Annotated in this window: 238 protein-coding genes, 4 tRNA genes, 5 pseudogenes and 2 riboswitches (2 of these 249 only partly in view); of the genes and pseudogenes, 125 read left to right on the plus strand and 122 right to left on the minus strand. The window is 64.4% G+C overall.

Annotation, left to right across the window (positions count from 1 at the left end):
• A protein-coding gene (locus tag N6H05_RS01135) for an aldo/keto reductase (RefSeq protein ID WP_284112367.1) crosses the window boundary here: on the minus strand, positions 1-236 show its 5' portion. It extends 778 nt beyond the left edge of the window; only the first 236 of its 1,014 coding nucleotides appear in the window; the start codon lies at positions 234-236; the stop codon falls past the left edge of the window.
• Between the two features lie 218 nt (positions 237-454).
• Between N6H05_RS01135 and cysD the strand changes: the two genes are divergently transcribed.
• The 3 genes from cysD to N6H05_RS01150 all read left to right on the plus strand — a co-directional run bounded on the left by cysD (position 455) and on the right by N6H05_RS01150 (position 4,162).
• On the plus strand, positions 455-1,360 hold the full coding sequence (cysD, locus tag N6H05_RS01140) for a sulfate adenylyltransferase subunit CysD (RefSeq protein ID WP_284112368.1): 906 nt from the start codon (positions 455-457) through the stop codon (positions 1,358-1,360).
• Positions 1,361-1,487: 127 nt separating this feature from the next.
• Positions 1,488-3,422: a sulfate adenylyltransferase subunit CysN gene (cysN, locus tag N6H05_RS01145; RefSeq protein ID WP_284112369.1), complete on the plus strand. Its 1,935-nt coding sequence runs from the start codon at positions 1,488-1,490 to the stop codon at positions 3,420-3,422.
• An 8-nt stretch (positions 3,423-3,430) separates the two neighbouring features.
• The gene (locus tag N6H05_RS01150; RefSeq protein ID WP_284114140.1) at positions 3,431-4,162 is read left to right on the plus strand and encodes a 3'(2'),5'-bisphosphate nucleotidase CysQ; all 732 of its coding nucleotides are present in this window, start codon (positions 3,431-3,433) and stop codon (positions 4,160-4,162) included.
• Between the two features lie 140 nt (positions 4,163-4,302).
• Here N6H05_RS01150 and N6H05_RS01155 read toward each other — a convergent pair whose 3' ends face one another.
• Both N6H05_RS01155 and N6H05_RS01160 read right to left on the minus strand, forming a co-directional pair.
• Positions 4,303-5,754: a carboxylesterase/lipase family protein gene (locus N6H05_RS01155; RefSeq protein WP_284112370.1), complete on the minus strand. Its 1,452-nt coding sequence runs from the start codon at positions 5,752-5,754 to the stop codon at positions 4,303-4,305.
• 97 nt (positions 5,755-5,851) lie between these two features.
• Positions 5,852-6,412, minus strand: coding sequence for a TetR/AcrR family transcriptional regulator (locus N6H05_RS01160; RefSeq protein ID WP_284112371.1), 561 nt, complete (start codon positions 6,410-6,412; stop codon positions 5,852-5,854).
• 124 nt (positions 6,413-6,536) lie between these two features.
• Between N6H05_RS01160 and N6H05_RS01165 the strand changes: the two genes are divergently transcribed.
• The 6 genes from N6H05_RS01165 to N6H05_RS01190 all read left to right on the plus strand — a co-directional run bounded on the left by N6H05_RS01165 (position 6,537) and on the right by N6H05_RS01190 (position 11,417).
• Positions 6,537-7,049: a nuclear transport factor 2 family protein gene (locus N6H05_RS01165; RefSeq protein ID WP_284112372.1), complete on the plus strand. Its 513-nt coding sequence runs from the start codon at positions 6,537-6,539 to the stop codon at positions 7,047-7,049.
• A gap of 104 nt (positions 7,050-7,153) precedes the next feature.
• Entirely contained in the window at positions 7,154-7,975 is an 822-nt protein-coding gene (locus tag N6H05_RS01170) for a TauD/TfdA dioxygenase family protein (protein ID WP_206434215.1), read from the plus strand.
• A 38-nt stretch (positions 7,976-8,013) separates the two neighbouring features.
• Positions 8,014-8,766, plus strand: a complete 753-nt coding sequence (locus N6H05_RS01175; RefSeq protein WP_026109319.1) for an SDR family NAD(P)-dependent oxidoreductase — start codon at positions 8,014-8,016, stop codon at positions 8,764-8,766.
• Between the two features lie 67 nt (positions 8,767-8,833).
• Positions 8,834-9,418, plus strand: coding sequence for a TetR/AcrR family transcriptional regulator (locus N6H05_RS01180; protein ID WP_284112373.1), 585 nt, complete (start codon positions 8,834-8,836; stop codon positions 9,416-9,418).
• A 73-nt stretch (positions 9,419-9,491) separates the two neighbouring features.
• Positions 9,492-10,331 (plus strand): TauD/TfdA dioxygenase family protein, encoded by an 840-nt coding sequence (locus N6H05_RS01185; RefSeq protein WP_004209027.1) that lies wholly within the window; start codon positions 9,492-9,494, stop codon positions 10,329-10,331.
• 78 nt (positions 10,332-10,409) lie between these two features.
• Positions 10,410-11,417 (plus strand): LLM class flavin-dependent oxidoreductase, encoded by a 1,008-nt coding sequence (locus N6H05_RS01190; protein WP_284112374.1) that lies wholly within the window; start codon positions 10,410-10,412, stop codon positions 11,415-11,417.
• 42 nt (positions 11,418-11,459) lie between these two features.
• On the opposite strand, the gene N6H05_RS01195 is transcribed toward N6H05_RS01190, so the two are convergent.
• Positions 11,460-12,500: a sensor domain-containing diguanylate cyclase gene (locus N6H05_RS01195; RefSeq protein WP_284112375.1), complete on the minus strand. Its 1,041-nt coding sequence runs from the start codon at positions 12,498-12,500 to the stop codon at positions 11,460-11,462.
• Positions 12,501-12,713: 213 nt separating this feature from the next.
• Positions 12,714-13,553, minus strand: a complete 840-nt coding sequence (locus N6H05_RS01200; RefSeq protein ID WP_284112376.1) for a LysR family transcriptional regulator — start codon at positions 13,551-13,553, stop codon at positions 12,714-12,716.
• 102 nt (positions 13,554-13,655) lie between these two features.
• Here N6H05_RS01200 and N6H05_RS01205 point away from each other — a divergent pair, with 102 nt between their 5' ends.
• Entirely contained in the window at positions 13,656-15,116 is a 1,461-nt protein-coding gene (locus N6H05_RS01205) for an amidohydrolase family protein (protein ID WP_284112377.1), read from the plus strand.
• Between the two features lie 65 nt (positions 15,117-15,181).
• Positions 15,182-16,366 carry an aminotransferase gene (locus tag N6H05_RS01210; protein WP_284112378.1) on the plus strand — a complete coding sequence of 395 codons (1,185 nt, stop codon included), beginning with the start codon at positions 15,182-15,184 and terminating at the stop codon, positions 16,364-16,366.
• On the opposite strand, the gene N6H05_RS01215 is transcribed toward N6H05_RS01210, so the two are convergent.
• The 3 genes from N6H05_RS01215 to N6H05_RS01225 form a co-directional block, all read right to left on the minus strand.
• Positions 16,321-16,833, minus strand: coding sequence for a hypothetical protein (locus N6H05_RS01215; RefSeq protein ID WP_284112379.1), 513 nt, complete (start codon positions 16,831-16,833; stop codon positions 16,321-16,323). The genes N6H05_RS01210 and N6H05_RS01215 overlap by 46 nt on opposite strands.
• A 120-nt stretch (positions 16,834-16,953) precedes the next feature.
• A complete protein-coding gene (locus tag N6H05_RS01220; protein WP_284112381.1) occupies positions 16,954-17,739 on the minus strand; it encodes an SDR family NAD(P)-dependent oxidoreductase in 786 nt (261 codons plus the stop codon).
• Between the two features lie 68 nt (positions 17,740-17,807).
• The gene (locus tag N6H05_RS01225; RefSeq protein ID WP_284112382.1) at positions 17,808-18,638 is read right to left on the minus strand and encodes an alpha/beta fold hydrolase; all 831 of its coding nucleotides are present in this window, start codon (positions 18,636-18,638) and stop codon (positions 17,808-17,810) included.
• Between the two features lie 131 nt (positions 18,639-18,769).
• Here N6H05_RS01225 and N6H05_RS01230 point away from each other — a divergent pair, with 131 nt between their 5' ends.
• A complete protein-coding gene (locus tag N6H05_RS01230) occupies positions 18,770-19,753 on the plus strand; it encodes a GlxA family transcriptional regulator (RefSeq protein ID WP_284112383.1) in 984 nt (327 codons plus the stop codon).
• Between the two features lie 77 nt (positions 19,754-19,830).
• Positions 19,831-21,312 carry a DNA recombination protein RmuC gene (locus N6H05_RS01235; RefSeq protein ID WP_284112384.1) on the plus strand — a complete coding sequence of 494 codons (1,482 nt, stop codon included), beginning with the start codon at positions 19,831-19,833 and terminating at the stop codon, positions 21,310-21,312.
• 11 nt (positions 21,313-21,323) lie between these two features.
• Here N6H05_RS01235 and N6H05_RS01240 read toward each other — a convergent pair whose 3' ends face one another.
• Positions 21,324-22,301 carry an acyltransferase family protein gene (locus N6H05_RS01240; RefSeq protein WP_284112385.1) on the minus strand — a complete coding sequence of 326 codons (978 nt, stop codon included), beginning with the start codon at positions 22,299-22,301 and terminating at the stop codon, positions 21,324-21,326.
• 74 nt (positions 22,302-22,375) lie between these two features.
• Here N6H05_RS01240 and N6H05_RS01245 point away from each other — a divergent pair, with 74 nt between their 5' ends.
• The 10 genes from N6H05_RS01245 (at position 22,376) to N6H05_RS01290 (ending at position 30,843) form a co-directional block, all read left to right on the plus strand.
• Positions 22,376-23,005, plus strand: a complete 630-nt coding sequence (locus tag N6H05_RS01245) for a nicotinate-nucleotide adenylyltransferase (protein WP_284112386.1) — start codon at positions 22,376-22,378, stop codon at positions 23,003-23,005.
• A 12-nt stretch (positions 23,006-23,017) separates the two neighbouring features.
• Positions 23,018-23,407, plus strand: a complete 390-nt coding sequence (gene rsfS / locus N6H05_RS01250) for a ribosome silencing factor (RefSeq protein WP_007708029.1) — start codon at positions 23,018-23,020, stop codon at positions 23,405-23,407.
• A 124-nt stretch (positions 23,408-23,531) separates the two neighbouring features.
• Positions 23,532-23,954, plus strand: a complete 423-nt coding sequence (locus N6H05_RS01255) for a 23S rRNA (pseudouridine(1915)-N(3))-methyltransferase RlmH (RefSeq protein ID WP_004209840.1) — start codon at positions 23,532-23,534, stop codon at positions 23,952-23,954.
• Positions 23,955-24,011: 57 nt separating this feature from the next.
• Positions 24,012-25,262, plus strand: coding sequence for a murein hydrolase activator EnvC family protein (locus tag N6H05_RS01260; RefSeq protein WP_284112388.1), 1,251 nt, complete (start codon positions 24,012-24,014; stop codon positions 25,260-25,262).
• Positions 25,263-25,277: 15 nt separating this feature from the next.
• A complete protein-coding gene (locus N6H05_RS01265) occupies positions 25,278-27,155 on the plus strand; it encodes a M48 family metallopeptidase (RefSeq protein WP_284112389.1) in 1,878 nt (625 codons plus the stop codon).
• A 111-nt stretch (positions 27,156-27,266) separates the two neighbouring features.
• Positions 27,267-28,622: a S41 family peptidase gene (locus N6H05_RS01270; RefSeq protein WP_004209836.1), complete on the plus strand. Its 1,356-nt coding sequence runs from the start codon at positions 27,267-27,269 to the stop codon at positions 28,620-28,622.
• A gap of 73 nt (positions 28,623-28,695) precedes the next feature.
• Entirely contained in the window at positions 28,696-29,190 is a 495-nt protein-coding gene (locus N6H05_RS01275; RefSeq protein ID WP_010336967.1) for a disulfide bond formation protein B, read from the plus strand.
• Positions 29,187-29,741, plus strand: coding sequence for a demethoxyubiquinone hydroxylase family protein (locus tag N6H05_RS01280; RefSeq protein WP_004209834.1), 555 nt, complete (start codon positions 29,187-29,189; stop codon positions 29,739-29,741). The genes N6H05_RS01275 and N6H05_RS01280 overlap by 4 nt, the downstream gene beginning before the upstream one ends.
• Before the next feature lie 15 nt (positions 29,742-29,756).
• Positions 29,757-30,317, plus strand: coding sequence for a hypothetical protein (locus tag N6H05_RS01285; RefSeq protein WP_010336965.1), 561 nt, complete (start codon positions 29,757-29,759; stop codon positions 30,315-30,317).
• Positions 30,318-30,414: 97 nt separating this feature from the next.
• Positions 30,415-30,843 carry a hypothetical protein gene (locus N6H05_RS01290; RefSeq protein WP_284114141.1) on the plus strand — a complete coding sequence of 143 codons (429 nt, stop codon included), beginning with the start codon at positions 30,415-30,417 and terminating at the stop codon, positions 30,841-30,843.
• 9 nt (positions 30,844-30,852) lie between these two features.
• Here N6H05_RS01290 and N6H05_RS01295 read toward each other — a convergent pair whose 3' ends face one another.
• Positions 30,853-31,269 (minus strand): DUF1801 domain-containing protein, encoded by a 417-nt coding sequence (locus tag N6H05_RS01295; protein ID WP_284112390.1) that lies wholly within the window; start codon positions 31,267-31,269, stop codon positions 30,853-30,855.
• Between the two features lie 34 nt (positions 31,270-31,303).
• Positions 31,304-31,413: riboswitch (yybP-ykoY riboswitch) on the plus strand.
• Positions 31,414-31,507: 94 nt separating this feature from the next.
• Between N6H05_RS01295 and N6H05_RS01300 the strand changes: the two genes are divergently transcribed.
• The 5 genes from N6H05_RS01300 to gltB all read left to right on the plus strand — a co-directional run bounded on the left by N6H05_RS01300 (position 31,508) and on the right by gltB (position 40,356).
• Positions 31,508-32,086, plus strand: coding sequence for a TMEM165/GDT1 family protein (locus tag N6H05_RS01300; protein WP_004209829.1), 579 nt, complete (start codon positions 31,508-31,510; stop codon positions 32,084-32,086).
• A 102-nt stretch (positions 32,087-32,188) separates the two neighbouring features.
• Positions 32,189-33,118 (plus strand): complex I NDUFA9 subunit family protein, encoded by a 930-nt coding sequence (locus N6H05_RS01305; protein ID WP_284112391.1) that lies wholly within the window; start codon positions 32,189-32,191, stop codon positions 33,116-33,118.
• 183 nt (positions 33,119-33,301) lie between these two features.
• Entirely contained in the window at positions 33,302-34,111 is an 810-nt protein-coding gene (locus N6H05_RS01310; protein WP_284112392.1) for an undecaprenyl-diphosphate phosphatase, read from the plus strand.
• Positions 34,112-34,276: 165 nt separating this feature from the next.
• A complete protein-coding gene (locus N6H05_RS01315; RefSeq protein ID WP_037507231.1) occupies positions 34,277-35,728 on the plus strand; it encodes an NAD(P)-dependent oxidoreductase in 1,452 nt (483 codons plus the stop codon).
• A gap of 92 nt (positions 35,729-35,820) precedes the next feature.
• Positions 35,821-40,356, plus strand: a complete 4,536-nt coding sequence (gltB, locus tag N6H05_RS01320) for a glutamate synthase large subunit (RefSeq protein WP_284112393.1) — start codon at positions 35,821-35,823, stop codon at positions 40,354-40,356.
• Here the strand turns inward: gltB and N6H05_RS01325 are convergent, their stop codons facing one another.
• Positions 40,357-40,872 carry a hypothetical protein gene (locus tag N6H05_RS01325; RefSeq protein WP_284112394.1) on the minus strand — a complete coding sequence of 172 codons (516 nt, stop codon included), beginning with the start codon at positions 40,870-40,872 and terminating at the stop codon, positions 40,357-40,359. It abuts the gene before it with no gap.
• A gap of 140 nt (positions 40,873-41,012) precedes the next feature.
• Between N6H05_RS01325 and N6H05_RS01330 the strand changes: the two genes are divergently transcribed.
• The 12 genes from N6H05_RS01330 to N6H05_RS01385 all read left to right on the plus strand — a co-directional run bounded on the left by N6H05_RS01330 (position 41,013) and on the right by N6H05_RS01385 (position 56,151).
• Positions 41,013-41,099: transfer RNA gene (locus N6H05_RS01330), tRNA-Leu, on the plus strand.
• Positions 41,100-41,235: 136 nt separating this feature from the next.
• Positions 41,236-43,503, plus strand: coding sequence for an FdhF/YdeP family oxidoreductase (locus N6H05_RS01335; RefSeq protein WP_284112395.1), 2,268 nt, complete (start codon positions 41,236-41,238; stop codon positions 43,501-43,503).
• Positions 43,500-44,351 carry a formate dehydrogenase accessory sulfurtransferase FdhD gene (gene fdhD, locus N6H05_RS01340; protein WP_284112396.1) on the plus strand — a complete coding sequence of 284 codons (852 nt, stop codon included), beginning with the start codon at positions 43,500-43,502 and terminating at the stop codon, positions 44,349-44,351. The genes N6H05_RS01335 and fdhD overlap by 4 nt, the downstream gene beginning before the upstream one ends.
• A gap of 287 nt (positions 44,352-44,638) precedes the next feature.
• A complete protein-coding gene (locus N6H05_RS01345) occupies positions 44,639-44,797 on the plus strand; it encodes a hypothetical protein (protein WP_004209804.1) in 159 nt (52 codons plus the stop codon).
• 8 nt (positions 44,798-44,805) lie between these two features.
• Complete coding sequence (locus N6H05_RS01350; RefSeq protein WP_284112397.1) at positions 44,806-47,241, plus strand: TonB-dependent receptor; 2,436 nt, start codon at positions 44,806-44,808, stop codon at positions 47,239-47,241.
• 22 nt (positions 47,242-47,263) lie between these two features.
• On the plus strand, positions 47,264-48,682 hold the full coding sequence (locus N6H05_RS01355; protein WP_284112398.1) for an MFS transporter: 1,419 nt from the start codon (positions 47,264-47,266) through the stop codon (positions 48,680-48,682).
• A 31-nt stretch (positions 48,683-48,713) separates the two neighbouring features.
• Entirely contained in the window at positions 48,714-49,652 is a 939-nt protein-coding gene (locus tag N6H05_RS01360; RefSeq protein ID WP_284112399.1) for a TauD/TfdA dioxygenase family protein, read from the plus strand.
• Positions 49,653-49,744: 92 nt separating this feature from the next.
• A complete protein-coding gene (locus N6H05_RS01365; protein ID WP_284112400.1) occupies positions 49,745-51,379 on the plus strand; it encodes an arylsulfatase in 1,635 nt (544 codons plus the stop codon).
• A 152-nt stretch (positions 51,380-51,531) separates the two neighbouring features.
• Positions 51,532-52,317, plus strand: coding sequence for an LPS export ABC transporter ATP-binding protein (gene lptB, locus N6H05_RS01370; RefSeq protein WP_284114142.1), 786 nt, complete (start codon positions 51,532-51,534; stop codon positions 52,315-52,317).
• Positions 52,318-52,362: 45 nt separating this feature from the next.
• Positions 52,363-53,880: an RNA polymerase factor sigma-54 gene (rpoN, locus tag N6H05_RS01375; protein ID WP_284112401.1), complete on the plus strand. Its 1,518-nt coding sequence runs from the start codon at positions 52,363-52,365 to the stop codon at positions 53,878-53,880.
• A gap of 207 nt (positions 53,881-54,087) precedes the next feature.
• A complete protein-coding gene (locus N6H05_RS01380) occupies positions 54,088-54,939 on the plus strand; it encodes a D-amino-acid transaminase (protein WP_284112403.1) in 852 nt (283 codons plus the stop codon).
• Between the two features lie 222 nt (positions 54,940-55,161).
• A complete protein-coding gene (locus tag N6H05_RS01385; RefSeq protein ID WP_284114144.1) occupies positions 55,162-56,151 on the plus strand; it encodes a helix-turn-helix domain-containing protein in 990 nt (329 codons plus the stop codon).
• Positions 56,152-56,165: 14 nt separating this feature from the next.
• Here N6H05_RS01385 and N6H05_RS01390 read toward each other — a convergent pair whose 3' ends face one another.
• The 17 genes from N6H05_RS01390 to N6H05_RS01470 all read right to left on the minus strand — a co-directional run bounded on the left by N6H05_RS01390 (position 56,166) and on the right by N6H05_RS01470 (position 66,417).
• Positions 56,166-56,366, minus strand: a complete 201-nt coding sequence (locus N6H05_RS01390; protein ID WP_284112404.1) for a hypothetical protein — start codon at positions 56,364-56,366, stop codon at positions 56,166-56,168.
• Positions 56,367-56,593: 227 nt separating this feature from the next.
• A complete protein-coding gene (locus N6H05_RS01395) occupies positions 56,594-57,664 on the minus strand; it encodes a tyrosine-type recombinase/integrase (RefSeq protein WP_284112405.1) in 1,071 nt (356 codons plus the stop codon).
• 4 nt (positions 57,665-57,668) lie between these two features.
• Entirely contained in the window at positions 57,669-57,950 is a 282-nt protein-coding gene (locus N6H05_RS01400; RefSeq protein WP_284112406.1) for a helix-turn-helix domain-containing protein, read from the minus strand.
• A complete protein-coding gene (locus tag N6H05_RS01405; RefSeq protein WP_284112408.1) occupies positions 57,947-58,483 on the minus strand; it encodes a hypothetical protein in 537 nt (178 codons plus the stop codon). The genes N6H05_RS01400 and N6H05_RS01405 overlap by 4 nt, the downstream gene beginning before the upstream one ends.
• Complete coding sequence (locus N6H05_RS01410) at positions 58,480-60,282, minus strand: DNA cytosine methyltransferase (RefSeq protein WP_284112409.1); 1,803 nt, start codon at positions 60,280-60,282, stop codon at positions 58,480-58,482. Before N6H05_RS01410 ends, N6H05_RS01405 begins: the two co-directional genes overlap by 4 nt.
• Positions 60,282-60,776 carry an ASCH domain-containing protein gene (locus N6H05_RS01415; RefSeq protein ID WP_284112411.1) on the minus strand — a complete coding sequence of 165 codons (495 nt, stop codon included), beginning with the start codon at positions 60,774-60,776 and terminating at the stop codon, positions 60,282-60,284. Before N6H05_RS01415 ends, N6H05_RS01410 begins: the two co-directional genes overlap by 1 nt.
• Positions 60,773-60,934, minus strand: a complete 162-nt coding sequence (locus tag N6H05_RS01420) for a hypothetical protein (protein ID WP_284112412.1) — start codon at positions 60,932-60,934, stop codon at positions 60,773-60,775. The genes N6H05_RS01415 and N6H05_RS01420 overlap by 4 nt, the downstream gene beginning before the upstream one ends.
• A gap of 109 nt (positions 60,935-61,043) precedes the next feature.
• A complete protein-coding gene (locus N6H05_RS01425; protein ID WP_284112413.1) occupies positions 61,044-61,247 on the minus strand; it encodes a hypothetical protein in 204 nt (67 codons plus the stop codon).
• Positions 61,244-61,534 carry a hypothetical protein gene (locus N6H05_RS01430; RefSeq protein WP_284112414.1) on the minus strand — a complete coding sequence of 97 codons (291 nt, stop codon included), beginning with the start codon at positions 61,532-61,534 and terminating at the stop codon, positions 61,244-61,246. Before N6H05_RS01430 ends, N6H05_RS01425 begins: the two co-directional genes overlap by 4 nt.
• Positions 61,535-61,550: 16 nt before the next feature.
• Positions 61,551-61,859: a hypothetical protein gene (locus tag N6H05_RS01435; RefSeq protein WP_284112415.1), complete on the minus strand. Its 309-nt coding sequence runs from the start codon at positions 61,857-61,859 to the stop codon at positions 61,551-61,553.
• A complete protein-coding gene (locus N6H05_RS01440) occupies positions 61,852-62,049 on the minus strand; it encodes a hypothetical protein (RefSeq protein WP_284112416.1) in 198 nt (65 codons plus the stop codon). The genes N6H05_RS01435 and N6H05_RS01440 overlap by 8 nt, the downstream gene beginning before the upstream one ends.
• Complete coding sequence (locus N6H05_RS01445) at positions 62,046-64,685, minus strand: toprim domain-containing protein (RefSeq protein ID WP_284112418.1); 2,640 nt, start codon at positions 64,683-64,685, stop codon at positions 62,046-62,048. Before N6H05_RS01445 ends, N6H05_RS01440 begins: the two co-directional genes overlap by 4 nt.
• The gene (locus N6H05_RS01450) at positions 64,682-64,909 is read right to left on the minus strand and encodes a hypothetical protein (RefSeq protein ID WP_284112419.1); all 228 of its coding nucleotides are present in this window, start codon (positions 64,907-64,909) and stop codon (positions 64,682-64,684) included. The genes N6H05_RS01445 and N6H05_RS01450 overlap by 4 nt, the downstream gene beginning before the upstream one ends.
• A gap of 68 nt (positions 64,910-64,977) precedes the next feature.
• Positions 64,978-65,346 (minus strand): ogr/Delta-like zinc finger family protein, encoded by a 369-nt coding sequence (locus N6H05_RS01455; protein WP_284112420.1) that lies wholly within the window; start codon positions 65,344-65,346, stop codon positions 64,978-64,980.
• The gene (locus tag N6H05_RS01460) at positions 65,343-65,801 is read right to left on the minus strand and encodes a hypothetical protein (RefSeq protein WP_284112421.1); all 459 of its coding nucleotides are present in this window, start codon (positions 65,799-65,801) and stop codon (positions 65,343-65,345) included. The genes N6H05_RS01455 and N6H05_RS01460 overlap by 4 nt, the downstream gene beginning before the upstream one ends.
• Positions 65,798-66,076 (minus strand): hypothetical protein, encoded by a 279-nt coding sequence (locus N6H05_RS01465; RefSeq protein WP_284112422.1) that lies wholly within the window; start codon positions 66,074-66,076, stop codon positions 65,798-65,800. The genes N6H05_RS01460 and N6H05_RS01465 overlap by 4 nt, the downstream gene beginning before the upstream one ends.
• Positions 66,073-66,417, minus strand: a complete 345-nt coding sequence (locus N6H05_RS01470; RefSeq protein ID WP_284112423.1) for a transcriptional regulator — start codon at positions 66,415-66,417, stop codon at positions 66,073-66,075. The genes N6H05_RS01465 and N6H05_RS01470 overlap by 4 nt, the downstream gene beginning before the upstream one ends.
• Between N6H05_RS01470 and N6H05_RS01475 the strand changes: the two genes are divergently transcribed.
• Genes N6H05_RS01475 through N6H05_RS01485 form a run of 3 tightly spaced genes read left to right on the plus strand, consistent with a single transcriptional unit; the run spans position 66,416 to position 68,335 of the window.
• Complete coding sequence (locus N6H05_RS01475; RefSeq protein WP_284112425.1) at positions 66,416-67,168, plus strand: XRE family transcriptional regulator; 753 nt, start codon at positions 66,416-66,418, stop codon at positions 67,166-67,168. The genes N6H05_RS01470 and N6H05_RS01475 overlap by 2 nt on opposite strands.
• 2 nt (positions 67,169-67,170) lie before the next feature.
• Positions 67,171-67,590: an HIRAN domain-containing protein gene (locus N6H05_RS01480; RefSeq protein WP_284112427.1), complete on the plus strand. Its 420-nt coding sequence runs from the start codon at positions 67,171-67,173 to the stop codon at positions 67,588-67,590.
• Positions 67,591-67,615: 25 nt separating this feature from the next.
• Entirely contained in the window at positions 67,616-68,335 is a 720-nt protein-coding gene (locus N6H05_RS01485) for a tellurite resistance TerB family protein (RefSeq protein ID WP_284112428.1), read from the plus strand.
• Here N6H05_RS01485 and N6H05_RS01490 read toward each other — a convergent pair.
• The 31 genes from N6H05_RS01490 to N6H05_RS01640 all read right to left on the minus strand — a co-directional run bounded on the left by N6H05_RS01490 (position 68,332) and on the right by N6H05_RS01640 (position 90,599).
• Positions 68,332-69,321: a contractile injection system protein, VgrG/Pvc8 family gene (locus N6H05_RS01490; protein ID WP_284112429.1), complete on the minus strand. Its 990-nt coding sequence runs from the start codon at positions 69,319-69,321 to the stop codon at positions 68,332-68,334. The genes N6H05_RS01485 and N6H05_RS01490 overlap by 4 nt on opposite strands.
• On the minus strand, positions 69,318-69,725 hold the full coding sequence (locus N6H05_RS01495) for a phage tail protein (protein ID WP_284112430.1): 408 nt from the start codon (positions 69,723-69,725) through the stop codon (positions 69,318-69,320). Before N6H05_RS01495 ends, N6H05_RS01490 begins: the two co-directional genes overlap by 4 nt.
• Before the next feature lie 130 nt (positions 69,726-69,855).
• Positions 69,856-70,248: a type II toxin-antitoxin system HicB family antitoxin gene (locus N6H05_RS01500; protein WP_284112431.1), complete on the minus strand. Its 393-nt coding sequence runs from the start codon at positions 70,246-70,248 to the stop codon at positions 69,856-69,858.
• A 40-nt stretch (positions 70,249-70,288) separates the two neighbouring features.
• Positions 70,289-70,471: a type II toxin-antitoxin system HicA family toxin gene (locus N6H05_RS01505; RefSeq protein ID WP_284112432.1), complete on the minus strand. Its 183-nt coding sequence runs from the start codon at positions 70,469-70,471 to the stop codon at positions 70,289-70,291.
• Positions 70,472-70,545: 74 nt separating this feature from the next.
• A complete protein-coding gene (locus N6H05_RS01510) occupies positions 70,546-72,786 on the minus strand; it encodes a phage tail tape measure protein (protein ID WP_284112433.1) in 2,241 nt (746 codons plus the stop codon).
• Positions 72,786-72,917: a GpE family phage tail protein gene (locus N6H05_RS01515; RefSeq protein WP_284112434.1), complete on the minus strand. Its 132-nt coding sequence runs from the start codon at positions 72,915-72,917 to the stop codon at positions 72,786-72,788. The genes N6H05_RS01510 and N6H05_RS01515 overlap by 1 nt, the downstream gene beginning before the upstream one ends.
• Positions 72,917-73,270 (minus strand): phage tail assembly protein, encoded by a 354-nt coding sequence (locus N6H05_RS01520; RefSeq protein WP_284112436.1) that lies wholly within the window; start codon positions 73,268-73,270, stop codon positions 72,917-72,919. The genes N6H05_RS01515 and N6H05_RS01520 overlap by 1 nt, the downstream gene beginning before the upstream one ends.
• Positions 73,271-73,392: 122 nt before the next feature.
• On the minus strand, positions 73,393-73,902 hold the full coding sequence (locus N6H05_RS01525; protein ID WP_284112437.1) for a phage major tail tube protein: 510 nt from the start codon (positions 73,900-73,902) through the stop codon (positions 73,393-73,395).
• A gap of 28 nt (positions 73,903-73,930) precedes the next feature.
• Positions 73,931-75,085 carry a phage tail sheath subtilisin-like domain-containing protein gene (locus N6H05_RS01530; RefSeq protein WP_284112438.1) on the minus strand — a complete coding sequence of 385 codons (1,155 nt, stop codon included), beginning with the start codon at positions 75,083-75,085 and terminating at the stop codon, positions 73,931-73,933.
• Positions 75,086-75,095: 10 nt separating this feature from the next.
• Positions 75,096-75,449 carry a GPW/gp25 family protein gene (locus N6H05_RS01535; protein ID WP_284112439.1) on the minus strand — a complete coding sequence of 118 codons (354 nt, stop codon included), beginning with the start codon at positions 75,447-75,449 and terminating at the stop codon, positions 75,096-75,098.
• Positions 75,450-75,520: 71 nt separating this feature from the next.
• Positions 75,521-76,099, minus strand: coding sequence for a phage baseplate assembly protein V (locus N6H05_RS01540; RefSeq protein ID WP_284112440.1), 579 nt, complete (start codon positions 76,097-76,099; stop codon positions 75,521-75,523).
• A complete protein-coding gene (locus tag N6H05_RS01545; protein ID WP_284112441.1) occupies positions 76,096-76,245 on the minus strand; it encodes a hypothetical protein in 150 nt (49 codons plus the stop codon). Before N6H05_RS01545 ends, N6H05_RS01540 begins: the two co-directional genes overlap by 4 nt.
• A complete protein-coding gene (locus tag N6H05_RS01550) occupies positions 76,242-76,463 on the minus strand; it encodes a hypothetical protein (protein WP_063140733.1) in 222 nt (73 codons plus the stop codon). The genes N6H05_RS01545 and N6H05_RS01550 overlap by 4 nt, the downstream gene beginning before the upstream one ends.
• On the minus strand, positions 76,460-77,182 hold the full coding sequence (locus tag N6H05_RS01555; protein ID WP_284112443.1) for a hypothetical protein: 723 nt from the start codon (positions 77,180-77,182) through the stop codon (positions 76,460-76,462). The genes N6H05_RS01550 and N6H05_RS01555 overlap by 4 nt, the downstream gene beginning before the upstream one ends.
• The gene (locus N6H05_RS01560; RefSeq protein WP_284112444.1) at positions 77,179-77,541 is read right to left on the minus strand and encodes a hypothetical protein; all 363 of its coding nucleotides are present in this window, start codon (positions 77,539-77,541) and stop codon (positions 77,179-77,181) included. Before N6H05_RS01560 ends, N6H05_RS01555 begins: the two co-directional genes overlap by 4 nt.
• A 203-nt stretch (positions 77,542-77,744) precedes the next feature.
• Positions 77,745-78,581, minus strand: coding sequence for a hypothetical protein (locus N6H05_RS01565; protein ID WP_284112445.1), 837 nt, complete (start codon positions 78,579-78,581; stop codon positions 77,745-77,747).
• A gap of 11 nt (positions 78,582-78,592) precedes the next feature.
• On the minus strand, positions 78,593-80,260 hold the full coding sequence (locus N6H05_RS01570) for a hypothetical protein (RefSeq protein ID WP_284112446.1): 1,668 nt from the start codon (positions 80,258-80,260) through the stop codon (positions 78,593-78,595).
• Between the two features lie 12 nt (positions 80,261-80,272).
• Positions 80,273-81,022 carry a hypothetical protein gene (locus N6H05_RS01575; protein WP_284112447.1) on the minus strand — a complete coding sequence of 250 codons (750 nt, stop codon included), beginning with the start codon at positions 81,020-81,022 and terminating at the stop codon, positions 80,273-80,275.
• Positions 81,023-81,032: 10 nt separating this feature from the next.
• Complete coding sequence (locus tag N6H05_RS01580) at positions 81,033-82,655, minus strand: hypothetical protein (protein WP_284112448.1); 1,623 nt, start codon at positions 82,653-82,655, stop codon at positions 81,033-81,035.
• A 3-nt stretch (positions 82,656-82,658) separates the two neighbouring features.
• Positions 82,659-83,096, minus strand: a complete 438-nt coding sequence (locus tag N6H05_RS01585; protein WP_284112449.1) for a hypothetical protein — start codon at positions 83,094-83,096, stop codon at positions 82,659-82,661.
• Positions 83,097-83,098: 2 nt separating this feature from the next.
• Entirely contained in the window at positions 83,099-84,133 is a 1,035-nt protein-coding gene (locus N6H05_RS01590) for a gp53-like domain-containing protein (RefSeq protein ID WP_284112450.1), read from the minus strand.
• 1 nt (position 84,134) lies between these two features.
• Entirely contained in the window at positions 84,135-84,782 is a 648-nt protein-coding gene (locus N6H05_RS01595) for a phage tail protein I (protein ID WP_284112451.1), read from the minus strand.
• A complete protein-coding gene (locus tag N6H05_RS01600; protein WP_284112452.1) occupies positions 84,782-85,633 on the minus strand; it encodes a baseplate assembly protein in 852 nt (283 codons plus the stop codon). Before N6H05_RS01600 ends, N6H05_RS01595 begins: the two co-directional genes overlap by 1 nt.
• 76 nt (positions 85,634-85,709) lie before the next feature.
• Complete coding sequence (locus N6H05_RS01605; RefSeq protein ID WP_284112453.1) at positions 85,710-86,192, minus strand: phage virion morphogenesis protein; 483 nt, start codon at positions 86,190-86,192, stop codon at positions 85,710-85,712.
• Complete coding sequence (locus N6H05_RS01610; protein ID WP_284112454.1) at positions 86,185-86,652, minus strand: phage tail protein; 468 nt, start codon at positions 86,650-86,652, stop codon at positions 86,185-86,187. Before N6H05_RS01610 ends, N6H05_RS01605 begins: the two co-directional genes overlap by 8 nt.
• Before the next feature lie 4 nt (positions 86,653-86,656).
• The gene (locus N6H05_RS01615; RefSeq protein WP_284112455.1) at positions 86,657-86,869 is read right to left on the minus strand and encodes a tail protein X; all 213 of its coding nucleotides are present in this window, start codon (positions 86,867-86,869) and stop codon (positions 86,657-86,659) included.
• A complete protein-coding gene (locus tag N6H05_RS01620; protein WP_284112456.1) occupies positions 86,866-87,072 on the minus strand; it encodes a hypothetical protein in 207 nt (68 codons plus the stop codon). The genes N6H05_RS01615 and N6H05_RS01620 overlap by 4 nt, the downstream gene beginning before the upstream one ends.
• Positions 87,072-87,566: a head completion/stabilization protein gene (locus N6H05_RS01625; RefSeq protein ID WP_284112457.1), complete on the minus strand. Its 495-nt coding sequence runs from the start codon at positions 87,564-87,566 to the stop codon at positions 87,072-87,074. Before N6H05_RS01625 ends, N6H05_RS01620 begins: the two co-directional genes overlap by 1 nt.
• A gap of 108 nt (positions 87,567-87,674) precedes the next feature.
• Positions 87,675-88,436 carry a phage terminase small subunit gene (gpM, locus tag N6H05_RS01630; protein WP_284112458.1) on the minus strand — a complete coding sequence of 254 codons (762 nt, stop codon included), beginning with the start codon at positions 88,434-88,436 and terminating at the stop codon, positions 87,675-87,677.
• A gap of 155 nt (positions 88,437-88,591) precedes the next feature.
• A complete protein-coding gene (locus tag N6H05_RS01635; RefSeq protein ID WP_284112459.1) occupies positions 88,592-89,719 on the minus strand; it encodes a phage major capsid protein, P2 family in 1,128 nt (375 codons plus the stop codon).
• 46 nt (positions 89,720-89,765) lie between these two features.
• Positions 89,766-90,599 carry a GPO family capsid scaffolding protein gene (locus N6H05_RS01640; RefSeq protein ID WP_284112460.1) on the minus strand — a complete coding sequence of 278 codons (834 nt, stop codon included), beginning with the start codon at positions 90,597-90,599 and terminating at the stop codon, positions 89,766-89,768.
• Between the two features lie 155 nt (positions 90,600-90,754).
• Between N6H05_RS01640 and N6H05_RS01645 the strand changes: the two genes are divergently transcribed.
• The 3 genes from N6H05_RS01645 to N6H05_RS01655 all read left to right on the plus strand — a co-directional run bounded on the left by N6H05_RS01645 (position 90,755) and on the right by N6H05_RS01655 (position 94,272).
• The gene (locus tag N6H05_RS01645; RefSeq protein WP_284112461.1) at positions 90,755-92,689 is read left to right on the plus strand and encodes a terminase large subunit domain-containing protein; all 1,935 of its coding nucleotides are present in this window, start codon (positions 90,755-90,757) and stop codon (positions 92,687-92,689) included.
• Between the two features lie 10 nt (positions 92,690-92,699).
• Positions 92,700-93,782, plus strand: a complete 1,083-nt coding sequence (locus tag N6H05_RS01650) for a phage portal protein (RefSeq protein WP_284112462.1) — start codon at positions 92,700-92,702, stop codon at positions 93,780-93,782.
• Between the two features lie 67 nt (positions 93,783-93,849).
• Positions 93,850-94,272: an arsenate reductase/protein-tyrosine-phosphatase family protein gene (locus N6H05_RS01655; RefSeq protein ID WP_284112463.1), complete on the plus strand. Its 423-nt coding sequence runs from the start codon at positions 93,850-93,852 to the stop codon at positions 94,270-94,272.
• A 43-nt stretch (positions 94,273-94,315) separates the two neighbouring features.
• On the opposite strand, the gene N6H05_RS01660 is transcribed toward N6H05_RS01655, so the two are convergent.
• Complete coding sequence (locus tag N6H05_RS01660; protein ID WP_284112464.1) at positions 94,316-94,507, minus strand: hypothetical protein; 192 nt, start codon at positions 94,505-94,507, stop codon at positions 94,316-94,318.
• The gene (locus tag N6H05_RS01665) at positions 94,507-94,680 is read right to left on the minus strand and encodes a hypothetical protein (RefSeq protein WP_284112466.1); all 174 of its coding nucleotides are present in this window, start codon (positions 94,678-94,680) and stop codon (positions 94,507-94,509) included. Before N6H05_RS01665 ends, N6H05_RS01660 begins: the two co-directional genes overlap by 1 nt.
• A 118-nt stretch (positions 94,681-94,798) precedes the next feature.
• Between N6H05_RS01665 and N6H05_RS01670 the strand changes: the two genes are divergently transcribed.
• The 14 genes and pseudogenes from N6H05_RS01670 to N6H05_RS01735 all read left to right on the plus strand — a co-directional run.
• The gene (locus tag N6H05_RS01670; RefSeq protein ID WP_284112467.1) at positions 94,799-95,089 is read left to right on the plus strand and encodes a hypothetical protein; all 291 of its coding nucleotides are present in this window, start codon (positions 94,799-94,801) and stop codon (positions 95,087-95,089) included.
• 92 nt (positions 95,090-95,181) lie between these two features.
• Positions 95,182-96,012 (plus strand): BRO-N domain-containing protein, encoded by an 831-nt coding sequence (locus tag N6H05_RS01675; RefSeq protein WP_284112468.1) that lies wholly within the window; start codon positions 95,182-95,184, stop codon positions 96,010-96,012.
• A 783-nt stretch (positions 96,013-96,795) separates the two neighbouring features.
• Positions 96,796-96,871 (plus strand) — tRNA-Val (locus N6H05_RS01680).
• Positions 96,872-97,024: 153 nt separating this feature from the next.
• On the plus strand, positions 97,025-97,204 hold the full coding sequence (locus N6H05_RS01685) for a hypothetical protein (protein WP_284112469.1): 180 nt from the start codon (positions 97,025-97,027) through the stop codon (positions 97,202-97,204).
• 53 nt (positions 97,205-97,257) lie between these two features.
• A complete protein-coding gene (locus N6H05_RS01690; protein ID WP_007709509.1) occupies positions 97,258-97,485 on the plus strand; it encodes a zinc-finger domain-containing protein in 228 nt (75 codons plus the stop codon).
• Positions 97,486-97,541: 56 nt separating this feature from the next.
• Positions 97,542-98,984 carry a metalloprotease TldD gene (gene tldD / locus N6H05_RS01695; RefSeq protein ID WP_284112470.1) on the plus strand — a complete coding sequence of 481 codons (1,443 nt, stop codon included), beginning with the start codon at positions 97,542-97,544 and terminating at the stop codon, positions 98,982-98,984.
• A gap of 87 nt (positions 98,985-99,071) precedes the next feature.
• Positions 99,072-99,647: a DUF924 family protein gene (locus N6H05_RS01700; protein WP_284112471.1), complete on the plus strand. Its 576-nt coding sequence runs from the start codon at positions 99,072-99,074 to the stop codon at positions 99,645-99,647.
• Positions 99,648-99,803: 156 nt separating this feature from the next.
• A complete protein-coding gene (locus N6H05_RS01705; RefSeq protein ID WP_004209785.1) occupies positions 99,804-100,142 on the plus strand; it encodes a P-II family nitrogen regulator in 339 nt (112 codons plus the stop codon).
• A 13-nt stretch (positions 100,143-100,155) separates the two neighbouring features.
• Positions 100,156-101,502 carry an ammonium transporter gene (locus N6H05_RS01710; RefSeq protein WP_284112474.1) on the plus strand — a complete coding sequence of 449 codons (1,347 nt, stop codon included), beginning with the start codon at positions 100,156-100,158 and terminating at the stop codon, positions 101,500-101,502.
• A 194-nt stretch (positions 101,503-101,696) separates the two neighbouring features.
• Positions 101,697-102,845 carry a lycopene beta-cyclase CrtY gene (gene crtY, locus N6H05_RS01715; protein ID WP_284112475.1) on the plus strand — a complete coding sequence of 383 codons (1,149 nt, stop codon included), beginning with the start codon at positions 101,697-101,699 and terminating at the stop codon, positions 102,843-102,845.
• Positions 102,845-104,326, plus strand: a complete 1,482-nt coding sequence (locus N6H05_RS01720) for a phytoene desaturase (protein WP_284112477.1) — start codon at positions 102,845-102,847, stop codon at positions 104,324-104,326. Before crtY ends, N6H05_RS01720 begins: the two co-directional genes overlap by 1 nt.
• A 31-nt stretch (positions 104,327-104,357) precedes the next feature.
• Positions 104,358-104,939, plus strand: a complete 582-nt coding sequence (locus N6H05_RS01725) for an LOG family protein (protein WP_037507379.1) — start codon at positions 104,358-104,360, stop codon at positions 104,937-104,939.
• A gap of 133 nt (positions 104,940-105,072) precedes the next feature.
• Positions 105,073-105,945 carry a phytoene/squalene synthase family protein gene (locus N6H05_RS01730; RefSeq protein WP_284114145.1) on the plus strand — a complete coding sequence of 291 codons (873 nt, stop codon included), beginning with the start codon at positions 105,073-105,075 and terminating at the stop codon, positions 105,943-105,945.
• Positions 105,946-106,094: 149 nt separating this feature from the next.
• Positions 106,095-106,433: pseudogene (locus N6H05_RS01735) on the plus strand (DUF3470 domain-containing protein); the annotation flags it as partial.
• 1,062 nt (positions 106,434-107,495) lie between these two features.
• Here the strand turns inward: N6H05_RS01735 and N6H05_RS01740 are convergent.
• The 5 genes from N6H05_RS01740 to N6H05_RS01760 form a co-directional block, all read right to left on the minus strand.
• Positions 107,496-107,810, minus strand: a complete 315-nt coding sequence (locus N6H05_RS01740) for a hypothetical protein (RefSeq protein WP_284112478.1) — start codon at positions 107,808-107,810, stop codon at positions 107,496-107,498.
• Positions 107,810-108,136 (minus strand): hypothetical protein, encoded by a 327-nt coding sequence (locus N6H05_RS01745; RefSeq protein ID WP_284112479.1) that lies wholly within the window; start codon positions 108,134-108,136, stop codon positions 107,810-107,812. The genes N6H05_RS01740 and N6H05_RS01745 overlap by 1 nt, the downstream gene beginning before the upstream one ends.
• A complete protein-coding gene (locus N6H05_RS01750) occupies positions 108,133-108,375 on the minus strand; it encodes a hypothetical protein (protein ID WP_284112480.1) in 243 nt (80 codons plus the stop codon). Before N6H05_RS01750 ends, N6H05_RS01745 begins: the two co-directional genes overlap by 4 nt.
• 67 nt (positions 108,376-108,442) lie before the next feature.
• Entirely contained in the window at positions 108,443-108,871 is a 429-nt protein-coding gene (locus N6H05_RS01755; RefSeq protein WP_284112481.1) for a hypothetical protein, read from the minus strand.
• A gap of 2 nt (positions 108,872-108,873) precedes the next feature.
• Entirely contained in the window at positions 108,874-109,581 is a 708-nt protein-coding gene (locus tag N6H05_RS01760; protein WP_284112482.1) for a helix-turn-helix domain-containing protein, read from the minus strand.
• A gap of 270 nt (positions 109,582-109,851) precedes the next feature.
• On the opposite strand from N6H05_RS01760, the gene N6H05_RS01765 reads away from it, so the two are divergent.
• From N6H05_RS01765 to dmeF, 29 genes are all read left to right on the plus strand, one after another.
• Entirely contained in the window at positions 109,852-110,853 is a 1,002-nt protein-coding gene (locus tag N6H05_RS01765) for a hypothetical protein (protein ID WP_284112483.1), read from the plus strand.
• Positions 110,850-111,056, plus strand: coding sequence for a hypothetical protein (locus tag N6H05_RS01770; protein WP_284112484.1), 207 nt, complete (start codon positions 110,850-110,852; stop codon positions 111,054-111,056). The genes N6H05_RS01765 and N6H05_RS01770 overlap by 4 nt, the downstream gene beginning before the upstream one ends.
• Positions 111,053-111,379: a hypothetical protein gene (locus N6H05_RS01775; RefSeq protein ID WP_284112485.1), complete on the plus strand. Its 327-nt coding sequence runs from the start codon at positions 111,053-111,055 to the stop codon at positions 111,377-111,379. The genes N6H05_RS01770 and N6H05_RS01775 overlap by 4 nt, the downstream gene beginning before the upstream one ends.
• Entirely contained in the window at positions 111,376-111,795 is a 420-nt protein-coding gene (locus N6H05_RS01780; protein ID WP_284112486.1) for a hypothetical protein, read from the plus strand. Before N6H05_RS01775 ends, N6H05_RS01780 begins: the two co-directional genes overlap by 4 nt.
• Positions 111,792-112,490, plus strand: coding sequence for a TRM11 family methyltransferase (locus N6H05_RS01785; protein WP_284112487.1), 699 nt, complete (start codon positions 111,792-111,794; stop codon positions 112,488-112,490). The genes N6H05_RS01780 and N6H05_RS01785 overlap by 4 nt, the downstream gene beginning before the upstream one ends.
• On the plus strand, positions 112,487-112,705 hold the full coding sequence (locus tag N6H05_RS01790; protein ID WP_284112488.1) for a hypothetical protein: 219 nt from the start codon (positions 112,487-112,489) through the stop codon (positions 112,703-112,705). The genes N6H05_RS01785 and N6H05_RS01790 overlap by 4 nt, the downstream gene beginning before the upstream one ends.
• Positions 112,690-112,959, plus strand: coding sequence for a hypothetical protein (locus N6H05_RS01795; protein WP_284112489.1), 270 nt, complete (start codon positions 112,690-112,692; stop codon positions 112,957-112,959). The genes N6H05_RS01790 and N6H05_RS01795 overlap by 16 nt, the downstream gene beginning before the upstream one ends.
• Entirely contained in the window at positions 112,928-113,326 is a 399-nt protein-coding gene (locus N6H05_RS01800) for a phage protein Gp36 family protein (RefSeq protein WP_284112490.1), read from the plus strand. Before N6H05_RS01795 ends, N6H05_RS01800 begins: the two co-directional genes overlap by 32 nt.
• Complete coding sequence (locus N6H05_RS01805; protein WP_284111523.1) at positions 113,326-113,853, plus strand: phage virion morphogenesis family protein; 528 nt, start codon at positions 113,326-113,328, stop codon at positions 113,851-113,853. Before N6H05_RS01800 ends, N6H05_RS01805 begins: the two co-directional genes overlap by 1 nt.
• Entirely contained in the window at positions 113,850-114,509 is a 660-nt protein-coding gene (locus tag N6H05_RS01810) for a phage protein Gp37 (protein ID WP_284111522.1), read from the plus strand. Before N6H05_RS01805 ends, N6H05_RS01810 begins: the two co-directional genes overlap by 4 nt.
• Positions 114,506-114,724: a DUF2635 domain-containing protein gene (locus N6H05_RS01815; protein WP_284111521.1), complete on the plus strand. Its 219-nt coding sequence runs from the start codon at positions 114,506-114,508 to the stop codon at positions 114,722-114,724. Before N6H05_RS01810 ends, N6H05_RS01815 begins: the two co-directional genes overlap by 4 nt.
• Complete coding sequence (locus N6H05_RS01820; protein WP_284111520.1) at positions 114,724-116,154, plus strand: phage tail sheath subtilisin-like domain-containing protein; 1,431 nt, start codon at positions 114,724-114,726, stop codon at positions 116,152-116,154. The genes N6H05_RS01815 and N6H05_RS01820 overlap by 1 nt, the downstream gene beginning before the upstream one ends.
• A gap of 36 nt (positions 116,155-116,190) precedes the next feature.
• Positions 116,191-116,559, plus strand: coding sequence for a phage tail tube protein (locus tag N6H05_RS01825; RefSeq protein ID WP_284111519.1), 369 nt, complete (start codon positions 116,191-116,193; stop codon positions 116,557-116,559).
• Positions 116,556-116,876, plus strand: a complete 321-nt coding sequence (locus N6H05_RS01830) for a phage tail assembly protein (RefSeq protein WP_284111518.1) — start codon at positions 116,556-116,558, stop codon at positions 116,874-116,876. Before N6H05_RS01825 ends, N6H05_RS01830 begins: the two co-directional genes overlap by 4 nt.
• A 115-nt stretch (positions 116,877-116,991) precedes the next feature.
• Positions 116,992-118,539 carry a tape measure protein gene (locus tag N6H05_RS01835; protein ID WP_284111517.1) on the plus strand — a complete coding sequence of 516 codons (1,548 nt, stop codon included), beginning with the start codon at positions 116,992-116,994 and terminating at the stop codon, positions 118,537-118,539.
• On the plus strand, positions 118,536-119,765 hold the full coding sequence (locus N6H05_RS01840) for a DNA circularization protein (protein WP_284111516.1): 1,230 nt from the start codon (positions 118,536-118,538) through the stop codon (positions 119,763-119,765). The genes N6H05_RS01835 and N6H05_RS01840 overlap by 4 nt, the downstream gene beginning before the upstream one ends.
• Positions 119,758-119,958, plus strand: a complete 201-nt coding sequence (locus N6H05_RS01845) for a hypothetical protein (RefSeq protein WP_284111515.1) — start codon at positions 119,758-119,760, stop codon at positions 119,956-119,958. Before N6H05_RS01840 ends, N6H05_RS01845 begins: the two co-directional genes overlap by 8 nt.
• Positions 119,951-121,006, plus strand: a complete 1,056-nt coding sequence (locus N6H05_RS01850; protein WP_284111513.1) for a phage baseplate assembly protein — start codon at positions 119,951-119,953, stop codon at positions 121,004-121,006. Before N6H05_RS01845 ends, N6H05_RS01850 begins: the two co-directional genes overlap by 8 nt.
• Positions 121,003-121,590: a phage baseplate assembly protein V gene (locus N6H05_RS01855; RefSeq protein WP_284111512.1), complete on the plus strand. Its 588-nt coding sequence runs from the start codon at positions 121,003-121,005 to the stop codon at positions 121,588-121,590. The genes N6H05_RS01850 and N6H05_RS01855 overlap by 4 nt, the downstream gene beginning before the upstream one ends.
• Positions 121,587-121,880 carry a hypothetical protein gene (locus N6H05_RS01860; RefSeq protein ID WP_284111511.1) on the plus strand — a complete coding sequence of 98 codons (294 nt, stop codon included), beginning with the start codon at positions 121,587-121,589 and terminating at the stop codon, positions 121,878-121,880. The genes N6H05_RS01855 and N6H05_RS01860 overlap by 4 nt, the downstream gene beginning before the upstream one ends.
• Positions 121,877-122,371, plus strand: coding sequence for a phage GP46 family protein (locus N6H05_RS01865; RefSeq protein WP_284111510.1), 495 nt, complete (start codon positions 121,877-121,879; stop codon positions 122,369-122,371). The genes N6H05_RS01860 and N6H05_RS01865 overlap by 4 nt, the downstream gene beginning before the upstream one ends.
• Positions 122,368-123,417, plus strand: a complete 1,050-nt coding sequence (locus tag N6H05_RS01870) for a baseplate J/gp47 family protein (protein WP_284111509.1) — start codon at positions 122,368-122,370, stop codon at positions 123,415-123,417. Before N6H05_RS01865 ends, N6H05_RS01870 begins: the two co-directional genes overlap by 4 nt.
• A complete protein-coding gene (locus N6H05_RS01875) occupies positions 123,408-124,079 on the plus strand; it encodes a YmfQ family protein (protein WP_284111507.1) in 672 nt (223 codons plus the stop codon). Before N6H05_RS01870 ends, N6H05_RS01875 begins: the two co-directional genes overlap by 10 nt.
• 1 nt (position 124,080) lies before the next feature.
• Positions 124,081-124,662 (plus strand): hypothetical protein, encoded by a 582-nt coding sequence (locus tag N6H05_RS01880; protein ID WP_284112491.1) that lies wholly within the window; start codon positions 124,081-124,083, stop codon positions 124,660-124,662.
• A 9-nt stretch (positions 124,663-124,671) separates the two neighbouring features.
• Positions 124,672-125,319 (plus strand): gp53-like domain-containing protein, encoded by a 648-nt coding sequence (locus tag N6H05_RS01885; RefSeq protein ID WP_284112492.1) that lies wholly within the window; start codon positions 124,672-124,674, stop codon positions 125,317-125,319.
• A gap of 144 nt (positions 125,320-125,463) precedes the next feature.
• Positions 125,464-126,282, plus strand: a complete 819-nt coding sequence (locus N6H05_RS01890; RefSeq protein ID WP_284112494.1) for a DNA adenine methylase — start codon at positions 125,464-125,466, stop codon at positions 126,280-126,282.
• A gap of 26 nt (positions 126,283-126,308) precedes the next feature.
• On the plus strand, positions 126,309-126,956 hold the full coding sequence (locus tag N6H05_RS01895; protein ID WP_284112495.1) for a hypothetical protein: 648 nt from the start codon (positions 126,309-126,311) through the stop codon (positions 126,954-126,956).
• A gap of 211 nt (positions 126,957-127,167) precedes the next feature.
• A complete protein-coding gene (locus N6H05_RS01900) occupies positions 127,168-127,440 on the plus strand; it encodes a metal/formaldehyde-sensitive transcriptional repressor (RefSeq protein ID WP_284112497.1) in 273 nt (90 codons plus the stop codon).
• Positions 127,437-128,465, plus strand: coding sequence for a CDF family Co(II)/Ni(II) efflux transporter DmeF (dmeF, locus tag N6H05_RS01905; protein WP_284112498.1), 1,029 nt, complete (start codon positions 127,437-127,439; stop codon positions 128,463-128,465). Before N6H05_RS01900 ends, dmeF begins: the two co-directional genes overlap by 4 nt.
• A 307-nt stretch (positions 128,466-128,772) precedes the next feature.
• Here dmeF and N6H05_RS01910 read toward each other — a convergent pair whose 3' ends face one another.
• From N6H05_RS01910 to N6H05_RS01920, 3 genes are all read right to left on the minus strand, one after another.
• Entirely contained in the window at positions 128,773-129,201 is a 429-nt protein-coding gene (locus N6H05_RS01910; RefSeq protein ID WP_284112499.1) for a protein tyrosine phosphatase family protein, read from the minus strand.
• Between the two features lie 133 nt (positions 129,202-129,334).
• Positions 129,335-131,107, minus strand: coding sequence for a DNA helicase RecQ (recQ, locus tag N6H05_RS01915; protein WP_284112500.1), 1,773 nt, complete (start codon positions 131,105-131,107; stop codon positions 129,335-129,337).
• A gap of 42 nt (positions 131,108-131,149) precedes the next feature.
• Positions 131,150-131,470, minus strand: a complete 321-nt coding sequence (locus N6H05_RS01920) for a hypothetical protein (protein ID WP_284112501.1) — start codon at positions 131,468-131,470, stop codon at positions 131,150-131,152.
• 38 nt (positions 131,471-131,508) lie between these two features.
• On the opposite strand from N6H05_RS01920, the gene N6H05_RS01925 reads away from it, so the two are divergent.
• Entirely contained in the window at positions 131,509-132,633 is a 1,125-nt protein-coding gene (locus N6H05_RS01925; protein ID WP_284112502.1) for a serine hydrolase domain-containing protein, read from the plus strand.
• Here N6H05_RS01925 and N6H05_RS01930 read toward each other — a convergent pair.
• The 7 genes from N6H05_RS01930 to N6H05_RS01960 form a co-directional block, all read right to left on the minus strand.
• Positions 132,630-133,415, minus strand: coding sequence for a PhzF family phenazine biosynthesis protein (locus tag N6H05_RS01930; protein ID WP_284112503.1), 786 nt, complete (start codon positions 133,413-133,415; stop codon positions 132,630-132,632). The genes N6H05_RS01925 and N6H05_RS01930 overlap by 4 nt on opposite strands.
• A 187-nt stretch (positions 133,416-133,602) precedes the next feature.
• Positions 133,603-135,384, minus strand: a complete 1,782-nt coding sequence (locus N6H05_RS01935) for an SLC13 family permease (protein ID WP_284112504.1) — start codon at positions 135,382-135,384, stop codon at positions 133,603-133,605.
• Between the two features lie 262 nt (positions 135,385-135,646).
• On the minus strand, positions 135,647-136,720 hold the full coding sequence (gene aroC, locus N6H05_RS01940; RefSeq protein ID WP_284112505.1) for a chorismate synthase: 1,074 nt from the start codon (positions 136,718-136,720) through the stop codon (positions 135,647-135,649).
• Positions 136,717-137,172, minus strand: coding sequence for a hypothetical protein (locus N6H05_RS01945; RefSeq protein ID WP_284112506.1), 456 nt, complete (start codon positions 137,170-137,172; stop codon positions 136,717-136,719). Before N6H05_RS01945 ends, aroC begins: the two co-directional genes overlap by 4 nt.
• A complete protein-coding gene (gene fabI, locus N6H05_RS01950) occupies positions 137,169-137,975 on the minus strand; it encodes an enoyl-ACP reductase FabI (RefSeq protein WP_284112507.1) in 807 nt (268 codons plus the stop codon). Before fabI ends, N6H05_RS01945 begins: the two co-directional genes overlap by 4 nt.
• Entirely contained in the window at positions 137,972-138,895 is a 924-nt protein-coding gene (locus N6H05_RS01955; protein ID WP_284114146.1) for a YihY/virulence factor BrkB family protein, read from the minus strand. Before N6H05_RS01955 ends, fabI begins: the two co-directional genes overlap by 4 nt.
• 56 nt (positions 138,896-138,951) lie before the next feature.
• Positions 138,952-139,878 carry a DnaJ C-terminal domain-containing protein gene (locus N6H05_RS01960; RefSeq protein WP_284112509.1) on the minus strand — a complete coding sequence of 309 codons (927 nt, stop codon included), beginning with the start codon at positions 139,876-139,878 and terminating at the stop codon, positions 138,952-138,954.
• Positions 139,879-140,014: 136 nt separating this feature from the next.
• On the opposite strand from N6H05_RS01960, the gene pdxH reads away from it, so the two are divergent.
• Positions 140,015-140,590: a pyridoxamine 5'-phosphate oxidase gene (pdxH, locus tag N6H05_RS01965; protein ID WP_284112510.1), complete on the plus strand. Its 576-nt coding sequence runs from the start codon at positions 140,015-140,017 to the stop codon at positions 140,588-140,590.
• A 179-nt stretch (positions 140,591-140,769) separates the two neighbouring features.
• Entirely contained in the window at positions 140,770-142,101 is a 1,332-nt protein-coding gene (locus tag N6H05_RS01970; RefSeq protein WP_284112511.1) for a dicarboxylate/amino acid:cation symporter, read from the plus strand.
• Positions 142,102-142,167: 66 nt separating this feature from the next.
• Here N6H05_RS01970 and N6H05_RS01975 read toward each other — a convergent pair whose 3' ends face one another.
• Together N6H05_RS01975 and N6H05_RS01980 are read right to left on the minus strand one after the other, a co-directional pair.
• Positions 142,168-143,052 (minus strand): bestrophin family protein, encoded by an 885-nt coding sequence (locus N6H05_RS01975; RefSeq protein WP_284112512.1) that lies wholly within the window; start codon positions 143,050-143,052, stop codon positions 142,168-142,170.
• A 105-nt stretch (positions 143,053-143,157) separates the two neighbouring features.
• Positions 143,158-143,727, minus strand: coding sequence for an NADPH-dependent FMN reductase (locus N6H05_RS01980; protein ID WP_284112513.1), 570 nt, complete (start codon positions 143,725-143,727; stop codon positions 143,158-143,160).
• Between the two features lie 155 nt (positions 143,728-143,882).
• Here N6H05_RS01980 and N6H05_RS01985 point away from each other — a divergent pair, with 155 nt between their 5' ends.
• A complete protein-coding gene (locus N6H05_RS01985) occupies positions 143,883-144,812 on the plus strand; it encodes a family 43 glycosylhydrolase (RefSeq protein ID WP_284112514.1) in 930 nt (309 codons plus the stop codon).
• 37 nt (positions 144,813-144,849) lie between these two features.
• Here the strand turns inward: N6H05_RS01985 and N6H05_RS01990 are convergent, their stop codons facing one another.
• Together N6H05_RS01990 and N6H05_RS01995 are read right to left on the minus strand one after the other, a co-directional pair.
• Positions 144,850-145,032: a hypothetical protein gene (locus N6H05_RS01990; RefSeq protein ID WP_004209747.1), complete on the minus strand. Its 183-nt coding sequence runs from the start codon at positions 145,030-145,032 to the stop codon at positions 144,850-144,852.
• A gap of 5 nt (positions 145,033-145,037) precedes the next feature.
• Entirely contained in the window at positions 145,038-146,327 is a 1,290-nt protein-coding gene (locus N6H05_RS01995; protein WP_284112516.1) for an adenylosuccinate synthase, read from the minus strand.
• 228 nt (positions 146,328-146,555) lie between these two features.
• On the opposite strand from N6H05_RS01995, the pseudogene N6H05_RS02000 reads away from it, so the two are divergent.
• Positions 146,556-147,412: pseudogene (locus N6H05_RS02000) on the plus strand (alpha/beta hydrolase fold domain-containing protein).
• Here N6H05_RS02000 and N6H05_RS02005 read toward each other — a convergent pair.
• The 4 genes from N6H05_RS02005 to N6H05_RS02020 all read right to left on the minus strand — a co-directional run bounded on the left by N6H05_RS02005 (position 147,406) and on the right by N6H05_RS02020 (position 151,803).
• Entirely contained in the window at positions 147,406-148,536 is a 1,131-nt protein-coding gene (locus tag N6H05_RS02005; RefSeq protein WP_284112518.1) for an ATP phosphoribosyltransferase regulatory subunit, read from the minus strand. The pseudogene N6H05_RS02000 and the gene N6H05_RS02005 sit on opposite strands and share 7 nt — an antisense overlap.
• A 177-nt stretch (positions 148,537-148,713) precedes the next feature.
• On the minus strand, positions 148,714-150,294 hold the full coding sequence (gene serA / locus N6H05_RS02010; RefSeq protein ID WP_284112519.1) for a phosphoglycerate dehydrogenase: 1,581 nt from the start codon (positions 150,292-150,294) through the stop codon (positions 148,714-148,716).
• A gap of 118 nt (positions 150,295-150,412) precedes the next feature.
• Positions 150,413-151,576, minus strand: coding sequence for a phosphoserine transaminase (locus tag N6H05_RS02015; RefSeq protein WP_284112520.1), 1,164 nt, complete (start codon positions 151,574-151,576; stop codon positions 150,413-150,415).
• Positions 151,573-151,803: a hypothetical protein gene (locus tag N6H05_RS02020; RefSeq protein WP_284114325.1), complete on the minus strand. Its 231-nt coding sequence runs from the start codon at positions 151,801-151,803 to the stop codon at positions 151,573-151,575. Before N6H05_RS02020 ends, N6H05_RS02015 begins: the two co-directional genes overlap by 4 nt.
• Between N6H05_RS02020 and N6H05_RS02025 the strand changes: the two genes are divergently transcribed.
• The 4 genes from N6H05_RS02025 (at position 151,736) to dapD (ending at position 154,996) form a co-directional block, all read left to right on the plus strand.
• Positions 151,736-152,434, plus strand: coding sequence for an extensin family protein (locus N6H05_RS02025; protein WP_048936180.1), 699 nt, complete (start codon positions 151,736-151,738; stop codon positions 152,432-152,434). The two genes, N6H05_RS02020 and N6H05_RS02025, sit on opposite strands and share 68 nt — an antisense overlap.
• A gap of 111 nt (positions 152,435-152,545) precedes the next feature.
• Entirely contained in the window at positions 152,546-153,424 is an 879-nt protein-coding gene (locus N6H05_RS02030; protein WP_284112521.1) for an LOG family protein, read from the plus strand.
• Positions 153,425-153,488: 64 nt separating this feature from the next.
• The gene (locus N6H05_RS02035) at positions 153,489-154,160 is read left to right on the plus strand and encodes a pyrimidine 5'-nucleotidase (protein ID WP_284112522.1); all 672 of its coding nucleotides are present in this window, start codon (positions 153,489-153,491) and stop codon (positions 154,158-154,160) included.
• Entirely contained in the window at positions 154,157-154,996 is an 840-nt protein-coding gene (gene dapD, locus N6H05_RS02040) for a 2,3,4,5-tetrahydropyridine-2,6-dicarboxylate N-succinyltransferase (RefSeq protein WP_284112523.1), read from the plus strand. The genes N6H05_RS02035 and dapD overlap by 4 nt, the downstream gene beginning before the upstream one ends.
• A 28-nt stretch (positions 154,997-155,024) precedes the next feature.
• On the opposite strand, the gene cobU is transcribed toward dapD, so the two are convergent.
• The 8 genes from cobU to N6H05_RS02080 are packed head-to-tail and all read right to left on the minus strand — an operon-like array spanning position 155,025 to position 162,108.
• Positions 155,025-155,531, minus strand: coding sequence for a bifunctional adenosylcobinamide kinase/adenosylcobinamide-phosphate guanylyltransferase (gene cobU / locus N6H05_RS02045; RefSeq protein ID WP_284112524.1), 507 nt, complete (start codon positions 155,529-155,531; stop codon positions 155,025-155,027).
• The gene (gene cbiB / locus N6H05_RS02050; protein ID WP_284112525.1) at positions 155,528-156,481 is read right to left on the minus strand and encodes an adenosylcobinamide-phosphate synthase CbiB; all 954 of its coding nucleotides are present in this window, start codon (positions 156,479-156,481) and stop codon (positions 155,528-155,530) included. The genes cobU and cbiB overlap by 4 nt, the downstream gene beginning before the upstream one ends.
• The gene (locus N6H05_RS02055; protein WP_284112526.1) at positions 156,474-157,457 is read right to left on the minus strand and encodes a threonine-phosphate decarboxylase; all 984 of its coding nucleotides are present in this window, start codon (positions 157,455-157,457) and stop codon (positions 156,474-156,476) included. The genes cbiB and N6H05_RS02055 overlap by 8 nt, the downstream gene beginning before the upstream one ends.
• Positions 157,454-158,173, minus strand: a complete 720-nt coding sequence (locus N6H05_RS02060; protein WP_284112527.1) for an adenosylcobinamide-GDP ribazoletransferase — start codon at positions 158,171-158,173, stop codon at positions 157,454-157,456. The genes N6H05_RS02055 and N6H05_RS02060 overlap by 4 nt, the downstream gene beginning before the upstream one ends.
• A complete protein-coding gene (locus N6H05_RS02065) occupies positions 158,170-158,739 on the minus strand; it encodes a histidine phosphatase family protein (RefSeq protein ID WP_004209730.1) in 570 nt (189 codons plus the stop codon). The genes N6H05_RS02060 and N6H05_RS02065 overlap by 4 nt, the downstream gene beginning before the upstream one ends.
• Complete coding sequence (cobT, locus tag N6H05_RS02070) at positions 158,736-159,749, minus strand: nicotinate-nucleotide--dimethylbenzimidazole phosphoribosyltransferase (protein WP_284112528.1); 1,014 nt, start codon at positions 159,747-159,749, stop codon at positions 158,736-158,738. The genes N6H05_RS02065 and cobT overlap by 4 nt, the downstream gene beginning before the upstream one ends.
• Positions 159,746-160,153 (minus strand): DUF1636 domain-containing protein, encoded by a 408-nt coding sequence (locus tag N6H05_RS02075; protein WP_284112530.1) that lies wholly within the window; start codon positions 160,151-160,153, stop codon positions 159,746-159,748. Before N6H05_RS02075 ends, cobT begins: the two co-directional genes overlap by 4 nt.
• A complete protein-coding gene (locus N6H05_RS02080) occupies positions 160,153-162,108 on the minus strand; it encodes a TonB-dependent receptor plug domain-containing protein (RefSeq protein ID WP_284112531.1) in 1,956 nt (651 codons plus the stop codon). The genes N6H05_RS02075 and N6H05_RS02080 overlap by 1 nt, the downstream gene beginning before the upstream one ends.
• Before the next feature lie 136 nt (positions 162,109-162,244).
• Positions 162,245-162,437: riboswitch (cobalamin riboswitch) on the minus strand.
• A gap of 66 nt (positions 162,438-162,503) precedes the next feature.
• Here N6H05_RS02080 and N6H05_RS02085 point away from each other — a divergent pair.
• Positions 162,504-163,364: an ABC transporter substrate-binding protein gene (locus N6H05_RS02085; RefSeq protein WP_284112532.1), complete on the plus strand. Its 861-nt coding sequence runs from the start codon at positions 162,504-162,506 to the stop codon at positions 163,362-163,364.
• A 12-nt stretch (positions 163,365-163,376) separates the two neighbouring features.
• Here N6H05_RS02085 and N6H05_RS02090 read toward each other — a convergent pair whose 3' ends face one another.
• Positions 163,377-163,775 carry an acyl-CoA thioesterase gene (locus tag N6H05_RS02090; RefSeq protein WP_004209723.1) on the minus strand — a complete coding sequence of 133 codons (399 nt, stop codon included), beginning with the start codon at positions 163,773-163,775 and terminating at the stop codon, positions 163,377-163,379.
• Positions 163,775-165,847: a S9 family peptidase gene (locus N6H05_RS02095; RefSeq protein ID WP_284112533.1), complete on the minus strand. Its 2,073-nt coding sequence runs from the start codon at positions 165,845-165,847 to the stop codon at positions 163,775-163,777. Before N6H05_RS02095 ends, N6H05_RS02090 begins: the two co-directional genes overlap by 1 nt.
• Positions 165,848-165,957: 110 nt before the next feature.
• On the opposite strand from N6H05_RS02095, the gene N6H05_RS02100 reads away from it, so the two are divergent.
• A complete protein-coding gene (locus tag N6H05_RS02100; protein WP_284112534.1) occupies positions 165,958-167,739 on the plus strand; it encodes an aminopeptidase P family protein in 1,782 nt (593 codons plus the stop codon).
• 6 nt (positions 167,740-167,745) lie between these two features.
• On the opposite strand, the gene N6H05_RS02105 is transcribed toward N6H05_RS02100, so the two are convergent.
• Positions 167,746-167,886: a hypothetical protein gene (locus tag N6H05_RS02105; RefSeq protein ID WP_164522487.1), complete on the minus strand. Its 141-nt coding sequence runs from the start codon at positions 167,884-167,886 to the stop codon at positions 167,746-167,748.
• A gap of 115 nt (positions 167,887-168,001) precedes the next feature.
• On the opposite strand from N6H05_RS02105, the gene N6H05_RS02110 reads away from it, so the two are divergent.
• Positions 168,002-168,076: transfer RNA gene (locus N6H05_RS02110), tRNA-Thr, on the plus strand.
• Positions 168,077-168,099: 23 nt separating this feature from the next.
• Here N6H05_RS02110 and N6H05_RS02115 read toward each other — a convergent pair.
• The 5 genes from N6H05_RS02115 to paoA are packed head-to-tail and all read right to left on the minus strand — an operon-like array spanning position 168,100 to position 174,259.
• A complete protein-coding gene (locus N6H05_RS02115; protein ID WP_284112535.1) occupies positions 168,100-168,324 on the minus strand; it encodes a DUF1294 domain-containing protein in 225 nt (74 codons plus the stop codon).
• A gap of 55 nt (positions 168,325-168,379) precedes the next feature.
• A complete protein-coding gene (locus tag N6H05_RS02120; protein WP_284112537.1) occupies positions 168,380-170,398 on the minus strand; it encodes a TonB-dependent receptor plug domain-containing protein in 2,019 nt (672 codons plus the stop codon).
• A 59-nt stretch (positions 170,399-170,457) separates the two neighbouring features.
• Positions 170,458-172,674: an aldehyde oxidoreductase molybdenum-binding subunit PaoC gene (paoC, locus tag N6H05_RS02125; protein ID WP_284112538.1), complete on the minus strand. Its 2,217-nt coding sequence runs from the start codon at positions 172,672-172,674 to the stop codon at positions 170,458-170,460.
• A complete protein-coding gene (locus N6H05_RS02130; protein WP_284112539.1) occupies positions 172,671-173,627 on the minus strand; it encodes an FAD binding domain-containing protein in 957 nt (318 codons plus the stop codon). Before N6H05_RS02130 ends, paoC begins: the two co-directional genes overlap by 4 nt.
• Positions 173,624-174,259 (minus strand): aldehyde dehydrogenase iron-sulfur subunit PaoA, encoded by a 636-nt coding sequence (paoA, locus tag N6H05_RS02135; protein ID WP_284112540.1) that lies wholly within the window; start codon positions 174,257-174,259, stop codon positions 173,624-173,626. The genes N6H05_RS02130 and paoA overlap by 4 nt, the downstream gene beginning before the upstream one ends.
• A 337-nt stretch (positions 174,260-174,596) precedes the next feature.
• Here paoA and N6H05_RS02140 point away from each other — a divergent pair.
• The 5 genes from N6H05_RS02140 to N6H05_RS02160 all read left to right on the plus strand — a co-directional run bounded on the left by N6H05_RS02140 (position 174,597) and on the right by N6H05_RS02160 (position 181,461).
• Positions 174,597-174,671, plus strand: a tRNA-Gly gene (locus N6H05_RS02140).
• A 379-nt stretch (positions 174,672-175,050) separates the two neighbouring features.
• Entirely contained in the window at positions 175,051-175,653 is a 603-nt protein-coding gene (locus tag N6H05_RS02145; protein WP_257010967.1) for an RNA polymerase sigma factor, read from the plus strand.
• Entirely contained in the window at positions 175,650-176,648 is a 999-nt protein-coding gene (locus tag N6H05_RS02150; protein WP_284112541.1) for a FecR family protein, read from the plus strand. The genes N6H05_RS02145 and N6H05_RS02150 overlap by 4 nt, the downstream gene beginning before the upstream one ends.
• Before the next feature lie 95 nt (positions 176,649-176,743).
• On the plus strand, positions 176,744-179,290 hold the full coding sequence (locus tag N6H05_RS02155) for a TonB-dependent receptor domain-containing protein (protein WP_284112542.1): 2,547 nt from the start codon (positions 176,744-176,746) through the stop codon (positions 179,288-179,290).
• Positions 179,290-181,461 carry a prolyl oligopeptidase family serine peptidase gene (locus tag N6H05_RS02160; RefSeq protein ID WP_284114147.1) on the plus strand — a complete coding sequence of 724 codons (2,172 nt, stop codon included), beginning with the start codon at positions 179,290-179,292 and terminating at the stop codon, positions 181,459-181,461. The genes N6H05_RS02155 and N6H05_RS02160 overlap by 1 nt, the downstream gene beginning before the upstream one ends.
• 8 nt (positions 181,462-181,469) lie before the next feature.
• Here the strand turns inward: N6H05_RS02160 and N6H05_RS02165 are convergent, their stop codons facing one another.
• Positions 181,470-183,122 carry an asparagine synthase-related protein gene (locus N6H05_RS02165; RefSeq protein WP_284112543.1) on the minus strand — a complete coding sequence of 551 codons (1,653 nt, stop codon included), beginning with the start codon at positions 183,120-183,122 and terminating at the stop codon, positions 181,470-181,472.
• Between the two features lie 68 nt (positions 183,123-183,190).
• A complete protein-coding gene (locus tag N6H05_RS02170) occupies positions 183,191-183,829 on the minus strand; it encodes a lasso peptide biosynthesis B2 protein (protein ID WP_136186197.1) in 639 nt (212 codons plus the stop codon).
• A gap of 153 nt (positions 183,830-183,982) precedes the next feature.
• Between N6H05_RS02170 and N6H05_RS02175 the strand changes: the two genes are divergently transcribed.
• Positions 183,983-185,206 carry an IS256-like element ISSpwi2 family transposase gene (locus tag N6H05_RS02175; protein ID WP_014082638.1) on the plus strand — a complete coding sequence of 408 codons (1,224 nt, stop codon included), beginning with the start codon at positions 183,983-183,985 and terminating at the stop codon, positions 185,204-185,206.
• Here the strand turns inward: N6H05_RS02175 and N6H05_RS02180 are convergent.
• The gene (locus N6H05_RS02180) at positions 185,187-185,363 is read right to left on the minus strand and encodes a benenodin family lasso peptide (protein ID WP_284112544.1); all 177 of its coding nucleotides are present in this window, start codon (positions 185,361-185,363) and stop codon (positions 185,187-185,189) included. The genes N6H05_RS02175 and N6H05_RS02180 overlap by 20 nt on opposite strands.
• A gap of 845 nt (positions 185,364-186,208) precedes the next feature.
• Here N6H05_RS02180 and N6H05_RS02185 point away from each other — a divergent pair.
• The 5 genes from N6H05_RS02185 to N6H05_RS02210 all read left to right on the plus strand — a co-directional run bounded on the left by N6H05_RS02185 (position 186,209) and on the right by N6H05_RS02210 (position 188,621).
• The gene (locus N6H05_RS02185; protein ID WP_004209708.1) at positions 186,209-186,415 is read left to right on the plus strand and encodes a cold-shock protein; all 207 of its coding nucleotides are present in this window, start codon (positions 186,209-186,211) and stop codon (positions 186,413-186,415) included.
• 442 nt (positions 186,416-186,857) lie between these two features.
• A complete protein-coding gene (locus N6H05_RS02190; RefSeq protein ID WP_004209707.1) occupies positions 186,858-187,064 on the plus strand; it encodes a hypothetical protein in 207 nt (68 codons plus the stop codon).
• Positions 187,048-187,281, plus strand: a complete 234-nt coding sequence (locus N6H05_RS02195; protein ID WP_072893435.1) for a hypothetical protein — start codon at positions 187,048-187,050, stop codon at positions 187,279-187,281. The genes N6H05_RS02190 and N6H05_RS02195 overlap by 17 nt, the downstream gene beginning before the upstream one ends.
• Positions 187,282-187,993: 712 nt before the next feature.
• On the plus strand, positions 187,994-188,203 hold the full coding sequence (locus N6H05_RS02200) for a hypothetical protein (protein ID WP_081215332.1): 210 nt from the start codon (positions 187,994-187,996) through the stop codon (positions 188,201-188,203).
• Between the two features lie 241 nt (positions 188,204-188,444).
• A complete protein-coding gene (locus N6H05_RS02210) occupies positions 188,445-188,621 on the plus strand; it encodes a hypothetical protein (protein ID WP_206364610.1) in 177 nt (58 codons plus the stop codon).
• 152 nt (positions 188,622-188,773) lie between these two features.
• On the opposite strand, the gene N6H05_RS02215 is transcribed toward N6H05_RS02210, so the two are convergent.
• Complete coding sequence (locus tag N6H05_RS02215) at positions 188,774-189,571, minus strand: spermine/spermidine synthase domain-containing protein (protein WP_004209706.1); 798 nt, start codon at positions 189,569-189,571, stop codon at positions 188,774-188,776.
• Between the two features lie 334 nt (positions 189,572-189,905).
• Between N6H05_RS02215 and N6H05_RS02220 the strand changes: the two genes are divergently transcribed.
• On the plus strand, positions 189,906-190,256 hold the full coding sequence (locus N6H05_RS02220; protein ID WP_080604549.1) for a response regulator: 351 nt from the start codon (positions 189,906-189,908) through the stop codon (positions 190,254-190,256).
• 133 nt (positions 190,257-190,389) lie between these two features.
• Here the strand turns inward: N6H05_RS02220 and N6H05_RS28175 are convergent, their stop codons facing one another.
• Positions 190,390-190,464: a DUF2274 domain-containing protein gene (locus tag N6H05_RS28175; RefSeq protein WP_349666222.1), complete on the minus strand. Its 75-nt coding sequence runs from the start codon at positions 190,462-190,464 to the stop codon at positions 190,390-190,392.
• Between the two features lie 154 nt (positions 190,465-190,618).
• On the opposite strand from N6H05_RS28175, the gene N6H05_RS02225 reads away from it, so the two are divergent.
• Positions 190,619-191,968 carry an IS1380 family transposase gene (locus N6H05_RS02225; RefSeq protein ID WP_502958942.1) on the plus strand — a complete coding sequence of 450 codons (1,350 nt, stop codon included), beginning with the start codon at positions 190,619-190,621 and terminating at the stop codon, positions 191,966-191,968.
• A gap of 183 nt (positions 191,969-192,151) precedes the next feature.
• Here N6H05_RS02225 and N6H05_RS02230 read toward each other — a convergent pair.
• The 14 genes and pseudogenes from N6H05_RS02230 to N6H05_RS02290 all read right to left on the minus strand — a co-directional run.
• Positions 192,152-192,250, minus strand: a pseudogene (locus N6H05_RS02230) (DUF2274 domain-containing protein); the annotation flags it as partial.
• Positions 192,250-193,521: a TraB/TrbI/VirB10 family type IV secretion system protein gene (locus tag N6H05_RS02235; protein WP_136186194.1), complete on the minus strand. Its 1,272-nt coding sequence runs from the start codon at positions 193,519-193,521 to the stop codon at positions 192,250-192,252. The pseudogene N6H05_RS02230 and the gene N6H05_RS02235, both read right to left, overlap by 1 nt.
• A complete protein-coding gene (gene trbG, locus N6H05_RS02240) occupies positions 193,521-194,528 on the minus strand; it encodes a P-type conjugative transfer protein TrbG (RefSeq protein WP_136186193.1) in 1,008 nt (335 codons plus the stop codon). The genes N6H05_RS02235 and trbG overlap by 1 nt, the downstream gene beginning before the upstream one ends.
• A complete protein-coding gene (trbF, locus tag N6H05_RS02245) occupies positions 194,525-195,208 on the minus strand; it encodes a conjugal transfer protein TrbF (RefSeq protein ID WP_007715083.1) in 684 nt (227 codons plus the stop codon). The genes trbG and trbF overlap by 4 nt, the downstream gene beginning before the upstream one ends.
• A 4-nt stretch (positions 195,209-195,212) precedes the next feature.
• Complete coding sequence (gene trbL / locus N6H05_RS02250) at positions 195,213-196,502, minus strand: P-type conjugative transfer protein TrbL (protein WP_072893425.1); 1,290 nt, start codon at positions 196,500-196,502, stop codon at positions 195,213-195,215.
• Positions 196,499-196,741 (minus strand): putative entry exclusion protein TrbK-alt, encoded by a 243-nt coding sequence (gene trbK-alt / locus N6H05_RS28225; protein WP_502958952.1) that lies wholly within the window; start codon positions 196,739-196,741, stop codon positions 196,499-196,501. Before trbK-alt ends, trbL begins: the two co-directional genes overlap by 4 nt.
• Position 196,742: 1 nt before the next feature.
• Positions 196,743-197,429 (minus strand): P-type conjugative transfer protein TrbJ, encoded by a 687-nt coding sequence (gene trbJ, locus N6H05_RS02255; protein WP_037512150.1) that lies wholly within the window; start codon positions 197,427-197,429, stop codon positions 196,743-196,745.
• The gene (gene trbE / locus N6H05_RS02260) at positions 197,426-199,912 is read right to left on the minus strand and encodes a conjugal transfer protein TrbE (protein ID WP_185706287.1); all 2,487 of its coding nucleotides are present in this window, start codon (positions 199,910-199,912) and stop codon (positions 197,426-197,428) included. Before trbE ends, trbJ begins: the two co-directional genes overlap by 4 nt.
• Positions 199,909-200,178, minus strand: coding sequence for a VirB3 family type IV secretion system protein (locus N6H05_RS02265; protein WP_037512153.1), 270 nt, complete (start codon positions 200,176-200,178; stop codon positions 199,909-199,911). Before N6H05_RS02265 ends, trbE begins: the two co-directional genes overlap by 4 nt.
• Positions 200,178-200,513, minus strand: a complete 336-nt coding sequence (locus tag N6H05_RS02270) for a TrbC/VirB2 family type IV secretion system protein (protein ID WP_502958953.1) — start codon at positions 200,511-200,513, stop codon at positions 200,178-200,180. Before N6H05_RS02270 ends, N6H05_RS02265 begins: the two co-directional genes overlap by 1 nt.
• Complete coding sequence (gene trbB, locus N6H05_RS02275) at positions 200,510-201,496, minus strand: P-type conjugative transfer ATPase TrbB (RefSeq protein WP_037512156.1); 987 nt, start codon at positions 201,494-201,496, stop codon at positions 200,510-200,512. The genes N6H05_RS02270 and trbB overlap by 4 nt, the downstream gene beginning before the upstream one ends.
• 231 nt (positions 201,497-201,727) lie before the next feature.
• A complete protein-coding gene (locus N6H05_RS02280; RefSeq protein ID WP_170978466.1) occupies positions 201,728-201,904 on the minus strand; it encodes a DUF6961 family protein in 177 nt (58 codons plus the stop codon).
• 8 nt (positions 201,905-201,912) lie between these two features.
• Complete coding sequence (locus N6H05_RS02285) at positions 201,913-202,518, minus strand: SOS response-associated peptidase (RefSeq protein ID WP_247594385.1); 606 nt, start codon at positions 202,516-202,518, stop codon at positions 201,913-201,915.
• Positions 202,519-202,680: 162 nt separating this feature from the next.
• Positions 202,681-203,340 carry an SOS response-associated peptidase family protein gene (locus N6H05_RS02290; protein ID WP_284112546.1) on the minus strand — a complete coding sequence of 220 codons (660 nt, stop codon included), beginning with the start codon at positions 203,338-203,340 and terminating at the stop codon, positions 202,681-202,683.
• A 129-nt stretch (positions 203,341-203,469) separates the two neighbouring features.
• Here N6H05_RS02290 and N6H05_RS02295 point away from each other — a divergent pair, with 129 nt between their 5' ends.
• The 3 genes and pseudogenes from N6H05_RS02295 (at position 203,470) to N6H05_RS02305 (ending at position 209,012) form a co-directional block, all read left to right on the plus strand.
• A complete protein-coding gene (locus N6H05_RS02295) occupies positions 203,470-204,198 on the plus strand; it encodes an ImuA family protein (protein ID WP_136186185.1) in 729 nt (242 codons plus the stop codon).
• Positions 204,122-205,663 carry a DUF6504 family protein gene (locus N6H05_RS02300; RefSeq protein WP_080727362.1) on the plus strand — a complete coding sequence of 514 codons (1,542 nt, stop codon included), beginning with the start codon at positions 204,122-204,124 and terminating at the stop codon, positions 205,661-205,663. Before N6H05_RS02295 ends, N6H05_RS02300 begins: the two co-directional genes overlap by 77 nt.
• Positions 205,663-209,012 (plus strand): annotated as a pseudogene (locus N6H05_RS02305) (error-prone DNA polymerase). The gene N6H05_RS02300 and the pseudogene N6H05_RS02305 overlap by 1 nt, the downstream one beginning before the upstream one ends.
• A 24-nt stretch (positions 209,013-209,036) precedes the next feature.
• Here N6H05_RS02305 and N6H05_RS02310 read toward each other — a convergent pair.
• Positions 209,037-209,237, minus strand: a complete 201-nt coding sequence (locus tag N6H05_RS02310; protein WP_037522664.1) for a DUF5818 domain-containing protein — start codon at positions 209,235-209,237, stop codon at positions 209,037-209,039.
• A 1-nt stretch (position 209,238) separates the two neighbouring features.
• Positions 209,239-210,069 carry a S1/P1 nuclease gene (locus tag N6H05_RS02315; RefSeq protein WP_284112548.1) on the minus strand — a complete coding sequence of 277 codons (831 nt, stop codon included), beginning with the start codon at positions 210,067-210,069 and terminating at the stop codon, positions 209,239-209,241.
• 345 nt (positions 210,070-210,414) lie between these two features.
• On the opposite strand from N6H05_RS02315, the gene N6H05_RS02320 reads away from it, so the two are divergent.
• From N6H05_RS02320 to N6H05_RS02355, 8 genes and pseudogenes are all read left to right on the plus strand, one after another.
• Positions 210,415-210,921 carry a 2Fe-2S iron-sulfur cluster-binding protein gene (locus N6H05_RS02320; RefSeq protein ID WP_063141946.1) on the plus strand — a complete coding sequence of 169 codons (507 nt, stop codon included), beginning with the start codon at positions 210,415-210,417 and terminating at the stop codon, positions 210,919-210,921.
• Complete coding sequence (locus N6H05_RS02325) at positions 210,918-211,901, plus strand: FAD binding domain-containing protein (protein ID WP_004209670.1); 984 nt, start codon at positions 210,918-210,920, stop codon at positions 211,899-211,901. The genes N6H05_RS02320 and N6H05_RS02325 overlap by 4 nt, the downstream gene beginning before the upstream one ends.
• A complete protein-coding gene (locus N6H05_RS02330; protein ID WP_284112550.1) occupies positions 211,898-214,231 on the plus strand; it encodes a xanthine dehydrogenase family protein molybdopterin-binding subunit in 2,334 nt (777 codons plus the stop codon). The genes N6H05_RS02325 and N6H05_RS02330 overlap by 4 nt, the downstream gene beginning before the upstream one ends.
• 471 nt (positions 214,232-214,702) lie before the next feature.
• The gene (locus N6H05_RS02335; RefSeq protein WP_284112551.1) at positions 214,703-215,395 is read left to right on the plus strand and encodes a hypothetical protein; all 693 of its coding nucleotides are present in this window, start codon (positions 214,703-214,705) and stop codon (positions 215,393-215,395) included.
• A complete protein-coding gene (locus N6H05_RS02340; RefSeq protein ID WP_284112552.1) occupies positions 215,388-215,780 on the plus strand; it encodes a hypothetical protein in 393 nt (130 codons plus the stop codon). The genes N6H05_RS02335 and N6H05_RS02340 overlap by 8 nt, the downstream gene beginning before the upstream one ends.
• A 4-nt stretch (positions 215,781-215,784) precedes the next feature.
• Positions 215,785-216,792 carry a restriction endonuclease gene (locus N6H05_RS02345; RefSeq protein WP_284112554.1) on the plus strand — a complete coding sequence of 336 codons (1,008 nt, stop codon included), beginning with the start codon at positions 215,785-215,787 and terminating at the stop codon, positions 216,790-216,792.
• A 97-nt stretch (positions 216,793-216,889) separates the two neighbouring features.
• Positions 216,890-217,671: pseudogene (locus tag N6H05_RS02350) on the plus strand (IS5 family transposase).
• A gap of 1 nt (position 217,672) precedes the next feature.
• Entirely contained in the window at positions 217,673-218,140 is a 468-nt protein-coding gene (locus tag N6H05_RS02355; protein ID WP_284112555.1) for a hypothetical protein, read from the plus strand.
• A gap of 61 nt (positions 218,141-218,201) precedes the next feature.
• On the opposite strand, the gene N6H05_RS02360 is transcribed toward N6H05_RS02355, so the two are convergent.
• Positions 218,202-219,187, minus strand: the 3' portion of a protein-coding gene (locus N6H05_RS02360; protein WP_284112556.1) for a VRR-NUC domain-containing protein. The gene runs 673 nt beyond the window's last position; the window shows 986 of its 1,659 coding nt (coding positions 674-1,659); its start codon lies beyond the right edge, outside the window; it ends in the stop codon at positions 218,202-218,204.

Here is a 219,187-nt window from a genome sequence, read left to right on the forward strand (position 1 = left end):
AAGTCGGCGCGCCGGTCCATGATGGTGCGGCCAAGCAATTCCTCATTGGCGCCGAAGCCATAGAGGGCGGCGGTGTCGAAGAAGGTGACGCCGACATCGAGCGCATGGCGCAGCAGCCGTTCGGCCTCATCCGCAGACGGGCGCGGCAGATAGGCATGGGAGAGGTTCATGCAGCCAAGGCCGATGGCGGAAACGGTGAGCGCGCCCAGGCGGCGGGTGGGAAGAGTGGTCGTCATGGGGTGGGAAGCATCCTGTCGGTTGGAGCCGTGCATGGCGCAAGAGATAGGTCCGCCTCTCCGCTCTGTCATGCCCTTGGTCATGCCCTCACCCGGCAGGACGAAAGAAGATGGGGTTTACCCGGCTTAATAAAGCCAATCTTGCCCGGCGGGCGCAGCAGGGTCATTTCGACGGCACATTATAGACCCTTATGCCGTCCAGCGGCGCGAGCGAGCCCATGACCCGGAACCTTACCCATTTGGAGCGCCTAGAGGCGGAGAGTATACATATATTGCGGGAGGTTGTGTCGGAGGCGGAACGGCCTGTGATGCTGTATTCGGTGGGCAAGGACAGCGCAGTGATGCTGCATCTGGCCAAGAAGGCCTTCTATCCCTCGCCGCCGCCCTTCCCCCTGCTCCATGTCGACACCACCTGGAAGTTCCGGGCGATGTACGATCTGCGCGACAAGGCCGCGCGCGACGCGGGGATGGAACTGCTGGTCCATCATAATCCCGAGGCGCAGGCGCGCGGCATCAACCCGTTCGACCATGGCGCGCTCCATACCGACATGTGGAAGACGGAAGGGTTGAAGCAGGCGCTCGACAAGTTCGGCTTCGACGCGGCCTTTGGCGGCGCGCGGCGCGACGAGGAGAAGAGCCGCGCCAAGGAGCGCATCTTCTCCTTCCGTACTGCCTCGCACGGCTGGGATCCCAAGAACCAGCGGCCCGAACTGTGGAACCTCTACAACGCGCGCAAGGCCAAGGGCGAGAGCATCCGCGTCTTTCCGATCAGCAACTGGACCGAGCTCGACATCTGGCAATATATCCAGCTCGAAGGCATCGAGATCGTGCCGCTCTATTTCGCTGCGCCGCGCCCCACCGTCGAGCGCGACGGCATGCTGCTGATGGTCGATGATGACCGCTTCCCGCTCGCGCCCGGCGAAGTGCCGGTCGAGCGCTCGATCCGCTTCCGCACTTTGGGCTGTTATCCCCTCACCGGCGCAGTCGAGAGCGAGGCCAGCACCCTGTCCGAGGTGATCCAGGAGATGCTGCTCACCACCACATCCGAGCGCCAGGGCCGTGCCATCGACAAGGATGCCGGCGGCGCCGGCATGGAGAAGAAGAAGCAGGAGGGTTACTTTTGACGCGCCACGGAATGCGTAGCGTTCCGAAGCGTCAACCCCGGCAAAGGCCGGGGCCTCAGGCCTCCGGGCTGACCCTCTCCAAGATCAACCAGATCCCAGCCTTCGCTGGGATGACGGGACAAAGCCAATGACCGATACGCTCACCCAGCCCGACAGCCAGGCCCCGATCTACCAGACCGATGCGCTGATCGCGCAGGACATCGACGCCTATCTCGACGTCCATCAGCACAAGACCATGCTGCGCTTCATCACCTGCGGCAGCGTCGATGACGGCAAGTCCACCCTGATCGGGCGGCTGCTCTATGATTCGAAGATGATCTTCGAGGATCAGCTCGAAGCGCTGCAGGCGGACAGCAAGCGCGTCGGCACGCAAGGCGGCGAGATCGACTTCGCCCTGCTGGTCGATGGCCTCGCCGCCGAGCGCGAACAGGGCATCACCATCGACGTCGCCTATCGCTTCTTCGCCACCGAGAAGCGCAAGTTCATCGTCGCCGATACGCCCGGCCATGAACAATATACCCGCAACATGGTCACCGGCGCGTCCACCGCCGACCTGGCCGTCATCCTGATCGACGCGCGCAAGGGCATCCTCACCCAGACGCGGCGCCATAGCTACCTCGCCCACCTGATCGGCATCCGCAACATCGTGCTCGCCGTCAACAAGATGGACCTGGTCGGCTATGATCAGGCCGTGTTCGACAGGATCGTCGCCGATTATGCCGCGTTCGCGCAGAGCATCGGCATCAGCGCCTTCACGCCCATCCCCATCTCCGGCTTCAAGGGCGACAATATCACCGCCCGGTCCGAGAATACGCCCTGGTATCAGGGGCCGACCCTGATGGCCCATCTCGAAAGCGTCGAGGTCGATGCCACCACTGCAGCGGCCAAGCCCTTCCGCATGCCGGTCCAGTGGGTCAATCGCCCCAACCTCGACTTTCGCGGCTTTGCCGGCCTGATCGCCAGCGGATCGGTCAAGCCGGGCGATGCCGTGCGGGGGCTGCCCTCGGGCAAGACCAGCACCATCAGTCGCATCGTTACGCTGGATGGTGACCTGGACGAGGCGATTGCCGGCCAGTCGGTCACGCTCTGCTTTGCCGACGAGATCGACTGTTCGCGCGGCGACGTGATCGCGGTCGCCGACAATCCTCCGCAAGTCTCCAGCCAGTTCGAGGCGACCATCGTGTGGATGGATGACGAGGCGATGCTGCCGGGCCGGCCCTATTGGCTCAAGATCGGCACGCAGAGCGTATCGGCCACCGTCCAGGCGCCCAAATATGTCGTCAACGTCAACACGATGGAGCATCTGGCCGCCAAGACGCTGGACTTGAATGCCATTGGCGTGGCTGAACTGGCGACCGACAAGCCGATCAGCTTCGAGCCCTATGCCGACAACCGCACGCTCGGCGGCTTCATTCTGATCGACAAGATCAGCAACCGCACCGTGGCGGCGGGCATGCTCCACTTCTCGCTGCGCCGCGCCCAGAATGTCCATTGGCAGGCGACCGATATCGGCCGGCAGGACCATGCCGCGCTCAAGAACCAGCTGCCCCGCATCCTCTGGTTCACCGGTCTCTCCGGCTCGGGCAAGTCGACCATCGCCAATGAGGTGGAAAAGCGGCTCGCGCTGATGAACCGCCACACCTTCCTCTTGGATGGCGACAATATCCGCCATGGCCTCAACAAGGATCTGGGCTTTACCGAGGCGGATCGGATCGAGAATATCCGCCGCGTCGGCGAGGTTGCCAAGCTGATGGCCGACGCGGGCCTGATCGTGCTGACCGCCTTCATCTCGCCCTTCCGCGCCGAGCGCGAGATGGTGCGCGAGATGCTGCCGCAAGGCGAGTTCATCGAGATCTTCGTCGATACGCCCCTCGAGGTTGCCGAGGCGCGCGACGTCAAGGGTCTCTACAAGAAGGCGCGATCGGGTGCCCTCAAGAACTTCACCGGCATCGACAGCCCCTATGAGGCGCCCACCAGCCCCGAAATCCGGGTCAACACCGTCGAGATGACCCCGGAGGAAGCCGCCGAGCATATCATCCGCAAGATCATGCCGCTCAAATGAGCAACATGATGACAGACGCGGACCTGGCCGCCCATCTCGCCGAAACCGCCGGCCGCCTGCTGCTGGAGGTCCGCGCCTCGGGCCTGTTCAGCGCCAGGGCGCTCGGCAAGGCCGGCGACCAGACCGCCAACCAGTTCCTCGTCCATGCGCTGCGGGAGCAGCGGGCACAGGATGGCCTGCTCTCCGAGGAGATGGCCTGTGACGGGGCGCGGCTCCAGCACAGCCGCGTGTGGATCGTCGATCCGGTCGACGGCACCCGCGAATATGGCGAGGAACGCGCCGACTGGGCCGTCCATGTCGGTCTTGCCATCGACGGCGTACCGACCATCGGTGCGGTTGCGCTGCCCGGCCATGACGACGGCATCGTCCTGCGCACCGACCAGCCGCGCGCAATCCCGCCCGCGCCCGAGAAGCTCCGCATGGTCGTATCCCGCACCCGCCCCGCACCCCAGGCGGTCGCGGTCGCCGAAGCGCTGGGCGCCGAACTGGTCCCCATGGGATCAGCCGGCGCCAAGGCCATGGCGGTGATCCTGGGACAGGCCGACATCTATCTCCACGCCGGCGGCCAATATGAATGGGACAGCTGCGCCCCCGCCGCCGTCGCACTCGCACACGGCCTCCACGCATCCCGCATCGATGGATCGCCGCTGACCTACAACCAAGAAGACACATACATGCCTGACCTTCTCATCTGCCGGCACGAACATGCCGACATGGTGCTGGGGGCACTGAAGGGCTAGGGGCGATCGACATTCAGATGATGACGTGACGAAAATGGTGGATTTCCGTGACCCGGAGCGCAGCGTACTTAAAGTACGTGAGCACCGGAAGCGCGGAAAACCGCCATTTGCAGGCCGTCAGGGCTGAATGTCGATTGCCCCTAGGCGCGGGTCGTCAGTCCGGCGCCGACATCGGCGCCCGCCCAGGCGCGCCAACGATCGCCGTCCGGATCGACCTCCACCCGATCCGTCAGGTCGAAAATCTTCACCGCCGGCCGGCCCGGCATATAGGCGGGCCAGTCCGGCTCGGGCGCGCCATGACGGACGAAATGGGCGATATGATCGGTCATCCGCCGGCCGAGCGCAGCCCGGCGCCCGCGCATCGGCCCGCCCCGCGCAAAGGCGGCGCGCAGGCCGCGCATCGGCCAGGTCAGGGTCAGGTCGAGGCCATGGGCGGCGCCGGCGATCGGATGGCGATAGTCGAAGCGATAGAACCAGGTCGGCGCCTGCCCCGACTGGCGATCGGCAAAATGGCGCGTCGGCATCAGGAAGGTGAGATCGGTGGCGAGCGCGCGGCGCCCCGCCTTGTCGCGCGGATAGGCGGCCAGGATGCGCGCGGCATGGTCGGCCGGCAATTGCGCATGGAGCAAGGCTTCGAGTGCCGGCCAGCCGGTCGGCAGGATATCGCCGGGCATCAGTTCGAACAGGCGGATTTCCTCACGCGTGGCACCGGCGAGCAACGGCACCGGCGCGGCCGGCTCGGCCACCGCCTCCGCCAGCGAGGCAGGCAGCAGGTCGCCGTCGAACCAGGGGGCGGAAGGAATGGTGCCGGGATTGGCGGCGCCAGCCGCGCCCTGCGCCTCGAACAGGCGGATGAGGTCCATGCTGCGCAGCGCAGCCAGATCGGGATCGCCGAGCGCCGCCATATAATCGCGCGCCACCTGTTCGCTGCGGGCGCGGCCATGGATCAGGCTGACGGCACCGCTCTGCATGATCGCCCCGGCAAAGAGACCGCGCGCGGCGCGCGCATGGAGCAGCAGCGAGACCGACATGGAGCCGGCCGACTGGCCGCCGACCGTCACCCGCGCCGGATCGCCGCCGAAGGCCGCGATATTGTCGCGCACCCAGCCAAGCGCCGCAATCTGGTCGCGCAGGCCGAGATTGGAGGGGATGCCCGGCACGACCGCGCCGAAATTGACGAAGCCGAGTACGCCCAGCCGATAGTTGATGGTGACGACGATGATGTCACCGTCGCGGGCAAGGTCGCTGCCGTCATAGCTATGGCCGCCGCCCGCAACGAAGGCGCCGCCATGGACCCAGACATAGACCGGCAGCGGGCCGGTCGCGCCATCGGGCACATGGATGTTGAGCGACAGGCAATCCTCGGCAAAGTCGGGCATCGACAGCCGCGCTCGCTTCGCCAGATTGCCATACATTTGCGGACATTGCGGACCGGGACGCGATGCGTCGCGCACATCATTCCAGGGCGTCGGCGCTTCCGGGGCGGCAAAGCGGTCGCCCCGCGCATAAGGGATGCCGCGCCAGCATCGCACGCCGTTCGCCAGGATGCCGCGCACCAGCCCAGCCGTCGTCGTCACCGTCAATCCGTCCATGCCGCCCCTTCCGTCTTGCGGCGAAGATGCTAGGCGGCGCTGGATGAGGCGCCAACGCGCGGGATTCAGATAGCGGCGGGGCGATGCCCCTGCCCGATCAGGGCTGCATCGATGGCGTGACGACCAGCCGGTCGAGAATTTCCGCCATGCGATCGAGCGGATAATCGGGTTCCTGCTGCAGCCACCAGGCGAGAATCTCGACCGTGGCGCTGACCGCGAAGACGATGCGCAGTTCGTCGGGCAGCCATCCGGCATCGTGCGGCGTCTGCTGCGCCAGCTGGCGTGCCTGGTCGGTAAATTCCTGCTTGAGCATGGTCGCCGCACCGCCGGTCAGAAAGGCCGACCAGAGCGCGCGCCGTTCGCTGACATAAGCGAACAGAGTCATGCAGGACTGGCGCGCATCATCGGCGAACAGGATCGGTAGCGCGCGCTGCAAAAGGTCGGCGATCTGCCCGGCGGCGAGATCGTGCAGCAGCGCATCCTTGGAAGGATAATGGCGGAAGAAGGTGGCGTAGCCGACCTCCGCCTCGCGCGCGACCTCGCGGATCGTCACCTGATCATAGGGGCGGGTTTCCAGCATGTGGAGCATCGCGTCGAGCAGCTGGCGGCGGGAGCGCAGCTGGCGCGCGTCGGTCGGCAGATTATCCATCGGGGCCATGGCTTAGGGCCTTCGCACCCGCCTGAACAGAGGGGAGGATCGCCCGGCCGATGATCCGCCCCCGCCCCATTGCCCGGCGCCCCTGCCCGATTAGGGTCCGGCCCGACAGGAGAGGAAGCACGCCATGGACAGCCGGATCGAAACGCTGATCGCCAAGGAAGAGATCAGGGAACTGGCCCAGCTCTATTCGCGCGGGGTCGACCGGCATGACTTCGCGCTGATCCGATCGCTCTATACTGACGACGCGACCGACAGCCATGGCACCTATTATGACGGACCGGTCGACGGCTATGTCGCCTTTCTCGAAGCGTCGCTGCCGCACATGCATATCGGCAATCATTTCGTCTGCAACCATCTGGTCAATGTCGACGGCGATACCGGCGAAGGCGAGGTCTATGCCATTGCCTGGCACCTGATCCCCGACGGCAAGGGCGGGCTGCTGCACGATATCCAGGGGGTGCGCTATATCGACAGCTATCGCCGCGTCGATGGCCAGTGGCGCTTCGCCAAGCGGGTGGTGAGCTTCGACATGAAGCTGTTGCAACCCGCCGCCGACCATGGCGACAAGCCGGTGCCGGTGCATGATCCCAGCTATGCGCTGCTGGCGCCGCTGTTCGCGCGCGGGGCCGGCCGCTAGCCGCTTCGCCGCAGCGATGTCACCGCCACTTCCTTGACAGTCAAATCAACAATCCTGTTGATGATGGCCAAGAAGAGGGGCGCGACAGGCGCCCGCTGGAGCGGATGATGGCCTTTTCGACGATCGACCTGACCGCGCGTATCGGCACCGAGATCCGGACCGACGCGGCAACCCTGGTGTCGGGCGCCCACGCCGACACGATCCTGGCGCTGTTGCAGCAGCGCGGCGTGCTGATCGTGCGCGGACTGCACATGAGTCGCGAAGATCAGCTGGCCTTTTCCCACACGCTGGGCCGGGTCCAGCCGCAGGGCGAAGGCGGCATCTTCAAGGTGACGATCGACCCCAAGGAAAATCCCGGCGCCGAATATATCAAGGGCGCCTTCTTCTGGCATATCGACGGGGCAAGCGACGATGTGCCCAATTTCGCCGCGACACTGAACGCCAAGTCGCTGTCCAGGACTGGCGGCAGCACCTATTTCGCCAACACCTATGCCGCCTGGGACGACCTGCCCGACGAAGAGAAGGCCGCCTATGACGGGCTGCGCGTGGTCCACAGCTTCGAGACGTCGCAGCGCTATGTGAACCCCGAACCCACCGTGGCGGAGCTGAATTTCTGGCAGATGCGCACGCCCAAGGTGCATCCCTTGGTCTGGACCCATGAGACCGGCCGCAAGTCGCTGGTGCTGGGATCTACCGCCGACCATGTCGAGGGGATGGACCCGGCGCAGGGTCGCGTGCTGCTGTCCAGGCTGCGCGAATGGGCGATCCAGCCGCAATTCGTCTATCGCCATGACTGGACCGAGGGCGACCTGCTGATCTGGGACAATAGCGGCACGATGCACCGGGTCGATCCCTATCCGCTGGAAGAAAATCGGATGATGCACCGCACGACGATCGAGGCGATCGAACAACTGGTCGGCGCCTGAAAAGCGACACCGAAATTGACATATAGGAAGGAATTGCGATGACGAGGTCTCTCAACGGCCGCACGGCCGTGGTCACGGGTGCGGGTTCGGGCATTGGCCGCGCGATCGCGCTGCGCCTGGCCGAAGATACGGCGAAGATCGCGGTGTGGGACATCAACGGCGACGGCGCGGCCGAGACAGTCAAACTGATCGAGGCGGCGGGCGGCACTGCCATCGCCATCACCGTCGACTGTTCGGACAAGGCGGCGATCCATGCGGCGGCAGAAGAGACGCGGGCGAAGCTGGGGCCGATTGCCATCCTGGTGAACAATGCCGGCATCGCCCCCTTCACCCCGTTCATGGACATCGATGACGACCTGTTCGACAAGGTCATCCACATCAACCTGCGCGGCCCCTATCTGCTGACCAAGGAAGTGCTGCCCGACATGCTCGCCGCCGGCTGGGGCCGGGTGATCAACATCACCTCCTCCTCGGTCCAGTCGGGTTCCTTCGCCCAGGGCCATTATGTCTCGTCCAAGGGCGGCCTGATGGGCATGACCAAGGCGCTGGCGCTGGAATTCGCGCCGAGCGGCGTGACCTTCAACATGGTGCCGCCCGGCTTCATCGACACGCCGATGTTGCGTGCCGCACCGATCGACGCCGACGCCTTTGCCCAGACGCTGCCGATGAAGCGGATCGGCAAGCCGGAAGATATCGCCGCCGCCTGCGCCTATCTGGCGTCGGAAGAAGCCAGCTACATCACCGGCCAGACGATCAGCACCAATGGCGGTCGCTATATGGGGTCGCATTAACAGGATCGCATCTGGCGATGAGAGCCGGGACGCTTGCATGGGCGGCCCGGCCATTTATGCTCCGGCCATGGTCCAGAAACGTCGCGTCGGCGCCGAAAGCTCCGAAACCCGCGCCCGGATCGTGGAGGCCACCGAACAGGTGATCCGCGACGAAGGCTATGCCGCCGCCAGTTCGCGCCGGGTGGCGCTGCGCGCCGAGTTGCCGCCTTCGCTGGTCCATTATTATTTCCCGACCACCGACGACCTGCTGCTGGCGGTGTTCCGCCGCGGCGCCGAACAGAGCGACGCGATGATCGAGGCGGCGCTGACCAGCGCCGATCCGGTGCGGGCGCTGTGGCGATTCTTCTCCGACCCCAGCCGCAACGCGCTGGCGATGGAATTCGTTGCCATGGCCAATCATCGCAAGGCGATCCGTGCCGAGATCGCCCGCCACAGCGAAGCGATGCGGGATCGCCAGGCGCAGTTGATGGAGCAATTGCTGGGCGATCGACTAGCCGGTCACAAGGTGACGGCGGCGGGCCTCAGCCTGTTGCTCGCGGCGGTCGGCCGCACCTTGGTGATGGAAGCCGACATGGGGGTTGCGAGCGGCCATGCCGACGCCCGCGCTTCGGTCGAGGCGCTATTGGACGAATTGCTGCCGCCCGAAAAATGAGAGGCATTGACTTTTCCATGCAGGCATGTTGAACATGTGTTCAAACGCGCAGGGATGCATAGGAGAGCAAGGCATGTCCGCCACCACCATTACCCGTTTCGTGCATGAAGATATCAAGCCGAGCATCGGCAGCCGCATCCTCAACAGCAAGGAGGAGCTGCTGGCCGGCGAACTGGCGCCGCAGATTCGCGAGCTGCTGGAACAGCGCGGCGTGCTGGTCTTCCCGAAGATCGACTTCACCGACGAGGAACAGATCGCCTTCACCAAGACGCTGGGCGCCTTTGCCCCCGAGCATCGCGGTGGCGAGGAAATCCACAAGATCACCCTCGACGTGAAGGAAAATCCGCAGAGCGCCGAATATCTCAAGGGCTCGCTCTACTGGCATATCGACGGCACGATGAACGACGTGCCGATCCTCGCCTCTTTGCTGTCGTGCAAGGTGCCCGCGACCTGGGGCGGCAATACCGGTTTCTGCAACACCTATGCCGCCTATGAGGCGCTAACCGACGAGCAGAAGGCCGAATATGAGACGCTGCGCGTGATCCACTCGGTCTGGGCGACGGTCTTCTATTATGAGCCCGAACCCAGCCTCGCCAAGCTGAAGGGCATGCGCCAGGTCGGCGAGAATGAGCTGCCCCTGGTGTGGAACCACAAGTCGGGCCGCAAGTCGCTGGTGCTGGGCTGCACCGCCCAGCGGGTCAAGGATCTCGATCCCTATGCCAGCGCCGAAATCCTGGTCGGGCTGCGCGAATGGGCGACCCGCGAGGAATTCAGCTACAGCCATGAATGGAGCGTCGGCGACCTGGTGATCTGGGACAATACCGGCACCATGCACCGGGCCGAGAAATATGATCCCGACTGCAACCGGATGATGCACCGCACCAAGCTGCAGGGCGAAGAACCCTTCGAATAAGGAGCGGCCCCACGGCCTTTCCGCGCCCGCCGCCCTACCGGGTTGGCGGGCGTTTTGCCCTGCCCTCGGAGCATCGTCATGAGCACCCCGCTGACCTTCGGCTATCTCTATGATTTCCGGAACCCGCCCCAATGGGAACGGCGGCCGGCCGATCTCTATGCCGAGATATTGGACTTCGTCGCCTGGAGCGAAACGGCGGGCTTTGCCGGTGCCTGGGTGCCCGAACATCATGGCGCACAGGATGGCTATATGCCCGCGCCCAATGTCGCACTGGCGGCAATCGCGGCGCGCACCAGCAAGATCAGGCTGGGATCAGCGATCGCGCTCGCCCCGCTCTATCATCCGGTCCGCTTTGCGGAGGAATGCGCGGTGCTGGATATCCTGTCCGACGGCCGGCTGGAGATGGCGCTGGCGATCGGCTATCGCCGCCGCGAGACCCAAGCCTATGGCGTCGATTTCGGCAAGCGCGGCGCGCGCTTCGACGAGTTTCTGGCAATCGTCCAGCGGCTATGGGCCGGCGAGACGGTCGATTTTGCCGGGCAGCATTACAATGTCGCCGGCGCGACCCTGCGCCCGGCCGCGCCGCGCGGGCGCATCCCCCTCTATATTGGCGGCTTTGCCGAAAAGGCGCTGGCACGGGTGGCCCGATATGCCGACGGCTATTTCGGCAATGAGGAAGTGTGCGGCCTCTATGCCGACAAGCTGCGCGCCGAGGGGAAAGACCCGGCCGCCGCGCGCATCCGCATCCAGAGCCTGTTCACCCTGGTCGCCGAAGACCCCGAGGCGGCAATGGCGGAGATTGCCCCCTATTTCCACCATGTGAACGAAACCTATGGCGCGTGGCTGGCCGAGGATCAGGCATCGGGCATCGACAAGGTGGCGCTCAAGCCCATGTCGCTCGATGCGTTCAAGCGCAGCGGCATCCTGCAGATCCTCACCCCCGACGCGGCGATCGACCATTTCCGCGCAATGCAGGAGCGCATCAATGTCGAGCATATCATGATGATGCTCCCGCCTGGCCTGCCCCCGGCAAAGTTCCAGCCCTATGCCCAGCTCTTCGCCGACAAGGTGATGCCCGCCTTCTGAAGGGCGGACGATCGCATCCATCTCGTCCCGCCTGCATCCCACCTATACCGGCATCAGCGCAAATTCGATCCGGTTGCGGCCCAGCTTCTTGGCCCGATACAGCGCCTGATCGGCGCAGCTATAGATGGCATCGAACGCCGGTTCGGGCGGGGCGACGCAGACCGCACCGATGCTGGCCGTGACGGGAATCATGCCCTGGTCGGTCTCGACCGGCATGGCCCGCATCCGTTGCAACAGACGTTCGAGCAGCGCATGGAAATCCAATGCGTCGATATCCTGCACCGCGATCAGGAACTCCTCGCCGCCGAAGCGCGCGATCAGGTCGCCCTTGCGGCACACGCCGTGCAGCAATTGCCCGACCTGCACCAACACCCGGTCGCCGACATCATGGCCGAACCGGTCATTGATCGCCTTGAAATGATCGAGGTCGATCAGCGCCACGCCATGGCCCGTCCCTGACGCACCGATCGCCTTGAAATGCTCGATGAAGGCCCGGCGATTGAGCGTATCGGTCAGCGGATCGCGATCGGCCAGTTGCTGCAGGCAGTCGGCCTGGCGATGGATATGCATCAGCGCCGCGATGAAATGCGCCATCGCCGACAAGCGCCGTTCGTCGCTGCGGTCAAAGGCGTCGCATATGGTCCGGCCGACATTGATCGTGCCGAAGCATTGGTTGCCGCTGAACAGCGGCACGTCGAGGCAGGAAAGGATGCCATGGCCGGCCAGCATTTGCGCATCCAGATCCGCCGATCGCGACAGGTCGTTGCACCATTCCGCCCGCGCCGTGGAAAAGACCCGGCCGACCATCGTGCCGGCAATCGGGATCGGCGTATCGCGGGGAATGGCGTCATTCCCCTCCAGCGCGATCAGCTTGAGATGGGTATCGCCGTCGACCAGCGTGATCGAGGCCCGGTCCGCCTCGAAGATCGAGCGGAACCAACGGGCGACGATGGCCGGTATGTCAGCCATGGATTGCGACGCGGCGAGATCATTGATGAACTGGAGCGGCAGCCGGATATCCTCCGCGGCCGATAGGGTTTCGCCGGATGCGGCGGCCGGCAAGGGCCTGGCTACGCTATCCATGTCCTCTCTTTCCCATGGCCTCGTCCGACAAGGAACCATCCAACGACAGAATGGCCAATGTTCGGGATTGCCATGCAATCAACAGGCCCGATATTTACAGCCATGCTTGGAAAGCTCAAGAAAAAGCGTATTTTACAGATAATATCTATTTGTATAACGCTACCAGAATAGCGCGTGATCAGGTCTGGATTGGCTAACCCACCGTAACGGAAACTACTGACGCGCCGCCAGAACCGCCGCCATCTGCGCGACCAGTTCGGCGGTCGGCCCGGCATCGTCCCAGGCATAGAGCGACACGCGCATGGAGGTCTCTATTCCGAACGAGGTATAGAGACGCACAGCCCGCCCAGCCGCCGCGCGAATCGGCACCAGCGACAGGCCCATACCCGCCTCCACCGCCGTCAGCACGCTGGTGAGGTCGCTGCCGGTGAAGGCGACATGGCAGCGCCGCCTCTCCCGCCCGATCCGGTCGAACATCGCGTCGCGATAGAGGCCGCCCGCCGGAAAGGCGACCAGCGGCAGTGGATCGGGCCAGTCGCCCTGCCGGTCCGCGCTTTCATGCCAGCCGATCGGTTCGGGGAAACTCGCGCGGCAATCGGCGCTCGGCGTCGGTTCCTTGACAGCGATGATGTCAAACTCGCCCGCGCGATAGCGACGGGTGAGATCACGGCTGAGCCCGGTGGTGACGTCCAGCCGTACCGCCCGATATTGGTCGGAAAAGCGGGCGAAGACCCGCATCATGTCGCGACTGGCAATGTCGTCGGGCAGGCCGATGCGGATCGACGCGCTGCCGGCCGGATCGGCAAGCAGGCTTTCCGCCTCCTGCTGCAGCGACAGGATGCGTCGGGCATGACCGAGCAGCCGTTCGCCCGCCGCCGTGGGACGCACCGGCCGCGCCGCTCGATCCACGAGCATGTGCCCCACCGCCTGCTCCAACCGCCCCAGCTGCTGGCTGATGGTCGACTGGGTCATGTGCAGCCGCTGCGCCGCGATGGTGAAGCTGCCGCTGTCGGCGATCGCAACAAAGGCACGGAGCAGGCGCGGATCGAGCATGGCATTCCATTTGGATTATGAATGATTGCCATTCATATATGTTGTTTGGCGATGATGCAGCCCCTGCCTATCCTGCGCGCCGCACAAGAACCGGGGATTTCCATGAAGACGCTTCTCGCCGCGCTGCTGGCCGCCACTGCCCTGTTGCCCTTGCCCGCTGCGGCAAAGACCGCGCCGGCCCGCGCCGACCTGCTGATCCGTCATGCGACGGTGGTTGATGTCGAGCATGGCCGTCTGGTCCCCGACCAGGCGGTCGCGACCAGGGGCGACCAGATCGTCGCGGTCGGCAACGACGCCACGATCGCCGCCGCCTGGCACGCGGGCAAGAATGTCGAGGCGAAGGGCCGCTACCTGATCCCCGGCCTGTGGGACATGCATGTCCATTTTGGCGGCGGGCCGGAGCTGATCGAAGAGAATAAGGCGCTGCTTCCGCTCTATATCGCCAATGGCATCACTACCGTGCGCGATGCGTCGGGCGACCTGCCCTATGATGTGCTGCGCTGGCGCGGCGAGATTGCCGACGGGCGGCTGTTCGGCCCGACCCTGCTGAGTTCCGGTCCCAAGATCGAGGGGATCAAGCCGGTGTGGAAGGGCACGCTGGAAACCGGGTCGCAGGCGGACGTCGACCAGGCGATCGCCAAGCTGAAAGAACTGAACGTCAATTTCGTCAAGATCACGGACAGTACCCTGAAACCCGAGCTGTTTCTCTATGCCGTGCGCCAGGCGCGCGGCGCCGGGCTGCGCGCGTCGGGCCATATCCCGATGGCCCTGACCGTGGGCCAGGCGATCGAGGCCGGGATCAGTTCGATCGAGCATATCGACTATGCGCATAAGGCGGGCGTGAAGGATGAGGCGCGGATCACCGCCGATTTCGCCGCCGGCAAGATCGACCGGGCACAGGCCAGCGCGCAACTGGATGCCGGCTTTGACGAAGCCACTGCCATGGCCGCCTATCGCGACATGGCTGCGCGTGGCGTGTTCGTGACGCCGACGCTCAGCATCTCGCGCACCGTCGCCTATCTCGACAAGGAAGATCACAGCGCCGATCCTGAACTGGCCTATATCGGGCCGCGCCTGCGCAAGACCTATGACTGGCGGATCGAGCGCGCGGCCAAGGCGACACCCGATCAGATCGCCCAGCGCCACGCCATCTACGAGCATAATGCCGCGATCCTGCCGCTGTTGCAGCAGGCCGGCGTCACCATCATGGCCGGCACCGACGCGGGCTTCCTCAACAGCTTCGACTATCCCGGCTTTGCCCTGCACCAGGAACTGGCGCTCTATGTCGATCGCGGCCTGACCCCGGCCCAGGCGCTGGCCAGCGCCACCCGCGCCGGCCCGGCCTGGTTCGGCCTGCTCGACCGCTATGGCGCGGTGGCGGAGGGCAAGCAGGCGGATATGGTCCTGCTGACCGCCAATCCGCTGGAGGATATCCACGCGACCAAGGCGATCGACGCGGTGATCCTGCGCGGCACGCTGCAGGATCGCGCCCGGCTCGACGCACTACTGGCAGAGACGAAGGCGAAGGTCGCCGCCTGGAATGCGGCCACCCCCAAGCCCTGACCGGCCGGTTTACAGCAAGCGGCCGCACGCATTAGACCATCGGGAGCGGCCACCCGCCGCGCCTGATGGAGCCCCGCTTGCCCGACACCCGACTTGGCCATCCCGTCTATCGCGACATGCCGACCACCATCTTCGAGCATATGTCGGCCCGCGCGCGGGAAACCGGCGCGATCAATCTGGGGCAAGGCTTTCCCGAGGGGGCGGGGCCGCAGGCGGTGTTGCAGGCGGCGGCTGACGCGCTGCTGACCCGGTCCAGCCAATATCCGCCGATGCCCGGCCTAATCGAACTGCGCACCGCGCTGGCCGATCATTATGCCCGGCGTCAGGGGCTGGACCTCAGCCCACAGGACATCATCGTCACATCGGGCGCGACCGAGGCGATCGCCGCCAGCCTGCTGGCGCTGGTGCGGCCGGGGGACGAGGTGCTGATGCTGGCGCCGCTCTACGACGCCTATCTGCCGCTGGTCGAGCGGGCTGGCGGCGTGGCCAGGGTGGTGAAACTGACGCCGCCAGACTGGCGTGTCACCCACGAGGCGCTGGAGGCGGCGATCACGCCCCGGACCCGCATCCTGCTGATGAACAATCCGGTAAACCCGACCGGCATCGTGCTGCGCGAGGCGGAACTGGCGCTGCTGGCCGACCTGTGCGTCGCCCATGACCTGATCGCGCTCTGCGACGAAGTATGGGAGGAGACCGTCTATGACGGGCTGCCTCATCGCCCGCTGATCGGCTTTCCCGGCATGCGCGAGCGCACGGTCAAGATCGGGTCGGCGGGCAAGATCTTCTCCGTCACCGGCTGGAAGGTCGGCTGGATGTGCGCCGCGCCGCCGATCGCTACCCTGCTCGCCCGCGCGCACCAGTTCCTGACCTTCACCACCCCGCCCAACCTGCAATGGGCGGTGGCGCAGGGGCTGGGCTGGCCCGATGATTGGCTGAACGACCAGCGCGCCGCCTATCAGGCGTCGCGTGATCGGCTGGCGGCGGGGCTTAGCCGGGCGGGCTATGTCGTGCAGCCAAGCGGCGCCACCTGGTTCCTGTCAATCGACCTGCCCGCGTCGGGCATCACGATGGATGACGTGACCTTCTGCAACCGGATCATCGACGAGGCGGGCGTGGCGGCGATCCCGATCTCCGCCTTCTACCCCGACGATCCGGTCACCCATCTGGTCCGCCTCTGCTTCGCCAAGTCAGACGCGACGCTGGATCAGGCGATCGAGCGGCTTGCCGCCTTTCGCGCGAGCCTTGACTGACGCAGGATCGCCGCGCCCAGGATCAGCATGAGGATCAACAGAAGGCCTTGCGCGGCGAGGAAGGGCGGCTCCGAGCCGGTCGGCGCCAGCCGATTGAGCGCCGGCACCTTGAGGAAGCCCTGCACCACCAGCACGAACAGGTTGAGCCACAGGGCGATGGTCGCGGTCACCGCATAGACGCTCCGCGCCCGGCCCCGCAGGCCAAGGCCGTAAAAGGCGGCGAAGGCGACAATCAGCACCAGCGTCGAAATGATGCCGACGCCGATCGCCGGGGTGAAGCCGCGAAAGGGAAAGAGGAAGCCGGTCAGGCTGGTGAGCAGGGTCGTCACCAGGAACAGGCCCTGCACTTTTGGCAGGACATGCCCCTTTGCCATGGCCGGCAGGGCGACAAGGCCACTGACGATGCCGATCAGGCTGATCGCGACATGCAGGGCGATGAAGGCGGGAATGGAAAGACCGAGGATCATGATGCTTCTCCCTGGAAAATTCCCGTCACCCCCGCGAAAGCGGGGGTCCATCTCCCAACGATGCATCCAGACGCAAGGTCAGGAGATGGATTTCCGCCTTCGCGGGAATGACGAAAGAGGTCAGGCGGTCACCCGATAACGGGGCGCCGCATCCTTGAGCGACAGGTTGGGCCGAAGCGCGGCCCGCGCGGCGAGATAGGCGTCGAGGTCGGCCCGGTCCGGCAGCGCCGGAATGGTGATCGCCTCGCCCATGTCGAGCCCGGCCAGCGCCGCGTCGACCATCACCTCGACATCCATCACCATGTGCGGCGGCAGGCCGGCAATCTGCTCCGCCGTCCAGATGGCGGTGCGGGTGATGCCGGGCAGCACCGCCTGCACCTTCACGCCCTTGCTGCCCAGTTCGACCTGCAGCGCCTCGGTAAAGGCCAGCACATAGGCCTTGGTCGCGGGATAGACGGCGGTGAAGCCATCCGGCATCAGCGCCGTGACCGATGTGATGTTGATCAGCGTGCCTGCGCCCTTCGCGGCCAGCCGCGGCGCAATGGCGCGAGACAGCCGCGTCACCGCCAGGATGTTGAGGTCGATCAGGCCAGTGAGATAAGTCGGGTCGGTCTCGACGAAGGCCTGCTCCCCGGCGATGCCGGCATTGTTGACGAGGCCGGTGATAGCGTCATCGTCGCGCAGCCGCGCCTCGACCCGCGCCAGATCGTCAGGCTTGGCGAGGTCGGCGGCGATCACTTCCACGCTGACGCCGCTGTCGGCGCGCAGGCGGGCGGCCAGCGCCTCCAGCTTCTCGGCGCGACGAGCGACCAGGATCAGATTGGCACCGCGCTGGGCAAAGCGATCGGCATAGACGGCGCCGATACCGTCCGACGCGCCGGTGATGAGGATGGTGTCTTTGGTCATGGGATGTCTCCTTGGAGCCACCCCCGTCCGCTTCAGCACCTGTCGAAAACGAACGGGGGGCGGAATTGTCAGCCGTTGATGAAATCGAGCAGGTCGGCGTTGAACCGGTCCTGGTGAGTCTGCGTCAGCCCATGGTCGGCGCCTTCATACACGATCAGCACCGCCTGTTGGACGATCTTCACCGTCGACAGGGCCGCCGCGCCGATCGGCACGATCTGGTCGTCATCGCCATGCAGCACCAGCGTCGGCACATCGACCTTCGTCAGGTCGGCATGGAAATCGCTTTCGGAAAAGGCGCGGATCGAGTCGAGCTGGCCCTTGAGGCCGCCCATCATCCCCTGCCGCCAGAACTCCTCGCGAATGCCCTCGGAGATGACCGCGCCGTCCCGGTTATAGCCGTAGAAGGGGATGGTCAGATCCTTGAAGAACTGGCTGCGATTGTCGAACGTGCCCTTGCGGATGCCGTCGAACACGTCGATCGGCAGGCCGCCGGGATTGGCCTCGGTCTTCAGCATCAGCGGCGGCACCGCGCCGATCAGCGCCAGCTTGGCGACCCGGCTGGTGCCATGGCGGCCAATATAGCGGGTGACTTCGCCGCCGCCGGTCGAATGGCCGACCAGGATGATGTCGGACAGGTCCAGCGCCGTGATCAGGTCGGCCAGATCGTCGGCATATTGGTCCATATTATTATTGTCCCACACCTGGTCCGACCGGCCATGGCTGCGGCGGTCATGGGCGATGGTGCGGAAGCCATGATTGGCGAAATAGACCATCTGCGCGTCCCAGGCGTCGGCGCTGAGCGGCCAGCCATGGGAGAAGATAATCGGCTGGCCGTCGCGCGGTCCCCAATCCTTGTAGAAGATGCGGGTGCCGTCCCTGGTGGTGACATAGTTGCTCATGTGAAATTCCCTTCTTCTGTTCCAGAAGGGCGTCCTTCACGCCCTGTGCTTGCAGAATTAGTGGCAATGGCGGAGGATCGGGATTGGCGGTTCCGACATTAAGCGGGCCGATTCCGACAAAGGATCTGGACATGGCCGACAGCAGCCTTCCGCGCGCCGAGGTGGGCATATTGCTCTACCGCAACTGTCAGCAGGCGATGGTCCATGGCATGACCGACCTGATCGACATTGCCGGGCAGTTCTCGGTCCAGCATGGCGGCCCGGTGGTGCGCGTCAGCCATTGGCAGATGGGCGATGACGGCTGCTTCGCCCGCAGCCATGACACGCATGAAGGATTGGGCGGCACGCCCGACATCTGGCTGGTCCCCGGCCGCCTGACCGGCGTGCCCGAGGCGGAGGAAGCCGCGCCCTATGCCGGCTGGCTGCTCGATCGCCATGCCGCCGGGGCGACGCTCGCCTCCAATTGCGGCGGCGCCTTCCTGCTGGCGGCGACCGGCCTGCTCGACGGCCGCCCGGCCACCACCCACTGGTGGTTCGCCGACGCCTTCCGCACCCGCTTCCCGGCCGTGAAGCTCGATTGCGACCGCATCGTCATCGATGATGGCGACATCATCACCGCCGGCGGGCTGATGGCCTGGACCGACCTTGGCATGCGGCTGGTCGACCGGCTGCTCGGCCCGACGGTGATGCTCGACACCGCCAAATTCCTGCTGATCGACACGGCCGGGCGCGAACAGAAGCATTTCGCCCGCTTCCTGCCGCGCCTGAGCCATGGCGACGAGCCGATCCTGAAGGTGCAGCACTGGCTCGCCGCGCGGGAGGCAAAGGCGGTCAGCGTCACGGAAATGGCGGCGCAGGCCGCGCTGGAGGAGCGCACCTTCCAGCGCCGCTTCAAGGCGGCGACCGCCATGACCCCGATCGAATATGTCCAGCATCTGCGCGTGGCAAAGGCGCGCGAGCATCTGGAATTTACCCGGCGCACGATCGACCAGATCGCCTGGAGCGTCGGCTATGAGGATGCCGCCGCCTTCCGCAAGCTGTTCCACCGCCTGGTCGGCCTGTCGCCCGGCGACTATCGCGCCCGCTTCGCCGCGCCCAGCGCACAGGCGGCATGACGGCACACACAAGGAAGGTTCTTGCGGCGGCTTCCTTCGCTCGCTAAGTTCCCGTTTCGTTCCCAAAAAGGATAGTTATGGACAGCCTCGCCGCCCTTCTCATTCCCGTCGCACTGCTGATCGGCCTTGCGGTCGGCTGGCTGCTCAAGGGCAAGGCGCTGGCGCCGCTGACCGCCGAAAAGGCCGATCTGGCCGGCAAGCTCGACATCGCCACCGCCCAGCGCAACGGCGCGATCGCCGAACTGGCGGTGGAGAAGGAACGGGTCGCGCAGGGCATGGCCCAGCTCGCCCGGCTCGAATCCGCGCAGGCCGCATCCGAACAGCGGATCGAGGCGCTGCAGGCCGCCGCCAGCCAGCGCATCGAGGCGATCCAGACCGAGCGCGAGGCCGCGCTGCGTGACCTCGCCGCGCTCCAGTCCGACATCCATGCCCGCACCCAGGCGTTCGAGCAGCAGATCGCCGCGCTCAAGGATGCAAAGGAACAGCTCTCCGCCCAGTTCAGCGAAATCGGCGGCAAGCTGCTCGAATCCGCCCAGACCCAGTTCCTGACCCGCGCCGACCAGCGCTTCGCCCAGGCGAGCGAGAAGAGCGAGGCGCAGTTGAAGACGCTGCTCAATCCGGTCGAAACCACGCTCAAGCGCTATGAGGAGGGCCTCGCCCGCGTCGAGAAGGACCGGGTCGGCAGCTATGCCGAACTGCGCGAAGCGGTGCAGCAGGTCCATCTCGGCCAGGGCCAGGTGCGCGAGGAAACCGCCAAGCTGGTCAACGCCCTGCGCGCCGCGCCCAAGACGCGCGGTCGCTGGGGCGAGCAACAGTTCAAGAATCTCATCGAAACCGCCGGCCTTTCCCCCTTCGTGGACTTCAAGGAGGAAGTGTCGGTCGCGGTCGAGGACGGCCGCCTGCGCCCGGACTTCGTCATCAACCTGCCCGGCGACCAGCAGATGGTGGTCGACGTCAAATGCTCGCTGGTCGCCTATCTGAACGCGGTCGATCAGGTCGATCCGGCGCTGCGCGACGCCCATATGCTCGACCATGCCCGCGCGATGCGCACCCATGCCGACGCGCTGGGGCGCAAGGCCTATTGGGAACAGTTCGACAAGGCCCCCGACTTCGTCATCATGTATGTGCCGGGCGACAATTTCGTCACCGCCGCGCTGGAGGCGGACATGGAGCTGTGGGAACGCGCCGCCAAGAATCGCGTCATCATCTGCGGCCCCGCCACCTTCCTGCCGCTCGCCCGCACGCTGGCGGGTCATTGGCGCCAGGCCAAGATGCAGGAGCAGGCACAGCAGGTGGGCCAGCTCGGCAAGGAACTCTATGAGCGGCTGGCCGTCGCCGCGACCCACCTCAAGCGCCTCGGTTCCGGCCTCAACAGCGCGGTCTCCAATTACAACAGCTTCATCGGCAGCTTCGAGACGCGCGTCCTGTCCACCGGGCGCAAGTTCCGCGATCTCGACATCGAGACCGGCGGCAAGGAGATCGAGGCGATGGAACCGCTCGACGTCCTCGCCCGCGACGCGCAGGCCGACGAGGCCCGCGCGCTGCCGGCGGCGGAATAGGACGCCCTTTCCTAGCGCGTGGACAGCACAGCAGGTTCGCGCGCCGTACAGGCCGGTCGACCTGGCCGCGCCTGCACCCAGGCGATCAGTCCGGCCGCCACCAGGCTGGCGGCAACCCCGCCGGCCACCGGCACGCCCAGCATCAGCCCCGTCATGCAGACCGGCGCATGCACCGCATAGAGCGGGAAGGAGAGCACACCGCCGCCGACCAGCAGCCGCGAATCGCCCCGCCAGCGCAAGGCGCCCGCCAGCATCAGCGGACAGATCAGCAGGATGAAGACCATCCCGTCTATCCAGCCATGCGCATCGACCATCGTGCCAATACCGAAATAGAGCGGCATCATAGCAAAGGCCGCCATCGGCGAAACCGTGATGGTCGGCCGGTCGCGCCACCAGCGCCACAGGATGATCCCCATGCCATAGGATAGCATGACCCGCGGCAGGCCAAAGAGGAAACTGGCGGGCTGGGCGCCGACATCCACCCCAACCCGGCTGGCGATGACGGCAAACAATACGGCGCTGAACAGCACGACATGGCCTAATGTCCTGGTCGATAAACGACGCAGGAGCAGGCCATGGGCGGTATTGGCGATCAGCTCCGCCAGGATCGACCAGGCCGGCCCGTTGAGCGGATAGAGACGCCAGGTGAAGAAACTGGGAACAAGCAGCAGACTGGCCAGCGCCGCCGGCCAGGCCGCCATGTCGCTGATGGCCAGAAACCCTGGCAGCGCGATCAGCCCTGCCGTAGCCATGACCGGCAGGAAACGCCGATATCGCGCCCGCACGAAGGCCATGGTCGGCAGCCCCTGCCCCAGCCGCGCCTCATAGGTGCGCGCCATCACATAGCCGCTCAGCATGAAGAAGAAATCGACCGCGAGATAGCCGTTGCCGCGCGCCTCCCCCGTGGCCCAGGTCAGCGCATGGAACAGCAGAACGCTGAGCGCGGCAATCCCGCGCAATCCGTCAAATCCGATCAGCCGCCCCTGCATTGCGCCCGTCTAGCGCACAAGCCTTAAGAATCTGCCCATTGCCGCCCTGCCCCGGCGCTGGCATGGCTTGCCCCATGAAAAAGATCGGCCTGCTCGGCGGCTCCTTCAATCCGGCGCATGGCGGGCATCGCGCCATTTCGCTGTTCGCCAGGGACGCCCTGGGCCTCGACGAAATCTGGTGGCTGGTGTCGCCCGGCAATCCGTTGAAGCCCGCCAAGGGCATGGCGCCGCTGCCCGTCCGCCTTGCCCATGCGCAGAAAATCGCCCGTCGCGCGCCGATTCGCGCCACCGCGATCGAGCGCCAATTGCGCACCCGCTACACCGTCGACACACTGCGCGCGCTCCGCCAGCGCTACCCCCGCAACCGCTTCATCTGGCTTATGGGCGCCGATAATCTGGCGCAATTCAGCCAATGGCGCGACTGGCGTGGCATAGCGCGTCAGATGCCCATTGCCGTAATCGCCCGTCCGGGCTATGATGACGCGGCCCGTGGCTCTACGGCCATGAGCTGGCTGCGGCGCTTCGTCCGGTCCGCGCGCCAGAGTGCAGACTGGACGAATTGGAGACCACCGGCGCTCGTGCTATTGCGCTTTCGCCCTGATCCAAGATCGGCAACCCTGCTACGGCAGGCGGACCCCCTCTGGCATCGCGAATATGAAGCAACGTGTGTGCGCGATCCGCTCACGCGCCGGTTGATCGTCTAGATTGGAGTTTAATTGACTAACCTCGCCCCTGCCAACGATACGGCGCCCGCCGCCGATAGCGTGGCCGCCCTGCACGCCCTTGTCATGCAGTCGCTCGACGACGACCAGGCGCAGGAAACCATCTCCATCCCCCTCGAAGGCAAGAGCAGCATCGCCGATCATATGGTGATCGCGAGCGGCCGTTCGTCGCGTCAGGTCGCGGCGATCGCCCAGCATCTGGCCGAACGGATCAAGAAGGAAACCGGCCGCTCCGCGCGGGTCGAAGGCCTGCCGGTCGCCGACTGGGTGCTGATCGATGCCGGCGACGTGATCGTCCATCTGTTCAAGCCGGAAGTGCGCAGCTTCTACAATCTGGAACGGATGTGGGGCTTCGTCGACGCACCGGTCGCGGGCAACGCCTGAGCATCTAGACAACAACCGTTCGCCCTGAGCTTGTCGAAGGGCTCGCCCGAGCGCAGCGAGGGCTTGCCTCCCTTCGGTCGGCATAAGGCTTCGACTTCGCTCAGCCCGAACGGATTGTTTGGCCATGCTCCTCCACATCATCGCGCGCGGCAAGATCGGGCGCTCGCCCGAAGCCGATCTGGTCGACCGCTATGTCAAGCGGCTGACCATGCCGCACAAGATCACCGAAATGCCCGATCGGGGCGGCAAGCTGCCGCCCGTCGGCCCCGGCACGGTGACGGTCATGCTCGATGAAAAGGGCAAGCAGCTCTCCTCGATGGACTTTGCCCGGCGGATTGAGGGCTGGCGTGACACCGGCACGCGCGAGATCCGCTTCCTGATCGGCGCCGCCGACGGCTTCGACGATGCCGAACGGACCAATGCCGACCTGCTGATCGCCTTCGGCGCCATGACCTGGCCGCACATGATCGCCCGCGCCATGCTGGCCGAACAGCTGTGGCGCGCCTGTTCGATCCTCGCCAACCACCCCTATCACCGCGAAGGCTGAGGCTCGACATGCCTGCCGCTTGCGCCTAGGCAAAGCCCTATCGGGCGGGACAAGCGGTTGAAGCGCAGCATCATCAGCAACAGCATCACGGGCATCGCACTGGCCGGCATCTTGGCCCTCGTCGCCACGCGCCTGCCCGCCGCGGACGATGCCGCGATCATCCTGCCCGGCACCGCCGGCACCACCCTGGCACAGGAACAGAAGGCGCTGCGCGACGCCCGCCGCCAGTCGGTAGAGGCCGCCGACCGATCGGTCCGGCTGGAGCGCCAGGCCGGCATGGCCCGTGACGAGGCCGAACAGGCCGGCCGCCGCGCCGCCGCCATGGCCGCCCGCATCCAGCAGGCCGAGGCCGATGTGCAGGCCGCCCAGGCCCGCATCGCCATCATCGCCCGGATGCAGCGCGCCCAGGCCGCGCGCCTCGCCGCCAGGCAGGAGCCGGTGGTGCGCCTTACCGCCGCGCTGCAGATGATGAGCCGCCGCCCGCTCGCCCTTGCCCTCGTCCAGCCCGGATCGATCAGCGACGCCGTCCATATGCGCGCGGTGCTGGGACAGGTGTTGCCGGTGATCGAGCAGCGCACCGCCGGTCTGCGCGCCGAACTGGACCGCAGCCGCGCGATCCGCGCCACCGCGCAGCAGGCGGCGGACGCCCTGACAAAAAGCCGCCGCGCCCTCACCGATCGCCAGGCCGCCCTGCGCCAGCTCGAAACGCAAAAGCGCGTCGCCGCCCGCGACTATCGCGCCAATGCAGGCCTCGAAAGCGAACGCGCACTGGCGCTGGGCGAGAAGGCGCGCGACATTGTCGACCTGATGGACCAGCTGGAGGTGGCGAGCGACCTGCGCGATCGCCTGGCGCAGCTGTCCGGCCCGGTCCTGCGCCCCGCCCGCCCCGACCGGGCCGGCGCTCCCGCCCCCGACCGCGAAGTGCTGGGCAGCGGCCCGCCACCCTATCGTCTGCCCGTCGTCGGCCAGCTCGTCACAGGCATGGGCGAGGTGAATGACGGCGGCGTACGCTCGCGCGGCCTGACCCTGGTGACCCAGGCCGGCGCCCAGGCGGTCGCGCCGACCGCCGGCCGCATCGCCTTTGCCGGCCCCTATCGCGGCTATGGCCAGATCCTGATCATCGACCATGGCCAGGGCTGGACCACGCTCATCACCGGCCTGCACCGCGTCACCGCCCAGGTCGGCGAGACCGTGCGCCAGGGCGACCCGGTCGGCCTCACCGCCGCGCAGGGCCGCCCCACCGTCACCATCGAACTGCGCCGCAACGGCCGCCCGGTGGACATCGTGCCGCTGGTGGGACTGGGCTAGATAGGGGGGAACCAGTTGAAGAGTATCCGAGTGGGAGAAGGCGCTTCAACGGGCTGGGGGCAGACCGTCGTGCCTGACGCCCGGTTCGACCAGATGATCGCAGCGCTGGAGCAATCGGCAGCGCACAATTCGTCTGCCTATCGGCGACGGGTCGTGCTGGCAGGCCTGCTCGGCTATGTCGTCATCCTCGGCTTGCTGGCACTGCTGACTGGACTGACCATCGCGATGATTGTCTTGATGGTCACTACCCGCACCGGAATTGCTGCCGAAGTAAAAATGGCCATAGTTTTTGGCCTGCTATCCTTCGCGTTGATAAAGGCGCTCTGGGTCACCGCACTGCCGCCCGAGGGGGTGAGGGTGGAACCGGACACAGCCCCTGCGCTCTTCGACATGATCGAACGGATACGCGCCGCGACCGGTGGCCCGGCCATCCATGATGTGCGCATCATCGATCAGATGAACGCTGCGATCGTACAGGACAGCGGGTCTCTTTTCCTTGGCGCCCGCAACCGCCTCTACCTTGGACTGCCATTATTGTCGGCCCTCAGCGCCGTCGAAGTGGAGGCTGTCATCGCGCATGAATTCGGCCATTTCGTGGGCGATCATGGTCATGCGAGCGGCTTTGTCTATCGTGTCCGCCAACGCTGGGCGCAGGTCGAGGAACGGCTGCCGGACGGGATCGTCGCGGGCCTGTTACGGCGCTTTTTCGGCTGGTATGGCCCCTGGTTTGCGGCCTACAGTTTCACCCTAGCACGGCGGCAAGAATATGAGGCCGACCATGTCGCCGCAACCGCTGTGGGACCGCGCATCATGGCTGACGCCTTGCTGCGTGTGGCAGCACAAGCCGGTCGCTTCGACACGGCATGGCGACTGGTCTGGGACCAGGCACCATTGCGTCCTGATCCACCTCGATCGCCACTCACCACCATCGCATCAGTGTTTACCGAAGACGATCCGGCCGACCAGACCATGATCGACCGGGAACTGAGCAGATCCGCCGATCGTCACGACACGCACCCGACCCTTGCCCAGAGGCTTGCCGCCCTGTCACAATCCGCCGACCTGCCAGCCCGACTGCAAAAAACGGCCGCGGAACCACTGCTAGGCGAAACGCTCGCCCCCATCATCGCCCATTTCGACGAGCAGTGGCACGACTGGGCGGATGCCTTATGGGCTGACGAACATGCACAGAGACAGGCGGACGAAGCGGAACGGCAGGCGATCGCCGATCAGATCGCTGGGGGCGCGACATCACGCGATCAACTCTATCGCTATGCCGCCCTGACCGAAGCCATCGATACGCCGCAATCGGCTGCGCAAGCCTATGCCGCTGTGCTCGCCCTGCATCCCAACGCAAACGACGCCCGTTTCCGGCAAGGCGACATGCTGCTCGCCACGGGAGACGATGCAGGGATCGACCTGCTGCTCGCTGCGGCAAATGGGGAACGTGCCCTCCTACCCCATGCCTATCGCCATATCGTCGACTATCTGCTGCGCTCTGGCAGACCTGAGGAGGCGGCTCCCTATTTCGCGCCACTGGAACAAGCGGAACGGATGGAAGAAGCCGCCCGTCATGAGGCGAACGGAATTGATGAAACCGCCCAACTTCGGCCACTTTCCCCGGATCTTCGCGAACGGCTCACTGCTCTCATTGACGGTGTGCCCGGTGTCGCGACACTCCATGCGGCACTGCGCGACATGGACCATGCCGACGCTCCCCAGATCGTCTTCGTCTTTTCCGCGCGCAAGGAGCATGTCGCCACTCAGGTGCTGGATGCGCTCATCGAAGCGATGCTGCCCGCCGGCGACCTCATCGGTCTGGAACGCAGTTTCAAGCGGCGCTGGCTGTTCAATCGCATCCGCCGCCTTCCCGACAGCAGCATCGTGAATTGAACCATTAACCCCACGCTCATCGACGCCAGGCAACATTGGTCGAAGCGCGCTTTTGCGTTGGATAGCGAATCGACGTATATCGATCCCTTGATGCGGACTCCAAGGACAGCCATGAAATCCACCTTCCTGCAGGGCGCGGTCGCGCTCGGCGCGCTTGCGCTCATCCCCGCCACTACCGCGGCGCTCGCCGATGGCGAGGCATCGAGCTACAAGGCGCTCGACGAATTCATGGACGTCTTCCAGAAGGTCCGCAGCGACTATGTCGAGAAGGTCGACGACGAGAAGCTGATCAAGGGCGCGATCGACGGCATGCTCGCCAGCCTCGATCCGCACAGCAGCTTCCTCGACGCGCGCGATTTCCAGAATCTGCGCACCCAGACCGAGGGCAGCTATGGCGGCCTTGGCCTGTCGGTCACGCAGGAGGATGGCGCGGTCAAGGTGATCGCCCCGACCCAGGACACGCCGGCCTGGCGCGCCGGGATCAAGGCGGGCGACTATATCACCCATATCGACGGCCAGCTCATCTATGGCGGCACGCTGGACGAGGCGGTGGACAAGATGCGCGGCGCACCGGGCACCAGCATCAAGCTTACCATCGTGCGCACCGGCCGCGACAAGCCGATTGACCTCACCCTCACCCGCGAGATCATCGAGATCAAGCCGGTGAAGTGGGAAGTGAAGAACAATATCGGCGTCATCAACATCGTCAGCTTCTCGGCCAATACCGGCGCCGATGTCCGCTCGGCGATCCGCAGCATCGATAAGAGCCTGGGCCACAAGCCGACCGGCTATATCCTCGACCTGCGCTCCAACCCCGGCGGCCTGCTGGATGAAGCGGTGTCGACCAGCGACGTCTTCCTGGAACGCGGCGAGATCGTGTCGCAGCGCGGCCGCAACAAGGGCGATGTCGAACGCTATTATGCCAAGCCCGGCGATGACGCGAAGGGCCTGCCGGTGATCGTGCTGGTCGATGCGGGTTCCGCCTCGGCTTCCGAAATCGTCGCCGGCGCGCTGCAGGACCAGCATCGCGCGCTGATCATGGGCGAACGCAGCTTCGGCAAGGGCTCGGTCCAGACCATGCTGCCGCTGTCGAACACCACCGCGCTCAAGCTTACCACCGCGCGCTACTTCACCCCGTCGGGCCGCAGCGTGCAGGAAGGCGGCATCCAGCCGGACATCAAGGTGCCGCAGCTCAGCGACCCGGATTACAAGGATCGCCCCAAGTTCCGCGAAAGCGACCTGCGCCGCCACCTGATCAACGAGATCAAGACCGACGACGCCGCGCTGGAAGAGGACAGCAAGGAAGATCCGCGCTTCGCCCAGACGGCCGAGGAGCTGAAGAAGAAGGGGATCGAGGACTTCCAGCTCGATTATGCGCTCAAGACCATTTCCCGCCTCGCCGGCACGCCGGGCGCCACCATCGCCCAGGCCCAGCAGGCCGCTGCGCGCAAGCCCGGCGCGAAATAAGTCGTGCCCGTTCGGATGACCGGACGGGCAAGTTCAGCATGACGAAAGGCGGACAAGGGTTTAAGCGGGCGATATGAACAGCTTGTCCCCCGCCCTGGGCCGCGCCCGCCTGCTTGCCCTGCTCGTGCCCGTGATCGCGCTGGGCACGGCCTATGCCTCCCAATATCTGGGCGGCCTGCATCCGTGCGAAATGTGCTGGTGGCAGCGTTATCCCCATATGGCGGCGATCCCGCTGGCGCTGGTCGCCTATGCCCTGCGCGGCCGCGCCTGCATGAGCGGGCTGTTCGCCGGTTTCGCCGGCATCGCCATCGGCATCAGCGGCGCCATCGGCCTGTTCCATGCCGGGGTCGAATATGGTTGGTGGGAAGGGCTGACCGCCTGCTCGACCACGCCGACCGGCGGCAGCAGCGCCGATATTTTGAGCCAGATCATGGCAACGCCGATCACCCGCTGCGATGTTGCGCCCTGGAGCCTCTTCGGCATTTCGCTGGCAGGCTATAACGGCCTCTTGTCGGGCGCGGCCGCGCTCGCCATCTTGGCCCTGCTGCTGAAAGCGAGGAAGGCATGAGCGCCACCAAGGATTTCCCCCGGCCTGGACGTCGCACCAATAGCGCCGATCGTGCCTCCATGGTGCGCGTCGACCAGGCGGGCGAATTCGGCGCGGTGCGCATCTATGCCGGGCAGCTTGCGGTGATGGGCGATCGCCATCCCTATGGCCGGCTGATCGCCGGCATGGCCGCGCAGGAGGAACGCCACCGCGCCGCCTTCGACGCGCTGATCGCCGAACGCGGCGTGCGCCCGACCGCGATCCACCCGATCTGGAATGTCGCCGGCTTTGCCCTGGGCGCCGTGACCGCCGCGATGGGGCCGAAGGCCGCCATGGCCTGCACCGCCGCGATCGAGACCGAGATCGACCTTCATTATGAGGAACAGTTGCAGCAACTGGGCGAGGACGACCCGGAACTCTCTGCCCTGATCAAGGATTTCCAGGCGGAGGAGGTCGAGCATCGCGACGCCGCCATCGCCCATGGCGCGGAACAGGCCCCCGCCTATCCGCTGCTGTCCGGCGCGATCCGCCTGGGTTGCCGCGCCGCCATCGCGCTCTCGAAGCGCATCTGAACAAGGGACGGACCGATGATGAAGACCCCGTTGATCGCTCTGGCCGCCGGCCTGATGCTGGGCACCGCCGCCCCCGCGCTCGCACAGCAGGACAGCGCCCCCACGGCCGCCACCAGCACCGGCTCCGAAAAGGTCAATCTGGTCATCGTCTATGGCGATGATGCCTGCCCCCAGAGCCAGGGCGACGGCATCGTCGTGTGCGCGCGCAAGGGCGAGGAGGAACGCTACCGCATTCCCGAGCCGCTGCGCGGCGACCCCAACAAGCCCAGCAACCAGGCCTGGGGCGAGCGGGTGAAGTCGATGGAATATGTCGGCCGCGACGGCACCGAAAGCTGCTCGCCGGTCGGCGGCGGCGGCGCCACCGGCTGCTTCGCCAAGCTGTCGCGCCTCGCCAAGGCGGAACGGCAGCAGGCCGACAATGCGAGCTGGAAGGATCTGGTCGAAGCCGAGCGCGCCAGGCGCCTGTCGACCATCGACGCCGACAGCGAAGCGATCGAAAAGCGCGTTCTGGCCGAAGAAAAGGCCGACGCCGATGCCAAGAAGGCGCAGGAACAGGAAGTCCCGCCCCGGCCGTGACGGCATGGGGCGTCCTGCGGCGTCTGTTCATATCGATCCCGCGCCAGTGCAGCGCGGGACGAACGGGGTGCAACCGGGGCGAATGAAGGAATTGATGATGCGTCTCCCCCGCCCCCTGCTGATCGCTGGCCTGGCCGCGCTGGCCCTGCCCGCCGCGCCGGCCGTCGCCCAGGATGATCCGCCGCAGAAGATCTTCAACCTCATCGTCTATGGCGATGATCCCTGCCCGACCGGTGAGGGCGAGGAAATCGTGGTCTGCGCCCGCAAGCCCGAATCCGAACGCTATCGCATCCCCAAGAAGCTGCGCGAAAAGCCCGAAGAAGTGGGTGGCCCCGGCTGGGGCAGCCAGGTCGCGACGATGGAACAGACCCAGCGCCAGATCCTGCCCAACAGCTGCTCGGCCATTGGCAGCAACGGCTTCACCGGCTGCACCGCCCAGATGCTGCAGCAATGGTTCGCCGAACGGCGGATGCAGCAATGGTTCGCCGAACGGCGGATGCAACAGAGCAGCAGCAGCACGCCCTGAACGCTTTTCCTAGCGCGGATATAGCCCGTCCATATGCGCCAGGCTCTGCACGATCAGCGCCTCCAGCGCGGCCATGTCGATATCGGCCAGCCGTTTGACATAGAGGCAGCCCTTGCCGCGCCGATGCTTGCCCAATGCCATGACATCGGCGTCGTCGAGACCGGCGAGATAGAAGACCAGCTCCGTCTTGCGCAGCGCAAAGCCGATCCGGCACATGTCGCCCTCGCGCCCGCTGTCATAGCGATAATGATAGCGACCAAAGCCGATGATGCTCGGCCCCCACAGCCGCGGCGGCTCACCCGACAGCCGCGCCATCAACGCCGCGACGATGCGTCCATCCGCCTGTCGCTCAGCCGGTTCGACCACGTCGAGATAGGCAGCAACGTCCGCCGCCGTCTCCATGGTCTTGTTCTCGCCCGTCGCCATCGGCTTGCCTTTCGCGGCCTGTCCGGCTACAGGCTAGCGCGTCATCTGGGGAGTAGCCAGCCGTTCCGCTGCAAGGGACGGGCCATATGTCAACATATTTGGCCGAGAGGCCATGGCATATGGGATGCAGCATCCAGCTGCATCGGGCGAGACCAATGGCATCGGCTTCCAAGTCCGGCCGGGCGGGGAAGACGGTGGCATTGTGTCTTTTTGTCAGAGCCCGGCCCGGACGATATTCATGGAAGCTTTTCTCACCTCCACCGCCCTCGTCGCGCTCGCCGAAATGGGCGACAAGACGCAGTTGCTGGCCATGCTGCTCGCCACCCGCTTCAGGAAGCCGGTGCCGATCATCCTGGGCATCTTCGTCGCGACCATCGCCAATCATTTCCTCGCCGCGCTGGTCGGCCATTCGATCGCCGGGGTGCTGACGCAACCCTGGTTCCGCTACGCCGTCGCCGCCAGCTTCATCGCCATGGCGCTCTGGACGCTGGTGCCCGACAAGATCGATGAGGATGCGCCACTCAAGGCCCCGTCGAAGGCCGGCGTGTTCGTGACCACCCTGGTCGCCTTCTTCCTGGTCGAGATGGGCGACAAGACCCAGGTGGCGACCGTGGCGCTGGGCGCCCAGTTCGACAATCTGCTCGCCGTCACCGCCGGCACCACCTGCGGCATGATGCTGGCCAATGTCCCCGCCGTGCTGTTCGGCGAGGCGTTGGCCAAGCGGGTGCCGATGCGCGCGCTGCAGGTCGGCGCCGCCCTGCTCTTCCTGCTGCTGGGCCTGTGGATGATCGCCGGACTGCAGGGCTGGATCGGGTAAAATCGGAACGCCGCCGCCGGCGGGCGGTTGTCAGCGGGCGGCAGAAGTTGCAAGGGAAAGGGCACGAACTTTCCCCTTTTCGAACAGCATGGGACGCGCGTGATGCAGGACAATCTGGTAACCATCTTCGGCGGCGGCGGCTTTCTCGGGCGCCAGGTCGCCCAGGCGCTGATGGCACGCGGCGCGCGCGTGCGCATCGCCCAGCGCGACCTCGCCAATTCGGTCAAGGTGAAGGCGCTCGGCAATCTGGGCCAGACCCAGTTCGTCGCGGCCAATATCCGCAAGCCCGACACCGTCGCCCGCGCCCTGCGCGGCAGCGACATCGTCATCAACCTGGTCGGCATATTGAGCGGCGATTTCGACGCCGTCCAGCATGAGGGCGCCGCCAATGTCGCCAAGGCGGCGGCCGCCGCCGGCGTCACCGCGCTGGTCCATGTCTCGGCGATCGGCGCCGACGCCAACAGCCCCTCGGCCTATGGCCGGTCCAAGGCCGCAGGCGAAGCCGCCGTGCTGGCCGCCTTCCCGACCGCGACCATTATGCGCCCGTCGATCATCTTCGGCCAGGAGGACCAGTTCCTCAACCGCTTCGCCGGCGTCGCCAGCAGCGGCCCGGTCGTGCCGGTGATCGGCGCCGCCACCAAATTCCAGCCCGTCTATGTCGGCGACGTCGCAGAGGCGATCGCCAACGCGGCGCAGCAGCCCGGTGTCTTTGGCGGCAAGACCTTCGAACTCGCCGGCCCGCAGGTCATGAGCATGAAGGAAATCAACGCCTGGGTCGCCAAGGCGATCGGCCGGGGCGACAAGCCGCTGGTCGAGGTGCCCGGCGCCTTCGCCTCGCTGCTGGCGATACTGCCCGGCGGCCCGATCACCCGCGACCAGCTCGCCATGCTGGGCCAGGACAATGTCGCCGCGCCCGGCGCGCCGGGCCTTGAGGCGCTCGGCGTTGCCCCCACGCCGATGGCCGCCGTCGCCGAACGCTGGATGGTCCCCTATCGCAAGCATGGCCGCTTCGCCGGCCGCGTGAAGGCCTGATCCATTCCCGCCATCGGCTCGACGGGCCGATGATCGGCCACGACCGGCCGTGGCCATGCCGCTTTGCCTTTTCGCTGCACTGCGGCATGGTGCATCCCTGACATATAGGCATTGCCCGGCCCTCTCCCTTCGCGGGGGGAGGGCTCGGCTTATGCGCCCCCTGCTTGAGGATCCGACATCCCCATGGACATGCATTATCTGACGGTCATCCTGCTCGGCATCGTGGAGGGATTGACCGAATTTCTCCCCGTGTCCTCGACCGGCCACCTCATCCTGGCGAGCGAGTTGCTCGGCTATGATGCGTCGGTCTGGGCGATGTTCAACGTCATGATCCAGCTCGGCGCGATCCTCGCCGTCGTCGTCCTCTACTGGCGCACCTTCTGGGCGGTGGCCATGGGCCTGCTCCGCCGCGATCCGGTCAGCATCCGCTTCGTGCGCAACCTGCTGGTCGCCTTCATCCCCGCCGTCGTCATTGGCCTTGCCCTGCACGATTATATCGACACGCTGCTGGGCTCGCCCCGCGTCGTCGCGTGCGCCCTGGTGGTCGGCGGCGTCGCCATCCTGGTGATCGAACGCCTGATCAAGGAACAGCGCTTCCACGGCATCGCCGACATTCCGCTGGTCCGCGTCATCGGCATCGGCTTCATCCAGTGCCTCGCCATGGTGCCGGGCGTCAGCCGCTCGGGCGCGACCATCATGGGCGCACTGACCCTGGGCGTCGAGCGCCGCACCGCCGCGGAGTTCAGCTTCTTCCTCGCCATCCCGACCATGCTCGGCGCCTCGACGCTGGAACTGCTCAAGAAGGGCGACCAGCTCACCAGCGCCCAGGTCGGCTGGGACAGCATCGCGCTCGGCTTCATCGTCTCCTTCATCGTCGCGCTGCTGGTGATAAAATGGTTCGTCGGCCTGGTGTCGCGCCACGGCTTTGCACCCTTTGCCTGGTATCGAATCATTGCCGGCATCGGCGCGCTGGTCTGGCTCAGCCTGAGATAAGGCCGATACGGACCTAATATTTGAAAGATAATTACAGCGCCGCGACAGTCTTTTCCCAAACTGCCAGATAATAGGTCAACCTAGCTGTCTTAAATGCCAGAATCCGCGTGACTCCGCGGGTTTTCCTGCTATGCGCACTGCAAACAATCGTTGCAGGGAAATGCCATGGCTGAAAATCCGATGCTGAAGTTCGTGGGCAAGGAACAGGCCTATCCGGAAAAGCGCGGCGCTGATGCACGCGCCGAGGACTTTCTGGAAATCAGCAAGTCCTTCATTCTGGACAAGGCCGAGGAACAGGCGTCGCGCTGCTCGCAATGCGGCGTGCCCTATTGCTCGACCCATTGCCCGCTGCACAATCATATCCCCGACTGGCTGCGCCTGACCGCCGAAGGCCGGTTGCGCGAAGCCTATGAGCTGTCGAATCTGACCAGCACCATGCCGGAGATTTGCGGCCGCATCTGCCCGCAGGACCGTCTGTGCGAGGGCAATTGCGTGATCGAATTTTCCGGCCACGGATCGGTCACCATCGGCTCGGTGGAAAAGTTCATCACCGACACCGCCTGGAAGGAAGGCTGGGTCGAACCGCTGGTCCCCGGCGCCGCGCGCGGCCAGTCGGTCGGCGTCATCGGCGCTGGCCCCGCTGGCCTCACCACCGCCGAATATCTGCGCGTCGCGGGCTATGAAGTGCATGTCTATGACCGGCACGACCGTGCCGGCGGCCTGCTGACCTATGGCATCCCCGGCTTCAAGCTGGAAAAGGACGTCGTCATGCGCCGCGTCCAGCGTCTCAAGGATGGCGGCATCATCTTCCACGAAGGGTTCGAGGTCGGCCGCGACGCCAGCATGGAACAGCTGCGCGCCAAGCATGACGCGATCCTGATCGCCACCGGCGTCTACAAGGCCCGCGACATCAAGGCGCCGGGCGTCGGTGCGCCGGGCGTGGTCAAGGCGCTCGACTATCTCACCGCCTCCAACAAGGCAGGCTTCGGCGATGCCGTGCCCGGCCATGAGGATGGCACCCTGCTCGCCACCGGCAAGAATGTCGTCGTGATCGGCGGCGGCGACACCGCGATGGACTGTGTCCGCACCGCCATCCGCCAGGGCGCCAAGTCGGTGAAGTGCCTCTATCGCCGCGACCGCGACAATATGCCCGGCTCGCAGCGCGAAGTCGCCAATGCCGAGGAGGAAGGCGTCGAGTTCGTCTGGCTGACCGCCCCGATCGCCTTCGAGGGCACGGAGCATGTCACCGGCGTCAAGGTGACGAAGATGCGCCTGGGTTCGCCCGACGCATCGGGCCGCCGCGCGCCAGAACCCGATCCGGGCAGCGAACATACGCTGGAAGCCGATCTGGTCATCAAGGCGCTGGGCTATGATCCCGAAGACCTGCCCCGCCTGTTCGGCGCCGACGATCTGTCGGTCACCCGCTGGGGCACGCTGCGCGTCGATCACAAGACGATGATGACCAGCATGGACGGCGTCTTCGCCGCCGGCGACATCGTGCGCGGCGCATCGCTGGTGGTCTGGGCCATCCGCGATGGCCGCGACGTGACCGACCATATGCACAAATATCTCAAGGCCAAGGCCGTCGCCGCCGCCAGCGAGCGCGTCGCCGCCTGAGATCCCCCTTCCGTCCGTTCGGTTCGAGCTTGTCCAGAACGCGGCGCCAGATTTCGACAGGCTCGAACCGAACGACAGGATTGGATAGCGACATGACCGACACCCCCTATATGGCGAGCCCCGAAGAGCGCGCACGCATCGCTGCCGAGGGCATGTATCATCCCGAGATGGAGGGCGATGCCTGCGGCGTCGGCCTGGTTGCCGCGACCGACGGCCGGCCCAGCCGCCGCGTCGTCTCCTCCGCGATCGATGCGCTCAAGGCCGTGTGGCACCGCGGCGCGGTCGACGCCGATGGCAAGACCGGCGATGGCGCCGGCATCCATGTCGACCTGCCGGTCCGCTTCTTCGACGATGCGATCGCCGATTCGGGCCACAAGCCGCTGCCCAACCGCCTCGCCGTCGGCATGATCTTCCTGCCGCGCACCGACCTCAGCGCGCAGGAAACCTGCCGCACCATCGTCGAGGCCGAGATCATCGACGCGGGCTACACCATCTATGGCTGGCGCCAGGTGCCGGTCGACGTCTCCGTCATCGGCGAGAAGGCGCAGCGCACCCGTCCCGAGATCGAGCAGATCATGATCGCCGGCCCGATGCCGGAGGAACGCGACGTCGGCGAGTTCGAAAAGGATCTCTACCTGATCCGCCGCCGCATCGAGAAGAAGGTGATCGAAGCGCAGATCAGCGACTTCTACGTCTGCTCGCTGTCGTGCCGCTCGATCATCTACAAGGGCCTGTTCCTCGCCGAATCGCTGTCGGTCTTCTATCCGGACCTGCAGGATGAGCGGTTCGAGAGCCGCGTCGCCATCTTCCACCAGCGCTATTCGACCAACACCTTCCCGCAATGGTGGCTAGCCCAGCCGTTCCGCACCCTCGCCCATAATGGCGAGATCAACACGATCCGCGGCAACAAGAACTGGATGAAGAGCCACGAGATCAAGATGGCGTCGCTGGCCTTCGGCGAGCAGTCGGAGGACATCAAGCCGGTGATCCCGGCCGGCGCGTCGGATACTGCCGCACTGGACGCCGTGTTCGAGGCGATCTGCCGTTCGGGCCGCGATGCGCCCACGGCCAAGCTGATGCTGGTGCCCGAGGCATGGCAGGCGGAAAGCGCCGAGCTGCCCAAGGCGCATGCCGACATGTATGAATATCTCGCCTCCGTGATGGAGCCGTGGGACGGCCCGGCCGCGCTCGCGATGACCGACGGCCGCTGGGTCGTGGCCGGCGTCGACCGCAACGCGCTGCGTCCGCTACGTTACACGCTGACCGGCGACAATCTGCTGATCGTGGGTTCGGAAACCGGCATGGTCGTCGTGCCCGAAACCACCATCGTCCAGAAGGGCCGCATGGGTCCGGGCCAGATGATCGCGATCGATCTGCAGGAAGGCGAGGTCTATGACGACCGCGCGATCAAGGATCGCATCGCGGGCGAGCGCCCCTATGGCGACCTGATCAAGGACTTCCTCGACATCACCGACCTGCCCGACGTCCCCAGCGCCCTGCCGGCATGGGACAAGGCGGAACTGACCCGGCGCCAGGTCGCGGCCAACATGACGCTGGAGGATATGGAGCTGATCCTCGCGCCGATGGTCGAGGATGCCAAGGAAGCGATCGGCTCAATGGGCGACGACACGCCGCTGGCGGTCATCTCCGACAAGCCGCGCACCATCAGCCATTTCTTCCGCCAGAATTTCAGCCAGGTCACCAACCCGCCGATCGACCCGTTGCGCGAACGGCATGTGATGAGCCTCAAGACGCGCTTCTCCAACCTCCACAACATCCTGGAGGAAGATGCGCAGAACAGCCATGTGCTGGTGCTGGAATCACCGGTGCTCAACAGCGCCGAATGGGCGCGGCTCAAGGCCTATTTCGGTCCGGCCGTGGCCGAAATCGACTGCACCTTCCCCTCGACCGGCGGCCAGGAACAGCTGCGCGCGGCGATCGCCCGCATCCGTGAGGAGGCCGAGCAGGCGGTGCGCGAAGGGCGCAGCGAACTGTTCCTGACCGACGAGCGCGCCGGGCAGGACCGGGTCGCGATCCAGGGCGTGCTGGCGGCCGCGGCCGTCCACACCCATCTCGTCCGCAAGGGCCTGCGCAGCTATGCGTCGATCAACGTGCGGTCGGCCGAAGCGCTCGACACCCATTATTTCGCGGTGCTGATCGGCGTCGGCGCGACCACGGTGAACGCCTATCTGGCCGAAGCCAGCATCGCCGATCGCCACGCCCGCGGCCTGTTCGGCGACCTGACCCTCGACCAGTGTTTCGAACGTCAGCGCACCGCGATCAACGAGGGTCTGCTCAAGATCATGTCCAAGATGGGCATCGCGGTCGTCAGCTCCTATCGTGGCGGCTATAATTTCGAAGCGGTCGGCCTGTCGCGCGCCCTGGTCAACGATCTCTTCCCCGGCATGCCGGCGAAGATTTCGGGCGAAGGCTATGCCTCGCTCCACTATTCGGCGATGCTGCGCCACGACAAGGCCTATGACAGCGCGGTCGTCCGCTTGCCGATCGGCGGCTTCTATCGTCAGCGCAACGGCGGCGAGGCCCATGCCTATTCCGCCCAGCTGATGCACCTGCTGCAGACCGCCGTCGGCACCGACAGCTATTCGACCTATCTGCAATTCTCGCGCGGCGTGCGCGACCTGCCGCCGGTCTATCTGCGTGACCTGATGGAGTTCAACTTCGCCCGCGAGGCGGTGCCGATCGACGAGGTGGAAGCCACCACCGAGATCCGCAAGCGCTTCGTGACGCCGGGCATGTCGCTGGGGGCGCTCAGCCCCGAAGCGCATGAAACGCTGGCGATCGCCATGAACCGCATCGGCGCCAAGGCGGTGTCGGGCGAGGGTGGCGAGGATGCCGCGCGCTTCAAGCCCTATGAAAATGGCGACAATGCCAATTCGGTGATCAAGCAGATCGCGTCGGGCCGCTTCGGCGTCCATGCCGAATATCTGGGATCGGCCGAGGAAATCGAGATCAAGGTCGCACAGGGCGCCAAGCCCGGCGAGGGCGGCCAGCTGCCCGGCTTCAAGGTGACCGAATTCATCGCCCGCCTGCGTCACTCGACGCCCGGCGTGACGCTGATCTCGCCGCCGCCGCACCATGACATCTACTCGATCGAGGATCTCGCGCAGCTCATCTATGACTGCAAGATGATCAACCCGCGCGCCCGCGTCTGCGTCAAGCTGGTCAGCCAGGCCGGCATCGGCACGGTCGCGGCCGGCGTGGCGAAAGCGCATGCCGACGTCATCCTGGTCGCCGGCCATGTCGGCGGCACCGGCGCCAGCCCCCAGACCTCGATCAAATATGCCGGCACCCCCTGGGAAATGGGCCTGTCGGAAGCCAATCAGGTGCTGACCCTCAACGGCCTGCGCCACCGCGTGAAGCTGCGCACCGATGGCGGCCTCAAGACCGGGCGCGACATCGTCATCGCCGCGATCCTGGGCGCCGAGGAATTCGGCATCGGCACGCTGTCGCTGGTCGCCATGGGCTGCATCATGGTGCGCCAGTGCCACAGCAACACCTGCCCTGTGGGCGTCTGCGTGCAGGATGAGAAGCTGCGCCAGAAGTTCACCGGCACCCCGGAAAAGGTCATCAACCTGATGACCTTCATCGCCGAGGAAGTGCGCGAGATCCTGGCGCGTCTGGGCTTCCGCAGCCTGGACGAAGTGATCGGTCGCACCGAATTGTTGAAGCAGGTCAATCGCGGCGCCGAGCATCTCGACGATCTCGACCTCAACCCGATCCTGGCCAAGGTCGACGCGCCCGACGAGCATCGTCGCTTCAGCCTGCCCCAGTGGCGCAATGAAGTGCCCGACAGCCTCGACGCGCAGATGATGAAGGATGCCCGCGCCGTGTTCGAGCGCGGCGAGAAGATGCAGCTGACCTACACGGTGCGCAACACGCACCGCGCCGTCGGCACCCGCCTCTCCTCCGCCGTGACCGAAAAGTTCGGCATGTCGACGCTGGCGGACGGCCATCTGACCGTGCGCCTGCGCGGTTCGGCCGGCCAGTCGCTCGGCGCCTTCCTCTGCAAGGGGATCACCCTGGAAGTGTTCGGCGACGCCAACGACTATGTCGGCAAGGGCCTGTCGGGCGGCATCATCAAGGTGCGCACCACCGTCTCCTCGCCGCTCTCGTCGAAGGACAACACCATCCTTGGCAACACCGTCCTCTACGGCGCGACCAGCGGCAAGCTGTTCGCGGCGGGTCAGGCCGGCGAGCGCTTTGCGGTCCGCAATTCGGGCGCGAAGGTGGTGGTCGAAGGCTGCGGCGCCAATGGCTGCGAATATATGACCGGCGGCACCGCCGTGATCCTGGGTAAGACTGGCGCCAATTTCGGCGCGGGCATGACCGGCGGCATGGCCTTCATCCTCGACGAGGATGGCAGCTTCCCGAGCCGCGCCAACCCGGAAAGCATCGTCTGGCAGCGTTTGGACAGTGCCCATTGGGAAGGCGAGCTGAAGGCGCTGATCGCCGAACATGCGGCCGCGACCGACAGCAAATGGTCGAACACCATCCTGGAGGACTGGGATCGCTGGCGCCGGTACATCTGGCAGGTCTGCCCGAAGGAAATGGTCAATCGCCTGGCCCACCCGCTGAGCGACGCATCGACCCCGGTCGCTGCCGAATAATTACTGCGGCAAGCCCGCCTCTGCCGGTTCTGCGGGGACCGACGGGGGCGGCGCCGTCGTCGCCGCGACCGGCATCCAGGCCGGTCTCGGTTCCGCCTCGCCCGCCGCGAATCGCTCGATGCGCGGCGGCAGGCGATCAACCTGCACCGTCGGCTGTGGCAGCGGCGGGTCACCCAGCGCCGCCGATTCGACCGGCTGGTCCTCTTCCGCCAGATAGTCGCGCACCGCCGGATCGTGCGATTCGCCAATCATTCCATCGGCATCCAGCCCGGCCATATCGGCCTGCATCCGCCGTTCTTCCAGCGTCGGCCCGCACCCGGTGCAGCTTATGAACGCAGGACCGCGATCGCCTTCCGACAGAGTCTGCGGAACCGCCATGTCCATGCTGTCCAATTCCGTGTCCACGGCAATCTGCACCGGCTTTTGCGGACTGATGACATAGGCGCCCAGGCCCAGCCCGGTCACTGCAGCGACCACCAGCACGCCGCCTGAACCCACCCAGAAATGCAACGACATGGGGCCAGACCCTCTCTGCAACCGACTTTCTGTCAAACAAAGATAACGTCGATGCCGATCACTGGTTGCATGACCCAAAAGCCTTTGCTAAGGGCCGCCTCCTACCAAGGCACCGGCCCCGCCGGTTTCCCTGTTGATGTGCGGTCGTGGCGGAATTGGTAGACGCGCAACGTTGAGGTCGTTGTGGCCGAAAGGCCGTGGAAGTTCGAGTCTTCTCGACCGCACCATCACTTTCCCAATAGCTGCAGATGATGATGACAGCCCCCTGCGGGCACCACCCATCCTGCCTGCCCGGCCTTGGTTCTCCAGCCGAATTTTCCTATATCCGACGCGGGGCACCGCGATGATGTGGGACAGACGACCATGGACAAATCCGCCGAAGACCTGATCCCCGACACGGTGGAAGGCGTATCCAGCTATGACGGCCCGGCCGGTGGCTGGGGCGCGTTGCGTGCAGTGGCCAAGACGGTCGCCGAACAGATGCGCGCCAGCCCCGACACCCGCGCCCTGCTCCAGATGAACCAGCCCGACGGCTTCGACTGTCCCGGCTGCGCCTGGCCCGATCCCAAGCACACCTCTTCGTTCGAGTTCTGCGAAAATGGCGCCAAGGCGGTCACCTGGGAAGCGACGGTCAAGCGCGTCGATCCCGATTTCTTCGCCCGCCACAGCGTCAGCGAATTGTGGACATGGACCGACCACAAGCTGGAGGACGCCGGCCGCCTGACCGAGCCGCTGCGCTATGATGCCGCGACCGATCATTTCGTGCCGATCAGCTGGGAAGAGGCCTTTGCCCGCGCCGGCGCCGCGCTCCAGGCGCTCCACCATGCCGACCAGGCGGAATTCTACTGCTCGGGCCGCGCCTCGAACGAATCCGCCTTCCTCTACCAGCTGTTCGCCCGCGAGTTCGGCACCAATAATTTCCCCGACTGCTCGAACATGTGTCATGAGGCGACCAGCACCGGCCTCCCCAAGTCGATCGGCATCGGCAAGGGCACGGTGACGCTGGAGGATTTCGACCATGCCGACGCGATCTTCTGCATCGGCCATAATCCGGGCACCAACCATCCTCGCATGCTGAGCACGCTCGCCGCCGCGTCCAAGCGTGGCGTGCCGATCATCGTCGCCAACCCGATGCGCGAACGCGGGCTGGAACGCTTCAAGTCGCCCCAGCATCCCACCGAAATGCTCTCGCCCGGCGCCACCCCGCTCGCGTCCGCCTATCATCAGGTGCGGATCGGCGGCGACATGGCGATGCTCAAGGGGATGATGAAGGCGCTGCTGGCGATCGAGGCACAGCAGCCCGGCACGCTCGATCACGCCTTCATCGCCCAGCATACAGAGGGCTTCGACGCCCTGCGCGCCGACATCGAAGCCACTCAATGGCCGTGGATCGAGCGCCTGTCCGGCCTCACCCGCGAAGCGATCGAAAGCATGACCCATGTCTATGCCAAGGCCGATCGGGTCATCATCTGCTATGGCATGGGCATCACCCAGCATCGCCACGGCACGCAGAATGTGCAGGCGCTGGCCAACCTGCTGCTGCTGCGCGGCAATTTCGGCAAGCCGGGCGCCGGCATCTGCCCGTTGCGCGGCCATAGCAATGTGCAGGGCGATCGCACCGTTGGCATCACCGAACTGCCGACCGAGGCGATGCTGCAACGGCTCGACACAGCCTTTTCCATCCAGTCGCCGCGCAAGCATGGCCATAATGCGGTTGAGGCACTGGCCGCCATGCACGCTGGCGAATCGAAAGCGCTGATTTCGCTCGGCGGCAATCTCGCCGTCGCCATGCCCGATCCCGACGCCTGCTTCGCCGCCGTGCGCCGACTCGACCTGTCGGTCAACATCCTCACCAAGTTCAACCGCACCTGCCTGCTGACCGCGCGCGAGACCCTGGTCCTGCCCTGCCTTGGCCGCACCGAACTGGATCTTCAGGCCGCCGGCCCGCAATGGGTGACGGTGGAGGACAGCATGTCGATGGTCCACGCCTCGCGCGGCAAATTGAAGCCCCCCTCGCCCCATGTCCGCTCCGAACCGGCGATCGTTGCGGGCTTGGCCAGGGCCGCCATGCCCGCCAGCCGCACCGACTGGGACGGCATGGTCGCCGATTATGACCGCATCCGCGACGGGATCGAGGCGGTCTATCCCGATTTCCGCGACTTCAACATCCGGGTGCGCGAACCGGGCGGTTTCCGCCTGACCATCGGCCCCAGCGACCGGACCTGGAACACGCCCAGCGGCAAGGCGCAGTTCATCACCCACCCGGCCGCGCCGGACGAGGGCGCGCTGCCGCTGCTGCTCACCACCATCCGCAGCCATGATCAGTATAATACGACCATCTACAGCTATGATGATCGCTATCGCGGCATCCATGGCCGGCGCGACATCATCTTCGCGAACGAGATCGATCTGGCGGAGATGGGCCTGGCCCATGGCGACAAGGTCGATGTGACGACGCCGGCCGGGCGCGAATTGCGCGGCTTCACCATCGTCATGCACGCCATCGCGCGCGGATCGCTCGCGGCTTATTATCCCGAGGCGAACAATCTCGTCCCGCTCGGCGATTATGATCCGGCCAGCGGCACCCCCGCCTACAAATCGATTCCCGTCACGGTGCGCGCCGCCCGATGAGCGACGCCGATCGGCCCGTCCGCTTCACCCGGATCACCCCGGATGGCGGCCGCGCGCCCGTCACCCGCGCGGTCGCGGTCGAATGCCCGGTCGCGCTCGAGTATAATGGCATCGGCTATGCCGTGCTGATGGCGACCCCGGCCGATCTCGACGATCTCGCCACCGGCTTCGCCTTGTCCGAACGGCTGATCGATAGTGCTGCCGACATCATCGACATCGACATTCACGAAGCGCCCCAGGGCCTGTTGCTGCGTATCCGCCTGATCGCCGACCGCCATGACCGCATCCTCGCCCGCGTCCGCCACCGCGTCGCCGAATCCGCCTGTGGCCTGTGCGGCATAGAGAATCTGGAACAGGCGCTGCGCCCGCTGCCGCGCGTCACCGCCGTTACCCAGGCCAGCGACGATGCCCTGTTCCGCGCCCTCGATGCGCTCGACGCCCGTCAGCCGGGCAATCAGCGCACCGGCGCCCTCCACGCCGCCGCCCTCGCCACGTCCGACGGCACGCTCCGCCTCGCGCGCGAGGATGTCGGCCGCCACAATGCCTTCGACAAGCTGATCGGCGCCATGGCCCGCGCTGGTCTTGGCTGGGATGGCGGCTTCGCCCTCCTCTCCTCGCGCTGCTCCTATGAACTGGTGGAAAAGGCCGCGCTCGCCGCCTGCCCGCTGCTTGTCACCCTCTCCGCCCCCACCAGCCTGGCGCTCGATCGCGCCGCCGAATCTGGCCTGCGCCTCATCACCCTCGCCCGGCGCGACGCCATGCTCGAACGGGCGGACGGACCGGCACAGCGCAATTTGGGCACGACCAAGCAAAACTTGGTTGAGTCAGACACTCTATCTTATAAGTAGAGATTGCCTGAAACGGAGCGGACTGGTCCCCGCCCGGATGACGACATCGGCATCGGACCCGCGGCTTTTGATCGGGATGCAGCTTGCTCCGCGTCACCAACAGCTAAAGCGCACGATGCTCGGGCGACGACGCCAGCTTCGTGTTCCCCCCAACAGAACGGGGAATGAAACGATGTGCCATCCATCTGAAATCTAGGGCCTGACGCCCGCCACGCAGCGCGTCGCCATGCGGCGCGCCTCCATCCGCCCGTCCTCCGCCGATGCGTCGTGCGGGAAAGGGGGATCACATGCCCGTGGAAGCTCGCGGCCGACGCGCGTCGCCGCACCCAGCCTATTCCGTGTCGCTGCTCCAGGCGGCCGCCGCGCTCTACGGCCTGAATGCCGTGCGCGACGATGCCCTGCGTCCGCAGCCCACAAGCAGAACAGACAAGAAATTCAGGGAGTAAGCCTCTTCATGTCCCAAGTCCTCGCGCCCAGCCGACCCCGGCACGGCCTGTCCCTCCGTCGCCTGCTGCTCGCCGGCGTCGCTATCGGCCTGCTGCCGAGCGCCGCTCATGCTGCCGACGAACCCGCCGCCGCGGCGCCTGCCCCGGCCCCCGAAGCCGCCGTCGATGAAGGCGATTATGGCGCGCCCATCCTGGTTACCGCCCGCCGCCGCGCCGAAAAGGCGCAGGACGTGCCGGTCGCGCTCAGCGTCGTCGGCGGCGACCTGTTCGAACAGCGCGGCGACTATACCCTCGCCGCCGTGCAGCAGGTCGCGCCCAGCCTCCAGCTGTTCAGCTTCAACCCCCGCAACACCAACATCAACATCCGCGGCCTCGGCTCCAACGTCGCGCTGACCAATGACGGCCTCGAAAATGGCGTCGGCGTCTATATCGACGATGTCTATTATGGCCGCGTCGGCGCCAGCCAGTTCGATCTGGTCGACCTCGAACGGATCGAGGTGCTGCGCGGGCCGCAGGGCACGCTGTTCGGCAAGAACACCACCGCCGGCGCGATCAACATCACCACCCGCCAGCCGAGCTTCGACTTCGGCGGTCAGGTGGAAGCGACGCTGGGCGATTATGGCTTCCGCCAGCTGCGCGGCACGGTCACCGGTGGCCTTACCGACTGGGCGGCGGTGCGCGTCAGCATCGCCGACACCCATCGCGACGGCTTCCTGACCAATGTCTATAACGGCAAGAAAGTCCATGATTACGACAATTTCACCGCGCGCGGCCAGCTGCTGCTGACCCAGGGTGAGGGCTTCAGCCTGCGCCTGATTGGCGACTATTCGAAACAGACGCTCAACTGCTGCGTCCGCCTGCCCAGCACCGTCTTCACCACCTATGATGACGGCAACACGATCGCGAACAATTTCAACATCCGCGCCGCCCGCGCCGGCTACACGCCGCTGCCGACCGATCCCTTCGCCCGCAAGGTCGATGTCGACGGCCAGTTCCAGGCGAACATGAATCAGTGGGGCATTTCGGGCAAGGCCGACTGGGATGTCGGCCCGGTCACGCTCAGTTCCATCACCGCCTATCGCGCCTGGAACTGGTATCCGCGCAACGACAGCGACGCCACCTCGCTCTCGGTCAACACGCTCAACCATCAGGAAAATAACCAGCGCCAGTTCAGCCAGGAATTTCGCATCGCCTCCAACGGCGATACCCGCCTCTCCTATGTGCTGGGCGCCTATTATTTCTGGCAGATCATCAACGGATCGGGCGCCGCCGGCTATGGCGTGGACGCGCCGCGCTGGCTCTTCCCCAATGCCGATCCGGTGGTCAGCAATGCGGCGGTCAACGGCTTCGTCGCCCGCTCCAGCTCCAACCCGGAGACGAAGAGCGCCGCGCTGTTCGGCCAGGCCAGCTACGCCATCATTCCCGACAGCCTCTCGCTGACGCTCGGCCTGCGCTACACGCATGAAAAGAAGCAGGGCAGCTACAGCCAGTGGTGGGCGGAGGGGAATGATTTCTCCGGCCTGACCGCGGCCCAGCGCACCGCCGCGATCGCGCTGCGCAACAGCCTCAACCCCGTCACCAGTTACTCGACCGGCTTCACCGACAACAGCCTCTCGGGCCTCGCCACCCTGTCCTACAAGGTGACGCCGGACGTGCTTGTCTATGCCACCTATTCGCGCGGCAACAAGTCGGGCGGCCTCAACCTCACCAACATCCCGGCCGGGGTCAGCCCCGATGTCGGCGGCGAGAAGGTCGACAATTACGAAGCCGGCGTGAAGAGCCAGTTCTGGGGCGGCAAGGCGACGCTCAACGCCGCCGCCTTCTGGACCAACATCTTCGACTATCAGACCGCGATCACCGAACAGATTGTCGGCACCAACAGCACCCGCAATTATATCACCAACATTCCCGAGGCGCGCGCCCGCGGCTTCGAGCTGGACGGTGCGCTGGCGCTCAGCCGCTATGTCAATCTCAACGCCTCGCTTGCCTATACCGACGCCTATTATGTCGACTTCAAGAACGGCCCGACCCCGGTCGAGGCACTGAATCCGACCACCGGCGGTTCCCCCGTTACCGACCTTAGCGGCAAGCCGCTGTCGGGCGTGCCCGAATGGTCGTGGAGCGCGGGCGGCGACTTCGCCATTCCGCTCGGCACCACCAAATGGGGCGACGCCCAATTTTACGGCCGCGCCGACTATAGTTGGCGTTCCTCCTACTACACCGCCGTGTCGGACAGCCGCTACTCGCTGGTGCCCAGCTACGGCGTCGCCAATGCGCGCATCGGCGTGCGGCTGGACGATGGCCTGATCGACCTGTCGCTCTGGGCCAAGAACCTGTTCGACAAGGATTATGTCGACACGCTCTCGGTCGCGAACACCGGCCTCGTCACCGCCACCGTCGGCGATCCCCGCACCATCGGCGTCACCCTGCGCAGCAAATTCTGACCCCCAATACGGAGGCAAGATCATGGCTACCCTTCCCTACGCAGACTATCTGGATGACCGGACCCGGCAACGGGCCCGGCCGGAAGAACCCGCCCGCGTCGGGGAGGGGGAACCCTCGCGCCTGCGCCTCACCGGCTTCGCCTCGATCGCGGTGCCAATCGCCGGCGCCGGCCTGCCGCTCGCCTTGTTCGTGCCCCAGCTTTACGCCACCCAGTTCGGCCTCTCGCTCGCCACCATCGGCTTCATCTTCCTGCTGGGCCGCATCTGGGATGTCAGCGCCGATCCGCTGGTCGGCGCGCTCAGCGACCGCACCCGCAGCCGCTTTGGCCGGCGCCGCCCGTGGATCGCGGCCGGCGGCCTGCTGTTCGGCCTGTCCTCGGCACTGCTTTTCTTCCCGCCCGCCGCGCTGGTGACGCCCGCCTATCTCGGCGCCGCCCTCTTCTTCTTCTATCTCGGCTGGTCGATGATCGAGATACCGGCCTCCGCCTGGGCCGGCGAGCTGTCGCGCCATTATCATGGCCGCACCCGCGTCGTCAGCTATCAGGCACTGCTGCGCGCCATCGGCCTGCTCGCCGTGCTGGTGCTGCCGACCATCCTCGACCAGGTCGAACCGGGCAATGGCACGCTGAAGCTCCAGCTGGTCGGCGGCTTCATCATCGCCACCCTCATCCCCAGCCTCGCCCTCACCCTCTTTTCCGTGCCCGAACCGCCGGTTCCCGCCACCCCGCCGGTCCGCCAGAGCTTCTGGCGCGCCACCAGCGTCATCTTCTCCGACCGGCTGCTGCTGCGTGTCCTCGCCTCCGACGCCGTCGTCACCGCCGGCCAGTCGATCCGCGCCAGCCTGATCGTCTTCTTCGCCGTCTGGTATATGGGCCTCCCCGCCTGGGCCAGCGGCCTCTATCTGCTCCAGTTCATCTTCGGCGTCGCCGCCGCGCCGATCTGGCTGCGCATCGGCACCCGCATCGGCAAGCGTCAGGCCGCGATCAGCGGCGAAATCGCCCAGGCGGCAATCAATATCGGCCTGCTCTTCGTCTTCCCCGGCGGCCTGCCGCTGCTCCTCGCCCTCACCATCGCCCAGGGGCTGACCCAGGGCTCCGGCAACCTCATGCTGCGCGCCATGGTCGCCGATGTGGCCGACGCCCACCGGCTGCGCACCGGCCATGACCGCACCGGCCTCTTCTTCTCGGTCTTCGCCCTCTCGGCCAAGCTCGGCCCGGCGATCGGCATCGGCATCGCCCTGCCGCTCATCGCCTGGCTCGGCTTTGCCGCCGGCCCGCACAACAGCCCGGCCGCGCTCGAAGGATTGAAGACCGTCTTCGCCCTCGGCCCGGCCCTGGCCCACATCATCGCCACCCTCATCATCTGGCGCTTCCCGCTCGACGAAGCCGCCCATGCCGAAATCCGCCGCGCCCTCGACCAGCGCGACGCGATCCCCGCCTGACCGTCCACGCATAAATTCAAGGAGACCTGCCATGACCATCCTGACCCAGAGCTTCCTCAACGCCGCCGATGCCGACGGTCCGCTCGATGTCGTTCCCGTCGCCGGCCGCATCGGCGCGGAGATTCGCGGCATCGCGCTGGGCGGCGACCTTGACGACGCCACCATCGCCGCGATCCGCGCCGCCCTCGTCCGCCACAAGGTGATCTTCTTCCGCGCCCAGCATCATCTCGACGATGCCGGCCAGGAAGCCTTTGCCGAGCGTTTCGGCAAGCCCGTCGCCCACCCGACCGTCCCGGTCGTGCCGGGCTCCAAATATCTGCTGGAACTGGATTCGAAAGAAGGCCGCGCCGCATCGAGCTGGCACACCGACGTCACCTTCGTCCCTGCCTATCCCGAATCCTCGATCCTGCGCGCCATCGTCATCCCGCAGGCCGGCGGCGACACGCTCTGGGCCAATACGGCGGCCGCCTATGAGGAACTGCCCGAACCGCTGCGCCAGCTCGCCAACAGCCTGTGGGCGGTCCATTCCAACCTTTATGACTATGCCTCGGTCGTCACCAACGCGAATGAGGAAGCGGTGAAGCGCTATCGCGAAGTCTTCGCCTCGACGGTTTATGAAACCGAACATCCGCTGGTTCATGTCCACCCCGAAAGCGGCGAACGCTCGCTGATCCTGGGCCATTTCTTCAAGCAGTTCGTCGGCCTCAGCCAGGCCGACAGCCAGCGCCTGTTCGCCACCTTCCAGGATGCCGTGACCCGGCCGGAAAACACCGTGCGCTGGCGCTGGCAGCCGGGCGACGTCGCCATCTGGGACAATCGCGCCACCCAGCATCGCGCCATTGCCGATTTCGGCACCCAGCATCGCCAGCTCCGCCGCGCCACCATCGCCGGCACCGTCCCCGTCTCGATCGACGGCCGCAACAGCCGCATCATCAAGAAGGAAGATGGCAAGATTGCCGAAGCCGCCTGAGCAGGGCTTGCCCACCCCCTTACCCTGACCCTGACCTTCGGCACACTGGGCCGCGTTCCATTCGGACGCGGCCCCTTTTCACGGAAGACCCCATGAAGCTCCGCACTGTCCTTGCCAGCCTGGCGCTGGCCACCGCCCTCACCACGCCCGCGGCGGCGCAGGAAAAGCGTCCCAATTTCCTGGTGATCGTCGCCGACGACCTGGGCTATTCCGATATCGGTGTCTTTGGCAGCGAGATATCCACACCCAATCTCGACCGGCTCGCTCTGTCGGGCGTGCGCCTGACCGGCTTCCACACCGCGCCCACCTGCTCGCCGACCCGCTCGATGCTGCTGTCGGGCACCGACAATCATCGCGCCGGCCTTGGCACCATGGCGGAAATGCAGGCCCCCAATCAGATCGGCAAACCCGGCCATGAAGGCTATCTGCGCACCGACATCGCCGCCCTGCCCGAAGTCCTGACCGCCGGCGGCTATCGCACCCTCTTTTCGGGCAAATGGCATCTTGGCCTCACGCCCGAGCAGGATCCCCATGCCCGCGGTTTCCAGCACAGCTTCGCGCTGCTGCAGGGGGCAGGCAATCATTATGGCACCGACATTTCGGCCACGCCCAAGCCCGGCTTCACCACCTATCGCGAGGATGGCCGCACGCTCGACAGCCTGCCCAGCGACTATTATTCCTCCGACGCCTTCGCCACCAAGCTGATCGACCAGATCAAGACGACGAAGGACGACAAGCCCTTCTTCGCCTATCTCGCCTTCACCGCGCCGCACTGGCCGCTGCAGGCCCCGTCCGAAACCATTGCCAAATATAAGGGCCGCTATGAGGCGGGCTATGAAGCGCTGCGCGCCGAGCGGCTCAAGAAGCAGGTCGCCCTCGGCCTGGTCCCGGCCAGCGCCGCGCAGCACCCCCTAGAAAACAGCAAGCCCTGGGCAGAGCTGACCCCAGACGAGAAGAAGACCGCGTCGCGGACGATGGAAATCTATGCCGCGATGGTCGACCGGCTCGACCAGAATGTCGGCCGGGTGATCGATGCGCTCAAGGCCAGCGGCGAGTATGACAATACCGTCATCCTCTTCCTTGCCGACAATGGCGCCGAGGGGATGGACCTGGTCCATGCCCGCAATCCCCGCTTCCGCGCCCGCGCCGAAGCCGCCGACAACAGCTATGACAATCTGGGCAAGGACAGCAGCTATATCAGCTATGGCCCCGGCTGGGCGCAGGCGGCGACCACCCCCTCCTGGCTCTACAAGGCGTTCGCGACCGAGGGCGGCACCCGCACCACCGCCTTTCTCTCCGGACCAGCGGTGAAGAAGCCCGGCAGCATCGCCCATGACTATCTCAATGTCATGGACGTCGCCCCCACCCTGATCGACCTGGCCGGCATCGCCCCGCCCAAGGGGACATTCCAGGGCCGCACCGTCCAGCCGATCCGCGGCACCAGCTGGGCGCCCTGGCTCGCCGGCACGGCGCCGACCGTCCATCCCGCCAGCGAGGCGATCGGCACCGAATTGTTCGGCTCGCGCGCATTGCGCCAGGGCGACTGGAAGATCACCGATGCCGGCGATGGCCAATGGCATCTGTTCAACATCGCCGCCGATCCGGGCGAAACCACCGACCTGTCCGCCCGCGAACCGGCGCGCCGGGCGGCGCTGGAAAAGGCGTGGGACGCCTATGCCAGCGATGTCGGCGTCGTCCTGCCCAACCCGCGCATCATGGTGGAATAACCCGCGCATCAGGGGGATGGCACGCCCATCCCCCTCTTCTCCATCGCATTTTCCCCTTGCCCCGGCGGCGATCCCATGCACAAAGCTTGCCAATTGCCGCAGGCGGACCCATGTCCGCCGCACCCCGATTTGGCGGCGCAAGGATTGAAGTGATGGACGATGTGACGATCCAGGACAGGGCCGCTTCGGCGCGACCGCTCGCCCCGCAGGAAGTGGGCGAAGGACTGTCCGTCATCTCGATCGCGAAAAGCTATGACAAGCGCGTCGTCCTGTCCGACGTGTCGCTGACGGTGGGCAAGGGCGAGGTCGTCGGCCTGCTCGGCCCCAACGGCGCGGGCAAGACGACCTGCTTCTATTCGGTCATGGGCCTCGTCCGTCCCGATCAGGGCCGCATCATCCTCGACGGCCAGGATATTACCGGCCTGCCCATGTATCGCCGCGCGATCCTGGGCTTGGGCTATCTGCCGCAGGAAACCTCGATCTTCCGCGGCCTGACCGTCGCCCAGAATATCGGCGCCGTGCTGGAAATGGCGGAGCCGGACAAGGCCGCACGCGCCGCCAAGCTGGAACAGCTGCTCGACGAATTCGGCCTCACGCGCCTGCGCGATTCCGCCGCCATGGCGCTGTCGGGCGGTGAACGACGCCGCTGCGAAATCGCCCGCGCGCTCGCCGCCGATCCCTCGATCGTGCTGCTCGACGAGCCGTTCGCCGGCATCGATCCGCTGTCGATCGCGGACATTCGCGATCTGGTGAAGCAGCTCAAGACGCGCGGCATCGGTGTGCTCATCACCGACCATAATGTGCGCGAGACACTGGAAATCGTCGACCGCGCCTGCATCATCTACAGCGGTCAGGTGCTGTTCGCCGGCAGCCCCACCGAACTGGTCGCCCATCCCGATGTTCGCCGCCTCTATCTGGGCGAGAATTTCCAGCTCTGACATGATCGGCCGGCGCCCCCTCGCGGATGCAGGACGGCCCGGCTGATGGCGCTCGGGCCACGCCTCGACATCCGCCAGAGCCAGTCTCTGGTGATGACGCCGCAGCTTCAGCAGGCGATCAAGCTGCTGGCGCTGTCCAATCTGGAGATCGAGGCGTTCGTCGCCGGCGAACTGGAAAAGAACCCGCTGCTCGAACAGGGGACCGCCGATGACGGCGGCCGGGAAGGCAGCGGCATCGACCGCGAGGTGGAGGCGCCCACGCTGGCCGCCGAAACCGGCGCCAGCGACGATCTGATCGCCCAGGGGCTGGGCGGCGCCGACAGTCCACTCGACGTCGATCATGGCGTGGAAACCTTCATCGACGATGGCCCGGCCGACCGCATGGCCGCCGGCAGCGGCTCAGGCTCGCTCGACATGCTGGGCGGCGGCAGCGGTTCGGGCGAAGCGGTCGATTTCGACAGTTTCGCCAATGCCGCGCCCAGCCTGCAGGAACATCTGATGGACCAGGCCCGCAGCACGCTGTCGGGCATGGACCTGCTGATCGCCACCCAGTTGATCGGCCAGATCAGCGAAGCGGGCTATCTGGAGGCCAATCTGCTCCAGACCGCCCATGGCCTGGGCGTGCCGCTCTTCACGGTCGAGGCGGTGCTCGAAGTTATCCACAGCTTCGATCCCACCGGCGTGGGTGCCCGCTCGCTCGCCGAATGCCTCGCCCTTCAGGCGAAGGAGGCGAACCGCTACGATCCCTGCATCCAGCGGCTGCTCGCCAATCTCGACCTGCTGGCCAAGGGCGCCCTGCCCCAGCTGCGCCGCATTTGCGGCGTGGATGAGGAGGATCTGGCCGACATGATCCGCGAACTGCGCGGCTATGATCCCAAGCCCGGCCTGCGCTTCGCCAGCGACAGCGCGACGCCGGTCACGCCCGACCTGTTCGTCAGCCGCACCCGCGAGGGCTGGGGCATAGAGGTCAACAGCGCCACCCTTCCGCGCGTGCTGGTCAACCGCACCTATTATGTCGAACTGGCCGGCGGCCCGCAGGACAAGGTGAGCAAGGCCTGGCTGGCCGACTGCCTCGCCAGCGCCAACTGGCTGGTGAAGGCGCTCGACCAGCGGCAAAAGACGATCATCAAGGTAGCGAGCGAGATCGTCCGCCAGCAGGAGGATTTCTTCCGCAACGGCGTCGCCTATCTGAAACCCCTGACCCTGCGCGCGGTCGCCGACGCGATCGAGATGCATGAATCGACCGTCAGCCGCGTCACCTCGAACAAATATCTCTCCTGCCCGCGCGGCCTCTACGAACTCAAATATTTCTTCACCAGCGGCGTCGCGGCGGCGGATGGCGACGGCGCCGTCTCGGCCGAAGCGGTCAAGAGCCATATCAAGGCACTGATCGGCGCGGAGGAGGCCCATGCCATCCTCTCCGACGATACGCTGGTCGACCTGCTGCGCGCCAAGGGCATGGACATCGCCCGCCGCACCGTCGCCAAATATCGCGAGTCCATGGGCATCGGCTCCTCGGTCCAGCGCCGCCGGCAAAAGGCGCTCAAGGGCAAGGCAGCCTGAGCCTGTCCTACAGCGGCCCTTTCCCCTATCATCGGCGTCGGTGACGGCCCACTTTCCGATAGGATCAGGCCAGCGCAAGATAATGTCACAATGTGCGGGAAATATGCGAAGTTAAGCGGAGCAAATCCTATTTCGCCGCCTTGACCCCGGCCACCGCGGCGGCAAAAGCGGCGGCGCCAATCATCAGATCAAGGATCGCCCGCCGCCATGTCCGTCGCCTATCTCAACGGCCAGTTTCTGCCGCTCGAAGACGTCCGCATCTCCCCGCTCGATCGCGGCTTCCTGTTCGCCGACGGCATTTATGAAGTGGCGGCCGTGATCGATGGCCGGCTGGTCGACAGCGCCAGCCATCTCGCCCGGCTGGAACGTTCCTGCACCGAAATCGGCATCGCCCTGCCGCTGACCCTGGACGAGATCGAGGCGGCGCAGAAGGCTCTGGTCGCCCATAACGGCCTAAGCGAGGGCCTCGTCTATCTCCAGATCACCCGTGGCGCCGACGTCACCCGCGACTTCATCCCGCCGGCCGGTCTCCAGCCGACCCTGTTCATGTTCGTCCAGGACAAGACATTCCTCGACGTGCCCGCCGCCAGGACCGGCGTCGCGGTCGCCACCATGGCCGACCTGCGCTGGGCGCGGCGCGACATCAAGAGCGTCGGCCTGCTCGCCCAGGCGATGGCCAAGATGGCCGCCAAGGAAGTCGGCGCGCAGGAAGCCTGGATGATCGAGGACGGCTTCATCACCGAAGGCGCCTCCTCCACCGCCTTCATCGTCACCGACGAAGGCATCGTCACCCGCCCCTACAGCCAGTCGGTGCTGGCCGGCTGCACCGGCGCGGCGCTGACGGCCCTTGCCGAAGAAAGCGGCATCGCCGTCATCCGCCGCCCCTTCACCCTCGCCGAAGCGCTCGCCGCCAAGGAAGCCTTCATGACCAGCGCGTCCACCTTCTGCCTCTCGATCGTCAGGATCGACGGCCAGCCGGTCGGTGACGGCACCCCCGGCCCGGTCGCGACCCGGCTGCGCGAACTCTATATCGACTTCGCCCGCCGCACCGCGGTCTGACCTGCGACGAAATGAGTCCATTTCGGATCGAATAGGCAGAATAGGGCGCCGGCATCAGCCGGCGCCCTTTTGGTTTCCATGCTTCCACCGATATCTCGCGCGCGCGTGACGACCATCACGACAGCCCCGTGCATTTGCGCCATTATGGAGTCAGCGCCGGCTGCGCCCGGTGGGCAAGCGGCTAAGCTGCGGAACATAACAGGCACGGGAGATTGCGTGGTGATGGCCAATCCTTTCTCGACCGATCATGATCGTCCCTTCGCCGCGCCGGATGACCGGCGCGGGCTGCTGATCGTCGCCGACGGGGCATGGATCGACGATGCCGCCATGCTGGCCGATGCCGCCGGCCTGCGTCTGCTCGGCACCGTCCCGCTCGACCAGGCCGCCGCCCGGCTCGACATGCAGGTGGGCTGCGATGTCGTCCTGCTGCTCTGCCGCCAGCCTGATCCGCTGCTCGAACGGCTGATCGTCCAGGTCGAAACGATCGCGATCCAGAACCGCATGGCCGTCGTGCTTATGGCGGGTATCGAAACACTCGATATGGTCTTTGCCTGCATCCGCAGTCCGCAGACTCAGTTGCTGTGCAATCCCGACAATGGCGACATCGCCGCCGCCCTGCTCGCCGCCGCGCATAGCGATGCGCTGCCGCATGATCTTCACGACGCCACCCATGAAAGCGACGGCAACCGGTTGCAGCGGCTGAGCGAGGAAGTCAGCCGCCTCGCCCGCACGATCGAGGCCCTGACCGATCGGCCACGCCCGACGCTCCCCGCGTTCGACATGCCTGCGCGCATCGCCGATCGCCAGGGCGGCTATATTGCCATGCCGGCCATCGCCACGATCGGTGCGGCCACCATGGCGGAAACCGCCTCCGTCACCGCCGCACAGGTCCGCGACCTGCTGCGCGCGCGACGACTGCGCGCCGATTTCCTGCCCGGCGACCTGTTCGCCGATCCGGCCTGGGACATGATGCTGGACCTGCTCGCCGCCCGGCTGGAACAGGCCCATGTCTCGGTCTCCAGCCTGTGCATCGCCTCCGCCGTGCCGCCGACCACGGCGCTGCGCTGGATTCGGACGTTGACGGATAAGGCTTTGGTCGAACGTCGTGCCGATCCGCATGACGGCCGCCGCATCTTCATCGCGCTGGCCGACGATGCGGCCGAGCAACTGACCCGCTGGTTCGGCGCCAGCCGCCGCTATCTCAATGCCTGATTCTGCTGCCAGCCCTATTCGTTGATCAGGGTCAATGCGCTGAACGTCAGGAGCAGCCCCATGGCGTAGGCCAGATATTTGGTTTGCCGCCACCGATCACGGTCCGCCAACCAGCGCTCGTCGTCAATTGGTCCATCCCGCCGCTCGAACTCCGCATTCTGGGACGCGACATAGTTGACGATCCGGGTCAGGATATTCGGTTTCTGTTCCATCATTCCTGCTCCACCGGTCCGTCAGATAGGGCAAATATGGGCCACTGGGTCAAGCCGATGCCACCATAGGTCAGGCTTTTTCCCGAACCAGCGCATTGGTCCGCAAACCGACCTTGACCCGCGCGCCAAAATCCCTAGAAGCGCCCGCACCCCATGGGGGCGATTAGCTCAGTTGGTAGAGCGTCTCGTTTACACGGCGGGTGCCTATGAGGCTGAAACCCGCAGGAAAGCTAGGCTTTCCGCTTTCCCTTTTTCGATTGGTCGGGACTATGTCGGGACTCGCTTGCATCGAGCGCGTTCCGCACATCCTCGTCCAGCACATGTGCATAGCGCAGCGTCGTCTCGATCCGCTTGTGCTTTAGCGCTTCCTTCGCGGCGGCAAGCGATCCGGTCGCGCGGACGATGCGGGTGCCACGCGTGTGGCGCAGATCATGGATGCGGAAATTGTCGACGCCGGCGTCGGCCTTGGCCTGTTCAAAGGGCTTGCGAAGAGAGGTCGCGGTGAGCGGATAGCGCTTGCCGGCGCGACGATTGCCACGGCTCTTCTGGCAGACATAGGTGAAGACGAATGGCTTGCCCTCGTCATCGTCGGCCTGGGGCTGTCGAGCGATGATCTCGACCAGCGTCGAGGTGAGCGGCCGCACGACGAAATCGCCGCCCTTGATGCGCGTGATAGCCTGCTTGCGTTGCAGGTTCACATCGTCCCAGCGCAGGCCCAACACCTCGCCCCGGCGCCAGCCCGATTTGAGCAGGAAGTCGATCGCGTCCGCCACGTCGTTGCGGATCGCGAGGAAGAGTTTCTTTTCCTCCGTCAGGTCGAGTTCGCGCGGCGGCTTCTTCGCGACCTTGAGGAAGAGCTTGCCCCATTTGGGCATCTGGCCGACGTCATATTCGGTGTCGGCCGCGTGGCGCCAGATCGCGCGCGCGTTTTCGATGTCGCGATTGACCGATGCATTGGAGCGGCCATCCCGGCGCTTCGCAACGAAAATCTGGAAATCGCGCTGAGAGATCTCCGACAAAAGGCGCGTCGCGCCCAGCCCTTCGACCAGGGCGGCGGTCAGCCCCTTGATGGTGGGCCAGCTGGGCAGATGCTCCGCATGTTCCTGATAGAGGCCGCAGGCTTCATCGACGGTGATAGGCGGCCGCTGCTCTTCGGGCAGGGCCGCCTTATGGCGCTCGCGGCGCTCGAATGCTTCCGCCAATCGCTTGGACGTGCAGCCTGTCGACCCATGATAGCGCCGATGGTTGAACTGGAAATCATAGAGATAGTGGGGCCTGCCCTCAGGCTTGTAGACGGTCACCGGCTCAACGCTCTGTATGTCGCCTCGTGAAGGGCACGACGACGCCTCGATCGCGGCGCTTTGCCACTGACGTGCGGCGGGTGGGCGAAGCTGGCAGACATGCGGGCGGCACCTGGCGAAGTTGCTCGACGTATGATTCGAGATCCGCGACAGTGTAGCGAATGGCGCGCCCGATCAACACATAGCGGAGACGGCCCGCCTGGCGCTCCTTGCGCAGGGTGCGCGCGCAGAGGCTCAGGCGATCGGCCGCTTCCGTTTCGGTCAGAAGGATGGATTGGTCGGTCATGCGGCCTTTCGCTGCTGCCGATCGGCGCGGATCAGCTGGTGGAAGGACAGGTAATCGTCGATGCCGGCATAGAGGCCGGTATGGCCCGGCAGCTCCCACCGATAATGTTCGGCCAGATCCTCGATCCTCGCCCGGCGCTGATGGATGTCGGCGATGCCGTCGACCTTGGCGCCATGGAGAACCCGCAGCGCGTAGAGATCCGCGCCCATGGCGCAGTCGCGCTGGACGCGATCACCCGCGTTGCGGATCTCGCTGGCCATGGCCGTGTCATAGCGGCCGACGGCATCGGTCAGCACGGCGATCTTTTCACTAACTGTCGCGCCGACGCCCTTCTTGCCCAGCCCAGACACGACCCGCCGCCAGTCCGCGACGATCGCCGTCCAGATGCGGATTTCGTCGGCCGCGACCTTCTCCTGCATTCGCCCCTTTGCGACCAGGTCAGGATATTGGCGGGCGCGGCGTTCGAGCGCGCCTTCAGCCTCTTCCAGCAGCGGCGCGAGACGGGCGCGGATATTGGCTACCAGATCCGTCATGCCGCCATCCTCATTTCTGGCAGGCCAGGCTGGTTGGCGGCGACCAGGGCGCGGGCGACGGGCGGGCATACGCTGTTGCCGATCGCGCTGATCTGCATCGCCTTGGGCAGGCGGCCGAATTTCCGGTTGCCCTTTTCGGTCGTATACCAGCACTCGGGATCCAGCACGTAGCTGTCGGGAAAGCCCTGGGCGCGGGCCAGCTCGCGCGGGGTCAGCATCCGCAGGCCTATGTCGACGATGATGTAGGTGCGAGCATCGATCGTCACCGTCACCACGGCGAACCGGGCTTTCGTCGTGACTGTGTCCAGCGGCCGGTCCACTGGCTGGATCTGTGACGCCTCGCTTTCGCCATCGGTGCCGTAATATTTCACCAGGAAGGCGGCGACCTTGACCGCGCGCTCCATCAGTTCCGGCGGCAAGTCGCCATCCTCGACCAAGGTGGTTTCGACAATTCGCTGCTGCGATCCCGTGGTGGTCGCCGTCGACAAGGGGCGCCGGGCATCGCGGCCGGCAGAGTGCGTGTTACGCGGACCGCCATTGGCCTGCTCGATATGAGCGGTGACTATCGCGTGGTGCTGGCCGCCGGCGCGAATAGTCTTTTGGGGCTGTTCGGGGTCGCCACCGCCGCCCTTACTGTTGCTGCCATAGAAGCTGGACAGGAAGGCTGTGACGACGCCATTGGTGTCCTTCTTCGACGCGGTCACGGAATGGGCCGGCTTGTCGATCGGGCGATTGAGGCCGCCTTGCTGGCCGTAACTGATGAAAGGCACCATGACCGCTTCGGCCCGCCCCAAAGGCGTGGCGGCAGCCTGACGGGAGGCAGCGCCGTTCGCCGTGACCGTAGGCATTTCGCGGTTCATGGGCGATCCGACGCCGGTGCTGTAGAATTTCGTGACATGGGGGGCCAGCACGGCGTCGGCGAGAGCGAGTTCGCCGCGGTTGGCACCCGTCACCGTTCGCAGCGGCTCCTCGATGTCATGCAGTCTAATGCCGCCCTGATGAGTGACGGGCACGATGAAGGGTAGAGCTGCATTAACGACATAGCGCATCACCCCATGCGCGATACGGCGCAGGGTGCTTTCGGCCAGATCCTTCGGACGGCCGAAAATGGACTTGGTCGGAATCGACCAGTCGATGCATTCGGCGGCGGTCCGGTAGGGGAGCAGCTTACCAGCGATTACGCGCGGATCATTCGGCGCAGCATGTGTCTGCTTGGGCCAGACGATCTTGACCCGTGCGCCTGGGCGCTTCTTCTTGAACACCATGTAGAGCCGTAGGCGGGAAGTCGGGGTGCCATAGTCGCATGCCCGCAGCTTCTTCCAATCGACAACGCGGCCGGTGCGCCGGATCAGCCGGACGAACTTCTTGAAGTCCTTCCCGGCCAGCGCCGCAATGGGCACACCATTGGTGTCCAGCGGCGCGGCATATTCGAACTCCTCGACATTTTCGAGATAGCCAACTTCGGGGTCGGTTTCCTCGATCCAGTGAACCACCTCCCAGCACAGCGCACGGATCGACCGGTCCTTGACCGGGCCACCCTTCGCCTTGCTGAATTCCTTGCAATCAGGGGAGAACCATGCGCCGGCCACCGGCATGCCCTTGGTCACGGACCTGGGCAGCATGGGGATGCGGATGTCCGTGCAATGGTGGTCCGCACCGGGGTGGTTCGCCCGATGAATGGCAATGGCGGTTTCGCTATGGTTGATCGCGTGGTCGACGTCGCGACCGATCGCCCAGGCAATGCCTGTGGACGCACCGCCGCCGCCGGCGAAGCCATCGATGAAGAGACCCTGGAACATTAGATCATCTCCGCAAAGGTGGTTGCGTCGGGCCAGCGCCAGAGGCCTTGCATGCCTCGTGCAGGGACAGGATCAGGCCACGCCTCGATCTCTAGCATTGGCCAACCCCAGTTGGCGTGTTCGTCACGGTTGCTGTCGTTTGCGCGGGCGACGCCGAAATCGGCCGCGATGTCGAGGCCGGACCGTGGTTCTCCGACAACGGCGGTTCCTATTCCTGCGGCCACAGGAAGATTTCCGGCTAGAAAATCCTCCAGCACCGGCACCGCGAGATCGCGGTGGAGGCACATTTCCTTCGTCTCTTCGGCATCCGGGTAGAGATCGAAAAGGCCGATCATGTCGGAGACTTCATCGCGGGCGACGCTCATCTTGCCAGCATGGATCACAATGCGCTGGCCGATGATCGCGCGCGGCGCGCGATAGCCGCGAAATTCGAACGGCTTTGCGCCGGCAATGATGAGGGAAGCCCAAGGCTGCCAGATGGTGAGGGCCTTCATGCGCCCCTCCAATGATGCGCGACAGGACGCGTGGTCAGGGTTGCCGCGTGGTGGCGGGTGCAGTTGACGGTGGCGCAGCGCGGGCAGGCGATGCGATCAATGCGGGCGACAGCGGGGATCGGCTGTCGTTCGGAAGGCTTCCGGGTGAGGATGGTCATCAGGAGATCCTTTTCAGGAGCCAGGTCAGCGCCGGGCAGCTGGCAAGCCAGAGGGCGGCCAGGGCGACGCCGATGGCGAAGGGGACGACGGGGGAGAAGCGCGGCGGGTTCACTGCATCGCGTCCGGTCGATGGCCGAGGTCGATCAGCATTTCGGCGAAGGCGGCGATCGGCGTGTCGCCCTCGCCAACCGCGCGCTGGGCGCCAAGGTCCGGGCCGATGCAGGCGAACCATTTCTTTGCCGCTTTCGAGTAAGCGACCATCAGCATTTCGTTCTTGCGCAGGTCGAGCGCGTCGATTGACAGGCTGGTCATGACGCCTCCTGCAGGTTGGCAGTGGCGACGCGGACATAGAGGGGGCTTTTGCTGGCACCTTCGCCCGCATATCCGCGCTTCTGCCAGCCCAGGCGCTGCATGATGCGGACGAGCTGGCTGTTGTCGGTGAAGCGCGGGACGCGGCGGCGATCGGCGGCATCGCCGAGGATCTGGCCCAGATCGGCCAAGGCGATGCTGTCGACGCGGCGCAGCTGCGCGGCGGTGAAGAGCGCGAGGCGGCAGATATGGCGGTCTGCCGGTGCTCGAAGAATGGGCGCGGTGAGCATTGATCTCCCCTCTCTGTCAGTCCTGCTCACCGAGCAGGCGTTGGTGGTTGCGGAAGGCCTGCTGGGCGCTGACGTGCGGCATGGTCCGGTCGAGGCGACCGGCGCGCTGGCTGAGCAGCCGCGTCTTGCAGGCGAGGTGGTTTTCGAGCAGGCGCCCGGTCTTCTTCTGCAGGGCGCGCCAGGTGGGGCGGTCGCCCAAGCGATAGGCGGCGATCAGCGCCAGGACGGGCTGGCGCGGCAGGACGGTGAAACAGCGGGTGCAGACCCGCTGCCAGCGGGACCGGCTCTGGCTGCAGCCGGTGACATCGCAGCGGTGCTTAGCCATGGGGCACCGCCTTTTTCGCGGCGGGCTTGCAGTCCGGGCAGCGGACGCCAGCGACGATGATGGCCCAGCCTTCGGGCAGGTTCGGCTCGGTCGAATGATGTTCGACGCGGCACCGGGCGCAGATCATGATGAAGGGCGGCATGGGCGCGGGACGCGCGTTGACAGGGCGCAGAACAGGACGCTGGTTCACAGGACATTCTCCGGGCTTTGGGGGTTTTCGAAGATCCAGCAGCGGACGATCTGGCCCGCCGGGTTGTTGACATTGTCGGTGGCGAGCCATTTCCGGCTCTTGGATCCGCGCAGCACCTTCTTGAGCTTGTCGAGGTCGGGCGGGACGATGCCGGCGTTGCGGCAGCGCGCTTCGAATTCGACCAGGCGGATGGCGATCTTGCCGGCGTTGCGATGCTGGTTGATCGACTTGCCGATGGCGTGATCTTCCAGCTTTTCGCGATCGAGCAGATATTCGACCTGCTCCCAGAAGCGGGCGACCAGCGGATGATCGCCGCCGGCGGACTGCTGGCGATCGAGCGCCATGCTGTCGACCAGCGCCACCGTCTCCGCGATCCACGCAGGCTGGATCTTCTCGAACAGGAGGGGCAGCGCCTCGACGGCCGCCGCGAGCTGCGAGTGCGTTTTGATCGGGCGCGCATTCTCCAGCCCTGGGACGCGCCTTTTCATTTCGCGGCTGTGGTGTTCGTAACGGTCGAAAAAGAAGGGAAGGAATTTGGCCTCGTTCCTGACGACATGGATGATCGTTCCCGACACATCCTCCATCGGCCATGTTTCCAGGCGCACGGCCGATTCGCGCGTCGCTTCCGACCAGCGCGCCTTGTCGATCGGCATCGACATCAACCGCTCCAGCACCGCCGGATGCGCGTCGATCCGCTCATTCTGCATGAGGTAGATCGCGCCGTTGAAAGGCGGCTCGCTGGTTTCATAGCCGCCCGACTTCATGCCGAGGCCACGCGGCGATCGGCCGCCATAAAGGACCAACAATTCGTTGGGATCGAACTGGCGCGAACCACTGCGCTTTTCGTCGTCGCGGCCGCTTTCCATGAAACCCACCGGCAGGTTGCTGACCTTGAGCAAACTGCGCGCGATGAAGGCCGGGGTGCCCTTGTTCGGGTCGAAGCCTTCGTATCCGGCGCGACCTGCAAGCTTCCAGCAGAACTCGATGATGGTCGACTTGCCCGAACCCGGCGGCCCGGTCAGTTCCAGGAAGCCCAGCGTCTTGTGCCGGTCGCGGATCTGCACCGCGAAGAAGCTCATCACAAAGAAGGCGAGCGTCACCAGGCCCTTGGGGCCATAGGCGATCCAGAAATCTTCGAGCCAGGGAAAGGCGATCTTGTCCGCATCATATTGGATGTCGAGCAGCCGTTCCGGGCTGCGCAGTTTCACCGCCTGCTTGCCGAAATCGAAGTAATTCTCGCCATTGATCTGTTCGACGCGGCCGTCGCGCACGGCGACATCGCCGAACAGCCAGGCGCGATGCTGCGGAGAATATCCGGTGAAGGGGATGGGTTCGACGACCTTCAACCGCCTGGTCTGGTTACGCATCAGGCGGTCGAGCTGCTCGCCCGACCCGCTCCACATGCCGGCGAAGGCCATCAGCCGTTTCTTGAACTCTCCGGGGTTGGCGCAGGTCGCCGAGGTGAAACGGGCTTTCACCGTGGGCTGATCAGGGAAATCGACCTGCAGGAAATAGTTGGTTTCGTCGGCAACCTCGTCCCGCTCGCGATAGAGCATGCGGAAGGCGCAGTTGGCGATCTCCTCGACCTGCAGCTCATGCTCATCGTCCTTCCAGACGGAGCGGCACCACCACAGGCGGTTGTCGTGGCGGAAATCGAAACTGGCGAGGCTGGTGCGCTGGAAAATGAGGCGCGCCTTTTCGCGCTGCGTCTTGGCCAGCGTGACGGCACCATTCCAGAGATAGCCCTCGATCGCGTGTTCCGAGAGCGGCGCCTTTTCGGGATCTCCCTTCCACTGCTGGTGGCGCAGAAGCAGGTCGTTCCAATCGAGGGTCGTGCCTTCCCCATCGGGGCGCACCTGCGCGGCCGTGGCGGCCCAACCTTCGGCTGCGGCGCGATCGACGAACTTGCGCGCCCATTTGACGCCGGCGCCGCCGGGATCGAAGGCGAAGACCAGCTCCGGCCGGGTCGACCGCTTCAATGAGCGGATCTCTTCCTTGAGCTGGTCGAGGAAATGTTCGGGCCAATAGTTGCAGGACATGGCCGACACGGTCAGCAGGCCGGCGCCCTGATAGAGGGCCATGGCATTGAAGATGCCCTCGCAGATCCAGACCTGGTCCGCCTTGGCATAGTCCTCGAAAAACAGCTTGGGCGGGATCCAGCAGTGACCGCCGGGCTTGCTGCCCTTCTTGAAATGCGCCTTTTTCGCGAAGCGACCGGGGCGATCGATGATGCGTTCCCACCAGCTGTCACCGACCTGAAAGCGGATCGTAGCGCCGGAATGGCCGCTGTCGTGATCGCGATAGACTTCCTGGCTATAGCTGCCGCGCAGGTGCTGGAGATCCAGCCCGCGTTCGTGGAGCAGATAGGCGTCAGCGGCGGCGTTGGGATTGGTGTTGGTGGTGGGGAAGCGCTTCGACCAGTCCTCGAACAGATCGGGCAGCAGGCTGCGGACGCTCTCTTCCCATCCGCACTTTTCCTGTCGGCCGCAGCGGACGATCTTGGGATCCTTGGCAGCGCAGAAGGCTTCCCACTTGCCGCAATCGGGGCAGAGCCCTTCCTGCAGCCAGGTGCCACCCGTCTTCTTGAAACGGAACTTGTTGGTCAGGCCTTTGAGAATATCAGTTTCGAGGCTCACCGGGCGGCACCCCCGCGCAGCAGGTGCTTGGCCATGCCGCACAGTTCGGAGGCCTGTTCGCTGACGATGCGGGCCGTGCGCTTCTCGCCGCTATCCATCAGGTCCAGGCTGGCCAGGGTGAGCAGGCGGGCGCTGTGGTGCGTCACGACGGCCATGTGGCCCAGCACCGCTTCCAGATCATCGATCCGCACCTTGAGTGCGTCAGTCTCGTCTTTCGTAGACACAGTTTCCCCCTCGCCCGCAGCGCGGGCGTTGTTCAGATTTGGCAATGGATGGTGGGTGGGCCGGCGGATCAGCCGCCGGCGAACATGGTCAGCTGGTTGGGATCATCGCCGGCATCGCGGGCGGGTGGCAGGACATGGGGCACCTGGTCGCGCGGGCAGATCGGCAGATCCAGATCCGGGCGGTCGATGAGGCCGGGGCAATATGTGTGGCGGAACACCAGCTCCAGGCCGAAGGTGTGGCCGCAGCCGGTGTTGGTGCAGTGCGCATCGAGATGCTTGACCTTCTCCGTCACCCGTGTGCTGCGGCGGATGAAGGCCGGCGCGTCACATTTGGGGCAGATTGCTAGGCTGTTCTGCTTGGCCTTTTCACCGCCCGACGACATGCGGAACTGCAGGGGCGCCTCGACCAGCGGGCGCGGTGGTTGCTGATGGATCATTTGCCTTCCCCCGTTTCGCGGCGCTCGATGGCGGCGAGCGCGGTTTTCAGCGTGTCGAGCGCGTCCTGGATTTCCTTGCGGGCGCGGCGCGTGGTGCGGATATCGCTGCAGCTGGCGGCCGCGATGATGGCGGCAATGGCCTCGCCGGTTTCCTTGGCAGAAGAACCGGCGAGGCCGGCCAGGCAGAGGTCGGGGGCCTCCCTGCCGGCGAGATCGAGGCGCAGGCCATGGAGCCGATGGAAGGGCGCATGGTCGCCGCCATGATCGAGGAAGGCGCGATCGAGCCGTTCTGCATCGATCAGGCGGATTTCCGTCTCGCAATCGGGGTCCGACCAGCGACGGACGGCCTCGACCGACTTGACCCCGCAAATGGCGGCGCAGCGATCCCAGCCAATGACCTGGGCGATGGTGGTCAGGGTGCGCTCATAGGTGAGCGGTTCGCGGATCTTGGTCACGCCTTCCCCCCCGGACGGTAGTCAATGGACACGCCAAAATGCCGGGCGATAAGGCCGCCCATGCGCCACCGAGCTTGGGCGCCATCTCCGCTCTCCACGAACGCGCCGGACCAGCTGGAAAGAACCTCCAGCTCCGACAGAATGCGGGCGAATTCCTTCGCCGCCTCGAAGTCCAGCATCGTGGCAAAATGTTCACCGCGATATTCGACGTAGGCGTTACAAAGGCAGCGATGAGCGGTGAATGTCGGGCGAACCGAATTGGGCTTCTTGCTCATAGCGCCGCTCCCTTGGTTTCGGCACCGCGATCCAAGGCGACACGGCCCGAACGGCGATCTAGGCCGTAGATGCGGGCGCCGGTGTGGCGATCCGTGCCATACCAGCGCTTGGGCGCCTGCGGCAGATCGAGGGGATACAGGTCCGGGCGGAGCAGATGGCGAGGAACGCCGGTGGCCGCCTCAACCTGCAGCACATATTCGCCGGGCAGGCGTTTGGAGCTTTGCACCCATTTCCAGACAGCGGTGGGCGATACCCCGCAAATGCGGGCGAGTTCCGACTGTGAGCCAGCGACATCGATCGCCTGCGTCAGCGCTTCATAAGGGGTGAGCGTTTGAACCATGGTTGATGTTTTAACTAAGGTTGCAGGACGAAGCAATAAGAAAAGTTGCATCGCTGATTTTTACCAAGGTTGTAATGGTCAGCCGGTGTTTCGCAGTGATCGTCTAGCGGCCTTGATGGCTGATAAGAGCCTCTCTCAGAGCGAGCTGGCGCGCCGGGTCGGCATATCGTCGACCGCCATCTGGAAATTGATGAACGAGCCGGCGCAGGGTTCGAAGCACACCCACAAGATCGCGCGCGAGCTGGACACGACTGCCGAGTATCTGATGGGCGAGACGGATGATGCCGGCATGTCCAGACAGCTGGTTGCTGCGGTCCAGCCCACAGTCGAAATCGACCCAGATCTAGTGGAGATCGACAGCATCGATCTCAAATATGGCATGGGCGGCACCTTTCTCGACACCGATCATATCGAGGTTGAAAAGGTCAAATTCTCGCGCAGCTGGATCAGCCAGTTCACCAAATCGCCGCCGCACATGCTCTGCAGCACGAAGGGTGTGGGCGATTCGATGATGCCGACGATCCATGACCAGGATGTCGTGATCATCGATCGGTCACAGACGCGCCCGGAGATGGGCGACAAGATCTGGGCCATTGTCTATTCGGGCTGGGGCATGATCAAGCGGTTGCGGGCGCAGCCGGACGGCACGATCCGCATCAGTTCTGACAATCAGTTGATCCGTGACGACTTCGCCACCGACGGCGATCTGTTCATCGTTGGCCGCGTCGTCGCGGTGGTAAAGAGCGTCTGACCATGGCGGCCGCGCTACAGGCGATGTCCCTGGCCGTGGTCGGCGCGCAGTTTCCCAATACTGACGGCTCTGATAGGCGCTTCGAAACATTGCTCTGCCCGCCGGGCGAGGCGATCGAATTGCGCCCTGAACCGACCAACAAACATGATCCGCTGGCCATAGCCGTCTATTCGGCGCGAGGTGTCCAGATCGGATATCTGTCAGCCGAGCGCTGCGGCCGGATCGGCCAGCTGATGCGGTTAGGTCATGAGGTTCAAGCGATCTTCCAAGGGATGTCGCAGGACGGGACATGGGTTCGTGTCGCCTTTGATGGCGAGGCGCCAGAGCTACCTTCTTCATCGCCCGTGGCATCGCGTGATCCGGATCACGGCGAATTTGTCGAGGATCGCTTCTATCCGGACGAAGAGTGGCCTGACTTCTAATTTTCAGCATGATCGGGGGGAAACGATGTTTACGAGCGCCTTTCTGCGAATGAAGGTAACCCCGCCGGCGGTCACAATTCGCGCCGAGGTTCTTGGACCAGACGATGCGCCGGCGAGCCGCGTCCGCTCTCGCGATCACAGCTCCTCCTGGTCCTGCCGCATTCTTTACGTCGATTCGAAAGGTAAGGAAAAAGAGCGGGATATCACCTGCCGCCGCCTGGACGGATATGGCCATGCCACCCACATTCATGCCTATTGCCATGCCCGCGAGGCACCGCGGATGTTCAAGATTGAGAACATTCGGGAAGTGATGGACCTATCGACCGGGGAGATGGTCGAGGCAAAAAGGCACTTCGCAATGCTCGCAGCCACGGGCGCCCTCCCGTTTGAAGACAAGGGTTTTGCGGACTTCACGAAGATCACGCTCTTCATGGCAAAATGTGACGGCGATTATCATCCGCTCGAAGCCGATGCCCTAGAGGCTGCGATAACTGCCTACGTAATCCGCTTTGGTGGTAATGACGATCTGATCGAGGCAGCCATGCGGAGGACGCCGGCAATCGCACCTGACGGGCGGGATGTTGCTATCGGACTTAAGCGGCTGAAGTCTTCACCGATCGGCGCGCGCGTGTCGCGACTCATCCTAGATCATTGCGGTCTGATCATGGACGCCGATGGGCGGCACGATCAGCGAGAAACCGCCTGGGCATTGGAATTGCAGGAAGCGCTGAGGGCGCAGGTCTAAGCGCTCTCCAACGTGATCCTCTGCCGGATGCCGCTGGCGTTGGATGTCGTCTCAACCGTATCGACCAGCCATTTGACCGCATCGATCTTGCTGCCCCAACCCGACAGGCTGAGTTTGCGACCTGGCGTGATGCGGCAATCCGCAAGCGCCAGATCATATTCGAAGCGATAGCCGCCCCGCGCGCGCTTTTTGGCTTCGGCGTCGGCCGCCTGCCTGGCGTCGGCCTCGCTCGCATAGACGCGCTTCAGGCGTTTCGGGTTGTCGCCGCCGGTTGAGTGGGTCTTCTTCCGCCCTGAGGCCTGGTCATGCCATTGCGCCTGCACCCCGTCATTCTCGTCGCGTTCGGCGCGTGTGAAGCTCCAGGCCCAGCCATCGCGCCGGGTCAGGGTGAGGCCGGGAATGACCGTACCGCTGGGCGTGGTGTCGCTGCCCACCGGCATGAAGATCAGGCGCCGATCCTTCCAGGTGGCGACGGCGTCGAATCGGCTTCCGAGATCCCGGACGAAGGCCATGTCCGACTTGCCATTCTGATCGATGGTGATGGTCTTGCCCGACAGGTCTGGATGCACCTGCGCGGCGACGCCATGGCGGCCGGCAATGTCGGAGAGGATTGTGCCCAGGGTCACGTTCTTCCAGGCCTTGGTCCGGCGTCGGCGATAGCTGCCCGAGAGGTCCGCCGATCGCGCGCGGATCGTGATCCGGTCGGGCGGCCCCGAGGCCTGCACCTCATCCACGGTGAAGCGGCCCTTTTCGACCAGGCCGGGGGTGATGTCGTCGCCCGCTTCCCAGCCCAGCGCGAGCGCGATGATCTTGCCGGGATCCGGCAGCGCCAGACGGCCGTCGGCATTCTGCAGGGTGAGGCTCAGCTCGTCCGCCTCGCCGCCCCGCTTTTCCGTCAGGGTCAGCTCCATGTGGCGGGGATTGACCTTGTCGGCCAGATCCGCGCCGTCGAGCGTCAGGCGCATCGCCGCGCGATTGGCGGTCATCCGTCGACCCGCTTCAGATCCATGGTGAATTGCTGGCCGCGCGGCAGGCCGCCGGCCATGATGCCGACATGGCCAAGGTCCATCGCCTCGATCCGATAATGGCCCATGACATAGCCCAGCCCGTCGACCAGCGGCCAGTTGTCGCCGGTGTCGGCCATTTCGATCAGCCGATCTATCGACGCATAGCTGCAGGCGACTTCGGGAACGACCAGCCCGGCGATCGTCACCAGATCCTCACCGGGACCGGCGAACTGGCTGGCGGGGCGCGCGCCGAAGCGGTCCATTTCCTCATGGCGCCAGCTGATGCGGCGTTGCAGATCCTGATAGGGGATGGTGTCCATGCCGAAGATGAACATGCCCAGCGTCATCAGGTGCGCCGGGCTGACGATGGGGAGCGTGGCCATTGGCCCGGTCTGGCCCCCGCGCGCGCGCGAAGCGAGCGGGCGGCCGGGTAAATGGGGCTGTTACCAGCCCAGCAGATGCAGGATGCCCCGGACGAAGCACCATAGCCCCAGCCCGGTGATCAGCAGGATTTCAATGGCGTCCCTGAATCTCATTGCGCGCGGCTTCCGTCATGAAGGCACTGCGGGTCAATTTGCGCAGTGCGGCGGCCTGGTCGATGGCATCGAGCATGCCCCGGTCCAGCGACAGGTTGATGCGCATAAGCTTGTTCGCCGACACGATATGCGGGACGGCGAGCAGGAAGGCGCCGTCGGCCAGGTCATCCTTTGCCGCTTCGCGCACCTGGTCGACCGGTCTTGGATCGACGGCGTCGGCATCCTCGAACCAGAGTTCCAGCGCCTCGACCGCGTTGGCCAAAACATCCTCCTGCCGATCGGCGGCAGAAAAGCAGCCGGGCAGATCGGGGAAGCTGACACCGAAGGCGCTATCCGCATCCTTATGCACCAAGGCATAGAAATATTTCATGGTCTTATCCGTTTCCTTTCACAGCGGAGCATGGCTCCTTTCAGAGCCAGCCCGCCGCCTTCGCAATCGACCGGGCGGTGCCGATCGGAAGGTCCTTCTTCGGGTGCGGCACGATGATCGTCACGGCGCCCTTGCGGAACTTATGGTGAGAGCCCCTCACTGAAATCTGCTCGAAACCCTCTTCGAGCAACCGCTTGACGATCTTCTTGCTGTCCCGTTCCATGTGTAAATATATACACATGGCGCGCAGCCCATGCAAGGGGGTTTGTGTAAATAAATACACATCGGCGTAACTGACTATTCGTCGTCGAAACCGCGCCGGCGCTTCTGGTCCTCCGCCTTCCTGATCTTCTCCATCACCTTTTCCGCCAGCGCTTCGGCATCTTCGCCCGGCAGCTGCTTGATATGGAAATGATAGCTGTTGCCGGCGGGCGGCGGATCGGCGGGGCCGTTGCGCCCACGGGCACCGGCGGCGGCAGGCGATGCCATGGCGAGCGCACCGGAGGCCAGGACGCCGGCGGCCATGCGTCCGGCGGCCCGCGCAGGGCCGTGGCGGTTGCCGTCGATGCCGCGTTCCAGACCGCCGGCGACATGGCCGCCCAGCGCCATGAAGACGCGCGAGGGCGACTTGATGCCGAGATAGGCCTTGAACTGCTGGATGCCGTATTTCGCCATGTCGATCAGCTTCTTGCCGAGCGCCATGGGATTGATAGCGAGCAACAGGCCCTGCATCATCATCGACCCGATATTCTTCATCCAGTCAGGCAAGCCGCCGATCGCGCCCTTCACCCAGGCGACGCCCGCCTTGAACGCGCCGCTGATCTTGTCCCAATGGCTATAGACCAGGTAGGCGGCGACGCCGAGGGCTACGACGATGCCGGTGATGATCAGCACGATCGGGTTGGCGAGCATCATCGCGCCAGCGCGCAGGAAGCCCCGGCCCATGAAGAGCGCGGCGGTGCGTAGCAGCGAGAAGGCCGGCGCTGCCTTTTTCAGGATCCCGCCGGTCGTGGTGATGAGCGTTCCGAATTTGGATACACCCTCCACCTTACGGAAAAAGGCGATGGTCGATCCAAGCGGCCCCAGGATGCCGCCGAAAGCGAATTTCAGCACGCCCAGCCCCATCCGCAGGCCGATGAGCGCGGACAGCGTGGTCACTATGGTCGATGCCAGCTGCGGGTTGGCCTGCGCCCAATCGCGCATGGACAGCACCACACCACGCACCGATTGGGCGGCGCTGGTGATAGTCGGCAGCATCGTCGTGCCCAGCTCGATATTGAGCGCCTTGAGCGAGTTCATGGCAAGCCCGGTCGCGCCCTCCGTCGTGGCGATGGCGGCCAGATATTCCTTGTTCATCGACCCGGCATAGGCCGCCTTGTTGCCGACCAGCGCGAAGTTCGCCTGCAGCTTGTCGAGGTTTACCAGCATCGGGGAGATCGCGCCGACAGATTCGGATCCGAACAGGTCGGTAAGCATGCCGGCTTGTGCTGCCTTCGGCACCTTGCTCAGGCGCTGCAGCACATCCGTGATCGCGCGCCCGGCGTCCTTCTGCATCCGCCCTGCCAGATCCGTGGCCGTCAGGCCCAAAGTCTTGAGAACGGCTTCCTGGCTCTTGGTGGCGGATGTTCCCTTGGTCAGGGCGAGCATCATGTTCTTGATGCCGGTGGCTGCCACCTCCTCTTCGACGCCGACGCTGTTGAGCAGCTGGGCCATGGCGCCCACCTGAGACGCGGAAACGCCGGCCACACCGCCTAGCGCGCCGATCCGCGTGATGACGCCTGCCACCGCAGTGGCATTGCCGCCATAGGTATTGGTCAGCGCGTTGACCTGGTCGGATAGGCGAACGACATCGGCCTGCCCGAGCGAGAAGGCGGTGCGCCATTTGGCCATCATGCCGCCGGCCTCATCGCCGGTCATGTCGAAGGCGACGCCCATTTTGGCCGCGTCCTCCGCGAAACGCAGCAGCTCCTTGCGCGGAATGTTGGCCCGGCCTGCCGCCGCGACGATCGCGGCGATGCCTTCGGCCGCCATGGGGATGCGCGTGGACAGGGTCAGGATATCGCTGCCCATCTGGGCATAAGCCTTGGGCGTCGGGAAATCGACGACCTTGCGGACATCGGCCATGGCGGCTTCGAAGGTCATGGCCTGTTTCGCTGCGGCGATCAGGGGAATGGCGTTGACGGCGGCGCCGACGATGCTGTCGCGCCCGCTGTCCTTCAGTTCCCGGCCGCGCCGGTGCATCGCTGCTTTGTCGGCATTGATGGCCATCAGCCGTTGCTGTCGATTGATACGCTCCTGGACCTGTTCCAGTTCGATCATCTTCTGCTTTTGCTGATCCCAGAGCGCATTCGCCTTGCCACTAGTGCGCGAGATGCGCCGGTCATACTCAGCAATTTCCTGCTCCAGCTTTTTCGCTTCGCCCGTCAGTGCTCGGAGCGACTTGGAGCCGCTCTTGCCCAGGCCGACAATGTTCTTCAGCGCGCCCGACATCTTGTCGACGCCGATGAAGTTGACCAGCAGGGAGAGTTTATTGTTCATCAGCTTTCCTTGCCGCCCCACATGGTATTGAAGCGGGCCGTGGCCCGCCCGCTCCATTCGATCAGCTCAGGCAGGTCCAGTTCGCGCAGTTCCGACAGGGGCCAGTGGAAAACCGCCGCGATATTGGCCATCAGGTCGTAGGCATCAGTCCCGCGACGTAGCTTTCGATCGCCTTCTTCTCCGACGCCGTCATAAAAAAACCACGGATCGTGCCCCCGATTTCGGCCAGGTCATCGGCCTCCAGATTGTCCGCCTCATCCTTGATCAGGATCGGGTCGGAGATGCGCTGCACCAGGGTGATGATGGTGCCGATATCGGTCTGGAGAATGTCCTGCAGGGTCAGGCCGCGCAGTTCGCCGCCCTTGGGCTTGCGCAGGGTCAGCTTCTCGATCGTCGTTTCGCCGCGAATGATAGGCGTGTTGAGGGTGACAGTTTCGAAGCGGTTCTTGTTCTCGCTGGCGGCAGCGACTTGCGGGTCGGTCATGCGGGGATCCTTTGCGGCGGGGCGGAATGGGCCGATGGGGTTTCAAGGAGAGGAAGTCCCCACCGGCCCACCGCCGGACGGCAGCCCCGCATAAGGCCGCCCGGCGGATCGGTGCGCGGGCGTCAGCCCATCAGGATCGCCATGATCTCCGCATAGCGATCGATGCCGTTGACGATGAAGACGCCCTGGATGAAGTCGATCTCTACCTCCGTGCGACCGTCGACGACGCGGCGATAGTAAGAGAGCGCGGCGGTATATTTATGCTCGGTCTGGTCGCCGGGCTTGTCCTTGCCCAGGTCGATTTCGGTGAAGCGGCCGCCGGCGTAGATCTCGACCGCCTGGGCGGCGCTGCCGTCGTCGGCGCGATAGGCGCATACCAGGCGCAGGCGCGTGCCCTCAATGCTGGTTGTGCCGAATTCGCGGACCAGGCTGACTTCATGGCCGCCGAAGGTCAGGGTCGCTTCCATCGCGGCGACACCCTTGTCGAGCTTGACCGCGCCGACCATGCCGCCGCCGCGATAATCCTCCGTCTCGATCGCCAGCTTGGGCTGTTCGAATTCGGAGACGACGCCGAGATAGGAGACGCCATTCTTGAAGGCGTTGATGTTCACAAGGTTACGGGGCAGGCCCATGGCTCTAGTCCTTTAGCGATCGAGGAAATCAGGCGAGCTGCTCAGCAAAGCCGTCATAATATTCGGCCGTGTTGATCAGTTCGACGATCGGGTTTTCCAGCGGCGCGACCGCCGTATATTTGAGGCTGATGGTCGGGCGCCCCGATGCCAGCGCAGCCGAGCTGTTCTTCGACGGATCATAATAGGCCAGCGCGCCAATCAGTCGGCCATCCACCACCAGCTGGCGCAGCTGCGCGTTGATGGTTTCCAGCACATCCTTGATCAGGCCCACCGTCATCGGCTGATCGAGGAAGGGAGCGAGCGCCGACAGGATCATGTCCTGCAGGGCGAAGCTGGTCAGTACCGCGCTTTCGAAGCTGAATTCGGGCTGATCATCGCCGGCACAGGTGCGGTTGCCCCAGAAGCGGAAACCGTCATTCCGGATCAGGGTGACGATCTGGGCCGCGTTCAGCAGGCCGGCGTCGTTGCTTTCGTCCTGCAGGTCGAAATGGACATCGCGGGTCAGGCCGGTGACGCCGCCGATCGTGACGTTGCTGATCGTCTTGTGCCAGCCCTGTTCCTCCGTGATCTTCGCCCGCAGGCCCAGCGCGCGGGCGACCGCGTCGCCGGGCGTGACGTCGGAGGTGTCGGGCCAGATCAGGGTGAGTTCCCGGTCGCCGAAATTGTCGCGGTAGAGGATGGCGTCGGCGACATCGTCACCCTGCGCCTGGGCATAGACGCGGGCGCGCAGCTTCTTGGCCGCGACCACCAGCTCAGCGGTCACCGCCTGACTGTCCAGTCCCGGCGCGCCCAGGATGCGCGGGCGGATGCCGACCTTGCTTTCCGCCGCCAGCAGCGCCTGGATACCGGTGTAGAGATTGCCGTCCGTGCCGCCGATGACATTGGCATCGGTTTCGGCCTGGTCATCGCCTTCCGCGACCCGCACGACGATGACGATCGGGCTGGTCTGGTCGCCGATCGCCTCCAGCGCGGCCTTGAGCGTGCCGCCCGTGCCTGCATTGCCGGCGGCCGCGTCGACATCACTGATCAGCACCGGGATGTTGAGGGGAAAGGCTTCGTCGAGCGCGTCGGTGGGTGCGCCAGCGGCGGCCGTCGCGGTAGCGATCAGGCCGATATAGCCCAGGCTCGACGCCAGGATGGTGCGGGCGCCGGTGGTGGTTTCGCGGATGGTGATGCCGTGCATGGTTGGCCTTTCAGCTGGCAATGGTCGAGGGGAGCGGGATGGACAGGGTCGTGCGCGCCGTGGCCGCCGGGACGTCGGTTCGGGTGCCGGTGATGGTGATGGCGAGATTGCCCTGCGCCGGGGATCCGGAGAGGGTGACGCGGGTCACCTTGATGCGGGGTTCCCAGCGGCGCAGCGCAACGGCGGTGGCCGCGCGCAGCAGCATCGCCGTTGCCGCATTCAGGGGCTGGTCGATCAGGTCGAAGATGAACGAGCCATAGTCGCGCAGCATTACCCGCGATCCCAGCGGGGTGCTGAGGATATCCGCGATCGAGCCGGCGAGATGATCCGCGCCCTCGATCGCTTTCCCGGTGGTGGCGCTCATGCCCTTCATAGCCACGAACCATGGCCCGCAATGTCGCGCGCGCGAAGGGCGCGGCGGGGTAGGAGGCGGTGCTACCCCGCGACAGGCGGCCCGGACTGCGCGGCGCCGGCCTGGACGTTGCCATGCTTATGGTTTTTCAGGCTGATGCCGTCGGCGGTGACATCGTCGGTCGCGATCATGGCGCCCTGCAGATCGACATTGCCCTCGATCCGGACATCGCCGCGCAGGGTGATACCGCCGGGCGCTTCGACCAGCGCGGTGGCACCGGCGGGCAGGATGGCGGTGAGCGCATGCGCCTCCGGATCATAGCCGATGCGCGCGCCGTCTTCATACTCGACCAGTTCGGCCAGCGTGGATCCGGGCGGCGGGAAAGCGTCGCTCCAGATCCCGACCAGGGCGATGGCGGCGGCGATCTGGCCATCGGGGACCAGCAGCAGCGCCTGTTCGCCCTCGCTGGGCGGCGACCAGCTGCGGGTCTTTCCAGCGCGCGCGGCGAGCCAGCGGATCGGCGGGGTTTCCGCGCCGCCATCCTCATCATCCGGGTCGCCATAGCGCACGGTGCAGCGCGCGGCGTCCAGATCGACCGAGGCGATCGAGCCGAGGCGGATCAGTTCCGACAGGTCGGCGGGGATATCCTCCTGCTGCCTCACGGAATGTGACAGGCCCGGTCGATCGCGCGGATCGTCAGCTCCGCCGCCGTGCGCACGGTCGCCGCATTGTCGCAGGAGATGGCCGGCATCGTCTGACAGGCGCCAGTCAGCAGCAGGGCAGGCAGCAGGATCAGGCGACGGATCATTCGCCCTTGCCCCCATTTTGCGCGCCGGTGAACAGGAAGGCCATGACCAGGCCGATCAGGCCCTGGATCACGATCGCCTGCGCCAGGCTCTTGAACAGGTCGTTCTGCGCCAGCTCCGGGCGGATCAGGATCATCACCAGGACGAAGATGGTGAGCGCGAACGAGCCACCGCCGGCGATGATGCGGGCGGTGGCCATGGTGATGGGTGGCAGCTTCATCGTGCCCAGTCCCCGGTCTTCGCCTTGAGCCAGGTGATGAAGTCGCCGACCGTCTTGCCTTCAAGGATGGAGCGATTGGCCCTGGTCGCGGCCGGGCCGGCGATCAGGTCGGCGCGGGTGTTGATGTTGGCGCCGATCAGCGCGGCGGCGGTGAGCCGGCCAAGGAAGTGCGCCGCATAGAGGGTAGCCCGATTGATCGGGATCGACTTGACCTGCAGATAGACGGCGTTCTTGCGGGTGAAGCTCTTGGCCCGGTCGGTCTGCTCATCGGGCGTCGGCTTGAGGCCGCCGAAGGCCTGGGCCATGTCCGCGCCCCATTTGCCGCCTTCGGCCGCCCAAGTCGACTTGATGAACTGATAGAGGCCCGAGGCGCTGGAGGTGGCGGCCTTCACATAGGGGCGGTCCCCGCTTTCGATCTTCGAGAGCATTGGCCAGTAGCTGGCCGGGATGCCGACCGCCGGCAGATCCTGCGGCGGGGCGATGCGGTCGAGCTTCGCGATCGTGTCGTGCCCCGCCCAGCCATCGACCAGCAGGCCATGAACCCGCTGAAACAGGCGCACGAAGGCATCGTCATCGAGCGGCAGAGCGAGGTGGGGGAGTGCAACCGGGGCGGTGTCGCCCAGCTTGCCGATGGTGCGGGCGCCAGCGACGCCGTCGGGCGAGAGGCCGAAGCGCGTCTGGAACAGGCAGACGAAGGCGTTGTCGGCAAGAGGGGTCATCGGATCTTCTCCAGTCGGTCTTCCATGTCGGCGGGGACGTTCAGATGCAGGGGAAAGGCATCGCCCAGGATGGCGCGCACCTGCAGCAGTTCGGGGCTGTTGGGATCGGACCGATATTCCTTAGCCACCAGGATGTTCACCGCCACGGTCAGGCGGGTGATCCTCTCTTCAAGCTGGTCGACGCGGATGTTGAGCGATTGCACTTTCTGTGATTCTTCCCCCTGCAGCCTGGCCTCGCGCTCCTGCCGGCGCTCATCCCGCTTGCCCCACCATTCGAGCAGCCATTTGGCGCCGGCGCCGAGGCCGAACAGCCCACCGCCGCCCAGCAGCCATTGCGCCGTGGTCGGTTCATCAGCCATCGGGACGGGCAGGATCGGCGCCGCGATCGGGCGCGTGGTGGCAGATGATGCTGTCGATTGTCATGATACCCCTCGCGAAGGCCGATCCTGTGGACGGCATGGCGCGACGCATCGCGCGCGCGAAGGGGCTGGCAGGGTAAGGCGCGCTGTTACCGGGCGGGATGAGTAAAGGGCGGAATGCCAGGGCACCCCGCCCGATCGTGTCAGGCGGCCGGGACCGGGATGCTGTAGCGCGCCCGGATCACCCGTTCGGCCAGATCGCGCAGGGCCGTGTCGAAGTGCAGGGCGACATCGAACAACATGATCAGGCCGATGTCGCCGCCGACCAACTGGCCCTGTGCCGCGGACCCGTAAGGATTGACGCCGCTGACATGAAATTCACGATGCACGTTGGGCAGGGCGCCGGCGGCGGTGTCGCCCTGCGTCTCGCTGATGACGCCGGTGTCGACCCGCATCGTGCGGATGCACATGTTGTTGCCGAGCGCGCCCACCTCCTGCGGCTTGCCGGCCATCCACTGCATCGCCGGGCCGTCTGCATATTTGAGGTTGGCCAGATCGGTCAGCGTCCCGCCAAGCGCGCCACCACTATTAATGCGCAGGCCCTGGCTGCCGGCGCCGGCATCGGTGTCCGAATTCTGGAGATAGGTCATGTCGGTGCGACCGACCGTCGCAGCGCCGGCGATGAAGCTGTTCTGGTTGGGGCCGCTGCGGCCGACCACGAGCTGGGTGAATTCACCCGCCGGAAACAGATTCTGTCCCCCATCCCACAACTGGTTGATGCCGCTGGTGAAAAACAGCGACGGGACAGTGCGATAGGCGGCGATATTCTGGAGGGTCGGCAGCGCGGTGCGCTCCTTGACCAGCATCTTGCGGGTCTTTCGGCAGCGCCAGCCATCCTTGTCGAAGCCATGGCCTGCGTCCCACCAGTGCAGCAGGCGCGGATGACGAACCAGCAGACGTTCGTCGGCGGTGGGAGAAATGATCGGCGTGCCGGCGCTGGCCGGGTTTGCATAGGCGGTCTTGGTTTCGCGACTGGTCATGCGCTGATCCTTCAGGAAAGCACGGGAAGGGGGACGACCTGCTTGCAGGCCCAATGATAGAGGACAGCGCCATCCTGCGGATCGGTGCTGTATTCGGCGGCGGACCGGATGCCACTGCGCCCGCCAGCGAGGCGGCCGACACCCGCTTCCGTTCCGCGATTGGCGATGAAGAAGCGGGGGCGCAGTCCCGCAGGCGGCGCGGCCAGGGTGATTTCGATCGTGTCGGCCGCGTCGGCGACGACGGCAATGCCGGTGATTTCAGGCGGCGCACCGGAGCCATCGACGAAATTGATGCCCTTGCCAGCGCCCAGATTGCTGATCTTCACCTTCTCGTCGGTCGCTTCGATCGCGATGGGCATGGTGTAGCGGACCCGCGCCACGGTCGGGCTTTGCCACCAGGCGTCGATCACCTTCAGCGGGTCCAGCCCGCGACCGAACTGATCTTCGCAAATGACATGGCCGAACATCTGGCCGATGCGGCGATAGGCGCGGCAGGAGGGATGCACCTTGTCGCCGCTGTCGTCGGTCCAGTAGATCGGCCCGACCGTGCGGACATAGGGGCTGAGTTCGGGCGCTGTGAGCTGGCCCATGGCGACCGGGATATCGGTATCCTTGGCGCCGACATCCTTGGGCCGGTCGGTCTGGCTGACGAAGAAGAGCGGGGTTCGATCCTGTTCGGGATTGAGGCGGCGGATGATGTCCGCAAATGCGGTGTGCCATTGGACCATGTCACGACGATAGGTCGCCGCCGTCGTGCCATAGGTCGTGTCCTGTTCCCCCAGCAGGATGCAGGCGTTCAGCACCTCCAGGCGCTTGCCCTGCCCGGCGGCGACAGCGCGCGCATTGACGATGAGATTTTGGAGGAAGCGCCAGGGGATGCCGCCTTCCTTTAGGCCTGTCCCGCCCGGATTGCCGGCATAGGAGGTGCCGCCCCAGGCGCAGTTTGCGAAGATGATCTGTTGCTTGAAGCCAAGATCAGCCTGCATCCGGCGCATGATGGCGTCCGCCATGCCCGCGCAGATGCTTTCCTTGTTATGCGTGCTGTCCTTCTTCACCTCGATCAGGTCGGAGAAGCTATTGAAAACCGTGTCTTCCGGCCAAGGATTGGCGCCAGGCATAAGCGCATAGCCGGGATGCTCGGCAACCGTCGTGACGGGGTTGTCATCCGCGTTGGAATTATATCCGCCCGCCAGGCTCTGACCCATGACGATGATCAGATAGACCACCATCGCTTCGGTCGGGAAGCTAAGGCCGGTGGTGGCATTGTAGCCATAGGCGAGGGCGGGTTTGGCCGCGACCGTCGCCGCGCCACCGACTTCCAGAACCACGCCCCCTACGGCGGCCTTGGTCGGGCCGGTAATTTCCTTGCCCGAAATCAGGCGCCCGGTGCTGTCGCATTCATAATGATCGAACAGGCCGACCAGCGGCACGATGTCCGGCGCCGGCGCGCGCAGCTTTTCGACCAGAAAGCCGGCCTGATATTCAAATTCCCGGTTGCCGATCCATCCTGAAACCAGGCGGCCGTCGGGATCGGTGGTGAAATTGTCGAACATGCCGACCAGGGGGACGATATCTTCCACCACGACGGCGTCATCGGCCTGCGCGGCGAGGCGCGCCAGTTCTGCGTCAGCGGCGGCCATGGTGCGATCGGGCTGGAGGCCGGCCTTGAGATAGGTCATCGCGATCCCCCTTCAGATTGCCAGGTCGATGGTGGCGAAATGCGCCTTGAGGCGCGCGTAGAGCAGGTCGATCTGCGCATTGCCGAGGATGCCGACGATCAGGCCGGCGCCCGCGATGGCGAGATTGGCCGGCGTCACGACCGTGTGGTCATGGTTGTTGCCGATGGTCCATGGCACCGGGCCATAGACGCCGGTCGCGTCGATCGCGGCGGCGACATCGGCCGACGCGGTGATGCTGCGGCGGTGGAGCGAGCAGCCATTGGGCTGGACACAGCCGACCAGCAAATCCCAGCCCGCGCCGGTGCCGACGTTAAGCGGCAGGCTGGGCGAACCGATGAAGCCGACGCCTGACCCGGTGCTGATCAGCATCTTGTAGGCGCCGCCGGCCGACGGATCGATGACCAGATCGACGAAGCGCTGGTTGGCGCCGCCCGACGAACCGATGAATGTTTCGGCGACGGGTGCGGCGGCGGTGCTGTGCGTCCTGACCAAGGCCCAGGCGGTGAAGGCTTCGCCCAGGTCGCGCGGCGCGATCGGCGTGTCGGTCCACCCGCCAGCGCCCCAGCCCGCGCCGAAAGAGACGCCTTCGGGTGAAACGTCATTGCCGTTGAGGCTATAGTCCCAACCCTGGTGATTGGGATGGTCGAGACCCAGAAGCCAGGTCGCAACCTCGCCATCGAAATCGACCGGTCGCTGGGTCCAGCCAAGGCCGAGGCCAGAGGCGTCGGCACTGTCGGACATAAGGATTTGTGGGACGGTCATGTCTGGCCCTTCAAAGCATGATGGGGATGCGGAAATGGCGGCAGTAATTGCGCATGCGGTGGTTGATGCCGGCGGGGTCGAAGACATGGTCCTCGCTGTCGGCCAGGTTGCCGCGCGCGCCCTTGATCCGCCCGGTCTGCCAATTTTCGCCTTCGACCTGGCTGTCGCGCAGCGCGTAACAGAGCATGTCGCCATGCTTGAGATCGGCGGCGGCGGTCAGGCGGACGCGGTTGCGAGCATGGATGACCGGCGCGCTGGCGAGGGCGATATCGCCGACGCCCGGCCGCTCGATGTAGAAGCCATGGTTGGTCGCGGCGGCGACCTGGATGGTGTCCCAGACCAGTGGGGGCTTGGGCACATGGAAGAGAATATCCACCACGCGCGGCCCCTGGCGCTTGGCGCGGATCGGCTGCAATGGGCGGAACTTGCGCGCCGGATCATAGACCAGCGTCCCGTCCGCATCTTCGAACAGGGACTGGAGATAGGCCCGGCTCGCATAGGCGCCCAATATCTTGGACGATCGCGCCGTGAAGTGGACGCCCGACACCGCCGCGCCGTCGCCCGGCACATAGTCGAGCATATAGGTCGGCCCGGCCATGATGAACCATGGATTGGTGTCGCACAGGATCGCCTGCGCCAGGGTGATGCCGATCGGGTCGGCCTTGCCATAGCCCGCCAGATTGAAGCTGGAGGTCTGTGCGTGGACGCAGACGACGGGCCGATGTTCGCCAACCGCGCCGGCAACGTCGCGCTCGAAGTCGCGGCGTTCCTTTGCCACGATCTTGCGCCAGGCGGCGGGATCGGTCTGGAGCGAGATATCCGCCTCACCCTGGACCCGGATATAATAAGGGACGCTGACCGACTGACCCAGTGAACGGGCATATTGGACGCCGAACCGCATCTGGCTGGTGAGGCGGTTATAATAGCCGCTGCCGCGCGCCAGGCGCGCCGCTTCGGTGCCGGCCTCGCCCGCCGAGTGGAAGAGCATGGTCATGTTCATGTCGGCCAGGCTGAGGCCGAAGCGGCTGTCCATCGTCTCCAGCGAAGCAAGGCCGGCGCCCGACGCCGGCGTTTCGCCCCGGATGCCCGATGCCGTTTCATGCAGGGGGACGACGCTGGCATAGTCGGCACCGATGGTGCCATCGTCCTGGGGACGAACCCCGCCGACGAACATCAGCAGCCGATCGGAAAATGCGGTGGTCGTCAGGATCGGCAGGCTCTCATAGCCTTCGCTGGTGGACTGGCCGTAGAGCGCGACGTTGGCCGCTTCGGTGTTGAGCGCGTTGATCGGCGCCACGACATGTTCGACGCCATGGGCATCGGTGCGCCGGGGCGCGGCAAGCGCATAGCCGTTCCGGTCCACCTCGACCCGCGAATAGATGCCGCGGATATGCCGGGCCGGCTCGCGCCCCATGAAGCGCTTGAGATGGCCGTCATGCTCGAAAATGGCGACGGCATAGCCGCGCAGATCGGCAAGGATGGCGAGCGGCCTGATCGCCCGATTGCCGATGGGCAGGATCGAGCGGACATAGTCGCGCAGGCGCGCCCGGCCCGTCTGCTCGCTATTTTCCAGCACGACATGTTCGGTGCCGTCGAGGTCGAGGATTTCGGGGAGGTCGAGGATTTTCGGCATCGTCTACTCCGCCGGCCAGAGGGGATGGTCGGCGACGGCGAAGCCGGCCAGGGCATCGGTGCCCAGCTGGTCAATCTCTGCCTCGATCGCGTCGGAGCCGGCGCGGATCGCGTCGATCGCGGCGAAGCGGGCGGCGCCCGCCGGCGACGGCGCGCGCTGGTCGTTCAGCTGGCGCCAGATCGGCGCGACAGCCTCGATCCGGCGCGCGGCCTCGCGCTTCACCTGACGGGCCAGAGCGACGCGCCGCATGGCGGTGGTGATAACGGGCCGGCGGATACGCGGCTTGCCATTTTCGCCCGCCTCGATCGCCGCGCCGGTGGCTTGCGCGTCGAGCAGCTCGCGGTGACGGGCGGCGGTCACCGGCTGCGCATCGGCGGGGATGACGGCATGCAGCGCGTCGTCGAAGAAGCCATGCGCGCTGGCGGAGTAGTAGAGCGCCATGGTCAGACCCCCAATGCGAGATAGATGCGCGTCGCGCTGCTGTCGTCGGCGCTGAAGACGGAAAAGCCGGTCTGGCTGATCGAGGAGGCGACCAGCACCGGCGGGTTGTCCTGGCTGTCGGCGCCGCCGCTGACGCCGCCATCGGACACGACGGCAAAGCATTGCGCGGGAAAGGCGATCGGGAAGAGCGCGGCCGACGTCGCATTGGGCAGGGCCGAAAAGCGGCCCCATTGCAGGATCAGGCCGCCCAGCCCCGGCAGATGCGCATAGCCATTCTGCGCCAGCAGGCGGGGCAGGCCGGCCAGCGCGCCGGGCGTCACCGCCCGGTCGGTCGCGGCGCCAGCGGCGACATCGGCCGCCGTCGCCGCCAGGACGGTCAGGATGCGGCTGTCGCTGAGGTTGCCGCCGCCGGTGACCAGGCCGGCGCCGGTGATGGTGCGGGCGATCAGCGCGGCAAAGGCGGCGGCAAAGTCAGGCTCGCCAGGGGCTATCAGTTCGCCCAGGGCGTTCAGGACCAGGCGCAGCTTAAGCGGGGTGATGATGCGCTGATCGTCGATGCCGGCATGGGCCTCAGCGGCCGTGGCAATTTCAGCAACGCCCTTCACCGTCTCGCTGGCGGGGGGCATCAGGAAGGTGGTGTCGCCGAAGACGATGTCGCCGGCGACGCCATTGGAAAAGCCGATGTCCAGCGCCAGCAGGAAGAAGGAGATGGACACCTTGCGAAATATCGGCGTGGGCTGGCTGTAGATGGCGAACAGCGTGCCATCGTCCAGATAGAGGCCCAGGCCACGCAGCTCGTAAATATCCTCGCTGACGTCCTGGGCGGTCATGTGAATGACCGTTTCGCTGACGGCTTCGCCGGCAATGGCCTCGATCCGCTTCAGTTCGCCCGGCACAGCGCTGATGGTCGGCGCCATGGTGAAGGCATTCTCGCTAATGCCGAGCGAGGCGATCTGGATGGGATCGGTGCCGCCGCCCTGGGCATCGACCAGCGCGTCGAGGCCGGCGGCGGTGACCATGAAGAGAGCCGGGTCCATGTCAGACTTCCAGGAAGGTGGCGTCGGCGGCCAGGATCGGTTCGCCGTCGCGGGTTTGCAGATAGGTGGCCCAGACCGGATCAAGCGCGCTGTCCTGGTCCGCATGGGCGTCGAGGCGGGTCAGGCCGCCAATCTGGGCGGCGGACACCAGCCAGGCGCGTGCCTCCGCCCGCAGCTTGAACACGGCCAGCATGTTGGCCCGGACGGGCTTGACCTGGGCGATGTCGCGCAGGATCCGCGCGACCAGATTTTCGTCGTAGAAGACGTCGCTTTCCGCGAGCAGCGGCAGCTCAAGACGGAAATGATAGGGCGGCAGCGTGTCGCGATCCTTGAACCACTCGACGATCTCGATCAGCGGATCGAAGCGATCGAGGACGGTGCGGAGCGAAGCCGGTGTGCCCTTGCGGCGCTGGAACTGGATGGCGTCGGCGATGGCCGCGCGCTTTTCCGCTTCGGACCAGACCGAATCCCAAAGGTCGATGCTCAGCCCCCAGGCGAGCCAGGGCAGCAGCGCAACCGGACAGGTCGCTGGGTTCCAGATGGTGTCGATCGCGACCGGGACATCGGCCAGCGATGCCGCCGGGGCGAGCGACAGGGCGCGCTCCAGCGGGGAGGCGTTGGGCGGCAGGAGATGGGCGGGGCCGGCCATCAGGCAACCTCGACCAGGATCGATGTCGGGTGCGCGGCCTGGGTGCGGCTGATCGCGATATCGGCCGCCGGGCTGATCAGCTCCAGCGTTTCGACCCCGGCGACCTGCAGGGCGCCGGCGTGGCCGCTATAGCTGACCAGGCGCCCGAGGCGGCGGCGCTGCGCCAGATAGGTGTCGAGCGCGGCCTGCGCGGTCGAAAGGACCAGGGCGGTGTCGGGACCATAGGCGATATGCAGCCGGGCATGGATCGTATAGCCGACGATCTGCGCGCTCTGCACCGAAACGCTGTCGGTGAGCGGGCGCACCTCATCATGGGTGACGATCGCCTCTACCGCCGCGATCTGTTCCGGTGTGGCGGTGCCATCGCCCGCTTCATTGAGCAGGGTGACCAGCACTTCGCCCGGCGCGGCCATGATCGCGCTGGCGTCCGAGATGGTGACGTCGGCCGACAGGGCGTGGAAGACATAGGCGCTTTCCGGCCCGGCCACCGAATAGCTGTCGGGTGCGAGCTGGATGCGGCGCAACAGTGCGGTGTCGCTCTCGCCATCGAGCCGGCCGACGCCGAAATAGGCGCCCAAATTCTCCAGATCCGCGCCGGTGGCAAAGGGCAGCAGCATCGACACGGCGCGCTCGTTGAAATTCTGGCGCATCAGCAGTTCGCGATAGGCAAACACCTCGACCAGCTTCATCGCCGGGTCGCTTTCGACCAGGGCGTCGAAATCCGCATAGCGCGACTGGAATTCGGCGAGGATCCGCGCCTTGATCGTCTCGAAGTCGAGCGTCTCCACCACCTGCGGCGGCGGCAGGCGGGACAGGTCTACGGCGACGGAGGCGGGCGGAAGGGAAGCCATGTCCATCGCATGGCGGCAGGACGCGCGCGCGCGAAGCGGGTGGCCGGGTAGCACGGCCTGCTACCGATGGATGTTGTCAGCCGGCGTCCGGTTCGAGGAAGGACGCGGCGGTTTCCATCACGATCAGCCTGTCGCCATCGGCAAAGCCCAGCAGGCGGCGCTCGACATATTTGGCGCGAATCGTGCGCCCGTCGCGCAGGCGTCCGACGCGATCGGTCTCGCCATAATGGTGGACCGACGCGATGCGGTCGATCGCGGCGGATGCGGGCGTGATCTCCACCCCATCCGCGTCGGCCGAGACCTTCCACGACTTGGCGAGGCGCAAACGGCGAAACATGCGCGATCCGGCCTTGCGGCGGACGCGGCCGCGCTCATTGACCGATGCCTTGCGCTTTTCCATCGCGCCGCCGTCCGGCTCGACATTGGCGCCGATGCGCATCAGGTTGGCGCGGCGAAGTTCCTGCCCCAGCTTGATGGTCGCGCGGCGCCGGCGGCCCGGATCCATGCCGGCGAGGATGCGCCCCAGCCATTGCTCGAATTCGGCGAGATCCTCAGCCATCGATGTCGACGCCGGCGAACGGCGGGACCGGCATCACGCCGCCAAAGCCCAGATCCTCGCCGAACAGCGGGTCGGGTTCGGCGAGATAGGACATGTCATAGCCCCCGCCGGCCTTCGACGCGACGGTGACATTCTGGGTCAGTCGGATCTGCAACAGGACGTCGGCCATGCCATTGTCGAGCGGATCGACGTCGAAGGTGAAGCCCTCCTTGGGCGGCACCACCAGGTCGGGCTGGTTGACGCGCAGCCAGCGGAAGATCGCATGGGCCAGCACCGCGAAATCGCTGCCCATCTCCACTATCAGCACATTGGCCTCATATTCGAAGCCGAAGGCGTCAGTGGCGGTCGCCTGGCAACGGCCGGAGCCGCGCGCGATCCAGAGGCGCAAATTCTCCGGGCTTTTCTGTAGTTCGGGCAGCGCCTGGGTAATGGCCGCGCGCAGGCTGTCGAGCTTGTTCATCGCGTCAGTCCCACAGGTTCACGGTTTCCAGCACTGCCGGCGCCAGCTGCGCCTGGTCGGGCAGGATGACCGCGGTTCCGCCGGGCAACGCCGGGCCGAGCGCGGCCAGGCCGGGATTGAGGGCCAGCACCTGTTCCGTCACGCCCTTGGTGCGGCCCAGCTCGCGCCAGCAGATGGCGTCGACGGTGTCGCCGTTCAGGGCGGTGGCGATGGTCATGATAGCAGGTCATCCGCCACCGCCCGCAAGAGCGTCCGTTCCAGATCGTAGACGCCGATGTTGCCCTGCGGATCGGGTTCGACGGACACAATGACCCCAGAGGATAGGCCGATTTTAAGCTGCCGGCGATCGATGAAAAAATGGGTCACGGACGACACATCGATAGTGACGCTATTGTTCAACGTAAGAAAGCGTTGTGCCATCAGATCAGCTCCACCCGGTTGCGTTCGACCGGCTTTTCGGCGGCGATGCTGCGCAGATCGGCGACGGCGGCCAGTGCGCGGCGGCGCAGTTCGTCGCTGGTCAGATCCTTTTCCGCCGAGCGATCGAGGCCCTGATCGGTGGCGGTGACGTCGCGATAGTCGGCCGCCAGATCGGCGCCGGCGAAATAGCGGACGATCCGCTCCCACAGCAGCACCGCATAGTTGCGGCCATTGAGCATCTGATCGGTCACCTGGTCGAGGCTGGTGGCGCCGGCCAGCACGCGGGCGGTGCGCCAGTCCGCCAGCTCGCGAAACGCATGGACCATGGCGCCCTCCATTGCCTCGATCAGGCGCGCATTGGTCACCGCCCCTTCGCCCAGGCGCAGACGTTCGCGGACCTCGTCCAGCTTGACCGGGGGAAACCAGTCATCCGCCACCACTTGCGCGCCGGCGGGATCGGGCGCGGGAACGGGGGACGAGATAAGGCCGGTCATGGGTGGTTCCTGTATTTTGGGGGGTGGGGATGGCTGGGCCGTGCGGGCCGTGCAGGGCCGTCCGGACCGTCCATCCGCCCCCCAGCGCCGTGGGGCGGGCCGTTCTGGCTATTGGACGCCGGCGGCGGCGGCCTCTGCCAATTTCTTGAGCATCTGCGTCACGCGCTTGATGTCGGTCTTTACGCCGACATTGGCGTCGAGATGCAGCGCGCGTTTCAGATGGGTCAGCGCTTCCTCCGCATAGGCGGCCTTGCCACCCGCCGGCGCATTGTCGGCCGTGGGGTCGAAGGCGTCGGCGCGGCGCTCATAGGCGCGGCCGATGGCCTTGTGCAGTTTGGCACGGGCGGGGTCGGGCATGTCGGCGCCGACGGTCATGGCGTTGACCTGCACCAGCTGTTCCAGCGTCACCAGCTCATGCTGTTCCAGCGCGACGGTGGCGATGTCTTCGGCCAGGAAACAGGCGGCGGTGCGGTTGTAGCGTTCGGGCAGGGTCAGGTTGAATTTCAGGACATGGGCGCCCAGGCGCAGCGCATAGTCGACATCGCGATAGTCGATCGCCCAGATCATGTTGGTCACAAGGATTTCGTCCTGCGCCGCCAGGCCCTGTTCGCCGGCGGCGAGAGCACCCTCGATCCAGTCGGCATAGGCGGTGGCCATTTCGGCCTTCATCGGGTTGCGCGCCTCGATCGAGGCGACGTCGGCTAGCTTGCGCAGGTCATCATGGAGCAGGACGCGAATCATCGCATATTCGCGGCCCGCCTCCGTGTCGCCTTGGGGTTCGGGGGGTGCGGCGGTGCTGGCGTCCTTGATGGCCGCGCCGCTCATCTGCGCGCGGATCTTCTGCTGGTGGCGGCGGAAGGGGCTGACCATGATGTCTCCTGATGATTGGACCGCTCGATCCGGCGGCGGCCGACCGGGCGGTCTCGGAGCAGCGCTCCCCGCCACGGTCATCTGCAGGCTCTGGTGGGGCCGGCCCGGATGCCAGCCACCACCGTCAAAGCCCCTGCGTATTAGGGGCGCCGAAACTAGGGACGGGCACCGAAGGTGATGTTTTCGGCCATGACCATGAAATCGGTGTCCTCGATCACATAGCCCTCGTTGACGCTGTTATAGTCGACCAGGGACGCCTTGTTTTCCGGCTCATCCTTGATGTAGCGGCGGCGCGAACCTTCCTGATAATAGAGCGAGAGGTTCGATCCGTCGGTTGCGCCGGCGGGTGCCAGCGGGGTGACGACCATGGTGCCTTCGGGGAAGAAGGGCACGATCGCCGCCGGGCGACCGCCGATCTGCTTGGACGACATGACGATGTCGGACACGGTCTGATCGCTGGTCGATTTCCCGCCGTCGATCGTGTCCGCCAGCGGGCGGTTGACCATGGGGAAATATTTCTCGTCGATCATGTCCTGGCTGACCAGCACGACATGATCGGTCGAGCTGCGCGCCCAGGACGGCATGCCCGCGATCAGGTCATAGGCCAGCGCATCGATGTTCTTGTAATCGCCGGCGGCATGATCGGCGTCCGGGCCGATATAGATGGGCGCGGCGGCGCCGGTGGCGGTGGTGACGCCGCCCGTGGTGACCATGGCGCGGCCGAGGACATGATCCGGCTTTTCCAGGCGCAGCTTCTGCAGCCAACCGATATTGACGTCTTCGCCCAGCGGGTTGTCTTCCGGATCGGTGTCATCCGCCGCAGCGACGCCATTCCAGCCGACCATGATGCGGCTGAGCGCGACGGAAATCGCGACCTGACGGGCATAGCGCTGCGCGAAGTCAGGGAAACGCGACCAGGCGTCGATGATTTCCCAAGGCAGCCAGGTGTCGAATTCGGTGTCATGCAGCTGGAACTTGCGGTCCTGCAGGTTGCCGACATATTTCGGCTTGCGGGGCAGGTTGCTGCGCGAGGTGCGGCTAGCGATCAGGTTCTTGGCGTTCATGCCGATCACCTGGCCGATCATGTCGCGCACCGGCATGATGTTGACGCGCTGGAGGAAGCCGACATTTTCGCGCTGCAGATCCTCCAGGCGCTGTTCAGCGGTGGGATCGAGTGCGAACTGATGCTGGACGCCGCGCGATGCGCCATTCAGCTGCGCAATGGCCGTGAACATGCCATCGAGCGCCCGGCGGCCGCGATCCGAAAGAGTATATTTCGCCATGTAGAATTTCCTTGGCAGTTAGGCGGTTGTCGGGGGCTGGGCTGGGTTAGAAGATGTTGGAATAATCGCCGGCCTTGCCGTCCGATGCCGGGCGGCGGTGATAGCTGTGGGAAGGGGTGTCCTCCCTCTCATCCGACAGTTTCTTGAACTGCAGGGTCAGGCTGTCGATCTCGTCCCGGAACTCTTTGCGGGCCGCCCCGACTTCGCCGGTGATGGTCTTACCGAACTCCTCGAACATCGATTTCAGCACGGAGAAATCGAAGGGAGCAGCGGGCTTTTCCTCCGACGTCGCTGGCTTCTCCTCGACCTTGGGCGGGCCGAACTTGGTCGCGAAGCTGTCCAGCACGCCAGACAGCTTGGTGAAGAAGCCGGAACCGTCCGGATCGCCCTTGTCCTCCACAAATTCCAGCGCGGCGCTTTCGTCGCGCGAGAAGTTGAGGACGCCGGGGCGGGTGCGGTTGAACTGCAGCCGTTCGGTCGCGATCGAGGCCGGGCTGTCGGTGAGCGCGCAGCCCATCAGATAGGCGAAGCCCTTGCCCGCGAAATTGTCCTCGATCTCGATCGAGGGATAGACCTTCTGGCTTGCGTCATTCAGCGCCTTGGCATCGCCGGTGACGTCAAAGGTGCCATAGAGGCCCAGGCGCTTTTCGTCCTTGCCGTTGAAATTGACGGTCACTTCGGCGGTCGACAGCTCCAGCACATCGCCATAGGCCTTGAATGGCTTCTCGCCGGAAATGCCCCGGATATGCTCGATATTGAGGCGCGCGCCATAGGTCTTGGGATCGTAGCTGGAGGCCATTTCCTTCAGCATCTTCTCATCGATCGTGCGGCCGTCGACGGTCGAACCGGCGGTGGCGAGCAGGAAAGGCTTGGTCTTCATGTGTCGGCTCCGTGTCGGCGGGGGCATTTCCGCTTTCGTCAGATGGACGAAGAGCCGATTGGGAGGCTTCTAGGCAACGCGCGGGCGCGGTAGCATCGCCTGCTACCTGTGGACCCCTTCGACAGCGGAGCCGGAAGTGGGTGGATGGCAGGACGATGGCCTGCCCGACCACCATAGACCCTGACGACGATCGCGCCATCCGGCGACAGCTGGGCCGTGCCCAGCGCCGCGAGGCGCGCTCGCTCTACTGGCGGGGCTGGCCGATCAAGGACATCGCCGAGGAGCTGGCCCTGCCCACGGGCACCATTTCCAGCTGGAAGAACCGCGACCGGTGGGATGAGGATCCGCCGGTAGCTGTGATCAACGACCGCCTGGAAGCGAAGATCGCCGCCTATCTGGACAAGCCCGACCTGTCGGAAGGGGACATGAAGCGCATCGACTTCCTGATGCGGCAGATGGAGCGATCCGCCCGGATCCAGAAATATGCCGAGACGGGCAAGGAAGGCGACCTGAACGGCAAGATCGCGGCCCGCAACGACGACAAGGCGAAGGCCAAGCGCGAGGAGAAGCGGCGCAATTTCCTGACGCTGGAGCAGTGGCAGGCGCTGCTGGACGACTTTCACAAGCGCAATTTCGGCTATCAGGAATTGTGGTGGGAACAGCGCGACCAGCGCACCCGCAAAATCCGGAAAAGCCGGCAGGTCGGCGCGACCTGGTATTTCGCCCGCGAGGCGCTGGCCAAGGTTGCCGAAGCCGTGCTGGCCGGCGCCGGGCGCGACGAGCTGGCGCTCGACGAAGCGCCGCGCAACCAGATCTTCCTGTCGGCCTCCGAGCGCCAGGCGCTCAAATTCCGGCGCGAGATCGTCAGCTGGGTGCGGCGGGTCACCGGCGTCGAGCTGAAGGGCAAGATCCTGATGCTCGACTTCGCTGGGCAATATCCGGCGGACGAGGATGGCGACGCCACAGGCCCGGCGCTTGACCAGGTCGGTTTCTACTTCCTGTCGACCAACAGCGCGACTGCCCAGGGCGAGAGCGGCGACCTTTATTTCGACGAATATGCGTGGGTGCATGGCTTTGCGGAACTGAACCGCGTGGCCAGCGCCATGACGACGCACAAGATCTACAAGGAGACCTATTTCTCCACGCCGTCGACCAAGACGCACGAAAGCTATGCCTTCTGGTCGGGCGAGGAATGGAACAGCGGCAGGGCGAAGGGCGACCAGCGGCCGTTCGACATCAGCCTCAAGAACTTGCGCCATGGCGCGATCATGCCGGACGGCAGCTGGCAGCATTGCCTGACCATCCATGACGCCTGTGCCATGGGCCTCGACGCGCTGGTCGATATCGCCATGCAGCGCGCCAAATATTCGGAGGAGGCGTTCCGCAGCCTCTACGAATGCGAGGATATCGACGACAGCGAGAGCAGCTTCCCCTATGCGCGGGTGAACCCGGCGCGGGTCGACAGCTTCCTGAAATGGCGCGATTTCAAGCCGGCGCTGATCGACGTTCCCGGCATGCGGCCGTTCGGCGATCTTCCGGTGTGGCTGGGCTATGACCCCAACAAGCAGGGCCGCGATGATGCCGCGCTGGTGGTGGTGGCGCCGCCGACCGATCAGGGGCGGGGCAAGTTCCGCGTGCTGGAGAAGATCCGGCTCAACAATCTCGACTTTCAGGGGCAGGCCGACAAGATCCGCGAAGTGGCAGCGCGCTACAATGTCACCGACATCGCGATCGACACGACGGGCAGCGGCCAGGCCGTCTATGAGCTGGTCTGCAACTGGTTCCCGCTTGCGCGCCGGATCGAATATTCGGTGGCGAGCAAGACGGCCCTGGTCATCAAGGCCCAGAGCATCTTCCGCGCCCAGCGCATCGAATTCGACGCGGGCTGGACCGACCTGATGCAGGCGCTAATGGCGATCCGCCCGACCATGACCGCCAGCGGCAAGGGCGTCACCTATGTCGCAAAGCGCAACGGCCAGATCGGCCACGCGGATCTGGCCTGGGCGCTGTTGCACGCGCTTTCCAACGAACCCCTCGACGTCGGCAGCGCCAGCGAGGCGACCGGCGGCACCATCCGCTTTTCTGACTAGGAGCCATTGAATGACCGACATCGTCCAGACCGAAGCGGTCGAGCAGGTGGAGGCCGACGAGGTCCATCATCCCGCCCAGGTATTTTCCTTCGGCGACACGGAAAGCGTCCTCGATCGCCGCGAACTCGCCCAATATTTCGAGATCTGGCACAATGGCCGCTGGTATGAGCCGCCCTTGCCGATGGGCAAGCTGGCGCAGACCTTCAACATGGCGCCCTATCACCGCAGCGCGGTGGCGCTGAAGGTCAATCTGCTGGTGGCGCAGCAGATCCCGTCGCGGTGGCTGGACGCGAACAGCTTCGAACGGTTCGCGCTGGATTTCGTGCAGATGGGCAATGGCTATCTGGAATGGGTGCCCAACATGGCCGGGCGCCTGGCCAAGATCGACCATGCGCCGGCGATCCATACTCGCGCCGGGGTGGAGCCGGATGTCTATTGGTTCGTGAATGGGCCGACGGGCAACATCCATCAGTTCCAGCGCGGGCATATCTTCCACCTGCAGCAGCCCGACGTCGCCCAGGAGGTCTATGGCATGCCGGAATGGCTGTCCGCGCTGCAGGCCGGGCTACTGAGCGAGAATGCGACCCTGTTCCGCCGACGTTATTATCTCAATGGCGCGCATGCGGGCTTCGTCTTCTATGTCAGCGAGCCTCTGGCCGACCAGAAGACGGTCGATCAGCTGGAGGACAAGCTGCGTTCGGCCAAGGGCGTCGGCAACTTCAAGAATGTCCTGGTCTATATCCCCAAAGGCAAAAAGGACGGCATCCAGATCATGCCGATCGCCGATGTCACGGCGAAGGATGAATTTTCGAACGTGAAGAACATCAGCCGCGACGACATGCTGGCCGCGCACCGGACGCCGCCGCAGCTGATCGGCGTCATCCCGCAGAATAATGGCGGCCTGGGCAGTGTGAAGGACGCCCGCGACGCCTATTATGAGACGGAGATCGTGCCGATCGCCACGCGCATGCTGCGCGCCAATGCGTGGTTCGGCAGCCAGGTGCTGGCCTTCGCCGACTATGTGCTGACCGATGGGGCGATCATCCGGCAGCAGGGTGACCGGTTCGTGAAGCTGCCGAACGGCACGCGGTGATACGATGCTCCTATCATCCCGCGACCGGATATTATTCGTCTGCCGCGGCAATTTTTGCCGCAGCCCGATGGCGGAAGGCTCTTTCCGCAATGAAATGCGCAGGAAGGGTCTGGCGGCCAACTGTGATTCGGCCGGCACCGATACCCGCACATGGGGGAAAGAGCCGGATGCCCGTGCGCAATGGGTTGCCCAGCGCAATTTTGCTGACATTTCTGGTCAAAGAAGCCGCAGCGTGTGCCGGAGCGACTTTACCCGGTTCACGCTCATCCTTGCCATGGACAGATCCAACATCGCGGATCTGCAGGACATCGCGCCACGCGAAGCGACTGCCAGAATTTGCCTTCTTCTTGATGTGACCCCGCGCTTGAAGGGCGTGGAGATCCGCGACCCGTTCGGCGGCACGATAGACGATTTTTCGAAAGCGTGGCGCATGATCGAGGAGGGGACACAGCACCTCGCCCGTGAATTTGGGGCCGCAGCGGGTTTCTGATGAATAAAGGGTACCCGGATTGTGGGTACCCTTTGGCAGCACTCTATGGGTTCATCTGCTCTTGTATCTTCCAAAGATACTGTTGGCAGTAATCGAGCTGCTCACCGATCGATTCGAGGTAGGCAGCCTGTTCCAGTGCCGCCCAGGCTTTCACGACTTCGACGCTTAGATGCTCGCCGTCATCGGCTTCGAACAGGATTTTTTCAGCAGTCTTATCGTAGACGAAGTGCGCCATTAGCCTTCCTTCTCAGATTGATCATGTCCGAGGCCTTTATCGACAAGGCGCCGGATAGCTTCCGCGCGCGGTGGCAATTCTGGCTGCTGCCGGCGCCAGTCGTCTACGCGGGCCAGCCACGATTTAGGTGCACGCATTTCGAAACGCGCCGAACCAGATTCATCGTTTTCCATGCCATGTCCGTACATGCCATTGACAGTGGCGTCAACTGTACGTACATGACGGTCAACCGAGCAGGAGGATTAGGCCCCTCCCGCCCGGTCTAACCGAAACCGTCCGCAGGAGACGATCATGGCTGCGATGACACCTAGCACGGCGTTCCTGCCGCGCACCATCCATCTTGGGCTATCCTCAATCGATCGGAAGGCGATAGAGCAACAGATCGAGGCGCTAATTGATCTGCTGGACCAGATCGACGGAGACGCCGATCTTGAACCTGACCACGACGCCTATGATCCATGCGATCATGGCGAACCGGTCGAGCATATGGGCACCCTTCCCCAATATGGCGGCGATCAAAGCAAGGGGCCGTTGAATTTCCAGGCCGCCTATCGCGTGTATGCCGAGGGCGCGATCCGATAGGCTGTTTGTGCAAAGCGAATGCCTTTAGTTGGGACAATGATTCGAGAAGGTACCTCTATTTTACAGGTACCTTTGGAAATGGGGATCATAGAATGAGCATCTCGAACGCAGTCGTGCCCTTCGAGTTTGAGGGATTGCTGGTCAGGGTGGTCGAGGATCAAGGGCATGTGTGGTTCGTCGCCGTCGACGTGGCTAAAGTGCTTGGGTATCGAGACGCCAGCAATATGATCCGCATTTTAGATGATGATGAAAAGGGTACTCACAAAGTGAGTACCCTTGGCGGTGATCAGGATCTGGCTGTGATCTCGGAAAGCGGCATATTTCATGCTGCATTGAAAGCCCGCCGTCCCGAAGCTGTACGCTTGCGGCGGTGGGTGACCGGCGATCTGCTGCCGGCACTTCGCCGTGACGGCCATTATTCGATGGCCGGCACCACGTCTTCACGGCCGCAGGCCCTGCCGCCCGTCCGCGACATGATCAGCCTACTCGATGCCATCAAGAAGGAGCGCGCGCCGGCGGCGCGGTCGCTGCTCTATGGCCTTCTCGACCAGCGCTGCAAAGCCAGCAATGTCGACACGCCGCCGCTCGACGCCCTGGGCTCAGCCTCCCCAGAAAACGATATCGCCGACGCCTTCTTTGCCGCCCTGCTGGAGCTGCAGCATCGTGGCGGCGAATTCAGCCTGCACCGAAACCCCGCATTTCTGGGCGTTTCCCTCCCGTCCCTGCGCCCATTGATGAATGGCGCCGGCATAGACTGCCCGCCTGACAAGCTCTTGTGGAAGGCGCTGCGCCAGCACCCGGCCTACGAATACAGCGGCAACATCAACTGCAAGGACGGCAAGATCCGCCGGTGCTGGGTCTTCCGTCGCGCCGATCTATTTGGCTTCGAACCCTACGCAATGACGTCCAACCCAGGCGCGTAGGCCCCGCTTTCCAACGACGATGACCGCCTAAGCGGGCGCCTAAGCGCGTCCGCCTTTTTCATGTCGCCGGCCCCGCGCCAGTCCGTCTCCCCTCCCTGCAGCGCTCTCCAGGCTCCTCCCGGCCCATCTGCGGGCATGCCCGCCCGCACCTCACGGACAGCGCTCGCCCCCACACCTCGCTTTCGGCTTCTTCGTCGATTTCCTTGCATGATGGACGGACGCCTTGCGGCGGGGGAGAGGGGGCGGATGTCGCAAAGACGTTATATCCGTAACATGCCCTTCCCTGCAGCGCTCAAACCCGCAGAAAACTGCGATTTTCGATGTAGCACTCAGGACGTAATACCGGTGCTATCTCTAAAGCCACATTTTGTTATGTCATTGATTTAAGGCAATTTTATCAACAACAGATATTACAATAGTTTAGTGTAATCTGATAACATCTATATAGCATTTTTATAGCGCCTTAAGTCTCTGAAAATACAGGCATGTTACGTTTATAACGTCTTTGCGACGCATACCCTGCTCCACTGGAAAGCAGACGGAAGACCGCCAAAAATTCGGATCAGATGATTTGCGCTATCTCGCTCGCTTGTCGGTGGTGCTCCCTTGCAGTTCCTTGCAGCGGCGGACGCTAGGACAGTCCCGCTCGCATGGTCGGGATTTTGGTCGGGACTATGTCGGGACTCGTGGTTCCGATCTGTTCCGCTTGGTGCCGCTTTGTTCCGCGAACACGGCTGTTGACGGGCCAGAAAAAACGCCTAAAAGCGCCGAAATCCCGCGAGGGGGCGATTAGCTCAGTTGGTAGAGCGTCTCGTTTACACCGAGAATGTCGGCGGTTCGAGCCCGTCATCGCCCACCAGTTTTGCAGCCTTTAGAGCCCGTCCGGGGACGGGCGACCGCAAAACTCCGAGCAGCTAGGCTGCGAGGGCTTAGCCACCCCGTCAAAACCCGTCCCGATCCGCACCCGTAACATTCATCCTGCAGCAAGCATGGTTCCGGCATCTTGCCGTCCATGCCGATCAGCTTCTTCCTTGGCGGCTCTGTCGCGCCGATATTGCTGATGCTGTCGCCCTTCGCGGTGATGGCGGTCGGCAACTGCGCCGACTGGCGATCCTCGGCGCCAAGCGCAAGGATCGCACCACAACCCACCGCCGATACCGGCTGCACCCAGCCCCGCTACCCGCTGATGTAAAGCCGTGCGCGGCATATTGCGGCGCCGCGTCACCGCTGCTAATTCCGCCTCCCATGATCCAGCCGCCCGAAATCATCCGAGTCACCAAGTCCCGCGTCTCCTGCGACGGTTCGGGTGACATTCCCGCCGCCCTTGGCCATCCGCGCGTCTTCCTGGAAATCGACGAGCATGGCTATGTCGATTGCGGCTATTGCGATCGCCGCTTCGTGCTGGCCGGCGGCGTCGCCGACAATGGTGAAATCGGCAGCAAGCCGGACATCGCTTCGGGCGCCAGCCTCTAAAGCCACCACGCAAAATTTCATTGGGCATCCGTCATGCCGCGCCTATATCGGGCGGCATGACCGATCTCGCTTCGCAATTCACTGACGCCCGCGGCCTGCTCTATCGTCCGGGCCTGCTCGATCCTGATGGCGCGCGCCGCCTGACCGCCGATGCGCTCAAGGCCTGCGACGATGGCGAGCTTTACCTTCAGTATCGCGCCAGCGAGAGCTTCGGCTTCGATGACGGCCGACTCAAGACCGCGGACTATTCGACCGATGCCGGCTTCGGCCTGCGCGGCGTGTCGGGCGAGATGACCGGCTTTGCCCATGCCAATGACCTCAGCGAAGCGGCAATCCGCAAGGCAGCGCAGACGCTGACCCTGCTCGATCCGGCCAAGGGCCAGCCCGCCCCGCCGCCCCAGCGCACCAATCGCCACCTCTATACCGACGCCAATCCGCTGGAGTTGGTGCCCTTCGCCGAGAAGGTGACCCTGTGCGCCGCGATCGACGCCGCCGCCCGTGCCCGTGATCCGCGCGTCGCCCAGGTCTCGGTGAGCCTCGCCGGCAGCTGGTCGGTGATCGAGATCGTCCGCGCCGACGGCTTCACCGCCAGCGACATCCGCCCGCTCGTCCGCCTCAACGTCTCGGTCATCCTGGAGGAAAATGGCCGGCGCGAAACCGGCGTGTTCGGCATTGGCGGCCGCTATCTCTATGATCAGGTGATGGACCCCAAGATCTGGAACCGCGCCATCGATGAGGCGCTGGCCCAGGCCCAGGTCAATCTCCGCTCGGTTGCCGCGCCTGCGGGCGAAATGACCGTGCTGCTCGGCCCCGGCTGGCCGGGCGTGCTGGTCCATGAAGCGATCGGCCATGGCCTGGAAGGCGATTTCAACCGCAAGGGCACCAGCGCCTTTTCCGGCCGTATCGGCCAGCGCGTCGCTGCGCCGGGCGTCACCGTGGTCGACGATGGCAGCATCCTCGATCGTCGCGGCTCGCTGTCGATCGATGACGAAGGCACGCCGACCCAGGAAAATATCCTGATCGAGGACGGCATCCTCAAGGGCTATATGCAGGATCGCCTCAACGCCCGGCTGATGGGCGTCGCGCCGACTGGCAACGGCCGCCGCGAATCCTATGCCCATGCGCCAATGCCGCGCATGACCAACACCTTCATCAAGGGGGGGCAGGACAATCCCGAAGAGCTGCTGTCGCGCGTCAAGTCGGGCATCTTCGCCAAGAGCTTCGGCGGCGGCCAGGTCGACATCGTCTCGGGCAAGTTCGTCTTTTCCTGCACCGAGGCCTACAAGGTCGAAAATGGCAAGATCGGCGATCCGATCAAGGGCGCGACCCTGATCGGCGACGGCCCGACCGCGCTGACCAAGGTGATCGGCATCGGCAATGACTGGGCGCTCGACGAAGGCATCGGCATGTGCGGCAAGGGTGGGCAGAGCGTGCCCGCCGGTGTCGGCCAGCCGACCCTGCTGATGGACGGGCTGACCGTCGGCGGCACCGCCGCCTGACCCCATTCCTGCCATGGCGGCGCGGTCACCCGACCCGCCGCCGCCATGGGCCGAGGAACCGGGCGACGATCGATACGTATTTTGCGTATGAACATGCTGACCGACAGCCATGACGCCGTGACCGCCGACTGGGCGGCGGCCCTGCTCGACTTCTGGTTCAACCAGGTGGGCGAGGAAGGCTGGTACAGCCATGATCCGGCGCTCGACCAGCATTGCATCGACCGCTTCGCCGTGTTGTGGAGCGAGAAGCGGACGCTTCCGTCCGAAAGCTTCCTCGACCGCGCCGACGATGCGCTGGCCGCTGTGCTGCTGTTCGACCAGCTGCCGCGCAACATGTTCCGCGGCCAGGCCCAGGCCTTTGCCACCGACCCGATCGCCCGCGGGGTGGCGCGCGGCGCCATTGCGCTGGGCTATGACATCCAGATCGGCGGCGCCGGCCGGCTCTTCTTCTACATGCCCTTCCAGCATAGCGAGGATCTGACCGATCAGGAGCTGTCGCTCTCCCTGTTCGAAGGGACCGGCGACGCCCGGTCGCTCGATTTCGCCCGCCAGCATCATGCAACCATCGCGCGCTTTGGCCGTTTCCCTCATCGCAACGCCGCCCTTGGTCGCGCCACCCTGCCCGCCGAAGCGGCGGCGGTCGCCGAAGGATCGCAATGGTAGGCGGGAACATGCCTATTTTTTAGGCATGGCTGTGCATCTGCACATTTTTTCGGCGGCGCAACAATCTCCCCTAGTGGAAATCCCGCGTTAATGCGTCATTAGCAAATTGGCACGCCTCTTGCTGGTATGTCGCCGCACACCAAATAAGGGGGCGACATGAAACTTGTCATGGCTATCATCAAGCCGTTCAAGCTTGACGATGTCCGCGAGGCTCTTTCCTCGCTTGGCATCGCCGGTATGACGGTCAGCGAAGTGAAGGGCTTTGGTCGCCAGAAGGGCCAGACCGAAATCTATCGCGGCGCCGAATATTCCACCAACATGGTTCCCAAGATCAAGATCGAGGTGGTCTGCGACGACGACCTCGCGCCGCGCGTGGTGGAAGCGACGCAGGCCGCCGCCAATTCGGGCGCGATCGGCGATGGCAAGATCTTCGTCCTCGATGTCGGCCAGGCCGTGCGCATCCGCACCGGCGAGACCGGCGAAACCGCGCTGTAAGAAGGGGGGAATAATGACCTTTTCGAAGAAACTCTGCGGCGCGCTGGGGGCCACCGGCCTTTCGCTGTTCGCCGCACTGCCCGCCTGGGCACAGGACGCGGCCGCGCCGGCCGCGACCGTGGACAAGGGCGACGTCGCCTGGATGATGACCTCCACCATCCTGGTGCTGGCCATGATCCTGCCGGGCCTGGCCCTGTTCTACGGCGGTCTCGTTCGCAGCAAGAACATGCTGTCGGTGATGACGCAGATCGGCGCCGCCGCCTGCCTCGCTATGCTGATCTGGGTCATGTACGGCTATTCGATGGCCTTCGGCCCCGATTATACCAGCGGCCTCTCCAACTTCATCTCGACCTTCGACAAGGCCTTCCTGAAGGGCATCACGCCCGCTTCGCAGGCCGCGACCTTCACCGCCGGCGTCGAGATTCCGGAATATGTCTTCGTCTCCTTCCAGATGACCTTCGCAGCGATCACCGTCGCGCTGGTGCTGGGTTCGGTGGTCGAACGCATCAAATTCTCGGCCGTGATGGTGTTTGCCGCCATCTGGCTGACGATCGTCTATTTCCCGATCGCGCACATGGTCTGGGCCGCTTCGGGCTATTTCTTCAAGGCCGGCGCGCTCGATTTCGCGGGCGGCACCGTGGTCCACATCAACGCCGGCGTCTCGGCGCTGGTCGCCGCGATCATCCTGGGAAAGCGTATCGGCTATCCCAAGGAACCGATGGCCCCGCACAGCCTGACGCTGACCGCCGTCGGCACCGGCCTGCTGTGGGTCGGCTGGTTCGGCTTCAACGCCGGTTCGGCGCTCGAAGCCAATGGCTCGGCTGCCCTCGCGATGATCAACACCTTCGTCGCCACCGCATCGGCCGGTCTGTTCTGGATGCTGGCTGAGCGCGTCAACGGCCACAAGGCGTCGGCCCTGGGCTTCTGCTCGGGTATCATCGCCGGCCTCGTCGCGGTCACCCCGGCCGCCGGCAACTCGGGTCCGTTCGGTGCGATCGTCCTGGGCGCCGTTGCCTCGATCGTCTGCTTCTATGCCGTCACCGTGCTCAAGCCCAAGCTTGGCTATGACGACAGCCTGGACGCCTTCGGCATCCACGGCATCGGCGGCATGATCGGCGCCATCGGCACCGCGATCGTCTACTCGCCGGCCCTCGGCGGCCCCGGCGCGGCGGACTATGAAATCGGCGCCAAGCTGCTCGTCCAGATCGAAGCGGTCGTCGTGACCATCATCTGGGCTTCGATCGGCACTGCCATCGCCATCTTCATCGCCAAGGCCGTTACCGGCCTGCGGGTCAGCCAGGAGGTCGAATATGAAGGCCTCGACCTCGGCGAACATGGCGAGCGCGCCTACAATTACTGAGATTGGCAGGGCGGCCCATCCCACGGGCCAGGGCCGCCCGCTTCACCTTGTTCCTCCTGCGAACATGCCTTGGGGCCGGTGTGAAAACACCGGCCCTATTTTTATCCACAGGGCAGGCCATCGACCAACCGGATGCGCATCCCAGCCTGCCCGTCCCGCTTTGCCTTTGGCGCCGGCGTCGCTAACAGGAGTGGGTGGATGATCTGGAATGCGATCTTGCGATTATCGGGGGCGGCCTTGCCGGGGGGCTGATCGCGCTTGCCTTTGCCGAGCGGCGACCGGGCACGCGCCTGTTGTTGATCGAGCAGGCCGATCATGTCGGCGGCAATCATATCTGGTCCTTCTTCGACGGCGACGTCGATGTGCGCAACCGCTGGCTGGTCGATCCGCTGGTCAGCAGCCGCTGGTCGCAGGGGCATGAAGTGCGCTTTCCCGGCTATCGGCGGCAACTCGACACACCTTATAACAGCATCGCCTCCCCCCGTTTCGACGCGCATGTGCGGGCGGCGCTGGGCGATCACCTGCTGACCGGGGCGCGGGTGGCGACGATCGGCCGACAATTTCTGGTGCTGGAGGACGGGCGGCGGATCAGCGCGCCTGCGATGATCGATGCGCGGGGCGCGGGCGACCTGTCGGCGCTGCGCTGTGGCTGGCAGAAATTCGTCGGGCAGACGCTGCGGCTGGCACAGCCGCACGGGATCGCCCGGCCGGTGATCATGGACGCGACGGTGGCGCAGATCGACGGCTATCGCTTCGTCTATCTGCTGCCGCGCGACGCCTGGACGATCTTTGTCGAGGATACTTATTATAGCGACGGGCCGGCACTGGACGAGGCAGGGATCGCGGAGCGGATCGCCGCCTATGCGCAGGCGCAGGGCTGGCAGGTGGAGGAAGTTATCCACAGCGAGAGCGGGGTGCTGCCGGTGGTGCATGGCGGCGATTTCGACGGTTACTGGCCGGCCGATGACCCGGTCGCGCGGGCCGGGGTGAAGGCCGGGCTGTTCCAGCCGATGACCGGCTATTCGCTACCCGATGCGGTGCGATTCGCGACCTGGCTGGTGGAGCAGCCGCTGAAGGGCCTGCCGGCGGCGACGCGGACCTATGCTGCGGCGCACTGGAAGAAGGGACTTTATTATCGGCTGCTTGGCCAGATGCTCTTCGGCGCCGCGGCGCCGGACCAGCGCTGGCGCATCTTTGCCCGCTTCTATCGTTTGCGGCCGGGGCTGATCCAGCGCTTCTATGCCGGGCGGTCGACCATCGCCGATCGCATCCGCATCTTGTGCGGGCGTCCCCCGGTGCGCATAAGGGATGCCATGCACGCATTGCTGAACCCACCCGCCTGATGGAGCGGAAAGCGATTGTCATTGGCGCGGGCTTTGGCGGCCTGGCGCTGGCCATCCGTCTGCAGTCGGCCGGGGTGGCAACCACCCTGATCGAGGCGCGCGACCGCCCCGGTGGCCGCGCCTATATGTGGGAGAAGGACGGCTTCACCTTCGACGCGGGGCCGACGGTCATTACCGACCCCGCCTGCCTGGCCGAATTGTGGCGCCTGTCGGGGAACGACATGGCGCAGGATGTCAGCCTGGTGCCGGTGTCGCCCTTCTACCGGCTCAACTGGCGCGACGGCACCAATTTCGACTATTCCAACGACGAGGTGGCGCTGCGCGCACAGATCGCCAAGCTCAATCCGGAAGATGTCGCGGGCTATGAACGGTTCCTCGACTATGCCGACGGCGTTTATGAGGAGGGCTATCGCAAGCTCGGCTCGGTCGCCTTTCTCGACTTCGCGTCGATGGTGCGGGCGGGGCCGAGCCTTGCCAAATATCAGGCCTGGCGATCGGTCTATTCGATCGTGTCGAGCCATGTGAAGGACGAGAAGCTGCGCCAGGCCTTGTCCTTCCACAGCCTGCTGGTCGGCGGCAATCCGATGACCACCAGCGGCATCTATGCCCTGATCCACAAGCTGGAGAAGGATGGCGGGGTATGGTTCGCCAAGGGCGGGACCAACCGAGTGGTGCAGGGCATGGCGACCCATTTCGAGCGGCTGGGGGGCGTGCTGCGGCTGGGCGACGCGGTGGTCGAGATCGAGACCCATGGCGATCGGGCGGTGGCGGTGCGCACCACGTCCGGCTGGCGCGGGGAGGCGGACGCGATCGCCAGCAATGGCGACCTGATGCACAGCTATCGCGACCTTCTGGGCCATCATCCGCGCGGCCAGAAGCAGGCGGAAAAGCTGCAGCACAAGAAATGGTCGCCCAGCCTGTTCGTGCTGCATTTCGGCATCAAGGGCAGCTGGCCGGGCATTCCCCACCATATGATCCTGTTCGGCCCGCGCTATGAGGGGCTGCTGACCGATATCTACAGCCATGGCGTGCTGCCGGCGGATTTCTCGCTCTATCTGCATCACCCGACCGTGACCGATCCGTCGATGGCGCCGGAAGGCTATTCGACCTTCTATGCGCTGGCGCCGGTGCCGCACATGGGCAAGCTGCCGATCGACTGGGATCGATTCGGCCACGCCTATGCCGAGCGCATTCTGGACGAGATCCAGCATCGGCTGATCCCCGACATCCGGTCGCGCATCGTAACCCAGTTCCATTATGCGCCGAGTGACTTTGGCCGCGACCTCAACGCCCATCTGGGCAGCGGTTTCAGCCTGGAACCGCTGCTGACCCAGAGCGCCTGGTTCCGCGCCCATAATCGCGACGATGTCATTCCCAACCTTTATCTGGTAGGGGCCGGCACCCATCCCGGCGCGGGCATCCCCGGCGTGGTGGGCAGCGCCAAGGCGACCGCGGCGCTGATGCTGCAGGACATGGCTTGAGGAGCGCGCGGCGCTTCGGGACTGGAAGATGATGAAAAGACTGGCTGTTTATTGTGGTTCGGCGACGCCGGCCGACCTCACCTATATTGACGCGGCGCGCCATGTTGGCCGCACCCTGGCACAGCGCGGCATCGGCGTCGTCTATGGCGGCGGCCGGCTGGGCCTGATGGGCGCGGTGGCGGACGCGGCGCTGGAGGCAGGCGGCGAGGTGATCGGCGTGATCCCCGAGGCGCTGGTCGGCGCCGAAGTCGCGCATCGCGGCTGCACCGAATTGCACGTGGTGGAGACCATGCATCAGCGCAAGCAGCTCTTCACCGACCTGTCGGACGGCTTCGTCACCATTCCGGGCGGCGTCGGCACGATGGACGAGCTGTGGGAAGCGATCAGCTGGGCGCAGCTGGGCTATCACAACAAGCCGGTCGGCCTGCTCAATGTCGCGGGATTCTATGACCAGTTGATCGGCTTCAACCGGCAGATGGTGGAAGCCGGTTTCATCCGGCCGCAGCATGCCGGCATCATGATCCATGATGACAGCATCGAAGGGCTGCTGGACCAGATGGCGGCGTATCAGCCGCATGAGACGATTTTCGCGATGAAGGCCGCACGGCTCTGATCTGAAACCATGGTCGGGTGACATTGCCCGCCGGACAGGGCATGTCCCGACCATGGTTTCATACAGTCTCGATCGCCCCGCCCTGGTCGCCCATGCCCGCGACAGCATCGCGCGGGGCTCGAAGAGCTTTGCCATGGCGTCGAAACTGTTCGACCGGGTGACGCGCGAGCGGGCCTGGCTGCTCTATGCCTGGTGCCGCAAATGCGACGATATCGCCGACGGGCAGGACCATGGCGGGACGATGCGGGGCGTGGCCGACGGACAGGCGCGGCTGTCGACGCTGCGGGTGCTGACCGATGCGGCGCTGCGCGGCGAGCCGACCGGCGACCCGGCCTTTGACGGCTTTGGCGTCGTCATGCGCGAATGCGCGATCCCGCACCGCTATGCCCATGACCTGCTGGAAGGCTTTGCGCTGGACGCGCGTGACTGGCGGCCGCGCAGCGAGGCCGACATGCTGCGCTATTGCTATCATGTCGCGGGTGCGGTGGGCTGCATGATAGCGGTGCTGATGGGCGTCGCCCCGGAGGATGAGGCGACGCTGGACCGGGCCTGCGACCTGGGCATCGCCTTCCAGCTTGCCAATATCGCCCGCGACATCAGCGAGGATGAACTGGCCGATCGCTGTTACCTGCCGGTCGAATGGCTGGTGGAAATGGACATGCCGCCCGGCGAGCATATGAAGCCTTGGTTGCGGCCGCAGCTGGCGATATTGGGCCAGCGGCTGGCCGACATGGCGGCCGCCTATGAGGATAGTGCGCGACACGGCACCGGCGCGCTGCCGGCGCGGGCAGCCTGGGCGGTGCTGGCGGCGGCGGGCATCTATGGCGACATTGCGCGCGAAGTGGCGCGGCGGGGCGAGCATGCCTGGGACCATCGCGTGGTGACGCCGGGGCGCGAGAAGCTGGGCTGGGTGATCCGCGCGGGGCGGCAGGTGCCGGGACGGGCGCGGCGCTGGCCGGCAAGGGCGGCGCGGCCTGTGGGATTGTGGACGCGGCCGGCTGTTTGACTTGGGCGGGTTGGAGACAGTCCGCCTTTGGGGAGACGACCGGCGATAGCTGACACTGCGCGGTGAAAAATCATCCGGCAATAGCCGCGCCGTTGCGGACGTTCCCAGCTGAGGGTTATGCCGTTGCCTTGGAAGCAGAGGTAGAAGGCATGACTGGGGTAATCACTGATGCGTGCATCAAATGTAAGCACATGGATTGCGTCGAAGTTTGTCCAGTCGATGCGTTCTACGAGGGCGAGAACATGCTCGTCATCAATCCTCTCGAATGTGTTGATTGCGGATGTTGCATCGAGGCATGTCCGGTTGACGCAATCGTTTTTGACACTGAACCTCGTGCCGAACCATGGATTCAACTAAACGCAAAGTATTCGACCTTGTGGCCGAATGTGACCTTCGACGGTGGGCAAACTCCTGCAGATGCCGATCAATTTCGCGCGGTTTCCGGGAAATTCGAACGCTACTTTTCGCCCCGTCCAGGCGAAGGCAATGTCGGTTCACCAACGAGGCCAGCCCGGGCCAGTACGTGCAATCGATGCCACGGTGAAACCGCTTTAGGGAAAATGATGAGGATCATCCGGCGCTTTTGGAGATAGCGCAGCATGGTTTCACAATGACCGCTTCCCGCCAGGATTTCGTCATTCAGCGTCAAACGGGCCATCCGAATGAGTGGCCGGTTTCAAGGACGAGGATAATCTAGCGGAATGACCGCTTCGGTCGTCAGTTGCCATCCCCGCGTCCATCATGCCGGGCTTGACCCGGCATCCCGCTTTCCTACTCGGCCATTCTCTGATCTACACTTGGCGATGGCAGCCCGCTCCTCTTTCCAGCCCTTGTGGCCAAGCCGCTGTCGCCTGGCCGGCGCGCAAGTGTCGCTTTCCTGTCGCCTCCTTGTCGTCTCCCTGTTGCGTTGAAGGCGCGTCATCATGACCCGGTTGCCGCGCGCCTGTCGCTTCACTGTAAGGGGACACAAGGGTTTGGAGTGATCCCAATGGGCCGATGAGGCGGGATTATCCGCGACTATCCGGGATTGCGTGGGACAGAAGGCCCGTGTTTCGGGGCTTTTCGCGGGGTGCTCAAAAATTTGGGCGTTCGGCAAGGCGGTCCGACCTGTGTCTAGAGTGGTGGGCCAAATTTACAGTGCTGGGACCAGAGTATTTGGAGTGAGCCGTCCGTGGAAGGCCGTAAGAGGTTTTGCCGCGTCGTGCCTTCAAAGCCCTTCAAATGGGCGTTTCAGACCTTTGAGAGGCCTTTTACGGGGTTCCGAGCAACCGCTTCCGGGCCGTATCGATGAAAATTAAGTGGGACCCGGCTGGTCCCAGTTCCGATTGAGCGTCCCACTTTCGCAGAAGTCAGGCGGATCGGGGCTTTTCCGGTGGCAATGCCGGAATTTGGTCGCGCTTTGCTGTCCGCGAACTGGGCCGATTTTTTCAGAGGTGCGCGAGGAGCCAGCGGGCGGGTCGATCGAGGATCGACCAGAGGACCAGGATGGCGATGGCGGCGACCTCGACCAGGATTAGATAGCGCTTCCAGGTCGGGTCGCCGTCCATCCTCTATTCCTTCAGCAGCAGCGCAGGATCAGGCAGCGATGTTATAATGTCGGACGGCTGGACGCCATAGGCGGTTGCCAGGGCCTCGACCTCCGCCTGCAGGACGGGCGCGTCCTGGTCGAGCTGGCGCAGCCGGCCCGGCGCCAGTCCGGTCTGTTTAACCAGGCGCGCATCGCTGAAGCCGTACTGGAACTGCCAGGCGAGAAACCATCGCGATCCCGTGCGGATGGCATGGGCGACCGGGTGGGTCTCGTCATAGGGCCGATAGAATTGGCTCTTGTCGATCGGGCGCTCGCCCTTGCGTCGGCGGCTGGGCATCAGCGCATTCTCCCTTCCCGGCGGGCGATGATGCGGTCGATCCTGGACAGCCCGGCATAGTCGTCGCCAACTTCTTCCTTGCGCACCGATGGTTCGACGACTTCGCGTGGGACGGCCGGCACCAGTTCGTGGGTCGACCAGATTTCGGCCAGCGCATCCAAGAAGATGCGCCGTTCCGTCCCCGGCTTAGGAAGATGGTCGCCCCAGCTGCCAAAGCCAGCGTCGAGCGCGTCCGCCCTCGCCTGTTGTATGGTCGGCCGCCAGGGCGCCTTCTGCCTGCCCAAAGCGGCAAAGCAATAAGCCGGGTCGCGGCGCCGGACGTTCATAGCGCCAGATAATCCAGCTCAGCTTCCTCCATCGCGTCATAGAGGTCGCCTTCCACTTGGATGCTGTTGAGCCGCTTCCAGGCATCCTTCACGTCGCCGTTGCGCGGGAATCCGCGATCAGATTTGGCATGCCTGGCGAGTTCGCCAATCGCTCCCCTGCGCTGTTCCTGCTGGATCAGCCATTGGCCAAAAGGCGGCTTCTTCTCCGTCGCAAATTGGGTCGGGTCTGCATGTTCCATGACATTCCTCCATTCATCGACTCGTGCCGATCAACGAATGAGAACATAAAGAGAACAAAAGTGCAATTCAGTCGAGGCGGGTTGTGTCCCTGCATCGGACAGTGCCCAAGCTGATCGATCGAAAATCGCCATTGGATGCCTGGACACGTGCGGCGTCAACGATCCGCACAGCCGCTTCGTTCTTGTCGAAGCCCCAATCCTTCAGGTCCATGCAGTAGGTCTCAGCCAAGCCGTACTCGCGGGAACCGTTGCTCCTGACGGCGACCTGCAGCATCACTGCATTTGCCGGGTCCAAGAGAAAATCGACCACCTTGGGATCGCGCTTCAGGGCAGCGCGAGCGCGTTCGATCGGCGACGGAGCACCTGCAATGTTCGCAGGAGGCTGGTAACCCGGCACGTCGCTGATTATCGCGCTGGAAACCGAATTGTTGGCGGGTTGTGGTGCTTCGCCACATGCCGCGAGCGCAGCCGCAGTGATCAGCAACGCGTGGCGCATCGTCAAATCCTTTGCAGATATCGGCCATAAATACGGCAGATCGGCACGAACTGATCATCACCGACTTCTTCCGGGAAGATGACATCGCCGCTTTCGCGCTCACGCCGGGCAACGGCAAACCGAGCCACTTTTAACGATTGGTCGCGGCGCCATATCACGATGTGGCCGTCCTGCAGCTCGCCCATCGTTATCTCGCGCACGAAGACCACGTCACCCTCGTAAAGGTCGCGGTCGCCGTTGCGGCTTTGATAATCCGACAACAGCTTGACGAGGTACAGGTCGAAAGCGGTCCCCAACGCCCTCATCAGCCAGTCCTTGCGGAAAGGCGTCCAGAATTCTGGCTCGCCCTTGCCGGTGTCAGTGATGTTCCTGAGATCGAAAAATGGGACCTGTTCCCAATCTGCTTCCTCGACTGCGACCAGATCCGCGCCAGTCTTTGGCCCAGCTCCCGAGATCAACCATCGTGCATTGACACGCAATGCATCGGACAGCGCGAACAATTTATCGGACCCGCAAAGGCGCTCGCCATTCCAGTAGCCGGACATGGACTGCTTCTTCACGCCTGCAAAACGCCCGAGTTCTGCCATTCCGACGCCCACCTCACCTGCGCGTGCGCGCAGCCGCTCCCCAAATGCAGCAGGAGCTTGACGGTCCAATTCTTCGTCTTTATGGTCCAATTTGTTGGACCCAATGACCGAGGCTTTAGACATGCTCGTTCAATCTCCCCAGCGGGAGGATATCAAGGCCGCTTTACGGAAGCGGCACGGAAGCGTTCGAAAGTTCGCGGCCAAGAAAGGCGTCAAATACCAGGCAGTCGTCGACTGGCTTCGTGGCCGGCCTAACGGGCGTGTCGCGAAACTGGTTCGGGCAGAGATTGCCCGCGCCAAGCGCGATGGGATGTTGGTCGACGAGTCCATAATGTTGGACCATAATTCCACAAACGCGGAAACGCACCGTCTAATTTCGGAGGCCAATTAAACATGGCTTCCAAACCTAAAATCGAGGCGCCTTCGTCTCTCCAAGTGCTGAAAGTGTCGCCTAATGACGTCGCTATCGGCGAACGGCTGGGCGCGTTTCATCCAGACAAGGGCGCTGCTCTCGGCAAGCTGATGCTTGCAGACGGCCAGAACGAACCGATCAAGATCGTTCGCAACGGACCTCGCGCCGCGCAGCCCTGGACTTTGGTGGTGGGAAGGCATCGCCACTATGGCGCCGAGTGCGAGGGGCTGATGCTCGATGCGCTCGAAGTCGAAGGCGACGAAGTCACGCTTCGCCAGATCGAGGCATCTGAGAATGTCCAACGCGGATCGCGCAGTCCTCTGGAGCGGGCGAGCTTCGTCCGTGCCATTGCCGACGCTGCAGAAGCTCGATTGGCTGCAAGCCATGGCGGTCTTAGCCAGCAGTCCATCGCTATCCGCGCCCGTTGGGATGCGGCAAAGGCCAAAGCGCCGGGCGTCGAACGCAGTAGTGATCTGAACGACGCTGAGGCAGACCATACGGCGGCAAACTTTGCCACCGTATATGGCTGGCAAGAAAGCACCGCGAACGCCTTGGGTCTTTCGAAGCGGACCATCCGGGACGATCTGGCCCTTCATCGCGCGCTGATCGCGCCTTTTCCTGCCCTGTGGCGGGGCCTGGCGACGCACCCGATCGTGGGTGAGAACGCCTCAGCCCTACGCGACATCGCCTCGATCGTGGACCTCGGCAATCGCCAGGCGCTGATCGAAAGCCTGGTCGAAACGCCGGACATGACGCTGGCCCAGGCGATGGACGGGCTGGGCCTGTCGACGCCCAAGGCAGGCGCGGCGCCGACCGGCGCGACCAAGTATATGAACAACACCACGTCGAACCTCGCCCGCCTGTCGGCCGGCGATCAGGCGCGGATCGCACCCGAGATCGTGAAGACGATGAAGCCGAGCGCCTTGCTGGCGCTGCGTGCCGCGCTGGACGCGCGGATCGAGGAAGAAGGGATCGGCAAATGACGGCGCCCCTGACCATCGAACTGACGGATTGGGAGCGCGCCAAGCTGTTCCTGTTCGCAGCTGCCCATGCGGAAGCCAGCAAAGAGAGCAACGACGCTGAACGCTGGGCCTCGCTCGCCGAAAAGTTGCGCCCGCATGGTGGCGCTGCGCCCCCCTCGGCTCCGATCGATCCGGCCGACATGTTCGTCGGGAGGCGCTGGTGATCGGCGCCCGCCACCATACCAGCTGCTCGGCCGAGGGGTGTCGCGCGCAGATCAGCCGGGGCTGGTTCTGCAAAGATCACTGGTTCACGCTTCCACTGGAACTGCGCCAGGCGGTGCTGACTGCCTATAACGCGGCCCGCGCTGCCCATTGTCGGGCGCCGCGCGACGATCAGGAACAGCTCAACCGGGCCTATGGCGTCGCCTTCCGCGACTGCCAGGACCATCTGCGCCGCGCGCCCCGCACCCCCGCACTATCCATGTCCACCGTGGCGATCGCGGCCGATGGCGCGCGCGTCACCTATGCCGATGGGAGGCGTCTGTGACCAACGACACTGGAGAAACCCGGACGGCGCGCGCGCTGGCGCTCCAAGCCAGGGGAGCCAGCAATCGCCAGATTGCAGACGCGCTCGGCGTTACCGTCAGCACTGCCAGCGCGCTGCTGGCGAGCGGGCATCGGGCGAAGAGCCGTGGCGGCACGGGAACGCCTTGCGAGCGTGGCAAATATGGCATCGGGACCGCAGCGCTTGAAACCGCGATCATGGACCTGTGGGACGAAGGCAAGTCCTACGGACAGATTGCTGAGCTGCTGAATATTCGCCGGGAAACGGCAGAGAAAATTGTCGCCTACATGCGCGAAGGCGCGACCGATCTGGCCAGTGGCGAGGCTGCGACTGCCCGCAGCTCCGCCGCACTTCTGGACGCCCTTCGCCGCGCCCATCCCGAGCGGTGCAGCGCATGACTGCCCCGGATCGGCACCCGCAGGACTGGTATGTCGAACAGGCATGGACCGTCCGCGCGCTGATGCAGATGGTCGACTTCGACCCGCAGGATTTGGTCTGGGACCCGTGCTGCGGCCTCGGGACGATCCCTTGCACCTTTGCAGCAGCCGGGTTCGAGGCGATGGGCACCGACCTGGTCAATCGCTGGCTGCCGACCGAGCCGGCGCACCTGTTCCTGGGTGAGCATGACTTCCTGGGCGAACAGACGTGCATGCTGGAGCATTGGGCGCGGCTGAGCATCGTGGCCAATATCCCCTATGGCTGCGCGCCGGGAATCGCCGAGCGCTTCGTGCGCCGCGCCCTGATGCTGGCGAGTGGTCTGGTGTGCATCCTGGTCCCGCTGCGCTGGCGGGCCTGCGAAGGCCGCTACGGGTTTTTCCAGGAATACCCGCCCCAGCTGAAGCTGGAGTTTTGTGATCGCCCCTCGATGCCGCCGGGCACGGCACTGGCCGCGCTCGATCCCAAGACGAAGCGCCCGACCGCGTGGAAGCGCGGCACGATCGATTACATGTGGCTGGTCTGGGACCTGCGCGCGCCGACCCGCGACACGATCACCCGCATCATTCCGCCCCGCACCCCGGCCCAGAAGCTGATCGACCGTGACTTCGATCTGCGGCGCGTCGGCGTGCTTCCTCAGCTGGAGTTGGCCGCATGATCACCGATGCCGATCGCTTCCGCCGCGCCCGCACCGAACTTGAGCAGGCGATGGCGCTGGGCTGCACGATTGTGGACCTGCGCCGCCGTAATCGTGCCCTGGCGCATCGCGCCCAAGCCGAGGTCGCCAAGCGCACTGCCGACCTGATGACGAACCCCGCGCCTGTCCAGGCCGATGCGCAGGATGCGCCCGGCTTCTGGTGGATGAAGGACTGATCATGGATGTATCCAACATCAAAGCCATCGCGCCCGAACTGTCGTCGGATCAGGTCAAGCAGCTGCTGGACTGGATGGACGTGCGCAGCGGCGCAAGGGTCGTAGTCTTCCCTGACAACGCCGTAAGCCGGGGCGGCCAGATCGTCGCGTGCATGCGCCTGGGCGTTCGCGCCGAGTTGCCCAATCCCGAACAGCCTCAGGCGCGCTCCAGCGAGGAGCGCAATGGCTATGAAAGCGCGCTATGGCGAAGATGAGCTGGTGCAGCTCACCGATCAGGATGGCTGGAACGCGCAGGCGATCGCCGCGATCAACGTCAAGCTGCAGACCGCCTCGTCGATCGCGGAAGGCTATGTCGCAAAATATTACGCGCCGGCTCCCGGCCGCGCCTTGCCGCCCCTGCTGACCGAACTGGTCTGCGAAATCGCCTATGCCAAGCTGCACAAGGCGCCGCCCGAGGCGATCGAGAAGCGCGAGACCCGTGCGCTCGACCAGCTCAAGGATATTTCCAGGGGCCTGATCAAGATCGACCAGGGCAAGCAGGATATCCCGTCGCGGACCGGTGCCGTCATCGTGCCCGATCGCCAGCGGACCTTCAGCCGCGATTCCCTGGGTGAATTCTGATGGCCGGCGCCGGCATGTCCCTGTCGATCGACGGCCTGGTCGAGGTCCAGCGCGATCTGTCGCTGCTGCTCGACCGGCTGGGCGACCTCACCCCGCTGATGGACATCCTCGGCATGGAGATCGAGGTCGACATCGAGGAGAATTTCGACGGCGAGCATTCGCCCGCCGGCATTCCCTGGGACAAGTCGCAGCGCGCGATCGCGACCGGGGGCAAGACGCTGACCGACAGCCGCCGCCTGCGCGGGTCGATCACCCATGTCGCCAGCCGCACCCGCGTCGAGGCGGGCACCAACGTCGTCTACGCGCGCCGTCATAATGATGGCTGGTCGAGTGTCGAGCAGGTCGCCAGCCATAAGCGCGTCATGCGCGAAGTGTTCGGCGTGACGCTGGCCGAGCCGATCACGGTCACCGTCAAGGCGCATCGCCGCAAGGCCAGCACCCCGCAGCGCCAGTTCATCGGCCTGTCGTCGGACGGGATGGAAGGCGTTCGCGGTCATGTCGCCGACTATCTGGGGGCCGAGCAATGATCGCGGCGATCGAACTGGCCGTGCTGGCGCGGCTGAAGGCGATGCAGGACGCGCTGGGCTTTGCCTGGAACCGGCTCGATACGCTGCCGGACGACTGGGAGGCCTACCTCGCCGCCAAGCGCGGCGAGATCAAAGGCCCGGCCGCCTGGGTCGGCTTCACCGGCTGGAGCGATCCGGAGTCCTGGGGCGATGGCGTCATCGCCGTCACCGGCACCTTCGGCCTGGTTGTCGTCCATAGCAGCGCCCGGCCCGATGAAGCGGCCAACCGCCATGGTGGCCCCAATCCGGCGAAAGAGCCGGGCAGCTATCGGCTGGCGCTGGGCGCGGCGGCGCTGCTCGATCGGCAGATGCTGGGCCTCGACCTGGTCGCGCCGATGACGGTCGGCGATTGTCAGCCGCTCAAGCGCAGCAAGGCGATGCAGGACCTCAACCTGTCCGGCCATGCGATGATGCTCGGCTGTCGCTTCACCATCCAGCTGGCTGGCGACGACAGCGACGAAGAGCTGGCCGCCCTGCATGTGAATTGGGACGTGCCTGCGTTCGGCACGCCGCATCCCGTCGACGCCGATCCGATCGTGCCAGGCGCCCAGCTGCCCGACGATCCGCACGCCGACGCCACCGACCATATCGCCCTTCAGGAGACCGATCCGTCATGACCGACCAGCTTCGCTATTTCCGGCCCAAGGCGGGCCTTCAGGTCCGCGACCCCGATGACGGGGGCGCACCGCTGCCGCCGCACGGCAAAGGCCTGGCCTGGTCCGCCTATTGGCAGCGCCGCCTGGACCAGGGCGACATTGAGCCGACCGATGCCAAGAGCGTCGCGGCCGGGGACAAGAAGGCGGCCGAACCCGCCAAGGATGGAGACGCCTGATGGCCAGCTTTGCTTTCGACAAGATTTCGTCCAACCAGCGCGTCCCCGGATCGCAGGTCGAGATCGCCAATAATCGCGCGCGCCAGGGCCTGCCGCCCGCCTTGCAGAAAATCCCTCTCATCGGCCAGTGCATCGGCGCGGCCAGCGTCTCGGCGCCGGTGCGGGTGACCCGCGCCGAGCAGGGCGCAACCCTGGCAGGGCGCGGCTCGATCCTGGCGGCGATGGTGGCGGCCGCGCTGACCGCCAGCAGCCAGGTCGAACTTTGGGCGATGCCCATCGCCGACAACGCGGCGGGTGTTGCGGCCACCGGCTCGATCACGATCGGCGGGCCGTCCACCGCCGCCGGCACACTGGCGCTGATGATCGCTGGTGTCCGCGTGCCGGTAGCCGTCGCCAGCGGCGCGAGCGCCAGCACGATCGCCACCGCCGTCGCCGCTGCGATCAATGCGCTGCCCGACCTGCCAGTGACCGCTTCGGCAGCGGCCGCCGTCGTCACCCTGACCTGTCGGCACAAGGGCACGGCGGGCAACGACATCGACCTGCGCGCCAATTATTTCGACGGGGAATCTCTGCCGGCCGGCGTGACCGCGACGATCGTGCCGATGGCGGCAGGCGCGACGAACCCCGATCTTACCAGCCTGGTCGCGAGCCTGGGCGACGCCTGGTACCAGACCATCGCGATCGGCGTGAACGATGCGGCGAACATGTCGGTGATCGACACCGACCTGGAGGATCGCTGGGGACCGGTGCGCCAGATCGAAGGGCGCGCCTATTTCGGTCTGTCGGGCAGCTTTTCGACCCTGTCGAGCTTTGGCGCGACGCGCAATGGCAAGCATGCGACGATCGTCGGCGGCTATAATCTGCCGTCGCCGCCCTGGATCGTCGCGGCCGCCTTTGCCTCGGTGGCGGCCTATTATCTGCAGATCGACCCGGCCCGGCCGCTGACCGACCTGGTGGTCGCGGGGATTCGCGCGCCGCGCCCGGAGCATCGCTTCATCCGCACCGAGCGCGAGCTGCTGCTGAAGGATGGCATCTCCACCTTCCGCGTCAACGCGGAGGGCAATGTCGCGATCGAGCGGCTGATCAGCTGCTACCAGGTGAGCGCCGCCGGCTTCGACGATGACAGCTATCTCGACGTCCAGACCACCGCGACGCTGGGCTATTATCGCTACAGCTATCGCGTGCGCATGGCCGAGAAATTCCCGCGCGCGAAGCTGACCGAGGACGCGATCGCGTCGGTCCATGCCGAGACGATCGCGCTCGCCCGCGAGTGGGAAGAGGCCGAGCTGATGGAGGATGTCGACGGCTTCATCGCCAATCTGGTGATCGAGCGCGACGCGACCAACCGCCGCCAGCTCAACACGCTGATGACCCCCGACACGGTCAACGGCCTGCTGCAGCTCGCCACCCGCATCGAATTCATCCTCTGAGCGAGCGTTCAAAGGGCTTTTAGAAGGAAATAGGACATGGCGAAAAACCAGGTCATCGGCAAAGCAAAGGTCAAGATCGACGGCGTTCTCTACGAGACGGCGGGCGATACGGTGCTGGACCCCGGCGGCCCCAGCCGCACGCCGGTCGAAGGCGATTATGAGGAAGGCGCCTATCAGGAAGGGCCGGTGAAGCCCAGCAAGCTGGAATTCAACGCGCTCACCAAGGGCGGCTTCAGCGCCACCAGTTTCGGCCTGATCACCGGCGCCACTGCCACGATCGAGTTCGACAATGGTAAGAGCTTCGTCGTGCGCCAGGCCTATAGCGAAGGTCGCCCGCCGATGGGAACCAGCGACGGCAAGGCCAAGTGCGTCCTGTATGGCAAGGCGGCAGAGGAAGTATCGTGACCGCGCCGACCGCGCCGGCTCGCCCGTCCTATCTGAACCCGGACAACAGCTATGACCTGATCTATCCGGTCAAATACAAGGTCGGCGAGCAGGAGACGCTGCTGGAGAAGCTGCAGCTTCGCCGCCTGACCGGCGTGGAGCGCGTGATCGCCAGCAGCGAAGGCAATGCGGCGCAGCGCACGCATGAAATGCTGGCCAGCGTCACCGGCCAGATGATGGTCGTGATCCAGAAGATCGATTGGGTCGACCTCGACCGCCTGGACGAGTGCCTTGGTTTTTTTACCGAGCATGGCCCAGCGACTGGCGTGATTGCCTAGGCGATCTGGTCTTCCGCTGCGGCTGGTCACCGGCCGATGCCATGGCCCTCACGGATACCGAGCTGGAGTTCTGGCTGAGCCAGGCCCAGCGCATAAATGAAGAGCGAAAGGACGAATGAGGCTCTCGCTGATCCTGGAGGCGATCGATCGCGCCAGCCGCCCGACTGAGCGGGTCGATGCGGCGGTCACCGGCCTTGGCCGCGCCTCGCGGCGATCGGCGCTGGACATGCGTTCGCTCGACCAGCGGATGGATGGCGCCGAGCGCTCGGCCAATCGCCTCGATCGCGCCGCACGGCGCATAGGCACCGGCTTCGTGTCGACGTCGCGCCGCTCGATCGGCGCGCTGGCCGCGCTCGATCGGCGCATCCAGTTCAGTCAGGCGCAGATGGAAAAGCTGGCCTATCGCGCGGGCGGCATGATCGGCAGCTCGCTGCGCACCGGCCTGATGGCGGGCACGGCGCTGGCCGGCGCCGGCTTGTCGGCCGCGCTCTACAAGGTCGTGACCGCCGGCCTGACCTTTGAGAAATTCCGCGTCCAGCTGGAGGGACTGGAAGGATCGGCCGCTGCCGGCGAGCGCGCGCTCAACTGGGTGTCGGATTTCGCCGCGCGGACGCCTTATGAACTGAACGACGTGATGGAGGCTTTCATCGCGCTCAAGGCCTATGGCATCGACCCGACCGACGGGACGCTCCGGTCGCTGGGCGACACGGCCGCCGGCATGGGCAAGTCGCTGATGCAGGCGGTCGAGATGATCGCCGATGCGCAGACAGGCGAATTCGAGCGGATCAAGGAATTCGGCATCAAGGCCGCCGTCCAGGGCGACAAGGTCACCTTCCGCTGGCAGCGCAACGGCAAGGAAATGTCGAAGATGGTCAGGCAGACGTCGACCGAGATCCGCACGGCTTTGCTCGGCATCATGGACCAGCGATTTGCGGGCGGCATGGAGCGCCTGGCCAAGACGACCGAGGGCAAATGGTCGAACCTGATGGACGGCATGGGCCGCATCGCCAACCGCGTCTGGGAAGGGGGCTTTGGCGCCCAGGTGAATAAGCAGATCGACCGGATCAATGACAGCCTTGGCCAGATGGAAAAGGACGGGAGCCTCCAGCGCTGGGCTGAAAACACGGGCAAAGGCCTTGGCGAATTGATCGACGTCGTCGGTAGTACCGACTGGCGGGGAATCGCGGGCGGCATCCGCGATGTCGGCAGCGCCGTTTCGACGCTGGCGGGCGCCTTGCGGGAACTGGATGAAAAAGGGGGCAAGGTTCGCAAGTTTGTTGGCGATGCTGAAAATCTGTGGGGCTATCGCGATGCCTTGGGCAGCGTCGAATGGAACTCAACAACCAACCCCTTCCAGCTAAAGTACCATGCGCCCAGTTGGGCAAAGCCCAAGGCGGCGCCAGCGCCAAAACCCAGCGGCGTCCCGTTCATGGACGCGGCACCGGCACAGCCGGCCAACCGCCCGCCCCGGCGTTCTCCTGCGCGATCGAGCGGCGTACCCTTTATCGACGCCAGCCGGCCGCAGGCGCAGGCTGCGCCAAACGCCAAGGTCGAACTGACGATCAAGACGCCGGCCGGGACGACCGCAAAGCCGACCAAGCTGTCGGCCGCCGGCATCGATGTCGAAGTCAACACCGGCCGCCAGATGGCAGGTGCGGCATGAGCGCCCCGGCCGGCTGGCAGAAGGGCAGCTTTCGCGGTGTCGCCTTTCGCACCGAGGAGAGCGAGACCAGCGGCGGCCGTCGCGGCGTCGTCCATGAATTCCCCCAGGCGGAGAAGCCGGTCTGGGAGGATTTGGGCCGGGCCGCGCGGAGCTATCGCATCGACTGCCATATTGTCGGTGAGGATTATCCGGCCCTCGCCAATGAGCTGGTCGACGCACTGGAGGCGCCGGGCGCCGGCACGCTGATCCACCCCTGGTTCGGGTCGATGCAGGTCGCGGTGCCGGCGGGTGCCTGGTCGCGCCGGGACTCCGCGATCGACGGCATCAACATCGCCTGGTTCACGATCGACTTCATCGAAACCGGCCTGCCGGCGCCGGCCGTCGCCACGGCGGACACACAGGCCGCCGCCATCGCCCAGGCTGATGTCGCGGCCGATGCCGCGCCCTCGCTGTTCGGTGCTGCATTCTCGGTCGAGGGCGCGACCGCCTTTGTCGAGGAAGCGGCCGAGAAGGTGCTGGGCGGCGCGACCACGCTGGTCTCGCTCCGTGCAGGTCTTCAGGGTGGCTTTGGTGGTGCGCTGGCGGCGCTGCAGACCAATCTCGGGCTTCTTGGCGAAACCGCGGTGCTGCTGCGCGCGCCGATCGATCTCGGCCGCGCCGTCGTCAGCCTGGTCCAGGTGCTGGGCGCGATCGGCGGCCCGGCCGAGGGCGACAGCTATCGCGCGCTGATGGACTGGGGCGGTGATTTGCCGCCGGTGACCGGTGACACGCCCGCCCGCAATCTGGAGCGGGAGAACCAGGCGGCAATGGTGCAGCTGGTCAATCTCGCCGCCTCGGCCGAGTTGGTGCGCTGGCTCGCTGGCAGCGACTTTGCATCCTATGACGAAGCGGTCGCCGCGCGTGACGATGCCGCTGATCGGCTCGATGCGCTCGCGCTGCGCCAGGCCGATGCCGGCGACGATGGCGGCGCGGATCAGTATGACGCGCTGCGCCGCGCCTGCACGGCCGACCTGACTGCGCGCGGCGGTTCGCTTGCCCGGCTGCAGCGCTACACGCCAGCCGTCACCGAGCCGGCGCTGGTGATCGCCATGCGCCTCTATGGCGACCCGTCCAGCGTGATCGATCGGGCGGACGAGATCGTCGCCCGCAACAAGGTGCGCCACCCCGGCTTCGTGCCGGGCGGCGTGGCGCTCCAGGTCTTGAGCAGGGAGGCAGTGAATGGCTGAGGTCGAGACGCGCTGGGAAACGCAGCTGGACACGATCCGCACGGCGGCGTGCGCCCTACAGCTGGCAGAGGCGAACTATCGTCGCGCCCATGACCTGCATGGCGATGCCGCCCGTGAGACCGGCCGCGCCTGGGACGAAATGCGGCGGGCCGGAGATCGCGTGCGCCGCACCCTGGGGGCGGACCATGGCTGACGCGGATATCATCGCCGAGAAGGTCGAGCTGGCGATCAACGGCAAGCTCTACGCGGGCTGGACAGAGGTCAGCGTGACCCGCGCGATCGACGCGATGTGCGGTGCCTTCCGCCTGTCGCTTTCCTCCAAGGATGATGCAGCCGGCCAGCTGCTGGTGATCGCAGCGGACGATCGCTGCCAGCTCAAGATCGGCGGCGCGGTCGTGGTCGATGGCTGGGTCGATGCGGTGTCACCTGCGATCGACGGGGAATCGCACGGCATCACGGTCGAGGGTCGCGACAAGACGGGCGACCTGGCCGACTGTTCCGCGATCGCCAGGCCGGCAAGCTGGCGCAACGTCAAGCTGGAGGCGATCGCGACCGAGTTGGCCAAGCCGTTCGGGGTGACGGTCGCGGTCAAGGTCAGCACGGGTGCGGCGATTCGCAAGTTCGCGATCCAGCAGGGCGAGACGGTCGCCGCCGCGATCGAGCGTCTCTTGCGCTTCCGGGGCCTTATCGCTGTCCCCACCGCCTCGGGCGACCTGGAGATTACTACGCCCGATGCCGGCGCGCCGGTCGCCACCCTGGAGCTGGGCGTCAACATCAAGTCGGCCGAGGGACGCACCGATCATCGCGAGCGCTTTTCCGACTATATCGTCAAGGGCCAGGCCCATGGCGATGATGAGCGCCACGGTAAGACGGTGAGCCAGATCAAGGGCGAGGCGAAGGATGCCGGGGTGCGCCGCTATCGCCCGCTGCTGTTGGTGGCGGAGGAGCAGAGCGACGGCGCCAGCGCAGGGGCACGCGCGAAATTCGAGGCGGGCGTGCGCGCTGGCCGTGCCAGGGGCGCGGACATCCGTGTGCTGGGCTGGCGCGTGGCGCCAGGCGGCGCCTTGTGGCGACCCAACAGCCGGGTGCGGGTGCGTTGCGCGCAGATCGGCATGGCGGATGAGGTCATGCTGATCGCGGCGGTTACGTTCGCCAAGTCGGACGGCGAAGGGACGATCGCGACCCTGTCGATCGCGCCGCCCGGTGCCTTCGCTCAGCTGGCGGAAAAGGAAGCGGCATGAGCGCGCTTCAAAGGGCGCTAAGCCCCTTGTTGGGGCGTATCCAGATGATGGTCGGCCGCGCCGTTCTGGCCGCCGTCGACGACAGCACCGGCCTCCAGTCGGTGCAGATCGACCTGCTGGCCGACGAGGCGCAGGACGGTGCCGAACATTTCCAGCCCTATGGCTTCGCGGCGCATCCCAAGCCAGGCGCCGAAGCCATCTCGCTGGCAGTGGGCGGATTGCGCGGCCACGCCTTGGTCATCGCGATCGCCGATCGCCGCTATCGGCTCAAGTCGCTCCAAGAGGGCGAGGTCGCGTTGCATGACGACCAGGGCCAGTGCGTGCTGATCGGCCGCGACGGGATTCGCATAGCTTCGTCGCTGGGTATCGCCTGCCAGACGGACGGCAATTTCAGCGTCGAAGCCGGCGGCGATTTCACCGTCGACGCGGATGGTGCGGTCTCGATCAAGGGCCAGGGCGAAGCGCTGCTGGACGGCAGCAGCATTGCCCTGGGCGAAGGGGCGAGCCTCTTCGCCGCCCGCAAGACCGACACAGTCAGCAGCACCGCCATCACCGGCGGCTCCAGCAAGGTGAAGATCGCATGAAGGCAAGCTCTCCCCGTAAGCGCGGCAATCGCGCTTGGCAGAAGGTCGTCGTCGCCCCCGGCGAGGATATGACCATGGTCGCTGACAAGCTGCGCGAGTGCGGGCAGCGCGGCGGCGACGGTGAGCCGATCGAGGCGCACGCTCTGTTCGACGCCCAAAGCCGGCTGCGCCGCATCCATGCCCGCTATGCCAATGGCTGGCGGGCCACGCTGGTCGTCCGCGTCGATGGGAGCTACTCGCTCAGCCAGGCTATCAAGATCGTGTCGCAGGCCCGGAGCATGCCGGCGTGACCGATATCGCCCTTGTCTTCGACAGCGCTGCCTGGTCGGCCGACATCGCGATCGCATCCGGCGACCTGGTCACCGACGACGGCCTGCGCACGGCGGTGACCATCTCGCTCTTCACCGATGTCCGCGCCCGTGACGATGACGCGCTACCGGACAGTGGGGCCGATCGTCGCGGTTGGTGGGGCGACTGTGCAAACGACGACGCAAACGACCGGACGGGGTCGCGCCTGTGGCTGCTGGCGCGCGCGAAGGTCGTGCCGACGACGGCCGTCCGCGCCCGTGACTATTGCCGCGAGGCGCTGGACTGGCTGGTCGCCGACGGCGTCGTCGCGGCGATCGATATCGACTGCGTCCTGCTGCCGGTTGCCGCCAGCCGCCGATCGGGCGGCCTGTCCATCACCATCACCTTAACCCGGCCGGGCGGCGCCCGCCTGGCCATCAACTATTTGTGGGATGCGGAGAGCGGCCGCATCGAGCGCGAGGGGACCGCATGAGCTTTCAACGACCGACCCTGACCCAGCTGATTACGCGCGCGCAGGACGATATCAATGGCAAGCTGCCAGGCGCGGACAGCCGGCTGCGGCGCAACGTGCTGGACGTCCTGGCGCGGGTCCATGCCGGCGCAATGAACGGCCTCTATGGCATGATCGACGATCGCGCGCGCTTCCTGCCCGACCCCAAATATCCCGACACCGTCACCGGCTGGGCCAGCCGCCTGGGCATCGTCCGCAAGGCGGCGATCGCCGCGACCGGCGCTGTCACCCTGGCCGGGACCAATGGCGCCGTGGCCCCGGCCGGCAGCATCCTGGTGCGGGCGGATGGCGTGCGATTTGCGACCATGGCGCTGGCGACGATCGCGGGCGGGACGGCCAGCGTGGCGGTGACCTGCGAAGATGGCGGCGCAGCCGGTGCGATGGCAGCCGGCCAGACCCTGACCTTCCAGTCGCCCGCCAGCGGCGTCCAGGCGGTCGCGACCGTAGCTGTCGGCGGGATCATCGGCGGCAGCGACGAGGAGACGATCGAGCAGCTGAACGACCGAGTGTGGGAGCGCCTGCGCAACCAGCCGGCAGGCGGAAAGAGCGGCGACTATGTCCGCTGGGCCAAGGAGATTGCCGGGGTTACACGCGCCTGGCCTTATCCCAACTGGAACGGCCTGGGCACGGTCAAGCTGCTGTTCGTGATGGACGGCCGGGAAGATATTATCCCCGATCCGGGCACCGTCGCCCTGGTCGCGGCCAAGATCGCGGAAGAGCGTCCGGTCACGGCGGAGGTGACGGTCGAGGCGCCGATCGCGCAGCCGCTCAACTTCACCATCGCCCTGACGCCCGACACGGCCGCGACGCGCGCCTCGGTCGAAGCGGAGCTGCGCGACCTTATTGCCCGCGATGCGATTCCCGGTGGCACGGTCCTGGTCAGCCGGATGCGCGAGTCCATCTCGATCGCGCCGGGCGAACTGGATCATGTGCTGACCAGCCCGACCACCAACCAGACCGCCGATGCCGGCAAGATACTCACCTTCGGAGCCATCGCATGGGCCTGATGGCGACGGCCTATCGCCAGCAGCTGCAGGCGCTTCTTCCCCCCGGCGCGGCCTGGCCGCGTGGGGAGGATGCGATGCTCACCAAGCTGCTGGATGGCTGGGCCGAGGAGTTTGCGCGCGTCGAAGAGCGTATGGAACAGCTGCTGGCCGAATATGATCCTCGCACCGCCTATGAGATGCTCCCCGAATGGGAAGCGGCGCTGGGACTCCCCGATCCCTGCACCGCAGCGGCGACCACGATCGCGGCGCGTCAACTCGCCTGCTGGCGCAAGCTCGCCTATCAGGCCGGGCAGACGCCGGCATTCTATATCGCGCTGGCCGCGTCGATCGGTTTCGACGTTACGATCCATGAGTTCGACCCCGAGGTCGATGACTATGACACCAGCCTCAGCGCCCAGGTGGCGGCGGGACGGTGGCGCTATATCTGGCGCGTCCATGTCCGCAACGGCAGCGTGTTCAACTATATGGTCGCGGGCGATCCCGCCGGCTCAGCCCTGCTGGAGGGCGACGCCGCGCTAGACCTGGAATGCATCATCTCGGCCGCGCGCCCGGCGCATACCCACGTGATCTTTTCCTACCCGACCGATCCGGGGGCATCGCTGCTGGAAAGCGGCGGATATCGCCTGCTGGAGACCGGCGGCCATCTCATATTGGAGGATTGATATGTCCGAACTCGACAAGAAGGCATCGGCCCTCGCGGCGGCGGCGGCACTGACAGGCGCTGAAGGCTGGGCCGGCATCCAGGGCGGCGCGGATGTGCTGATCACGGCAGCGCTGCTGAAGGCCTATATGAAGGCGCCTTACATCCTAGCGCAGGATGGGGCGGCATCGGCGGTGTGGACGGGCAGCCTGGCCACGCATGATTTTCTGACGATCACGATACCGGGCGGCGCGCTGGGTCCGAAGGGATCGCTCAAGATCGAGAGCTTCTGGACCATATCCCAGAACGCGAACACCAAGACGGTCATGCACAAGTTCGGCGGCGCGACCATCAACAGCTGGCCGGTGACCACCTCGGGCAATGTCGGTTCGCTCCTCCGCATGAACAATCGCAACGACCAGGCCAGCCAGTTCATCGCCCGCGCCGGATCGACGTCGATCTATGGTTCCGGCGTCAACGCGCACGGTGCGGCCGCGATCGACACGTCGGTCGACCAGGTGCTGACGCTGACCGGCCAGTTGGCCAACGCCTCCGACACCATGGTGCTGGAAGGCTACATCATCGAAATCTTCCCCGGCTTTTAAGGAACGGACATGCACAGGATCGATAGTGCCGGCGCGACGGTTGACGGCCTTTTCAAGGTTACCCCACTTCCCGCGACGCGGGTCGATGCAGACTGGCTCAATGCGGTGCAGGAGGAGATCATCACCGCCATTGCGCAGCTGGGTGGCGCGCTGCCTGACAAGGAGGACCAGCATCAGCTTGCGGCGGCGATCATCGCCTATGTCGCCCATGCGAAGGGCAATCTAGAAAGGGTCATCACCGATCCGCTGGGTGGCAATTCCGGCCTGGACGGCGGCGCCAGCAACCAGCTCCTGGTCGCGATCCTGGCGATGATCAGTCGCGGCCTAAGTGAGGCTATCACGATCACCGTCGATCCGACGACCAGCGAACGGACGATATCCTTCCTGGGCGGCCTCGCGATCCTCAAGCTCGGCTATTATCGAGAGACGGTGACCAGCGAAGTCGTGCGCAACGTCGCCTTTGCGCTGCCATTCCCCAACAGCTGCTGGAGCGTGCTGACCCAGGGCGTGATCGCCGCACCCAGCATCTATCGCGACCTCTGGGTCCAGATCGTGCCCGGCAGCACGACCAGGAACGGCTTCCAGGCGCAGTTCCAGAGCGACGATGACAATGACCACGCCCTGTCCGGCTTCGACTGGTGGGCACTGGGTAACTGACCTTTTTCCCTCCGCCGATCAGGCGGGGGGCAAGGGGCGTTGGCCCGCCCCTCTACCGCAGGATTGCACCCTGCATCTCAGCGCTGATCAGGCGCAGTCAATCCCCGCCACCGGGCACCCCGGCGGTAGGGCTTTTGAGGTGCAATGATGAAGGAAATGGAAATGCTCGCCCCGGTTGCGCCCGTTCGCACGGTGGCCGGATATATTGGCGGTAAGCGTGCGCTGGCTTCGCGCATCGTCCCGCTCATCGGGGCCACGCCCCATCAATGCTATGTGGAACCCTTTGTCGGCATGGGCGGCATCTTCTTCCGTCGCGATCGCCGGCCCAAGGCTGAGGTCATCAACGATATTTCGGCCGATGTCGCCAACCTGTTCCGATTGCTGCAACGCCATTACCAGCAACTGCTCGACGTCCTCAAATGGCAGGTTGCCAGCCGGGCGGAATTCGAGCGGCTGGTGAAGGTCGACCCGGACACGCTGACCGACCTTGAGCGAGCAGCTCGCTTCCTCTTCGTCCAGCGTCTGGCGTTCGGCGGGAAGGTGATGGGCCGGACATTCGGCACTGGCACGACCAGCAGCGCCCGGTTCGATCTTACGAAGCTGGTGCCTGTCCTGGAGGACGTCCATGAGCGCCTGTGCGGCGTCACGATCGAGCGGCTCCCCTATGACCGGCTCATCCCGCGTTATGATCGCCCGCACACCCTCTTCTATCTCGACCCGCCCTATTGGGGCTGCACCGATGACTATGGCCAAAGCGTCTTTTCAGAAGCCGATTTCGAGCGTCTCAGCGCCCTTTTAAAGGGCATCAAGGGGCGCTTCATCCTGTCGATCAATGACGTCCCCGAAATCCGAGAGCTGTTCGCTTGGGCGACGATCGAGCCTGTCTCACTGAACTATCGCGTGAGCGGCAAGGTGACGGCCGCGCGGGAGCTGATTATAGCGAACATAACTAACACCGATTAGCGCAGGCCATTATAGGGGGGGTGGAGATGGATATTATCGATATCTCGAAATTTCGATTTAAACGCACCAAGCAGCTATTCGAGTTGGCCAACCTAGCTGGCCATCACGCGGACCTTCTTGCGGAAAAATACGCACATGATGCAGATCAGGCTCCGCTAACCGCCTTGAATATGTCGTTCAATTATTTCGTTCATGCCGCCGAGATTTTTGATTTTTATCATCATCGCTGGTTCGTGCCTGGCACGCCCTTTATTCTCTCTAGCGAGATGGTGGAGCGCGAATCCTTGGTCCTGAGGAGCATGATAATCGAGACGCTATCGGCGTTTGAGTATGGCGCAAAACAGGCCGTAAAAAGCGCTGGCAGTCCATTCACTTTTAACGGCCGCGTGTATCTGGGGAACATAATGGCTAAGAGCCATGAAATTGGCATCACTAGCGCCGCTCAAGACGCATTCTGGGATTTCATCCGCGAATGGCGGAATGCTGGGGTGCATAACAATGGAGTGGGGGAGAGGTGGAAAACCCTCACGCTCAGTTCAGGAGCCCAACTGAGCATTTATGAGAATGCTATGGCAACATGGCGAACAAGCGAAGCGATCACGTTGACACGGGATTGCATCGAACATTTCGCGAGTTGGTGCGACGGGTTTTTGTCGAGGCGGCAACGTCCTTGAGTGCTACAAAAGGTCTTGTCCCGCACTCCTAAAGCTTTTGTCGCGCTTCATTCACCGGCGCGCGGCAGGCGCTTGGCCGGCGCGTTGGCCCGAAATCACCCGCACGACACTGTGAACTTCGACTGTCGCGTCGATTCCGGCCTCTCATAGGGATCCCCGCCCCATCCCCACGCCTTGCGCTACTTATCCACATAGCATAGGGGGGTACCCTATGCACATTATCGCGAATCGGGACAAATTGCTGGCGCGGGTGCGCCGCATTGCTGGGCAGGTCAACGCCGTCGAACGCCAGCTGGCGGGCGATGCGGGCTGCTCGGAAACATTGCAACTGGTCGCCTCGGTGCGCGGCGCGGTCGGCAGCCTGATGGAGGAATTGATCGAGCAGCATATGCGCGAACATGTCGCCCGCCCCGGCCTGACCGACGAAGCGCGCACGGCCGCTACCGAAGAAATGCTGGCGCTGATCCGCCGCTACGGGAAATGACGATGCACGACGATCACGCCCATGGACACCATCATCATGGCGCCGGCTGCAACCATAGCCATGCCCATCACCCCGCCCCGGCCGCGCCGCCGCCGACCGATGACGATGGCGAGGAACGCCATTATTTCGACCATATCTATCTGAGCGCCGGGCATGACAAGAATGCCAGGCGCACCCTGTGGGTCGTCTGGCTGACCGCCGCGACCATGGTGGTGGAAATCGCCTTTGGCTGGATCACCGGGTCGATGGCACTGCTGGCCGACGGCTTCCACATGGCGACCCATGCCGGCGCGCTGGCGGTGGCGGCCGCCGCCTACAGCTATGCCAGGCGCCATGCCCGCAATCCGCGCTACACCTTCGGCACCGGCAAGGTCGGCGACCTGTCCGGCTTCGCCTCCGCGCTGCTGCTGCTGCTGACCGCACTGTTCATCGCGATCGAATCCGGCATGCGCTTGTTCGAGCCGGTGAAGGTCGCCTTTGGCGAGGCGACCCTGGTCGCGGTCATCGGCCTGGTCATCAATCTGGTCAGCGCCCTGCTGCTCGGCCACGACCACAGTCATGACCATGGGCATGATCATGGCCATGCGCATGACGATCATGATCACGACCACAAGGGCGGCCATGCCGACAATAATCTGCGCGCCGCCTATGTTCATGTGCTGACCGATGCGCTGACATCGGTGCTGGCGATCGCCGCGCTGCTGGCCGGCCGCTATCTCGGCTGGTGGTGGCTCGACCCGGCGGTCGGCCTGCTCGGCGCCGTGGTCATCGCCCGCTGGGCCTGGGGCCTGATGAAGGACACCGCCGCCATCCTGCTCGACACCGCCGAACCCGCGCTGATGGCGAAAGTCCGCGGACTGGTCGAGGCCGAAGGCGCCACCATCCGCGACCTCCATGTCTGGCGCATCGGCCCGCACGCCCATGCCGCGATCATCAGCCTGGCGCCCGGCGCCGACGGCGCCCGTGTCCGCGAACGGGTGCGCAGCCTGCCGCGCATGGAACATGTCACGGTGGAGTGCGGCTGAGCGTCCGCTTGAGAAAGCCGGTTCCGCCCCGCTCCCCCGCCCAACCGCTCGATCCAGTGTCATCCTGTCGGGTCGTTGGATGGGGGAGCGGGCTGGTACCGTAACGAAAAATCGCGCTTTCGCGATTTTTCAAACAGGCTCTGAGCCGCCCGTGCTGTCCTACAGAGCCGGGCCCATGTTAGACTGCGCCCGGCTCTTTCCCATCGTCCGGCGCCCCCATCCCCCTCGCAAGATGATTTCCTACTTGAGCAAGGAAATGTCGAAATGTGCGGGAAATATGGGAAGTTAAGCGGACGAAATCCTATTTTCAGGCGGGCTTCAACGCATCCATGATCTGCCGCACCGGGGTCAGGTCATAGCCCGCCGCCTCGGCCTGCGCCGCCAGCACATTGGCATTGTCGCCCGCCCGCGCGCGGGTCAGCGCCCACAGCAGCGTGCTGCGCGTGCCCGACCGGCAATAGGCCAGGATCTTGCCCTCGCCCGCCTGCTCCATCGCGGCGGCCATGCCGTCCAGCTGCCAGGGCGCAAAGCCGCCATGGGCGACCGGCACGGCCGCATAGGCGACGCCGGCGTCGATCGCCGCCGCCTCGACCGCGGCACCGTTGGTCTGGCCTGGCTCCTCGTCATCGGGGCGGTTGTTGATGATCATGGTCACGCCCAGCGCCTTGGCGGTCTCCACCTGATCGACACTGATCTGGGGCGAGACATAGAGGCGGTCGGTCAGCTGGCGGAACATGGGCAAATCTCCTTCGCCCCCGCCATGCGCCCGCCCGCCACAGGATTCAAGCGTCTGCACGCCCAACCGGCATCGATGCCCCTTCATCCGTTCGTTTCGAACCCGTCGAGAAACAGGGCCACAAGCTCATCCGCTACAGATAGGGCCGGATCGCCGCCAGGAAGGCGTCGCCATAGGCGTCCAGCTTCTTCTGCCCCACGCCGCTCACCATGCCCAGCTCATGGATGGTCGCCGGCCGCTGCTCCGCCATTTCGCGCAGCGTCGAATCATGGAAGATGACATAGGGCGGCACCCCGGCATCCTGCGCCAGTTCGCGGCGACAGGTGCGCAGCGCGTCGAACAGCGGATCGCCGACCGGATTGGCATCGCTGCCATTGCGGGCGTTGCGCTTCTTCCGCTCGCGCCGCGGCGGCACCAGGATCCGCACCTCCTCCTCGCCGCGCAGGATCGGCCGGGCATTGGGACCGAGCATCAGCCCGCCATGCTCGGTCGTCCCCAGCGCGTCCCGCACCAGCAGCGCGCGCGACACCGGCCGCAGCAGCGCCGTCTCGTCGCCATCGACGATCGCATAGACGGAAATCTTGTCATGCCCGCGCTCGCGAATCTTGTCGGTGACGGCGCCACTCAGCACCGCCTCGATATGGCCTGCGCCAAAGCTCTGGCCGGTGCGATAGACCGCCGACAGATATTTGCGCGCCGTTTCGGTCGCGTCGACGCTGGCCGGCGGGGTCAGGCAATTGTCGCAATTGCCGCAGGTCGCCGGCGGGTCTTCACCGAAATGCCGCAGCAGGATCGCCCGGCGACAGGTCGCGGTTTCCACCAGCGCGCCCAGCGCCGCGATCCGTGCCCGCTCGCCCTGCTGGCGCGCGGGCTCCAGCTCCATGATGCGCTGGCGGGCACGGGCGAAATCCTCCGCCCCCCAGAAGAGATGCGCGACCGCCGGTTCGCCGTCACGGCCGGCGCGGCCCGATTCCTGATAATAGCCTTCGATCGACTTGGGCAGGCCGGCGTGGGCGACGAAGCGCACGTCGGGCTTGTCGATCCCCATGCCGAAGGCGACGGTGGCGACCATCACCATATCCTCGCTGGCGATGAAGGCGGCCTGGTTGGCGGCCCGCTGGGCCGGATCCATGCCGGCATGATAGGCACGCACCGCCCGGCCGCCGCGCCCCAGCGTCTCGGCCAGCTTCTCGGTCGCGGCGCGGGTCGGCGCATAGACCACGCCCGGCCCCGGATTGGCGGCGAGCAGATCGGCCAGCTGTCGGGTCAGGCCATCGCGCGAATGGACGGCATAGCGGATATTGGGCCGGTCGAAGCCCGAGATGATCAGCCCATCCTCGGGAATGCCGAGCTGGACGAGGATATCCTTGCGGGTATGCGCGTCCGCCGTGGCCGTCAGCGCCAGCCGCGGGACTTCGGGAAACTCATCGAGCAGCGGCCGCAGCAACCGATAGTCGGGGCGGAAATCATGGCCCCATTCGGACACGCAATGCGCTTCGTCGATCGCGAACAGCGCGACCTTGGCCGAGCGCAGCAGATTGCGGAACCCCTCGCCGCTCGCCCGTTCCGGCGCGACATAGAGCAGGTCCAGCTCGCCATTGCGCAACCGATCCTGCGTCTCGCGCCAGTCGGCATCGACGCTCGTCAGGCTGGCGGCACGAATGCCCACAGCGGTCGCCGCGCGCAGCTGGTCATGCATCAGCGCGATCAGCGGCGAGACGACGACGCAGCAGCCATCGAGCGCCACGGCCGGCAGCTGATAGCAGAGCGACTTGCCCGCGCCGGTCGGCATGATCGCCAGGGTCGGCTGCCCCGCCATGACCCGGCCGACCACCTGTTCCTGCACCCCGCGGAACGTCGTGAAGCCGAAAATATCGTGGAGCAGCGTGGGAATATCGCGGGGCATGGACTGGCCTTAGCGAGTCAAGCCTATCGGTGCCAGTGGCGCTTAGCCTGCCGGGTCGAGCAGGCAGCCCCAGCCCGGCTTGAAGCGCGCGGTGCGCGACGCCAGCAGCGGCACATGCGCCTCGACCGCCCGCTCCTCCGGCTTGTCAGTCAGCCGCACCATCGCCATGCCCGGTTCCTTGTCGCCCTGGCAGCTGCCCATGGCGCGGCCCTCGACATAGCGGCAGGAACAGGTCAGCCGCGCGCCATAGGCCGCCCCGAGCTGCGCGCGGGCACGCAGGGTCGACCAGTTCCACGCCAGCGCCGCCAGCAGCGCGAAGAGGATCAGTCCGGCGACGATCCACCATTTACCACGAACCGCCATGGTCCTTCTTCCCGCCTCCATGCTAAGGGCGCCGGCTTATGCAGATCGAGAAGCGAATCGTAAAGCGCCTTGCCATGGGTGCCGGACTGGTGGCGCTCGTCCTCGCCGGCACGCTGGCGGGGCGCGCCGCCCATGCGCCCGAGCCCGTCTATAGCGTCGACACCGACGCCGTGGTCAGCGCCAGCGCGCTGCGCGGCGCGATCGATCCGCTGTTCGACGACAAGGCGATGGGCGAGACCCGCGCCCTGCTGGTCATGCGCGACGGCAAGGTGATTGCCGAACGCTATGCCCCCGGCATCACCCCTGACACGAAATTGCTGTCCTGGTCGATGGCCAAGAGCGTGACCGCGGTGCTGGTCGGCCTGATGGTGTCGGACGGACGGCTGGCGCTCGATTCGCCGGTGCCGGTCGCGGCCTGGAGCCAGCCGGGCGATCCGCGCGGCCGCATCACCCTGCGCCAGTTGCTGTCGATGACCTCCGGCCTCGACCATGCCGAGGATGGCGAGCCGATCACCGACGGTGACACGGTGCGCATGCTGTTCATGGACGGCGCGCAGGACATGGCGGCCTATGCCGAATCCAAGCCGCTCGCGCATGTTCCCGGCGAGACATTTTCCTACTCCACCGGCAGCACGATGATCCTGTCGGACCTGATGACCCGGATGTTGACCAACAGCCCTCATCCCGACGTGCGTCGCCGGGCGATGCAGATGTTCATCGACGGCCGGCTGAAGGCGCCGGGCAAGCTGTCCAGCCTGACGCCCGAATATGATGCCAATGGCACGCTGATCGGCGGGTCGATCATGCACATGACCGCGCGCGACTATGCTCGCTTCGGCGAATTGCTGCGCAACCATGGCCGTTCGCCCAATGGCCATCAGATCGTGCCGGAAAAATGGGTCGACTATATGCGCGCGCCCTCGCCCCGGAATGCGGCCTATGGCGCCCATCTCTGGCTCAACCGGGACAGCAGCGAGAGCGCGCTGATGCCCGGCCTCGCCTCGGCCAGCCTGTTCGGCTGCGTCGGCCATAATGGCCAATATATATTGGTCGCGCCCGGCCAGCGGCTGACGATCGTGCGGATCGGCATGTCACCCAAGAAGGAGCAGCGCACCGCCGTGAAGGCGCAGCTGGCCCGGCTGATCGGCCTCTTCCCCGGTTAAAGGGTGAATATGCCCTCGATCACGGTGCGACAGGCGCCGGTCATCACCACCCGGTCGCCCTCCAGCCGGCAGCCGAGCCGCCCGCCTCGCGCCGACGCCTGGTAGGCGCTGATTGCGCTCTTACCCAGCCGCTCCGCCCAATAGGGTGTCAGCAGGCCATGGGCCGATCCGGTCACCGGATCTTCGTCAATGCCGCCGCCGGGCACGAAGACACGGCTGATGATGTCGCTGTCGTCGCCCGGCGCGGTCGCCATCAGCAGATTGTCGCCCAGCTTTCGCAGCGTCGCGAAATCGGGCTCAAGCGCGCGGATCGCATCGGCGTCCCGATAGACGAAGATCGCATAGCCGCCATCGCGCCACCGGGTTTCGACAATGTCGCCGCCCATCCCCGCCGCCAGCTCCGGCAGCGACTTCGGCGCACTGATCCAGGCCGGCAGCGACAGTTCATAGCCCTCGCCCGCGCGGGTGACGGTCAGCACCCCGGCATGGCGCGTGCGAAAGCATATGGTCTCACCCTGCATCAGCACATGCCCGCTCGCCAGCGTGGCATGGCCGCACAGCTTCACCTCGACCGCCGGGGTGAACCAGCGCAGCGCATAATCGGCCTCCGCATCGTCCGGCGTCGGCACGGTGAAGGCGGTTTCTGACAGGTTGTTTTCCGCCGCGATCGCCTGCAGCACCGCATCATCGAGCCAGGCATCAAGCGGCATCACCGCCGCAGGATTGCCGGTGAAGGGCGCGTCGGCAAAGGCGTCGACCTGGGTGAAGCGAAGGCGGGTCATGGCGATACTCCTGATGGATCGCCGCCTTCATGCCGGCCCCGCATCCGTGCCGACAGGGCCGGATGCGGGCAATTGGTCCCTTGGCAGGTACGTTTAAAATCCCGTTCGGGCTGAGCGAAGTGCCCTCCCGTCGGTCGGGTGAGCCCTTCGACTTCGCTCAGGGCGAACGGCGATAGACGGCGCGACGCTAGCCCAAAATGACCAACGCCGAACAAACCGCAACCCCGACGATCAGGTTGAGCGGCACGCCGATGCGCACGAAATCGGCGAAGCGATAATCGCCGGCGGCATAGACCAGCGCATTGGTCTGATAGCCGATCGGCGTCGCGAAACAGGCCGATGCACCGATCATCAGCGCAATCACCAGCGGGCGCGGATCGGTGCCCAACTGATGCGCCAGCGCGATGGTGAGCGGGGTCAGCAGCGCCGCGACCGCATTGTTGCTCAGCAGTTCGGACAAGATCAGCGCGGCGAAATAGACGATGAAGACCAGGCTCCATTGCGGCGCGACCTGCATCAGCGGCGTGATCCAGCCGACCATCAGCGCGACGCTGCCCGCCTGTTCCAGCGCCAGGCCCACCGCCAGCATGGCGAAGATCAGGATCAGCACATCGCCGTCGATCGCCGCCCAGGCCTCCTCCGCATCGATGCAGCGGGTGACCAGGATCACGCCCACCGCGATGAAGGCGGCCAGGCCGATGCCGATCACGTCGAGCGCCGACAGGATCACCACCGCCGCCATCGCCAGGATCGCGATCCATGCCTTGCGCGGGCGGAAGGCGCGGGTGCGGCTGATGTCGACGCCGATCAGGTTTGGATTGTCTTTCAGCGAACGCATCGCGTCGTCGCTGCCCGCCACCAGCAGCCGGTCGGCGCCGCGCACCCGTGTATCGGCCAGGTCAGGCCCCGGCAGATGGCGGGCGCGATGGATGCCGATCAACCGCACGCGCAGGGCATGAAGGAAGGGAATGTCGATCAGCCGTTCACCGATCGAGGGATGACTGGGTGCCACCATAGCCTCGATCACCGTGCCCTCGCGCGCGGAGGTTTCGGAATCGGCGGCAATGCCCAGTTCGAAATCGCCCGATTCGCGCAGCGTCATGATCGCCGTGCCATCGGCGCGCACGATCAGGCGGTCGCCGACATGCAGTTCCTCCTGCTCCAGGTCGTGGCGTCGTATCTCGCCGGCCCGCTTGAGCCCGATCAAGGTGACCGAGCGGCCAAGGACGGACAACTCGCCAATCTCCCGTCCGACCACCTCGCTGTCCGGCGTCACCACCAGTTCGGTCAGATATTCCTGCACATTGCCGCCATTTTCGCCCGCGATCGAAGGCGCGTCGCTGGGCAGCAGGAAACTGAGGCAGGCCAGGCCGACGACGCCGGCAATGGTGCCGGCCAGGCCATAGGGCGTGATGTCGAATATGCCGAAGGGCTGCATGCCCTGTTCGGCCGCGATGCCCGCGACGATCAGGTTGGTCGATGTGCCGATCAGGGTAACGCAGCCGCCCATCACCGCCACCGCATTCATCGGGATCAGCAGCTTCTTGACCGGATAGGCGGTCGCCTGCGCCAGACGGAACATGATCGGGATCAGCAGCACGACGACCGGCGTGTTGTTGAGGAAGGCCGACAGCAGCACCGTGCCCACCGCAACCTCCACCAGCGCGAGCCGCGGATGCTTCTGCGCCCGGACCATGACCAGATCGGCGATGCGGTTGATCGTCCCCGTGCGGATGAGCGCACCCGACAGCACGAACATCGCGCCCACGGTCAGCGGCGCGCTGTTGGAGAAGACGGAGAAGAGCGATTTCTCGTCGAGCAGGCCGAGCAACGCGAAGGCACAGGCGCCCAGCACCGAGACGACCGTGGGCGAATAGCGTTCGCGCACGAAGGCGACAAACATGCAGGCAAGAATCACCAGGCCGATTTCCGCGCGGTAAATGCCCAATAGCGCGGTGATGAAATGCATCTCGTCTTGCCCCCGTTGATCGCGTGATCGCGTCTCTAACGGAGGTGAAACGAAATGGGCCAGCCATGGTTGCATGGCTGGCCCGTGTCGCGGCGTCAGGGGACGTTTTGACCGTCAAACCGCGCTCGGCGCGCTGACGCTCCCCAGGCTTACGCTCTGCCGCTCACCCTCCCGCGGGTGACGGCTGTCATCCTAGCGTAATATTGGCGAGTCGTCTCTTGTCATTTGCACATTCGGCGCGCGATTGGCGCGGTTCGGCGCGTCAGTCGGCCCCGCACTGGGCGCGGTGCAGCAGCTTCTGGTCGGCCAGCACCAGCGCCATCATCGCTTCGACCACCGGCACGCCGCGAATGCCGACGCACGGGTCATGACGGCCCTTGGTGATGATGTCGGACGCTTCGCCTTCGCGCGTCACCGTCTCGACCGGAATGAGGATCGAACTGGTCGGCTTGAAGGCGATCCGCACCTTGACCGGCTGACCGGTCGAAATCCCCCCGGCAATGCCGCCGGCATGATTGGCCAGGAAGACCGGGCCGTCCTGTCCGGGCCGCATCGGATCGGCATTCTGCTCGCCGCGCAGCCGGGCGGCGGCGAAGCCGTCGCCGATTTCCACGCCCTTGACCGCGTTGATGCTCATCATCGCGCTCGCCAGCTCGCTGTCGAGCTTGGCATAGAGCGGCGCGCCCCAGCCGGCCGGCACGCCCGATGCGACGCATTCGACCACCGCACCGAGCGAGGAACCGTCCTTGCGCGCGCCATCGACAAGCGCTTCCCAGCGCACCGCAGCTTCGGAGTCAGGGCAGAAGAAAGGATTCTGGCTGATCTGCGCCGCGTCGAAATTGCCATAGTCGATGGCGTCGCCGCCTATCTCGCTCACATAGGCGAAGATATCGACTTCCGGGATGACCAGCCGCGCCACCGCGCCGGCCGCAACCCGGCTAGCGGTTTCGCGCGCCGAGGACCGCCCGCCGCCGCGATAGTCGCGAAAGCCATATTTGGCGTCATAGGCATAGTCGGCATGGCCGGGACGATAGGCCTTGGCGACCTCCGAATAATCCTTCGATCGCTGGTCTTTATTCTCGATCATCAGGCTAATCGGCGTGCCGGTGGTCCTGCCCTCGAACACGCCCGACAGGATGCGCACCTCATCGGGTTCGCGCCGCTGGGTCGTGAACTTCGACGTGCCCGGCTTGCGCAGGTCTAGCCAGGGCTGGATGTCCGCCTCGCTCAATGCCAGGCCCGAAGGGCAGCCATCGACCATCGCGCCGATCGCCGGCCCATGGCTCTCGCCCCAGGTCGAGAAGCGGAAGACACGACCGAATATATTGAAGCTCATGCTATTCGCCCAACGAAATGATTTGAAAGCCAACGGCGGTCGACGAGATTGAAGGGACTCACTATACTCAACATGGAAGATAGCGTCGGCACATTTTCTCGATATCCTGTTTCGAGATAGCGGTTACGCCATTTTGGACCTGAATGCCCACCGTCCAAATGCGCCACTAGGAATTTCAGCTCGTCTCCAACCTCAAACTTATTCCTAAAATCTACGCTGAGATCGTTAAACAAGTTAGGCAATGAATGCCCATATTGCCGGCGCACATCCTCCATTGGCAGCTCCCGACGGCGATCGGCTTTAAAAATTAGCTCCAGCCCATGAGCAATTAAAAACTCAAATGGGTCATGGAATAGCCAATCATCATCGCTATCAGCTGCTCTTCGAGCCACGTCGAGGTAGCCCACCCCAAGGTTGTAGAACCCTATGGGCAGGCTATTCTCTTCGCTCACTTGTCCAGCGCGATATCAGGCGCGTCTTCGGCCTTCATGCCAACGACATTATAGCCCGAGTCGACATGGTGAATCTCGCCGGTCACGCCCGAGGCAAGGTCCGACAACAGATAGAGCGCCGAACCACCGACATCGTCGATCGTCACGTTGCGGCGCAGCGGCGAGTTCAGCTCGTTCCACTTCATGATGTAGCGGAAATCGCCGATGCCGCTGGCTGCCAGCGTCTTGATCGGGCCGGCCGAGATCGCGTTGACCCGGATCGCTTCGGGACCAAGGTCCATCGCCAGATATTTGACGCTGGTTTCCAGCGCCGCCTTGGCCACGCCCATGACATTGTAATGGGGGATGACCTTTTCCGCGCCATAATAGCTCAGCGTCAGCAGGCTGCCGCCTTCCTTCATCAGCTTGCGCGCGCGGGCCGCGACCGCGACGAAGCTGTAGACTGAGATGTTCATGGTCATCAGGAAATTGTCGAGGCTGGTGTCGGCATAAAGGCCGCGCAGCTCATTCTTGTCGGAAAAGCCGATCGCATGGACGACGAAGTCCAGCTTGCCCCAGCGCGCCTCGATCTCGGCAAAGGCCTCGTCCAGCTTCGCCATGTCGGACACGTCGCAGTCGATCAGGAAGTCCGAGCCCAGCTGTTCCGCCAGCGGCTTCACGCGCTTGGCCAGCGCCTCGCCCTGGTAGGAGAAGGCCAGTTCCGCGCCCTGCGCATGCAGCTGCTTCGAAATGCCCCAAGCCAGCGACTTGTCGTTCGCCAGGCCCATGATCAGCCCGCGCTTTCCCGCCATCAAGCCTGTCATATCGTCGTTCCGTTCCCTTTATCCTGCACGGTGCCGGCTGCTTCGTCTTCCGGAAATTCCGCCAGTGCCGCATTCAATTCGGCGCCAATTACCACGCCGAGCCCCACGAGGAAGAAAAAAATGAGGGTGATCATGACACCGGCCAGACTGCCATAGGTGCGATCATAGCCGCCCAGCATCGACAATGTGACCGGCAATAGCAGAGTGACCGCATACCACCAGAGCGCGGTGGCGATCGCGCCGGGCCATTTGGGAAAGCGCTTGTCGCGATAGAGGGTCGGGGTCAGCGAGACATAGAGCGAGTGGAGCGCCACGCATAATATCGCCATCGGCACCAGCTTGGCCGAGGAAACCCAGGCGATCGCCTCGTCTGCGAAGGGCAGCAGCCGGTGGAGCAACTGGTCCACCGCGGTAATCATCACCTGCATCGAAAAGGCGAACATCACCGCCAGCACGCTGACCAGCGTGATCCCGACCGACGCCAGCCGATAACGCCAGAAGGGCTTGGTGCTCTTCGTCCCATAGGCGCGGCGCAATATGTCGCGGATCGTCTCGATCAGGCTGCCCACGGTCCAGAGCCCCACCAGACCACCGAACCAGAGCAGATTGCCGGAACGGGCCTGCAACACATCGCTAATCGGCTGGCGCACGACATCGGCAACTCCGCGCGGCACGGTGTAGAGAAAGGCATTCACCGCCGAGAGCCCGTCCGACGTGCGACCAAAGACGCTGGCGACGGCGGCGGCGACGATGAAGAAGGGAAAGAGCGTCATCAGCGAGAGATAGGCCAGATTCCCCGCATGGATGAACCCATCGCTATAGACGCCCACCATCACCCGCTTGGCGATCTCGAAGCTGCGCGAACCCGGCCGGACCCGATCGATCTGGCGATGGAATTTCTCCTGCGCCTGCGCCGCCATGCGGCGGCGCGACTCCGGACTATAGGGGGAAGGCAGCGGCACCCTTGCCGAACGTCCTAGACGCCCAGATGGGTCCGCACCGCGCGACCATCCTGCCAATCCTCAACCAGCTGAAGGATCACCGGATCATCGGCGGGCACGTCGATCAACAGAGTCACCAGTTGGTCGCCGCGCTGGCCATCCTTGCCGGTAAAGCCCTTGCCGCGCAGGCGCAGCGCCTTGCCCGATGTGGTGCCGGCGGGCACGCCCAGCATCACCGGGCCATCGACGGTCGGCACCTTGACCTTGCCACCCTTCACTGCCTCACCAAGGGTGATCGGCAGGTCGAGCAGCACATTGTCGCCGTCGCGCTTGAAGAAGGGATGCGGCTTCACCTCGATGGTGACGATCGCATCGCCCGCGCCGCCAGCGCCCGGCTGGCCCTTGCCGGTCAGGCGCATCTGCGTGCCGGTCTCGACCCCGGCGGGCAGCTTCAGGTCGATCGTCTTGCCATCCTGCAGGGTGATGCGTTGCGGCGCCAGCGTCGCGGCGTCAACGAACTGCACCGCCAGCCGATAGGCGACATTAGCCCCCTTGGCCGGTGGCGCACTGCGACCAAAGCCGCCAAAGCCGCCGCCACCTCCGGCACGACGGCCCGCACCGCCGAACAGGCCTTCGAAAATATCGCCGAAATCGGCGCCGCCCTCGTTGAACTCGAACCCGCCGGGACGACCGCGCCCACCGCCACCGCCACCGCCGCCAAAGCCGAACGGCGCGGTCGGATTGCCATCGGCATCGATCTCGCCCCGGTCGAAGCGGGCCCGCTTGTCCTTGTCCGACAGCAGGTCATAGGCGTTGGTCACGGCCGAGAATTTCTCCGCCGCGTTCGGATTGTCCTGATTCTTGTCGGGGTGATATTGCTTGGCCAGCTTGCGATAGGCGGACTTGATCTCCGCTTCGCTCGCGCTGCGCGCCACACCCAGAGTGGAATAGGGATCCGCCATCTATCATCCTGTTATGCTGAAACCGGTATCTGCCGCATCACGGCCATATCGCCCCTATGTGGCCGAAGGCCGGGCATCGTTCAAGCTGCGGCGCATCCGTATCGACAGTGCGGTGCCGGGAATCTAAGGCAGGGACATGACCGATCCCTTCGCCCTTTTCGACGAGTGGTATGCGCAGGCGCGCGAGACCGAACTCAATGACAGCAACGCCATGGCGCTGGCCACGGCCGATGCACAGGGCCGCCCGTCGGTCCGCATGGTGCTGCTCAAGGGCCATGGCCCCGACGGCTTCATCTTCTACACCAATTTCGAAGGGCGCAAGGCCGGCGACCTGCTCGCCAATCCGCATGCCGCCCTGCTGTTCCACTGGAAGTCGGTACGGCGCCAGATCCGGATCGAAGGAACGGTCGGCCCGGTCGACGACGCGACCGCCGACGCCTATTTCGCCACCCGCAGCCGCGACAGCCAGCTCGGTGCCTGGGCGTCCGACCAGTCCCGCCCCCTGCCCTCGCGCGCCGTCTTCATGGATCGCTATGAAGAGGTGCGCGCCCGGTTCGAGGGCGGCCCGGTGCCGCGCCCGCCTCACTGGTCGGGCTTCCGCCTGACCCCGGAACGGATCGAGTTCTGGCAGGATCGCGAGCATCGCCTGCATGAACGGCGCGTCTTCACCCGCCAGGAAAATGGCTGGAACGAGGGGCTTCTCTACCCTTGAGCGAGCATCATGCCATTGTCCTGCCGTAAAACAGGGCGCGGAATATGGTGGCTCATTCGTCTATCCCCGCACAGTCCAAGCCTGCCCGATTGCGGGCTGGCCGGGCGCCTGTTAGGTGTCACCACCCAGCAGAACAGAATGAATGCGCGGGCGGACCGCTCGCTGGCTAGAGGAATATAATGCGAAATCGACTGACGGCCTACATCCTGACAGGCATGGTCCTGGGCGTGATCGTGGGCTTCGTGGCCAATCTCTGGGTCGGCGGGGATGAAGCGCTGGCCAAGGATGTGGCGGGCTACTTCCATCTTCTGGCCGACATCTTCCTTCATCTGATCAAGATGATCATCGCGCCGCTAGTCTTTTCCACGCTGGTCGCGGGCATCGCCCATATGGGCGACAGCGCGGCACTGGGGCGGATCGGCGGGCGCGCGCTCGCCTGGTTCATCATCGCCAGCCTGATCTCGCTGACGCTCGGCCTGATCTTCGTCAATTTCTTCGAGCCGGGCGCCGGCCTCAACCTCGTCCGATCGGGCGCGGATGCGGGCGTCAACACCGAAGCGCTCAATTTCCGCGACTTCATCCTGCACGTCTTCCCGACGTCGATGATCGGCGCGATGGCGGACAACCAGATCCTGCAGATCGTCGTCTTCTCGCTGTTCGTCGGCGTGGCACTGACCGCCATCGGCGAAAAGGGCAAGCCGATCATCGCCGTGATCGAGGCGCTGGTGGAACTGATGCTGCAGGTCACCGGCTATGTCATGCGGGTCGCACCGTTCGCCGTGTTCGGCGCCCTTGCCTCGTCAGTGACGGTGCAGGGCCTGGGCGTGCTCAAGACCTATGGCGCGCTGGTCGGCGAATTCTACATCGCCCTCATCTGCCTGTGGGTGCTGCTGTTCGGCGCGGGCGCGATCTTCCTCGGCAAGCGGATGTTCAAGCTGATCCGTTATGTCCGCGAGCCGATCCTGATCGCCTTCTCGACCGCCTCGTCGGAAGCCGCCTATCCCAAGATGCTGGAACAGCTCGACCGGTTCGGCGTGCCACGCCGCATCTACAGCTTCGTGCTGCCGCTGGGCTACAGCTTCAACCTCGACGGCTCGATGATGTATGCGACCTTCGCGACCATCTTCATCGCCCAGGCCTATGGCATCGACCTGCCGATCGCGACCCAGATCACGATCCTGCTCGTCCTGATGGTCACCAGCAAGGGCATCGCCGCCGTGCCGCGTGCGTCGCTGGTCGTGGTCGCCGCCACGCTTGGCCAGTTCGACCTGCCGGTCGAGGGCGTCGCCTTCATCCTGGCGGTCGATCATTTCATGGACATGGGCCGCACCGCGACCAACGTGCTGGGCAATGCCATCGCCACCTCGGTCATCACAAAGTGGGAAGGCATGCTGGAAGTGGAGGAGCCGGTGGATGTACCGCACCCCAAGTCCCCCGCACACACACCGGCCGATGGCCGGCGTGGACTGGAACTGGCAGCCGACATGGTCGATCAGGATCGCAAGGGCTGAGGCCACTGGCTCCAACCTAAAGAAAAAGCCCCGCCTGCATGACGCCGGCGGGGCTTTTTCTTGGCCTTACCAGAGGACACCACGCACCGGCGCGACGGGGTCTGGCGCCGGATCGCCGATCGACTGGAGCAGATCGATCTCGATCGTCCGGCACATCGCCGTCAGCGGCACGTCATGCACGCTGTCGGCAAAGGGATCGGTCAGATCATCGCCGATCCGCAGCACCGCCATGAACATCAGCCCCGCCACCGTTGAACCGAGCGGCGTGGCGAAACCCAGCGTCTCGACCAGCCCGATCGGCAGCAGGATACAGAAGAGATGAGTGAAGACCACCGGCAGCAGTCGATATTGGAAGGGCAGCGGCGTGTTCTTCAGCCGCTCCATCCCGCCCTGGGCATTGGCGATATCGACCAGCACCTTCTCCATCTGGGTCTGCTGGATGGTATCGATCCAGCCTTCCTGCCGCGCCATGTCGATCCGCCGGCCAGTGCTATCGAGCAGGCCATTGGCCGGATTGGCCCGCGCCAGAGCCTTGCCCTTGTCCTCCTCGCGCAGGAATTTCGTCACATCCTCGCCGATCGTCTGCCGCCGCAACTGACAGCGCAGCGCATTCACATAAGCGATCTGGCGCTTGACGATCTCGCGCTTGAGGTCACGCCCTGCCGGATCGGGCAGGAAGTTGCGCGCCGATCGCGCCAGACTGCGTGATGCATTGATCATCGCGCCCCACAGCACACGCCCTTCCCACCAGCGCTGATAGCTGCTGTTCGACCGGAAGCCGAGGAACAGGGCGAGGGCCGAACCAAAGATGGTGAGCGGCAGCGAAGGCGCCCTGAACGGCAGCAGATAATAGGCCGCCGTGACCGCACAGTCCCACACGAACAGCGCGGTCAGCGGTTTCCACACTTCCGATGCGATCCGGCGCATGCTGGGGACGGCATCAACGATCATGCAAGACTCCTTCTGATGAACCGGCGCAACGCCTGGGATTGCGGAAATGCTCCATCGATGCCCTACCGAAACGAAATATTGCCAACTTCGCTGATGCCAGTTGGTTCAGCGCTGCGCCTTCGCCGCCTGTGCCCACCAGATGAGCGTGTCGGCGAAACCGGCAAAGCCACGTTCCAGCGCCGCACCGCCCTCCCCCTGGGGCCGAGCCTGCTCGTCCAGCGTCTGCCCGATCTGGCCGACGCTCAGCCGCTCCGGCATCACCGCCATGCCCATGGCGGACAATGTCACCGTCCAGTCGGCATGGCTGTTGACCCCGGCGAAGCGGCCCATCGAATAGCTTGCGATCGCGGCTGGCCGGCGGTCGAATTCCTTGAGATAATGGTCGACCAGATTTTTGAGGCCGGGCTGGATACCGCGATTATATTCGCCCGCGACGAACACGAAGGCATCGGCAGCAGACAGGCGCTGCGCCAGTTGCGCCATGGCGGCGGGCGCCTCGCCAGCCGGATAGTCGCTGTAGCGCAGGTCGAGCATCGGCAGGTCGATCGCCTTGGCATCGACCAGTTCCACCTTGTGCCCCAGCCCTTCAAAGCCGCGGATCAGATAATCCGCCAGCCGGATACCGAGCCGGCCGCGTCGATAGGAACCGTAGAGGACGAGGATATCGAGTGCCATGCGGAGCCTCCTGCCTTGATGTCGACAGACTTGTCGCATCCTGCCCCGATCGGGTCCAGCCGGCCTTCCAATCTTTCAATATTTCACGATGCGAAATTGCATTTCACATGACGGAACGCCATCATCGCATCAATGATCGTCACGGGAGGATGCGGATGAAGAGGATGGCGCTGCTGGCCTATATGGGCCTGCTGATGGCCAATGGCGATGTCGCGCCGGGCCAGCCGATCAGCCCGCGCTTTGCCGGTGATCCCTCGCCGCACTGGTTCGACGATCGCTGGTATCTCTACGCCACCGATGATGCGTCCAATTCCGGCCGCTACTGGGACAGCACGAGCTGGCGCCTCTACAGTTCGACCGACATGAAGAGCTGGAAAGACGACGGTGCCTTTCTCGACGTCACTACCTTCCAATGGGCACGCCCCGATGCCAAGGCCTGGGCACCCGAAGTCGCCCGCCGCAACGGGCGCTATTATCTCTACGCGCCGATCGGCGGCGACCGGATCGGCGTTGCCGTGGCGGATCGCCCAGAGGGCCCCTATCGCGATGCGCGCGGCGATGCGCTGATCGACAAGGCGCGCGACGCCAATGCCGGCGCCGAGCCGATCGATCCCGCCGTCTTCATCGACAGCGACGGACAGGCCTATCTCTATTTCGGCACCCGCATGCCCAAGGTCGTCCGGTTGAAACCCGACATGATCCATGTCGACGGCCCGATCATGGATGTCGTCGTCACCGGACTGCCGGCCAGCGACCCCAAGAAGAAATATGGTGAGGCGCCCTATCTCCACGCCCATGGCGGCCGCTATTATTTCAGCTTCTCGACCGGCTGGCCCGGCCAGATCATCTACGGCACCGCCGCCTCGCCGCTCGGCTCCTTCGCCTATGGCGGGGTGATCCTCGACTATCTGCCGATCTCGACCAATCATCAGGCGATCGTCGAGCGGGACGGCAAGAGCTGGCTCTTCTATCATGACAGGCTGTTGCCCGGCGGTGGCGATCACCGGCGCTCGATCACCATTGCGCCGCTGACCTATGCCAAGGACGGGGCCATCCAGCCGGTCCAGCGCCACGTCCCGGAATGAGGAAAGGCCGGACGTTTCCGCCCGGCCTTCTCATCTCTCAGCGCAGCTTGGCGATCGACAGCCCGTCCTGCTTGGCGCGGGTCTTCACCGATTCCTCGCTGCGGGTCAGCGCCTTGGCGATCGCCTTCAGCGCCATGCCCTTCTTGGCGAGCGTGTGCAGCTTCTGGACCTCATCCTGGGTCCAGGGCTGCTTGTGCCGCTCGAAACGTTCGCCGGCCATGCCCCTTAATCCGCGAAGGGATCGCGGACGAGGATGGTGTCGTCGCGTTCCGGGCTGGTCGACACGAGCGTGACCGGGCAGCCGATCAGCTCTTCAATGCGGCGGATATATTTGATCGCCTGTGCCGGGAGGTCCGCCCAGCTGCGCGCGCCGGCCGTGGTTTCGCTCCAGCCGGCGATGCTTTCATAGATCGGTTCGGCCTTGGCCTGGTCCTGCGCATGGGCGGGCAGATAGTCGAAGCTCTGGTCGCCAATCTTGTAGCCAACGCAGATCTTCAGTTCCTCGAAGCCGTCGAGCACGTCCAGCTTGGTCAGCGCAATGCCGGTCACGCCCGAAACCGCGACCGACTGGCGCACCAGCACCGCGTCGAACCAGCCGCAGCGGCGCTTGCGACCAGTGACGGTGCCGAATTCATGGCCCCGCTCGCCCAGCCGCTGCCCGACGTCATTTTCCTGCTCGGTCGGGAACGGGCCGGAACCGACGCGGGTGGTATAGGCCTTGACGATGCCCAGCACGAAGCCGGCGCCATTGGGACCAAGGCCGGTGCCGCTCGCCGCCGTACCCGCCACCGTATTGGACGAGGTGACGAAGGGATAGGTGCCATGGTCGATGTCGAGCAACGTGCCCTGCGCGCCTTCGAACAGGATGCGCTTGCCTTCCGACTTCGCCTTGTTAAGCGTCAGCCAGACCGGCTTGACGAAGGGCAGGATGAAGGCGGCGATTTCGGTCAGGTCGGCCATCAGCTGGGCGCGGTCGATCGGCGCCTCATTGAAGCCAGCACGAAGAGCGTCATGATGGGCGGTCAGACGATCGATCTGCAGGTCGAGATCGTCGAGATGGGCGAGGTCGCAGACGCGGATGGCGCGACGGCCGACCTTGTCCTCATAGGCCGGGCCGATGCCGCGACGGGTGGTGCCGATCTTGCCGGCGCCCGATGCGTCCTCGCGCAGACCATCGAGGTCGCGATGGAAGGGCAGGATCAACGGGCAGGTCTCGGCGATCTGCAGGTTTTCCGGGGTGATCTCGACGCCCTGGCCCTTCAGCTTGGCGACCTCGTCACGGAAATGCCAGGGGTCCAGCACCACGCCATTGCCGATCACCGACAGCGTGCCGCGCACGATGCCCGACGGCAGCAGGGAAAGCTTGTAGACCTTCTCGCCGACGACCAGCGTGTGGCCGGCATTATGGCCGCCCTGGAAACGGGCGACGACATCGGCGCGCTCCGACAGCCAGTCGACGATCTTGCCCTTGCCTTCGTCACCCCATTGGGCGCCGATCACGGTAACATTTGCCATGGATACACTCCTCCGCCCGCCGCGCGGACCGGCCATGCCCTTCGACGGGACTCGGCATGCCGGTGGAATAGGATGGGCGGGGCACGCCCTGTGCGGGGCGCGCGTTAGCCGGGCATGGCCGATGCGTCAAGGTTGGAGGCACATTACACTTTGATACCAGGTGCCGGCTTTACGACCGAATGCGCCCTCGCGATCATGGCGGCGCAGGGGCAGCGAAGGACGATCCATATGCACAGACGGCTGATTCCCATCCTGATTCTCTCGCTGCTCGCGGGCACGCCGCTGCCGCGCAGGCCCAGACGGCTACTGCGCCGCAGGCCATGACCTATGGCCATGATCCATTGCAGGCGATCGACTTCTGGCCGGGCAAGGGCACGAAGGCACCGCTCGTCATCTTCGTCCATGGCGGCGGCTGGAAGCGCGGCAGCAAGGACAATGCCACCGGCGCGGCCAAGGCACCCCATTATACCGGGCTGGGCTATGCCTTCGCCTCGATCAATTACCGGCTGGTGCCCGATGCGACGGTCGAGAGCCAAGCGCAGGATGTCGCCGATGCACTCGTCCATCTGCGCAGCCGAGCCGCGGCATTGGGTGTCGACCCCAACCGCATCATCCTGATGGGCCACAGCGCCGGCGCGCATCTGGTGGCGCTGGTCGGCACCGACATGCGCTATTTCGCAAAGGCCGGGCTGAAGCCCGATGCCGTGCGCGGCATCATCGCGCTGGATGGCGCCGCCTATGACGTGCCGACGCAGATGGCGCAGGGCGGCCGCTTCATGGCGAAGACCTATGAACAGGCGTTCGGCACCGATCCGGCGCGGCAGAAGACGCTATCGCCGACCTTGCAGGCGGCAAAGCCCAATGCCCCCGATTTCCTGCTGCTCCATGTCGATCGGGTCGACGGCACCGCCCAGTCCAATGCGCTCGCCGCCGCGCTGCGCAAGGCTGGCACGCCCGTGGAGATCCATGCCCTGCCCGGACGCGGACTGCGCGGCCATATGCAGATCAACCGCGAGATGGGCGATGCCGACTATGCCGGCACCGGCATAGTCGATGCCTGGCTGCGCCGCCTGTTCGGTCAGTAGGGGCGGGGCTCGCTGCCATCCAGCCAGTGCGAACAGCGCTGGGCAGCGCCATCTTCGCCGTCAGCCAGGGCAGCAACCGTGTGCCAGCCTTCGGCCCGCAACGCTGCCGCGCGCACGGCATCATGGCCGACCGGCAGGAACAAGCGCTGGGGCCGTTCGTCGCCAAAGCCCGCGTCGATCAGCGGATCGGGATAAAGGGAAAAGCCCATGGCGGGCTCATCCGTTTCGCCGGCACGGGCAATGGCATAGCTGCCGCCCCGGCCGATCTCACCGATGAAGCCCTCGGCAAAGATGGAGAAGCCGAACCAGTTCTGGAACTCGAAACCGTGCCGCTCGGTCGGGTCAAGGGTCAACGTGATGTCCCAGCCGATCGGCTTGGCGATCGCGCGCAGGCCCGCGATGCGGCTGTCGATGGCGCCGCCCAGGCTGGCGCTGAACGCCTCCAGCCGTTCCATCGCGGCATGGAAGGGACCGGTGGCCTCAATGAGCGGCAGATAGGCGGCGGCGGCCGGACTGATCGCCACCAGCGCGCCGGCATCCTTGGCGTCCAGTTCGGCACGCACGGCTTCCAGTTCCTCTGTCCCCAGCGGCAGCGGGCCAGCGGCCAGCGCGTCGATCAGGTCGGGCAAGGTGAAATCGATGGTGATGCCGGTGACGCCGGCGGCGGTGAGCGCCTCGATCGCGATATTGACGATCTCGACCGCGGCGGCACTGCTGTCGCTGCCGATCAGTTCGGCGCCCAGCTGCATCTTCTCGCGCTCGGGGCGCAGTTGGCTCGCCTTCTGGCGGATCACCGGCCCGGCATAGGACAGGCGCAGCGGCCGCGGCGCGCTGCGCAGGCGGGTCGCGGCGATGCGGCCGACCTGCGCGGTCATGTCGGGGCGGAAGGCCAGGGTGCGCTGCGACACCGGGTCGACGGCGCGGACCAGATCCTGCGCGCGCATCGACTTGAGGCGCTGGGTCAGCGTATCCTCGAATTCCGCCAACGGCGGCATGACCCGTTCATAGCCATGGGTCGCGACCGTATCGAGCACGCGGCGCGCCAGGCGCGCGGAAGCTTCGGCCTGCGGCGGCAGGCGATCGGATAGCCCCTCCGGGAGCAGGCTTGGCGGGATCATGGTCATGGGACAGGCCCTTTAGCGCAATTTTGGGGTTAGGCCATCCCCTACCCCCGTTCGGTTCGAGCTTGTCGAGAACTGTTCTCGACGACGCTTTTCGACAAGCTCGAAGCCTGTCCTGAGCGGCGGCCTTGCAGGCAGGCGAAGGGCTGCTCGAACCGAACGGCAGATATTTAGGTCAGCTTAGGCGAAGCGCAGCAGCTTCACCTGCTTCACGCCGGCGAGGTTGCAGATCGCCCAGCGCAGCGGTTCTGTGACGGTGCCGTCGACCGACAGCAGCAGCACGGCTTCGCCGCCCTGGTTGCGACGGCCCAGGTGGAAGGTGCCGATATTGACGTCCGACTCGCCCAGCTTCGAGCCCAGGCGGCCGATGAAGCCCGGCGCGTCCTGGTTGACGATGTAGAGCATGTGGCCGTCGAGATCAGCTTCTACCTTGATGCCGAACAGCTCGACCAGACGCGGCTGGGCATGGCCGAACAGCGTGCCGGCGACCGACTTGTCGCCCGCTTCGGTCGAAACGGTGACGCGCACCAGCGTCTGATAGTCGCCCTCGCGGTCATGGCGCACTTCACGCACGTCCAGACCACGCTCCTTGGCCAGGAAGGGCGCGTTGACCATGTTCACCGTGTCCGAATAGACGCGCATCAGGCCGGCCAGCACTGCGGCGGTGATCGGCTTCTGGTTCAGCTCGGCGGCATGGCCCTCGACCTCGACCGAAACGCCAGTGATGGCATCGCCTTCCAGCTGGCCGATCAGGCTGCCCAGCTTTTCCGCCAGCGCCATATAGGGCTTGAGCTTGGGTGCTTCCTCGGCCGACAGGCTGGGCACGTTCAGCGCATTGGTGATGCCGCCGTCGAGCAGATAGTCGCTGAGCTGTTCGGCCACCTGCAGCGCGACATTGACCTGCGCTTCGTCGGTCGACGCGCCCAGATGCGGGGTGCAGATGAAGTTGGGCGTGCCGAACAGCGGCGATTCCTTGGCCGGTTCGGTCTGGAACACGTCGAGCGCAGCGCCGGCGACATGGCCCGAATCCAGCGCGTCCTTCAGCGCCGCTTCGTCGATCAGGCCGCCACGGGCACAGTTGACGATGCGCACGCCCTTCTTGGTCTTGGCCAGATTTTCCTTCGACAGGATGTTGCGGGTCTGGTCGGTCAGCGGCGTGTGCAGCGTGATGAAGTCGGCCTTGGCCAGCAGCGTGTCGAGATCGGCCTTTTCCACGCCCATTTCCACGGCGCGCTCGGGCGTCAGGAACGGATCGAAGGCGACGACCTTCATCTTGAGGCCGAGCGCACGGCTGGCGACGATCGAACCGATATTGCCGGCACCGATCAGGCCCAGCGTCTTGCCGGTCACTTCCACGCCCATGAAGCCGTTCTTGGGCCACAGGCCCTGCTGCGTCTGGGCATTGGCTTCGGGGATCTGGCGGGCCAGCGCGAACATCAGCGCGATGGCATGTTCGGCGGTGGTGATCGAGTTGCCGAACGGCGTGTTCATCACGATCACGCCCTGGGCCGATGCGGCCGGAATATCGACATTGTCGACGCCGATGCCGGCGCGGCCGATGACCTTGAGGTTGGTCGCGGCGTCGAGAATCGCCTTGGTGACCTTGGTCGAGCTGCGGATGGCGAGGCCGTCATAGGCGCCAATCATCGCGGCCAGTTCTTCCGGCGTCTGGCCGGTGATGACGTCGACCTCGACACCACGCTCGCGGAAGATCGCGGCGGCGCGGGGGTCCATCTTGTCGGAAATGAGAACCTTGGGCATGGGAATATCCTTGTCGTTCATCGTCACCCCGGACTTGATCCGGGGTCCCGCTCATCTGCGGGAGTGGACATGAAGAAGCGGGACCCCGGCTCAGGGCCGGGGTGACGCCATGATGTGATTAAGCGGCAGCCTTGGTCTGGGCGTAGGCCCAGTCGAGCCAGGGACCGAGCGCCTCGATATCGGCGGTCTCGACCGTGGCCCCGCACCAGATGCGCAGGCCGGCCGGGGCGTCGCGATAGCCCGCGACGTCATAGGCGGCGCCTTCCTTCTCGAGCAGGCCGGCGAAGGCCTTGATGAAGGCTTCGTCGGCACCCTCGACTGTCAGGCAGACGCTGGTGGTCGAGCGCGAAGCTTCATCGACGGCGAGATGGCCCAGCCAATCGCGTTCGGCGACGATCTTGCCCAGCGCCGCCGCATTGGCGTTGCTGCGCGCGATCAGGCCCTGAAGACCGCCCAGCGACTTGCCCCATTCGAGCGCGAAGATCGCATCTTCGACGGCCAGCATCGACGGGGTGTTGATGGTTTCGCCCTTGAACACGCCTTCGGCCAGCTTGCCCTTGGCCATCAGGCGGAACACCTTGGGCAGCGGCCATGCGGGGGTGTGGGTTTCTAGGCGCTCGACGGCACGGGGGCCCAGGATCAGCACGCCATGGCCGCCCTCGCCGCCCAGCACCTTCTGCCAGGAGAAGGTGGCGACGTCGATCTTGGTCCAGTCGATCTCATAGGCGAAGACCGCGCTGGTGGCGTCGGCGAAGGTCAGGCCCTCGCGGTCGGCCGGGATCCAGTCGGCGTTCGGCACGCGCACGCCCGAGGTGGTGCCGTTCCAGGTGAACAGCACGTCGTTCGAGAAGTCGACGGTGCCAAGGTCAGGCAGCTGGCCATAATCGGCACGGATCACGGTGGGATCGAGCTTCAGCTGCTTGGCGGCGTCCGTCACCCAGCCTTCGCCGAAGCTTTCCCAGGCCAGCGTCGTCACCGGGCGGGCGCCCAGCATCGTCCACATCGCCATTTCGAAGGCACCGGTGTCGCTACCCGGCACGATGCCGATGCGGTGGGTGTCGGGCAGGTTCAGCAACTCGCGCATCAGGTCGATGCTGTAGGCGAGGCGGGTCTTGCCGATCTTGGCGCGGTGCGAACGGCCGAGCGACTCGGTGGCCAGCTTGGCGGCATCCCAGCCCGGAGGCTTGGCGCAGGGACCGGAAGAGAAAAAGGGGCGAGCCGGACGGTTGGCAGGCTTTGCGACAGGCGCAATGGTGGCGTCAACGGCAGTCAGATCAGTCATGTATGCGTCTCCTTGCAGAGAGCACGCGCGGCGTTGGGACCGCGTGGCCCGTCGGCCGCCCTAAAGATTTCCGAAAAAGAGTCAAGCCGCAGCAAAATGCGACGAAATGACAGCGCCGTTAACCCATCGGCCCGGAAAGCCGTGGTAAATGCGGGATTGATGGTAGAGCGGGCGACGAAAAATTCGGTATGGCGCAGCGCGGCCCTGGCCGCGACGATGGCGAGCATGCTGGCCGCCTGCAGCGGCGACCTGGTGCCCAAGGGTCGAGTCGCGCGCGCATCCAAACCGGTGAAGAGCGCCCGCCCGGCCACACCGCCCGCGCCGCCGCCACTCGAAACCCGGCAATGCTTCGCCAAGCTGCAATCCCAGTCGGTCGCCTTCACCCCCCTGCCCGACCAGAATTTCGGCGGCGGATGCAGCGCGATCGGTAGCGTCAAGTTGCTCGACATCGGCGTGCCGACCTCGGGCCTGGGCGCCATGACCTGCAACCTGGCCGCCAATTTCGCGGCCTGGTCACGCTATGCCGTGCAGCCCGCCGCCCGACTGATCCTGGGCGCGGAGATCGAGAAGATCGAGACATTCGGCACCTATAATTGCCGGCCGATCGCGGGCAGCGGCAAGCTCAGCGAACATGCCCACAGCAATGCGATCGACGTATCCGCCTTCGTCCTGAGCGACGGGCGGCGGATCAGCGTCGAGAAGGACTGGAATGGTGACAAGCGCACCCGCCAGTTTCTGGAAGTGGTCCATGCCAGCGCCTGCAAGCGGTTCAACACGGTGCTGTCGCCCGACTATAACGCCGCCCATCATGACCATTTCCATTTCGACATGGGCGGCCGCGGCGGCTTTTGCCGCTGAGCGGTAATCAGAAACGCGGCGGCTTCCGCCCCTGAGCGGAAATAGCCAACTTGGCCAATTTTCCTGCTAACGGTCTTGGCATTGTCACCTGCCGCGCCTAGCTTGTTGGGAATGACCAAGAAAGAAATTGAAGAACGCAAATTCCGCCCCGCACGCCAGGAAGCGGACGACGCCAGGAAGGCGATCGAAACCCCCCAGACTAGCAGCGCCGCCTACAAGCTCGCCTTCCAGGACAATGAGTTCCTGCTGCGCGAGGATCTGCGCCCGGTACGCTTCCAGCTTGAATTGCTCAAGCCCCAGTTGCTGATGGACGAGGCGCGGATCGAATCCACCTTCGTCTTCTACGGCTCCGCCCGCATTCCCGAACCCGATCAGGTCCAGGCGCGGATCGACGTGGCCACCACGCCCGAACAGAAGAAGATTGCGGAAAATCTGGGCAAGAAGGCCCGCTATTATGACGAAGCGCGCAAGCTGGCGCGGATCGCGGCGCAATATCCGGTGAACGCCGCCGGTTGCCGTCACTTCGTCGTCTGCTCGGGCGGTGGCCCCTCGATCATGGAAGCGGCCAATCGCGGCGCGGTCGATGTCGGCCAGACGACGATCGGCATGAACATCGTGCTGCCGCATGAACAGGCGCCCAACCTGTTCGTCACGCCGGAACTGAGCTTCCAGTTCCACTATTTCGCGCTGCGCAAGATGCATTTCCTGCTGCGCGCCCGCGCGCTCGCCGTCTTCCCCGGCGGATTCGGCACGTTCGACGAGATGTTCGAGCTGCTGACGCTGATCCAGACCGGCAAGATGAAGCCGATCCCGATCCTGCTGTTCGGCAAGGATTTCTGGAACAAGGTGGTGGATTTCGAGGCGCTGGCCGATGAGGGCGTGATTTCGCACAATGACCTCAACCTGCTGACCTGGGTCGAGACGGCCGAGGATGCCTGGGCCGCGGTGCAGGACTTCTATCACGACAGCGAAGCGCCCGGGTGCGGCTGATGCGGCCGATCCATGGGGCCTTTGCGCCCTTGCCCTAATCCCCGCCGGGGATTAGGGCCCGGCCATGCGCGCGGACCTGGCCCATGTCGACACCTGGATCTTCGATCTGGACAATACGCTCTATCCGGCGAAGGCGGACCTGTTCGCGCTGATCGACGTGAAGATGGGCGAATATATCCAGGGCCTGCTGGGCTGCGACCCGGCCGAGGCGCGGACTGTCCAGAAACGCTATTTCATGGAGCATGGCACCACCCTGTCGGGGCTGATGCACCATCATGGCATCGAACCGCGCGAATTTCTCGACTATGTCCATGATATCTCGATGGAGCGGCTGGCGGTCGATGCCGACCTCAACGCCCATATCGCCGCCCTGCCCGGCCGCCGGCTGATCTTCACCAATGGTGATGCCACCTATGCCGGCCGCGTGCTCGACCGACTGGGCCTCGCCGGCGCGTTCGAGCTGATCCACGACATCCATGCCTGCCGCTATGTGCCCAAGCCCGATCCGTCGGGCTATGCAGAGCTGTGCAGCGTCCACGCCGTCGACCCGACCCGCGCCGCCTTTTTCGAGGACATGGCCCGCAACCTCAAGCCCGCCAAGGCGATCGGCATGACCACCATCTGGGTCAATAACGGATCGGAAGCGGGCAATCACGACCATCATCCCGATTTCATCGATTATGAAACCGACCATCTGACGCCGTTCCTGGCGGATATTTTTGGGGAAAGACCATGAGCCAAGACCTGATCGCGATCATCGACGCCGCCTGGGAGGACCGGGCCAATATCAACCTGTCGATCCAGGGCGACGTCCGCCAGGCGGTCGACAAGGCGCTGGCCCTGCTCGACAAGGGCGAACTGCGCGTCGCCGAACCGACCGAAGCCGGCTGGCAGGTCAACCAGTGGGCAAAGAAGGCCGTGCTGCTCTCCTTCCGCCTCAACGACAATGTCATGATCGACAATGGTCCGGGCGCCGGCCACTGGTGGGACAAGGTGCCGAGCAAGTTCGCCGGCTGGGACGAGGCCGCCTTCCGCGCCGCCGGTTTCCGCGCCGTGCCGGGCAGCTTCGCCCGTGCCGGCAGCCATATCGCCAAAAATGTCATCCTGATGCCCAGCTTCGTCAACATCGGCGCCTTTGTTGATGAAGGCACGATGGTCGACACCTGGGTGACGGTCGGCAGCTGCGCCCAGATCGGCAAGAATGTCCATCTGTCGGGCGGCGTCGGCATTGGCGGCGTGCTGGAACCGCTGCAGGCCGACCCGGTCATCATCGAGGATGACTGCTTCATCGGCGCCCGTTCGGAAGTGGTCGAGGGCGTGCGCATCGGCAAGGGGTCGGTGCTGTCGATGGGCGTGTTCATCGGCATGTCGACCAAGATCATCGACCGCGCGACCGGCGAAGTGTTCATCGGCGAAGTGCCGCCCTACTCGGTCGTCGTCCCCGGCTCGCTGCCCGGCAAGCCGCTGCCCGACGGCACCCCCGGCCCCAGCCTCTACTGCGCCGTGATCGTCAAGCGCGTCGACGCGCAGACCCGGTCGAAGACCGGCATCAACGAACTGCTGCGCGACTGATCGAGCGAAGGGGCGGCCCGCCGCCCCTTCATCCCTTGAGCGCGAGCGGCAGGCCCGCCGCGACGAAAACGACCCGATCCGCCACCGCCGCGACCCGCTGGTTCAACGTGCCGGCCAGATCGCGAAAGCGCCGCGCCAGCGCATTGTCGGGCACGATGCCCAGCCCCACTTCATTGGCGACCAGGATGATCGCCCTGTCATGGGCCAGGATCGCGGCACAGAGCGCGTCCGCCGCAGCTTCCCCATCCTTTTCCGCCAGCAGCAGGTTGCTGGCCCACAATGTCAGGCAATCGACCAGCACGGTCTTGCCCCGCGCCGCCGCGATCGCGCCCGGCAGGTCGATCGGCGCCTCCACTGTTTCCCATTCCGGCCCGCGATCGGCCCGGTGCCGCGCAATCCGGTCGGCCATTTCCGTGTCCCAAATCTCGGCCGTGGCGATGAAGACGCGCGCGCCGGGCAGTGCTTCGGCCGCTACCTGGGCATGGCGGCTCTTGCCCGATCGCGCGCCGCCCAGCACCAGCAGGCTGCTTGTCATATCATGTCTCCAGCAAATAGCGCCTGCAGCCCGGCCACCAGCCAGAGCAGCAGGCAGGCCTGAACATAGATGGCCAGCGCCCAGCGCAGGTCGAGCGGATCGGCCTCCATCCGCCCGCTGCCGATCCAGGGCTTGTCATGGCGCACGCCATCATAGCGGATCGGCCCGGCCAGCCGCAGGTCGAGCGCGCCTGCCATTGCCGCTTCAGGCCAGCCGGCATTGGGCGAGGCATGGTTGCGCGCGTCACGCCACATCACCCGCCAGCCGCCACCCCCGGCCAGACAGAGCAGGCAACCGGCCAGCCGCGCCGGGATCAGGTTCATCAGATCGTCGGTGCGCGCCGCCGCCCAGCCGAACGGCCCCCAGGGGGCTTCGCGATGACCTATCATGCTGTCGGCCGTGTTGACCGCCTTATAGGCCCAGACGCCCGGCAGACCCAGCAGCAGCAGCCAGAAGAAGGGCGCGACGACGCCGTCGCAGAAGCTTTCCGCCAGACTCTCGATCGCGGCGCGGGTGACGCCGCTTTCATCGAGCGATTGCGTATCGCGGCCGACGATCATGCCGACCGCCTCGCGCGCGTCCGACAGATCATCGGCCGCCAGCGCGCGATGGACGGCGCGGACATGGCTATAGAGGCTGCGCAGCGCCAGCGCCGGATAGGCCAGCAGGCCGATCAACAGCCAACTCCATGGTTCGGGCAGCCAGAAGCGGAGCAGATACTGGACCAGCCATCCGCCACCGCCCGCCACCGACAGCAACAGCAACACCGTCGCCATTCCGCCCATTTTCCGGGCGAAAGCGCCATGCGCCGGATCATTCCAGCGCGCAGCACAATGATCGATAAGCCGCGCAAAGCCGCCGACCGGATGGCCGACCCGGCGATAGAGCGCCGCCGGCCAGCCGGCCGCTGCGTCGAGCGCGAGCGCCAGCAAGGCAACCGGATCAGCCATGGCGCAGCGCCCGTTCCAGTCGGGCCAGGCCCATCGCGTCGGTCGGCAGGCCGATGCGCAGCCAGTGCGGCTGGGCATCGAACGGCCGGGTCAAAATCGCCTGCCCTGCCAGCCGCTCGAACAGGGCCATGGCATGGGGCGTTTCGATCAGGCGAAAGAGCGGGCTTTGGCCGATCGGTTGATAACCGCAGCGCAACAGCAGCGCGTCGAGCGCCTGCGCCTCCCGCTGGAGTTGATTGCGCATCGCTTCTATCCAAGCGGTATTGCGATAGGCCGCCGTACCGATGGCAATGGCGGCGGCCGACACAGGCCAGGCACCCAGCCTGTCCCGCACCCGCGCGATGATCGCGCGCGGCGCCACCAGAAAGCCGAGGCGCAGGCCGGCAAGCCCGAAAAACTTGCCGAAGGAGCGCAACAGCATGAGGCGACGATCGTCGGCCAGGAAGGGCGCCAGGCTGATGCCGGGATGGCCATCGGCAAAGGCCTCGTCCACCACCAGCCAGCCATCCGACCCGCGCCGGTCGAGCAGGGTCAGCAGATCGGCCACGCCAAGGATGCGCCCGTCGGGATTATTGGGATTGGCGAGGATCAGCGTCTGCCCATCCGCATGGTCCAGATGGTCGAGATCGACCGGCGCGGCGCCGGGCACCATGACGCCATGGGTGCGATAGGCCGGGCTGGCATGGCGGACCAAACCGTCGAGCAAAGTGCCAACGAGGCGCAAGCCAACCTCCGTCCCCGGCAGCGCGCAGACATGATCGGCCGCGACGCCGAAATGATCGGCCGCCGCCTGTTCGAGCGCGCGCAGTCCCTGCTCGTCGGGCAAGGCGCGCCAGTCGATCGCCTGCTCGGCCGCGCCGGGCCAGGCATGGGGATTAATGCCTGTGGATAAGTCGAGCCAGCTTTCGGGCGCGCCGCCGAAATGCGCGCTCGCCGCCGCCACGCCGCCGCCATGCCAAGTCCAGCGTGTCGTCATGTCGTGCCGCTCGTGATCAGGACGACGAAAAGCAGCCCGCTTTCAACCAGTTCGATACCGGCGCCATGGCCATCGCCGGAAATGCCGCCCAGCCTGCGCTTCAGCCACAGGCCCCAGACCAGCATCAACAGCGGCGCTGCGAGCAGGGCTGGCAACCACCAGGATACGATTATCAACAGACTTATCCACAGGGCGATGTGGATTGTTTTGACGGCATCGGCAAAGCGCGCGCCCAGCCCGGCATGCAGCGGCGGCAGCATCCGCGCCCACAGCAACGGCCCGATCCGCGCGGCAAAGGGAATGAGCAGCAGCGGCAGCATCATAGCCCGTTCCGCCAAGGCATGGAGCAGCAACAGCTTGGCGATCAGTTGCAGGCCGATCGCCACCACGCCGAAACTGCCGACATGCGGGTCGGCCAGCACCGCCAGCAGCCGGTCGCGCCCTTTATGCACCGCGCCGCAGGCGTCGGCGATGTCCCCCAACCCGTCGAGATGCAGCGCCCCGGTCACGCCGACCCAGCAGAGCAGCCCGGCCAGCGCCCCGATCCAGGGATCGATGCGAACAGCAAGATTGACAGCGAACATGACAGATAGACCGACAATCGCGCCGACCGCCGGAAACCATCGGACCGACCGTGCGAAGTCTGTCTCGTTCGCTGTCACCTTCGGCATCGGCAGGCGGGTGAGAAACTGGATGGCAAGGACCAGCCCCTTCATGGGCGCAGGCCCGTGATACGGGCAAGCGGCGGCTCCCCGGTCCAGCGTTCCAGCGACAGCAAGGCGGCATAGGGCAGGCCGAAGCTCCAGCTCTGCTGCACGCTGAACCCGCACAGATGGGCCAGCGCCGCGCGCATCGCCCCGCCATGGGTCAGTACCAATGTGGGCACGCGCGGCAGATCCTCGACCGCATCGGCGATCCGCCCCAGCAATGCCGTCCATCCCTCGCTGCCCGGCGGCGCGAAGCCATCGGGATCCTGCCAGAAACGAGCAAGCGCCTCGGGATCGACATCGGCCGGGGCCAGGCCATCCCAGATGCCGAAATCCAGTTCCCGCCAGCGCGGATCGACCCACACCGGCAAACCGGCGCGCTCGCCGATCGCGGTTGCCGCCTGCCGGGCGCGCTGCAGGTCGGACGTCACGATCATCTCGATCTCCAGCCCCTCCGCCTGCGCCAGACAGGCATCGATGCCCGCGCGCGTCGGCACGCTGTCGGTCCGCCCCAGCAACAGGCCGGGCGTCTCGGGCGCGCCATGCCGCAGCAGATGGAGCGGCATGCCCATCATGTCGCGGTCGACACCGCCGCCTCGGCAAAGGTCGCCATACCGCTATGCGCGGCTACGGCCGCACGGACGATATTGGCCGCCACCGCCGCGCCGCTGCCTTCCCCCAATCGCATGTCGAGGCGCAGCAGCGGTTCAAGGCCCATCCGCTCCAGCAGCAGGCCATGGCCAGGCTCGGCCGAGCAATGGCCGGCCAGGCAATGGTCGGCAAAGGCCGGCACCTGCGCCACCAGCGGCGCGATCGCGGCGCAACTGATGAAACCGTCGAGCAGCACCGGCACGCCCAGTTGGCGGGCCCGCAGCACCGCGCCGGCAATCGCCGCCAGTTCGCGTCCGCCCAGCCGGCGCAGCGTTTCAAAGGCACCGTCCGGCGCATCGGCATGGAAGGCGAGTGCCCGATCGATCGTCGCGATCTTGCGCGCGATCCCCTCGCCATCGACGCCCGTGCCGGGACCAACCCAGTCACGCACCGCACCGCCAAAGCTGCGGGCGCTCAGGGCGGCGGCGGCGGTCGAATTGCCGATCCCCATTTCGCCCACGACCAGCAGGTCCAGATCCTCTTCGGCCGCCGCCGCGCCGATCGACAGCGCGGTCAGGCACTCCGCCTCGGTCATGGCGGGCGCGACGGTGAAGTCCGCCGTTGGCTGGTCCAGATCGATTGATCGCACCGCCAGTTCCAGCCCGGCAACACCGGCCAGCGCGTTGATCGCCGCGCCGCCAGCAGCGAAATTGGCGACCATCTGCGCGGTCACGGCGGCGGGATAGGCGCTGACGCCATGGACGGTGAAGCCATGATTGCCGGCAAAGATCGCGGCACGGGCACGCTTCAGGCGCGGCACCGCGCGCCCCTGCCAGCTTGCCATGAAGATCGCGACATCCTCCAACCGGCCGAGCGCCCCCAATGGCTTGGTCAGTTCGGCCTGCCGCGCGCGTGCAGCCGTACTGGCCAGTTCCTCGGCCGGCGGCAGGTTGGCCAGGGCATTTTCGAAATCGGTGATCGAGGCGAAGCTCATTCGACGACAAATCCTTCCGGCGGGGTACGGGTGATGAAATGGCCCTTCACGCCTTCGGGCCATTCGCGAAAGGCGACGCGGCCATGCTCGCTGGCGGCATAGGCAATGGCATAATCGAGGATCGCGCGCGCCGCATCGGCATCCGGTGTGAACCGCCCCATTACATAGCCGACCTTGCCCGGCGCGCGCAGATGGACGGTGCAATGATCCTGGCAGGCGAACAGGCAGGGCATGTCCTGCACCGCGACGGCGGCATAGCGCGGGTCGGAGGCCTGCACGCTGCGCAGCGCCTCCGCCAGCCGTGCCCCGCCGCGCACGCCCTCCCCATCGTCTCGCATCGTCGCCGAATGACGGCAGGTATTGCAGGTGACGATGGCGGGGCCGGGTTCGACGGGGCGGAGCATCAGAAGCGCCCCCGGAAGCCGGCATAGATGCTCCGGCCGAGCGTGCCATAGCGATAGGCCGTCATATAATTCTCGTCGAAGAGATTTTCGACGCGAGCGAACAGGCGCAACGCCGGGGTGAACGCATATTCGGCGCGCAGGTCGACCAGCGTATAATCGTCCAGCCGCGTCGTGTTGGCCGCATTGTCATAGCTGTGGCCGGACCAGCGCAGCGCCGCGCCGGTGGTGAGGCCGAAGGGCCAGGCATAGCTGATCGCGCCATTGGCGCTGTTGCGCGGCCGGCGCGGCAGCCAATTGCCTTCGTTCGCGGTCCCTTCCGAACGATCCTCCGCCACGGTCCAGCTATAATTGCCGTCGATGGTCAGCCCCTTGACCGGTTCGACCGCCACCTGCGCCTCTATGCCATGCGCCTTGGCGCGCGCGACATTGAGATAATAGCCATAGCGGCGGGTGGTGGTGCCGGGCGTGAAGCAGAGCGGATCGGTCGAGCTGGACGAACAGCTGTTATAGATGATCTGGTCGGTCGTGGTCCGATCGAACCAGGTCGCGCCCAGTCGCAGTTTCTCGCCAAAGAAACGCTGCTCCGCGCCAGCTTCCCAGCCATGGGCGCGTTCGGGATCAAGCGCCTGGTTCCCATATTCGGAAAAGAGCTGATAGAGGGTCGGCGCCTTGAACCCCTCGCCATAGCTGGCGCGCAGCACCGTCCCGGTCGGCAGCGCCCAGACGCCACCGGCGGAAAAGAGGGTGCGGCCGCCGTAGCGGTTATGATCGTCATAGCGCAGCCCGCCGGTCAGGGTCAGGCCCGTAATCGGCTGGGCATTGAGCTGGCCATAGACGCTGGTGATCTCCGCCTTGCCGCGGGCCGGATCGGGAATCGGGACCGAAAGCGACGCCGAAGGCGACACGCTGCGGAAGCGGCTATTCTCATTCTCCACCCCGAACAGCGCGGTCCAGCCGTCGGCGATCGCGAAGCTGCCCTGATATTCCAGCCGCTGGTTGCGCCCGGCTGCGTCGAACGTCTGCTTGCGCGGGTTGCGCGGGTCGTAATTGTCGCGATCGGTGTCGGTATAACCATAGCCGAAACGGTTGCGGAACCGGCCATCGAACAGCGCCACATTGAGGCCGGCATAGCCGACAAATTCGCGATTAGTGCCATAGGCCGGACTGTCCGCGCTGGTCGCGTCGAAATCGACACGGCCATCGGAATAATAACCGCGCAGGTCCGCGCTGATCCCATCCGCCAGCGCAACCTCGACCCGGCCGGTGACGCTGCGGTTGGTGTAGCCGTCCTTCTCCTTGCCGCCAAAGGCCGGGCTGATCGCCGAAATGCCCTCGGTGGTGAAACTCTGGCCGCCAATCCGCCAGCTGACAGGCCCCGTCTTGCCGCCCAGCGCCGCGCGGGCGCTGACCGTGTCGCGCGACCCCGCCTCGATGTCGAAGCTGCCCTCCAGCGCCTTTTCGGGCATGGCGGTGACGACATTGACGACGCCGCCGATCGCCTGGCTGCCCCACAGGGTCGACTGGGGACCGCGCAGCACTTCTATGCGCGAGGCATCGCCGGCCAGCAGGTTTGCGAAATTATAGCCGCCGCCGGCCGAAGAGGGATCGTTGAGCTTCACGCCGTCGATCACCACCACGGTCTGGTCGGATTCCGCGCCGCGGATGCGCAGCGACGTCGCCGTGCCATAGCCGCCATTGCGCGAGATGCTGACTCCGGGCGTGCGCAGCAGCAATTCGGTGACGCCCAGATCCTGTGCTCGGTCGATCGCTGCCTTGTCGAGCACGGTGACGGAGGCCGGCACCTGATCGACCGGCGTGGCGAGGCGGGTCGCGGTGACGAGGATCGAGGATGCGCCGGCATCGGCGGCGGCATCGGGCGGTGGCGCCTGCTGCGCCTCTTCGGCGAAAGCGGTGGTGGAGAGAAGGAAAGAACAGAAAGTCAGATATTTGAACATATAAGCCCCCGGACGAGGGACCGCATCCCAGGGACGATATCGGTGCCCGGCCGGGCGCGACATGGTCCCCGCAATTTGCGGTCCACCTGTCGCCACGCGGGTTCACCCCCGTCCGCTCGGCACACCCTGTCCGCGCGAAGGACGACCGCGACGGGCAGGTCTCCTGGCTCGCGGGTCATCGCTGATTCATGCCGCCTTCTCAGAACCTTGCGGTCCCAATGGCATGTGGCACAAAAGCTCGCCGCTCACAGTTGCAGGGGCAGCCGGGGTCTTGAACCCCATTCCCTTTTCATCCCCGCTACTGGGGAACCTGTCGCAGTCCGGGCGATAGGCGAGCCCGACTGGAGCGTCAATCTTCCTTGCCTGGAGGAGCGCGCGGGCTAAGGGAGGTGGCCATGCGGATATTTGCGCCCATCGGCCCCGGTAAGGGGATGATCGCCCTGCTGATCGCCCTCATCGGTGGCGCCACATTATGGGCGGCCACCGCGCGCCAGCCTGCTAATGCAGGCAAACGTCCGCAACGGATCGTGTCACTCAACCTGTGCGCCGACCAGTTGCTGGTCGCGCTGGCCGATCGCGACCAGATTGCCGGCCTGACCCATAACGCCGGCGATCGACAGATGTCGGCGGTGGCTGCCGTAACGAAGGGCCTGCCCATCCTCGACGGATCGGCCGAGCAGATTTTGGCGACCAACCCCGATCTGGTGATCGGCATGCCGGCGCGGCGCAATCCGGCGATCGCGATCCTCAAGGCCCAGCATTATCCCGCCGTCGACCTCAAAAGCGCGGACAGCTATGCCGATATCGTCACCTCGATCCGCACGGTGGCGCAGGCGATCGGCCATGCCGACCGCGGCGAAGCGATGATCGCGCGGATGGACCGGGAACTCGCCGCCCTGCCCCGCGCACCCAAGCCCAAAGTCGCGGCCTATTATCAGCGGCGCGGCTACATGACCGGCACCGGCACGCTGGTCGACGACCTGATGACGCGGGCGGGCCTGCGCAACCTGGCCGCCGACCTTGGCAAGCCGGCGATCGCGCAGGTCAGCCTGGAGGAGATGGTCGCGGCCCGACCGGATTATCTGATCGTCGAGAGCGCGACCGACCGCATCACCGACCAGGGCACCGAAATGCTGCACCATCCCGTGCTGCGCGACATAGCGCGCATCAGCCTGCCCCAGGCCTGGACCGTGTGCGGCGGACCGGCCTATGTGCAGGCAGCCCGCGCCCTCTCCCAGGCCGTCAGCGCCCGCTGAAGCTGGGCCGGCTCAGCCCTCGATGAAGTTGGCGGCGACTTCGGCCGGCACCCGCATCAGCCGGCCGCTTTCCTTGTCGATCATCGCCCAGGTGGATTTGGCCGACACCTTCACCTTGCCGTCCGGTCCGGTGAACTCGATCAGCCGGTCGAACCGCGCGCCGCGCGGCCCTTCCGGTATCCAGGTGCGGCCCGACACGACATCGCCCTCGGTCACATTACCGCGATAATCGACCTCATGCCGGGTCACCACCCAGATATAGGCATCGACATGAGCGGGGTCGGCATCGGTCATCCAATGTTCGACCGACAATTGCTCCATCCACTGCACCCACACCGCATTGTTCACATGGCCCAGCACATCGATATGCTCGGGCCGTGCGGTGAACTGCTTGGTGAAGCTCGACGCCATCAGCCTTCCACTCCCAGCTGCCACAGGATGAACGCAAATTCCTCGGCGGTCTCGTGCAGGCTCTCGAACCGCCCGGACTTGCCGCCATGGCCTGCGCCCATATTGGTCTTGAGCAGCAGGATATTATTGTCGGTCTTGGTCGCGCGCAGCTTCGCCACCCATTTTGCCGGTTCCCAATAGGTGACGCGCGGATCGTTGAGGCCGGCGGTCACCATCAGCGGCGGATAGGCCTGGGCGCTGACATGGGTGTAGGGGTCATAGGACTGGATGGTGCGGAACGCAGCCTCATCCTCGATCGGATTGCCCCATTCGGGCCATTCGCCCGGCGTCAGGGGCAGCGTCTCGTCCAGCATGGTGTTGAGCACGTCGACGAACGGCACATGGGCCACCACCGCGCCCCACAGGTCGGGATCGGAGTTGATGACCGCGCCCATCAGCTCACCACCGGCCGATCCGCCCGAAATGCTGATCCTGCCCCTGGCCGAATAGCCAAGATCGATCAGCCCCTTTGCGACATCGACGAAATCGGTGAAGGTGTTGGTGCGCTTGTCGAGCTTGCCGTCGAGATACCATTGCTGGCCCAGGTCGTCGCCGCCGCGAATATGAGCGATAGCAAAGGCAAAGCCACGATCGAGCAGCGACAGGCGGCTGGTCGAGAAGCCCGGCTCCATCGCCAGGCCATAGGCGCCATAGCCATAGAGATGCAGCGGCGCGCTGCCGTCGCGCGGAAAATCCTTGGGATAGACGATCGACACCGGAATCTGCGTGCCGTCGCGCGCCGCGATCATCAACCGCTCGGCGGCATAAAGGCTGGCGTCATAGCCCGAGGGGATTTCCTGGACCTTCAGCACCTCCAGCTCACCCGTTGCCAGATGATAATCATAGATGGTGTCGGGCGTGACCATCGATTCATAGCCGATGCGCAGCTTCGTCACCTCATATTCGGGATTGTCGTCGAGACTCGCCGAATAGCTGGCTTCCGGGAAGGGAATGCGCTTGGCGCTGTGGGTCGCATAATCGCGCAGCTCGATCTGGTCGAGCCCGTCCTGCCGCCCTTCGGTGACGTAGAAGGTCTTGAACAGGGTGAAATCGGTCAGGTAGAAATGGGCGTCGGCGCCGATCACCTCATCCCACTGGTCGGGCGCATCGAGCGATGCCTTAACCAGCCGGAAATTGGGATGGGTGTCGTTGGTCTTGATGTAGAGCGTGCCCTCATGCTCATCGACATCATATTCGCGGCCGGGCTGGCGCGCGGAGACGAGCAGCGGCGTCGCGGTCGGATTGTCGGCCGGGATCAGCCAGGCTTCGCTGGTGACATGGTCGCCGGTCGCGATGACGATCCATTTTTCCGAGGAGGTGAGGCCGATCGAAACGCGGAAGCCCTCATCATCCTCATGGAACAACTCGACATCGCTCTCGACGCTCTGGCCCAGCCAGTGCAGCCGCGCATTGTCGGTCCGCCAATTTTCATTGGCGAGACCATAGAGCAGCCCCTTTGAATCGCTGGTCCACACCAGCGAAGACAATGTGTCGGGAATGACTTCGGGCAGGATTTCGCCCGAGAAGAGATCCTTGATCCGCGCCTCGAACCGTTCGGAGCCATTGGTGTCGATGCCATAGGCCAGATAGCGGCCGTCGGGGCTGACCGACATGGCGCCCAGGCGGAAATATTCATGGCCCTGCGCCAGCGCCGGTTCGTCCAGGATCAGCTGGTCGTCACCGCCTGCTGCGGGCTTGCGATACCATTTGCGATATTGCGCCCCGGTCTCGAACGCACGCCAGTAGATATAGTCGCCATCCTTCTGCGGGACCGACTGGTCATCTTCCTTGATGCGCCCCTTCATCTCGTGGAACAGCGTATCGAGCAGCGGCTTGTGTGGCGCCATCGCGCCCTCGAACCAAGCATTCTCGGCCTCCAGATAGGCGAGCACATCCTTGTCCTTGACGTCGGGATAGCCCGGATCACGCAGCCATGCATAAGGATCGTCCACCGTGATGCCATGATGCGCGAAGCTGTGCGGGCGGCGTTCGGCGATCGGCGGGGACAGGGGCGGCTGCATTTGATCGGTCATTAACTATCCATGGTCCAGACGGGGGCTGCGCTGGAATAAGCGCGCCGGCCCCTCTATGTTGTCGGCATTATGGCCAACGCAAGAGGCCGGAATGATCCAAGGGAAGTTCGATGTCCAGTTATGAAGATCGCCTGAAGGCCCTGCGCGCCCAGCTGGTACGCCAGAAGCTCGATGGTTTCGTGGTCCCCCTGACCGACGAGCATATGAGCGAATATGTCGGCGCCTATGCCCAGCGGCTCGCCTGGCTGACCGGTTTCCAGGGTTCGGCCGGCAGCGCCGTGGTCCTGCCGGAGGAGGCCGCGATCTTCGTCGACGGCCGCTATACGCTGCAGGTGCGCGAGCAGGTGGACGGCGCCCATTGGCAATATGAAAGCGTGCCGCAGACCTCGATTGCCGCCTGGTTGAAGGACCATGCGATCGAAGGCGCGCGCATCGGCTATGATTCCTGGCTGCACACCCGCGCCTGGGTGAAGCAGGCCACCGAAGCGCTGGCCCAGAAGGGCGCGGAGCTGGTTGCGGTCGACACCAATCCGGTCGACGCCGTCTGGCCCGATCGCCCGGCGCCCAGCGACGCCAAGCTGGTGGTCCATGAGGATCGCTATGCCGGCAAGAATGCGGCCGAGAAACGCGCCGACATCGCCGACTGGCTGGTGTCGAAGAAGGCGGACGCCGCCGTCCTCTCCGCGCTCGATTCGATCGCCTGGGCCTTCAACATCCGCGGCAAGGATGTCGAGCGCACCCCGGTCGCGCTCGCCTATGCCATCGTCCATGCCGATGCGACCGCCGACCTTTATGTCGCGCCGGAGAAGATGGACGAGGCGGTTGCCAAGCATCTGGGCAACGCCGTGCGCATCCATGACCGCGCCGCCTTTGCCGATGCGCTCGCCGACCTCAAGGGCAAGACCGTCGTCGCCGACCCCGAGCGCGCCGTCGCCGCCATCTTCGAGGCGCTCGATGCCGGCGGCGCGCAGATACTCAGCCTGCGTGATCCCGTGGTCCTGCCCAAGGCGATCAAGAACGACACCGAAATTGCCGGCCACAAGGCGGCGCAGGAACGCGACGGCGCCGCCTTGAGCCGTTTCCTCCACTGGATCGCGGTGGAAGCGCCCAAGGGCGGCCTCACCGAACTTTCCGCCTCGGACCGGCTGGAGGCGTTCCGCAAGGAGACCGGCCTGCTGGAAGATCTGTCCTTCGACACGATCAGCGGTGCCGGCCCCAATGGCGCGGTCGTCCATTATCGCGTCGAGGAAAAGACCAATCGGCCGATCGAGACGGGCAGCTTTTACCTGGTCGATTCGGGCGGCCAGTATCGTGACGGCACCACCGACGTCACCCGCACCATCGCCATCGGCAGCCCTAGCGAAGAGATGAAGCAGCGCTTCACCCTGGTGCTGAAGGGGCATATCGCGCTGGCCCGTGCCGTCTTCCCGGTCGGCACGCGCGGCGGCCAGCTCGACGTGCTGGCGCGCCAGTATCTCTGGGCGCAGGGTCTGGATTATGCCCATGGCACCGGCCATGGCGTCGGCAGCTTCCTGTCGGTGCATGAAGGGCCGCAGCGGATCGCGACCTTCGGCGGCGGCGACGAGCCGCTGGTGGCGGGCATGATCCTCTCGAACGAGCCGGGCTATTACAAGACCGGCGAATATGGCATCCGGATCGAGAATCTGGTGCTGGTCGAGGAACGGGCGATCGCCGGCGGCGAAAAGCCGATGCTGGGTTTCGAAACCCTGACCTTCGCGCCGATCGACCGCAACGCCATCGCCACCGATCTGCTGGACGCGGGCGAGCGCGCCTGGGTCGACGCCTATCATGCGCAGGTGCTGGCCGTGGTCGGCCCGCAGCTCGACGGCGAGGCGCTGGCCTGGCTCCAGTCGGCCTGCGTGCCGCTCTAACCCGAATCAGTCCTTGGACGATTCCGGCGCGGGGGTGGGCTCAGCCCCTTCCCGCGCCACATCGCGGCTCTGGGCCTTGCGCCGCCGCAGATTGTCGCGCAGCGCCTGCGCCAGCCTTGCTTTCTTTTCGTCCTGGGTCTCGCTCATGCCGAAGCGCATAAGCAAAATGCATTATCTGCCGCAACCCGCCTTGACAGGAGGCAATGGGGCGGCCATAGGCGCGACCTCCGAAGCGCACGGCGCGACGGAGACGAAATAGAGTGCTGCCGTAGCTCAGTGGTAGAGCGCATCCTTGGTAAGGCTGAGGTCGCGAGTTCAATCCTCGCCGGCAGCACCATTTCTCCCCCGACAGATGAAAAATCAGATCATCGCCCATCCGGCGAGGACCAGCCCCTGCGCCGCCGCGATCAGCCATAGCCACCGGACGAAAGGCTGTTTGCGCGTCTTGTGACGAAAGAGGTGGCGCGCGGCAAATGCACCCGGCGTCCCGCCTGCAAGCGCCCAGAGCAGCAAGGTCCGCTCGCGGATTCGCGCCATCCCCCGCACGGCCCGGCGCTTGTCGAATCCGAACAGCGTGAAGGCCATCAGGTTCGCCAGCAGCAACCAGACGAGGGCAAGAAACTGTGTGACGGGAATCGGCTCAGCCGCGCACGGTGACACCGATCCAGAGCGTCCTGGGTGTGCCCAGGTCGATGGATCCACCGGCATTGCGGGTGACGACATCCTCGTCGAACAGATTCTCGCCGCGCGCGACCAGGCTGATGCCATGGCCGATCGGCAGTCGGGCGAGGGCGTCGAGCGTCAGTGCATCGGGCAGCACATCGCTCTGCAGGTCATCCTCATATTGCTTGGCCGTGTAGCGCAGCGTCGCCGACAGCTCCGGCCCGGCCTTGGGCGCCCAGGCCAGCGTCGCACTGGCGGAATGGCGCGGCACCTGCGCGGGCGCGAAGCCGTCGAACGCCATGCCCGGCGCATCGACCTTGCTGTGGCTATAGGCATAGGAGGCAAGCAGCGAGAAATTGGCCGGAAGCTGTGCGCTGGCGGTCAGTTCCACGCCCTTGGCCACGATCGCGTTCACATTCTGGCGCTGGCGGGTGTTGGTGGCGATGGTGACATTGGCGATCGCATCGTCGAGCCGGTTGTAGAAGAGCGTGGCGGAGAGTTGCACGCCCGATGCCGGGGTCAGATCGATGCCACCTTCCACGCCCTTGAGCTTCTCGGGCTTCAAGGCTTCATTGGCCTGGGTGGTGACCGGGAAGACCACGAAGGGGCGATAGAGCTCATTGAGCGTGGGCAGGCGGAAGCCGCTATAGGCCGCGCCGCGCAGCGCCACCGCATCGCTCAGATGATAGAGCGCGCCTACCCGGCCTGAAAATTCCCAGTCGGATCGGTTGGCGTAGCTGCTGTCCTGCGTCACCAGGCCGGCTGCACTGACCGCCTTGTAGAAGCCGTTGCGGATCGACCAGCGATCGGCGCGTATGCCACCGGTCAGGACCAGATTTCCAATCGTCCAGTCATCCTCTGCGAAGATGCCGGACGTGATCTGGTCGCCACCGGCATGGCGGCGCGATGTCAGCGGGTTGCTGGCGATGCCGGCATTATAGGCATCCTCATACATGTCGCCGGTGGCAAAGCGGGTGTCCACGCCGATGCGCAGCACATGCTCCTCGCCCACCGGCGGGCGCAGCTCGATCTTGCCGCCGATCCCGGTCGAGGGGGTGTTGCGCTGGTCGAGCGACTTGCGGAAGCTGGTGGAAGAGATGACGATGTTCGAGAAGTTGCGCGCCTGGAGATAGGCGAGCGCATCGACCTGCCAGCGGCCGCGGCTGATATAGCGGATGCTGGCGTCCTGGCCCTGGCTCATGCTGTCGGCACCGGCAAAGCGCAGGGTGCGGTTATCCTGGAACAGGGTGCCGCGAAACTGGATTTCCGAGGTCGCGTCGATCGGCGCGACGGCGCGCAAATTGGTCGACCAGCTATCATAGGCGGCGGGCACGGTGGCGGCGACGCGCTGGTCCTTCGGCGTGGTCTGGAAACCATCGCCCCGATCCCAGCGACCGGACAGCGACACGTAACCGCTGCCCAGATCCGGCGCGATGCTGGCGGACAATTCGGTCGCATCCCTGCTGCCATAAAAGGCGCTGGCGCCAAACACCGGCATCTGGTCGCGGGTGGCGCTGGCCAGTTCGATCGTCCCGGCAACCGCGCCCGCGCCGAACGCGCCGCTGCCGCCGCCGCGCGTCACCCGCACCAGCGCCAGCCGGTCGGGCACCAAAGCCGAGAAGGGGATATAGCCGAAGAAGGGATCGGCGACCGGCACGCCATCGAGCAGCACCAGGGTCCGGCTCGACGCATTGCCGCCCAGCGCGCGCAGGGTGGCGCCCTGGTTCGAGGGATTGGACGCCCGGCTGTCAGAGCGGCGGAACTGCTGGAAGCCCGCGACATCGGCCAGCACGCTCTCGATCCGCCCCGATGCCGCATCCTCAAGCCGATCCCGGTCGATCACCACAGAGCCATAGGCCGGCGTCCCAGGCGGCAGGCTTAGGCCCGTGCCGGTGACGATGATCGACGCGGCCTGATCCGCCGTCACATCGGGCGCCTGGGCAACGGCGACGCCGGGCAGCGCGCACAGCATCAACGGCAGCGGCAGGATTTTCATGAAGCGCGTCCCCTTGGTCCGATTTTGCATCGGGGACTAGGAAGTCGCGCCCTGCACTGTCAAGCCGCGACCACCGGCATGCCTGCATGCAGCAGCTTGTCGATGGTCAGCGGATAGTCGCGCAGCCGGATACCGGTCGCATTATAGACCGCATTGGCCACCGCCGCGCCGGCGCCGCATATGCCCAGCTCACCCACGCCCTTGGCCTTCATCGGCGAGCTCTTGTCGTCCAGTTCCTCGATGAACAGCACATCCTGTTCAGGAATATCAGCATGCACCGGCACCAGATATTCGGCCATGTCATGATTGACGAAGAAGCCGAAGCGGGTATCGACATCCAGCGCCTCCATCAGCGCCGCGCCGGCGCCCATGGTCATCGCCCCGATCACCTGGTTGCGCGCCGATTTGGGGTTGAGGATTCGGCCGGCGGCAAAGGCGCCGCCCATCCGGCGGATGCGCACCTCGGCCGTGTCGATATCGACCCCAACCTCGCAGAAATGCGCACCGAAGGTCGCCTGGGCATAGCGTTTGGCAAGATCGCCAAACTCGATCCTGTCCTCGACCCACAGCCCGTCACGTCCGGCGAGCGCACCCAAAGTCTGCGACTGGTTGCCCATCTTCACCAACCCGTCCTCAAACCGGGCAGCGGCGATCGGATAGCCGGCCTTTTCCGTCAGCTTCGCCCGCATCGCCATGGCGGCGGCATAAACGCCGGCGGTTGAACTATTGGCGCCCCATTGGCCGCCCGATCCGGCCGAGGCGGGAAAGCGGCTGTCGCCCAGACGCACCGTCACCGCATCCACCTCCACGCCCAACACTTCCGCTGCGGTCTGGGCCATGATGGTGTAGGTGCCGGTGCCAATATCGGTCATGTCGGTTTCGACCGTCACCCGTCCCTGCCCATCGATGCCGATGCGCGCGCCCGAATCCGTCGTAATATTGTTGCGGAAGGCGGCGGCCATGCCCATGCCCACCCACCAGCGCCCGTCGCGCATCTGGCCGGGGCGCGGATTGCGTTTGCCCCAGCCAAACCGTTCCGATCCGGCGCGCAGGCACTCCACCAGCTTGCGGCTGGAAAAAGGGCGCTGCGGGCCGGCTTCGGGATCATATTGCACGTCGTTGCGGATGCGCAGTTCGACCGGGTCCAGCCCGCAGGCCTCCGCCAGTTCGTCCATCGCCACTTCCAATGCCAGCATGCCGACCGCCTCGCCCGGCGCGCGCATCGCATTACCCTCCGGCAGGTCGAGCACGGCCAGCCGATGCGCGGTGATGCGGTTGGCGCCGCGATAGAGAAGGCGGGTCTGCTGCGCTGCCGTTTCCGGGCCACCGCCGGGCAGGTCGCCCGACCAGACCTCATGCGCGATCGCATCGATCACGCCGTCCTTGCCCGCGCCCAGACGGATGCGCTGGATCGTCGCCGGGCGATGGGTGGTGTTGTTGGGGATTTGCGGCCGGGCGATCGCGACCTTGACCGGCCGCCCGATCTGTTTCGCACCCAGCGCCGCGAGCAGCGCGTCCGCACGCAGGAACAGCTTCGCGCCGAAGCCCCCGCCAATATAGGGCGCGACCAGCCGGATATTCTCCTTGGGAATACCCAGCGTCTTGGCCATCTCGCCGACGCTCCAGGCGATCATCTGGTTGGCGGTCCACAAGGTCAGCTTGTCGCCATTCCAGGCCGCCGTCGTAGCGTGCGGTTCCATCATCGCATGGCTATGATCGGGCGTACTGTAGCTTTGGTCGATCTTCACCGCCGCCTTGGCAAAGGCGCCATCGAAATCGCCGACCTTGGTGTCGGCCGGCGACCCGAAACTGGCCGGCGGCATGGTGCCGTGCAGCCGTTCCGCCTTCAGGTCGAACCGCCCCTGTTCGGGCGCATAGTCGATCCGCACCAGCTTTGCCGCATCACGCGCATTTTCCAGCGTGTCGGCAATCACCAGCGCCAGGGCCTGCTCATAATGCTGGATCGCCGGGCCGCCGAGCAGATGGGCGGTGTTGAACTGCCCCTTGCCCAGCGTGCCGGCATTGGCATGGGTGACGATGCCGAGCACGCCCGGCGCCGCCTCGGCCGCGCGCAGGTCCATCGAACGGATCTGCCCCTTGGCGATCGCGCTGCCGACAATCCAGCCATAGGCGGCATTGGGCGCCGCATCATGGCGTTCATAGGCATAGGGCGCAGTGCCGGTGACCTTGGCAGCACCATCGATCCGGTCGTGCGGAATACCGACCACGCGGCCGCGGTCGATCGGGTTCGGGCCGGCTGGCGTGTCGAACTTCATGCCCGTGCCTCCTGCTGGCGATAGAGCGATGCCAGCGTCTGGCTCAGCAACGCCTTCTTGAAGTCATTATGCGGGGTGGTGCGGGCACCCGCCAAGGCAGCGTCGGCAACGGCCTTGGCACCCTGCGACGCGGCCGCATCGGCGTCCGCCACCCGCCAGGGTTTGGGCGCGATTCCGCCAAAGGCAAAGCGCGCCTGACCGTCGTTGCCGAACACCGCGGCGACCGACACCAATGCGAAGGCATAGGAGGCTCGGTCACGCACCTTGCGATAGACATGGGTACCGCCGATCGGTTTGGGCAAGGTCACCGACAGGATCATCTCGCCGGGCTGCAGTGCATTATCCACCTGCGGTGCATCGCCCGGCAGGCGATGGAAATCGGCGATCGGGATGGTGCGCTTAACGCCGCCCGGTGCCATCGTCTCCGCCTGTGCATCCAGCAGCCGCAGCGCCACCGCCATGTCGCTGGGATTCTGGGCGATGCAGGCGTCGCTGACGCCGACAATCGCCAAGCTGCGGCTCATCCCCTGCATCGCGCCGCAACCACTGCCCGGCCGCCTTTTGTTACAAGGCATGCGCGTGTCGTAGAAATAGGGACAGCGGGTCCGCTGCAGCAGATTGCCACCGGTCGTCGCCTTGTTGCGCAACTGGCCCGATGCACCCGCCACCAGCGCCCGGCTGAGCACCGCATAGTCGCGCCGCACCCGCTTGTCGGCGGCAAGGTCGGTATTACGCACCAATGCGCCGATCCGAAGACCGCCCTCCTGCGTCGGCTCGATTGTGTTGAGGCCCAGATGGTTGACGTCGATCAGATGGGCCGGCGTCTCGATCTGCAATTTCATTAGGTCGAGCAGGTTTGTGCCGCCGGCGATGAAGCGGGCACCCTGGACCGATGCTGCCGCCTTGACCGCCGCTTCCACGCTGGCCGGGCGCTCATAGGTGAAGGGTCTCATGCCTTCTCCTCCCCGGCGACGTCGCGCATGGCGGCGATAATGTTGGGATAGGCGGCGCAGCGGCAGATATTGCCGCTCATCCGCTCGCGCGCCTCCGCGTCGGACCAGGCGACCTGATCCAGATCCTGCGTCACATGGCTCGGCACGCCGGCTTCGATCTCTTCCAGCACGGCGACTGCGGAGCATATCTGTCCAGGCGTGCAATAGCCGCATTGGTAACCGTCATGGACGATGAAAGCGCGCTGCATCGGGTGGAGCCGCTCCGGCGTGCCCAGCCCTTCGATCGTCGTGACCCTCTCGCCCTCGTGCATGACGGCAAGGGTCAGGCAACTGTTGATCCGGCGCCCCTCGACGATCACGGTGCAGGCGCCGCACTGGCCATGGTCGCAGCCCTTCTTGGTGCCGGTCAGATGCAGATGCTCGCGCAGCGCATCCAGCAAGGTGGTGCGCGGGTCGAGTTGCAGATGCACGTCGCGCCCGTTCACCTTCATGTCGAGTGCCATCATGCGATTGCCCTCCTGTGCCGATGGGGACCGGGCGGGCGGAGCAGCCTGTGCCAGGCCGGGCACCGCAGCGGTCGCCACGGCGCTGCCCTGCAGAATATGGCGGCGCGTAAAACCATCGGACGTCATGGATGACCCTCCTCCTGATCCGCATGTCATACGAAGGGCGGCGGCAATCGATCCCCGCAGGCCGCAGAAATGCCGGATCGGCAAAGAGTGACAGAACATGGGTGCAGGTCAAGCGGAGGCATGATTCGACGATTCGAGTCCGGCGCATCCGCAGCATCAAACCAGGCACCATGCCATGTCATTTTATCCACAGAGGCAAAACCCCCGGAAAACGGGAGGTTTTCCGCCATTTCAAAAAGTTTTTCATTTTTCTGCAATTCAGCCCTTGCCGACTTGGGAAACCACTGCTAGTTCGCCGCCACCCGCCGAGAGGGACACACTCTCCCGGCCGCCAAGAGCGGGCGTAGCTCAGGGGTAGAGCACAACCTTGCCAAGGTTGGGGTCGAGGGTTCGAATCCCTTCGCCCGCTCCAGAATTCTTCAATAAAATCAAAGAATTCTGGACCGCCGGGGCCGATCGAAACCGCTTATTTTTCCTTCGAAAATCGCAAAGTAAGCGCATGGTAAGCATGTTTGGGGCTAGGTTTCGCTGTGCTTTTTCCATCACAGTTTACCAGTCTCTGATCGCAGCGGCTGCCTTGCGCAATCGATTACATGCCGCCATCATCGTGACGTGAGGAAATCCGAAGAGTGCCTCGCAAGCATACCTGCCAAGCATAATTTACGTCGGTCCACGAAGGACGGACGGCCGCCTAGAGATGACAGTGGCATGTCGAACCGCGGCATAGCGCAGGGGAAAGCAAACAGTCGGGCGACTGCCCGATGGCAGTTGCTGTCGCCTGGATTTGACTTGTGCCCTCTCAATTCCCTTTCCCGTGCCATCGTCCGCCTAGGTCCGTATCCTCTGGATGCCACAATAGTCCCGCCGATGGGACGCCGGCATCCGACGCCGTTTCTCCGCCGGCCGAAAGCCTTGCGCAAACTTTCCAGACCGAGCGAGCCGGGCTTCTGCGTTATCTGGGCAAACGCGCCGGATGGGATGCCGCACCTGATCTTGTCCAAGAAGTCTTCGTGCGCGCCGCAAGCAGCGAGCAGGCGGGACGGCTCATAAATCCTGCCGCGTTCGTCAAACGAATCGCCCGCAATTTGCTGATCGATCGAGCCCGAAAGATAGGACGTGATAATGTCGTCATCTTTCCACTCGACGAGCAGCGAGATGTCGTCGCGCAGCCAGAACAATGCCTCAATTTGGAGGCGTCCGATCTCCTACGCCTCTACGAGAATGCCGTCGATACGCTTCCCGAAAAGACCCGCCGTGTATTCCTGATGCACCGGGTGGATGAAATGAGCTATCGCCAAATCCATGAGCGATTGGAAATCAGCGTCGCGACGGTGGAATATCACATGGTGAAGGCGCTCGCGCATATCAGCCGCCACGTGGACGCGGCGCGATGAGCGACCTGGATGGCGACGATGGCGTCGACCGCGATGCCATCGAAGAACAAGCTATCGCGTGGTTCCTGAATCTGCGCGCTCGTGAACCGGAGGCGGATACCTCGGATCTCGACGCATGGCTGGATCAGTCTGCCGATCATCGACGGGCCTATGAGCGGGCTCGATATCATTTCGAGGCTTCAGAGATACTGAAGTCATCTGTCCGCCATGGCAAAAAGAAGCCGTTACATTCCCGCACATTTTTCCTCGGCCTGGGAATTGCAGCAGCACTTGCTCTGGCAATAGCTCTAGGCGCGACCTTCACGTCGAACCAGCATCTGCGGACCGCTATCAACGAGGAAGCTGCGCCGGCGCGCATGCGTGCGCCGCGGCATCAGATCCGCACCGTGGCGCTCGCCGACGGTTCCGATCTCACGCTCGACGCCGCCAGCCAGATCGAAGTTGCAATGACGAGCAGAGAACGTCGAATCCGGCTGCTCGAAGGGAAGGCTCGTATAGCCGTGAGCGCAGACCCTCGCCCCTTCATCGTCGAGGCTGGTTCAGGCGAACTTACGGCTAATGCCGCAAGCTTTGATGTGGATATGGCTGCCGATGGTCAAATCGAGGTCGCCGTCCTGTCGGGTGAGGTCGAATTACGCAGGTTGCTGCGCCCCGCGGTGTTGGAGAGGGCAGCCCCAAAGATGCAGGCCGGGCAAAGCTATGGCTATCTTGCAAGCGACTTCACACCAATTGCGGTCGGACAGGACGACACCGATCGACGTGACTGGCCCAACGGCTGGACCGAATATCATTCCGCGCCCCTGTCGGAGGTGATTGCGGATGCCAATCGATATGCAAGGCAGCCGATCGAGCTCGATGAGCCACCCCTGGGCAATCTGCTGGTTTCGGGACGGTTCCATATTACGGATAGCGACCGCTTTGCCGAGAGGATCGCCTCTCTTTTCGGACTTGCTGCAGTCCACCGCCAAGGCGCCATTCACCTGCGCAAGAGATAAAAAACTTTGATGGACGACTAAGGTCGTACCAATTGCAGCGTCAATCCCCCCAGACGCGCCGATGTGGCGGGTCGGCAAACGCATTGGGGGGAACAATGTCCGTCACGAAGGTTCAAACGATTGCATTGCTCATGGCTGGCGCGGCAGGGGTTGTTTCAATCCCAGCAACATGGGCCAAGGACGATCCGGCTATCGTCATCGATTTACCCGCACAGACGCTTGACCAATCTCTGCGCGCCGTTGCCTCGAGCGCTGGCTGGGAAATTTACATGTCTGCCAGCGATATCGAGGGCATTGCCGCTGCCCCGCTCAAAGGCAATCTGACCCCGAGTGAAGCTATTGGTCGGCTCCTCAAAACCACCGACCTCGAAGCTAAGATCGTGGATGGAGCCGTGATCATCCGCTCGAAGTCGATCAGCGATGAAAATTCGAGGGACATCATCACCGTCACCGGCAGCCGGATTACCGGGGCGCCGCCGTCGGCCCCCGTTCGCGTCATAACGGCCGAAGACATGCGCCGCGGCGGACAAGCGGACCTGGGCGAGGTCATTCGAAGTTCCACGGTGAATTTTGGCGGAGGGCAGAACCCCGGTGTCGGCACAAGCCAGGGCAACAGCGACGTCAACGTCAACGGATCATCGTCCCCCAACCTGCTTGGCCTGGGTCCAAATGCCACTTTGACGCTGCTGAATGGCAACCGCCTCAGCTACACCGGTCTTAATTCTGCCGTCGACATCAGCGCCATTCCCGCAACCGCAGTGGATCGTGTCGAAATCATCACGGACGGCGCTTCGGCGATTTACGGCGCCGATGCCGTAGCCGGCGTCGTCAATGTCATTCTGAAGCGCGACTATGAAGGCGTTAGCGCGCTGGCGAGAGTCGGGGGTTCGACCGATGGCGGCAATTTCCAGCAGCAATATAATCTGACGGGTGGCGCCAAGTGGGCCGGAGGCGGAATTCTCGCCGTTCTGGACCATTCGTCCAACTCCGACATTCCAGCATCGAGCCGTTCCTACGCCAGAAGCATGGCGACGGATTCATCGCTTTACCCCAGGCTCGGGCGCGATAGCGCGCTGATAAGCCTCTTCCAGGACATTGGCAGTCAGCTGAAGGCCAATGTCGACCTCATGTACAAGGACGGAAGGCAAGATGTGATCGCCGGCTTCCTTGAGGGACAGCCGCACACCGCCAGCGGCGCGGCGGTCCGGGCAGACACCCGGTCGTGGCTTGTCGCCCCGTCGCTTACGGCCAGCCTTGGCGCATCCTGGAATCTGCATCTCCTGTCGTCGTTCGGTGCCGACAAATCCCAGACTCATTCGGACATCTTCGCGGGAGGCTCGGTTTATGGGGCAAGTTATCGGCAATATGACAATGATGCTCAGTCGATCGAATTGAACGGCGACGGCCCGCTTTTCAGCCTACCGGCCGGCGAGGTTCGCGTTGCATTGGGCGGCGGCTATCGCCGTACCGGCATCGAACTGACCACCACCACATTGGGCGTCACGAGCAACGCCTTCAAGCAGCACAGTGAAAACGGATTTGGTTTCGCCGAACTGCTGGTCCCGATCCTTTCGCCAGCGCAGAATTCCCGGCTGGGGCGTGCGCTTCGGCTGACGGGAGCATTCCGCTACGAGGCGAACTCAGGCACGGATTCCGTCGCGCTTCCAAAATTGGGGATCGTCTATGAGCCATTTGATGGCCTGGCGATAAAGGGTAGTTGGGGCCGCTCATTCCGCCTCCCGACCCTGTATCAGCGATATGGAAGCTATTCCGCCGTCCTGTATCAGACCGCCAGATATGCCACGGGCTTTCCAGCTGACTCGACCATGATAATCTTGGGGGGCGCGAACGCCGACCTGAAACCCGAGAAATCGGAAAGTTGGACCTTCTCGGCGGAATTCCGTCCAGTCGAACATCCCGAATTCACCGGGAGCATCAGTTTTTTCCATTTTGATTACACCGATCGTGTTGCAACGCCGCTGACGTCTGCGATCGGCGTGCTCAACAACCCGATCTATAACAGCCTCGTCACGCTTGACCCGTCCACCTCCCTGCAACAGTCGCTGATCAGCGGTGCAGCGATCGGTCTGCAGAATGGCACGACCGGCACTTATGATCCCAGCCGGGTCGTCGCAATTCTGGATGGCCGTGACCGAAACATGGCACGCGAGATCTACAAAGGCATCAGCCTTTCCATGCGCTACCTGATCGGAGACCCGGATCGCGAGGCGCTCGATCTCAGCTTCGATGGCAATTGGATCGATAGCAGCAGGCAATTGTTCGACGGCCTGCCGACGGTCGATCTTTCCGGCACCATATTCAACCCGCCCAAGCTCAAGGGCCGCGTCGGTGCCAGCTATGTCACACCGCGGCTCACCCTCTCTGCATTCACCAATCTGAGTTCAAGCATCCTCGATAACCGGAGTCTGCCAGCTTACCGCCTGCGCGCGCTCGCGACCCTCGATCTTTCCGCCATCGCCAAGATGGGAGGCGGATTCGAATTGGGCGCCAATATGCAGAATGTCTTCAACGCCAAGCCCCCGTTGATCGTCACAGGCTCTGGTTATGACACGCCCTTCGATACGACCAATTACTCCCCAATTGGACGCTTTCTCTCCATCCAGATTCGCCGGTCGTGGTGATGCTGATGCGCGCGGGAACATGCCTGGCCATCTTGCTGACACTCGCGGCGGCACAGCCGATGGTGGGCCGTGCGGTCGCGGCTCAAGGCCATTTCTGGACCATGGACGACATATTGGCGATCCCCGCTGTGGCCGGCACCGCGCTGGCCGATGACGGACGATCGCTTGCCTACATCCTTCGGGTCGCAAACCGAAAGGAGAACCGCACGGAGTTCGAACTCCATGTGACCAACTTCCAGCCGGATGGAGACAGGATCCTTGCCCGTTCCATCTGGATGGAAAGGCTCCAGGCCGTTCCCGGCAAAATGGCCTGGAGCCTATTGATCGATCAGGGACAAGGCGTTCAGCTCTATCAGTTCGGGGCCGACGGCGCTATGCAAGCCCTTGTCGTCAATCCCGAGCCAGTCCTGGTCGGGTCAGCCGATGGTGCACAATTCGGCTATGGCTTCACCGGGCCAGTACGCTTTGGTCTTGCCTATTATGACTGGTCACCCGACGGGCGTCGACTCTTCTACTCACTGCTGCGCGGTGAGGACGAAAAAGGAGAAATCCGGCATGATGAAGACGTCACGCGGCTGACCATCTATCGGCGACGAGGCCCGAGGGTCACGACACATTTCTTTATGAAGGAGGATGGTGGTCCGCCGCTCTGGATCGCTGACGTTATCGGCCCCGACCGGGTTGGGCGCTATCTGGGCGGCATGCCGATCTGGCACGATGATGCGCTCGACTATGCACTCCAGGCAGACAAACTCAATGTGCCCCATATCCAGCGTTACCGCTGGCGGTTCGAGGATCGCAAAAGCCGACCTCTTGACGAAGGGCCCGCGCTGTTCGCCGATCGCATCACGGGACCTCATGACGGAACGGTCGCGATCGAGCGCGTCAACCAGCAGCGTCGCTTGAGAGAGCGAACAATCGATGGCCGCTTGATCGACTATGGGGTGCTTGATGCCACATTGTCGGACGCTCGATCCCCTGGACATTGGCGATCTCCAGACGGGAGTATGGCTCTCATAGCAGTCCGCTTCACCAGCGCGGGCCGCTATGGCCTGATCCGCCTAGATACCGCTGGCAGAGTGGCGCGGCTCGAGGTTCCTGAAAGCCTGACCCATTGCAGTTTTACGCCCGGACTGTCCGAAGGCGTGTGCGTGCGCGAAGGGGTAACGCGAGCGCCATCCTTCGTACGGGTCACCGTCGGCACGGGCAGGATCGAAGCGCTTCAGCCCCTGTCGCCGCGACATGATGCGGTTACGCCGCTTCGTGTGGAGACCCGCATCCTGACGAACGCCTATGGATACCGCGCGCGAAATCTGATCATTTACCCCCGGACGTATAAATCCGGGCAACGCTATCCCACTGTGCTCGTCACGCATGGTTCCGACGCCGACGAACGGTTCGGGTCAAAGGATATACAATGGGATTATCCGATCCAGCTCTTCGCTGAACGCGGATATATGGTCATACTGGCCAATGAGCCCGACGTCTCGCAAAGTGACGAACTGGAAAAGGCTTCGGCAGATCGCAACATGTGCGGCGGGACAACACCGCCTGCGGAAATACAGCGTCTGGGTTGGCTCAATCAGCTCGAGAGCTTCCGTGTAATATTGCATGCGCTTGATTCAGAAGGCCTGATCGATCCCAGGCATGTCGGCATTGCAGGGTACAGCTATGGCTCCCAGATCGCGAATGTTGCCGTCACCCAGGCTGATCTGTTTTCAGCTGCATCCAGCGGCGATGGGGGGTTCCTCGAACCAACCAGCTATCGCACGCACCAATGTGTCTACCGGGCTATCTATGGCGGGGCTCCTGGCGATCCTGTTGCCCAGCCAAATTATGCCGCTTTGGCCCCTTCCTATCGAGCGCGCTTCGCTCAGGCGCCCGTGCTGCAGCAGATTGCCGAACCACATGAGTCCGCGATCGATTTCCATCAGGCATTGCGCGCTGCGCAGATCCCCTCGGAAATATCACTTTATCCCGGAGAGAGCTGGGCGTCGGACGAGACGCATTTTTTCCATCTGCCCTCAAATCAGCTGGGCGCCATGGCGGAGAATCTGGAGTGGTTTGATTATTGGCTACGGGATCTTCCACCCTCAACTGGACCGGATGGCGCGCGACGCGCGCGATGGGAGGCCATGCGGCTTGCGCGGCCCAAGTCAGGCGATCGATGATCGCCGAGCTAGCCGGCCCACTGGCGAGCCCAGCTTTCCACCCCGGCAAGACCGAGCAGGCGGCGGGCATCCGCTCGGTCATAGGCCGGTCTGCCTGACGGCGCATCCGGCGGGGGCACAGCGCATATGAGGTCATGCTCAGCGAGGAAGCCGGACTTGAGGAAGGACAATATCTTGCGCTCATTGTCCCAATAATATCGGTCGAGAAAGCCCGCCGGCCCGCCTTTGGTCCGGCGGGCGGTAATGGCAGGCGGCAGATCGGACGAAAAGGCGCGGCGCGCCATGGAGCGATCGATCCCGCCTTCCACCCATTGCCAGCTGGGTATGCCCAGGCAGACCTCCATGACCGACTGGGCCAGTAACGGCGCGATTGTCGGTGGCTGGACGCGCCGGTCATGAAATCCTTCATAGCCTACAGCTCGGGATAATGCGCGAATATGCGCGGCTGCGCCGGGTGCGAGGCCCTCGGGCGGTGTCAGCCAAGGATGGATAGCGATCCTCTCCTTCGCCGCATTCAATCTTTCGATGTTGAGAAAGCCAGAAGTGCCTTGCGCTGCTTTGCGCGGACCACGTGCGAGATGCCGCAAGATATAAAGCAGAATGGTGGCATAGGAAGCGTCGTGCAATCTCGAAACATCCTGGATCGAGGCGATAACAGCCTTGGCGCCCGCTGCGTCCCGATAGCGATCTAGGATCGGCACAATCGAATGGGTCATTCCAAAGACATTATCGCCGCCATGGCCCGTGAAGAACGCCGCAATATTATGTTGTGCTGCAACCATGGCCTGAGCCTTGGCAGTGCTTTGGGCATAATGGGCCATCAGCGGACGCGCAGCATGTGCGACAATGGGCTGCTCAACATCGATGGCATCCAGGTCGTACCGATAGATGTCGAGCGGCATGTCGAGCGCTTGGGCAACAAGCTGCGCATAGTATGTCTCATCACCCTCGCGGTCGGTCCAACGCATATGGAAGCCCCGAGGCGAAGAAGTCGCCCCGGCGAGCCCCGCGCAGACGATCGAAGAATCCAGTCCACCCGACAGGCCCGACGAGATCGAGGCGAACTCACCAGCCCAAGTTTTGATCGCGTCGAGAACGGTGGCGCGCAGATGTTCGATCGAGGCAGGGCCAAGGCGCGCACGACCGGCTATATAGTCCCAAGGTTGCCAGAGAAGGTCCGAGCGCTGCTTTGATGGCCCGATGTGTAGCCGCCCGCCCGGCACAATTTCCCGCACTCCGCAGAGGCATGTCTGTTCGCCAGCGTGGAACGGATGCCACATGTGGAGAAGCAGCGCGTCCAGATCGACAGATATTCCATCTGATGCCGCGAAGGGAGATGTGCCCACCTGAGGCGCAATGACGATGCCCCCGTCAATCTCTCTCCAAAAAGCCGGCAGACCACCGGAGGGATCGCGGATTATGACGATGTCGCCGCCAGCAATCTGGAAGATGGCGACATAACTGCCCCAATAATCGCGTATCAGACTTTGCCCATGGGTTATGATGGCCGCATTGGTTTCGGCCGCGTTGAGCTCCTTGACCCGCCGACTGGGTAGCGCCTTCGTAAACAGATGCCCGATTATCGCGCCCTGCGTGCCGATCATCACGACAGGGTCGGACGTCCAAAGGTTGATAGGCACCGCGAGCGGCACCTTTGACATCTGGTCTGTCGCTGCACCTTTGGATCCGGCAGGCGCGCAGCGGACATAAGCCAGATAGCGCGACGCACTCATCTCGCCAGGATAGGTTCGAAAGCGGTGATCCGATCGACTCTGTCGGCCATCAGCCTGTCTTCGCACTGAACCCAACAATGCGCCGCGATCGGCAACTGTACGCCAATCACCAGGGTCGCCTGGTGGCCGAAGCGTCGCAACATCCGCGAAATCGCGATGCTGCGCGCAAGACAGTGATTATCGAGCGGCAGAAACTGCCGCAGGAGGTAGAATGCAGCGGCGACCATGGCTTCGCTGAAGATTGGCAGTTTCAACTGCGGCCTCCCTGCCCCCACCTCGACGCGATCCAAGATGGTCCGCAGCGCGTCGCGACGGACCTGAATCACAGCAATGGACAATGCAACAAGCGCCACTGGTGCCAAGAGCCAACCATGTCTGAGCTTGATCAGATCCAGATGACTGCATGTCGGAGCTACGGGTGCCGCTGCGCCTTCTGCGTCCATTATGGCCGGATCGAGCAGTCCTGCTCGGACCAGGGCCGCAATGTTCTCAGGGCCTGGCTTTGTTGCGAGGAGGGCGGTCAGATGGTCTCTGGTTGGCCCGCGGACAAGCTGATATCGCTCGCTCGCAATATTGAGAATTACGGGCGTCTGTCCGATCAGGCAGGCATGTAAATTTCGTCCTATCTGTCGCATTGCGATTTCCTTCCGCAAATCAAAAGGGCGCGCCGCTTTGGATGAGCGGTGCGCCCTTTCGACCTTCAGTCTTCGTCGGAAATGCCGGAAGCCTTGGGGACTGTCAGGATTTCCGTGTGCGGCCGGGCATAATGGGCAACAAGGAGTCCCACTATGTCACGACGCAAAGAACCTGCCATACCGAATGAGCTTCTCGATCAGCTTTTGGCGGGCGGCGCTGCCAGTGCCGCCTTCGAGCAGGGCGGTCTGCTCGATTCGCTGAAGAAGGCGCTGACAGAGCGTGCCCTGAATGCGGAGATGGATCACCACCTCGCTGGCGAAGACGGCGCCGGCAACATGCGCAACGGCTACGGTCGGAAGACGGTAATGACCGACACCGGCAAGTTGGCGATCGACGTGCCGCGCGATCGCCAGTCGAGCTTCGACCCGCAGTTGATCGCCAAGTATCAACGCCGCTTTCCCGGCTTCGACGACAAGATCGTGTCGATGTACGCGCGCGGCATGAGCACCCGCGAGATCACCAGGCACCTGCACGATCTATACGGCATCGACGTCTCACCCGATTTGATTAGCACGGTGACCGACGCCGTGCTCGATGAGGTCGCCACTTGGCAGCAGCGGCCGCTCGATCCGGTTTACCCGCTGGTCTTCTTCGACGCGATCCGGGTCAAGATCCGCGACGAGGGCATGGTGCGCAACAAGGCGATCCACATTGCGCTGGGCGTCCGCGCCGACGGCGCAAAGGAGGTGCTCGGCTTGTGGCTCGAGCAGAATGAGGGTGCCAAGTTCTGGCTTCGGGTGATGAACGAGCTTCGCAACCGTGGCGTTGAAGACATCCTGCTGGCCGTCGTTGACGGCCTGAAGGGCTTTCCCGATGCGATCACCGCAGTGTTCCCCGATGCGATCGTCCAGACCTGCATCGTTCACCTGCTGCGCAACTCGATGGACTTCGTCTCCTGGAAGGACCGAAAGAACCTCGCCAGCGCGCTCAAGGAGATTTACCGTGCCACCGACGCAGATGCCGCCGAAAAGGCGCTGACAGCATTTGAGGCTGGCCCTTGGGGGCAGCGCTATCCCGCCATCGGCCAGAGCTGGCGGCGCGCCTGGGGCGAGGTGATCCCGTTTTTTGCGTTCCCCGACGAGGTCCGCCGGATCATCTACACTACGAACGCCATCGAAGCTTTGAACTCGAAGCTCAGGCGGGCTGTCAGGGCCAGGGGACACTTCCCCAGCGACGAGGCCGCCACCAAGCTGCTCTACCTGATCTTGAATCGGTCGGAGAAAGAGTGGAAGATGCCACCACGTGAGTGGACCATGGCGAAGGCGCAATTTGCCGTGATCTTCGGCGAACGTTTCATCAGAGCCATGGCGGCCTGATGATCAACCGCCCGGCCGCACACGGAAATCCTGACAGTCCCGAAGCCTTGTACAGCGTGCCGTTGCCATCATCCTGGCCGATCAGCAGAACGCCGCGGGTGAGTTCGACTGCATCTCCCAAATCGACGATATCCTGCGAATGTGCATCACGTTCCATGGTCATTCTCCTTCAAATCAGCGACTCCATGTCGCAATTCGAAAGATTTCACGGAAACAATTCACCATCCATTTTATAATTACATTATAATCTATGAACAATTATCCCGATGCCACGGGGATGTGCTAATAGTGACCGAGCAGTGAGGGCGTGCGTTCGGCACACGCACTGACCCCTTTAGCCTTTCAGCCTGGACATGCGGGCCAGTCGCCCGGTCACCATCCACAATTGACTTTGTGGAAGAAGGAGACTGTTGCGACATATCTTGTTGCACAAGATAAATTGCCCCCACTTTGATACCTATCTGGCCCTTCGCGGCCAGTGATTGCATATTTGTCTGAGGTCTCGTCAAAGCGGCAGACCTGCATTCTCCTCGCAACCCAAGGGGATTATCCCTTCGCTGCCATGCACCCATTCCGACGCTCGTCGACTGCTCTGCCGTGTCGTCAAACGGACATGCGAAATTGCAGCAAATCTTCGATAAAGTCCCATATTCGCCATGCTCAAGAATGAGAGCGGCAACAGATTCAGTGGGGAATGCGGTTTCTTCAGAACCATTTTGGAGACACATCCATAGTGCCTGAAATATAATTAGAAACGTCCGCAGCGATAATTATAATAATCATTATTGCCCGATAGCAGTGAAATTTACATCGGAAATTTCTTATTTCAACCAATATTAAATTGTTCGTTTGACATTTCCCAAATATAATATATTTTCAATAGTGCTTAACGTCGCCTGCGACGAAATTTGCATCCTATTTGGGTGTCGTTTCCTTACTTGCGCTATCAGCTTCACCTGCAATTCCGCGGGTGGATTCTCTGTTTTCGTGAAGGGAACGCCCATGCCTATCGGCACCGTAAAATTCTTTAATTCTGACAAGGGGTACGGCTTCCTCGCCCCCGAGGACGGCGGTCCGGACAGTTTTGTCCATATTTCTGCCGTAGAGCGTGCGGGAATGATAACGCTCCATAAGGATCAGCGTCTGAGCTACGAAGTCGAAGCAGATCGACGAGGCAAGCAGTCGGCCGTGAACCTGGAAGCCGCGTAAATTACGAAGTCGAGTTTTTATTTTACACTGCCAGCGCGGCATTGCGTCGCGCTGGCTTGCCGTCTTGTCTTTGCTTAAACATCGGATAGCGGTTAAGTACCACATAATTGCCCGAAATATGGGCAATTGCCGCCGGCCAAGTGACAGCGGCCTAATGCTCCGGCTTTTTTTCTTTTGCCTTATGTGCCGGCGAAAGACGTCGTTGAGCGAGACTTTTTCATTACATCACATGCCAAGATGCGTGTTTCAGGAATATCATGAATCTCAGTATCCGTTTGAATATGGCTCATGCCAAATTATCGCCCGCGACTGGCAAAACGCCGCGTTCATTTTACCAAAACGTCCCTTTGGGCACTCTGCCCGTGCGCGAATTGCGCAGGGCTGTCGCTGAAATGATCGATTGACGTCCGTCGCAACGACATCCAACTCGCAGGAGATCGACATGCCCGCCACGATCGACTTCTACCTGGCCCGCGTCGCACAATGTGACAAAGAGGCGCAGGAAACCAATCTGGCGAATGTGAAAGAGCGCTGCCTGCGGTCAAAAGCTGCATGGCAGATCATGTCTGATCGCGCTTTGCTGGTCCAGATCGACCGCAAAAGACAAGCGCTGGACAAGATGCGAAAAAAGGATGAGCATCTTGATTAAGCGGGCTGGAAGACGGTTCGACGGTCCATATCTATCTTCGGATCAGATCGAGCGCCAAGGGCATATTCTTGAACTTGCCATAGCCCGATTGGGCTCTCAGGGCGCCATCGCATTTCTGAACGGCGAAGAGCCCGGCCTCGGCGGCCGACCACTAGATATCGCGGTAAAAAGCTCTTCGGGGCTTGAGGCGGTAAAGCGAATTCTCGAAGAACTCTGATAGATATTGTCAGATTTATCATTGATGCTTTTGCGCTTAAGCATCCGCGCATCGTTGTCCGATGGCCAAGGGCTGGGTCACGAACAGCGCAAGGTCGCGCTGATGAATATGCGGAACCCCGACCATAAGCCAACAAGCTTGGGATGCAGTCCAGCACCGTCATCTCCACTGTCAAGGCGATGGGTATGAAGGCAGTTCCATTGGGCCGGCGGCAAAACAGGCGTGGATGGGCAGGGGAAGGCAGCCCGCCAGGCCATCCATGGTCATGAGCGGGCGCTGCATTTGCTGTCAGCGCCAGGTGAGCGAGCGCATTTCTTGGTTGCCAACCAATTATGCCGAATTCTCGAACAGAGTGGAGGAGCAGCATATTGGATGATGGGGACGATCTGAAGATCGGTGAATTATGAAAATCTATAAAACGTCTTATGATATTAAATAGATATCAAAGTGAATATGGTATAATATGATTATTTTTAAAATAATTAAGAGCGTTCTACATATTTGATCTCAAATATCATGCATTATATTTTATAAAATATCGTTGCTATGCCGATCCAATAATTCTTAAGGTTTTTCATGTGATTTCAAAATTAAATCATGGACTTTGAGAATATTATTTGATAAACACAATTATTGCGCGAAATTTGCTGCAAGCATTCGCCGTGACAGAGAGACCAACGTGCTCCCGCTTGCCAGCTGAGGGAGCCCATCCGTGGAAGATCTAAATTATTTGCTCAAGCGCGAGCAGGAAGAGTTGCTGCGTGCCCAAAGCGCGCATTGCCGGGCTGCATCCCATGCGCATCAGCGTTTGGCCAACCGTTATGCGCAGCGCATTCGAGAACATGTGCATCCCTATCGATCGGAGCGTCCCGATGGTTCAGCCCCTTTCGCTTTAAACGACCAGCGGGATTGTCGGATATGAGCAGGGCCATAAACATCATGGAATCAGCCGATGCAGTGCGGCTGGTGTGTCAAAAAAACGGCTTCAGGATTTCGGTTCTCGAGGCGCTTGACTCCGGTGGCGTGCGGATCGTTCTGCTTGACCCACGGGATGCCGATGCGCTTCGCGCTTTGATGAAGGGTAAGCTGATCGAAGGATCTGTCACACGCTCCCGATCGCATGTGGCCCGTCACCATCCGCCGTCAGCACGATGAATATGGCCATGGGTCGGTTCGACTATCTTAACCGCCGGAGATTGGCCGAGTTAAAGCATGCTGAGCTTGCGGAGAATCCTGCGATCAGAGCAAGGCACGAGGATTTGGCTCGTGCCTATGCGAAGATCATTTCCGTGTTGCAACGCGAAGAGGCTTCATCGCCTCTACAGCAGTGGCAATTCTGAACTAACCCGGCCAAGTGCCATCACGACAAATCAAATGTGAGTCTCCGGTTTACTGACCTGAGAACGACGATGCCTGCCAAGCCCGGTCGCGCGCTGTCGCGAATGGAAGCCTGGCAGGCTTGGTCTCATGCTTACAAGGCTGGTACGGACTGTCAGGCCCCGGCCTTGGCGGCGAACCAGATATTGTGCCAGCGTTCGGCGCTGCCGCTAAAGGCTGGCAGCAAAATCTCATCCAGACAGAATCCGGCCTGCTCCAGCCTTTCGGCAAATGCGTCATCGCTGTAGGCTGACCATATCGACAGTAGGCCGCCCGGTTTCAGTGCCGCATAGGCCATTTCCAAGCCGTCGGTCGAATAAAGCCTGTCGTTGCTTTTTCTGATGAAACCGTCTGGACCATTATCGACGTCGAGCAGAATGGCATCGAAGCGATCCTTCTCATGGGTAATGACATCAAACACGTCGGCCAATTGAATTCTGACTCGCGGATCTGTCAGATTGGTACCGAACAAGTGCATCAGAGGTCCGTTAGCCCAGCTTATGATTTTGGGCACGAGCTCGGCAACCGTGATGGTCGCGCTTTGTGACCAGGCGTCGAGCGCAGCCGCGAGCGTGAAGCCCATGCCGAGGCCGCCAATCAAAATATTGCCATCGCGCTGAGCAAGACGCTCTTGGGTCAGCCTTGCGAGAGCCTTTTCGGATTCATGATCCCGGCTGCCCATCAACTCATCATCGCCGAACTGGATCGAGAACTCTGTCCCACACTGGAGGAGGTGAAGCTGGCCACCGCCCGGAATATCGGCAATATCGACCGTAATTATCGGGAGGCTTTTGTCCGATCCTGCCCCGTTTTCCTGTACTCCTTTCCTTTCTGGGGATGCGCCTCTGCCATTCCAGGCGTCATTGGAGGCAGGGGGCGACGACCGCGCAATGCGCGTTCCGCTATAGTTCATGGAATTCCTGTCGCGTTCTGGATCAAGCGCGCCGTAAACCGAAGTGGCGTCGATTACGCGGTGACACCGAACCATGCCTGCCTTTTGGAGGCATGGCAAGGAAGGCTATACCGCACGGTGTAGCCTTGGAGACTGCGATTTGGCGGGAAATAGCCAATGCGTCTCGACCAACAATATAGGGGCACCACAATTAGTCGCTGAAATATAAAATGAATTTCGGAACTTAATCCATATCAATCCGCTTACAGCCTATCGGTGACATGTTCGGCGCATCACCGACTGAGAGACATTGTGCTCCCGCTGCAAGGGAGAACATATGCTATCAGGATTCTGCGTGCTGATCGTCGAGGATGATCCGCTTATTGCAATGGCGCTTTGCGAAAATGTAGAAGCCGTAGGCGGTACAGTTGCCGGGCCGTTTTCAGCCGTCAGTGAAGCCGTCAATTTCCTTACCCAGGCCAAGATTGACGCTGCCATCGTTGACGCAAATCTCCGGGATCGCGATGTGACGCCTCTAGCACTTTTGCTGATAGAAAGCGCAATACCGTTCCTAGTGTACAGCGCTGCCGGACTTCCTCCAGAACTGCAAGCGCGGCATCCTCACTTGCCGCTTGTTATGAAGCCTGGCCAACCGGTCGAAAGGCTCAGGTCACTGCTTGGAGACAGTGCAAATGGCGCATCCTGATGCTCACACCTCCCATCATCGGTTGCGGCAGGGACAAAGTGAGAGTCTGATTGCTGGACAGTAACCTGCTGCACCAGACTCATTTCTTGGGATTATTTTATCACGCAGAAGTTTGTCGAAGGCCGTTTGGGCATCATCCTCTTCTGAAACCCCGATCACTGGCCATGAAACGCTCCAGCATCGGGCCGATCAACCGCTCAATTGCCATGGGATGGGTCAGTCCTGTGTCGCTAGCCCGTCTTATTCACCGACGGGGGCCTGAAGGGTTGGCGGGAGTGGCATAAGCCTCTGATCTGAATTAGGAACTGGGTGTCTACGCCGGCCCTGCTGCAGGGCAGAAAATGCCACAGGCCACACCCGCCATGAAAGACGATATCGCAACTTCATTCCGATTCCCAGCGGTCGGCGGGAAGAAGATCACAGCCGCGTTTGACGGTGGCCGACTGACCTCGGACGGCGGCGTTCTGCTGCTTGCGCAGGCCGAGCGCGCGATGGGGCTCTGCCGGCGGCTTGCGGGTTGCATTGCCGATCCGCGTGACCCGACGCGGGTGATCCATCGCCTCGATGACATCCTACGTGCCCGGGTGTTCGCGATCGCGTGCGGCTATGAAGATGCCGATGATCTCGACGCCCTGCGCGACGATCCGGGCTTCCGCCTGGCGCTGGGCAAGTTGCCGGGATCGGGCGCGGGGCTTGCCAGCCAACCGACGATGAGCCGCTGGGAGAATGCTCCGACCACGCGTGAGCTGGCCAGGATGATGGCCGAGATGATCGGCGTCTACTGCGCCAGCTATCCGGCTCCACCAGTGGCGGTGACGCTGGACATCGATGACACCTGCGATGTCGTGCACGGCTATCAGCAGTTGTCCTTCTGGAACGGGCATCACGGTGAGCGCTGCTTCCTGCCGATCCATGTGTACGACACCGCGACCGGTCGTCCGGTCGCGATGCTGCTGCGCACCGGTAAGACGCCGTCAGGCGCCGAAGCTGCCGGCCACATCCGGCGCCTGGTGCGTCATATCCGCCGGTACTGGCCAGAAACGCACATCACCTTCCGCGGCGACGGGCATTATGGCCGCCCCGAAGTCATGGCCTTCTGCGAGGCCCACCGCGTCGATTACGTGTTCGGCTTGCCGACCAATGCCGCGCTACGTGCTGATCCGGTCATCGTTGCCATCGCAGACGCCTGCGCGGTCAAGCGGGCCACGGCCCAGTATCCGGTCCTGCGCAACTATGCCGAGACGCACTACGGCGCAAAGAGCTGGAACTGCCAGCGCCGCGTCGTCGCCCGGATCGAGGCCAGCACGCTGGGCATGGATATCCGCTACGTCGTCACCTCGCTGACCGAAGGCTCGGCCGAGCATATCTACGACACGCTTTACTGCGCGCGCGGCCAAGCCGAAAACCTGATCAAGCGCCACAAGGCTCAACTCGCCAGCGATCGCACCTCGTGCCGCTCAGCCAATGCCAATCAAATGCGCCTCATCCTACACACCGCCGCCTACTGGCTGTTGTGGCGCGTCCAGCAGGCGATCCCCAAGACCACCGCGCTGGCCACGGCCGAGTTCGCAACGCTACGCTTGCGGCTGCTCAAGGTGGCTGCCCGCGTCATCGAAACCTCCTCGCGTATCCGTCTCGCCTTCGCGTCAGCCTGCCCGGAGGCCGACGTGTTCAAAGCAATCGCCACCAGTCTCCGGCCAGCACCGACATAGCCAGTGCGGCAGTGCCGCCGAAAGCCCGAGCCCTCGTCCATCAACCTCGAAAAGCCCTTTGCTCCTGCTGCGGTGAAAAACGCCGGCGCTGGCGCTCGCCCAGATCACGCGGCAACCGACCCACCAAACCCGAAATACCCCAGTGCAGCGGGCTCATGAATAAGCCGGGCTAGCGTGGATGCGCGCATAAGCCGTCAGATCCCGATGTACCGCAGCGGAAAGTTCGACCGAGATTTTGACTGGCTTATCATCCTCGATCGGTCCTAGCTTGAGTTTGACCATCACTTCTGCCCTTCCCATGGTTCCAATATGATGTCTCGCTTCACCATCACGCGCAGAGGATGGCCAGGTCTGATGGTGAGTGTCGGAGGAATCGTCAGTTGCTGCCCGATGATCTGTCGGCCTGCCTGACTGATGCTGTCCTGCGTGCCATATCGCAGCGCTCGCACGAGACTTCCGTCATCGTCGGCCATAACCTCGGTCCCCATGTTCAACAGGGTCGAGATGAATGCTGCGCCGAGCAAGCCGGCCCAATGATTGTCCACACCATCCTGCAGGCCCGACCTGCCGGACTGATCGGCGCCCTGAAGCCGGTCGAGCAGAATCGAACGGCTGTCGGGAAAAATAAGGCGGTCCCAGGCGATCAATATCCTCTGCTGTCCCGCTGCGGTCGCACTGTCATATTCGCCGATCAGCCGAGACCCTTGCGGGATGAGCAGGATCTGGCCCGACGGGCTATCATAAACATTTTCCGTCACCTGCGCGGTGATAAGGCCGGGAAGATCGGATCGGATTCCTGTGATCAGCGCAGCAGGGATGACATTGCCCGCCTGCACGACATAGGGCGATGCCGAATTCGCAACGCGCTGTGTGCTTGCCTCGGCGATAGCGACAGGCGCCAGAAACGTGCGCCTATTCGTATCGGCGGTTCGGGACTGGAGGGGCTGGCTTTCAGCTTCAGCCCTCGGGTCCCGGGGCGCTCTGGCCTCCGCTGGCAGCACCCCGTCCGGTTCATTCGCCCTTGCAACCGTTGGCGCTGAGGCAAGGAACAATCTGCTCGATAGCGCGGCCTCACGCATGCTCCTCTGGCGCTCCCGCTCTTGCTGGCGCGCCGTCAGGCGCTCATCGCTGGGTGGCGAGCGGCCGGGGTTTGTCAGACTTGGCTGTTGTTGCGCTTCAAGCAGCGGCTGTCCCGGGACGTCGGTTAATGGCACCCCCAATTTGGGAATTTTGGAATAGTCGTCGGGTGCTGAGGCTATGGTTTCGGCTTTGATGCGGCCGTGCGAGACCGGTATGTTTTCGACGCCCTCGATCGTCTTTGGCCGCAGGGCATAGATCAATGTTCCGGCAATGCAGATGCAACTGACGGCCGCCAGAAGCCCGATCGCTTTCCGGGACAGACGCATGGCCGGCGGCGAGGCCGCCCGCAACGCAACCGCCTCAGAATTTTTGTCTTTTGATACATTGGCGGGCGGGATGTCGTCATGTTTATCGATCTCGACTTGGTCCTCGACCTTGTCGCCCGGCTTGCTGCTATTTTCTGCGCTGCTCATTATCGGCTTGCCCGATGAACTGGCTTCGGGTCGATCCGTTCGATGCGCACCAGCTTGCTGGTTTTCTTGTCCCCAAGCCTCAGTTCCGCTGCGCTGAAAAGGCGATCGACGATCATGAAGTGCCCCTGCACGCGGTAATTAACGAGCTCGGCCGATCCTGACGCACCCGTGACAAAAAGCGGTGGCATTTCTCCGGTCGCGATGTCCGAGGGAAACTCGATCAAGACCTGACGGCCATCGTCAAACGCACGCAGCGGGCGCCAGGCAGGCAGATCCCCTTTTATCTGGTAATGGAAGTTCAGGGATGCCAGATCCAACCCCGTCGCGACCGGCGCATTGCGGCTTTCCTGCGCCGCTGCAGCTTTCAATGCGAACAGCGCATCCTGTGGATAAGTCCAGGACACCGATGCCATGTAGGTCGATGGCGTCCCGTTCAGTTCGAGATGGTAGGTGCGTCTGTTCGTGTTGATGATGAGGTTGGTGGCGATATCGCCTCTCGTCGGCTTCACCAGCACATGAACGCGCAGCGAGGAGCCACTCCCGCTCACCGTATCGCCGATGATCCAGCGTACAGTGTCGCCGACGGCGATCGGACCGGCGCCTACAAGTTCCTCGCCTTCCTGTAGCATGATGTCGGTAACTTGCCCGGGCGCAGCATAGACCTGATAGAGCGCGCCAGCTGCGAATGCATAGCGCTGCATAGCATTCACATAATCGCCCTGGCTGGGCTGGATACGAGCCGCTGTGTTGGCTGATTTCACATCCCGCTGAGGCGCAGCCGGAAGCGTCCGGACGACATGCGGCACAGGCTTGAGCTGCCCCGGCAGTGGCATGGGCACCGGAAGTGGCACGACTTTGATTGTGGCGTTGCTGGAGGAGCGCTTTGCCGCTGCCATTTCTCCGCTGTCCTGCGCATATGCGGGCGCCATCGACAGAGACGCGACCATGAACGCGACCAGCAAGGGGACGGCACCGCCGGCAACCAGGGAGGGGCGAGGCTTTGTCACTGTCCGAACTCCTTTGACCAGTTGAGGGCATCGACGAAGATTCCGAGCGGGTTTCTGGTGAGGACGTCCTCGGATTGAGGAGGCTGGAGCGCCACGGTCAGGATTGCCGACCATCGGCTGGTGTCGCTCAATATGCCCTGCTCATAGCGTCGTTCGACCCAGGCGATCCTGAAGCTGTCATCCGAGGCGCGGATGACGCTCGATATCTCGACTGCCACCTGAATTCGCCCGACCTTGGTGAAAGGATCATCGCGCCGCACATATTCGCTCAGTGCTGCCGCCCCCCTGTCGGTCGTGAAGTCATAGGCGCGCAGCCAGTTCTGACGCAGGATGATGGGATCCGTCGGCAGGCTCCTGACCTGCTCGACAAAGCGGGCGAGATGAAAGGCGATCTGGGGATCCGTCGGGCGATAGTCGCGCGTTGCGGGTGCCACCGCCTGCGCCTGCCCAAGCTTGTCGACCTCGACGATCCAGGGCGTCACGGTTCCGCGCGCCATTTGCCACAGCAGCCCGATGCTCATCGTCGTGGAGAGAGCCAGGCTGGCGAAGAATGCCAGGCGCCAGTTGCGCGCCTGCACGCGTGACGAACCAATCCGGTCATCCCAGACTTGAGCGGCCCGTTGATATGGGGTCACTGCTTCGGGCGACTTTCCATAATGGACCGATGTTCGCTGGAACATGATGTCAGTTCCTTTCGCTGATATCCGGGCCGGCGCCGCCACCATGGCTGTCGCCGCTTTTGAGCGTCTGGCTGGCGACGGTGGCGCCGTGGCTGATCATCTGGCGTCGCTTCATAGCCATCGCCCAATGCGGCACATGGCCAGCGCCATCCTGGGCGATCGCGCCTGAAGACTGTCCTGTGGCGCCTGAACGCCCTTGTGCAAAACCATCCTTGAGACCAGCGGCGCTGTTGCGCAGCGGCGAGGCAAGCGATGCCGCAGCGCTCTTTGCGACCTCTGCCAGACCACCGCCCACCGCGGACGCACCGGATTTCCCACTGGCGCCAGCTGAATAGGCCCGTGTTGCAGCGCCAGCGATCCGGGCGCCGCTCGCTGCCGCGCTGCCTGCCGCGCTTCCGATGGCGCCGGCTGCCAGCCTTCCACCCGCGCCGCCAGCTGCCAGGGTCGCCGCCGCTGCGACCGCCGTACCCGCTGCGCTCCCGGCGCCAAGCTGCGGACCGCCCGAGACGATCCCATTGGCTATGCCGGGACCGAAAATGCCGAGCCCCAAGAGCGTCAGTGCAGCAAGGGCTATCGACATCACCTGAGCCAGGTTCGGTTCGGCGGGGATGCCAGCGGTCGTAAAGCGTGCGAACAAGCTCGTTCCGATCCCGGTTATCACCGCAAGGACAAGCAGTTTGATCCCGGACGAGATCACATGCGCGAGCACGCGCTCGGCCATGAACGCAGTTCGACCAAAGAAGGCGAAGGGGAGCAGGACAAAGCCCGCGAGCGTCACCAGCTTGAACTCCACGATCGTCACGAAAATCTGGATCGCGAGGATGAAGAAGGCGAGCACGACGATCAGCCAGGCAAGGAGCAGGATCATGATCTGGACGAAGTTGGTGAAGAGACCGACCGGACCCAACAGGTCAGCCGTCGCATCGAGCAGCGGCGCGCCGGCATCGAGGCCAGTGGCGGCGACCGTACCGGGTCTCAGAAAATCGCCGATAGCCAGTCCGCTTCCCGAAGCCTTGAGCCCTAATCCCGCAAAACTCTGGAACAGGATCGTCGCAAGCGTTGAGAAATTGCCGATGATGAAGGCGAACAGACCGATATAGAGCGTCTTTCGGACAAGACGCTGGAGGATATCCTCGTCGGCGCCCCAAGCCCAGAACAGGGCTGCAAGCGTCACATCGATGGCGATGAGACTCGAGGAGAGGAAGCCGACCTCACCACCCAGCAAGCCGAAACCGCTATCGATATAGGTGGTGAAGACGAGGAGGAACTCGTCGATGACGTCTGTGTCAGTCATGGCTGACGATCCGACGCAAAGAAGCGGCGTCGCCTCTCTTCCCAGATCGCCAGGCATGCCGCGTCCGGCTGCGCGACCGTGCGGCACTGGGGCGGGATAGGCGCGGCAGGAGGATTGGCCTCCTGTGGACGGACCGTGGCTGATGGTTCGGCCGCTCGTTCGCGCGCCATGATCATTGTCAGCACAACGATCATTCCCGCAGCAGCGCAGCATAATATGGCAATGCCCGGCCGCCGCATGTCAATTGCCTCGGAACCGACGGAAACGCTCGCGCGACTCCGCTTCGACCGCCGCCTGCTGCGCGGCCGCCAGCGCCTGAGCCCGGCCTTGTGCCGCAGATATTGCCGTCAGATCGGCAAGCTGCTGAGCCTGGAGCGCCAACATCTGGTTTCCCGCTTGCGCGACCTGCAAGGCACCGGTTGCTGATTGGCTCGCCCCCATCAAGCGCTCCATGCTCGACTGCGCGCCATCAAGATTGCCGACCACGCCGGCCTGTACGCGCATGGCATCCTGCAACGCGTCGACGCTATCGTGCCAGCGGGCGTCGGCATTCGCGACCATCTGGGCAGCATCGCCGCGCAGCACGGCGCCCGAGTAGCGGGTTGCAAAGACATTCTGGACGTCCTGCACATCATAGGCGATGCGCTGCGCACTCGCGAGCAGGCGACGGGTCTGGCCTATTTGTGCCTGGAGTGTCGACAATGTCGAAAGCGGAAGGCTCGTCAGATTCTTTGCCTCATTGAGAAGCGATGTGGCCTGGTTCTGGATCTGCTGAATCTGATTGTTGATCTGCTGGAGTGCCCGGGACGCCTGCAGGACGTTGGAGGCATAGTTGGTCGGATCATAGACCACTAGAGCTTGCGCAGCCGGCGGGATCATGATTGCCATCGGCGCCATCAAAGCGATCAGGACAAAGCGCTTCTTCATTGGGAAAGCTCCTCGACATGGGGAAGGATCTGCGGCTCAGGATCCACCGGTGGCGCGATATCGATGTGCGCGAGAAGGTCTGCCGCCCAGTCCAGGCCCCTTTGTGTCAGCCATCTGGAGGCAAACTGCTCCCGTCCGACCAGATCGAGGATGTCGCTGATCGAGCGATGATCCTGCTTGGAAGAGACGGCGGTGAAGGCGAGCGCGACCTCACCCAGACCGAGCTCGAACAGGCGATTGCCGCGCCGGGACTGGCAATAATAGTCGCGCTTGGGCGTCGCCCTGCTCAATATCTCGATCTGGCGATCATTGAGGCCGAAGCGAGAATATATCTGCGTGATCTGCGGCTCTAGGGCGCGCTCATTGGGCAGGAAGATACGGGTTGGGCAGCTCTCGATAATGGCCGGCGCAATCGCGGAGCCATCAATGTCCGAAAGACTCTGGGTGGCAAACACCACGCTCGCATTCTTCTTGCGCAAGGTCTTGAGCCATTCGCGCAGTTGCTCGGCAAATTGCGGATGATCGAGCACCAGCCAGCCTTCATCGATCAGGATGAGGGTCGGACGACCATCGAGATGTGCTTCGATTTTGTGGAAAAGATAGGCCAGCACGGGCGCTGCGGCAGAGGAGCCGACCAGACCTTCGATCTCGAAAGCCTGGACCGATGCCGATCCCAGATTTTCGCTTTCTCCATCGAGATAATTGCCCCAGGAGCCTCCCTCGCAATAGGGGATCAGAGCTTGTTTGAGGCGCTGTGTCTGCAGGAGCGCTGCCAGACCCGACAGCGTGCGCTCGGCGATCGGGGCCGATGCCAGCGAATTGAGCGCCGTCCAGAGATGATCCTTGTCGGCCGGATCGAGCGCAATGCCTTCCGTTCCAAGAAGAGCAGCAATCCATTGCGCAGCCCAGCTTCGTTCAGCCGGCTGGTCGATCCGAGCCAGTGGCTGAAGTGCAATCCTTGGGCTGGCGTCCTGACCTGCATCGATCTGGCCCCCTAGATCGCACCAGTCTCCGCCCATTGCTAAGATGGCGGCGCGGATCGACCCGCCAAAATCGAAGGCGAATATCTGGCTACCGGCATAGCGACGGAACTGCATGGCCATCATGGCGAGCAGTACCGATTTGCCTGCGCCGGTAGGGCCGATGACGAGGGTGTGCCCGACATCGCCAACATGAAGTGAGAGGCGGAAGGGTGTGGATCCCTCGGTCTTGCCGTAGAGAAGCGCCGGACCATCGAGATGTTCGTCGCGCGCGGCGCCTGCCCACACCGCGGACAGCGGAATGAGGTGCGCAAGGTTGAGCGTGGTTATGGGAGGCTTGCGGACATTGGCGTAAACCTGGCCAGGCAGGCCACCCAGCCATGCCTCGACGGCGTTGACGCGCTCGATCGAACAAGTGAAGTCACGCCCCTGGATCACCTTTTCCACCAGCCGCAGCTTGTGCGATGCCTCGGTCGGATCACGGTCCCATACCGTTACGCTCGCCGTTACATAGGCTATGCCAGCATGATCGGCGCCCAGCGCCTGGAGCGCCATGTCTGCGTCAGCGGCCTTGTTCGCAGCGTCGCTGTCGAGCAGGACAGACTGCTCGTTCGTCATCACCTCCTTGAGGATTGCGGCAAGAGACTTGCGCTTGGCAAACCATTGCCGCCGGATTCGGGTCAGCAATCTGGTCGCATCATTCTTGTCGAGCATGATCGCTCTGGTCGACCAGCGATAGGCAAAGGCCTGCGCGTTAAGCTCGTCCAGGAGACCGGGGAAGGTCGACGTCGGAAAACCGGTGATGGTGAGGGTGCGCAGATAATGGTCGCCAAGGCGCGGCTCGAAACCGCCGGACAGGCCCTCATCGGCAAGAAGCGCATCGATATAGGCCGGTGTTTCGGGAACGCGAACCCGCTGGTGCCGGGTCGAAATGCAGCTGTGGAGGAAAGTCAGCGTCTCGCCATCGTCGAGCCATCGCGCTTCAGGCATGAAGCCGTCGAGCAGATGGATCAGCCGATCTGTCCGGTCGGCAAAATTTCGCAGGTGGGTCAGTGGGTCGAGTGCGCCTTTCACTTGCCCTTCGTAAAGCCAGGATTCCGCCCTCGAGATTTCCTCGGCCGGCGGCAGCCAGAGCAGGGTCAGATAATAGAAGCTCTCGAAATGGACGCCGGCCTCGCGAAACTGCGCGCGGCGCTCCATGTCCACCAGAGCCGATGCCCGGTCGCAGAACAGGCCTTGGGGATAGGCTTGCGCGGGCAGACGCTGCGCTTCCACGAACACAGCCCAGCCTGATCCCAGACGTCGCAGCGCATTGTTGATGCGCGCCGCGACGGCAACAAGTTCTGCGGGCGTCGAGCTGTCGAGATCCGGGCCCCGGAACCTGGCCGTACGCTGGAACGACCCATCCTTGTTGAGGACGATGCCCGGTGCCGCCAGCACCGCCCAGGGCAGGAAGTCTGCCAGGCAGGCCGACGTCGATCGATATTCCCGCAATGACATCATGGCTGCATCCATCCGGGATATTTGAGATGGCGGCGGGCCACATCCACGAACTGTGCGTCGTTGCGCGTGGCCCAGACGGCGAGGAAATGGGCGATGGCCCACAGGGCGAGGCCCAATATCCAGAGCCGAAGACCAAGTCCGACCGCACCTGCCAGCGTACCATTGACGATCGCCAGCGAGCGCGGCGCCCCGCCCAGCAATATCGGTTCGCCCAGCGCCCGATAGACAGGCGCATGGAAGCCGGGCGTGGTGTCATGGTCCTGCATCAGATGAGCGCCCCGCCGCCGAAGCTGAAGAAGGACAGGAAGAAGCTCGATGCTGCAAAGGCGATCGAGAGGCCGAAGACGATCTGGATCAACCGCCTGAAGCCACCCGATGTGTCGCCAAAGGCAAGGCTGAGCCCCGTGACGATGATGACGATGACCGCGATGATCTTGGCAACCGGCCCTTCGATCGACTCGAGGATCGACTGGAGCGGTGCCTCCCATGGCATGGACGAGCCGCTGGCATTTGCTGGCGCCGCTATCAGCATCAAGGCGATGCAGGCTGCGGTGGGCATGGCACGCATCCGCGAGGCGCAGCGATTGAGGAAATGGGTCATGAATCTTCTCCTGAGCTGGAGGCATGGGAAATCAGGCGATAATTGCCGGTCGCGGAATCAAGGCCTGTCACCCAAGCCAGTTCGGTGAGGCGTCGGCCCTGGGCATTGCGATCAAGGACCGCGATGAGATTGACGGTTTCTGCGATGAGTGCGCTGGGCACCGTCGCGACCGCTTCCTGGATCAGCTGTTCGAGCCGGCGGAGCGCGCCGAGGGCGGAACCGGCATGAAGCGTCGCGATGCCGCCGGGATGGCCGGTTCCCCAGGCCTTGAGCAGATCGAGCGCCTCTGCCCCGCGTACTTCGCCAATCGGGATGCGGTCAGGGCGCAGACGCAAGGCCGAGCGCACCAGATCCTGCAGCGATGCTATGCCATCCCTCGTCCGCATGGCGACCAGATTGGGCGAGGCACATTGCAGCTCACGCATATCCTCGATGAGGACGACCCGATGCGGCGACTTGGCGATTTCGGCGAGAAGGGCATTGGCCAGCGTCGTCTTGCCCGACCCCGTGCCGCCCGCGATGATGATATTGGCACGGTCGGCAACAGCACGCCGCAGCACTGTCGCCTGTTCATGCGTGATCACCTGCGCTGCGACATAGTCGTCGATCGTGAAGATCGCGGTCGCTGGCTTGCGAATGGCGAAGGTCGGCGCCCTGACAATCGGTGGGAGCAGCCCCTCGAACCGCTCTCCCGTTATCGGCAACTCTGCCGACACGCGCGGCGATCCTGAATGTGCGTCCACGCCGACATGATGGGCGATGAGGCGAATGATGCGTTCTGCATCCTCTTGTGCCAGCCTGATGGCGCTGTCGTACATGCCCTCGCCCAGCCGATCTACCCAGAGGTGACCGTCCGGATTGAGCATGACCTCGACGACGGCCGGATCCTGGAGCCACCGCCCGATATGAGGCCCCAAGGCTGTCTGCAGCATGCGCGCGCTGCGCTGGGGCTTTCTGACAGCTATCGTCGCGGTCTCAGACATGCTTTTTCCCATCTGATGGCGATGCCGGATCGCCGATGGGATGATTAAGAGACGCAGAAAATGGCGGGTTTCAACAGATGTCTGCGATCATGAAGCTGTGGCGAAGAAAGACAGGCGCTGGCGTAGGACGCTGATCGCACACGGCCAATATCGTCGACGATTCTTCGTGCCGGATCCATTGGCGGCAGTTGATACCGGTCCGGCGGCTGGCCCCAAATGCGGCCAATCATGTCACTGGATGGTGCCGCCAGCGGCAAGAGCGTCAAGGCAATCGGCGATCGCAAGCCAGCGCAGCACGCCAGCCTCATCCCCCGCAATGGCAAGGGCTTTCACGCGCCCTGCGATGAACTCCGCTGCTCCGGTGCCATATTGGCGGTCCACGGCGAGAGCCGCGGCCCACCGTTCCATCTCTCGGGTCATAGGAGTGACGGTGCCTCGGCCACCGCCTTCTTCTTCACCCAGAGCTCGCTGGTGCGCGTCATCTCGATCAACGCATCGGGAAAGCAGCGGTCCTGAAAGGACACGGCGTCATCAAATGAGCCGTGAAGCCACCGCTCATAGTCTTCCGGCATGAGAAGCACCGGCATGCGATTATGCACAGGCCGGATGGCTTCGTTGCAATCGGTCATTACGCCCGAATAGACAGGCCCCCATTCATCGCTCACGCGCCAGAGCCCCGCCCATGCAAAGATTGGCTGTCCCTTCACATTGAACCAGGTCCGCGTCTTGGCGCCCTTTTGACCCTCCGCTTCGGCAAAGGCCGTCAGCGGGATGAGGCAGCGCCATTGCGGCTTGGCCGCCAGGCCTTTCCACATCGGCTTGGAGAGATCGGCGATATTGTTGACAGGCTTGGGCTTTGCCGTCGGGGCCATGCCCTTGAGGCGCAACGGGAAGCCCCAGGTCATCGACTGCATGATGCGCTGCCCGGCTTCCTCCCGGATCACGAGGCCCGGCGTGCCGGGATAGACCTCGTCACCGGCATTGGACATGACCGGGTTGGCGACGCCGAAATGGGCGGCCACCTCGGCAGCGCTCAGACGCTCGGTGTAGAGATTGCAGATGGCTGACCTCCTGTTCGAACGAAGCGGCTGGAGCAGTTGGCGATTCCAGCTTCATCCTATCATGGCGCGAAAGACGGGAAAGCCGCCTGTCTGGCAGGACAGCCGGCAAACTTCTCGACGCGGCTACAGCAAGAGCGCCTGCGCCTGCGTCCCGGGCGGCGGCGCCTTGCTGCGCCAGCTATCCTCGGTTTGCTGCACCTCCATCCGCTCGGCCGCGAAGGGTGGACGAAACTGAAACCGGATCACATCCTGGATGCCGCCATGCAGCCAGGCGTCATAGTCATGGGGGTCGAGCAGCACCGGCATCCGGTCATTGGTCGGTGGGATCGCCGCATTGGCCTCCATCGTCATGCCCGCATAGACCGGCCCCTCGCTCAGCAGGTTTCGGCAGAATCCGGCCCAGGCGATGATCGGCTGGCGCTTCACCGAAAACCAGGTCCTGGTCTTGGCACCGGGCACGCCATCGGGATTGGCAAAATGGGTGAGCACGATGAGGCAGCGATAGCGCGGATCGACCACCATCTCCTCCCACATTGGGTTGGTGAGATCGACGACAAGGCCGATCCGCCCCGCTTCTTCGCCGCGCGCGCGCATATCCTTGGTCAGGCGCGGAAAACCCCATGTCATCGTCCGCAAGAGGCGCCGGCCGCCCTTCTCGAAGACGACCAGCCCCGGCAGCCCTTCAACCGTCTCCTCGGGCACCGCGACCGACGGCAAGGGATCGACCCCGAAATGTGCCGCGATCTCGGCGATGCTCGCCCGCGCGCAATGCAGCCGTGACATGATGGGACCTCCTTGCCGGGACTCGAAGCCATCTCCTTAACATGGAACATATGAAGAACGAAATGCCATTGACTCTGGCGCAGGATTGGAGCGAACAAATGAGGAACATATTTTCGAGTCCCTGCCTCCATGTCCAAAACCGCCATCCTCGACGAGCTGCGTGCGCGTATCGCGCAGGTGGAAGCCGTGGGCGGTCGGCATCCGGTGCTGCCCTTCGGCATCGACGCCATCGACCATCATCTGCCGGGTGGCGGTATCGCGACCGGCGCTCTCCATGAGGTGGCGGGAAGTCCCGATCTCGCCGATGATGCGGCCGCCACCATCTTCCTGGCCGGCATTCTCGCGCGGTCGCGGGGCCAGATCATCTGGTGCCTCCACTGGCGCGACCTGTTTTCGCCGGCCCTGCATCTCGCCGGGCTCCACCCCGATCGGGTCATCTTTGTGGAAGCGGGCAATGACACCAATGTCCTCATCGCGATGGAGGAATGCCTGCGTCACCCCGGCCTTGGTGGTGTCGTCGGGGAACTCAGGAAAATGTCGCTGACCGCTTCGCGCCGGCTGCAGCTGGCAGCCGAACAATCGGGCGTGCTGGCCATGGTTTTTCGCCGCGCCATGCCCCCGGAAAGCCAGGCCGAGGGCAGCGCCGCGCTGACCCGCTGGCGGGTGCGGGCCGTGCCCAGCCCGGCGCTGGGCTTTCCCGGTCTCGCGCGTCCGCGCTGGTCGCTGGCGCTTGAGCGCGCGCGCGGCACCGAACCCCAAATCTGGACCGTAGAGGGAAGCGATGAGACGGGTTGTCTCGCTGTTCCTGCCGCGCTGGTCGACGGATCGTATCCGTCGCAAAGCCGGCAGGCCGCCTGAAGGCGGCGCACCGCCCCTCGTCACCGCCCATGCCGACCATGGCCGCCGCCTGATCGCGGCCGTGGACGAGGAGGCGCGCCGGCTTGGCATAGCCGTCGGCATGACGGTAACGCGCGCCCGGTCGCTGGCGCCGGACCTGGACGTCGTGGATGCCGATCCCGAGGGCGATCTTGAGGGCCTGCGCCGGCTCGCTCTGTGGGCAGGAAAGCGCTATTCTCCGATCGTCGCGCCCGATCCATCTGATGGCCTGTGGATCGATATTACCGGCTGCGCCCATCTTTTCGAGGGTGAAGTGCCACTCCTCAAGGACATGATGCGCCGGGTCAGTGGCTCGGGCCTCGCCTGCCAGGTCGCGGTCGCCGACACGCCCGGTTGCGCCCATGCGGTGGCACGGTTTGTGCCATCAGGACGGCCGAACATCATCGAGCCCGGGGCCACGCGCGCCGCGCTCTCGATCATGCCGGTGTCGGCGCTGCGCATCGAGCCGGGCGTCGTGAGCGAACTGCGCCGCATGGGGTTCGAGCGCATCGAGCAGCTGATCGCCGCGCCGCGTGCGCCCCTCGCCAAGCGGTTCGGCCGGCAGCTCTACAAACGGCTCGACCAGGCCCTGGGCCAGGTGCCCGAACCCATCGATCCGATCTACCGCGCCAGCTTGCCGCGCGTGCGGCGCAGCCTGCTCGAACCGATCGGTACCGCCGATGCCATTGGCCAGGTCATCGCGGACCTGTGCACCGATCTTGCCCGCCTCCTGCTGCGCGCGGGGACAGGCGCGCGCCGGCTCGATCTTCATTTCGAGCGGGTCGATGGCGCCAGGCAGGCCGTGCGGGTCGGGACTGCTTCCCCCTCGCGCGATGTGCGTCATTTGGCAAAGCTGCTCTCCCAGAAGATCGAGACGATTGATCCGGGCATGGGGATCGAGGCCATGGCACTGGTCGCGTCGCTCACCCAGCCCATGGCGGCCGCCCAGGTCGGGAGCGTCCTTGCCGGTGAAGAGCGCGGCCCGGATCTCGCCGCGATCGTCGATGCGCTCGCCAATCGCTTTGGCGCGCGCAGCCTCTATCGCTCGGCGCCGCGCGCAAGCAGCATGCCCGAACGCGAAGTCGGGCATGTCGCGCCGCTGTCATCGGCCGGCGGCGCTGGCTGGGCCGATGATCTTCCCCGGCCTGCCCGCATGCTGGTCCCGCCAGAGCCTGTCGACGTGATGGCGATGCTGCCCGATCATCCGCCTGCCATGTTCGTCTGGCGGGGGCGGCGCCATCGGATCGCCCAGGCCGATGGGCCAGAGCGCCTGCATGGCGAATGGTGGCGTGAGGGCGGCCATGAGGCAGACACACCCTATGCCGTGCGGGATTATTTCCAGGTCGAGACGGTGAGCGGCGCGCGATACTGGCTGTTCCGCATGGGGGATGGTGAGCAGGCGTCGACCGGCCCGATGCGCTGGTTCATCCATGGTGCCTTTGCATGATGTCCGAGAATGATCACGACCATGATCTCGAGGACGATCTTGAGGGCGCCCGCTATGTCGAGCTGCAGGTCACCAGCCATTTCTCCTTCCTGCGCGGCGCCTCCAGCCCTGAAGAGCTGTTCTCGGCCGCCGCGCTGCTGGGCCTGCCAGCCCTTGGCATCACCGATCGCAACAGTCTGGCTGGTGCCGTGCGAGCCTGGGACGCGCAGAAGGTCATAGGCTGCCGGGCGATCATCGGCTGCCGGCTGGACCTTGTCTGCGGCGCCTCTCTGCTCGTCTATCCCACGGACCGCGAGGCCTATTCGCGGCTCTGCCGGCTTTTGAGCATCGGCAAGGCCCGTGGCGGCAAGGGCAGCTGCCATCTCGACTGGTCGGACGTGGCGGACTGGGGGGAAGGAATGATCGGCATATTGGTGCCCGACCGCGCCGATGCGGCGTGCGAGGAGGCGCTCGACCGGCTTGCTGCCATCTTCGGCTCCCGCGCCTATCTCGCCCTTTCGATCCGGCGCCGGCCCCGCGATGCGATCCGGCTGCGCGATCTTGCCCGCCTCGCCGCGCGCGCCGGGGTGCAGACCGTCGCCACCGGCGACATTCTCTACCATGCGCCCGAGCGACGGCTGCTGCAGGATGTGGTGAGCTGCATTCGCGAAAAATGCACGGTCGACACGCTGGGCCAGCGCCGCGAGCGTTTTGCCGACCGGCATCTCAAGTCCGTCGCGGAAATGGAGCGGCTCTTCACCCGCTATCTTGGCGACCTGACGCCGCTCCGCCGCAGCGTCGAGATCGCGCGGGCCTGCCGCTTCGACCTTGGTCAGCTCACTTATACCTATCCCGACGAGATCGGGGAAAGCGGCCTTACCCCGCAGCAGGAACTCGAGCGCCTGACCTGGACAAAGGCGCCGAGCCGCTATCCTCATGGGGTTCCCGACAATGTCCGCGAACAGCTCGCCCATGAGCTTCGGCTGATCGGCGATCTTGCCTATGCGCCCTATTTCCTCACCGTCCATTCGATCGTCCAGTTTGCCCGATCGAGGGATATTCTCTGCCAGGGGCGCGGCAGCGCCGCCAATTCGGCGGTCTGCTTCGTGCTCGGCATCACCTCGATCGACCCGGTCAAATCCGAACTGCTCTTCGAGCGCTTCGTGTCGGCCGAGCGGCGCGAGCCTCCTGATATCGACGTCGATTTCGAGCATGAGCGGCGTGAGGAAGTGATCCAGTGGATCTATGAAACCTATGGCCGCGAACGTTCGGCGCTGACCGCCGTCATCTCCCGCTTTCGCGCGCGCGGCGCCGTGCGCGAGGTGGGCAAGGCGCTGGGCTTAGCGAAGACATGCTGTCGGGCCTTTCAAGCCAGGTGTGGGGCTGGGCGCGCGATGGTGTCGAGGCGAAGCATGCACAGGAGCTCAATCTCGACACGAGCGACAAGCGCCTGGCGCTGACGCTCGAGCTCGCCCGCACCCTCATCAATACGCCGCGGCACATGTCCCAGCATCCCGGCGGCTTCGTGCTGACCCTGGGACGGCTCGACGAACTGGTGCCGATCGAGCCCGCTGCCATGGCCGATCGCCAGATCATCGAATGGGACAAGGATGATATCGATGCGCTCGGCTTCATGAAGGTCGATGTGCTGGGCCTTGGCATGCTGGGCTGCATGCGCCGCGCCTTCGCTCTGCTGGAGGATGACAAGGGCATCGCAATGGACCTGGCCTCCATTCCCCATGATGATCCGGAAACCTTTGCGATGATCCGCAAGGCCGATACGCTGGGCGTCTTCCAGATCGAGAGCCGGGCGCAGATGGCGATGCTGCCCCGGATCAAGCCGACCAAATTCTATGACCTGGTGGTCGAGGTGGCGATCGTACGCCCGGGCCCGATCCAGGGCGACATGGTCCATCCATACCTGCGCCGCCGCGAGGGCAAGGAAGCGATCAGCTATCCGACGCAGGAACTGCGCCGAGTGCTCGAAAAGACCCTGGGCGTCCCCCTCTTCCAGGAACAGGCGATGCGCGTCGCGATCGAATGCGCGGGTTTCACGCCGTCGGAGGCCGATCTGCTGCGCCGGGCGATGGCGACCTTCAAGCTGACCGGCGGGGTGTCCCATTTCCGCGACAAGCTCATCAACGGCATGATCGCGCGCGGCTATCAGCGCGATTTTGCCGAACAGACCTTCAAGCAGATTGAGGGCTTTGGCTCCTACGGCTTTCCCGAAAGCCATGCCGCCTCCTTCGCCCTCATCGCCTATGCTTCTTCCTGGATGAAATGCCATCATCCCGACGTCTTTTGCGCAGCGCTTCTCAACGCCCAGCCCATGGGCTTTTATGCTCCCGCCCAGATCGTGCGGGACGCGCGCCAGCATGGGGTCGAGGTCCGCCCGATCGACGTCAATCACAGCCGCTGGGACTGCACGCTCGAGCCGACCCAGGGCCGCTATCATGCGTTGAGGATCGGCCTGCGCTATGCGCGCGAGCTCAAAAATGCCGATGGTGCCGCTATTGTCCTGGCACGGGGGACGGAACCCTATGCCAGCGTCGAGGAAATTCAGCGCCGCGCCGGCGTCAGCGGCCGCGCGCTCGACCGGATCGGCCATGCCGGTGGCTTTGGTTCGCTGGCGCTCTCGCGCCGCGCCGGCCTCTGGGAGGTGAAGGGTCTTGGCGAAGAGCCCCTGCCGCTCTTTGCCGCAGCGGACGCGCGGGCAGGCAAGCTCCGCCCCGAAGCGATTGAGCCGAACGTCATTCTCCCGCAGATGGGCGAAGGCGAGGAAGTGGTCGAGGATTATCGCGCGATCGGGCTCTCGCTGCGCGCCCATCCGCTCGCCTTCCTGCGCGACGAATTGGCGCGCCGGAAGATGGTGACCTGCGCCGCGCTCAAGGATATTCGCGACGGGCGATGGGTCAATCTCGCCGGTCTCGTTCTCCTGCGGCAGAAGCCGGGTTCCGCCAAGGGCACCATGTTCATCACGCTCGAGGATGAGACCGATGTCGCCAATCTCGTCGTCTGGCCCAATCTTTTCGAGAAGCATCGGCGCGTGGTGCTCGGCGCCTCGATGATGGGCGTGCGCGGCCAGGTCCAGAAGGAAGGCGAGGTCATCCATCTCATCGCCCAGCGGCTCGACGACCTCTCCCCTCTCCTCGCTAGCGTCGGGCAGCGGGCGGATGTGGCGAGCATCTATCAGGTCAGCCGCGCCGATATCGTGAAGAGCGCCATGGCCCCCGATCCGCGCGATGCGGCGAACAGGCCGCTCGGGCGCGGACCCCGCGATCTTTACGATCCTGATCTGCGCCTGGGCTCGGGCATCATTCCGGGCCAGCCGACAGAGGGCATCAAGGTCAAGACACGGGATTTTCGCTGAAAGGCGGCAAGCCGGCGGTGCGGCTCAGGCCGGCTCGATCTGCTCGACATCGAGCATGTCGAAATCGGATCTCGTTCCCACGACCCGGACCTTCTGGCCAAGAAGATGCCGGCAGGATCTGGGGCAATCGAGCCGCCATTCCCCACCATCGGCGACACGCAGCACGGTATAGGGATCGCCGCCAAGCAGGATGCCGAACAGTTCGTGCCGCGTGCCGCGTGGCATGTCATTTGTGCCTTGGAGGCTTGCGGGGAGTTTGAGCCTGGGACGGGTTCTGGTCCTGCGGATTCTCGAACACCCAGTTGAGATAGGCGGCGATGCGGATACCACCGCGCTTGAGCCGATCATCAAGCTCGACCCGGTGCTGATAGGCATAGTCCCAGGACAGGCTGGTATCGGTGGGATAGATGGTCTTGCGCAGCGCGATGCTCTCGCGGATCCACGTACCGGGATCGCGATCATTCCAGGCAATGATCTGTTGCGGCGTGATCGCGCGCGACAGCCAGTCGGCGAGTTCCGAATAGGAGAGCGATCGCTGTTCGATCATCGCGCTGTCCCAGACCGAATGGAGATTGGTCGAGCGACCGAACCGGCTCACCTTCATGTCATTGCCACCCCGGTCATTGCCGCCGCCGGCATGAAGCGGCTGGTGGAGGTCACCGATGATATGGACGACAAAGCGCAGGGCCAGGCGCTTGTCGTCGAGCGAGGCGGCGGGATTGCGCAGCGTTGCCGTGAAGCGGCCAAGCGCGCTCATCGCGTCGCCTTCGGGCGGCGCGTCGGCGCTCGTATAGGCGTCGCCCTCGCGCACGGTGACATAATGCCATGGGCTGGCCTGCTTCTGCCAGAAATCGGCAGGGGCGGATTTCATGTCGTCGGGCCAGGTCGCCGCCTGTGCCAGATCCTCCTCGCCCAGGAGAAGCTGGACATTGGCGCGGGCCACGCCGCTCAGGTTGCGATCGGCGATCGCGCCGGTCACCCGATGGCCGATGGGCCCCCATGCAAAGGCCGGCGAGGTGATCGAGAGAAGGATTAGAGGTAGAATGAGTTTGCGCATGGACGCACCATTAGCGCGTCTCCACGCATGATCCAGCAATTCGATTCTGGATCCATTTGGAAGGCTACGGCTCGCGAGCTTAGGCAAGTCGGACACAGGGTTCTGAACCTATCCCACTGGTCGGCCTGTCAACTATCGCCCTGAATTCCTGGCGTGCCATCGCGCACATCTGCTTCCAGAAAGGTGGCACCACCATGTCGATCATCGCTTATGCGGGCGGTAGTTTCCAGCCTGATTGATGAGAGCCCGATCGGCAATCGCATCTGGAAAATGCTGTCGATGGGCCCGAAACCTCGATCCGCGCATTTCTACATCGTTTACGCACCCGACTATGGGGAGTGATGGATGAGCATCCTTGTAAATGGCGCCTTGGCCGAGTGTCCTGAAGACCCTCGTGTTTCCCTCCTCGACTTTCTGCGGGAGCATCAGGGCCTCACCGGATCGAAGAAAGGCTGCAATCAAGGAGCATGTGGCGCCTGCACCGTGCTGGCAAATGGGGAGCGGATCCTCTCCTGTCTCGCGCTCGCCGTTCAATATGAGGGGCAGGAGATCATCACGATCGAAGGCTTGGGAACGGCCGACAATCTGCACCCGCTTCAGCAGGCCTTTGTCGAGCATGACGGTTTCCAATGCGGCTATTGCACGCCGGGACAGATATGCTCTGCAGTCGGGATGGCCGCCGAACTGCAACGCGGCGTTCCCAGTCACGTAACGCACGCGCTCGACACCGACAGCATAGGGATGACGCGCGACGAGGTTCGTGAGCGGATGAGCGGCAACCTGTGCCGCTGCGGCGCGCATAATGGCATCGTCGATGCGATCCTCGAGACGTTTGCGGAGGTCACCGAATGATCCCCTTTACCTATCATCGCGCCGCCAACGCCGACGAGGCGCTGCGACAGGCCGGTAACGGCGTCCGCTATCTTGGCGGAGGAACAAACCTCGTCGATCTCATGCGGGAAAATATCGAGCGTCCATCGACCTTGATCGATGTGACAGGTCTCGACACGGGCATAGTCGAGCAATCCGATGGCGGCATGCTGATCGGGGCTGCGGCGCGCAACACTGCGGTGGCCGAACATCGCGCCATCCGCGAACGATATCCCCTTCTTTCCCGCGCGATCGTCGCCGGAGCCAGCGCGCAGATCCGCAATATGGCTACCGTCGCCGGCAACATCCTGCAGCGCACCCGGTGCCTCTATTTCTACGACCAGGATGGCACGCAATGTAACAAGCGCATCCCGGGAAGCGGCTGCGATGCGATTGGCGGCTTCACCAGAAATCATGCGATTCTTGGCGCGTCCGATCATTGTATCGCCACCCATCCATCGGACATGTGCGTGGCCTTGGCTGCGCTAGACGCCGCTGTGCATGTGCGAGGACCCGACGGCGAAAGAAGGATTGCGTTCGCTGACATTCATCGCTTGCCCGGCGAGCGACCCGATATCGACACCAATCTGCAGCAGGGCGAACTCATCACCGCAATCGAACTGCCAGCCGTGCCATCCACTGCGCGCTCAACCTACCGAAAGGTCCGTGATCGGGCGAGCTATGCGTTCGCGCTGGTGTCCGTCGCGGCCGTCCTCGATGTGGAACAGGGGCATGTGCGGGACGTCCGGCTGGCGCTCGGCGGCGTTGCCCATAAGCCTTGGCGTGCAGCCAGAGCGGAAGCGCTTTTGCGTGGATCACCTGCAACGGTGGATGCCTTCATCAAGGCAGCCTCGGAAGAACTGTCCCATGCCCGGCCGCTCCGGGACAATGGCTTCAAGGTCGCGCTCGCGCAGCGGACGATGGTCGCTGTACTCACGCAGTTGATGGAGGACATGGCATGAGCCTGATCGATAGCGGCAAGGCGTTGGCGCAAGGCCTGATGCAGGGCGCGATGGCGAAGGTAGTGGCGCTCGCGCCAGATAGCTGGATGCCGGGAGGCGAACCCGATCCGCTCATCCGTCACCAGCATGGTCATGTCGGCAAGCCCGTCTCGCGCATCGACGGGCCACTCAAGGTGACGGGGGCTGCTCCTTTTGCGGCGGAGTTTCCTCTGGAAAACATGGTCTACGCCGCCATCGTCTACAGCAGGATCGCGAAAGGTCGCATCACCTCGCTCAATGTCGAAACGGCTGAGAGCGCACCCGGCGTCCTGCTCGTGATGACCCATCGTAACGCGCCAAGACTCAAGCCTGCCCCCCTGTTCATGAGTGATCCCAAGGCCGCTGCGGGCGACAGCATTCCCGTCCTGCAGGATGAGAAGATCTACTGGAATGGTCAGCCGATTGCCATTGTGCTTGCTGACACACAGGAGCAGGCAGACCATGCCGCCACGCTGGTCGATGTGATATATGCGGCCGAGCCGGCGGAAACCGACTTTCACGCGGCGATCGCCAAGGGGACGACCCAATCGCAGTTCATGGGACAGCCGCTGCATGACCAGGTGGGCGATGCGCAGGCAGCATTCGAAAAGGCCGCCGTCAAGATCGACGCGGCCTATTCGACACCGCGCCACAATCATAATCCCATCGAGCTTCATGCCGTCACGCTATCGTGGCAGGGTGACACGTTACGCATCCATGATGCACAACAGGCGGTCGCGCATTCGGCCTGGACGCTGGGGCAGGTGTTCGATTTGCCAGCCGACAAGGTCGTCATCACATCGCCTTATGTCGGGGGCGGTTTCGGCAGTAAAACGCTGTGGCAGCATCAGATCATCGCGGCTGCAGCAGCGAAACTCGCCGAGCGACCTGTCCGATTGATGCTGACCCGAGAAGGTGTCTACCGCACCGTTGGCGGTCGTTCGCCGACCGAGCAGCAGGTCGCTCTGGGCGCGACCGCCGAGGGCAAGCTCACCGCACTCATCCATCGCGGTGTGACGGCCAAGACATCGCACAATGTCATGCCCGAACCATTCATCCTCCCGACGCGCAGCGCCTACGCCGCGGAGAATATCCTGCTGGACGTCCAGCATGTCGAGATCGACATGACCAGTAACACATTCATGCGCGCGCCAGGCGAGGCGGTGGGCACCTTCGCGCTTGAATGCGCGATGGACGAACTGGCCGAGAAGCTCGGTCTCGACCCCATCGAGCTCCGCTTGCGCAACGAGCCGGAGAAGGACCCGATATCCGGTCTGCCCTTTTCAGCGCGGCATATTGACCAGGCATGGCGCGACGGGGCCGAGCGCTTCGGGTGGAGCGCACGCAACCCTCTGCCAGGCATGCACCAGGAAGACGAATGGCTGATCGGCATGGGATGCGCTACCGCCACCTATCCCTATTACCGCATGCCCGGCGGCGCAGCCCGCATCACCGTGTCTCGCGCCGGCCATGCGACGATCGACATTGCCGCGCACGAAATGGGCATGGGTACGGCCACGGCGCAGACGCAGGTGATAGCCGAGCGGCTGGGCCTGCAGATGTCACAAATCCAATTCAACTATGGCGACTCAACCTTGCCTGGGCTGGTCCTTGCAGGCGGATCGCAGCAGACGGCATCGATTGGCGCGTCGGTGATTGCAGCCTACAACAAGCTGGTCGCGCAACTGCTGGCACTGGCAGGGAATGACTCGCCTCTGGCGGGGCTGAAACAGGCAGAGGTGGGAAGTCGGGATGGCGGCCTAGCCAGCCTGGAAGATCCATCTCGGTACGAGAGCTACGCGTCGATTCTCTCGCGCGCCCAGCGCGACGCCGTCGTCATCGAAGCCGAGCCGCCCATGCCGCTCGAGACCATGCACTGGTCGATGCACAGCCATGGCGCCATGTTCTGCGAAGTGCGGGTCAACATGATAACGGGTGAACCGTGCATATCTCGCTTCCTGGGGTCGTTCGACTGCGGCCGCATCCTCAATCCCAAGACGGCGGCGAGCCAGTTTAGGGGGGGCATCATCATGGGTCTGGGCCTCGCGCTGATGGAGGAAGCACAGTTCGACGAGCGGAGCGGACGGATCATGAACCCCAGCCTCGCTGAATATCATATGCCGGTGCATATGGACGTTCCGGAAATCGATGTCATCTGGACCGACATACCCGACCCTCACACACCCATGGGCGCGCGGGGCGTCGGCGAAATTGGCATCACCGGGACGGGGGCTGCGGTCGCCAACGCGATCTACAATGCGACTGGGAAACGCGTGCGTGATTTGCCGATCACGCTCGACAAATTAATTTAGGATATCGCTTGATGGCAACGCCGGCTGTGATGACGGCAAATGGGACATTTTGCCCGGTCCGCTTTGGAGCGCCAAAACGGGAGACCGGACATTCGGATCACATCTACGTGATGAGCGCAGCCGCCCTTCATATTTGCCGTTTAAGCTGACGCACGAGCATTCCGGAAGCAGCGATTCGATCGTCTCCGTATTAATGCGATGCGCTGGAGGGAGGCCGCATAAAAATTGGCCTGCGCCAAGGCAGGGGCTTCTGCGACCGGGCGGAGCCCGGCATCCCGCCAGTCGATCATTACAGGATGGCCGCGACGCCACAGGCGACGCGAGGCTGAGCGATCCGCCGCATGCGGATCGTGGCCCTAGAGTGGAGGTCGTGCACCTGCGCGAGGCGCCCAAATCACTCCAATACCCAATACAAAGTAGCAATGCCACTTTCCCCTTGTGTTACTCAAAATAGCAATGCTATTTTAGACTATGGCCCGCGACCTAACCGAGCAGAAATACACGCAAGGGGACGTCCTTGCGGTCACGCGGCTACGTAAGGATCTGCTGCAGACGTGGATCAACCGGAAGGTTGTGGCGCTCGGCGAACAGCATCCTGGCAGCGGGCGTCGGCGGCTCTATTCCAAGATCGATATCGTCAAGCTCGCGCTGATGCGGCGGATTGCAGATTTCGGGCTCGACCTGTCGATCGGGCGCGATCTTGCAAGCGAGGCCGAGCGGCGCCTGCTCAGCGATCGCGGCGTCGAGTGGGGGGTGCACCTCTCGATCAAAAAGCGCGAAGCGACGCATGAGGAGATCAAGGTCGAGATCATCTCGGCTGGATATTCAACGCTCTCGCTCCACTATGGCGCCACGGTCGGCGACTCTCGCGACATGCGCGTGTCCAATTTTACCGAACCGTTCGAGCCGATGTTCAGCCGCCGAACGAAGGAGTTACTCGTCGAGGAACGGCCGATCGATCCCGACAAGCGCGACGCGTTGGCGCGTGCCGGCGTTCACGCCGAGCCGGCGCTGATCTTCCCGTTCGGCGAGATCGTCAATGGCGCGCTGGTCCAAATCGATGCGCTTGATCAGGGGCCGCTGCCCGGCGTGATGGATGCGATGATCGAAATTGAGCTCGGCAAACGCGCTAAAGCGATCGAGTTGAAGAGCGAACATGGCTGACGCCCGCGCCCGCGAGCAGCTGCGCCAGGAGCGCGAAGCGTTCAATCGGGCATGCCGGCATAGCGAAGCGTGGTTCCGGCTGCGGCTCGCGCTCGGCTATCTGGGCCTCGGCATAATGCTCGCGATCACGGGCACTGCGGCATGGGTGCTGTTCCACCCAACGACCTATGGGCCGCTGCCGCTCGGCACGGCGGGAGGCGCGATCCTGATCCAAACGCTCGGGCTCGGCTTTGCGATCGTGCGGATAGTGCTGCTCCAGCCGCAGGTCGCGGGTCTCACACCGGCGACGACAGTCGCCAATCGCGCGCGCACGCCAGCAAGTGGCAAGTCCCCCAAGGTAAGGATCGCCACGACGCCCAACAGCGCCGTTGCGAACGAGGGTTGATCCGATGGGCCATATCATCATGCCGGCCTTCGCCTTTCGCAGTGCGCTCAGCGAGGATAGTGGTGTACGATCGGGGTTCGCGCTGAGCGAGGCGGACATGCTCGCGCATCTGCCCGCCAACCATCATCTGCGCGAACGCCTGATCAGCGATGAGGTGCTGCGCCTCGGATCGGACGACTATGCCGAGGCGGTCGGCGACCTCCTGTTCGCGCTTGGGGCGACACCGAAACCCGGTATGCCGACGCTCGGTATGCGCCTGATGGCGCTGCTTGGAGGTGATTGGCGGTCGCAGTTCGCACTTGACGAGTTGCTGACCATCGAGGCGGTCGCGAACCATTATCTGCGCTTGCGGAACCAGAATGACGATGAGCAGGCGGCGATCTTCGCCGAGCTGAAGGCCATGGTCGACGGCAAGGCGGGCGTGTTCGATGCACTGATCGAGGCGATGACCCACGATTTGGCCTTTAATCCCCATTTCACGCGCGACGTTGCCAACGCCGATATGGTCGCGCTCAGCGCGCTGTTTGCCAGCGAGCAACTGCCGGCCGACGGCGCGCAGTATTTCGACCAGCGGTTCATCAACTATCTGGGCAGCCAGCCCGACAAATTGGGCGATATCCATTGGCGGCAGTTCGAGGGTCTGACAGCCGAGTGGTTCCAGCGCAGCGGCTATGACGTCGAGCTGGGGCCAGGCCGCAATGATGGCAGCGTCGACCTGCGGCTGTGGCATCGCGGCGCGCAGCCGGGTGCACCGCCCGCGGTCATCGTCCAGTGCAAGCGGCAGAAGCAGAAGGTCGAGCGCGTAGTGGTGAAGGCGCTCTATGCCGACATGCTCGAAGAGCGCGCCGGTGCCGGGCTGGTCGTCACGACGAGCGACATCAGCCCAGGCGCCGCCAAGGATGTCCGCGCACGTGCCTATCCGATCACCACGGCGAACCGAAAACAGGTACAGGACTGGATCCAGGCGATGCGCAAACCTCATGCCGGGATCGTCAGCGACTTGATCGGCTAAGTGCCAATGCGAACCAAGGACAGGCTAGGCGGCGTTGACAAAAGGGATTCCCAATCGGTGCGTGTTCTGATTCAAGGCTGCTCTTTGGGGAGCGGTCATGGATCGAGGGGATTTGTCGGACGCGGAGTGGGAGTTGATCGGGCCGCTACTCCCGTCCGAGCGTGGGAGGCATGCCCGACCGGCCGGCGATAACCGGCGCTTTCTCAATGGCATGCTGCATGTGCTGCGGGTCGGTTGCCCGTGGCGCGACATGCACGAGCGCTATGGCAAGTGGAACTCGGTCTATGTCCGGTTCCGGCGCTGGGCGGAGCAAGGCGTCTGGGACGCCATGCTGCAAACGTTGGTCGATCTGGGCCTCACCGACGACTGGCAGCACATGATCGACAGCACCACGGTTCGCGGCCACGTCTCGGCAGCGGGCGGAAAAGGGGGGCTTGTGCGCAGGCTTTTGGTCGATCACGCGGCGGCTTTACGAGCAAGATCCACGCCCGCTGTGACAATCAGGGCCTCCCTGTCGGCTTCATCCTTACCGGCGGCGAGGCATCGGACTATACGGCGGCCGACGATCTGATGAACCTGCCGCTGCCCAAGCCCAGGGCGCTGCTCGCCGACAAAGGCTATGATGGCGACAGGTTCCGGGAGAACCTGCTCATGCGAGGCATCCTGCCCGTCATCCCGCCGCGCTCCAACCGCAAGGTGCCGGCCCATCCCGACTACCGGCGCTACAAGGATCGCAATCGTGTCGAGCGCATGTTCGCCAAACTCAAGCAGCAGCGCCGCATCGCCACCCGCTACGACAAGACCGTCCTGTCGTTCGAGAGCTTCATCAACCTCGCTGCCGCGCGACTATGGCTGAAAGCTTTTGTCAACACCGCCTAGGATGCGTCACGACGAGATATCCGAGGAACTGCGCGATCTCGCGTTCGACTACTTCTACTGGTTTTCGCGCTTTGAGTTCGCGCTGAAGGAAGCGCCTTATCTCGAGGACGACACGGTCGGTGCGCGCGCCATGCCCGGCTGGGAGAAGTTCTTCGCCGATTGGAAGGACCGATATACGCTGACGCCCGCAGGTCAAAAGCTGATCGACGCGAAACCGCAGCGGCAGGTGGTCGGCCAGAGCGGTCTCGACTTCGCCGAAGTTCGCTTCGACGACAAACCCAGCGATCTCGTCAAAGTGATCCGGCTCGCTAAAACCGTGCGGAACAATCTGTTCCATGGGGGCAAGCATGGCAGCTCCTATTGGGACGATCCCGACCGGATGCGCGCTCTGATCCCGATCGCCAAAGCCGCGCTCGACGATATTGCGCAGCAGACCGGCCTCGGCGCGGACTACAGCCGCTACTACTGACGCGGCACGCAGAACGCCGCGCCGACACAACATCAACGACGGCACTCGAAAAGCCCCGCCGTCAGGCGGGCCGCACCTCGGCGAGCGTGACCTGATAGCCGAGCGGTTTGAGAATGGTTGTGATCAGCCGCGTCTGGCTGGCATGCATCGAGTCTGACGGCGCTTTGATCTCGGCAAACCGAACCTCCCTGTCTCGCCAGAGCGTCAGATCAGGCCAGCCGGCGCGCAGATCATAGGGCGCGTCGGCGAAGAGCCGCGCGATCGCGGCCAGCCGCTCGGTGCCGAGGGCGTCGAACAGGCCGCTGACATGATCCCAGCGGACTCGCGGATAGAAGGCGGGCGTCTCGCCGGCGGTGGCGGCAATCATCGCCCAGTTGCGGCTGAGCTGCGCCGTCGTCGCGCGCCCGCAGGCATCGATCAGCGCACCGCGCGAGAAGCGATCCTCATCGAAGGCAACGTTCTGCGCATAGAGCGCTTCGATATAGGTGTCGGCGTTGCGCGGTTGGAGCCGCGCGAAGGACGCAGCCTTGATCAGGGTGAGCATCAGCCCGCCTTCGGCGGCCGCACCCGACCAGCCTTGTGCCACATAGTGGGCGAGCGCGGCTTCCTCGACGCTCGCCCAAGCGTCCTTGGGATGATACCGCCATAGCTTCGGCTCGCCGCAATGGAGCGCGATCACTTCATGCACGATCCCAACGCGCTCGGCCTGCCGCTCGAACTTGCTGAGCTTGCGAACCGGAGTAGATCCTGGCGACAGTGCCTTGCGCAACTTGTCCGCCCGCCGCGTGACGCCAACTTGTGGGTCGAGCGCAAGCGCCTCGTCGTAGGCGACGAGCGCTGCCGCCCCGTCACCGGTTTCCTCGAGCAATTCGCCGCGAATGCGCAAGGCGCGGGCGCGGACGTAGACATCGTTATCCTGAGCGGCACGTTCGAGCCCAGCGATGATCCGCGCCACGAAATCGGCATCGCGCACTTGGCCTGCATCTCCGAGCAGCGATCGGATGGCCGTAAGGTCGCCGGCGGCAACACGGTGCGTCTGCCAGCCGT

Source organism: Sphingobium sp. WTD-1, assembly GCF_030128825.1.
Taxonomy (GTDB): domain Bacteria; phylum Pseudomonadota; class Alphaproteobacteria; order Sphingomonadales; family Sphingomonadaceae; genus Sphingobium.

What these genes read in the sequence shown, in the direction of transcription:
- cysD (WP_284112368.1), top strand. Translation starts at nt 455, where the DNA reads ATGACCCGGAACCTTACCCATTTGGAGCGCCTAGAGGCGGAGAGTATA.
- cysN (WP_284112369.1), top strand. Translation starts at nt 1,488, where the DNA reads ATGACCGATACGCTCACCCAGCCCGACAGCCAGGCCCCGATCTACCAG.
- N6H05_RS01150 (WP_284114140.1), top strand. Translation starts at nt 3,431, where the DNA reads ATGACAGACGCGGACCTGGCCGCCCATCTCGCCGAAACCGCCGGCCGC.
- N6H05_RS01155 (WP_284112370.1), bottom strand. Translation starts at nt 5,754, where the DNA reads ATGGACGGATTGACGGTGACGACGACGGCTGGGCTGGTGCGCGGCATC.
- N6H05_RS01160 (WP_284112371.1), bottom strand. Translation starts at nt 6,412, where the DNA reads ATGGCCCCGATGGATAATCTGCCGACCGACGCGCGCCAGCTGCGCTCC.
- N6H05_RS01165 (WP_284112372.1), top strand. Translation starts at nt 6,537, where the DNA reads ATGGACAGCCGGATCGAAACGCTGATCGCCAAGGAAGAGATCAGGGAA.
- N6H05_RS01170 (WP_206434215.1), top strand. Translation starts at nt 7,154, where the DNA reads ATGATGGCCTTTTCGACGATCGACCTGACCGCGCGTATCGGCACCGAG.
- N6H05_RS01175 (WP_026109319.1), top strand. Translation starts at nt 8,014, where the DNA reads ATGACGAGGTCTCTCAACGGCCGCACGGCCGTGGTCACGGGTGCGGGT.
- N6H05_RS01180 (WP_284112373.1), top strand. Translation starts at nt 8,834, where the DNA reads ATGGTCCAGAAACGTCGCGTCGGCGCCGAAAGCTCCGAAACCCGCGCC.
- N6H05_RS01185 (WP_004209027.1), top strand. Translation starts at nt 9,492, where the DNA reads ATGTCCGCCACCACCATTACCCGTTTCGTGCATGAAGATATCAAGCCG.
- N6H05_RS01190 (WP_284112374.1), top strand. Translation starts at nt 10,410, where the DNA reads ATGAGCACCCCGCTGACCTTCGGCTATCTCTATGATTTCCGGAACCCG.
- N6H05_RS01195 (WP_284112375.1), bottom strand. Translation starts at nt 12,500, where the DNA reads ATGGATAGCGTAGCCAGGCCCTTGCCGGCCGCCGCATCCGGCGAAACC.
- N6H05_RS01200 (WP_284112376.1), bottom strand. Translation starts at nt 13,553, where the DNA reads ATGCTCGATCCGCGCCTGCTCCGTGCCTTTGTTGCGATCGCCGACAGC.
- N6H05_RS01205 (WP_284112377.1), top strand. Translation starts at nt 13,656, where the DNA reads ATGAAGACGCTTCTCGCCGCGCTGCTGGCCGCCACTGCCCTGTTGCCC.
- N6H05_RS01210 (WP_284112378.1), top strand. Translation starts at nt 15,182, where the DNA reads ATGGAGCCCCGCTTGCCCGACACCCGACTTGGCCATCCCGTCTATCGC.
- N6H05_RS01215 (WP_284112379.1), bottom strand. Translation starts at nt 16,833, where the DNA reads ATGATCCTCGGTCTTTCCATTCCCGCCTTCATCGCCCTGCATGTCGCG.
- N6H05_RS01220 (WP_284112381.1), bottom strand. Translation starts at nt 17,739, where the DNA reads ATGACCAAAGACACCATCCTCATCACCGGCGCGTCGGACGGTATCGGC.
- N6H05_RS01225 (WP_284112382.1), bottom strand. Translation starts at nt 18,638, where the DNA reads ATGAGCAACTATGTCACCACCAGGGACGGCACCCGCATCTTCTACAAG.
- N6H05_RS01230 (WP_284112383.1), top strand. Translation starts at nt 18,770, where the DNA reads ATGGCCGACAGCAGCCTTCCGCGCGCCGAGGTGGGCATATTGCTCTAC.
- N6H05_RS01235 (WP_284112384.1), top strand. Translation starts at nt 19,831, where the DNA reads ATGGACAGCCTCGCCGCCCTTCTCATTCCCGTCGCACTGCTGATCGGC.
- N6H05_RS01240 (WP_284112385.1), bottom strand. Translation starts at nt 22,301, where the DNA reads ATGCAGGGGCGGCTGATCGGATTTGACGGATTGCGCGGGATTGCCGCG.
- N6H05_RS01245 (WP_284112386.1), top strand. Translation starts at nt 22,376, where the DNA reads ATGAAAAAGATCGGCCTGCTCGGCGGCTCCTTCAATCCGGCGCATGGC.
- N6H05_RS01255 (WP_004209840.1), top strand. Translation starts at nt 23,532, where the DNA reads ATGCTCCTCCACATCATCGCGCGCGGCAAGATCGGGCGCTCGCCCGAA.
- N6H05_RS01270 (WP_004209836.1), top strand. Translation starts at nt 27,267, where the DNA reads ATGAAATCCACCTTCCTGCAGGGCGCGGTCGCGCTCGGCGCGCTTGCG.
- N6H05_RS01275 (WP_010336967.1), top strand. Translation starts at nt 28,696, where the DNA reads ATGAACAGCTTGTCCCCCGCCCTGGGCCGCGCCCGCCTGCTTGCCCTG.
- N6H05_RS01280 (WP_004209834.1), top strand. Translation starts at nt 29,187, where the DNA reads ATGAGCGCCACCAAGGATTTCCCCCGGCCTGGACGTCGCACCAATAGC.
- N6H05_RS01285 (WP_010336965.1), top strand. Translation starts at nt 29,757, where the DNA reads ATGATGAAGACCCCGTTGATCGCTCTGGCCGCCGGCCTGATGCTGGGC.
- N6H05_RS01290 (WP_284114141.1), top strand. Translation starts at nt 30,415, where the DNA reads ATGCGTCTCCCCCGCCCCCTGCTGATCGCTGGCCTGGCCGCGCTGGCC.
- N6H05_RS01295 (WP_284112390.1), bottom strand. Translation starts at nt 31,269, where the DNA reads ATGGCGACGGGCGAGAACAAGACCATGGAGACGGCGGCGGACGTTGCT.
- N6H05_RS01300 (WP_004209829.1), top strand. Translation starts at nt 31,508, where the DNA reads ATGGAAGCTTTTCTCACCTCCACCGCCCTCGTCGCGCTCGCCGAAATG.
- N6H05_RS01305 (WP_284112391.1), top strand. Translation starts at nt 32,189, where the DNA reads ATGCAGGACAATCTGGTAACCATCTTCGGCGGCGGCGGCTTTCTCGGG.
- N6H05_RS01310 (WP_284112392.1), top strand. Translation starts at nt 33,302, where the DNA reads ATGGACATGCATTATCTGACGGTCATCCTGCTCGGCATCGTGGAGGGA.
- N6H05_RS01315 (WP_037507231.1), top strand. Translation starts at nt 34,277, where the DNA reads ATGGCTGAAAATCCGATGCTGAAGTTCGTGGGCAAGGAACAGGCCTAT.
- gltB (WP_284112393.1), top strand. Translation starts at nt 35,821, where the DNA reads ATGACCGACACCCCCTATATGGCGAGCCCCGAAGAGCGCGCACGCATC.
- N6H05_RS01325 (WP_284112394.1), bottom strand. Translation starts at nt 40,872, where the DNA reads ATGTCGTTGCATTTCTGGGTGGGTTCAGGCGGCGTGCTGGTGGTCGCT.
- N6H05_RS01335 (WP_284112395.1), top strand. Translation starts at nt 41,236, where the DNA reads ATGGACAAATCCGCCGAAGACCTGATCCCCGACACGGTGGAAGGCGTA.
- fdhD (WP_284112396.1), top strand. Translation starts at nt 43,500, where the DNA reads ATGAGCGACGCCGATCGGCCCGTCCGCTTCACCCGGATCACCCCGGAT.
- N6H05_RS01345 (WP_004209804.1), top strand. Translation starts at nt 44,639, where the DNA reads ATGCCCGTGGAAGCTCGCGGCCGACGCGCGTCGCCGCACCCAGCCTAT.
- N6H05_RS01350 (WP_284112397.1), top strand. Translation starts at nt 44,806, where the DNA reads ATGTCCCAAGTCCTCGCGCCCAGCCGACCCCGGCACGGCCTGTCCCTC.
- N6H05_RS01355 (WP_284112398.1), top strand. Translation starts at nt 47,264, where the DNA reads ATGGCTACCCTTCCCTACGCAGACTATCTGGATGACCGGACCCGGCAA.
- N6H05_RS01360 (WP_284112399.1), top strand. Translation starts at nt 48,714, where the DNA reads ATGACCATCCTGACCCAGAGCTTCCTCAACGCCGCCGATGCCGACGGT.
- N6H05_RS01365 (WP_284112400.1), top strand. Translation starts at nt 49,745, where the DNA reads ATGAAGCTCCGCACTGTCCTTGCCAGCCTGGCGCTGGCCACCGCCCTC.
- lptB (WP_284114142.1), top strand. Translation starts at nt 51,532, where the DNA reads ATGGACGATGTGACGATCCAGGACAGGGCCGCTTCGGCGCGACCGCTC.
- rpoN (WP_284112401.1), top strand. Translation starts at nt 52,363, where the DNA reads ATGGCGCTCGGGCCACGCCTCGACATCCGCCAGAGCCAGTCTCTGGTG.
- N6H05_RS01380 (WP_284112403.1), top strand. Translation starts at nt 54,088, where the DNA reads ATGTCCGTCGCCTATCTCAACGGCCAGTTTCTGCCGCTCGAAGACGTC.
- N6H05_RS01385 (WP_284114144.1), top strand. Translation starts at nt 55,162, where the DNA reads ATGGCCAATCCTTTCTCGACCGATCATGATCGTCCCTTCGCCGCGCCG.
- N6H05_RS01390 (WP_284112404.1), bottom strand. Translation starts at nt 56,366, where the DNA reads ATGATGGAACAGAAACCGAATATCCTGACCCGGATCGTCAACTATGTC.
- N6H05_RS01400 (WP_284112406.1), bottom strand. Translation starts at nt 57,950, where the DNA reads ATGACCGACCAATCCATCCTTCTGACCGAAACGGAAGCGGCCGATCGC.
- N6H05_RS01405 (WP_284112408.1), bottom strand. Translation starts at nt 58,483, where the DNA reads ATGACGGATCTGGTAGCCAATATCCGCGCCCGTCTCGCGCCGCTGCTG.
- N6H05_RS01410 (WP_284112409.1), bottom strand. Translation starts at nt 60,282, where the DNA reads ATGTTCCAGGGTCTCTTCATCGATGGCTTCGCCGGCGGCGGCGGTGCG.
- N6H05_RS01415 (WP_284112411.1), bottom strand. Translation starts at nt 60,776, where the DNA reads ATGAAGGCCCTCACCATCTGGCAGCCTTGGGCTTCCCTCATCATTGCC.
- N6H05_RS01420 (WP_284112412.1), bottom strand. Translation starts at nt 60,934, where the DNA reads ATGACCATCCTCACCCGGAAGCCTTCCGAACGACAGCCGATCCCCGCT.
- N6H05_RS01425 (WP_284112413.1), bottom strand. Translation starts at nt 61,247, where the DNA reads ATGACCAGCCTGTCAATCGACGCGCTCGACCTGCGCAAGAACGAAATG.
- N6H05_RS01430 (WP_284112414.1), bottom strand. Translation starts at nt 61,534, where the DNA reads ATGCTCACCGCGCCCATTCTTCGAGCACCGGCAGACCGCCATATCTGC.
- N6H05_RS01435 (WP_284112415.1), bottom strand. Translation starts at nt 61,859, where the DNA reads ATGGCTAAGCACCGCTGCGATGTCACCGGCTGCAGCCAGAGCCGGTCC.
- N6H05_RS01455 (WP_284112420.1), bottom strand. Translation starts at nt 65,346, where the DNA reads ATGATCCATCAGCAACCACCGCGCCCGCTGGTCGAGGCGCCCCTGCAG.
- N6H05_RS01465 (WP_284112422.1), bottom strand. Translation starts at nt 66,076, where the DNA reads ATGAGCAAGAAGCCCAATTCGGTTCGCCCGACATTCACCGCTCATCGC.
- N6H05_RS01475 (WP_284112425.1), top strand. Translation starts at nt 66,416, where the DNA reads ATGGTTGATGTTTTAACTAAGGTTGCAGGACGAAGCAATAAGAAAAGT.
- N6H05_RS01470 (WP_284112423.1), bottom strand. Translation starts at nt 66,417, where the DNA reads ATGGTTCAAACGCTCACCCCTTATGAAGCGCTGACGCAGGCGATCGAT.
- N6H05_RS01480 (WP_284112427.1), top strand. Translation starts at nt 67,171, where the DNA reads ATGGCGGCCGCGCTACAGGCGATGTCCCTGGCCGTGGTCGGCGCGCAG.
- N6H05_RS01485 (WP_284112428.1), top strand. Translation starts at nt 67,616, where the DNA reads ATGTTTACGAGCGCCTTTCTGCGAATGAAGGTAACCCCGCCGGCGGTC.
- N6H05_RS01490 (WP_284112429.1), bottom strand. Translation starts at nt 69,321, where the DNA reads ATGACCGCCAATCGCGCGGCGATGCGCCTGACGCTCGACGGCGCGGAT.
- N6H05_RS01495 (WP_284112430.1), bottom strand. Translation starts at nt 69,725, where the DNA reads ATGGCCACGCTCCCCATCGTCAGCCCGGCGCACCTGATGACGCTGGGC.
- N6H05_RS01500 (WP_284112431.1), bottom strand. Translation starts at nt 70,248, where the DNA reads ATGAAATATTTCTATGCCTTGGTGCATAAGGATGCGGATAGCGCCTTC.
- N6H05_RS01505 (WP_284112432.1), bottom strand. Translation starts at nt 70,471, where the DNA reads ATGGAACGGGACAGCAAGAAGATCGTCAAGCGGTTGCTCGAAGAGGGT.
- N6H05_RS01510 (WP_284112433.1), bottom strand. Translation starts at nt 72,786, where the DNA reads ATGAACAATAAACTCTCCCTGCTGGTCAACTTCATCGGCGTCGACAAG.
- N6H05_RS01515 (WP_284112434.1), bottom strand. Translation starts at nt 72,917, where the DNA reads ATGGCCAATATCGCGGCGGTTTTCCACTGGCCCCTGTCGGAACTGCGC.
- N6H05_RS01520 (WP_284112436.1), bottom strand. Translation starts at nt 73,270, where the DNA reads ATGACCGACCCGCAAGTCGCTGCCGCCAGCGAGAACAAGAACCGCTTC.
- N6H05_RS01525 (WP_284112437.1), bottom strand. Translation starts at nt 73,902, where the DNA reads ATGGGCCTGCCCCGTAACCTTGTGAACATCAACGCCTTCAAGAATGGC.
- N6H05_RS01530 (WP_284112438.1), bottom strand. Translation starts at nt 75,085, where the DNA reads ATGCACGGCATCACCATCCGCGAAACCACCACCGGCGCCCGCACCATC.
- N6H05_RS01535 (WP_284112439.1), bottom strand. Translation starts at nt 75,449, where the DNA reads ATGAGCGCCACCACCGGGAAAGCGATCGAGGGCGCGGATCATCTCGCC.
- N6H05_RS01545 (WP_284112441.1), bottom strand. Translation starts at nt 76,245, where the DNA reads ATGATCCGTCGCCTGATCCTGCTGCCTGCCCTGCTGCTGACTGGCGCC.
- N6H05_RS01550 (WP_063140733.1), bottom strand. Translation starts at nt 76,463, where the DNA reads ATGAAGCTGCCACCCATCACCATGGCCACCGCCCGCATCATCGCCGGC.
- N6H05_RS01555 (WP_284112443.1), bottom strand. Translation starts at nt 77,182, where the DNA reads ATGACCCCTCTTGCCGACAACGCCTTCGTCTGCCTGTTCCAGACGCGC.
- N6H05_RS01560 (WP_284112444.1), bottom strand. Translation starts at nt 77,541, where the DNA reads ATGGCTGATGAACCGACCACGGCGCAATGGCTGCTGGGCGGCGGTGGG.
- N6H05_RS01565 (WP_284112445.1), bottom strand. Translation starts at nt 78,581, where the DNA reads ATGACCAGTCGCGAAACCAAGACCGCCTATGCAAACCCGGCCAGCGCC.
- N6H05_RS01570 (WP_284112446.1), bottom strand. Translation starts at nt 80,260, where the DNA reads ATGACCTATCTCAAGGCCGGCCTCCAGCCCGATCGCACCATGGCCGCC.
- N6H05_RS01575 (WP_284112447.1), bottom strand. Translation starts at nt 81,022, where the DNA reads ATGACCGTCCCACAAATCCTTATGTCCGACAGTGCCGACGCCTCTGGC.
- N6H05_RS01580 (WP_284112448.1), bottom strand. Translation starts at nt 82,655, where the DNA reads ATGCCGAAAATCCTCGACCTCCCCGAAATCCTCGACCTCGACGGCACC.
- N6H05_RS01585 (WP_284112449.1), bottom strand. Translation starts at nt 83,096, where the DNA reads ATGGCGCTCTACTACTCCGCCAGCGCGCATGGCTTCTTCGACGACGCG.
- N6H05_RS01590 (WP_284112450.1), bottom strand. Translation starts at nt 84,133, where the DNA reads ATGGACCCGGCTCTCTTCATGGTCACCGCCGCCGGCCTCGACGCGCTG.
- N6H05_RS01595 (WP_284112451.1), bottom strand. Translation starts at nt 84,782, where the DNA reads ATGGCCGGCCCCGCCCATCTCCTGCCGCCCAACGCCTCCCCGCTGGAG.
- N6H05_RS01600 (WP_284112452.1), bottom strand. Translation starts at nt 85,633, where the DNA reads ATGGCTTCCCTTCCGCCCGCCTCCGTCGCCGTAGACCTGTCCCGCCTG.
- N6H05_RS01605 (WP_284112453.1), bottom strand. Translation starts at nt 86,192, where the DNA reads ATGGCTGAGGATCTCGCCGAATTCGAGCAATGGCTGGGGCGCATCCTC.
- N6H05_RS01610 (WP_284112454.1), bottom strand. Translation starts at nt 86,652, where the DNA reads ATGAACAAGCTCGACAGCCTGCGCGCGGCCATTACCCAGGCGCTGCCC.
- N6H05_RS01615 (WP_284112455.1), bottom strand. Translation starts at nt 86,869, where the DNA reads ATGACCATCGCCACCGCCCTGAACGGCGACACCGTCGACGCCATCTGC.
- N6H05_RS01620 (WP_284112456.1), bottom strand. Translation starts at nt 87,072, where the DNA reads ATGGCACAACGCTTTCTTACGTTGAACAATAGCGTCACTATCGATGTG.
- N6H05_RS01625 (WP_284112457.1), bottom strand. Translation starts at nt 87,566, where the DNA reads ATGACCGGCCTTATCTCGTCCCCCGTTCCCGCGCCCGATCCCGCCGGC.
- gpM (WP_284112458.1), bottom strand. Translation starts at nt 88,436, where the DNA reads ATGGTCAGCCCCTTCCGCCGCCACCAGCAGAAGATCCGCGCGCAGATG.
- N6H05_RS01635 (WP_284112459.1), bottom strand. Translation starts at nt 89,719, where the DNA reads ATGGCGAAATATACTCTTTCGGATCGCGGCCGCCGGGCGCTCGATGGC.
- N6H05_RS01640 (WP_284112460.1), bottom strand. Translation starts at nt 90,599, where the DNA reads ATGAAGACCAAGCCTTTCCTGCTCGCCACCGCCGGTTCGACCGTCGAC.
- N6H05_RS01645 (WP_284112461.1), top strand. Translation starts at nt 90,755, where the DNA reads ATGGCCTGCCCGACCACCATAGACCCTGACGACGATCGCGCCATCCGG.
- N6H05_RS01650 (WP_284112462.1), top strand. Translation starts at nt 92,700, where the DNA reads ATGACCGACATCGTCCAGACCGAAGCGGTCGAGCAGGTGGAGGCCGAC.
- N6H05_RS01655 (WP_284112463.1), top strand. Translation starts at nt 93,850, where the DNA reads ATGGCGGAAGGCTCTTTCCGCAATGAAATGCGCAGGAAGGGTCTGGCG.
- N6H05_RS01660 (WP_284112464.1), bottom strand. Translation starts at nt 94,507, where the DNA reads ATGGCGCACTTCGTCTACGATAAGACTGCTGAAAAAATCCTGTTCGAA.
- N6H05_RS01665 (WP_284112466.1), bottom strand. Translation starts at nt 94,680, where the DNA reads ATGGAAAACGATGAATCTGGTTCGGCGCGTTTCGAAATGCGTGCACCT.
- N6H05_RS01670 (WP_284112467.1), top strand. Translation starts at nt 94,799, where the DNA reads ATGGCTGCGATGACACCTAGCACGGCGTTCCTGCCGCGCACCATCCAT.
- N6H05_RS01675 (WP_284112468.1), top strand. Translation starts at nt 95,182, where the DNA reads ATGAGCATCTCGAACGCAGTCGTGCCCTTCGAGTTTGAGGGATTGCTG.
- N6H05_RS01685 (WP_284112469.1), top strand. Translation starts at nt 97,025, where the DNA reads ATGCCGATCAGCTTCTTCCTTGGCGGCTCTGTCGCGCCGATATTGCTG.
- N6H05_RS01690 (WP_007709509.1), top strand. Translation starts at nt 97,258, where the DNA reads ATGATCCAGCCGCCCGAAATCATCCGAGTCACCAAGTCCCGCGTCTCC.
- tldD (WP_284112470.1), top strand. Translation starts at nt 97,542, where the DNA reads ATGACCGATCTCGCTTCGCAATTCACTGACGCCCGCGGCCTGCTCTAT.
- N6H05_RS01700 (WP_284112471.1), top strand. Translation starts at nt 99,072, where the DNA reads ATGAACATGCTGACCGACAGCCATGACGCCGTGACCGCCGACTGGGCG.
- N6H05_RS01705 (WP_004209785.1), top strand. Translation starts at nt 99,804, where the DNA reads ATGAAACTTGTCATGGCTATCATCAAGCCGTTCAAGCTTGACGATGTC.
- N6H05_RS01710 (WP_284112474.1), top strand. Translation starts at nt 100,156, where the DNA reads ATGACCTTTTCGAAGAAACTCTGCGGCGCGCTGGGGGCCACCGGCCTT.
- N6H05_RS01720 (WP_284112477.1), top strand. Translation starts at nt 102,845, where the DNA reads ATGGAGCGGAAAGCGATTGTCATTGGCGCGGGCTTTGGCGGCCTGGCG.
- N6H05_RS01725 (WP_037507379.1), top strand. Translation starts at nt 104,358, where the DNA reads ATGAAAAGACTGGCTGTTTATTGTGGTTCGGCGACGCCGGCCGACCTC.
- N6H05_RS01730 (WP_284114145.1), top strand. Translation starts at nt 105,073, where the DNA reads ATGGCGTCGAAACTGTTCGACCGGGTGACGCGCGAGCGGGCCTGGCTG.
- N6H05_RS01740 (WP_284112478.1), bottom strand. Translation starts at nt 107,810, where the DNA reads ATGCCCAGCCGCCGACGCAAGGGCGAGCGCCCGATCGACAAGAGCCAA.
- N6H05_RS01745 (WP_284112479.1), bottom strand. Translation starts at nt 108,136, where the DNA reads ATGAACGTCCGGCGCCGCGACCCGGCTTATTGCTTTGCCGCTTTGGGC.
- N6H05_RS01750 (WP_284112480.1), bottom strand. Translation starts at nt 108,375, where the DNA reads ATGGAACATGCAGACCCGACCCAATTTGCGACGGAGAAGAAGCCGCCT.
- N6H05_RS01755 (WP_284112481.1), bottom strand. Translation starts at nt 108,871, where the DNA reads ATGCGCCACGCGTTGCTGATCACTGCGGCTGCGCTCGCGGCATGTGGC.
- N6H05_RS01760 (WP_284112482.1), bottom strand. Translation starts at nt 109,581, where the DNA reads ATGTCTAAAGCCTCGGTCATTGGGTCCAACAAATTGGACCATAAAGAC.
- N6H05_RS01765 (WP_284112483.1), top strand. Translation starts at nt 109,852, where the DNA reads ATGGCTTCCAAACCTAAAATCGAGGCGCCTTCGTCTCTCCAAGTGCTG.
- N6H05_RS01770 (WP_284112484.1), top strand. Translation starts at nt 110,850, where the DNA reads ATGACGGCGCCCCTGACCATCGAACTGACGGATTGGGAGCGCGCCAAG.
- N6H05_RS01785 (WP_284112487.1), top strand. Translation starts at nt 111,792, where the DNA reads ATGACTGCCCCGGATCGGCACCCGCAGGACTGGTATGTCGAACAGGCA.
- N6H05_RS01790 (WP_284112488.1), top strand. Translation starts at nt 112,487, where the DNA reads ATGATCACCGATGCCGATCGCTTCCGCCGCGCCCGCACCGAACTTGAG.
- N6H05_RS01800 (WP_284112490.1), top strand. Translation starts at nt 112,928, where the DNA reads ATGGCTATGAAAGCGCGCTATGGCGAAGATGAGCTGGTGCAGCTCACC.
- N6H05_RS01805 (WP_284111523.1), top strand. Translation starts at nt 113,326, where the DNA reads ATGGCCGGCGCCGGCATGTCCCTGTCGATCGACGGCCTGGTCGAGGTC.
- N6H05_RS01810 (WP_284111522.1), top strand. Translation starts at nt 113,850, where the DNA reads ATGATCGCGGCGATCGAACTGGCCGTGCTGGCGCGGCTGAAGGCGATG.
- N6H05_RS01815 (WP_284111521.1), top strand. Translation starts at nt 114,506, where the DNA reads ATGACCGACCAGCTTCGCTATTTCCGGCCCAAGGCGGGCCTTCAGGTC.
- N6H05_RS01820 (WP_284111520.1), top strand. Translation starts at nt 114,724, where the DNA reads ATGGCCAGCTTTGCTTTCGACAAGATTTCGTCCAACCAGCGCGTCCCC.
- N6H05_RS01825 (WP_284111519.1), top strand. Translation starts at nt 116,191, where the DNA reads ATGGCGAAAAACCAGGTCATCGGCAAAGCAAAGGTCAAGATCGACGGC.
- N6H05_RS01835 (WP_284111517.1), top strand. Translation starts at nt 116,992, where the DNA reads ATGAGGCTCTCGCTGATCCTGGAGGCGATCGATCGCGCCAGCCGCCCG.
- N6H05_RS01840 (WP_284111516.1), top strand. Translation starts at nt 118,536, where the DNA reads ATGAGCGCCCCGGCCGGCTGGCAGAAGGGCAGCTTTCGCGGTGTCGCC.
- N6H05_RS01845 (WP_284111515.1), top strand. Translation starts at nt 119,758, where the DNA reads ATGGCTGAGGTCGAGACGCGCTGGGAAACGCAGCTGGACACGATCCGC.
- N6H05_RS01850 (WP_284111513.1), top strand. Translation starts at nt 119,951, where the DNA reads ATGGCTGACGCGGATATCATCGCCGAGAAGGTCGAGCTGGCGATCAAC.
- N6H05_RS01855 (WP_284111512.1), top strand. Translation starts at nt 121,003, where the DNA reads ATGAGCGCGCTTCAAAGGGCGCTAAGCCCCTTGTTGGGGCGTATCCAG.
- N6H05_RS01860 (WP_284111511.1), top strand. Translation starts at nt 121,587, where the DNA reads ATGAAGGCAAGCTCTCCCCGTAAGCGCGGCAATCGCGCTTGGCAGAAG.
- N6H05_RS01870 (WP_284111509.1), top strand. Translation starts at nt 122,368, where the DNA reads ATGAGCTTTCAACGACCGACCCTGACCCAGCTGATTACGCGCGCGCAG.
- N6H05_RS01875 (WP_284111507.1), top strand. Translation starts at nt 123,408, where the DNA reads ATGGGCCTGATGGCGACGGCCTATCGCCAGCAGCTGCAGGCGCTTCTT.
- N6H05_RS01880 (WP_284112491.1), top strand. Translation starts at nt 124,081, where the DNA reads ATGTCCGAACTCGACAAGAAGGCATCGGCCCTCGCGGCGGCGGCGGCA.
- N6H05_RS01885 (WP_284112492.1), top strand. Translation starts at nt 124,672, where the DNA reads ATGCACAGGATCGATAGTGCCGGCGCGACGGTTGACGGCCTTTTCAAG.
- N6H05_RS01890 (WP_284112494.1), top strand. Translation starts at nt 125,464, where the DNA reads ATGATGAAGGAAATGGAAATGCTCGCCCCGGTTGCGCCCGTTCGCACG.
- N6H05_RS01895 (WP_284112495.1), top strand. Translation starts at nt 126,309, where the DNA reads ATGGATATTATCGATATCTCGAAATTTCGATTTAAACGCACCAAGCAG.
- N6H05_RS01900 (WP_284112497.1), top strand. Translation starts at nt 127,168, where the DNA reads ATGCACATTATCGCGAATCGGGACAAATTGCTGGCGCGGGTGCGCCGC.
- dmeF (WP_284112498.1), top strand. Translation starts at nt 127,437, where the DNA reads ATGACGATGCACGACGATCACGCCCATGGACACCATCATCATGGCGCC.
- N6H05_RS01910 (WP_284112499.1), bottom strand. Translation starts at nt 129,201, where the DNA reads ATGTTCCGCCAGCTGACCGACCGCCTCTATGTCTCGCCCCAGATCAGT.
- recQ (WP_284112500.1), bottom strand. Translation starts at nt 131,107, where the DNA reads ATGCCCCGCGATATTCCCACGCTGCTCCACGATATTTTCGGCTTCACG.
- N6H05_RS01920 (WP_284112501.1), bottom strand. Translation starts at nt 131,470, where the DNA reads ATGGCGGTTCGTGGTAAATGGTGGATCGTCGCCGGACTGATCCTCTTC.
- N6H05_RS01925 (WP_284112502.1), top strand. Translation starts at nt 131,509, where the DNA reads ATGCAGATCGAGAAGCGAATCGTAAAGCGCCTTGCCATGGGTGCCGGA.
- N6H05_RS01930 (WP_284112503.1), bottom strand. Translation starts at nt 133,415, where the DNA reads ATGACCCGCCTTCGCTTCACCCAGGTCGACGCCTTTGCCGACGCGCCC.
- N6H05_RS01935 (WP_284112504.1), bottom strand. Translation starts at nt 135,384, where the DNA reads ATGCATTTCATCACCGCGCTATTGGGCATTTACCGCGCGGAAATCGGC.
- aroC (WP_284112505.1), bottom strand. Translation starts at nt 136,720, where the DNA reads ATGAGCTTCAATATATTCGGTCGTGTCTTCCGCTTCTCGACCTGGGGC.
- fabI (WP_284112507.1), bottom strand. Translation starts at nt 137,975, where the DNA reads ATGACAGGCTTGATGGCGGGAAAGCGCGGGCTGATCATGGGCCTGGCG.
- N6H05_RS01955 (WP_284114146.1), bottom strand. Translation starts at nt 138,895, where the DNA reads ATGGCGGCGCAGGCGCAGGAGAAATTCCATCGCCAGATCGATCGGGTC.
- N6H05_RS01960 (WP_284112509.1), bottom strand. Translation starts at nt 139,878, where the DNA reads ATGGCGGATCCCTATTCCACTCTGGGTGTGGCGCGCAGCGCGAGCGAA.
- pdxH (WP_284112510.1), top strand. Translation starts at nt 140,015, where the DNA reads ATGACCGATCCCTTCGCCCTTTTCGACGAGTGGTATGCGCAGGCGCGC.
- N6H05_RS01970 (WP_284112511.1), top strand. Translation starts at nt 140,770, where the DNA reads ATGCGAAATCGACTGACGGCCTACATCCTGACAGGCATGGTCCTGGGC.
- N6H05_RS01975 (WP_284112512.1), bottom strand. Translation starts at nt 143,052, where the DNA reads ATGATCGTTGATGCCGTCCCCAGCATGCGCCGGATCGCATCGGAAGTG.
- N6H05_RS01980 (WP_284112513.1), bottom strand. Translation starts at nt 143,727, where the DNA reads ATGGCACTCGATATCCTCGTCCTCTACGGTTCCTATCGACGCGGCCGG.
- N6H05_RS01985 (WP_284112514.1), top strand. Translation starts at nt 143,883, where the DNA reads ATGAAGAGGATGGCGCTGCTGGCCTATATGGGCCTGCTGATGGCCAAT.
- N6H05_RS01990 (WP_004209747.1), bottom strand. Translation starts at nt 145,032, where the DNA reads ATGGCCGGCGAACGTTTCGAGCGGCACAAGCAGCCCTGGACCCAGGAT.
- N6H05_RS01995 (WP_284112516.1), bottom strand. Translation starts at nt 146,327, where the DNA reads ATGGCAAATGTTACCGTGATCGGCGCCCAATGGGGTGACGAAGGCAAG.
- N6H05_RS02005 (WP_284112518.1), bottom strand. Translation starts at nt 148,536, where the DNA reads ATGACCATGATCCCGCCAAGCCTGCTCCCGGAGGGGCTATCCGATCGC.
- serA (WP_284112519.1), bottom strand. Translation starts at nt 150,294, where the DNA reads ATGCCCAAGGTTCTCATTTCCGACAAGATGGACCCCCGCGCCGCCGCG.
- N6H05_RS02015 (WP_284112520.1), bottom strand. Translation starts at nt 151,576, where the DNA reads ATGACTGATCTGACTGCCGTTGACGCCACCATTGCGCCTGTCGCAAAG.
- N6H05_RS02025 (WP_048936180.1), top strand. Translation starts at nt 151,736, where the DNA reads ATGGTAGAGCGGGCGACGAAAAATTCGGTATGGCGCAGCGCGGCCCTG.
- N6H05_RS02020 (WP_284114325.1), bottom strand. Translation starts at nt 151,803, where the DNA reads ATGCTCGCCATCGTCGCGGCCAGGGCCGCGCTGCGCCATACCGAATTT.
- N6H05_RS02030 (WP_284112521.1), top strand. Translation starts at nt 152,546, where the DNA reads ATGACCAAGAAAGAAATTGAAGAACGCAAATTCCGCCCCGCACGCCAG.
- N6H05_RS02035 (WP_284112522.1), top strand. Translation starts at nt 153,489, where the DNA reads ATGCGCGCGGACCTGGCCCATGTCGACACCTGGATCTTCGATCTGGAC.
- dapD (WP_284112523.1), top strand. Translation starts at nt 154,157, where the DNA reads ATGAGCCAAGACCTGATCGCGATCATCGACGCCGCCTGGGAGGACCGG.
- cobU (WP_284112524.1), bottom strand. Translation starts at nt 155,531, where the DNA reads ATGACAAGCAGCCTGCTGGTGCTGGGCGGCGCGCGATCGGGCAAGAGC.
- cbiB (WP_284112525.1), bottom strand. Translation starts at nt 156,481, where the DNA reads ATGGCTGATCCGGTTGCCTTGCTGGCGCTCGCGCTCGACGCAGCGGCC.
- N6H05_RS02055 (WP_284112526.1), bottom strand. Translation starts at nt 157,457, where the DNA reads ATGACGACACGCTGGACTTGGCATGGCGGCGGCGTGGCGGCGGCGAGC.
- N6H05_RS02060 (WP_284112527.1), bottom strand. Translation starts at nt 158,173, where the DNA reads ATGAAGGGGCTGGTCCTTGCCATCCAGTTTCTCACCCGCCTGCCGATG.
- N6H05_RS02065 (WP_004209730.1), bottom strand. Translation starts at nt 158,739, where the DNA reads ATGATGGGCATGCCGCTCCATCTGCTGCGGCATGGCGCGCCCGAGACG.
- cobT (WP_284112528.1), bottom strand. Translation starts at nt 159,749, where the DNA reads ATGAGCTTCGCCTCGATCACCGATTTCGAAAATGCCCTGGCCAACCTG.
- N6H05_RS02075 (WP_284112530.1), bottom strand. Translation starts at nt 160,153, where the DNA reads ATGCTCCGCCCCGTCGAACCCGGCCCCGCCATCGTCACCTGCAATACC.
- N6H05_RS02080 (WP_284112531.1), bottom strand. Translation starts at nt 162,108, where the DNA reads ATGTTCAAATATCTGACTTTCTGTTCTTTCCTTCTCTCCACCACCGCT.
- N6H05_RS02085 (WP_284112532.1), top strand. Translation starts at nt 162,504, where the DNA reads ATGCGGATATTTGCGCCCATCGGCCCCGGTAAGGGGATGATCGCCCTG.
- N6H05_RS02090 (WP_004209723.1), bottom strand. Translation starts at nt 163,775, where the DNA reads ATGGCGTCGAGCTTCACCAAGCAGTTCACCGCACGGCCCGAGCATATC.
- N6H05_RS02095 (WP_284112533.1), bottom strand. Translation starts at nt 165,847, where the DNA reads ATGACCGATCAAATGCAGCCGCCCCTGTCCCCGCCGATCGCCGAACGC.
- N6H05_RS02100 (WP_284112534.1), top strand. Translation starts at nt 165,958, where the DNA reads ATGTCCAGTTATGAAGATCGCCTGAAGGCCCTGCGCGCCCAGCTGGTA.
- N6H05_RS02105 (WP_164522487.1), bottom strand. Translation starts at nt 167,886, where the DNA reads ATGAGCGAGACCCAGGACGAAAAGAAAGCAAGGCTGGCGCAGGCGCTG.
- N6H05_RS02115 (WP_284112535.1), bottom strand. Translation starts at nt 168,324, where the DNA reads ATGGCCTTCACGCTGTTCGGATTCGACAAGCGCCGGGCCGTGCGGGGG.
- N6H05_RS02120 (WP_284112537.1), bottom strand. Translation starts at nt 170,398, where the DNA reads ATGAAAATCCTGCCGCTGCCGTTGATGCTGTGCGCGCTGCCCGGCGTC.
- paoC (WP_284112538.1), bottom strand. Translation starts at nt 172,674, where the DNA reads ATGAAGTTCGACACGCCAGCCGGCCCGAACCCGATCGACCGCGGCCGC.
- N6H05_RS02130 (WP_284112539.1), bottom strand. Translation starts at nt 173,627, where the DNA reads ATGAGACCCTTCACCTATGAGCGCCCGGCCAGCGTGGAAGCGGCGGTC.
- paoA (WP_284112540.1), bottom strand. Translation starts at nt 174,259, where the DNA reads ATGACGTCCGATGGTTTTACGCGCCGCCATATTCTGCAGGGCAGCGCC.
- N6H05_RS02150 (WP_284112541.1), top strand. Translation starts at nt 175,650, where the DNA reads ATGAGCGACCTGGATGGCGACGATGGCGTCGACCGCGATGCCATCGAA.
- N6H05_RS02155 (WP_284112542.1), top strand. Translation starts at nt 176,744, where the DNA reads ATGTCCGTCACGAAGGTTCAAACGATTGCATTGCTCATGGCTGGCGCG.
- N6H05_RS02160 (WP_284114147.1), top strand. Translation starts at nt 179,290, where the DNA reads ATGCTGATGCGCGCGGGAACATGCCTGGCCATCTTGCTGACACTCGCG.
- N6H05_RS02165 (WP_284112543.1), bottom strand. Translation starts at nt 183,122, where the DNA reads ATGTCAAAGGTGCCGCTCGCGGTGCCTATCAACCTTTGGACGTCCGAC.
- N6H05_RS02170 (WP_136186197.1), bottom strand. Translation starts at nt 183,829, where the DNA reads ATGCGACAGATAGGACGAAATTTACATGCCTGCCTGATCGGACAGACG.
- N6H05_RS02175 (WP_014082638.1), top strand. Translation starts at nt 183,983, where the DNA reads ATGTCACGACGCAAAGAACCTGCCATACCGAATGAGCTTCTCGATCAG.
- N6H05_RS02180 (WP_284112544.1), bottom strand. Translation starts at nt 185,363, where the DNA reads ATGGAACGTGATGCACATTCGCAGGATATCGTCGATTTGGGAGATGCA.
- N6H05_RS02185 (WP_004209708.1), top strand. Translation starts at nt 186,209, where the DNA reads ATGCCTATCGGCACCGTAAAATTCTTTAATTCTGACAAGGGGTACGGC.
- N6H05_RS02190 (WP_004209707.1), top strand. Translation starts at nt 186,858, where the DNA reads ATGCCCGCCACGATCGACTTCTACCTGGCCCGCGTCGCACAATGTGAC.
- N6H05_RS02195 (WP_072893435.1), top strand. Translation starts at nt 187,048, where the DNA reads ATGAGCATCTTGATTAAGCGGGCTGGAAGACGGTTCGACGGTCCATAT.
- N6H05_RS02210 (WP_206364610.1), top strand. Translation starts at nt 188,445, where the DNA reads ATGGGTCGGTTCGACTATCTTAACCGCCGGAGATTGGCCGAGTTAAAG.
- N6H05_RS02215 (WP_004209706.1), bottom strand. Translation starts at nt 189,571, where the DNA reads ATGAACTATAGCGGAACGCGCATTGCGCGGTCGTCGCCCCCTGCCTCC.
- N6H05_RS02225 (WP_502958942.1), top strand. Translation starts at nt 190,619, where the DNA reads ATGAAAGACGATATCGCAACTTCATTCCGATTCCCAGCGGTCGGCGGG.
- N6H05_RS02235 (WP_136186194.1), bottom strand. Translation starts at nt 193,521, where the DNA reads ATGAGCAGCGCAGAAAATAGCAGCAAGCCGGGCGACAAGGTCGAGGAC.
- trbF (WP_007715083.1), bottom strand. Translation starts at nt 195,208, where the DNA reads ATGTTCCAGCGAACATCGGTCCATTATGGAAAGTCGCCCGAAGCAGTG.
- trbL (WP_072893425.1), bottom strand. Translation starts at nt 196,502, where the DNA reads ATGACTGACACAGACGTCATCGACGAGTTCCTCCTCGTCTTCACCACC.
- trbK-alt (WP_502958952.1), bottom strand. Translation starts at nt 196,741, where the DNA reads ATGCGGCGGCCGGGCATTGCCATATTATGCTGCGCTGCTGCGGGAATG.
- trbJ (WP_037512150.1), bottom strand. Translation starts at nt 197,429, where the DNA reads ATGAAGAAGCGCTTTGTCCTGATCGCTTTGATGGCGCCGATGGCAATC.
- trbE (WP_185706287.1), bottom strand. Translation starts at nt 199,912, where the DNA reads ATGATGTCATTGCGGGAATATCGATCGACGTCGGCCTGCCTGGCAGAC.
- N6H05_RS02265 (WP_037512153.1), bottom strand. Translation starts at nt 200,178, where the DNA reads ATGCAGGACCATGACACCACGCCCGGCTTCCATGCGCCTGTCTATCGG.
- N6H05_RS02270 (WP_502958953.1), bottom strand. Translation starts at nt 200,513, where the DNA reads ATGACCCATTTCCTCAATCGCTGCGCCTCGCGGATGCGTGCCATGCCC.
- trbB (WP_037512156.1), bottom strand. Translation starts at nt 201,496, where the DNA reads ATGTCTGAGACCGCGACGATAGCTGTCAGAAAGCCCCAGCGCAGCGCG.
- N6H05_RS02280 (WP_170978466.1), bottom strand. Translation starts at nt 201,904, where the DNA reads ATGGAACGGTGGGCCGCGGCTCTCGCCGTGGACCGCCAATATGGCACC.
- N6H05_RS02290 (WP_284112546.1), bottom strand. Translation starts at nt 203,340, where the DNA reads ATGTCACGGCTGCATTGCGCGCGGGCGAGCATCGCCGAGATCGCGGCA.
- N6H05_RS02295 (WP_136186185.1), top strand. Translation starts at nt 203,470, where the DNA reads ATGTCCAAAACCGCCATCCTCGACGAGCTGCGTGCGCGTATCGCGCAG.
- N6H05_RS02300 (WP_080727362.1), top strand. Translation starts at nt 204,122, where the DNA reads ATGAGACGGGTTGTCTCGCTGTTCCTGCCGCGCTGGTCGACGGATCGT.
- N6H05_RS02310 (WP_037522664.1), bottom strand. Translation starts at nt 209,237, where the DNA reads ATGCCACGCGGCACGCGGCACGAACTGTTCGGCATCCTGCTTGGCGGC.
- N6H05_RS02315 (WP_284112548.1), bottom strand. Translation starts at nt 210,069, where the DNA reads ATGCGCAAACTCATTCTACCTCTAATCCTTCTCTCGATCACCTCGCCG.
- N6H05_RS02320 (WP_063141946.1), top strand. Translation starts at nt 210,415, where the DNA reads ATGAGCATCCTTGTAAATGGCGCCTTGGCCGAGTGTCCTGAAGACCCT.
- N6H05_RS02325 (WP_004209670.1), top strand. Translation starts at nt 210,918, where the DNA reads ATGATCCCCTTTACCTATCATCGCGCCGCCAACGCCGACGAGGCGCTG.
- N6H05_RS02330 (WP_284112550.1), top strand. Translation starts at nt 211,898, where the DNA reads ATGAGCCTGATCGATAGCGGCAAGGCGTTGGCGCAAGGCCTGATGCAG.
- N6H05_RS02335 (WP_284112551.1), top strand. Translation starts at nt 214,703, where the DNA reads ATGGCCCGCGACCTAACCGAGCAGAAATACACGCAAGGGGACGTCCTT.
- N6H05_RS02340 (WP_284112552.1), top strand. Translation starts at nt 215,388, where the DNA reads ATGGCTGACGCCCGCGCCCGCGAGCAGCTGCGCCAGGAGCGCGAAGCG.
- N6H05_RS02345 (WP_284112554.1), top strand. Translation starts at nt 215,785, where the DNA reads ATGGGCCATATCATCATGCCGGCCTTCGCCTTTCGCAGTGCGCTCAGC.
- N6H05_RS02355 (WP_284112555.1), top strand. Translation starts at nt 217,673, where the DNA reads ATGCGTCACGACGAGATATCCGAGGAACTGCGCGATCTCGCGTTCGAC.